At 45.8% G+C, this 230686-nt stretch carries 215 protein-coding genes, 3 pseudogenes and 2 riboswitches (1 of these 220 cut by a window edge); of the genes and pseudogenes, 41 read left to right on the forward strand and 177 right to left on the reverse strand.

Going from position 1 to position 230686, the window contains the following annotated elements:
• From AC5ELV_RS04945 to pdhA, 10 genes are all read right to left on the reverse strand, one after another.
• On the reverse strand, window positions 1-1512 hold a 1512-nt coding region (locus AC5ELV_RS04945), incomplete at its 3' end, for a condensation domain-containing protein (protein WP_493429353.1).
• 131 nt (window positions 1513-1643) lie between these two features.
• Window positions 1644-1733: riboswitch (cyclic di-GMP riboswitch) on the reverse strand.
• Window positions 1734-2131: 398 nt separating this feature from the next.
• Window positions 2132-3142, reverse strand: a complete 1011-nt coding sequence (locus tag AC5ELV_RS04950) for an aldo/keto reductase (protein WP_493429354.1) — start codon at window positions 3140-3142, stop codon at window positions 2132-2134.
• A 373-nt stretch (window positions 3143-3515) separates the two neighbouring features.
• Window positions 3516-5840, reverse strand: a complete 2325-nt coding sequence (locus AC5ELV_RS04955) for a type IA DNA topoisomerase (protein WP_493429355.1) — start codon at window positions 5838-5840, stop codon at window positions 3516-3518.
• A 527-nt stretch (window positions 5841-6367) separates the two neighbouring features.
• On the reverse strand, window positions 6368-7855 hold the full coding sequence (locus AC5ELV_RS04960; protein WP_493429356.1) for a glutamate synthase subunit beta: 1488 nt from the start codon (window positions 7853-7855) through the stop codon (window positions 6368-6370).
• Window positions 7856-8093: 238 nt separating this feature from the next.
• The gene (locus tag AC5ELV_RS04965; protein WP_493429357.1) at window positions 8094-8582 is read right to left on the reverse strand and encodes a dihydrofolate reductase; all 489 of its coding nucleotides are present in this window, start codon (window positions 8580-8582) and stop codon (window positions 8094-8096) included.
• Window positions 8583-8599: 17 nt separating this feature from the next.
• Window positions 8600-9394, reverse strand: coding sequence for a thymidylate synthase (thyA, locus tag AC5ELV_RS04970; protein WP_493429358.1), 795 nt, complete (start codon window positions 9392-9394; stop codon window positions 8600-8602).
• Between the two features lie 252 nt (window positions 9395-9646).
• Window positions 9647-11068: a dihydrolipoyl dehydrogenase gene (lpdA, locus tag AC5ELV_RS04975; RefSeq protein ID WP_493429359.1), complete on the reverse strand. Its 1422-nt coding sequence runs from the start codon at window positions 11066-11068 to the stop codon at window positions 9647-9649.
• Between the two features lie 3 nt (window positions 11069-11071).
• The gene (locus AC5ELV_RS04980) at window positions 11072-12685 is read right to left on the reverse strand and encodes a 2-oxo acid dehydrogenase subunit E2 (protein WP_493429360.1); all 1614 of its coding nucleotides are present in this window, start codon (window positions 12683-12685) and stop codon (window positions 11072-11074) included.
• 34 nt (window positions 12686-12719) lie between these two features.
• Window positions 12720-13700, reverse strand: a complete 981-nt coding sequence (locus AC5ELV_RS04985) for an alpha-ketoacid dehydrogenase subunit beta (protein WP_025716112.1) — start codon at window positions 13698-13700, stop codon at window positions 12720-12722.
• 100 nt (window positions 13701-13800) lie between these two features.
• On the reverse strand, window positions 13801-14868 hold the full coding sequence (pdhA, locus tag AC5ELV_RS04990) for a pyruvate dehydrogenase (acetyl-transferring) E1 component subunit alpha (RefSeq protein ID WP_013310511.1): 1068 nt from the start codon (window positions 14866-14868) through the stop codon (window positions 13801-13803).
• Window positions 14869-15123: 255 nt separating this feature from the next.
• Here pdhA and AC5ELV_RS04995 point away from each other — a divergent pair, with 255 nt between their 5' ends.
• Complete coding sequence (locus AC5ELV_RS04995) at window positions 15124-15858, forward strand: alpha/beta hydrolase (RefSeq protein ID WP_493429361.1); 735 nt, start codon at window positions 15124-15126, stop codon at window positions 15856-15858.
• A gap of 144 nt (window positions 15859-16002) precedes the next feature.
• Here AC5ELV_RS04995 and AC5ELV_RS05000 read toward each other — a convergent pair whose 3' ends face one another.
• Window positions 16003-16467, reverse strand: a complete 465-nt coding sequence (locus AC5ELV_RS05000) for a low molecular weight protein-tyrosine-phosphatase (protein ID WP_493429362.1) — start codon at window positions 16465-16467, stop codon at window positions 16003-16005.
• A 149-nt stretch (window positions 16468-16616) separates the two neighbouring features.
• Between AC5ELV_RS05000 and AC5ELV_RS05005 the strand changes: the two genes are divergently transcribed.
• Both AC5ELV_RS05005 and AC5ELV_RS05010 read left to right on the forward strand, forming a co-directional pair.
• The gene (locus tag AC5ELV_RS05005; RefSeq protein ID WP_493429363.1) at window positions 16617-17258 is read left to right on the forward strand and encodes a thiamine diphosphokinase; all 642 of its coding nucleotides are present in this window, start codon (window positions 16617-16619) and stop codon (window positions 17256-17258) included.
• Window positions 17259-17537: 279 nt separating this feature from the next.
• Complete coding sequence (locus AC5ELV_RS05010; protein WP_069011717.1) at window positions 17538-18035, forward strand: C40 family peptidase; 498 nt, start codon at window positions 17538-17540, stop codon at window positions 18033-18035.
• A gap of 66 nt (window positions 18036-18101) precedes the next feature.
• On the opposite strand, the gene AC5ELV_RS05015 is transcribed toward AC5ELV_RS05010, so the two are convergent.
• The 26 genes from AC5ELV_RS05015 to metH form a co-directional block, all read right to left on the reverse strand.
• Window positions 18102-18794, reverse strand: a complete 693-nt coding sequence (locus AC5ELV_RS05015) for a response regulator transcription factor (RefSeq protein ID WP_493429364.1) — start codon at window positions 18792-18794, stop codon at window positions 18102-18104.
• 143 nt (window positions 18795-18937) lie between these two features.
• Window positions 18938-19999, reverse strand: coding sequence for a ThiF family adenylyltransferase (locus AC5ELV_RS05020; protein ID WP_493429365.1), 1062 nt, complete (start codon window positions 19997-19999; stop codon window positions 18938-18940).
• Window positions 19996-20763 carry a thiazole synthase gene (locus AC5ELV_RS05025; protein ID WP_493429366.1) on the reverse strand — a complete coding sequence of 256 codons (768 nt, stop codon included), beginning with the start codon at window positions 20761-20763 and terminating at the stop codon, window positions 19996-19998. Before AC5ELV_RS05025 ends, AC5ELV_RS05020 begins: the two co-directional genes overlap by 4 nt.
• Window positions 20764-20765: 2 nt before the next feature.
• On the reverse strand, window positions 20766-20969 hold the full coding sequence (thiS, locus tag AC5ELV_RS05030) for a sulfur carrier protein ThiS (RefSeq protein WP_307345607.1): 204 nt from the start codon (window positions 20967-20969) through the stop codon (window positions 20766-20768).
• A complete protein-coding gene (gene thiO / locus AC5ELV_RS05035) occupies window positions 20966-22114 on the reverse strand; it encodes a glycine oxidase ThiO (protein ID WP_493429367.1) in 1149 nt (382 codons plus the stop codon). The genes thiS and thiO overlap by 4 nt, the downstream gene beginning before the upstream one ends.
• A 64-nt stretch (window positions 22115-22178) precedes the next feature.
• Window positions 22179-22772 (reverse strand): thiamine phosphate synthase, encoded by a 594-nt coding sequence (locus AC5ELV_RS05040; RefSeq protein ID WP_493429368.1) that lies wholly within the window; start codon window positions 22770-22772, stop codon window positions 22179-22181.
• A gap of 264 nt (window positions 22773-23036) precedes the next feature.
• Window positions 23037-23145, reverse strand: a riboswitch (TPP riboswitch).
• A 94-nt stretch (window positions 23146-23239) separates the two neighbouring features.
• On the reverse strand, window positions 23240-24793 hold the full coding sequence (locus tag AC5ELV_RS05045; RefSeq protein WP_023988981.1) for an ABC-F family ATP-binding cassette domain-containing protein: 1554 nt from the start codon (window positions 24791-24793) through the stop codon (window positions 23240-23242).
• Between the two features lie 184 nt (window positions 24794-24977).
• A complete protein-coding gene (locus AC5ELV_RS05050) occupies window positions 24978-25967 on the reverse strand; it encodes a hypothetical protein (RefSeq protein WP_493429369.1) in 990 nt (329 codons plus the stop codon).
• Window positions 25954-26508 carry a hypothetical protein gene (locus AC5ELV_RS05055; RefSeq protein WP_493429370.1) on the reverse strand — a complete coding sequence of 185 codons (555 nt, stop codon included), beginning with the start codon at window positions 26506-26508 and terminating at the stop codon, window positions 25954-25956. The genes AC5ELV_RS05050 and AC5ELV_RS05055 overlap by 14 nt, the downstream gene beginning before the upstream one ends.
• Before the next feature lies 1 nt (window position 26509).
• Window positions 26510-26905 carry a hypothetical protein gene (locus AC5ELV_RS05060; RefSeq protein WP_493429371.1) on the reverse strand — a complete coding sequence of 132 codons (396 nt, stop codon included), beginning with the start codon at window positions 26903-26905 and terminating at the stop codon, window positions 26510-26512.
• A gap of 40 nt (window positions 26906-26945) precedes the next feature.
• The gene (locus AC5ELV_RS05065) at window positions 26946-27425 is read right to left on the reverse strand and encodes a hypothetical protein (protein ID WP_023988985.1); all 480 of its coding nucleotides are present in this window, start codon (window positions 27423-27425) and stop codon (window positions 26946-26948) included.
• A gap of 50 nt (window positions 27426-27475) precedes the next feature.
• A complete protein-coding gene (locus AC5ELV_RS05070; RefSeq protein WP_493429372.1) occupies window positions 27476-29560 on the reverse strand; it encodes a hypothetical protein in 2085 nt (694 codons plus the stop codon).
• Window positions 29550-31385 carry a pilus assembly protein CpaF gene (locus AC5ELV_RS05075; RefSeq protein ID WP_493429373.1) on the reverse strand — a complete coding sequence of 612 codons (1836 nt, stop codon included), beginning with the start codon at window positions 31383-31385 and terminating at the stop codon, window positions 29550-29552. Before AC5ELV_RS05075 ends, AC5ELV_RS05070 begins: the two co-directional genes overlap by 11 nt.
• Window positions 31386-32243 (reverse strand): hypothetical protein, encoded by an 858-nt coding sequence (locus tag AC5ELV_RS05080; protein WP_493429374.1) that lies wholly within the window; start codon window positions 32241-32243, stop codon window positions 31386-31388.
• Window positions 32240-32953 (reverse strand): hypothetical protein, encoded by a 714-nt coding sequence (locus tag AC5ELV_RS05085; RefSeq protein WP_493429375.1) that lies wholly within the window; start codon window positions 32951-32953, stop codon window positions 32240-32242. The genes AC5ELV_RS05080 and AC5ELV_RS05085 overlap by 4 nt, the downstream gene beginning before the upstream one ends.
• Before the next feature lie 22 nt (window positions 32954-32975).
• Complete coding sequence (locus AC5ELV_RS05090) at window positions 32976-33962, reverse strand: SAF domain-containing protein (RefSeq protein WP_493429376.1); 987 nt, start codon at window positions 33960-33962, stop codon at window positions 32976-32978.
• Between the two features lie 40 nt (window positions 33963-34002).
• On the reverse strand, window positions 34003-35493 hold the full coding sequence (locus AC5ELV_RS05095; protein WP_493429377.1) for a serine/threonine-protein kinase: 1491 nt from the start codon (window positions 35491-35493) through the stop codon (window positions 34003-34005).
• A 182-nt stretch (window positions 35494-35675) separates the two neighbouring features.
• Window positions 35676-36734: a 23S rRNA (cytidine(2498)-2'-O)-methyltransferase RlmM gene (locus AC5ELV_RS05100; RefSeq protein WP_493429378.1), complete on the reverse strand. Its 1059-nt coding sequence runs from the start codon at window positions 36732-36734 to the stop codon at window positions 35676-35678.
• Between the two features lie 22 nt (window positions 36735-36756).
• Window positions 36757-37530, reverse strand: a complete 774-nt coding sequence (locus tag AC5ELV_RS05105) for an ABC transporter ATP-binding protein (protein ID WP_493429379.1) — start codon at window positions 37528-37530, stop codon at window positions 36757-36759.
• The gene (locus AC5ELV_RS05110) at window positions 37527-37841 is read right to left on the reverse strand and encodes a thioredoxin family protein (RefSeq protein WP_322152469.1); all 315 of its coding nucleotides are present in this window, start codon (window positions 37839-37841) and stop codon (window positions 37527-37529) included. The genes AC5ELV_RS05105 and AC5ELV_RS05110 overlap by 4 nt, the downstream gene beginning before the upstream one ends.
• Window positions 37838-38176, reverse strand: coding sequence for a cyclic-phosphate processing receiver domain-containing protein (locus AC5ELV_RS05115; RefSeq protein ID WP_493429380.1), 339 nt, complete (start codon window positions 38174-38176; stop codon window positions 37838-37840). The genes AC5ELV_RS05110 and AC5ELV_RS05115 overlap by 4 nt, the downstream gene beginning before the upstream one ends.
• Before the next feature lie 72 nt (window positions 38177-38248).
• Entirely contained in the window at window positions 38249-39097 is an 849-nt protein-coding gene (locus tag AC5ELV_RS05120) for a deoxyribonuclease IV (protein WP_493429859.1), read from the reverse strand.
• Window positions 39087-39905: an Fpg/Nei family DNA glycosylase gene (locus tag AC5ELV_RS05125; protein ID WP_493429381.1), complete on the reverse strand. Its 819-nt coding sequence runs from the start codon at window positions 39903-39905 to the stop codon at window positions 39087-39089. Before AC5ELV_RS05125 ends, AC5ELV_RS05120 begins: the two co-directional genes overlap by 11 nt.
• A gap of 71 nt (window positions 39906-39976) precedes the next feature.
• Window positions 39977-40798: a TIGR01457 family HAD-type hydrolase gene (locus AC5ELV_RS05130; protein ID WP_493429382.1), complete on the reverse strand. Its 822-nt coding sequence runs from the start codon at window positions 40796-40798 to the stop codon at window positions 39977-39979.
• A 491-nt stretch (window positions 40799-41289) separates the two neighbouring features.
• Entirely contained in the window at window positions 41290-42219 is a 930-nt protein-coding gene (gene rnz, locus AC5ELV_RS05135; protein WP_493429383.1) for a ribonuclease Z, read from the reverse strand.
• Between the two features lie 79 nt (window positions 42220-42298).
• Window positions 42299-45739, reverse strand: coding sequence for a methionine synthase (metH, locus tag AC5ELV_RS05140; protein ID WP_493429384.1), 3441 nt, complete (start codon window positions 45737-45739; stop codon window positions 42299-42301).
• A 281-nt stretch (window positions 45740-46020) separates the two neighbouring features.
• On the opposite strand from metH, the gene AC5ELV_RS05145 reads away from it, so the two are divergent.
• Window positions 46021-46563 carry a 1,2-dihydroxy-3-keto-5-methylthiopentene dioxygenase gene (locus tag AC5ELV_RS05145; RefSeq protein WP_493429385.1) on the forward strand — a complete coding sequence of 181 codons (543 nt, stop codon included), beginning with the start codon at window positions 46021-46023 and terminating at the stop codon, window positions 46561-46563.
• A gap of 101 nt (window positions 46564-46664) precedes the next feature.
• Here the strand turns inward: AC5ELV_RS05145 and AC5ELV_RS05150 are convergent, their stop codons facing one another.
• The 4 genes from AC5ELV_RS05150 to AC5ELV_RS05165 form a co-directional block, all read right to left on the reverse strand.
• On the reverse strand, window positions 46665-47459 hold the full coding sequence (locus AC5ELV_RS05150; RefSeq protein ID WP_493429860.1) for an HAD family hydrolase: 795 nt from the start codon (window positions 47457-47459) through the stop codon (window positions 46665-46667).
• 157 nt (window positions 47460-47616) lie between these two features.
• Window positions 47617-48126, reverse strand: a complete 510-nt coding sequence (locus AC5ELV_RS05155) for a hypothetical protein (protein ID WP_493429386.1) — start codon at window positions 48124-48126, stop codon at window positions 47617-47619.
• Between the two features lie 119 nt (window positions 48127-48245).
• On the reverse strand, window positions 48246-48452 hold the full coding sequence (locus AC5ELV_RS05160) for a DUF896 domain-containing protein (RefSeq protein WP_493429387.1): 207 nt from the start codon (window positions 48450-48452) through the stop codon (window positions 48246-48248).
• Between the two features lie 108 nt (window positions 48453-48560).
• Entirely contained in the window at window positions 48561-48929 is a 369-nt protein-coding gene (locus AC5ELV_RS05165) for a LysM peptidoglycan-binding domain-containing protein (RefSeq protein WP_493429861.1), read from the reverse strand.
• Between the two features lie 189 nt (window positions 48930-49118).
• Here AC5ELV_RS05165 and lexA point away from each other — a divergent pair, with 189 nt between their 5' ends.
• From lexA to AC5ELV_RS05185, 4 genes are all read left to right on the forward strand, one after another.
• Complete coding sequence (lexA, locus tag AC5ELV_RS05170) at window positions 49119-49745, forward strand: transcriptional repressor LexA (RefSeq protein ID WP_013310545.1); 627 nt, start codon at window positions 49119-49121, stop codon at window positions 49743-49745.
• Window positions 49746-50028: 283 nt separating this feature from the next.
• Window positions 50029-50325, forward strand: coding sequence for a hypothetical protein (locus AC5ELV_RS05175; protein WP_493429388.1), 297 nt, complete (start codon window positions 50029-50031; stop codon window positions 50323-50325).
• 237 nt (window positions 50326-50562) lie between these two features.
• A complete protein-coding gene (locus tag AC5ELV_RS05180; RefSeq protein ID WP_013310546.1) occupies window positions 50563-50727 on the forward strand; it encodes a hypothetical protein in 165 nt (54 codons plus the stop codon).
• Window positions 50728-50768: 41 nt separating this feature from the next.
• Window positions 50769-50909, forward strand: a complete 141-nt coding sequence (locus AC5ELV_RS05185) for a hypothetical protein (protein ID WP_165177052.1) — start codon at window positions 50769-50771, stop codon at window positions 50907-50909.
• Between the two features lie 678 nt (window positions 50910-51587).
• On the opposite strand, the pseudogene AC5ELV_RS05190 reads toward AC5ELV_RS05185, so the two are convergent.
• From AC5ELV_RS05190 to AC5ELV_RS05205, 4 genes and pseudogenes are all read right to left on the reverse strand, one after another.
• Window positions 51588-51722, reverse strand: a pseudogene (locus tag AC5ELV_RS05190) (fibronectin type III domain-containing protein); the annotation flags it as partial.
• Window positions 51723-52116: 394 nt separating this feature from the next.
• Window positions 52117-52371: pseudogene (locus AC5ELV_RS05195) on the reverse strand (NucA/NucB deoxyribonuclease domain-containing protein); the annotation flags it as partial.
• A gap of 459 nt (window positions 52372-52830) precedes the next feature.
• Window positions 52831-52938 (reverse strand): YjcZ family sporulation protein, encoded by a 108-nt coding sequence (locus AC5ELV_RS05200; protein ID WP_209942547.1) that lies wholly within the window; start codon window positions 52936-52938, stop codon window positions 52831-52833.
• Between the two features lie 370 nt (window positions 52939-53308).
• Window positions 53309-54199 carry a LysR family transcriptional regulator gene (locus tag AC5ELV_RS05205; protein ID WP_493429389.1) on the reverse strand — a complete coding sequence of 297 codons (891 nt, stop codon included), beginning with the start codon at window positions 54197-54199 and terminating at the stop codon, window positions 53309-53311.
• 130 nt (window positions 54200-54329) lie between these two features.
• Here AC5ELV_RS05205 and AC5ELV_RS05210 point away from each other — a divergent pair, with 130 nt between their 5' ends.
• Together AC5ELV_RS05210 and abc-f are read left to right on the forward strand one after the other, a co-directional pair.
• Window positions 54330-55343, forward strand: a complete 1014-nt coding sequence (locus tag AC5ELV_RS05210; RefSeq protein WP_493429390.1) for an alpha/beta fold hydrolase — start codon at window positions 54330-54332, stop codon at window positions 55341-55343.
• Window positions 55344-55753: 410 nt separating this feature from the next.
• Window positions 55754-57241: a ribosomal protection-like ABC-F family protein gene (gene abc-f, locus AC5ELV_RS05215; protein WP_493429391.1), complete on the forward strand. Its 1488-nt coding sequence runs from the start codon at window positions 55754-55756 to the stop codon at window positions 57239-57241.
• A 478-nt stretch (window positions 57242-57719) separates the two neighbouring features.
• Here abc-f and AC5ELV_RS05220 read toward each other — a convergent pair.
• The 3 genes and pseudogenes from AC5ELV_RS05220 to AC5ELV_RS05230 form a co-directional block, all read right to left on the reverse strand.
• Window positions 57720-57862 (reverse strand): annotated as a pseudogene (locus AC5ELV_RS05220) (IS3 family transposase); the annotation flags it as partial.
• Between the two features lie 262 nt (window positions 57863-58124).
• The gene (locus AC5ELV_RS05225; RefSeq protein ID WP_493429392.1) at window positions 58125-58394 is read right to left on the reverse strand and encodes a transposase; all 270 of its coding nucleotides are present in this window, start codon (window positions 58392-58394) and stop codon (window positions 58125-58127) included.
• A gap of 434 nt (window positions 58395-58828) precedes the next feature.
• Entirely contained in the window at window positions 58829-59590 is a 762-nt protein-coding gene (locus AC5ELV_RS05230) for a collagen-like protein (protein ID WP_493429393.1), read from the reverse strand.
• Window positions 59591-59829: 239 nt separating this feature from the next.
• On the opposite strand from AC5ELV_RS05230, the gene AC5ELV_RS05235 reads away from it, so the two are divergent.
• Window positions 59830-60264, forward strand: a complete 435-nt coding sequence (locus AC5ELV_RS05235) for a hypothetical protein (RefSeq protein WP_493429394.1) — start codon at window positions 59830-59832, stop codon at window positions 60262-60264.
• Window positions 60265-61094: 830 nt separating this feature from the next.
• Here AC5ELV_RS05235 and AC5ELV_RS05240 read toward each other — a convergent pair.
• Window positions 61095-61643, reverse strand: coding sequence for a TetR/AcrR family transcriptional regulator (locus AC5ELV_RS05240; protein WP_493429395.1), 549 nt, complete (start codon window positions 61641-61643; stop codon window positions 61095-61097).
• Between the two features lie 149 nt (window positions 61644-61792).
• Between AC5ELV_RS05240 and AC5ELV_RS05245 the strand changes: the two genes are divergently transcribed.
• From AC5ELV_RS05245 to AC5ELV_RS05260, 4 genes are all read left to right on the forward strand, one after another.
• Window positions 61793-61948, forward strand: a complete 156-nt coding sequence (locus AC5ELV_RS05245) for an SDR family NAD(P)-dependent oxidoreductase (RefSeq protein ID WP_493429396.1) — start codon at window positions 61793-61795, stop codon at window positions 61946-61948.
• On the forward strand, window positions 61905-62303 hold the full coding sequence (locus AC5ELV_RS05250) for a hypothetical protein (protein ID WP_493429397.1): 399 nt from the start codon (window positions 61905-61907) through the stop codon (window positions 62301-62303). Before AC5ELV_RS05245 ends, AC5ELV_RS05250 begins: the two co-directional genes overlap by 44 nt.
• A gap of 590 nt (window positions 62304-62893) precedes the next feature.
• Window positions 62894-63451, forward strand: coding sequence for a hypothetical protein (locus tag AC5ELV_RS05255; protein WP_493429398.1), 558 nt, complete (start codon window positions 62894-62896; stop codon window positions 63449-63451).
• A gap of 96 nt (window positions 63452-63547) precedes the next feature.
• Complete coding sequence (locus AC5ELV_RS05260; RefSeq protein WP_493429399.1) at window positions 63548-63844, forward strand: helix-turn-helix transcriptional regulator; 297 nt, start codon at window positions 63548-63550, stop codon at window positions 63842-63844.
• Window positions 63845-64024: 180 nt separating this feature from the next.
• Here AC5ELV_RS05260 and AC5ELV_RS05265 read toward each other — a convergent pair whose 3' ends face one another.
• From AC5ELV_RS05265 to AC5ELV_RS05345, 17 genes are all read right to left on the reverse strand, one after another.
• The gene (locus tag AC5ELV_RS05265) at window positions 64025-64795 is read right to left on the reverse strand and encodes an SDR family NAD(P)-dependent oxidoreductase (RefSeq protein ID WP_493429400.1); all 771 of its coding nucleotides are present in this window, start codon (window positions 64793-64795) and stop codon (window positions 64025-64027) included.
• Between the two features lie 966 nt (window positions 64796-65761).
• Entirely contained in the window at window positions 65762-67090 is a 1329-nt protein-coding gene (gene glnA, locus AC5ELV_RS05270) for a type I glutamate--ammonia ligase (protein WP_013310575.1), read from the reverse strand.
• 116 nt (window positions 67091-67206) lie between these two features.
• Entirely contained in the window at window positions 67207-67620 is a 414-nt protein-coding gene (locus AC5ELV_RS05275; protein WP_007430683.1) for a MerR family transcriptional regulator, read from the reverse strand.
• Window positions 67621-67703: 83 nt separating this feature from the next.
• A complete protein-coding gene (locus AC5ELV_RS05280) occupies window positions 67704-68957 on the reverse strand; it encodes a methionine gamma-lyase family protein (RefSeq protein ID WP_493429401.1) in 1254 nt (417 codons plus the stop codon).
• A gap of 111 nt (window positions 68958-69068) precedes the next feature.
• Window positions 69069-70355 (reverse strand): GTPase HflX, encoded by a 1287-nt coding sequence (gene hflX / locus AC5ELV_RS05285; protein ID WP_493429402.1) that lies wholly within the window; start codon window positions 70353-70355, stop codon window positions 69069-69071.
• A 113-nt stretch (window positions 70356-70468) separates the two neighbouring features.
• Complete coding sequence (locus tag AC5ELV_RS05290) at window positions 70469-71452, reverse strand: AAA family ATPase (RefSeq protein WP_025718768.1); 984 nt, start codon at window positions 71450-71452, stop codon at window positions 70469-70471.
• 115 nt (window positions 71453-71567) lie between these two features.
• Complete coding sequence (locus AC5ELV_RS05295; RefSeq protein ID WP_493429403.1) at window positions 71568-72263, reverse strand: YdcF family protein; 696 nt, start codon at window positions 72261-72263, stop codon at window positions 71568-71570.
• Window positions 72260-72817 carry a ribonuclease FAU-1 family protein gene (locus AC5ELV_RS05300; RefSeq protein WP_493429404.1) on the reverse strand — a complete coding sequence of 186 codons (558 nt, stop codon included), beginning with the start codon at window positions 72815-72817 and terminating at the stop codon, window positions 72260-72262. Before AC5ELV_RS05300 ends, AC5ELV_RS05295 begins: the two co-directional genes overlap by 4 nt.
• 165 nt (window positions 72818-72982) lie before the next feature.
• Entirely contained in the window at window positions 72983-75640 is a 2658-nt protein-coding gene (locus AC5ELV_RS05305) for a PBP1A family penicillin-binding protein (protein ID WP_493429405.1), read from the reverse strand.
• A gap of 190 nt (window positions 75641-75830) precedes the next feature.
• A complete protein-coding gene (hfq, locus tag AC5ELV_RS05310; RefSeq protein ID WP_023989043.1) occupies window positions 75831-76076 on the reverse strand; it encodes an RNA chaperone Hfq in 246 nt (81 codons plus the stop codon).
• Window positions 76077-76096: 20 nt separating this feature from the next.
• The gene (gene miaA / locus AC5ELV_RS05315; RefSeq protein WP_493429406.1) at window positions 76097-77077 is read right to left on the reverse strand and encodes a tRNA (adenosine(37)-N6)-dimethylallyltransferase MiaA; all 981 of its coding nucleotides are present in this window, start codon (window positions 77075-77077) and stop codon (window positions 76097-76099) included.
• A complete protein-coding gene (locus AC5ELV_RS05320; protein ID WP_493429407.1) occupies window positions 77061-77909 on the reverse strand; it encodes a class I SAM-dependent methyltransferase in 849 nt (282 codons plus the stop codon). Before AC5ELV_RS05320 ends, miaA begins: the two co-directional genes overlap by 17 nt.
• A 12-nt stretch (window positions 77910-77921) precedes the next feature.
• Window positions 77922-80096 (reverse strand): DNA mismatch repair endonuclease MutL, encoded by a 2175-nt coding sequence (gene mutL / locus AC5ELV_RS05325; protein WP_493429408.1) that lies wholly within the window; start codon window positions 80094-80096, stop codon window positions 77922-77924.
• A gap of 63 nt (window positions 80097-80159) precedes the next feature.
• Window positions 80160-82979: a DNA mismatch repair protein MutS gene (gene mutS / locus AC5ELV_RS05330; protein ID WP_493429409.1), complete on the reverse strand. Its 2820-nt coding sequence runs from the start codon at window positions 82977-82979 to the stop codon at window positions 80160-80162.
• Between the two features lie 110 nt (window positions 82980-83089).
• Entirely contained in the window at window positions 83090-84322 is a 1233-nt protein-coding gene (locus AC5ELV_RS05335) for a putative amidoligase domain-containing protein (protein ID WP_493429410.1), read from the reverse strand.
• 133 nt (window positions 84323-84455) lie between these two features.
• Window positions 84456-85013, reverse strand: a complete 558-nt coding sequence (locus AC5ELV_RS05340) for an outer spore coat protein CotE (RefSeq protein WP_013310588.1) — start codon at window positions 85011-85013, stop codon at window positions 84456-84458.
• Between the two features lie 126 nt (window positions 85014-85139).
• Window positions 85140-86036, reverse strand: a complete 897-nt coding sequence (locus tag AC5ELV_RS05345) for a LysR family transcriptional regulator (RefSeq protein ID WP_493429411.1) — start codon at window positions 86034-86036, stop codon at window positions 85140-85142.
• A 115-nt stretch (window positions 86037-86151) separates the two neighbouring features.
• Between AC5ELV_RS05345 and AC5ELV_RS05350 the strand changes: the two genes are divergently transcribed.
• Window positions 86152-87468, forward strand: a complete 1317-nt coding sequence (locus tag AC5ELV_RS05350) for an amino acid permease (protein ID WP_493429412.1) — start codon at window positions 86152-86154, stop codon at window positions 87466-87468.
• Window positions 87469-87489: 21 nt separating this feature from the next.
• Here the strand turns inward: AC5ELV_RS05350 and AC5ELV_RS05355 are convergent, their stop codons facing one another.
• The 5 genes from AC5ELV_RS05355 to AC5ELV_RS05375 all read right to left on the reverse strand — a co-directional run bounded on the left by AC5ELV_RS05355 (window position 87490) and on the right by AC5ELV_RS05375 (window position 92953).
• The gene (locus tag AC5ELV_RS05355) at window positions 87490-88446 is read right to left on the reverse strand and encodes an aromatic acid exporter family protein (protein ID WP_493429413.1); all 957 of its coding nucleotides are present in this window, start codon (window positions 88444-88446) and stop codon (window positions 87490-87492) included.
• 119 nt (window positions 88447-88565) lie between these two features.
• A complete protein-coding gene (locus AC5ELV_RS05360) occupies window positions 88566-89399 on the reverse strand; it encodes an ABC transporter permease (RefSeq protein WP_274481628.1) in 834 nt (277 codons plus the stop codon).
• An 8-nt stretch (window positions 89400-89407) separates the two neighbouring features.
• On the reverse strand, window positions 89408-90220 hold the full coding sequence (locus AC5ELV_RS05365) for an ABC transporter ATP-binding protein (protein ID WP_493429414.1): 813 nt from the start codon (window positions 90218-90220) through the stop codon (window positions 89408-89410).
• Window positions 90217-91308 carry an ABC transporter substrate-binding protein gene (locus AC5ELV_RS05370; RefSeq protein ID WP_493429415.1) on the reverse strand — a complete coding sequence of 364 codons (1092 nt, stop codon included), beginning with the start codon at window positions 91306-91308 and terminating at the stop codon, window positions 90217-90219. The genes AC5ELV_RS05365 and AC5ELV_RS05370 overlap by 4 nt, the downstream gene beginning before the upstream one ends.
• Before the next feature lie 127 nt (window positions 91309-91435).
• On the reverse strand, window positions 91436-92953 hold the full coding sequence (locus tag AC5ELV_RS05375) for a carboxypeptidase M32 (protein WP_493429416.1): 1518 nt from the start codon (window positions 92951-92953) through the stop codon (window positions 91436-91438).
• Between the two features lie 173 nt (window positions 92954-93126).
• On the opposite strand from AC5ELV_RS05375, the gene AC5ELV_RS05380 reads away from it, so the two are divergent.
• The 4 genes from AC5ELV_RS05380 to AC5ELV_RS05395 all read left to right on the forward strand — a co-directional run bounded on the left by AC5ELV_RS05380 (window position 93127) and on the right by AC5ELV_RS05395 (window position 95405).
• Complete coding sequence (locus tag AC5ELV_RS05380) at window positions 93127-93690, forward strand: beta-class carbonic anhydrase (protein WP_029518130.1); 564 nt, start codon at window positions 93127-93129, stop codon at window positions 93688-93690.
• 251 nt (window positions 93691-93941) lie between these two features.
• Complete coding sequence (locus tag AC5ELV_RS05385; RefSeq protein WP_013310597.1) at window positions 93942-94514, forward strand: PadR family transcriptional regulator; 573 nt, start codon at window positions 93942-93944, stop codon at window positions 94512-94514.
• A 153-nt stretch (window positions 94515-94667) separates the two neighbouring features.
• A complete protein-coding gene (locus tag AC5ELV_RS05390) occupies window positions 94668-95123 on the forward strand; it encodes a hypothetical protein (RefSeq protein ID WP_039271220.1) in 456 nt (151 codons plus the stop codon).
• A gap of 3 nt (window positions 95124-95126) precedes the next feature.
• Window positions 95127-95405 carry a YxcD family protein gene (locus AC5ELV_RS05395; protein ID WP_013310599.1) on the forward strand — a complete coding sequence of 93 codons (279 nt, stop codon included), beginning with the start codon at window positions 95127-95129 and terminating at the stop codon, window positions 95403-95405.
• Window positions 95406-95548: 143 nt separating this feature from the next.
• Here AC5ELV_RS05395 and AC5ELV_RS05400 read toward each other — a convergent pair whose 3' ends face one another.
• From AC5ELV_RS05400 to AC5ELV_RS05445, 10 genes are all read right to left on the reverse strand, one after another.
• Window positions 95549-96463 carry an STM4011 family radical SAM protein gene (locus AC5ELV_RS05400; protein ID WP_493429417.1) on the reverse strand — a complete coding sequence of 305 codons (915 nt, stop codon included), beginning with the start codon at window positions 96461-96463 and terminating at the stop codon, window positions 95549-95551.
• The gene (locus tag AC5ELV_RS05405) at window positions 96460-97884 is read right to left on the reverse strand and encodes an STM4012 family radical SAM protein (RefSeq protein WP_493429418.1); all 1425 of its coding nucleotides are present in this window, start codon (window positions 97882-97884) and stop codon (window positions 96460-96462) included. Before AC5ELV_RS05405 ends, AC5ELV_RS05400 begins: the two co-directional genes overlap by 4 nt.
• Window positions 97885-97952: 68 nt before the next feature.
• Entirely contained in the window at window positions 97953-98735 is a 783-nt protein-coding gene (locus tag AC5ELV_RS05410) for an STM4013/SEN3800 family hydrolase (protein ID WP_493429419.1), read from the reverse strand.
• Window positions 98728-100074, reverse strand: a complete 1347-nt coding sequence (locus AC5ELV_RS05415) for an STM4014 family protein (RefSeq protein ID WP_493429420.1) — start codon at window positions 100072-100074, stop codon at window positions 98728-98730. The genes AC5ELV_RS05410 and AC5ELV_RS05415 overlap by 8 nt, the downstream gene beginning before the upstream one ends.
• 65 nt (window positions 100075-100139) lie before the next feature.
• Complete coding sequence (locus AC5ELV_RS05420) at window positions 100140-100982, reverse strand: STM4015 family protein (protein WP_493429421.1); 843 nt, start codon at window positions 100980-100982, stop codon at window positions 100140-100142.
• A 220-nt stretch (window positions 100983-101202) separates the two neighbouring features.
• The gene (locus AC5ELV_RS05425) at window positions 101203-102669 is read right to left on the reverse strand and encodes an efflux RND transporter periplasmic adaptor subunit (protein ID WP_493429422.1); all 1467 of its coding nucleotides are present in this window, start codon (window positions 102667-102669) and stop codon (window positions 101203-101205) included.
• 68 nt (window positions 102670-102737) lie between these two features.
• On the reverse strand, window positions 102738-104255 hold the full coding sequence (locus AC5ELV_RS05430; RefSeq protein WP_307345885.1) for a DHA2 family efflux MFS transporter permease subunit: 1518 nt from the start codon (window positions 104253-104255) through the stop codon (window positions 102738-102740).
• A gap of 15 nt (window positions 104256-104270) precedes the next feature.
• Complete coding sequence (locus AC5ELV_RS05435) at window positions 104271-104924, reverse strand: HlyD family secretion protein (protein ID WP_023989065.1); 654 nt, start codon at window positions 104922-104924, stop codon at window positions 104271-104273.
• A 358-nt stretch (window positions 104925-105282) separates the two neighbouring features.
• Window positions 105283-106095: a hypothetical protein gene (locus tag AC5ELV_RS05440; protein ID WP_493429423.1), complete on the reverse strand. Its 813-nt coding sequence runs from the start codon at window positions 106093-106095 to the stop codon at window positions 105283-105285.
• A 20-nt stretch (window positions 106096-106115) separates the two neighbouring features.
• Window positions 106116-106574, reverse strand: coding sequence for a flavodoxin (locus tag AC5ELV_RS05445; protein ID WP_049817022.1), 459 nt, complete (start codon window positions 106572-106574; stop codon window positions 106116-106118).
• Window positions 106575-107070: 496 nt separating this feature from the next.
• Here AC5ELV_RS05445 and AC5ELV_RS05450 point away from each other — a divergent pair, with 496 nt between their 5' ends.
• Together AC5ELV_RS05450 and AC5ELV_RS05455 are read left to right on the forward strand one after the other, a co-directional pair.
• Window positions 107071-107934: a class I SAM-dependent methyltransferase gene (locus AC5ELV_RS05450; protein ID WP_028540694.1), complete on the forward strand. Its 864-nt coding sequence runs from the start codon at window positions 107071-107073 to the stop codon at window positions 107932-107934.
• Window positions 107935-107943: 9 nt separating this feature from the next.
• Window positions 107944-108690, forward strand: a complete 747-nt coding sequence (locus tag AC5ELV_RS05455) for an RluA family pseudouridine synthase (protein ID WP_029518145.1) — start codon at window positions 107944-107946, stop codon at window positions 108688-108690.
• A gap of 98 nt (window positions 108691-108788) precedes the next feature.
• Here the strand turns inward: AC5ELV_RS05455 and AC5ELV_RS05460 are convergent, their stop codons facing one another.
• The 25 genes from AC5ELV_RS05460 to AC5ELV_RS05580 all read right to left on the reverse strand — a co-directional run bounded on the left by AC5ELV_RS05460 (window position 108789) and on the right by AC5ELV_RS05580 (window position 140925).
• Window positions 108789-110291, reverse strand: a complete 1503-nt coding sequence (locus AC5ELV_RS05460; protein ID WP_493429862.1) for a DHA2 family efflux MFS transporter permease subunit — start codon at window positions 110289-110291, stop codon at window positions 108789-108791.
• Entirely contained in the window at window positions 110275-110760 is a 486-nt protein-coding gene (locus AC5ELV_RS05465; RefSeq protein ID WP_025722031.1) for a MarR family winged helix-turn-helix transcriptional regulator, read from the reverse strand. The genes AC5ELV_RS05460 and AC5ELV_RS05465 overlap by 17 nt, the downstream gene beginning before the upstream one ends.
• A 390-nt stretch (window positions 110761-111150) precedes the next feature.
• Window positions 111151-111621, reverse strand: a complete 471-nt coding sequence (locus AC5ELV_RS05470; protein ID WP_493429424.1) for a MarR family winged helix-turn-helix transcriptional regulator — start codon at window positions 111619-111621, stop codon at window positions 111151-111153.
• A gap of 275 nt (window positions 111622-111896) precedes the next feature.
• Window positions 111897-114359 (reverse strand): DNA gyrase subunit A, encoded by a 2463-nt coding sequence (gene gyrA, locus AC5ELV_RS05475; protein WP_493429425.1) that lies wholly within the window; start codon window positions 114357-114359, stop codon window positions 111897-111899.
• Between the two features lie 22 nt (window positions 114360-114381).
• Complete coding sequence (gene parE / locus AC5ELV_RS05480; protein WP_028540692.1) at window positions 114382-116361, reverse strand: DNA topoisomerase IV subunit B; 1980 nt, start codon at window positions 116359-116361, stop codon at window positions 114382-114384.
• 98 nt (window positions 116362-116459) lie between these two features.
• Window positions 116460-117449, reverse strand: coding sequence for an ABC transporter permease (locus AC5ELV_RS05485; RefSeq protein ID WP_023989072.1), 990 nt, complete (start codon window positions 117447-117449; stop codon window positions 116460-116462).
• Window positions 117442-118518, reverse strand: coding sequence for an ABC transporter ATP-binding protein (locus AC5ELV_RS05490; protein WP_493429426.1), 1077 nt, complete (start codon window positions 118516-118518; stop codon window positions 117442-117444). Before AC5ELV_RS05490 ends, AC5ELV_RS05485 begins: the two co-directional genes overlap by 8 nt.
• On the reverse strand, window positions 118518-119465 hold the full coding sequence (locus tag AC5ELV_RS05495; RefSeq protein ID WP_493429427.1) for a GDSL-type esterase/lipase family protein: 948 nt from the start codon (window positions 119463-119465) through the stop codon (window positions 118518-118520). The genes AC5ELV_RS05490 and AC5ELV_RS05495 overlap by 1 nt, the downstream gene beginning before the upstream one ends.
• 174 nt (window positions 119466-119639) lie before the next feature.
• Window positions 119640-120320, reverse strand: coding sequence for a TIGR00266 family protein (locus AC5ELV_RS05500; protein ID WP_493429428.1), 681 nt, complete (start codon window positions 120318-120320; stop codon window positions 119640-119642).
• 227 nt (window positions 120321-120547) lie between these two features.
• Entirely contained in the window at window positions 120548-121288 is a 741-nt protein-coding gene (locus AC5ELV_RS05505) for a CAP domain-containing protein (protein WP_493429429.1), read from the reverse strand.
• Between the two features lie 208 nt (window positions 121289-121496).
• Window positions 121497-121958, reverse strand: coding sequence for a GNAT family N-acetyltransferase (locus AC5ELV_RS05510; RefSeq protein WP_493429430.1), 462 nt, complete (start codon window positions 121956-121958; stop codon window positions 121497-121499).
• Window positions 121951-123135, reverse strand: a complete 1185-nt coding sequence (gene purT / locus AC5ELV_RS05515) for a formate-dependent phosphoribosylglycinamide formyltransferase (RefSeq protein WP_493429431.1) — start codon at window positions 123133-123135, stop codon at window positions 121951-121953. Before purT ends, AC5ELV_RS05510 begins: the two co-directional genes overlap by 8 nt.
• 129 nt (window positions 123136-123264) lie before the next feature.
• Window positions 123265-125103: an ABC transporter ATP-binding protein gene (locus AC5ELV_RS05520; RefSeq protein WP_493429432.1), complete on the reverse strand. Its 1839-nt coding sequence runs from the start codon at window positions 125101-125103 to the stop codon at window positions 123265-123267.
• The gene (locus tag AC5ELV_RS05525; protein ID WP_493429433.1) at window positions 125100-126875 is read right to left on the reverse strand and encodes an ABC transporter ATP-binding protein; all 1776 of its coding nucleotides are present in this window, start codon (window positions 126873-126875) and stop codon (window positions 125100-125102) included. The genes AC5ELV_RS05520 and AC5ELV_RS05525 overlap by 4 nt, the downstream gene beginning before the upstream one ends.
• A gap of 263 nt (window positions 126876-127138) precedes the next feature.
• Window positions 127139-130801 carry a dynamin family protein gene (locus tag AC5ELV_RS05530; RefSeq protein ID WP_493429434.1) on the reverse strand — a complete coding sequence of 1221 codons (3663 nt, stop codon included), beginning with the start codon at window positions 130799-130801 and terminating at the stop codon, window positions 127139-127141.
• A 492-nt stretch (window positions 130802-131293) separates the two neighbouring features.
• Window positions 131294-131566, reverse strand: a complete 273-nt coding sequence (locus tag AC5ELV_RS05535) for a hypothetical protein (protein WP_013310628.1) — start codon at window positions 131564-131566, stop codon at window positions 131294-131296.
• A 58-nt stretch (window positions 131567-131624) separates the two neighbouring features.
• Entirely contained in the window at window positions 131625-132299 is a 675-nt protein-coding gene (nth, locus tag AC5ELV_RS05540) for an endonuclease III (RefSeq protein ID WP_029514969.1), read from the reverse strand.
• Window positions 132300-132512: 213 nt separating this feature from the next.
• Window positions 132513-133163: a GerMN domain-containing protein gene (locus tag AC5ELV_RS05545; protein WP_493429435.1), complete on the reverse strand. Its 651-nt coding sequence runs from the start codon at window positions 133161-133163 to the stop codon at window positions 132513-132515.
• 45 nt (window positions 133164-133208) lie between these two features.
• Window positions 133209-134708: an N-acetylmuramoyl-L-alanine amidase family protein gene (locus AC5ELV_RS05550; protein ID WP_493429436.1), complete on the reverse strand. Its 1500-nt coding sequence runs from the start codon at window positions 134706-134708 to the stop codon at window positions 133209-133211.
• A gap of 293 nt (window positions 134709-135001) precedes the next feature.
• Entirely contained in the window at window positions 135002-136576 is a 1575-nt protein-coding gene (locus AC5ELV_RS05555; protein WP_493429437.1) for an N-acetylmuramoyl-L-alanine amidase, read from the reverse strand.
• Between the two features lie 232 nt (window positions 136577-136808).
• Complete coding sequence (gene leuD, locus AC5ELV_RS05560; protein WP_341161228.1) at window positions 136809-137411, reverse strand: 3-isopropylmalate dehydratase small subunit; 603 nt, start codon at window positions 137409-137411, stop codon at window positions 136809-136811.
• Window positions 137412-137431: 20 nt separating this feature from the next.
• Window positions 137432-138856 (reverse strand): 3-isopropylmalate dehydratase large subunit, encoded by a 1425-nt coding sequence (leuC, locus tag AC5ELV_RS05565; protein ID WP_493429863.1) that lies wholly within the window; start codon window positions 138854-138856, stop codon window positions 137432-137434.
• A 708-nt stretch (window positions 138857-139564) separates the two neighbouring features.
• Window positions 139565-139681 (reverse strand): YjcZ family sporulation protein, encoded by a 117-nt coding sequence (locus AC5ELV_RS05570; RefSeq protein ID WP_342446717.1) that lies wholly within the window; start codon window positions 139679-139681, stop codon window positions 139565-139567.
• Window positions 139682-139912: 231 nt separating this feature from the next.
• Entirely contained in the window at window positions 139913-140290 is a 378-nt protein-coding gene (locus AC5ELV_RS05575; RefSeq protein WP_493429438.1) for a transposase, read from the reverse strand.
• A gap of 65 nt (window positions 140291-140355) precedes the next feature.
• Complete coding sequence (locus tag AC5ELV_RS05580; protein ID WP_493429439.1) at window positions 140356-140925, reverse strand: TetR/AcrR family transcriptional regulator; 570 nt, start codon at window positions 140923-140925, stop codon at window positions 140356-140358.
• A gap of 159 nt (window positions 140926-141084) precedes the next feature.
• Here AC5ELV_RS05580 and AC5ELV_RS05585 point away from each other — a divergent pair, with 159 nt between their 5' ends.
• Window positions 141085-142566 carry a carboxylesterase/lipase family protein gene (locus AC5ELV_RS05585; protein WP_493429440.1) on the forward strand — a complete coding sequence of 494 codons (1482 nt, stop codon included), beginning with the start codon at window positions 141085-141087 and terminating at the stop codon, window positions 142564-142566.
• 417 nt (window positions 142567-142983) lie between these two features.
• Here the strand turns inward: AC5ELV_RS05585 and AC5ELV_RS05590 are convergent, their stop codons facing one another.
• Window positions 142984-144402: a transcriptional regulator gene (locus AC5ELV_RS05590; protein WP_493429441.1), complete on the reverse strand. Its 1419-nt coding sequence runs from the start codon at window positions 144400-144402 to the stop codon at window positions 142984-142986.
• 317 nt (window positions 144403-144719) lie between these two features.
• Here AC5ELV_RS05590 and AC5ELV_RS05595 point away from each other — a divergent pair, with 317 nt between their 5' ends.
• The 8 genes from AC5ELV_RS05595 to hydF all read left to right on the forward strand — a co-directional run bounded on the left by AC5ELV_RS05595 (window position 144720) and on the right by hydF (window position 153788).
• Entirely contained in the window at window positions 144720-145145 is a 426-nt protein-coding gene (locus AC5ELV_RS05595; protein ID WP_493429442.1) for a MaoC family dehydratase, read from the forward strand.
• Window positions 145146-145606: 461 nt separating this feature from the next.
• The gene (locus tag AC5ELV_RS05600) at window positions 145607-145972 is read left to right on the forward strand and encodes a hypothetical protein (RefSeq protein ID WP_013310644.1); all 366 of its coding nucleotides are present in this window, start codon (window positions 145607-145609) and stop codon (window positions 145970-145972) included.
• Between the two features lie 127 nt (window positions 145973-146099).
• On the forward strand, window positions 146100-148262 hold the full coding sequence (fdhF, locus tag AC5ELV_RS05605; RefSeq protein WP_493429443.1) for a formate dehydrogenase subunit alpha: 2163 nt from the start codon (window positions 146100-146102) through the stop codon (window positions 148260-148262).
• Window positions 148259-148909 carry a 4Fe-4S dicluster domain-containing protein gene (locus AC5ELV_RS05610; RefSeq protein WP_493429444.1) on the forward strand — a complete coding sequence of 217 codons (651 nt, stop codon included), beginning with the start codon at window positions 148259-148261 and terminating at the stop codon, window positions 148907-148909. Before fdhF ends, AC5ELV_RS05610 begins: the two co-directional genes overlap by 4 nt.
• Window positions 148910-148941: 32 nt before the next feature.
• The gene (locus AC5ELV_RS05615; RefSeq protein ID WP_493429445.1) at window positions 148942-150447 is read left to right on the forward strand and encodes a [FeFe] hydrogenase, group A; all 1506 of its coding nucleotides are present in this window, start codon (window positions 148942-148944) and stop codon (window positions 150445-150447) included.
• A 65-nt stretch (window positions 150448-150512) separates the two neighbouring features.
• Window positions 150513-151103: a 4Fe-4S dicluster domain-containing protein gene (locus AC5ELV_RS05620; RefSeq protein ID WP_013310648.1), complete on the forward strand. Its 591-nt coding sequence runs from the start codon at window positions 150513-150515 to the stop codon at window positions 151101-151103.
• On the forward strand, window positions 151100-152548 hold the full coding sequence (locus AC5ELV_RS05625; RefSeq protein ID WP_493429446.1) for an aspartate ammonia-lyase: 1449 nt from the start codon (window positions 151100-151102) through the stop codon (window positions 152546-152548). Before AC5ELV_RS05620 ends, AC5ELV_RS05625 begins: the two co-directional genes overlap by 4 nt.
• Window positions 152535-153788, forward strand: a complete 1254-nt coding sequence (gene hydF, locus AC5ELV_RS05630; RefSeq protein WP_493429447.1) for a [FeFe] hydrogenase H-cluster maturation GTPase HydF — start codon at window positions 152535-152537, stop codon at window positions 153786-153788. Before AC5ELV_RS05625 ends, hydF begins: the two co-directional genes overlap by 14 nt.
• A gap of 144 nt (window positions 153789-153932) precedes the next feature.
• On the opposite strand, the gene hydG is transcribed toward hydF, so the two are convergent.
• The 3 genes from hydG to AC5ELV_RS05645 all read right to left on the reverse strand — a co-directional run bounded on the left by hydG (window position 153933) and on the right by AC5ELV_RS05645 (window position 158320).
• Window positions 153933-155345, reverse strand: coding sequence for a [FeFe] hydrogenase H-cluster radical SAM maturase HydG (gene hydG, locus AC5ELV_RS05635; protein WP_013310651.1), 1413 nt, complete (start codon window positions 155343-155345; stop codon window positions 153933-153935).
• 49 nt (window positions 155346-155394) lie between these two features.
• The gene (gene hydE / locus AC5ELV_RS05640) at window positions 155395-156453 is read right to left on the reverse strand and encodes a [FeFe] hydrogenase H-cluster radical SAM maturase HydE (protein ID WP_493429864.1); all 1059 of its coding nucleotides are present in this window, start codon (window positions 156451-156453) and stop codon (window positions 155395-155397) included.
• Window positions 156454-156703: 250 nt separating this feature from the next.
• Entirely contained in the window at window positions 156704-158320 is a 1617-nt protein-coding gene (locus AC5ELV_RS05645; protein WP_493429448.1) for an alkaline phosphatase, read from the reverse strand.
• A gap of 238 nt (window positions 158321-158558) precedes the next feature.
• Between AC5ELV_RS05645 and AC5ELV_RS05650 the strand changes: the two genes are divergently transcribed.
• Window positions 158559-159476 (forward strand): LysR family transcriptional regulator, encoded by a 918-nt coding sequence (locus AC5ELV_RS05650; RefSeq protein WP_025723122.1) that lies wholly within the window; start codon window positions 158559-158561, stop codon window positions 159474-159476.
• A gap of 338 nt (window positions 159477-159814) precedes the next feature.
• Here AC5ELV_RS05650 and AC5ELV_RS05655 read toward each other — a convergent pair whose 3' ends face one another.
• The 5 genes from AC5ELV_RS05655 to AC5ELV_RS05675 form a co-directional block, all read right to left on the reverse strand.
• Window positions 159815-159955 carry a hypothetical protein gene (locus AC5ELV_RS05655; protein ID WP_023989112.1) on the reverse strand — a complete coding sequence of 47 codons (141 nt, stop codon included), beginning with the start codon at window positions 159953-159955 and terminating at the stop codon, window positions 159815-159817.
• A gap of 82 nt (window positions 159956-160037) precedes the next feature.
• Entirely contained in the window at window positions 160038-160841 is an 804-nt protein-coding gene (locus tag AC5ELV_RS05660; RefSeq protein ID WP_493429449.1) for a hypothetical protein, read from the reverse strand.
• Window positions 160842-160913: 72 nt separating this feature from the next.
• Complete coding sequence (locus tag AC5ELV_RS05665; protein ID WP_493429450.1) at window positions 160914-161333, reverse strand: hypothetical protein; 420 nt, start codon at window positions 161331-161333, stop codon at window positions 160914-160916.
• 237 nt (window positions 161334-161570) lie between these two features.
• A complete protein-coding gene (locus AC5ELV_RS05670; protein WP_493429451.1) occupies window positions 161571-162851 on the reverse strand; it encodes a helix-turn-helix domain-containing protein in 1281 nt (426 codons plus the stop codon).
• 21 nt (window positions 162852-162872) lie between these two features.
• Window positions 162873-163691: a carbon-nitrogen family hydrolase gene (locus tag AC5ELV_RS05675; RefSeq protein WP_493429452.1), complete on the reverse strand. Its 819-nt coding sequence runs from the start codon at window positions 163689-163691 to the stop codon at window positions 162873-162875.
• A 176-nt stretch (window positions 163692-163867) separates the two neighbouring features.
• Between AC5ELV_RS05675 and AC5ELV_RS05680 the strand changes: the two genes are divergently transcribed.
• The 7 genes from AC5ELV_RS05680 (at window position 163868) to AC5ELV_RS05710 (ending at window position 171246) form a co-directional block, all read left to right on the forward strand.
• Window positions 163868-165049 carry a pyridoxal phosphate-dependent aminotransferase gene (locus AC5ELV_RS05680; protein WP_493429453.1) on the forward strand — a complete coding sequence of 394 codons (1182 nt, stop codon included), beginning with the start codon at window positions 163868-163870 and terminating at the stop codon, window positions 165047-165049.
• 241 nt (window positions 165050-165290) lie between these two features.
• Window positions 165291-166496 (forward strand): glutamate 5-kinase, encoded by a 1206-nt coding sequence (gene proB / locus AC5ELV_RS05685; protein WP_493429454.1) that lies wholly within the window; start codon window positions 165291-165293, stop codon window positions 166494-166496.
• A gap of 12 nt (window positions 166497-166508) precedes the next feature.
• The gene (locus tag AC5ELV_RS05690; protein WP_493429455.1) at window positions 166509-167801 is read left to right on the forward strand and encodes a glutamate-5-semialdehyde dehydrogenase; all 1293 of its coding nucleotides are present in this window, start codon (window positions 166509-166511) and stop codon (window positions 167799-167801) included.
• Between the two features lie 39 nt (window positions 167802-167840).
• A complete protein-coding gene (gene proC / locus AC5ELV_RS05695; protein WP_493429456.1) occupies window positions 167841-168707 on the forward strand; it encodes a pyrroline-5-carboxylate reductase in 867 nt (288 codons plus the stop codon).
• Complete coding sequence (locus AC5ELV_RS05700) at window positions 168704-169915, forward strand: 2,3-diketo-5-methylthiopentyl-1-phosphate enolase (RefSeq protein WP_493429457.1); 1212 nt, start codon at window positions 168704-168706, stop codon at window positions 169913-169915. Before proC ends, AC5ELV_RS05700 begins: the two co-directional genes overlap by 4 nt.
• Window positions 169912-170589, forward strand: coding sequence for a 2-hydroxy-3-keto-5-methylthiopentenyl-1-phosphate phosphatase (locus AC5ELV_RS05705; protein WP_493429458.1), 678 nt, complete (start codon window positions 169912-169914; stop codon window positions 170587-170589). Before AC5ELV_RS05700 ends, AC5ELV_RS05705 begins: the two co-directional genes overlap by 4 nt.
• A complete protein-coding gene (locus AC5ELV_RS05710) occupies window positions 170590-171246 on the forward strand; it encodes a methylthioribulose 1-phosphate dehydratase (protein ID WP_493429459.1) in 657 nt (218 codons plus the stop codon). It abuts the gene before it with no gap.
• A gap of 168 nt (window positions 171247-171414) precedes the next feature.
• Here AC5ELV_RS05710 and AC5ELV_RS05715 read toward each other — a convergent pair whose 3' ends face one another.
• The 27 genes from AC5ELV_RS05715 to AC5ELV_RS05845 form a co-directional block, all read right to left on the reverse strand.
• Window positions 171415-172026 (reverse strand): flavin reductase family protein, encoded by a 612-nt coding sequence (locus AC5ELV_RS05715; RefSeq protein ID WP_493429460.1) that lies wholly within the window; start codon window positions 172024-172026, stop codon window positions 171415-171417.
• Between the two features lie 165 nt (window positions 172027-172191).
• A complete protein-coding gene (locus AC5ELV_RS05720; RefSeq protein WP_493429461.1) occupies window positions 172192-172974 on the reverse strand; it encodes a hypothetical protein in 783 nt (260 codons plus the stop codon).
• Between the two features lies 1 nt (window position 172975).
• Window positions 172976-174241 carry a multi-tm2 domain protein gene (locus AC5ELV_RS05725; protein WP_493429462.1) on the reverse strand — a complete coding sequence of 422 codons (1266 nt, stop codon included), beginning with the start codon at window positions 174239-174241 and terminating at the stop codon, window positions 172976-172978.
• 92 nt (window positions 174242-174333) lie between these two features.
• On the reverse strand, window positions 174334-174804 hold the full coding sequence (locus AC5ELV_RS05730) for a hypothetical protein (protein WP_493429463.1): 471 nt from the start codon (window positions 174802-174804) through the stop codon (window positions 174334-174336).
• The gene (locus tag AC5ELV_RS05735) at window positions 174801-175433 is read right to left on the reverse strand and encodes an RNA polymerase sigma factor (RefSeq protein ID WP_493429464.1); all 633 of its coding nucleotides are present in this window, start codon (window positions 175431-175433) and stop codon (window positions 174801-174803) included. The genes AC5ELV_RS05730 and AC5ELV_RS05735 overlap by 4 nt, the downstream gene beginning before the upstream one ends.
• Before the next feature lie 56 nt (window positions 175434-175489).
• Window positions 175490-176218, reverse strand: coding sequence for a DnaD domain protein (locus AC5ELV_RS05740; protein ID WP_493429465.1), 729 nt, complete (start codon window positions 176216-176218; stop codon window positions 175490-175492).
• Between the two features lie 3 nt (window positions 176219-176221).
• Window positions 176222-177517 carry an asparagine--tRNA ligase gene (gene asnS, locus AC5ELV_RS05745; protein WP_013310674.1) on the reverse strand — a complete coding sequence of 432 codons (1296 nt, stop codon included), beginning with the start codon at window positions 177515-177517 and terminating at the stop codon, window positions 176222-176224.
• A 132-nt stretch (window positions 177518-177649) separates the two neighbouring features.
• Window positions 177650-178846: an acetate/propionate family kinase gene (locus AC5ELV_RS05750; protein ID WP_013310675.1), complete on the reverse strand. Its 1197-nt coding sequence runs from the start codon at window positions 178844-178846 to the stop codon at window positions 177650-177652.
• Window positions 178843-179715, reverse strand: coding sequence for a 3-hydroxyacyl-CoA dehydrogenase family protein (locus tag AC5ELV_RS05755; protein ID WP_493429466.1), 873 nt, complete (start codon window positions 179713-179715; stop codon window positions 178843-178845). The genes AC5ELV_RS05750 and AC5ELV_RS05755 overlap by 4 nt, the downstream gene beginning before the upstream one ends.
• A 136-nt stretch (window positions 179716-179851) precedes the next feature.
• Window positions 179852-181354 carry an AAA family ATPase gene (locus AC5ELV_RS05760; RefSeq protein WP_493429467.1) on the reverse strand — a complete coding sequence of 501 codons (1503 nt, stop codon included), beginning with the start codon at window positions 181352-181354 and terminating at the stop codon, window positions 179852-179854.
• Window positions 181347-181880, reverse strand: coding sequence for a hypothetical protein (locus AC5ELV_RS05765; protein WP_493429468.1), 534 nt, complete (start codon window positions 181878-181880; stop codon window positions 181347-181349). The genes AC5ELV_RS05760 and AC5ELV_RS05765 overlap by 8 nt, the downstream gene beginning before the upstream one ends.
• A gap of 449 nt (window positions 181881-182329) precedes the next feature.
• Window positions 182330-182854: a cell wall elongation regulator TseB-like domain-containing protein gene (locus AC5ELV_RS05770; protein WP_493429469.1), complete on the reverse strand. Its 525-nt coding sequence runs from the start codon at window positions 182852-182854 to the stop codon at window positions 182330-182332.
• A gap of 37 nt (window positions 182855-182891) precedes the next feature.
• Window positions 182892-184193, reverse strand: coding sequence for an amidohydrolase (locus AC5ELV_RS05775; protein ID WP_342444126.1), 1302 nt, complete (start codon window positions 184191-184193; stop codon window positions 182892-182894).
• Window positions 184180-184833, reverse strand: a complete 654-nt coding sequence (locus AC5ELV_RS05780) for a redox-sensing transcriptional repressor Rex (RefSeq protein WP_013310684.1) — start codon at window positions 184831-184833, stop codon at window positions 184180-184182. The genes AC5ELV_RS05775 and AC5ELV_RS05780 overlap by 14 nt, the downstream gene beginning before the upstream one ends.
• 44 nt (window positions 184834-184877) lie before the next feature.
• Complete coding sequence (gene dinG / locus AC5ELV_RS05785) at window positions 184878-187745, reverse strand: ATP-dependent DNA helicase DinG (protein WP_493429470.1); 2868 nt, start codon at window positions 187743-187745, stop codon at window positions 184878-184880.
• A gap of 154 nt (window positions 187746-187899) precedes the next feature.
• Window positions 187900-188532 (reverse strand): tetratricopeptide repeat protein, encoded by a 633-nt coding sequence (locus tag AC5ELV_RS05790; protein ID WP_493429471.1) that lies wholly within the window; start codon window positions 188530-188532, stop codon window positions 187900-187902.
• Between the two features lie 82 nt (window positions 188533-188614).
• Entirely contained in the window at window positions 188615-188998 is a 384-nt protein-coding gene (panD, locus tag AC5ELV_RS05795; RefSeq protein WP_013371641.1) for an aspartate 1-decarboxylase, read from the reverse strand.
• Entirely contained in the window at window positions 188991-189929 is a 939-nt protein-coding gene (panC, locus tag AC5ELV_RS05800) for a pantoate--beta-alanine ligase (protein WP_493429472.1), read from the reverse strand. The genes panD and panC overlap by 8 nt, the downstream gene beginning before the upstream one ends.
• A complete protein-coding gene (gene panB / locus AC5ELV_RS05805; RefSeq protein ID WP_493429473.1) occupies window positions 189926-190825 on the reverse strand; it encodes a 3-methyl-2-oxobutanoate hydroxymethyltransferase in 900 nt (299 codons plus the stop codon). Before panB ends, panC begins: the two co-directional genes overlap by 4 nt.
• Before the next feature lie 344 nt (window positions 190826-191169).
• Window positions 191170-192144: a biotin--[acetyl-CoA-carboxylase] ligase gene (locus AC5ELV_RS05810; protein WP_493429474.1), complete on the reverse strand. Its 975-nt coding sequence runs from the start codon at window positions 192142-192144 to the stop codon at window positions 191170-191172.
• On the reverse strand, window positions 192137-193459 hold the full coding sequence (locus tag AC5ELV_RS05815; protein WP_493429475.1) for a CCA tRNA nucleotidyltransferase: 1323 nt from the start codon (window positions 193457-193459) through the stop codon (window positions 192137-192139). The genes AC5ELV_RS05810 and AC5ELV_RS05815 overlap by 8 nt, the downstream gene beginning before the upstream one ends.
• 55 nt (window positions 193460-193514) lie before the next feature.
• Entirely contained in the window at window positions 193515-194678 is a 1164-nt protein-coding gene (bshA, locus tag AC5ELV_RS05820; protein ID WP_493429476.1) for an N-acetyl-alpha-D-glucosaminyl L-malate synthase BshA, read from the reverse strand.
• Between the two features lie 109 nt (window positions 194679-194787).
• A complete protein-coding gene (gene bshB1 / locus AC5ELV_RS05825; RefSeq protein ID WP_493429477.1) occupies window positions 194788-195480 on the reverse strand; it encodes a bacillithiol biosynthesis deacetylase BshB1 in 693 nt (230 codons plus the stop codon).
• Entirely contained in the window at window positions 195477-195914 is a 438-nt protein-coding gene (mgsA, locus tag AC5ELV_RS05830) for a methylglyoxal synthase (RefSeq protein ID WP_023989145.1), read from the reverse strand. The genes bshB1 and mgsA overlap by 4 nt, the downstream gene beginning before the upstream one ends.
• A 56-nt stretch (window positions 195915-195970) precedes the next feature.
• Complete coding sequence (gene dapB / locus AC5ELV_RS05835) at window positions 195971-196774, reverse strand: 4-hydroxy-tetrahydrodipicolinate reductase (protein WP_039271105.1); 804 nt, start codon at window positions 196772-196774, stop codon at window positions 195971-195973.
• 31 nt (window positions 196775-196805) lie between these two features.
• Window positions 196806-197324, reverse strand: coding sequence for a tetratricopeptide repeat protein (locus AC5ELV_RS05840; protein ID WP_493429478.1), 519 nt, complete (start codon window positions 197322-197324; stop codon window positions 196806-196808).
• A gap of 50 nt (window positions 197325-197374) precedes the next feature.
• Window positions 197375-197704: a nucleotide pyrophosphohydrolase gene (locus AC5ELV_RS05845; RefSeq protein ID WP_023989148.1), complete on the reverse strand. Its 330-nt coding sequence runs from the start codon at window positions 197702-197704 to the stop codon at window positions 197375-197377.
• A 237-nt stretch (window positions 197705-197941) separates the two neighbouring features.
• Between AC5ELV_RS05845 and AC5ELV_RS05850 the strand changes: the two genes are divergently transcribed.
• The gene (locus AC5ELV_RS05850) at window positions 197942-198811 is read left to right on the forward strand and encodes a YitT family protein (RefSeq protein ID WP_493429479.1); all 870 of its coding nucleotides are present in this window, start codon (window positions 197942-197944) and stop codon (window positions 198809-198811) included.
• A gap of 77 nt (window positions 198812-198888) precedes the next feature.
• On the opposite strand, the gene AC5ELV_RS05855 is transcribed toward AC5ELV_RS05850, so the two are convergent.
• From AC5ELV_RS05855 to mtrB, 30 genes are all read right to left on the reverse strand, one after another.
• Window positions 198889-199734, reverse strand: a complete 846-nt coding sequence (locus AC5ELV_RS05855) for a sporulation protein YpjB (RefSeq protein WP_493429480.1) — start codon at window positions 199732-199734, stop codon at window positions 198889-198891.
• Between the two features lie 80 nt (window positions 199735-199814).
• Window positions 199815-200447, reverse strand: coding sequence for a GNAT family N-acetyltransferase (locus AC5ELV_RS05860; protein WP_493429481.1), 633 nt, complete (start codon window positions 200445-200447; stop codon window positions 199815-199817).
• A 102-nt stretch (window positions 200448-200549) separates the two neighbouring features.
• Window positions 200550-201194 carry a DUF1405 domain-containing protein gene (locus tag AC5ELV_RS05865; protein ID WP_493429482.1) on the reverse strand — a complete coding sequence of 215 codons (645 nt, stop codon included), beginning with the start codon at window positions 201192-201194 and terminating at the stop codon, window positions 200550-200552.
• Window positions 201195-201365: 171 nt separating this feature from the next.
• A complete protein-coding gene (locus AC5ELV_RS05870; RefSeq protein WP_013371655.1) occupies window positions 201366-201545 on the reverse strand; it encodes an IDEAL domain-containing protein in 180 nt (59 codons plus the stop codon).
• A 22-nt stretch (window positions 201546-201567) separates the two neighbouring features.
• Window positions 201568-202074, reverse strand: a complete 507-nt coding sequence (locus tag AC5ELV_RS05875; protein ID WP_493429483.1) for a gamma carbonic anhydrase family protein — start codon at window positions 202072-202074, stop codon at window positions 201568-201570.
• Between the two features lie 52 nt (window positions 202075-202126).
• Complete coding sequence (locus AC5ELV_RS05880) at window positions 202127-203236, reverse strand: hypothetical protein (RefSeq protein ID WP_493429484.1); 1110 nt, start codon at window positions 203234-203236, stop codon at window positions 202127-202129.
• A 166-nt stretch (window positions 203237-203402) separates the two neighbouring features.
• Window positions 203403-204005, reverse strand: coding sequence for a histidine phosphatase family protein (locus AC5ELV_RS05885; RefSeq protein WP_493429485.1), 603 nt, complete (start codon window positions 204003-204005; stop codon window positions 203403-203405).
• A gap of 69 nt (window positions 204006-204074) precedes the next feature.
• On the reverse strand, window positions 204075-204701 hold the full coding sequence (locus tag AC5ELV_RS05890) for an anti-sigma factor (protein WP_220025335.1): 627 nt from the start codon (window positions 204699-204701) through the stop codon (window positions 204075-204077).
• On the reverse strand, window positions 204698-205294 hold the full coding sequence (locus tag AC5ELV_RS05895; protein WP_013310707.1) for an RNA polymerase sigma factor: 597 nt from the start codon (window positions 205292-205294) through the stop codon (window positions 204698-204700). Before AC5ELV_RS05895 ends, AC5ELV_RS05890 begins: the two co-directional genes overlap by 4 nt.
• A gap of 841 nt (window positions 205295-206135) precedes the next feature.
• On the reverse strand, window positions 206136-207224 hold the full coding sequence (locus tag AC5ELV_RS05900) for a prephenate dehydrogenase (RefSeq protein ID WP_493429486.1): 1089 nt from the start codon (window positions 207222-207224) through the stop codon (window positions 206136-206138).
• 26 nt (window positions 207225-207250) lie between these two features.
• Window positions 207251-208354 (reverse strand): histidinol-phosphate transaminase, encoded by a 1104-nt coding sequence (hisC, locus tag AC5ELV_RS05905; RefSeq protein WP_493429487.1) that lies wholly within the window; start codon window positions 208352-208354, stop codon window positions 207251-207253.
• A gap of 70 nt (window positions 208355-208424) precedes the next feature.
• On the reverse strand, window positions 208425-209231 hold the full coding sequence (gene trpA, locus AC5ELV_RS05910) for a tryptophan synthase subunit alpha (RefSeq protein ID WP_493429488.1): 807 nt from the start codon (window positions 209229-209231) through the stop codon (window positions 208425-208427).
• Window positions 209228-210424 carry a tryptophan synthase subunit beta gene (gene trpB, locus AC5ELV_RS05915; protein ID WP_493429489.1) on the reverse strand — a complete coding sequence of 399 codons (1197 nt, stop codon included), beginning with the start codon at window positions 210422-210424 and terminating at the stop codon, window positions 209228-209230. The genes trpA and trpB overlap by 4 nt, the downstream gene beginning before the upstream one ends.
• Window positions 210421-211092 carry a phosphoribosylanthranilate isomerase gene (locus AC5ELV_RS05920; RefSeq protein WP_493429490.1) on the reverse strand — a complete coding sequence of 224 codons (672 nt, stop codon included), beginning with the start codon at window positions 211090-211092 and terminating at the stop codon, window positions 210421-210423. The genes trpB and AC5ELV_RS05920 overlap by 4 nt, the downstream gene beginning before the upstream one ends.
• Window positions 211089-211883 (reverse strand): indole-3-glycerol phosphate synthase TrpC, encoded by a 795-nt coding sequence (trpC, locus tag AC5ELV_RS05925; protein ID WP_493429491.1) that lies wholly within the window; start codon window positions 211881-211883, stop codon window positions 211089-211091. The genes AC5ELV_RS05920 and trpC overlap by 4 nt, the downstream gene beginning before the upstream one ends.
• On the reverse strand, window positions 211873-212919 hold the full coding sequence (gene trpD, locus AC5ELV_RS05930) for an anthranilate phosphoribosyltransferase (protein WP_493429492.1): 1047 nt from the start codon (window positions 212917-212919) through the stop codon (window positions 211873-211875). Before trpD ends, trpC begins: the two co-directional genes overlap by 11 nt.
• Before the next feature lie 35 nt (window positions 212920-212954).
• Window positions 212955-214505: an anthranilate synthase component I gene (gene trpE, locus AC5ELV_RS05935; RefSeq protein WP_493429493.1), complete on the reverse strand. Its 1551-nt coding sequence runs from the start codon at window positions 214503-214505 to the stop codon at window positions 212955-212957.
• Window positions 214506-214891: 386 nt separating this feature from the next.
• Complete coding sequence (gene aroH, locus AC5ELV_RS05940) at window positions 214892-215266, reverse strand: chorismate mutase (RefSeq protein WP_029517339.1); 375 nt, start codon at window positions 215264-215266, stop codon at window positions 214892-214894.
• 2 nt (window positions 215267-215268) lie between these two features.
• Window positions 215269-216363 carry a 3-dehydroquinate synthase gene (gene aroB, locus AC5ELV_RS05945; RefSeq protein WP_493429494.1) on the reverse strand — a complete coding sequence of 365 codons (1095 nt, stop codon included), beginning with the start codon at window positions 216361-216363 and terminating at the stop codon, window positions 215269-215271.
• 1 nt (window position 216364) lies between these two features.
• On the reverse strand, window positions 216365-217534 hold the full coding sequence (gene aroC, locus AC5ELV_RS05950) for a chorismate synthase (protein ID WP_493429495.1): 1170 nt from the start codon (window positions 217532-217534) through the stop codon (window positions 216365-216367).
• 229 nt (window positions 217535-217763) lie between these two features.
• Window positions 217764-218564, reverse strand: coding sequence for a CheR family methyltransferase (locus tag AC5ELV_RS05955; protein WP_493429496.1), 801 nt, complete (start codon window positions 218562-218564; stop codon window positions 217764-217766).
• Window positions 218565-218594: 30 nt separating this feature from the next.
• On the reverse strand, window positions 218595-219038 hold the full coding sequence (ndk, locus tag AC5ELV_RS05960; RefSeq protein WP_013310722.1) for a nucleoside-diphosphate kinase: 444 nt from the start codon (window positions 219036-219038) through the stop codon (window positions 218595-218597).
• Between the two features lie 110 nt (window positions 219039-219148).
• Window positions 219149-220123 (reverse strand): polyprenyl synthetase family protein, encoded by a 975-nt coding sequence (locus tag AC5ELV_RS05965; RefSeq protein WP_493429497.1) that lies wholly within the window; start codon window positions 220121-220123, stop codon window positions 219149-219151.
• Window positions 220120-220986 carry a menaquinone biosynthetic enzyme MqnA/MqnD family protein gene (locus AC5ELV_RS05970; protein ID WP_493429498.1) on the reverse strand — a complete coding sequence of 289 codons (867 nt, stop codon included), beginning with the start codon at window positions 220984-220986 and terminating at the stop codon, window positions 220120-220122. Before AC5ELV_RS05970 ends, AC5ELV_RS05965 begins: the two co-directional genes overlap by 4 nt.
• Entirely contained in the window at window positions 220943-221602 is a 660-nt protein-coding gene (locus tag AC5ELV_RS05975) for a UbiX family flavin prenyltransferase (RefSeq protein WP_493429499.1), read from the reverse strand. The genes AC5ELV_RS05970 and AC5ELV_RS05975 overlap by 44 nt, the downstream gene beginning before the upstream one ends.
• A gap of 5 nt (window positions 221603-221607) precedes the next feature.
• Entirely contained in the window at window positions 221608-222474 is an 867-nt protein-coding gene (locus tag AC5ELV_RS05980) for a UbiA-like polyprenyltransferase (protein ID WP_493429500.1), read from the reverse strand.
• The gene (locus AC5ELV_RS05985) at window positions 222467-223195 is read right to left on the reverse strand and encodes a demethylmenaquinone methyltransferase (protein WP_493429865.1); all 729 of its coding nucleotides are present in this window, start codon (window positions 223193-223195) and stop codon (window positions 222467-222469) included. Before AC5ELV_RS05985 ends, AC5ELV_RS05980 begins: the two co-directional genes overlap by 8 nt.
• Before the next feature lie 9 nt (window positions 223196-223204).
• A complete protein-coding gene (locus AC5ELV_RS05990; protein ID WP_493429501.1) occupies window positions 223205-224074 on the reverse strand; it encodes a heptaprenyl diphosphate synthase component 1 in 870 nt (289 codons plus the stop codon).
• Between the two features lie 115 nt (window positions 224075-224189).
• Window positions 224190-224741: a hypothetical protein gene (locus tag AC5ELV_RS05995; RefSeq protein WP_023989175.1), complete on the reverse strand. Its 552-nt coding sequence runs from the start codon at window positions 224739-224741 to the stop codon at window positions 224190-224192.
• A gap of 98 nt (window positions 224742-224839) precedes the next feature.
• On the reverse strand, window positions 224840-225070 hold the full coding sequence (gene mtrB / locus AC5ELV_RS06000; protein WP_013310730.1) for a trp RNA-binding attenuation protein MtrB: 231 nt from the start codon (window positions 225068-225070) through the stop codon (window positions 224840-224842).
• A 37-nt stretch (window positions 225071-225107) separates the two neighbouring features.
• Here mtrB and AC5ELV_RS06005 point away from each other — a divergent pair, with 37 nt between their 5' ends.
• Complete coding sequence (locus tag AC5ELV_RS06005; protein WP_493429502.1) at window positions 225108-225401, forward strand: hypothetical protein; 294 nt, start codon at window positions 225108-225110, stop codon at window positions 225399-225401.
• Between the two features lie 71 nt (window positions 225402-225472).
• Here the strand turns inward: AC5ELV_RS06005 and AC5ELV_RS06010 are convergent, their stop codons facing one another.
• The 5 genes from AC5ELV_RS06010 to spoIVA all read right to left on the reverse strand — a co-directional run.
• Complete coding sequence (locus AC5ELV_RS06010) at window positions 225473-225745, reverse strand: HU family DNA-binding protein (protein ID WP_013310732.1); 273 nt, start codon at window positions 225743-225745, stop codon at window positions 225473-225475.
• Between the two features lie 247 nt (window positions 225746-225992).
• Window positions 225993-226979, reverse strand: a complete 987-nt coding sequence (locus tag AC5ELV_RS06015; protein WP_013310733.1) for an ABC transporter permease — start codon at window positions 226977-226979, stop codon at window positions 225993-225995.
• Entirely contained in the window at window positions 226976-228493 is a 1518-nt protein-coding gene (locus tag AC5ELV_RS06020) for a sugar ABC transporter ATP-binding protein (RefSeq protein ID WP_254347450.1), read from the reverse strand. Before AC5ELV_RS06020 ends, AC5ELV_RS06015 begins: the two co-directional genes overlap by 4 nt.
• 66 nt (window positions 228494-228559) lie before the next feature.
• Complete coding sequence (locus AC5ELV_RS06025; RefSeq protein ID WP_493429503.1) at window positions 228560-229675, reverse strand: sugar ABC transporter substrate-binding protein; 1116 nt, start codon at window positions 229673-229675, stop codon at window positions 228560-228562.
• A gap of 563 nt (window positions 229676-230238) precedes the next feature.
• Window positions 230239-230686: the final stretch of a stage IV sporulation protein A gene (gene spoIVA / locus AC5ELV_RS06030; protein WP_023989182.1), read on the reverse strand. Its footprint extends 1031 nt past the window's final position; only the last 448 of its 1479 coding nucleotides appear in the window; its start codon lies off the right edge, out of view — the gene reads right to left on this strand; the stop codon is at window positions 230239-230241.

Below are 230686 nucleotides of genomic sequence, written 5' to 3' on the forward strand. Positions count from 1 at the left end.
TCGGTTCGCCTGTTCGTTCAGTTCCCGGTAGGTCAGTGTTTGCCCACCCCAGACCAAAGCCGGATGATCTGCTCTTTGCTCCGCTCGTTCCTCCAACAGCCCATGGATCGTTTGTTCCTTCCGATATTCAGCCGCTGTGCGGTTAAAATCATGGAGCTGCACACTGCTCTCTTCCTCAGGTACGATCCCAATTTGCGAAATAAGAGTTTCACTTTGCTCCATGGCTTGTGCGAATAAATATTCAAAATGGCGGATCACGTTCTCGATGGGGATGAATCTTTCAAAAGCCTGTATCTGATAGTCAAAATTTACGGCTACATCCGTTTCTCCTTCTTGTCCCCATATCAGGAGATTGAGTGCATTCCTTTCATGATGATGCGGCATGCTTACAATCCGGGTTGCTGTGCCGATAAAGCTCTCTCTGTTTTCCTGTTCTTCGAAAGAAAGCGATATATCAAATAGTTTCCCTTTCTCATGGACATTCTCGTAAACCGTCCGGTAGATTTCACCGAAAGACATTTTCTGATGCCGATAGCACTGCATAAGCTCACGTTTGATGTTCTTTATCAGCCCTTTAAAGCTTATATCTTCTTCGGGGCTGATCCGCAGCGGCAGCACGTTGGCAAAATGTCCCATAGTCTGCTTATATTTCGCTTTACCCCGGTTAAAAACCGGGACGCCGATTACCATTTCATTCCTGTTGCTAACCCTACTGAAATAAAGAAACATTATGCCTAAAAAGTAATGGAATGATGAGCATCCTTCCTCTTTGCAAAATTCAATCATTCGATTGTATAAGGTCTTGTTTATAGTTAAGGTTCGCCGATCGCTCCAAACAGAATTGCCATCACCATCATCAATGTCCGCTCCTCTGCTCAACAGAGGCTCGGGAATGGTCTGATATTTGTTCTTCCAGAACTCCCTGTCTTTTAAAAAGGCCGGAGAATTCAGATAATCCTGATTATCTGATATAAAATCAGCATAGGAATAGACAGTTCTGTTCATTTCACTAATTCCTTGCGTCAATTTGTTGTAATTGTCAAACATTTGACTGACTAAGAGAGCAAATCCCCATCCATCGATCACCAAATGATGAACTTTAAGAAAAATGAAGTATATATTCGGGGCCTCTTGCAATATATCAAATTGAAAATAATAGTTCTCCGATTGAAAAGGTTTTAAAAATTCCTCCTTCATCCAGTTAATGCAAAAAGAATTTGGATTTTCATTCATCGAAAAATCATATAACGGAACTTCATATTCAACTTCTGGCAGGAATGTTAAATAAGGTTCTCCCTTTTTATTAATAAAACGGGTACTGAGGGAATCATTCTGCCTGATTAATAATTGCATGGAATCCTTAAGGATAGCCAAATCCAGGTTTCCTTTAACCTCAACATATCCACCAATGTTGTAAATAGGTTTTCCAGGGTGCATGCATTGTTCGAACCATATGTCTTTCTGATAGGAGCTTAACGGGTACTCCTTAATAGTGATTATGCTCGTTTCCATAAAAATTCCTCCTGTTCTTAATCATCCATGCCTTTTACTCCATATGCCCAAATGCTTTCCCGCTGCAACTAAAAGAAGTCTGTTCCCATAAAAAAAACACAGAAACAGATAGCAGATTTCGTCCGGTTTCCTTCGGCAACCTGGCAATCATAGCTGTTTAATGCAGCTTTAGACCCATGGCTTTGTGTCCACCACTTTCGAGGTGTTTACGATTAACGGGAATAAATAAGTATATTTTTGCACTTCTTCTCCCTACCATTCGGTAGGTGATAACCTTGTGAACTGAAGGTTTTATTTTTATTTATCTTTTCAATACGTTGTTAGATGCTGATTGGGATACTTCAGTGATCCATCAAATTCCTGTAGTTCGACAACTCAAGTTTATTTTGTTATTCCCCTCATCCACCCCCCGAGATTCCGAGATATCCATCTGCACAACTGATCAGTAACAAGCAAGCTTACTGCGGAGAATATTTCCAGGGCATAGCCGCCACGGAGAAAAGAACGTCCTTACAAGAAACGTCCCGCTTATCTCTAGCAAGGAAGGAGCATGCCCTTGCCGTCCAGCATCGTCAGAAGAAGAGGCGATATCCCTTTTTTTTCACTGTTTTAGCCATGATTACTTCGATCTCAGCACTTGATTGGAAACGTTGCTGATTATCTCAATCTCTCCGGCTGTCAAGGTAAACTGCATCGCCTTCACATTTTCCTCGGCATGATGTACCTTTGAAGCCCCAGGTATCGCAAATACATTCTCTCCGTGGGCGTTAATCAGCCAATTCAGAGCAATCTGCGTTGGCGTCACATTATACTGTTGAGCCATCTGTTCCAGCAACTCAATCAGCGGCTTCGATCTCTGCAGGCCCGAATCCCGGAATGCCGCTGTCCACTTGCGCGGTCCCTTGATAGACTTGACCAGAGAGGGATTTTTATGGAATTTTCCACTTAATATTCCCTGCATTAACGGGGAGTAGGCGATGATCGCCACACCGAGCTCTTTGGCCGTGTCCAGAATTCCGTTCTGCTCGATTCTCCGGTCAAGCAGGCTGTATTTCACCTGATTCGAAACCAGGCGAAGGCCGTGCTCTCGCAGCACACGATCAGCTTCACGTATTTGTTGCGCGGAAAAGTTGCTTACACCCACATATTTAATCTTTTCTTGCTCGACCAGTTTAGCCATCGCATTCATCACGGCACCGACCGAAGCAAAGGAGTAAGGCGAATGCACTTGATAAAGGTGAATCGTCCGTTGATCCAAGTGGCGAATACGTTCATCAATCGTTGCTGTGATACTGCCTGCAGTGCGAAAGGCAGGCCACCATTTCGTAGCGATATTCGCCTGCTCCGCGAGCGATCCTCCGATCTCTTTCAGCGTGCCAGCCAGTAGCTGCTCAGACTGTCCGCCACCGTATGCTTCAGCGGTATCAAACCAATTAATCCCACCTTCCAAACTAGTCCGAACGATTTGCCGTATATCCTCCCGCCGCAGCACCGGCCAGAATTTCCCGACTATCCCTTTTCCGTTGCTAAACTGCCAGCAGCCGAGCCCAAGCGGGGACAGCTTTAAATCTGAATTGCCCAGCTTGCGTAATTGCTGTAAACCTGCTGCAGCTACCGTTTTCTCCTCCATGGTCTTCCACCATCTTCCGTAAAAAAGTTTTCTGGTCAAACGATTGAGTTCTCGTTTTAAAACGCATAACTTTACTTCCTGATTGTTCAATTCGTTAAGTGAAGTTATTTTTGAACGCTACGCATAGAGTTTTCATTATTAACTACCTGGAAAATTTACTTTTGCATAACCCCTATTTCTTTATCGGTTGAAAGCTTACAAATGTTTAATAAAATGTTATATAGACATCTCTAATGGGGATTTTTGGTGTGCTGAATATAAAAAAGGATGACTCCTGATGAATTCAGAAGTCACCTGATGACGGCTAAAAAAATCCTTATTTTATCTATCTTTGAAAACATTGTTTTCTACCTGTATCAGTTTTCCTCCTGTATCAATCTTCCTCACGAACGCTAAGTTGCCCTGTACCTGGTTCATTCAGAACAATTCGCGCCTTGACGGTCGATCCATCTTTACGCTTAAAAGATAGCAACTGCGTCTGTCCCTTTGTCAACAAAGACTTGAGCATCGTTCCCGTAATCTGCTTGCCAGCATATTCCTTCCAGACGACAAAGCCGCAGCCCTGCTTGTAGTGGCTGCACCCATACCCCTTGCGGCCTTCAATAATGCTTCCGCCGCAATTAGAGCGTGGGCAACTACCTAAAGCTTGCCTTTGGCTCACTGAAATGCCTGAGGATCCGTCGGAAGAGCTGCGTGCTGGTGGTGCTGCTTGCTCCAGAGTTGCGCTTCCAGCGCTGCCACCGCGTCCTGATGTAGCACGCCCTACCCCTTTGGCGGCGGTGCGTCCGCTCGCACGCGCACTACGTGCGCCTTCTTTTCCAGCCGCACGCTTCCCCCTTGCTTCCTCACCAAAGGCATTTGCCGGAGCCGGTGGCTGCTGCCTCACCTTGTCAATGATGGACAACGTAAATCTTTTAACGTTCTCCATAAACTTCTCCTGAGCCGCCTCACCCTTGGAAATTTGATGCAGGCGACGTTCCCATTGACCTGTCATCTCCGGGGAGGCTAATAGATCAACCCCGGCATGACGGATCAGGTCAATAGCCATCTTTCCCTTTTCCGTAATAATAATCTTTTTACCCTTCATTTCAATATAGCCAACCTTTTTCAATCGTTCAATTGTGGCGGCCCGCGTCGCAGGTGTGCCTAAACCGGCATCCTTCATGACCTCACGCAATTCCTCATTCTCCATCTGTTTACCCGCGCTTTCCATCGCCTTAAGCAATGTACCCTCCGTGTAGCTTTTAGGGGGCTGAGTCGCCTTTTCTTTCATCTCGGCGCGAACACAATCCACGGGACGTCCCGCATCAATCTCAAACTTCTTGTCCGTCCACTCGTCCGTCTCCTCTTCATCCTCTTTTTTCGGTGATTTGCTCTTTTTACCTTTATCCTGATCAATCTTACTTAAAACTACTTTCCAACCCAAGGAAAGAAGCTCCTTAATATTTGTTTTAAACAGATGCTTGTCCACCTGTGTCATCACGGTATGCATTTTGTATTCAGCAGGCGGAAAAAAATGCGACAAAAACCTGCGAATAACCAGGTCATATACATTTTGCTCTTCCTTGCTTAGTGTTCCTGGCCTTTTTAACGTCGGCAAAATAGCATGGTGATCCTCGACACGAGATGGATTGCAGACCGATTTATTCTGTTTATGAACCAAATTGGGGTTGGCTTGTTGGACCAGATCAGCATAAGGACCTGTCCCCAGCATCCGTAATGCCTTGTGCATGCCGTCTATATTTTGCTCTGTCACATAGTTAGAATTGGTACGCGGATAGGAAATGACCTTGTGACGCTCATAAAGCGCTTGTGCCACATCCAGTGTTTTTTTGGCCGAATAACCGTACTTGGCATTCGCCTCGCGTTGAAGCAGTGTTAAATCGTACAATTTAAAAGGATACTCTTTTGTCTGCTTCGTGTCATATTTGGTGATTTTACCTGTTTTTCCACGAACCGCCGCAGCGATTTCCTCAGCTTCCTCTGACTTCGTCAGCCGATCCCCCTGCCACGCACCTTTGTACTTGATCTGATCTTGCTTAAACTCAGCCCACACGTCATAGAAGGTTTGAGACTGAAATGCCTCAATTTCCTTTTCCCGGTCATGAATCAGTGCCAGCACGGGAGTCTGCACCCGTCCTACCGACAGCAGTGTGTTATGTCGTGTTGTGAACGCTCTGGAAGCATTCATTCCGATCAGCCAGTCCGCTTCACTTCGTGCTCTCGCAGCTTGAGTCAGAAATTCAAACTCCGAAGCATCTCGCAATCGTTCAAAGCCTGTCGCAATACTTTCCGCTGTCAAGTCTGAAATCCACAGTCGCTTAACTGGCTGATGCAACTTTAATTGCTGCTGAATCAACGCAAAAATATATTGCCCTTCCCGTCCAGCATCACAAGCATTTACGATGGCATTGCAGCGTTTTGCCAGTTCACCAATCATTTTCAGCTGATCTTTTGTTTTCGGATTTGGTACAATTTTGAACTGCTCAGGGATAATAGGAAGATCCTTAATATTCCATCGTTTGTACTTAGCATCGTATGCATCCGGCTCAGCCAAACCCAGCAAATGTCCGATCGCCCAGGTTACAATGTATTTCTCCCCTTCCAAATAGGTACGGTTATTTTTAGCCCGCGGCTCCATAACAGCGGCAATCGTCCGTCCCATATCTGGTTTCTCAGCAATAATCAACGTCTTCATTCATACTCCATTCCTTCCTGACGGCCTTCTGTTTCTCCTCCATGAATCATACATATACATGGAATGTTAATGAAAACACAGGTATCCCGGCCTCATGCAAAAGGAGCCTTCTCCCGACGAAAGCTCCTTTGTAAATTCATTTAGTCAAACGCTTCAACAATATACGTGTATTATACCATAGATACCATGGTTCTCTCAGGTACTGATTTTAAACAGTCAATGAAAGTTATGTATATGTTAATTTATATTACATATATATCAGATTTCATCAAATTTTCTTGTGAAATAATTCTTTTTTCTATAAAAAAGCTACACCAAACGCTCTTTTTTATGTTATGATCAATGCAGATAAGAAATATATGGTGAGATGATTAATTTTAAGTTATATTACCTAACATGAATTTCGCAATATTTCACAGTTCAATAATCATTGATTCATTTTTCGCTTTTGGAAGACTCAGCTTGAAATACAATAAAGCCCCATCCGAAGATGGAGCTTTGACTAATCCGTAACATAAAATTTATAATTACACCAAAACGGTAGCGCCCATGAGGTATTTATCAACCTCTCGTGCAGCTTCTCGACCTTCATTAATAGCCCACACGACAAGACTTTGTCCGCGACGCATATCACCTGCAGCAAAAACCTTATCCACATTGGTAACATATTTTCCATAACGTGCTTTAACGTTGGAGCGACGATCCGTCTCCAAACCAATTTGCTCTACAATCGTTTGCTCAGGACCATCAAATCCAATGGCAATAAGAGCAATTTGTGCAGGGAATACGCGCTCCGTACCTGGAATCGGTTGATAGATTTTGCGACCCGTTTCATCAACAATCCGTTGAATTTGAATGGTGTGCAGCTCTTTCAGATTACCGTCCTCATCACCTACAAATTTGGTCGTCATGATGGAGAACTCACGCGGATCTTCTCCAAACAACGCCTTCGCTTCTTCCTGTGCATAATCGAGAGAATACACGTTTGGAAATTGCGGCCAAGGATTGGCAATCGGGTCACGCTCCATAGGCGCTTTGGTGTGAGTGCCAAATTGAGTGACACTCCGACAACCATGACGCAAAGAAGTAGCTACACAGTCCGACCCCGTATCACCACCACCGATTACAATAACGTCCTTACCTTGGGAGGACAAATAGTTGCCATCTTCCAGGTTGGAATCCAAGTAACTTTTGATGGTACCATTCAGATAATCCATTGCATAATGAACACCCTTCAAATCGCTACCTTCAATGTTGAATTCTCTTGGCTTCGTAGAACCACCACATAGGACAACCGCATCATATTCAGCAATCAGCTGATCGGTAGGGATATCTTTGCCAATCTCCGTATTGGTGATGAATTGAATACCTTCAGCCTCCAGCAAATCCACACGCCGCTGGACAACCTTCTTATCCAATTTCATAGATGGTATTCCATACATCAACAATCCACCCACACGATCAGCACGCTCATACACAGTCACGCTGTGCCCTGCTTTGTTAAGCTGAGCCGCTGCTGCCAAACCTGCCGGACCCGAACCAACAATAGCCACTCGTTTGCCTGTACGCTTTTCTGGCGGATTAGGAACGACCCAACCTTCCTCAAAGCCTTTTTCAATAATAGCTTCCTCAATGGTTTTAATTGTAACAGACTGTCCGATCAGGCCGACTGTACACGAACCTTCACATGGCGCAGGACAGACACGACCTGTGAATTCCGGGAAGTTATTCGTTTTGTGCAGCCGCTCTAGCGCTTCCTTCCACAAACCACGATATACGAGATTGTTCCATTCCGGAATGAGATTATGAACCGGGCAGCCTAAAGTTGCTCCCATGATATCCATCCCCGAATGACAATAAGGAGTTCCGCAGTCCATACAACGCGCCCCTTGGGTACGCAGCTCTTCTTCAGACATATGCTTATGGAACTCTTCCCAATCCTTTATACGCTCTGCCGGGTCCCGGTCTGTAGGAAGCTGTCGTGTGTATTCCATAAATCCAGTTGGTGTAGACATGTTACGTTCCCCCATCTCTTCGCTTATGAACCCCGATCATCCATTCAGAATTTAAGTCAAATTCGAATTTGTCTGTTTGTATTATGAAAGGGTCTGTTCTCGTTGAATTTGATTTATTGTATCACAATACAGCGTAAAAGTGATGAAAACTTATGCAAGTTTCTGCATCAACAGCCAAAAGGATTTTTTATATGGTTTATTAATTTTTCAAATGAGGGGAGTCGGATACAGTCTATTCTTATTCCGTTCTCTCGTAAACAACAAAACGATACTCATAGGGATTTTTGTCATCCTTGATACCCGGGGTCTCACTGACTATATTCCAGCCGTTCCAATCCAGTTCAGGGAACGTTGTATCGCCTTCAAAAAACTCCTCAATCCGAGTCACAATCAGCCGATCAGCATGTGGCCAAAACAGTGAATAAATCTCCGCTCCCCCAATGACCATTAGCTCATCCCGCTTGGCTAATTGGAGTCCTTCTTCCAATGAATGAATCACTTCTGCACCTTCCGCCTGATAGCGTTGATCTCGAGTCAAGACGACGTTACGTCGGTTTGGCAGACTTTTTCCTCCAAAGGATTCCCACGTCTTGCGTCCCATGAGTACCGTTTTATTAATCGTCTGCTCTTTGAAAAAGGCCATGTCTCTAGGGAGGCGCCAGGGAAGCTTGTTATCCCGGCCAATCACACCATTTTGTGCCATAGCCCATATCATTGAAATGCCCATTTTTCCACCTCCTCTAATCAGATGGCGACAGGCGCCTTGATCCCTGGATGATACTCGTAATTTTCAAAAGCAAAATCGTCGTAGATATAATCAAAAATCGAATCCGGCTTGCGCAGAATTTTCAACTGAGGCAACGGATAAGGATCACGTTCCAACTGCGTATGCACTTGTTGCATATGATTTGAATAAATATGCACATCGCCGCCTGACCAAATAAATTCGCCGGGCTCCAAACCGCACTGCTGTGCAACCATATGCGTTAGCAATGCATAACTTGCGATGTTGAACGGCAGCCCTAGAAAGGTGTCCACAGAACGCATCGTTAACATACAGGAAAGCTTCCCTCCAGCTACATAGAACTGAAATACAAAATGACATGGCGGCAACTTCATCGATTCGATTTCAGCCACATTCCAAGCACTGACGATATGTCGACGTGAATCCGGATTATTTTTAATAGCCTCAATGACATTCGCAATTTGGTCAATATGTTGCCCATCTGTTGTTTCCCACGAGCGCCATTGTGATCCATATACAGGCCCCAGATTCCCCTGCTCGTCCGCCCATTCATCCCAAATGGTAACTCCGTTCTCCTTGAGATAAGAAATGTTGGTATCTCCTCGCAAAAACCATAACAGCTCATGAATAACGGATTTCAAATGTACTCTTTTGGTGGTCACCAAGGGAAAGCCCTTGGCCAGATCAAAACGGAGTTGTCTTCCGAAAACAGATAGTGTTCCCGTCCCTGTACGATCCTCTTTTTTCACTCCATTCTCTAAAATATCCTCCAGCAATTCCAAATAGTTACGCACGTTATTCCTCTCCTTTGAGCATGATTAAAACCTGGCATCGCCAAATTCTAATCTTTAAAATTCTCTTTCTGCACCAATATCTATAGTTAGTTTATCATGTACGGTGCTTCGTTGGCCATGTACTGTGTGAATTTTCATGGTAGTCCTGAAAATCCTAAAGTTTGAAAAAAAAGAGACAAAGAGCGCAAATATAGCGCTCCTTGCCTCTCTTTGTCATGTATGAAAACCAAAAACGAGATAATGAAAATGGTATTAGCGACGTGGTGCCAGTGCATGGATTGGATGACCCAGCACGACTTCCGCTGCTTCCATAACGATTTCGCCCAATGTAGGGTGAGCATGAATAGTCAAGGAGATATCTTCGAGTGTAGCACCCATTTCAATCGCCAGACCCAGCTCAGCAATAAGGTTGGAAGCTTCCAGACCTACGATTTGCGTACCCAGTACCAGACCTGTATCAGCGTCAGCTACGATTTTTACAAAGCCATCAGCAGCGTTCAGGGAAACGGCACGACCGTTTGCTCCATAAGAGAACTTGCCAACTTTGACATTGTAGCCTTTTTCTTTGGCTTGTGTTTCTGTGTAGCCTACGCTAGAGCATTCTGGATCTGTGAAAACAACAGCTGGCATACATTTGTAATCTACTACAGACGGCTCGCCTGCAATTGCTTCAGCAGCCACTTTACCTTCGTAAGAAGCTTTGTGTGCCAGAGCAAGACCAGCTACGATATCGCCGATTGCAAAGATATGAGGAATGCTAGTACGTCCTTGGTGGTCAACTTTCACCATTCCGCGCTCATCCAGTTCTACACCGATCAGATCCAGACCCAGCTCACCGTCTGTGTTTGGACGACGTCCAACAGTAACAAGCAGATATTCAGCAGTTACTTCTTTGCTTTCGCCGTTAACGGAGAATTTCACCGTTACGTCTTTATCTGTTTGCTCTGCACTTTCCGCTTTAGCGCCAGTGAAGATTTCGATGCCAGTTTTCTTCATGCTTTTCGCAACGATCGAAGTCATATCCTTGTCGAAACCAGGAAGCACTGTATCCATACCTTCAATGATCGTTACTTTGGAACCGAATTTGGAGTACATTTGTCCAAGCTCTGCACCAATGTATCCACCACCGATTACGATCAGGCTTTTCGGAATTTCAGGCAGGTTCAATGCTTCTGTAGAAGACAGAATGCGTCCGCCAAACGGGAATGGTTTCAGTTCGATTGGACGGGAACCTGTTGCGATAATTGCATTTTTAAAACGGTAACGTGGTGATTCATGTTCGTTGAATACACGCGCTTCGTTTTCGTTGATGAACATGCACTCACCATTGAAAACTTCAACTTTGTTGCCTTTGAGCAAGCCGCTTACGCCGCCTGTCATTTTCTTAACAACGCCGTTTTTGAATTCTTGTGTTTTAGCGAAGTCCACTTTTACATTTTCAGCCGTAATACCGAAAGACTCGCCATGTTTAGCTGCTTCGTATTGATGAGCTGCAGAGATCAAAGCTTTGGATGGAATACATCCACGGTTCAGACAGACACCGCCCAGCTCAGATTTGTCAACGATCAATACGCTTTGTCCCAATTGTGCGGCACGGATGGCAGCTACATAGCCGCCAGGACCCGCACCGATAACCAATGTGTCAATATCCAGAGAAGCGTCTCCTACTACCATTGATTACACCTCCATAACAAGCAACTCAGGGTTAGCGAGCAGCTGTTTGATATAGTTCATGAAGTTTTGAGCAGTTGCACCGTCAATAATACGGTGGTCAAAGCTCAAGGAAAGAGCCATTACTGGAGCGGCTACAATTTCACCGTTTTTCACGACTGCTTTTTCACTGATGCGGCCAGTACCCAAAATCGCAACTTCAGGGAAGTTAATGATTGGAGTAAAGAACATACCGCCTGCAGAACCGATATTAGTGATGGAAATTGTGCTTCCTCTCATTTCGTTCGCAGCCAATTTTCCATCACGACCGCGCACAGCCAGATCACGAATGGAATCAGCAATCATCCAGATACTCTTACGATCAGCATCTTTGATAACAGGAACGATCAAGCCGTTGTCTGTATCTGTAGCGATACCGATGTTGTAGTATTTTTTGTAGACAATTTCGTTCGCTTCTTCGTCGATGCTGGCATTCAGAGCCGGGAATTGACGGGAAGCAGCAACCAAAGCTTTTACGATGAATGGCAGGTATGTTACTTTTGTGCCCTTCTTCTCAGCAATTGGTTTGATACGAGTACGGAAAGCAACCAGCTCAGTCACATCTACTTCATCCATAATCGTAACGTGCGGAGCCGTATAAGCCGATTTAACCATAGCATTGGAAATAGCCTTGCGGATACCTTTAAATGGTACGCGCTCTTCCTCAGCACGCGCATCTACTGCTGGTGCGGATGATGCTGCAGCTTTCGCTTCTTTCTTAGCAGGCTCTTGTGCTTTTGCAGCCTCTTTCGCTACTGGTGCAGCCGCTTGACCTCCACCATTTTTGAAAGCTTCTACATCTTCTTTGGTAATTTTACCGTTTTTGCCGGAGCCACTCACTTGAGCGATGTTTACACCTTGCTCACGAGCAAATTTGCGGACGCTAGGTGTAGCCAGTACGTCTTTGTTAGAAGCAGCAGGAGTTGCAGCTGGTTTCGTGTTTGCTCCGCCTTTTGCAGCATCCTCTTCTTGTTTAGCAGCAGCTGGTGCTTCTTCTTGTTCAGGAAGCTCACCCTCTGCAGCGATTACAGCCACAACTTGACCTACATTAAAGATGTCGCCGTCTTTGGCAAATACTTCTTGTACTGTACCATTAACCGGACAAGGAACTTCAACTACAGCCTTATCGTTTTGTACTTCCATGATGATATCTTCATCTGTTACTTTGTCGCCGGGCTTGATGTGCATCTTGATGATTTCGCCTTCGTGAAGACCTTCACCCAGCTCTGGGAATTTATATTCAAATCTAGCTACACCTGCAGCTCCGCCTTGTGCAGCAGCACTTGGCTCAGGGCTAGCAGCTGGTGCTTCCGGTGCATCTTCTTGTTCAGGAAGTTCACCTTCTGCATCAATTACAGCTACGACTTGACCTACGTTAAAGATGTCGCCGTCTTTGGCAAATACTTCTTGTACTGTACCACTAACCGGACAAGGAACTTCAACTACAGCCTTATCGTTCTGCACTTCCATGATGATATCTTCGTCAGTTACTTTGTCGCCGGGCTTGATGTGCATCTTGATGATTTCGCCTTCGTGAAGACCTTCACCTAGCTCCGGGAATTTATATTCAAATTTAGCCACGTTTAAAACCTCCCAAATTTACGGTGTGCTTTAATTAAAATTCCAATACTTTATTAACCGCATCAATGATACGTGTTGGCGTTGGCAACCAAGTATCTTCAATTTGAGCAAAAGGATAAACGGTATCCGGACCTGCTACCCGCAGAACGGGTGCTTCCAGATGCAGGATTGCTTTTTCGTTAATTTGTGCAATAACTTCAGCAGCTACACCGGAGCTCTTTTGCGCTTCTTGAACAACGATCGCACGATTGGTTTTTTGAATAGAAGCAACAATGGTATCAATGTCAATCGGGCTAATGGTGCGCAAATCAATGATTTCTACTTTGATACCTTTTGTTTTTTCCAGCTCATCAGCAGCTTTAATCGAAGTGTGTACCATCATACCGTAAGTAATGATCGTCACATCGGAACCTTCACGAACTACATTAGCTTTGCCAAGTTCAACTGTGTAATCATTCTCAGGAACTTCAGCGCGGAATGCATGATATAGGTTCAAATGCTCCATGAAAAATACTGGATCGTTGTCGCGAATAGACGCAATCATAAGACCTTTTGCATCGTAAGGGTTGGAAGGAACAACAACCTTGATACCAGGTGTTTGAGCCAGAAGACCTTCCAAGGAATCTGTATGCAGCTCGGCTGCCTTAACACCGCCACCAAAAGGTGTACGGAATACGATTGGAGAATTGTAACGTCCACCGGAACGGTAACGCATACGGGATGCTTGAATTGCCATTTGATCGAGTGCTTCAAAGATAAAGCCTACGAACTGGATTTCAGCTACAGGGCGGAAGCCTTGAATACCCAGACCCACAGCAAGACCCCCGATTGCGGATTCCGCCAGCGGAGTATCGAATACACGTTCTTCGCCAAATTCTTTTTGCAGACCTTCTGTAGCGCGGAATACGCCACCTACATGACCTACGTCTTCACCGAAAAGCAGGACGTTAGGGTCGCGTTTCAACTCTACGCGCAGTGCGTCACGAATCGCTTCTTTCATGTTCATTTGTGCCATTTGCTTCATTTCCTCCTTAAACATTGACAGATCAATTTCAGTTCAGGTCAATCGAAAAGCAGACCGGATCGGGTTACCGCCCGGTCTCTTTCAAGTCCAATTATTTAAAATCAGCTTTTTGTTCTTCCAAGTGCTTAGGCGTTGTTTCGAACATGCTATCAATCAGGCCAGGAATTGTCATTTTTTCTGTTTTCTCGGCTTTTTTGATCTCTTCGTTCACTTTTGCCTTAGCTTCTTCTTTTACGCGAGCTGTATCTTCTTCAGTCCAAAGACCTTTTTTCTCAAGGTATTTCGCAAAGCGGGCAATTGGATCTTTCGCATTCCATTCGCCTTCTTCTTCTTTAGAACGATATTTTGTTGCATCATCAGAAAGGGAATGTGGGCGGAAACGGTATGTTACGGCTTCAATCAATGTAGCACCTTCACCATTACGTCCACGCTCTGCAGCTTCTTGAACGGCTTTAATAACTGCAAGCACGTCCATGCCGTCAATTTTCACGCCTTTAATACCAGCAGCTACTGCTTTATGAGCGATCGAAAGAGCAGCCGTTTGTTTTGAGAATGGAGTCGTGATCGCGTAACCATTGTTTTGCACAAAGAAAATAACTGGCAACTTGTATACACCAGCATAGTTCAGGCCTTCGTAGAAATCACCTTCGGAAGAACCGCCGTCACCTGTATATGTAATGGCGACTTGTTTTTGTTTTTTCAGCTTGTAACCCATAGCAATACCCATAGCATGCAAAATTTGCGCGCCAATGATGATTTGCGGCATCAGTACATTAACACCGTCCGGCACTTGGCCGCCGTGTTGATGACCACGGGAATACAAGAAAGCTTGGTATAATGGCAGGCCATGCCAAACGATTTGCGGAATATCGCGGTAGCCTGGTGCAATAAAGTCTTCTTTTTGGAGCGCATATTCGCTACCAATCATGGTTGCTTCTTGTCCGGATACCGGAGCGTAGAAACCGAGACGTCCTTGACGGCCTAAGTTAACGGCACGGTCATCCCAAGTACGTGTAAATACCATTCGATACATAATTTCTTTCAATTGATCATCTGTAAGTTTAGGCAACATATCTTTATTGATAATTTCACCATCCGGAGAAAGTACGGACAGCGCCTCAACTTCCTCTGTGTAAACTTCATAAGGAACCTTGCTCATTTTCTTCACCTCAACAAAAAAATTTGAATATCAAGTTCCGCTGTTATAGGATTATTATACACCTGTTATATCGCTCGCGTCAAAGATTTAGTTATTTTTTTTGAGTTTGTCACATTTTTGTGTGTGTAACAGGGCATGTTTTTTACTATAACAGCTTAGTACATGATTGAAATTTTAAACATCTATTGCAATCAGGGTAATCTTAACTTATTGTGATCCCGAATGCAAAATAATACCCAAGAAAGGTGACGAAAAATGACGGATTCTCGGTATTTAAAACGAACCATCCTTAAAGACGAAGTAGACAGCCGCTTTCTTGGCGAGACCAGAACTCTCCGGATTTATTTGCCGCCCGGCTATAATGAAATATTGAGCTACCCGGTCGTATACTGTCAGGACGGAGAAGAATTTTTCAATTTTGGCCGCATTGCAACTCACGCCAACCGCCTCATTTTAGATGAGGGCGTCGAACCCTTCATTATTGTAGGGGTGGAAGTGAATACCAAAATCAGAACGCAGGAGTATGCTCCCTTTGGCAATCGTTTTGAGGCGTATACCGCCTGTTTTGCAGAAGAGATTATTCCCTATGTAGAGCAAAAGTATCCTATAAGAAAAGATGCAGCGTCCCGCATTTTGGCGGGAGATTCACTGGGAGGCAGTGTGTCTCTGCATTTGGCTTTGATGTATCCTCAGCTGTTCAACCGCATTATCAGCCTCTCAGGTGCTTACTATGAAGCTTCGCAGGAAATCATTGCCCGTGAGAAAGATCTGTCTCATTTGCGGGTGTGGATGACGGTTGGCCTTCAGGAAGATGCATTTGAGAGTGATACTGGCATTTACAACTTTGTAGAGCTTAACCGTCAATGCGCAGATTTGCTGCGCGAACGGAACGCTGAAATTTCTTACCGTGAAAAGGATGGCAAACATTTGTGGGGCTTTTGGCAAAACGAGTTGCCTGACGCGCTAATGTATTTTTTGGATCGCGCCTGAGTAAATATTCTTCCAGGTAACTAAGGGGAATGAGAGCATTGACCTAATAGGTCATAAAGCTCCTTCCTCTTTTTCATAACTTGGTTACGCTTTCAAAAGTGTATAACGAAAAACGGCAATGATTGCCGTCATCTGTCGTTCACATTATAGCTTTTCTTCTATGATCTTGTCCAGCAAGGCGTCGCACCCTGCATCCATTAATCGATAGGTCTCTTCAAAATTCCCTGTAAAATATGGGTCGGGTACTTCTCTTAATTTTTCTTGAGGGAGCAAATCCATAAATTTTAGAATATCAGCCTCCACTCCACCTGCAATCTTACGCATGTTTCGTTCATTGGAGTCATCCATGCACACAATATAATCAAACGCGTCAAAATCGCGGCCCGTTATTTGCCTCGCCTGTATGCCTTGTTCGCTGATTCCATGCAGTTTAAGTTGCTTTAGTGTTCCCTCATGCGGGGGATTTCCGATGTGCCAGTCGCCTGTCCCGGCCGAGTCCACCCTGATTTCTGCACCCAATCCCCGTTCCTGCGCTTTATGTCTCAGTATCGCCTCCCCCATCGGAGAGCGGCAAATATTGCCCAAACATACAAACAAAACGTTAATCATTTCGTTCTCCTTCCTATTACACGTTACACTTCCTTTTTTTCTGTTTCATTGTAGCCGTGTCCTCCAAAATTGTGCAAGCCATATTTAACGCGGTATACTTAAAAACGATGGTATATATAGGATCGTATCAGAAAGAAGGGATGTTGATTATGACAAAAAAACGAGCGATTGTATTTTCAGGCGGTCGTCTTAATGAAGAAGATTTACATCAAATACAACCCGATGATTTTATTATAGGTGCAGATAAAGGTGCTCTTTTCCTGATCGAGCACGGTATTACACCACATATCTCTGTAGGAGATTTTGATTCGATCACACCAGAGGAAAAAGAAAAGGTAGAATCAGCAAGCCAACGTATGATTGCGTGCGATCCAGTACTTAAAGACTTAACAGATACTGAGCTTGCTTTAGAAATCGCTATGGACGAACAGGCAGATCATGTACTGATGCTTGGTGTGACTGGCACCCGGATGGACCACACATTGGCTAATGTTCAAATATTGATACGCGCAATGCAGCATCATATTAGCTGCGCTATTATGGACGCACATAATTATATTGAGCTCACCGGATCAACGCTTGAGATCCAGCCTATGGGCTATACATATACATCGCTGCTTCCTATGACCGCCGAAGTAACAGGCATACAACTGGAAGGATTTATGTATCCGCTCCATAATGCCACCCTCAAAATGGGACAATCGCGTGCTGTCAGTAATAAGCTAACGGCTTCAAAAGGTACGATTTCTATTAAAAGCGGTCTACTACTCGTTATTCAAAGCAAGGATTAATTATGACATTGTTGTAACTATTGTATAGATTGTTTTTCACTCAAAACCCTTGATTAACAAGGGTTTTTCCGTTTGTAGAGATCTATGAACCGATATATTTTTAACAAATTGTAATTTTTAATCGTTTTTTAATAATCACTGTGTAAGTCTTGTCCCTCAAGCATTTGAGCGTTCTTTTCCAACTATTAGGTGGCTTCAAAACTGTTATACTCAACGCTGTCAGTTAGTTAGCAACTCAGCAAAATATTGCACAAATCAATTTCTGGAGGTACTTACAACATGAATATGCAGAAAATCATAAAAAAGGTAATTATAGCAGGGGTCGCAGCCACGATCGGCTTTGGTACTTTTGCAATTGAGGGAACAAACACGGCACAAGCTGCCACTACTACTTCAGTAGGCCAAAAAGTAATTAACTACGGCGAAAAATATATGGGTACTCCTTATAAGTTTGGAGCTTCCACAAGCACGACGCGCAATTTTGACTGTTCTTCTTTCATGAAGCATATATTCAAGAAATACGGAGTGAATTTGCCACGCACTTCTGTTCAACAGTCCAAAGTAGGACATGCCGTATCCAAGTCTAATTTGAAAAAAGGTGACTTAGTGTTCTTTTCAAGCGGTAGTCGTGCTACAGGACGCAACATTACCCACGTAGCAGTCTATATGGGCGGGGGTAAAATTTTACACACTTACGGCGGACCTGGCGTGACCATCTCCGATTTGAACTCTGGCAACTGGAAAAGAACATACATTAAAGCACGCCGCGTGCTGTAGTTTGAAACTCATTTTGAAATATGTGAGCCGGGACGAAAAGTCCCGGCTTTTTTTATATGCCTTATGCTATTCTGATACGGTTGGTGTTCTGAGTGAATAGCCAATACCTCGTTCCGTACGGATCATTTTAAACTTATACCCCTTATCTACTTTAACCCTCAAATGTCTGATATAGACGTCTACAACGTTCGTATCAACGATATAATCATGTTTCCAAACATCCTTCAGAATTTGCTGTCTGCTACAAACTTGGTTAAGATGTATCGCCAGATGAAGCAAAAGATCGAATTCTTTCGGAGTTAATTCCAGCTTTTGTCCCGCTCTGCTCACCATTCTGCTTGCATTGTCTATATGTATATCACCTGCCTCGATCGCCCTTTTCACATCACGTTCAATACCAAAAATCCGCAATAAATTAGCCACTCTAGCCTGAAAAACTCTAGGATAAAAGGGCAGAACGATTACATCATGTGCTCCTTGTTCAAAACAGGAAACAATATGGTCTTCCTCATCTGATGAAGTCATTGCTAATAGCGGGACATGAGGATGGTATTGTTGCAATGTGCGAAGCAAGCCTTGCGAAACCGTCTGTTCATCTTCTATATTGAGCAGTAGCAAATCTACAGGATTATGGGCTACATAAGAGCTTGCATCCGTCGTATTGCTAACATGTACCACCTGATAACCTGTCTGCTCCAATGGCCGAACAATTACGGGAGACGCTTCATTTACATCTACAAGTAAAATTAACGGGCTCATCTTTTCACCCACCTGGTTTGGACATAGCATTACATATTGGATACGAACAAGTTTGTGTTATAAGCCATTAAAGCATATTAATATTATTGTAACAAAAAAAGCAGAAAATCATTCTCCGAAGAATGGCTTTCTGCTTTTTTGGTTTAACCCAAATAGCGATGATACAGACTTCTTGCTTTTGCCACGTCCTTGGTCCCATGGATTAACGCTCTGCCATCTCCAAAAACAACCAAGCGATGCTCGCTTGTACTAAAGGAAACCAAAAACGTATTCCGTTCTACTTCCCCCTCTCCCAAAGAAGCAAATCTATCTGCCGTTTCTGCAAGATTCAGATGGATCGGGTTTGCTGGTCTAATTTGAACGGTATCTCTGCCGCACAAAACATCTGTTTTCTGCCGATGAGAGGCGGACAAATAGGGATACGTCGGTTGACTGCCGCAAGAAGGACAGTTCTCCTTTTTAACGCTATCTACTGCTATCGCTACGTACTCATTTTTCCACAAATCAAACGAAAGCAGCTTTCCTCTCAAATCTTCCAGATATCCGCCAAGAAGTTTGAAAGCTTCCGTAGTTTGGTTAGCCGTTACCATCTGTACAGCCTGCGGAATAATCCCGGCGGTATCACAGGTTTCCCCACCAAACGGTACAGTTCCCAGCAGACAGTGAAGACAAGGCGTTTGACCCGGTATAATGGTGTAGGTTACACCGTAGCTGCCCACACATCCCCCATAAATCCAAGGAATCCGATGCTTGAGTGCCATGTCGTTCATAAGAAGTCGGGTATCGAAATTGTCGGTTGCATCCATCATGAGATCTACCCCCTGGATCAACTCTTCCAGCTCCTCCACCCCAACATCCAGTACATGTGCATGGATAACCGTTTCCGAATTAATATCCTTTAATCTTCGCTGAGCAGCTACTGCTTTGGGATATCTTTGCGCAGCATCACTTTCCTGAAAAAGCTGCTGTCGCTGCAAATTGCTCCATTCCACATAATCCCGGTCTACGAGGCTCACTGTACCTACGCCCCCGCGGACGAGCGTTTCCGCAATACCTGTGCCTAGCGCTCCGACCCCTACGATCAGTACGTGAGAGGAAGCAAGCCGGCGTTGTCCTGTCGGTCCAAAGGGCGCGAATCTTTCCTGTCTGGAATAACGATCACTTGGATGTGTTTCTCCTGCACCGGATTTGTCAGTTACCTTCATGCCTGAACCATGCCTTCTGTCGGACTGCTTGCTGAAGCATAACGTTTTACAGGAATCATCCCCGCCTCAAAACCATATCTTCCAGCACGAACAGCCAGTTTCATTGCCTCAGCCATTTTTACCGGGTCCTTCGCTCCTGATACGGCTGTGTTCAACAAAACAGCATCTGCCCCCAACTGCATCGCCATTGCCGCGTCACCGGGTGAGCGAATACCCGCATCGACAATAACCGGAACTTCCGCTTGTTCAATAATTAGCTCTAATGAAAATGGATTGAGCAAACCATGTCCTGTACCAATCGGTGATGCTCCAGGCATAACGGCGTGTACTCCAAGCTCTTGAAGCCTCTTTGCTAGAATCACATCGTCCGATATGTAGGGCAGCACGATAAAACCTTCTTCTAACAGCTTATCACTAGCTTTCAACGTTTCAAAAGGATCAGGCAGCAGTGTCTTGCTATCCCCAATGACTTCCACCTTAATCATATCGCACAGGCCGGAGGCTTTTGCCAATTGGGCAATACGAATCGCCTCCTCTGCTGTTGTAGCCCCTGCTGTGTTGGGAAGAAGTGTATACCGGCTCAAATCCAGCATATCGAGAAAATGCTGCTTATCCCGTTCCTCCAAGTTCAATCTCCGTACAGCAAACGTCAATATTTCCGTCTCAGCAGCCTCTACGGCTTGGGATTGGATATCCAGATCAGAGAATTTTCCTGTTCCCAACAACAGCCTTGAGGTAAAAGATGCTTTTCCAATGGTTAACATGATCAACCGCCTCCCACAAAATGTACAATCTCTAGGCAATCTCCATCCTTCAGTACCGCTTCATCATGATCTTCACGGGTCAATATATGCCGATTCAGCTCCACCACTACGGTTTTCACCTTTACATCAAGCTCATGTAGCAATTGATCCACATGAGTGATTCGATTAGAAAAGGTCAGGCTCTGGCCGTTAATCGTCAGCTTCATAAGCTTTCCTCCTTGAGGAGCTCAGAAGAAAATCTACTTATCCCAAATTCAGCCGCACCAGCCCCATTAAGCATAGCTGCCATCGCACGCCCGGTAGCATCACTCAGCAGGACACCGTTGCGATAATGCCCGACTGCAGCATATACGCCCTCGACCCCAGGTACACTGCCAATAAAAGGATGACCTGATGCGGCCTGCGGACGTAAGCCCGCCCAAGCGCGCATAAAAGAAGCTTCACGAACGCGCGGCAGCCAGGCAGAGGCACGTGCCAGCAACCCCTCCAAGCCTCCTACGGTCACCTCTTCGTCATATTGATACGGAAGACTCGTTGCCCCAATCCAAAGCTCGTTATTCTGTTTAGGCACGAGGTAAATATCATCAGCACAAATGGTGTATTCTAACGGGTGATCCTTCAAGGAGACCGCTACCGCTTCGCCCTTGACCGGATAAAGTGGATATTCAAACCCAACCTGCGCTAGCAATTTCATGCTATCCAAGCCTCCAGCAATAATGACCTGATCGCAGGAAAAAAAGCCACTATCTGTTCGGACACCGCAAACACGACCATCCTGTATGACCAGTTGCTCTGCCTGTGTACCAGACCATACCGTTGCTCCCAGCACCGCAGCAGCACCTGCATAAGCACGGCAAAGCTGTACAGGAGCCACTTGTGTCTCCTTTGAACGATATATTGCCCCGATCGCTTGTTCATCCAAACCAGGAATTCTGCGGGCCAATTCCCTCGCATCCCACCAGATAGAACAATCATCCTCTCGCGTTTTAGCAGCTTTCCAGCGCTTTTGGCCTTCAGTTTCCGTACGGAAAGGGGTCACAAATCCTTCTGTACGGAATTCCACCGAAATACCCGACAAACGCTCCAGATCACAGACAAGCTCAGGGAATGCATCTCGACTTCTGCGAGCAAATCGTGCCAGCTCAGAGTCGGTGAACTCTTCACTTTCCGCTGCCAGCATTCCAACCGCTGCTCCTGAGGCTCCCTCACCCGGGATCAATCGTTCCAGCATGATCGTACTTCTTCCCTCCTTGGCCACATGATAAGCTATGGAACTGCCGATGACACCTCCACCTATGACCAAGCATTCAGCATGTCCTATCGCTCTTGCCTCTGTGTGTATCTTTAGCATTTGTTCCGTGTCTCCTCTCCATAAACCCTTCTGCTTTCAGCTTGCCTCTACTCTCGTTTTCTCGCTACAGGCTGTGAACTACAAGATCTGCCATTCGCCTATATTCCATCGCAGCTGCAACGGGCGACTCAGCCTCCCATATACCAGACATCACCGCAATTCCGCTTGCTCCGGCCCTATAAAGCTCCGGGATATGATGCGGTTGTATGCCGCCCAGCGCGATCACCGGAATGTTCGACAGCCTGCAAATATGTTCAAGCTGAGCTAACCCCCGCGGTACAATACCGGGCTTACAATGGGTCTCATATACGTGACCATAAAGTACATAGTCCGCACCTGCCTGCTCGGTAGTCTGCGCCTCCTCCAAGGAATGCACAGACACTCCACAGCGTGTACTCTTAGGAAGTAGGCTTTTCACATCCACAACAGGTAATCCATTAGCTGGTAGTTGGACGGCTCCAACCAAAGTAAGTAAAGCTACATCCACACGATCATTTACTACAATTTGTTGCAGAGGAACTTCCTGCTCCACCATGCTGCGAGTCAAAGAAAGCAATGCAGAGGCACCATTCTGTTTTAAACGTGCGTGTACATAATGAACATACGGACAAATCACAGCAGCCACTTGGGCGGCTTGTGCAAAAGTGCCCTTTTCCATCGAAATTGCGTGTAATTCGATTTTGTCTTCACCTCACATTGGATTAAAGGATCTAAGCTTAGCCAGCCACGTCTACCAGCAGGAATGAAAGGGGATTGTATGTGAATCGTCTACGGAAGCTCGAACAACTTAAAATGAACGAAACGCAAAAAACCACTTCCCCAAGGAAGTGGTTTAACGAACGTCCAATAATCGAACGGACCATGATATCCGTATACGTGTATCGTCCCACGCACAAACAAAAATAAAGATGGCGTTGCCTTGTTTGTACGGCGCTCACTTCCCTACGCTGGCATAACCCAGATCAGGTGCAAAGGGTCCGAAATCCATTTATTCCGTCTCAGCCGCATGGGCGGCTCCCCTAGTGTGACTATTTTATTGTATAAGCTAAAGATAGCTTAGCATATTTTTCTAATTCTGCAAACCCCACTTCGTGTGAAATTTGCCAGAACTGGATTTAGTTGATTTTAGTTAACTTTACTTGACCACTCTTCCACATTCCACGTTTTGGTTACCCAATCCTCGTAAAAGTCCGGTTCGTGAGATACAAGCAATACGGTCCCTTTGTATTCCTTCAAGGCACGTTTCAGCTCATCCTTTGCTTTAACATCCAAGTGGTTGGTAGGCTCATCGAACAGTACCCAGTTGCTTTCACGCATTAACAGTTTGCAAAGACGGACTTTAGCCTGTTCTCCACCACTGAGCGCAGATAGCGGACGCGTGATATGCTCATTCTTCAAACCGCAACGCGCCAAATGCGCTCGTACTTCATGCTGGTTCAAATGCGGGAATTCATTCCACACATCGTCAATCGGTGTAATTTTCTCCGCCTTTACTTCCTGCTCAAAATAAGCGGGCTGCAAAAAATCACCTTGATAGGTTTTTCCACTGATTGGTGGAATTTTTCCCAATATGGTTTTGAGCAATGTCGATTTACCGACACCATTGTAGCCAACAATTGCAATCTTTTCGCCACGTTCAATCGTCATGGACATTTTAGGCAAAAGGGCATGCGTATAACCAATCTCAAAATCAATACCCTCAAATACCGTCTTTCCGCTTGCACGTGCTTCTTTAAATTGAAAGGTTGGTTTTGCGGCTTCTTCAGGCTTATCAATACGTTCGATCCGATCAAGCTGTTTTTCACGGCTCTTTGCTCGGCCTGATGTAGAGGCACGCGCTTTATTACGCTGAATAAAATCTTCCTGTTTCTTAATAAAATCCTGTTGCTTCTCATAAGCATCAATATGCTGAGCTTTGTTCAGATCCGCCATTTCAAGAAACTTTTCATAGTTAGCTGAATAACGGGTCATCTTGGCAAATTCAAGATGGTAAATAACATTAACGACCTGATTCATAAATTCAGTATCATGTGAAATAAGAATAAAAGCATAGGGATAGTCCTTCAAATAGCGCGTAAGCCATTCAATATGCTCTACATCCAAATAGTTGGTAGGCTCATCCAGCAGCAGGACATTCGGCTTTTCCAACAGCAACTTAGCAAGAAGCACCTTTGTCCGTTGCCCACCGCTAAGTGCAGATACATCCCGGTCCAGTCCTATGGCCGAGAGTCCCAGTCCATTCGCCATTTCTTCAACCTTCACATCAATGAGGTAAAAATCCCCCATATCCAATTGCTCCTGAATTTCACCCATCTGTTCCAGCAGCACTTCCAACTCTTCAGGAGAAGCATCCCCCATTTTGTCAGTAATCTGCATCATTTCCTTTTCCAATTCCAACAAAGGAAGAAAAGCGTCTTTCAAAACATCACGTACCGTTTTGCCCGGTGTCAGCTTGGTATGCTGATCCAGATAGCCGTAACGTACACGTGGAGTCCATTCCACTTTACCCTCATCCTTAAGCAATTTTCCAGTGAGAATGTTCATGAGTGTCGATTTACCGACACCGTTAGCTCCTACCAAACCTACACGTTCCCCCGCAAGCAATCGAAAGGAAACATTTTTAAATAATGCGCGGTCCCCAAAGTTGTGGGATACATTTTCTACAGTCAATAAACTCATAAGCTGTTTTTGGCTCCTTATTGTCATCGGCACTGCCGACTGTTCTTATTTCATATGCATTTCGTTTCTTTCAAAGCTTTATTGTAGCACATTCTGCATCCATATCGGAATATTGAAAACAGTGAATTTTAAGGTTTTTTGGTATGGATCTGCCTAAAAAAAGAAAAACCACCCATGAGGGTGATTATTTTAAGCCATTATAACATTTGTACTCAAAGTAACCCGCAGCTGCGGCAGATTTTTCATCCGTGAAACGTTCACTCGCTTTAAAGGGAGCTGGGCATGAATCTCTATAAAAATATTTCATTCCAGTATCTGGTTCTATGCCACCGATAATGTCTTGCTTTCTAACGACTCTCCCACCACCAAATCCATAGTTATTGTAATACCTGTCTCCGACCGGAATGCCTTGGATAAACGCGATCAGACCCACATCATCTACCGTGTTGTACCACTCCTCTTGCGGAATGATCGGTAGCGTGAACGAGTAAGTTATGCCGTTACGTGCTGCTTTTTCGTTATGAACATTAATAATTTGTGCTAGGTCCTCTTGAACACTGCGAACAATGGTGGAACGACGTATTTGCTCAAAAGTTTCTGAATTATTCAGCAAAGATATAGCGGTCTGATCCTGAAGTTCCTTTTGAAAGCCCTCCACCCACCTGTGATTCCGAGCATCGTATGCGTGCACATAATTATCCAAGGTGAACCCGACACTGTTGCCTACTGAATCAACATAGGCATATGGCTTTTTTTCGCTCCATTTGTGGCCAATAGCAGCTTGTCCATGCTCGTCTGTATAGGCTTCTGAGGTGAACGCATAATAACCATCATAATCCAGAATTACAATAGCTGGTATGTAATCCAATAATGCACGTTGTGCTACTATATCCCCATCAATGCCTACATTAAGAAAAAGGGTGTGCAGGAACGTCTTCAGCGCTGCTTCTTTATCTACCCGAAAAAACTTATCCGATCCGTATCCGGCCTCGCGTTCCTGACGTTCATTCTGTGAGAGCACAACCCCTGCATCCTGAACTGCGGTACGGAGAGCCGACGTATATTTCATTTCTAGCTGCTGCACTTCACGCTGATTCTGCACCCGTAAGTCACTAACTACACCAAAGGGCAAAAACAAAAGTATAAATATGACTGCAAAATCAGTAATCTTCATTCAGAACCATGCCCCCGTAAGAAGCTGTAACTGCCGGTTTGCCACTATCTGCCCCGCCAAGAAGCCATGATTTGTACAAGTCCGCAGGAGTCCGATTCGTATTATGTAACCGGACCGTAAAATAATCCCCGGCCATCAAGGTATACCGACGTGTCTGATCTGATTTTGACTGCTGATTGTCAGGAAACAGTACAGGCAAGATTTGCGGATTATAGTACCCATCATATACAGTTTCATAATTGCCCAGAAAACTGTCTGGCTTCGTGGCATCTGCATAGTCCGGTACATACTTTTTGTGCATATGTTCCAAGTCAACTTCGTACGTATTGCCTGTCAATTCCAGATCACGCATAAAATCGTTATACATCGTCGGTGTAATGTAACCTTTGGTTCTTGCCATATCAACAAAACGTACTGTTGAATGATATGTATTTAACCCGGATATATCATCCTGCCGTTCAGCAGCTTGTGCTGCGGGTACGATGTACAAAAGCAATACAGCGAGCAGCGCCCCCAACAGCTTCGATATTGTTTGAACCACTTCAGTCTTCCCCCAATTTCTCAAAACGTACAGATGTTATGTCCCCATTCCCATTCCGCTGTGGGTACATGGAATATATAGAGGAAGCATCCATGGTCGATACATCAAGCTCAAATGGTTCAGAAAATACATCATACTCTGTCCCGTCGACTTGAATCGAAATCCCCTCCTGTAAGTTCATGCGAATTGCCTGTATTACCTGAGTTCCTTTAATCCGTTCCGGCAACCCCACCCCAGTAGTACGGGCTATTCGCCCTTCAGAATGCTCCTCTTGCTGTGATCTTAATTCCAGTGCACCATCCAGCTGGCTGGACAAGTCTGCTGCCGTTACACATGCGGTTATGAACAGAATAACTGACACACCAAGCCGCAGCATACTTGAAGCGTGATCAGACATACTCTCATCCCCTTTATGATTATTATCTCTGCTGTAGTGCTTAGGACTGGGTAAACAACAACCCACGTACCACGTTCGATTTGTCTTTGACGATTTCAGCTTTAAATTTACCACTCGGATTTACGTATTCATTCTCTTTCTCATTAAGTGTATTCGTGATTTTCCCTGTCTTATCACTGCCACCATTCACGGCGCCATACTGTTCACTGTCTGGGCTAATGTTCAGAGCGTTACCGTACCACTGGCCTGCCATATTTTTGCCGGTTTTAATCTGAATGCCGAATTGGTCCTTCCCCTGAAACTTCCGCAGCGCATTGGTCACCTGGGAACCGCTAATCGTTGTGCCGTCATATACCGTAAAAGAGGCTTGAGACAATTCGGTCTGGATATCAGCAAAATTGTTTTGTGCCGTTTTAGTCGCCTCCTGGGCTGAAATAAATAGTATAACTACAATCGTAATTAGAGCGATGGTCAAAAATATCCCAGCGGCTACCTTTAAAGCTGTTGATGCGTTATTCATTATTTTTCTCTCCTAGCTTGTTATTTTGTATTAGTCATAGTAGAACTTTCTTACTGAATTTTTTGTATTTGTTCATAATAGTTATCCATTTGAACAAAGCTCATGCCGATTAACGGAATCACCAAATATAAAAAGATAAGACCATACATCGGGGCAAAACCAATCATCCTTCCCCAGATAGCCTTGCTGTCTATTATTTTTTCATACTCCTGTTTTCTTTGTTCGAAATAGTAGGACATATGGGATTCCAAATCATCAAAGGCCTCTCGAATCGTAATTTTACCTAAAGACAAATGAAGCTTATCCACGAGACGTTGAAATTCCGGCAAAGGTGCTTCTTCTTTTAGCAAGTCAAGAGCTGCCTCTGGCCCATGTTCATAATGAAGCAGACATTTTTGCAGAGGTCTTTTGAATATAACTGAAAATCTGTTCAGCCACTCCAATATTTCCTCGACAGACATTCGTTCCATAACCCGTAAAATGGAAATAACCGTTTGAAATTGATACACCTCATGCCTCATATCCAACCGACGCATTTTTCGTTGCAAATATAATAAAAGCATAGGCATTTGATAGGCTGCATATCCAACAATCAAACTAATCAGTATTTCCCACCACTTGATGTATTCATCATTCCAATCTTTCAGCTTTTGGAGGATACGCCAAGTATTTGTGGATAACTGTTCAGAAGTAACAGTTCCATTAGCATTATGCTCTAAAGCAGCGTACGTCTGTTCGTATGTGCTGTTCGACCTCATATTCAGCGAATGCATGATTTTGCGATCAATCTCACTCTGCTTCAAAGCTTCTATTTGCTCCACCGGACTTAAACGTCCAAACATTTGACCCGATTGCACCGGTGCGTGAAGGATATGCGTTTTCTCAGCTTCATGTAAAAAAAATATCGTACTGATACTGAGCACCAATCCTATGATAAAAAGAGCCATTCTGCGTATGTAGAGCCACTCCAGCTTAATCTCCGCACCACTTTCCTTTAATAGGAGGGTTATTTGAAAATAAGAAGACATATGCTGACGCGGAATTAAAGAATCCACCACATTACGAATGATGGGAAAACGGTATAGCTTCTGCTCCCAAACCCTTCGTCCTCTACCCGCACGATATCCTGTCTCGTCGGTCTGTTGCAGCTTCTGTAACAGGAAATAAGATACGATTATCACAATATAAACGGACAATTTCGTGATATAACCCAATTTCCCCTGATAAAACTCATCCATGGATGGAAAGCTGGATCTCGCCCATGTCTCGATTGGGGTGGTAAAGAAAACAGGTGCCAGTGCGATCACATTTAGACTTTTTAACAGATAGTCCAGTTTATTTCTTCGCAGCAACTCCAACTGAATTTCGCGTGCGAGACTGCCGAGTCCCTTCAAATAAATGGAGCCACCCTCCTCAACCCGATCACCAAACTCCATTACCATATACGAGATACCGGCAAAGGCTTTTAAAAATCGATTAGGAGCCGACTCATAGTATCTTTCCAATGCTTCGTGCGGATCAACATCTGTTAGCGCCTCATGGATGAGTCGTGCGTGTCTCCCGGCCTCTGCCTCCGCCAAATCGGCTGCTCCGGATATGGCTTCCTCCACCATGCCGTGCTGATGGTAATAATGACGTACATTGGCGAATAATTCAATCATCTGTGCAAGTAGCTTTTTTTCCATCCGGCTAATGGCCATATCCAAAATAAGACTGTTGATTACCACTCCACATAAAACGGCCAATATAGCAAACTCTATTCCTGGCTTCATCATGACCAGCACAACGCCACTGCAAGCAAAAGCCCCCCAGATGAACAGTGTCATCTTCATAGTCTGTAGGCGAAGCTTGTACTCATCGTAGGCATGCTGACCAGCTAGTCGCTTACGTACACTCGTGATGTACCCGGATAAGAAAGGGACCTTCATACACAACGTGTACAACTTATGCAGTAAGGCTTGCAGCTCACGTTGAAGCACCGCTTTTCCTTTGCGCCCTTCCTGAACAGAATGAATTCGTCCTCTGCGAACTGCATGACTACTGCGCTTATGCAACCCCCACAAAACTATATATATAAGCGCAAAGCCCCCACCTGATATTAGTAAAATCCATAATAAAATTTCTTTAAGACTCATAGTCTTCCTCCCAATAGCGGGTCAAAAAACTGCGGAAATCTCTGGCATCCTTTACATTCATCTGCTCACACATTTCTTTTGCACTTTTGGCAGTTAAGGGCTCCATCGGTATATAGCTTCCGTTCCGATATTCCATAACGTGGCGATAACTATAGCTCGTTGAAGCATTGGAGCCTGCATCCGCATGATCCGGGTCACGCGGCACACATTCTGTGATCCGTTCGATGTAGCGTCGCCCTTCCGCATCACGTTTGAGATGCACATCAAAGTTAATGACATGAACTACCTGTTCCTCAGCGATGCCTTCATGCTGAAACACTCCTGTTTTGAGCAATGAATTACGAAGTGAAAACACGAGATCACGAAATGTTTTGGCATGATGAGTAAAAATGGTGAACAGACTGGCAACCTGCGACATTTGAATCATCCAGGCAGCTACTTCATCACTTGCTACTTCGCCTAGGATATTGACGGTTCCATCTGTTTTTTTCTGCAAGTCAAGCCCTTGTTGTCCTGAAATATGATCCGTTTCTCGAAAGGTAAGAATGTTACGGCGACTGTAGATGCTGCGTAGATGCAGTTCAAAGGCCATTTCCTGAACACGAAGCGTATACGAAGCATAAATATGCTTGACCATCGCCATTAACAACGTCGTCTTACCTGAACCCTGCGCGCCTGTAATAGCAGTAATCCGGCTGCCTTTCATTAAATAAGAAAGTAGCTGGATTGGAAAATCAGCATTTTGTCCCTTAATTAACTGTTCCAGCGATGCGCTTTGAATATCAAATTTACGGACAAAGAAAGCCCATGATTCTGAGAAAGGAGGTCGCACCACCACTACCCGTGACCCATCCTTCATTTCATTGACCTTATAACCATTCGCTTCGGAAAGCTGTCCCGGGTAATTGTATTTGTAAATATTTTGGCACACCCTTTTAAGTTCACGCTCAGATCCGAAGGAAAGGAACGAAAGATGGATCGTTTTACCTTTATAAAAAATCCACACGCTCTCATAACCATTCGCAGCAGGCAGAGACGTCTTTTCAAATACATACCCGTCCGAAGGCCAGTCTGATGATGCAGGAATCCCACCTTCGGGCATACCACTGACGCCCCCACTTACACCGTCGATCCGCTGGTCACGAATATCATCAATGACGGAAAAGCCTTTGTAATGCTGATAAATCCGCTGGACAATAATATCCACCTTCTCCAAAAAGGAAAGGGGCCGGTACTCACAGTCATAGATATAACGAATGTCCTCTGCGGTAACGAGATAACTTCCATCTTCTTCACCTTGCTGTGAATACCTCATTTCGGCCAAGTCATAAGTATCCAGTAAACGTGATAGTGCATCAGCGCCAAACTTCTGCTGGTATTGGTAAAATATAATTTCGAATTGATCCTGTATGCTAAACAACTCAGGTCTAGAGAATGGCATAACAGTATCGACGATTTTCTCGTTCAAGCCGTAACCGTGAATCAGAAGCTCAGCCATCAGATTTTTAACAAAACGTTTATCTCCACTGCTACCATTGGCACAGTCCTTTAACGCCCTGCGTAGTTCCGCCCTTTGGTGGATACGCCGTCTATATTCCTCTTCATGCAATCCGGCATCCGCCATCTGGCTATGACTTAGTTCATGAAGTGCATTTTTGATAAACTCTATTAATATTTCGAAGGTAGCATCTTCGTTCTTTTTTTCTATCCGAAGGGTTGAATGTCGCGAGTGAAGATTCCCTCGATATTTAACAATAATCAGTACGATGCACATCAGCGCTATACAGGTAAGAATCAATCCGTTGATCATTTGAGCGGACAGCATTTAAGCGCCCCTCTCCAAAGCCTTGAGCCGAAGATCGGACTCTGCCGCCTCCAGAATAGCTTTGCTGATATGCCGTATACTCTGCGCCCATCCTACGGGCATAAAAAGCTTGCGGTGCTGCTCTTTTCCACTTCGTACCTCACGCTGCACATGGCCGATCACATCCCTGCGGTTCCATGCGTCCATAAATCCGGTACTATAAGGGACTGTATACAAAGCACCTTTGTAACCATATCTCCTGCGAATATTCGTTTCATTCACTTGAGAATGCACATCATATTTCCCAAGTACTATCAATAAGGGTAACGATGAGTAGGTAGATAATGGAGACACGGATTCAAAATAAGCGTCTAACTCTCGCATATTCTGAGTGAGTGAAAGAACGGCCAGTTTGGCTCGTGCACATGCTTCGTGCTGTACAGCCCCCCACCCTGCTCCACTTCCTGCATCAATTAGCGTTAAATCATAATATTGATTCGCTGTATCTATTACTGCCCGTACAAGCCCTGGAGACAGTAACGGCGGTGCAGCTCCAAAGCTGGAGGTTCCCTCAAGTACATCCAAAGTATGTTCGAGTACAGGTGTCGTATAATTACGAATATTTTCTTTAGTCAGTGTCCCTCGCAGAACTAAACGTGCGGCGGTATCCCAGCCCCCTTCCTGAAGCTGTAGGGTTGGATCGTCCATACCATACTCTTGTATAGGTAATCCTGATTCAATACCGGTATATCTACGACCCAAATGAGTCAATAATAGTCTTCCTCTATATAGATTGCCTATAGTAATTGCTATTGCTGCCGCCAAAGAGCTACTTCCACTAGCCCCCTTAATGGGGCTCCAAAACAAAATGGTACTCATGCTCTACTCCTTTCCGCACGCTTTAGCGCACGACGACTCACTTTTAATTCCCAACTCATCCATTCCCCAATACAACGGCATAATTCTTTCTTATACATTCTGGATAGCGGTTTTAGTAGCAGCTGTTTTTTATGCTCATTTTCCAGTTTCAGCGCAAGCAGCCCCTCATCCCATGGCAGTACATATGGCTCTTGCTGCCAAGAAGCCGGAAAATGGTTCATATATTCCCACAGGTACGGCTCCTCCACACTACAATCCACGGCCTGTAAAAATAGCTTGTGAAATACAAGACCTTGGGGAAATTCAGGTTGACTGAATAAATGCTCAAGCCAATTCTGTCCATCATGCATTAGCATGCGGCTATAATCACTGACCCAAACTCGCAGTTCTGCCCTTTTCCAAACAGAAATTGGACAAAAATCAGGTAACTCTACATCCAAAATAACAATGTCATAAGCCTGTTCTGCCCTCGGATCAGCCGTCACACCAATATGCAGGTCTTCCCATGCCGCAAATCCAATTGCTACATCAAAACCACTAAACTGCGTAATGGGAAGTGGTTTGTCAAGCATCCCTATGCTATACCGATACCGTCCCCGCAGCGTAGCATCCACAAGCAATACCTGCTGGCCGGATGCTGCTAATATGCTGCTGATGTATAACAAGGTATCGCTTTTGTCACAAAGCCCGGCAAATATCCATGTTTTCATACTTCCGTTCCTTTTCTCTCATTTATTTGGCATACGGATCAGAGCTTCCGTCCTGCGTCAGAATCTTTGTTTGTTCTTGATGATCCTGCTCGTTCTCATATTCATTTCTTGTATTATTAATCCCGCTTGCTGGGTTTTCTATAGTGGCATCCGCATGCTGAGCTGCAATTTCCTCACTCAGACTTCTTTCCACAGGTGTTGAAATCACATTGTTTGATGAACTAATTGCATTTTCAAGGGAATCCCGCAGCTGCTTAGACAGCTTTTGTTCAGCAATGTGTATCAAATTCGGATCACTATTCATTAACGCTAACACCTGCGCGTTAGGTGGATAGGTCGGGATTGCCTTGGGCTGAAATTGGGGATCGACATATGTCAGAGCATAAATGGATGCTTTATGCAGATAGGCATCAACAATCGCGCTCGAAAGCGATAATATTTCCTGTTCATTCAAAGTGACCCAGACAATTGGACCTTCCAGTCGGGAAATCTTCTTTTTGGATAATAGAATGTAATCCTGACCTGTTGGAAATTGAATGCGGATATCCACTTCGTCCCCCGACTTCAGGCTGTTGGGTAGTACCACCACCTTTAGCTCACGGTTGCGTAAATCTTTAGGTGTGGGTTCATCAGCAGTAATCATGGCCGATGTAAGCACAGATCCTTTTTTAAGCTCAATCTTGGCTGTGGTTCCGGAAACTTCACTTTTATTTGCCAGCAAATTTGATGGAGCCTGAGAACCGGGAACTTTAATTCCCTTCAAATCATTAGATGCAATCTGTTCACCTGGAGAAATGTCACGAACAACCACCCAGCCTTTTTTCGCGGTTCGTTGCTCCTGTTCATACACTTTCCATTTCAGTTCTGCCTCTACCTCAGCCTGTTTCCTGACCTCATTCATTTGATGGATATTAACCATAAGGTAGCCGGCAAAGATAATGCCAACAATCCCAGCGCCAATGCATCCGGCGTATAGTTTTTGTTTACTGCTTTTTCTTAGCTTGGACACACAACTTCTCCCCTGCCTCTTTTTGATATATACCTTCTATTTAGCGCCGTCGCTTAAGGAATGCGAAGCGTCTTCTCCGGGTATCTGGAATGACTCCGCGAAACAGCTCGTCCAGCACCTGATCCATCTCATCATCCCGTTCGAAGGGGTCTGAGTGGAACGGTAGAGCAAATACTTTATCGTGGTCCAGCTCCTTACGAAGCCTGCGGACCGCCTCCGAGGTTGCCAATGGCAAGCAGTAATTCCATTTGTGCTGTGGGTGACGCTGAAGAGATCGGGCTAGCCCTGATATATCCTGAACTCTCCATTCGGCCCCTGAGCCAACGACAAGTGGATAATCGGCTCTCAAGAATTCTTCCAGACGTTCATTATCCTGCCCACTCCCCAGGTCCAGTACGATAAATCTGTAAGAACCACCCAACAAAGAAATGACATCCGCACGAGATGTTTGCCGCCAATAATGTACTCCATCAACTTCAAAACGCCGACTTGAACTCGATCGTCCAACGGATGTGCCTTCTACGACTTCTTGAAGTCGGGCAAATGCTTTAGCTGTGCTGTGCAGCTCAACCAAAGCTACCGAGCGGGACCTTCGAGCCAGATAGTGGCTCACCGCAATTGCTGTATGCGTAGCACCGGAGCCGGCAGATACACCCAGTACAGCCACTACCCTTGTACCTGCATAATCCATTGAGGCATCATTAACGGATATTCCTTGTTGTGCAGGCTGAAAATCAGCACTTCGTCGCAGTTCTTCAATGACCTCTTCGGCCGACTGAAATCGTTCCTGAGGATGCTGACGGAGCAGCTTTCGAATCACCGGAATCAAATGACGAGGCAATTCTCCGCGAATATACCTTTCCACTCCCGAAGTCCACTCACTATATTTACCACCCGTACAGAGATACAACAGTAGTGCTCCCAAACTGTAAAGGTCCGATCGAGCATCCGTTTGTCCTGATCCATATTGCTCCGGTGCAGCGAAGCCCACTGTGCCCAGCTTTACCGTATCTTGATCCAGCTCAGCCTTATAGCTTCTCGCTATTCCAAAATCAATCAGTTTAAATTCCATTTCTGGTGTCAGCATAATATTCGTTGGTTTCAGATCCCGGTAAATGACTGGCGGTTGACGGGTATGTAAATAATCCAACACATCCAGTACCTGTAGGGCGAATGGGACGATTTGCTCCTGTGGAATATAGCCTTGATAGCCCTGCATGTATGCTTCCAGCGTAATTCCTTCGATGTAATCCATGACCAGGTATACCGCACCAGATGGGGGATGCTCGAAAAAATCAACAATTCTCGGTAAACGTGGATGGCTTAGCGAAATCAGCATCTCTGCTTCTGTACGTACAAGCTTCATCACTTGTGGCTCGGCAACCGACTCCTTCACCGCCCATTGCTTGCCTGGCAGTTTTAAATCCTCTGCCATGAACACGCGGCTCATTCCTCCCGAACCCAATGTGCGAACAATGCGGTAACGCTCACCGACAATTGATCCAAATTCCAACTGTGTTGGTTGCTTCATTCTCTCCTACCTCCTTTCTTAAGCAGACAACGCAAAAAAGAGAAAGCTGCCGCAAAATCAAATTTCCATGTCGCCATGAAAATCGTTTTCGTGGGATGCTTTCCCTTGATTTAAATATGATTATTATTTTTAAGGAACAATTTGGATTTATTATATAGCACACCTGTATCTATTGTAAAGTATTATTTTCCATACTTGATCATGTACAGGGTAATCTCATCTCGGTTATGGAATAGCTGCTTAGCTCGCTGAATCTGCATGCCGGACTCCTCAAATGAAGTAATTACATCATGAATGAGCGCCAAGGGCTTTTTATGCATTAGCTTGACCGTAACGATAGCAGTACCACCACTTCGCAAACTATATAGTAAATCAGTAACGAGCCTTGCCATTTGCTTAGGACTCCAGCTCATATCACAAACCAGCAGATCGAACGAATTCTCTTTAAATTTGACTTCACTTGCATTTTTACGCAAAAAAGTCAGATTGGCGTACTTCATCAGTGATGGCTCCATCTTTGCTGGATCAACCGCTGTAACTTTCAGTCCCCGTTCCAGTAAGAAGGAAGTCCATCCACCCGGTGCCGCCCCAATATCCAGTCCCTGATGGAAAGCGCCAAAATCTATGCCGAACGTTGCTTCTGCTTCCAATAGCTTGAATTTGGCACGAGAAATTTGTCCATCTTCTTTTTGAAAACGAACCGCGCCTCCGCTCCAATCCGATAGATTGTCCTCAGGACGCGATACACCTGCATACCACGTATCTGTATCTGCAAAAACGGACACAATAACATCGGCGCCTTGTACTGTCTGCTCCATAGGTAGATCACTTAATTGTTCACTCAAAGCCTGCTTGAGCGCACCTGCGCTTTCAGTCCAACTGCTATTAGATCCTTTGCGCACTTGTAAAGAAACACGTTGATCCATCAGTTCCTTGCGGTTACGGATGAACGCAACCAGCCGCTCTTGCACCTGAACCAGGTCCGTTCCTTCTTCCTGAAAATGAACAGGAAATAAGTGACGTAAAAACATCGGCGGCTGACCTGTAATTGTCCTCACTGCCTCAATTTCTTCCGCAGGTAATGTAGCCAGAAAAATTTCACCAGGTAAAAGTATCGTGCTTTTAACAGAGCCAAATATTCTTCTAAGCTCCTCTTGAGCATAGGGTGCAAAACCGTGATTGGCCGTACAAACAAATCTTGATGATGACAAAGTAGATTCACTCTGTTCATCTGTACTCATGTATAGTTCCTCCAAAATAACATTACCCTCCAGTGCACACCCGAATCCATGGGCGTTCTCCATCCCAATCCAGCTCAACCGGAACTTCATATGTGTGCATAATCAATTCTTTCGTTAAAACTTCTTTTTTCGGTCCAGCTGCTGCAACCTTACCATCACGAATCAATGCAACATGCGTAAAGAGGGGGACAATCTCCTCAATGTGATGAGTCACATAGACCACTGATAAGTCCCGCTTGCGGAGCCGATCAATCTCGACCAGCATTTTCTCCCGCTCAAATAGATCCAACCCAGCACAAGGCTCGTCCATAATCAGTAGACGAGGTTCTGCCATCAGTGAGCGGGCCAGCATCACCTTTTTACGTTCTCCTTGAGATAACGTCCCCAGCGGGTGATGAATCAAGCCGCCTAAATTCATACCCTCCAGCAAAGATATGGCCTTTTCTTTTGCCTCTGTCGGAATTTCCTGATAAAAGCGCAAAAAGGCATACGCACCTGTAGCGACCACTTCCCAAACTGGATCTTTTAACGCCAGCTTTTCCAACAAAGTCTGGCTGATATATCCGATCTGCTTGCGGACCTCCCGCACATCACATTGGCCATACATTTGCCCAAGCACTTCAACCGTACCACGACTTGGAAACATATACCCTGTCATCATTTCCAGCAATGTTGTTTTACCGGAACCATTACGACCCAGAATAGCCCAATGTTCACCTTCTCGTATGTCCAGGTTTACATCGTCCAAAATCCGCCTTTCTTCCCGCTGCAACGTTATGCTCTTCATGGATATCATTCCATCACGCTCCTTATTTTGCTCAGCAAGTGTTCTACAGATTCCATTTTGTAGATGATTTCAGGATTTTTGTTTTCACCATTATATATAAGAAGCGCGGGAACGCTGGATATCCGGTACTCCTGTACCAGTTCAGGAATATAGTTAATGTTGCTCTGCACCACTGCTCCTTCGGGGAGCAAATGCTCTGCTACCTCCAGCATTTTACGGGCAGCCGCGCATGTTCCGCACATGGGAGTGTACACAAACAAAGCCAGCTTGCATCCCTCCCATATGGCACGGCGCGCCTCTTTTTGTCCGATCTCTTTCATCGTTCAGAGCCTTTTCTGATCTCTCGCATACGCTCCTCGGGTATGGGCCCGTTATGCACAGTGACTCCTTCTGGCTTATTCGCATAGAGTATCTCATACATGGCTCGCCGCCCCTCTGGACTGGAGGAATGCAAGTAAATTTCACGTGGATATAACCGTTTCCCTGCGATAACAGCAGCCACATCCTTTCCCGTAGGCTGACCTGGACCCAAATCATAATCTAGCGATAGTATTGAAATAGGGTATTCATGAAGTAGCAGCAGACACTCATCCGCATCTCTTGCCAGCTTAAAGCCCGGAGGACAAGGCCGATAATCGTCCATAAACAAATACATCAACTTCTCCTCCTTTTTCCCATAAATGCAAGCTCACAAGCCTCAAAGATAGTTATTATCAATCAGACCGATTTACTCCCAACTTAGAATCATTTGAATATCCTCCTGATGTGTCCCATCAGGTCCCGTCTCACTCTCCAAAACGATAGGAATACCTCTTACAGCCTCCTGATCTGTCATCCAACGCATGCCCTCAGTACCAATGTAGCCTTGACCCACACGGGCGTGTCTGTCTTTTTTAGAGCCATACGGGTACTTAGAATCGTTCAAATGAACTCCGCATAGAGCTGACCAATAGCCGAGACGATTCCCCTTTTCGATCAAAGCCTCGTCCATTCCACCGTTCCACAATCCGGCTGCATACGCATGACAAGTGTCCAAGCAAAAGCCGATACTGTCAGGATTCTGGCACAACTGACGGATTTGCACCATTTCCTCAAGCGTGGTTCCCATGGGCCCGTGATCCCCCGCCTGATTTTCAATCAATATTTTAGCTTTTCCTTGCCAGCCTTCCAGCACATCATTAAAACAGTTAATAATGTTACGATAGCCCTCTAGTGGGTCTGACGAATGCAGATGCCCAAAATGAACGACGATCCCTTTTGACCCACAAGCTTCAGCAATATCCAGATCATTGCGTAATGAAGCAATCGTCAGCTCATAAAGTTCCTGACCACGCTCAGACCCATGAGCCGGATTAACGGGATATGGTGAATGAGCAATGGATTGAAGCTGGTGCTCTACACAGTAAGCGTTGCAAGCAGCAGCATCCGTAGCACTCCATTCCTTCTGCCTCAGACTACGAGGATTTTTCGGAAAATATTGAAATGAACGTCCCCCCTGCTCTCGCGCACGCATAGCGGCTTTGGAAAAGCCACCACGCGTACTCACATGGGAGCCGATGAGCAATTTAGGCATCATGCTGCTGTACCGGGCAATAAAATGCTTTTTTCCCCGCCAGTTCAACCCTTACAATTTTTCCGCCACTTGGAGATTCTTCTCCTTCGCGGTCATATACTCGACACTGATGGTCAAATCCACCTGTTAGCGTGTCTCCCTCCATTAGAGGCATTTCCATGTACCCGCCTTCCGCAGTAGCTTCACGTAGTACGGATTGAGTGGCATGATATAGCTTTTCCACTTTTTCTGGCGACTGTACAATGTTTTGTACTTTGGAACCCGGTGTAAATCCGGCGATATAAGCAATTTCATCCGAATAACAATTGCCAATACCCGAAAAAACCTGCTGATTTACCAGCGTAGTTTTCAAAATTCCCCGGCGTCCCTTCAGCCGTGCTGTAAACTTTTCCAACGTCATACGGCGGTCTAACGGATCAGGTCCCAGTTCTGACAAAGCTTCTTCTGTTTCTTTAGCCGTTAGCAAGTGCAGATAACCTAAGCGCAGTCCGATAAAATAAAGCTTTACTCCACTAAAATCTAATTCGATCTGAACTGTACGATCTGGACGCTGCTCCTCCGTTCCCAGAAATAACAGACCTCCCAACATCAGATGAAGTACGAGCCGCCCGCCCGTGTTTAAATGAAAAATCAAATGCTTGCCTCGACGCTCTAAATACACAACGGTCGTTCCCAGCAATTGCTTCTCAAACGTTCCCACTTCAGTATTAATGGACTTTTCACGGCTAACCGTCACTCCAGTAATCGGAATGTCCAAAATTTGTTTGGATAATAAGATTCTGTAGTTTTCCATTTCAGGAAGTTCCGGCATATCAACATCTTTCCTTTCGTAGCTACATAGCTTTTAATTCTCGCAAGTTTTGTAAGAATATTTACTTTCTATTATTTCAGCTCTTCTTTCATCCAGTCCTGCAGTTCAGCGAGATTTTCAAACATCAGGTCAGGTTTCACTCCAACGGTACGCACATGTTCGTCCATATTAGCGCGGGTCGTCACGCCCGACAGGATCAAAGCTGTTTTACAACCTGCTGCTGCACCTGCCGCAATATCTGTAAGCATATTATCGCCTACAACCAGAGCTTCATCCGCCCTAATGTTTAAGCGGTTCAGTGCATAGTTCATCAATACGCTTGAAGGCTTGCCGATGACAATAGGCTTTACCTGTGAAGCCGCTTCAATTGCAGCTCCAATCGTACCTGCACCTGGCGTTAGCCCATCATGTGAAGGCAATTGGAGATCCGGGTTTGTCAAAATAAAAGTTGCTCCTTCCCGAATCCAACGCATGGCAGCGGCCAGCGCATCATATGTAAATTGACGATCTATCCCCTGCACCACATAATCAGGATGGTTCTCAACAAGCTGCAAACCGGCTCCTGTCAGTGCATCGCGTAATCCTGTTTCACCAATACAATATACACGAGCTCCAGGACTTTGCTGTGCAACATATTGTGCAGCTGCTAACGCCGAAGTATATACTTCATGGCTGGCCGCTTCAATTCCCATACCAACCAAATGCTCAGCCACCGATTCGGGTGTGCGTGAAGCATTGTTTGTAACATAAGCATAAGGTATCTGGTCTGTACGCAATCGAGATATGAACAGATCCGCACCCTCGATCATCCGATTTCCATGATAAAGGGTTCCATCCAGATCAATTAGTAACGATTTTATCGCAATCCCCTCCCCCGCTTCAAATCCACTCACATCATAGCATTGAAAATATAATTCATCCCATGAATGATGTTCTCCTTCTTATTTAACCACCTTAATTATTCAGGTCATAAAAAAATCGGCCATCTCGATTCATCTCATCTATCTTAAGTCAAAAATGCTTATGAAGTCCACGAATTGCTGGTAAACCGTCCAAAATAGCGTCATTCCTCGCTAAAAGCCGTCGCTTTCACATGACATAAGCTCACTTCTTCGTCGAAATCCATCGAAGGCGCTACTTCCTCAAAGGAAATCACCTGTATTTCCTGGTCATACTCAAGACATAAAATTCTTTAAATTCGATATATAGAAACTCGAATATGACACGCCTCCATATGTGGTAGAACAAATTCATCCCTTACCACCGTGTGCGGGTTCTCATCTCTTGTCGCATTCTGCGCTTTCCCGGAAAATAATTTCGGGTGAAAAACAAAGGCACCGGAGCAAGCCCCGGCACCCATGCACATATCTTCTTCAATCGTATATTAACCGATATCGGGTACTGGCAACAACACATGCTGCTCTGCAAGCAATGAATTGGGAAATATGCTTCGCGCTTCCTCCAGCAATGGCTGAAGCTGCTCCTGATCTTTATACCTAGAACTAAAATGCGTCATGATTAACTGACCCGCACCTGCAGCTTTTGCTGCTTCCGCTGCCTGAAGAGCCGTACTATGATGATACTCGTACGCTGTATCTGCCAGTTCATGCAGAAAAGTGGCTTCATGAACGACGACAGTTGCATCTTGAGCCAGCACTACCGTATTCGGACAAGGTCTCGTATCCCCTAAAATTGTGATGATACGCCCTTTTTTCGGCGAACCCAGTACATCCTGAGGATGCAAAATAACTCCACCATCTACCTCCACGCTTTCCCCACGCTTTAACTTACCGTACACCGGGCCGGGCTTGATTCCATATCGCTCCAACAGCTCTTGGTTGAGCTTGCCGGGCTTATCCATCTCTACAACTCGGTAGCCATAGCTGTCGATCCGATGATCCAGCAAAGCTGACTCCACCCGGAATTGACCGTCATCAAACAGAACCCCGCCCGTATGCTCCACAATATGTAGTTGGTAATTGATACGCGATTGGCTGATTCCTAACGATAGCTCGATATATTGCTGGATTCCAGGCGGTCCATATACCGTCAGTGGTGTCGTTCCCCCCTGATACGCCCTGCTCGACAGCAGTCCCGGCAGACCAAAAAGATGATCCCCATGCAAATGGGTGATAAATATTTTTTCAAGTCTGCTTAGTTTGAGCGGCGAACGCAATACCTCTTGTTGAGTGCCTTCGCCGCAGTCGAACAGCCACATGCTTCTTCGTTCTTCCAGCAAACGAAGAGCGATGGACGTTACATTTCGCTGAATCGTAGGCACCCCTGCATTTGTACCGAGAAAATAAAATTCCATAACATTAACCTTCTTCCTGCTGACCAGCAAAAAACCTCCGAAGCTCGGAGGGTATTTGCTATCCCATCTGATAAAGGTGTTAAACCTTTTCGACGTTAAAATACTGCGCCTGAGGGTGGCTGAACACCATGGCTGATACAGAAGCCTCCGGTTCCATCATAAACCCTTCCGTCAGCTCAACGCCAATATCCTCAGGTTTTAACAATTGGAACAACGGCCCCTGATCCTCTAGATCTGGACATGCCGGATAGCCAAAGGATACCCGTATGCCTTGATATCTGGCACCGTGTCGCTGTTTCATTGTCATATCGGCAGGGTCCGGGAAACCCCAGCTATCCCTGATAATATGGTGAAGCCGCTCCGCTAACCCTTCTGCTACTTCGAGTGCTACCGCTTGAAGTGCATGCGAGCGTAGATAATCTCCTTTATCTTTCCACTGGGTAGATATCTGCTGAATCCCATGACCAGCTGTAACGACCATGAAACCTACATAGTCCATAACCCCAGATTCCACTGATTTCAAGAAATCAGCCAGACATAGATAAGGCTCTACCTGCTGGCGCGGGAATGTAAATGTGTGCAGTACCTTGCTCACATCCGACGGATCGTAGATCAGAATTTGATCTCCTTGGGACTGTGCTGGAAAGAAACGATACATAGCATGTGCCTGGATGATTCCGTCTGTCACAGCTTCAAACATGATGCTGTCCACGGTTTCCTTCAACTGAATCGCTTTCGAATCTTCCGAAGCCAGCAGCTGCTCAACATTACCCTTTAAACCAAGATGATGCCCCATTAGCATCTGCATATTCACGTAAGGCAAAATATAATTCAGTGGATAGTTGCGCAGTACATGACGATCCGTATCTGGTGGAATATAGACGGGCAAATCCTGAGCAATGTTAGAGCGCACAGCTCGAGTGAGCTTAGGGAGCGGCTTGGCTTCCACGACGATTGCCGCTTCAGCCTCCCGCTCAGCCTCCATGTCCTCAGCCATTTTTTTGCGGGACTCAGGATTCATAAGCTTATTGGCAATATCCAGACCATCCATAGCATCCTTTGCATAGGCAACCAGACCATCATACTCAGGACGGATACGATTTTTAGTGAACTTACGTGTTAAAGCAGCTCCACCAACCATTATTGGAATATCAATATTCGCATTTTTCAAATCCTGTGCGGTCAGCACCATTTGTTGTGCCGACTTAACAAGCAGTCCAGATAAGCCAATCATGTCGGCCTTTTCTTCACGGTAAGCCTCAATGATGCGTTCTGGTGGTACTTTTATACCCAGATTCACAATATGGTAACCATTGTTGGATAGAATAATCTCCACCAGATTCTTACCAATGTCATGCACATCACCTTTGACCGTAGCCAACAAAATCTTACCTTTTACTGAGGATTCATTCTTCTCCATAAACGGCTCTAAATAAGCTACGGACGCCTTCATCACTTCAGCGCTTTGCAGTACCTCCGCAACAATCAGTTCGTTATTGTTAAACAGTCGTCCTACTTCCTCCATCCCCTTCATCAGCGGGCCGTTAATAATCTCCAGTGAAGAATATTTCACAAGCGCTTGCTCCAGATCCGGAATGAGTCCCTCCTTACTTCCCTCCACTACGTAGGAAGCCAGTCTTTCTTCGAGCGAAAGGTTTGATATCTTTTCTTTTTTCTCCACTTTCTTATTACGGAAAGCTGCTACAAAAGCAGATAAAGTATCGTCATTTGTTTTATAGATCAAGTCTTCCGCAAGTTTCCGCTCATGCTCTGGAATGGATGCATAACGTTCAAGCTTCTCAGTGTTTACAATCGCATAATCCAGACCTGCTTTGGTACATTCATATAAGTAGACGGAATTGAGCACTTCACGACCCGCTTCCGGCAAACCAAAAGATACGTTACTGATGCCTAGAATAGTGTGCACCCCGGGAAGCGCTTCTTTAATAATACGGATGCCCTCAATCGTTTCCTTAGCTGAACCGATATATTGCTCATCACCTGTTCCTACTGGAAATACGAGCGTATCAAAAATTAGATCCTCCGCTGCCAAGCCGTAACGGTTTACCAACAGATCATAAGAACGTTTAGCTACCTCAAGCTTATCCTCACGTGAAATAGCCTGTCCGCGTTCGTCAATCGTACCAACAACAACAGCGGCACCGTACTTATGAATAAGAGGAGCCATGTTCTCAAATTTCTCTTCACCATCCTCCAAATTAATGGAGTTAATAATCGCCTTACCTTGTGAATATTGAAGTGCTTTATCAATGACTTTAATATCCGTGGTATCAATCACCAAAGGTACTTTTACCTTGTTTACAACCAGTTTCAAAAACGCTTCCATATCCGTCATTTCATCGCGGTCCGGGTCCTGCACACAAATATCAATGACATGCGCTCCACTTTTTACCTGAGCACGGGCAATTTCAGATGCCTCTTCATATTTGCCTTCCACAATCAAACGCTTGAATTTGCGGGAGCCCAGAACATTCGTCCGCTCACCAACCATATACGGACGATTGTCCTGTTCAATATATACAAGCTCAATGCCTGATACGGCAGGGGGATGCTGACCTACCAGCGGACGCGGCTCAAACTGCGCCATACTTTCACTCATAACTCGAATATGCTCAGGGGTGGTACCACAACATCCCCCAGCAATATTCAGCCAGCCTTTTTCAGCGAAAGCAGCCATTTTACGTGCTAATGAATCAGGCGATTCATGGTATTGGCCATTTTCATCGGGCAAGCCCGCATTTGGATAACAGCTAATAGCTGCAGAGGACATTTCAGACAGAGAACGAATATGATCACGCATAAACTCTGGACCTGTAGCACAATTCAACCCAATCGAAATTGGATGTAAGTGTTCCAATGAAATGCAAAAGGATTCGATATTTTGTCCGGCCAACGTTGTTCCCATAGGCTCAATCGTGCCTGAAATCATTAGCGGAAGCTCGATGCCTGTCTGCTCAAAAGCTTGCCGAATTCCAATGCTTCCAGCTTTGACGTTAAGCGTATCCTGTGAGGTCTCCAATAGCAGTACATCCACCCCGCCTTCAATAAGCGCCAAGGCCTGCTCTTGATAGCTGTCAATCAGCTCTGCAAATGTAACACCACCTGTGACAGACAAGGTTTTCGTGGTTGGGCCCATTGCTCCTACTACAAAACGAGGCTTTTCCGCAGTGCTGTATTTATCCACCGCGTTACGCGCCAGTTTGGCCGCCACCAGATTAATTTCACGGGCACGTTCTGGTATATCGTAATCCGCCAAAACGACGGAAGTTGCTCCAAATGTATTCGTTTCAATTAGGTCTGCTCCGGCCTTCAAGTATGCTTCATGAATCCCTTGAATGACATCCGGTCTCGTTAAGACCAGCATTTCATTACAGCCCTCCAGCTCTTCCCCACCAAAATCATCGGGGGAAAGGTCTTCCTGTTGAATCATGGTGCCCATGGCCCCATCAAGAAGGAGTATTCTTCGTTGTAATGCATCCTGCAAGCTAACTTTGTCCAAATTTCTTCACCCCCGCAAAACGTTAAATCCTAGTTTAGCAGAAACCGTATCATTTAGATAGATTGAAGTAAAAACATACGTTTTATACAGATTGTTCTTTGTAAAAATGACTTCTCTAATCCATTTTTATAGTTTGTAGCATTATAGAACGTACTTAACCCTGCATTCTTTAGCTATAGTCATTTGCATTATAAAATGTTGAAATCCTGTATTGTACAACGTTTCAAGACATGGTATTCTTTATACAACATTAATCCAAGTGGAAAAGAGGGAATACATATATGGCCGAAATCTTAATACGTAATACGAATGAACGAATTAGCGGTGAAGAACAAGTACGTGAATTTCTGGAGAGTCACGAGGTATTGTATGAACATTGGGATGCTTCCAAATTGTCCGGGGAGTTGCAAGAGAACTTTACCTTAACAGATGACCAAAAGTCCGCTGTTCTCAAAACATTTGAACCCGAAATCAAGGATTTAGCCGCACGTCGCGGATATAAAATATGGGACGTTATCACTTTATCTGAAGCAACGCCAAATTTGGACGAGCTGCTGGCCAAGTTTGAGCAAATTCACACCCACACCGAGGATGAAATCCGTGCCATTGTCGCTGGTAAAGGCATCTTCATCATTAAAGGCCCTGAAGAGATCGGCTATTTTAACGTAGAGCTTTCACCGGGGGACGTTATCTCCGTACCTGAAAATATACCTCACTTCTTCACTTTAATGGAGAATCAAAAGATCGTCGCAGTCCGCTTATTCATCGAAGAAAATGGCTGGATTGCCGAACCGTATGAAGACCCAACCTTCATTAAAGCATAATTACGAATTTATCATCCTTGTGTGAATAAAAAACTCCCTCTGCTCTGTAACAATCGAGCGAAGGGAGTTTTCTTAATACTCGTTTCTAATGACTGGATTTCTTACTTTAACGATTGAATAATTCCATCCAATTCAGACAGATGCTTGATTTGGAACTTCGGCTTGATCTCTGTGGTATTGGTTTTAGCGTTTCGGTTCACCCACACCGAGTGTACACCTGCTGCCAATGCTCCTTGAATATCAGTCGTCAGCTTATCTCCTACCATTAAAGCATGTTCAGGCTCAATACCAAGAAGCCCCAAAGCATGCTGAAATATAGACGGATCAGGCTTGCCTCGACCAAATGAACCTGAAATGACAACATGATCAAAAAAAGGAGCTAATTGAGGAACTCCATCCAGTTTCTCCTGTTGCAGATCAGGGGAGCCATTTGTCAGCAATAACAGTTTGTAATGTCCCTTCAATTGTTCTAGAATCTCAAACGTTTCTTCATATACATGTGGACGCGCGCGTCTTTCCGAAGCAAATTGGGTAGCCAGTTTTTCTGCCAACTTCTCATTATCTATCCCTAGTTGCTGGAGTCCTCTGCGCCATGATTCCTTTCGATAAATAGGAGCCAACTGTTCCAGTTGACGGAATTCAGGTTGCTCACCTGCTGTAAAATTCGCCCACAATCCTTCAAACGGATTAATGCCGATCATTTGAGTAAAACTAAAGGTTTCATAGGATTCATACAAAGCGCGTGCTTCCTTACGTACGGCTTCCTCCAGAGTTTTTGGATCAACGCCTGCTTCACGGGAGCCTGTTTGGCACGCTGCATCAAATGCCTCTTCTACACTACGTTCATCCCACAAAAGGGTATCATCAAGATCAAACATTACCGCCTGAATCGTCATCTGAATTATCCACTCTCTTTCCACAGTGTATGTACGCCTATTTGCTTGGTTAAGCATTTGAATCGTTATGTGTGTGCCCATATTAAGCAAGCGGCCGCAGCATGTTATATGAAATAACATCATACGGCCTTTGTTACAGAGCTACAGGCTAAATCCGTTATTTCTTGTCCACCTGTATCTGATTGGATAGCGCAAACTTCTCAAGTCGCTCTGCAATGGCATCCGTGTCATAGCGACCCAATGATTTTGTAAAAATAAAGTTACCGCCCTTACCTTTTCTTTCAACGGTTACGTAACCCTTTTCAATCTTGATGGCTTTCATGTCCCCTGCCGTCATTGGACGTTCTCTACCACCTTTCAGCATATAGAGAGTATCCTTTCCCACTTTCAGATAAGGACGACGGATGAAAAAGATAACAGCCAGCATCAAGTACAGGCCGAATACAAGCCAATCCATTCCTCGCATGCCAGTCTTAGTCAAAAAGTAACTCATAAGCATGTACAATACAGAAAGACCAGCCAGCATAATTGGCACAGTAATGTTACGGCCACGGAAAATGTCCATTGCAGAACCTGTGCCGTTAATGGTTTGAATGCCTTGCTTTTTGCGCGATTTATTTAAATGCGCTGTGTTTTTTCGTACTTTTCTTTCAAATGATCTGGCCATCTCTCAATTCCTTCCCAGATATATTACATTAAAACAATTGCCTCAAAGCTGATCTATATAGGTACCATGAAAAGTACCTAAAACAAAAGGCAAATTGCAGGCTTGGGCGCTTAACAGCATTAATGCTTCAGCCCGTCATTTCCTTTCGATGTATCATCGTCCACAAATTCAATCGTTTCAAGCTGCTGCCGAAAATTACGGCGAATGTTACCTAAATAAATTTCCCGAAGATTGGCGCGCTCTGTGGATTCCTCTTCCGTCAATCCTTCGGATTTTGCTTTGCGCGCTAATTCATTAATGCGCTGTACCAAGCTGTCTATATCCAAATTGTGTCCCCTCCATAAAAGCAAAGATATAATACACTTTGACATGTAGAAAAGAGCTTGTCAAGGCTCCTGTACTACGCTCCCTGACAAGCTCTAATAGTCTATAGATCAGAAGTTAGGAAGCTTGAGTACCTGACCTGCCTGCACTCCCCTATCCTCCAAACCGTTAATCCGCACAATTCCTTCTATATATACCCGTGTATCCATTCGTTCCGGTTTATGATTTGCGGCAATCTCCCACAACGTATCCCCAGGTTGTAAGGTCAGTTTAGTCACTTCTTCCTTAGAAGCTGAAGGAGCCGCGAAAACCGTAAGTACACCTGCCCCTGCAATCCAAGCAACAATCACTATAATAAGAAGCTTAAGTAAAAGAGTATTGGTAATAATCTGCATAAAACGCGCCCTACCCTCTTTTCGGGTCTCCTGTAAATTTTCTAAATTCATTGGAAAAATACTTTGATAGGTGCTATATTTCATCATTGGCTGTGTCCTCCAAACGTTTGTTCTTATGTTTTTCACAATATAACACGAACATTTGTTTTGTTCAATAGAAAACAGAACAAAAGTTCGCAATTATTATTAGGGATTATTTAGAACTTATGTTTGTACGAACGGAGGTTCTATGCTATAATTTTCCCAAACGTTACTAAATGGGGTTGATACGGTATGTCTAAGATTTCGAGCCGCCAGCAGGCCATTCTTGAATTTATCCGCAATGAAGTGCGTCTAAAGGGATACCCCCCTTCTGTACGCGAAATAGGCGAGGCTGTCGGATTGGCCTCCAGTTCTACGGTTCACGGTCATTTGGATCGTTTAGAGAAAAAAGGACTCATTCGACGCGATCCTACAAAACCACGGGCTATTGAGTTACTCGGTCAAGACGAATCGGATAATAGCAACTTGATTAATTACTCCATTAGTCGTGTCCCCGTCGTCGGCAAAGTAACTGCTGGCCTTCCTATTACGGCGACAGAAAATATTGAAGATTACTTTCCTCTTCCCCAACACTTTGTTGGTGAGGATAAAATATTCATGTTATCTGTTGTAGGCGAAAGCATGATTGAAGCTGGGATTGCTAACGGAGACTATGTAATCGTACGTCAGCAGCAGACCGCTGATAATGGCGATATTGTTGTAGCTATGACAGATGAAGACGAAGCTACAGTTAAAACCTTCTACAAAGAAAAAGATCATATCCGGCTTCAACCTGAAAATCCAGCCTTTGAACCGCTTCGCCTGACACATGTCAGCATTTTGGGCAAGGTTGTAGGACTCTTCCGGGACTTCCACTGATTTATCGTTCTTTCTTCCCCGTTATTCTAACCACTAATACAAAACCGGCTGCCTAGGGTAAGCCGGTTTTGTATTGTTATTGTGTTTACTATGTATCTCACAACTATTTTTTCATTTCAGCAACCTATTCCTATTGTTTCTACTATAAAATCAGCCTCCTCATCTCAAATAATCACCCACTGATCTTGAGCAGCTATACTGTTATGGGCAAAACTAATAGATCTTTCTTTGTTTTAGATAAATATGGTATATTAATTACTCATAGCTCTGTAGGAGGAATTAAATGAAAAAAATTTCAGCGTTTGTTGTGATATTTATCGCCATAAGCTGTGTAGTACCAACAATGGATCATTTGTATGCAAAAGAGAACTCCCACATAACAATCTACGACCGTATTCAGTACATACAAATACTTATCCATTTCAGGTATTTAGAAAAGCAACTCGAAGCTGTAATTTCCGAAAGAAACAATTACCCAGAAGACAGCCAAGAATATAAACAGCTCTCTGAACAACTGAATCATATTCTTGCTCAAGAGGCGTACTACGAGAAAAAACTTAACACTCTTAATAGTAAATAATTTTCATACTAAACTGCATATTATCTCTATTTACACTGTTAGACTCATGCCGACCTGCCTGTAACATTCTTCTACAACGTAAAGTTGAAAAGGCAAAGACAGGTTCGCATGAGTTTTTTTGTTAACCATTAGGAATATAGGTACTAGCTTCTTTTTGCTTCTAATAGATTTATGCTGATACATTACTATCACAATTGACATATGTATATAGCAGACCTAAGCAAAGGAGATATGCAGATGATCAGAAATAGAGTTAAAACGTATAAGCATCGCATCGGGAAAAACAGATATCTGGTCGTTAAAGTCTTTCAAGCCGCAGCTGCTAAAACAGGAAGCGGAAATGCACTAGCAACCAATGCCTTGAATATCAAAATTTCCAAGCGTAAGCATAAACGCCACTAAGATTCATCCATACCTTCATTTCCTTGAAGGGAGGTGATCATATGAGCAGAAGACACTGCAGACGTGATTTGAGAAGAAGAAGATCAAACATCCGTTCGAATCAAAGAGCCGTTGCGCGTGCAAGAGGTAACGCACTGGCTGTTAATCTGTTTAGCGTAAATGATAGACAACGCAGACGTTAATAATCGTTTTCAAGCAAAAGCGGGAAGGATTCTTCCTGCTTTTTTTGTGTTAAACGGTACACCCAACTCCTAAATCCCATAGAACTGCTAAATTCAGTTGCCTTCCTTCTTTTTAAAAAACTTCATCGATGATACAACCTACACTCGTACTTATGTTATCGTTGTGATAAAAATTCGATCATTCAATAAAATGCTCACGTTTGAGTTAAGCGAGTATTCAACTAAATAAACAACAAAAAGGACTCTATCCGGCTTAATGCCAGTGAAGTCTTTGTACAACACCCTGAACCGATATTGACTCCGATCAAAACATTTACCGTTAATATAAATCGAATCCGATGTGATCTACTCCACATCCCCACCGAAATTCTTAAACGTGACTCTCAATTCCTCATTAACTGAAACAACATACACCCTAACCTGAGCTAAAGCAAACATAAGAAAAGCAGCAATCATTACTAGCAACATAGGTTAAGACTTTTTCATACAGTAATACCTCCCCAAATATTGTTATGATTACATAATAAATTTACTATCTCGAACGTGTCGAGGTAAGGGGAAACTTGTTTTAACTAAAAAACTTGCAAGTTTCCCAGCAGTGCTTTCACCTTATTCGAAATTCAAACTGATTAACGAAAAAGCTCTGCCGACCAATTAAGGTTAGCAGAGCTTTTTGATTTATTTAGAGTATTCACTTACTTCAAACGTCAGAATACGATCAAACAGCATGTAATCCTTACGGCTGCTGAATGGGCCTTTATTATTCTCGTGTTTATTAATGGCGTATGAAGCCGGACCAGAACCAGCCTGCTTACATGCATGAGAAAATTCATTACTTGCGCTTGCTACTCAGATGGCAAAATGTTAGTTGTCATATGTGGAACTAGATTTTCTGAATACTCTGCTTCGGCTGCAAAAACATTGGATAAGGGAAGAGATAAAAGAACTAAAAATAAAATTGTTATACATGCTTTCTTCATTAAGGTAATCCTCCAATAGGTTTAATAGAGCTAAGAAGAATTTAATTAAGGAATGGTGACTAAACATAAACTTGCTAATCTATGAATATAATCTATATATATGCATATTTATTTTTTATTAGGCATTAAAAGACCTCTACCAGCCTCGCACTAGTAGAGTCTTTACCTTATTTCACAATAAATCTTACCTTTATACCATCAGCATACTTACCTAACTGACAACTTACCTATGACCCTGCTCCCTAGTTATCACTAGGGGCTTATGTATCGGAAATCTACATCTGCGCCATCTTCAGCACACATTGCCATTGGCATTCGTCGCGGTCATTTCCTTTTTTAGTTGGAACTCCTTTTAAGGACTCCTTGCGGTTTTCCTCAGTCTCATCCCGGTCAATTGTGCATATCACGGAATGGCCGGCTGCAATCGTATCTTTGATGTGTGTTCCTGTTTCTGGATAACGTGAACTCGGAAACTCCAACGTGTACTCAGCTGCTGCTTGTACACTTCTTGAAACAGGTTCTGCATAAGACACCTTGCACTAAAAAATAGCCGCCAGTAAAAACAATTAACCCTCAAGCCAATCCTCTTGTCATAGAACACCTCCAAAGTATATTAAATCTTCTAAATACTACACTGTATGTCAAAGTATCGTGCGTATTGTCGCAAATTAAAAAGACTCATACCAGTTATTGTTGCAAACTAATTAGGCTCTATCTGAGATTAAATTTAGGTATTAGGAAGGATTGTACCCATTCAATGAAACATTCCTCTTCTCACAAAATCCAATAAGCGCAAATCTATTATGGCAGGAAATCCACCAAGTATTCACCAAAAGAGAAGCGAATACTGTGGCTATTGCCAAATAGCATATGCGCTCATTGAGTTCAACTATTTGCCATCCATGAGTGAAGTGGTATTATTCAACAGTTCTTTTCACGAATTAAACCCAAAGTGATTTAGTGATGATAACTAAGAGAATAAAGAGCACTAAAATTGCCGCTGTAGAAGTCCATACACCGCCGCCACCTGTACCTTCATATGCACCCATGCCTTAAACCTCCTTTATTTGTCGTTCACCTTAATATATGTATAAATACGTTTAGTGATAGGGCATGCAGGTAAACAAAACAAAGGCTCACACGTAATGCCTCCTTTGTTTACTCCACAGGCTATGCGCGGTCTTGTTTATGGGATGGACTTCTAGGAAAATAAAAAACACCTTACCAGCGTAGCCAGTAAGGTGAAGTGACCCCTGTCAAGTGGACAGCTCTCAAAAAGCAATATTTAAGTGCTCCGCCTCCCTCACGGTAGACAACGAAAAATGACATCTAGCAAAAATGTCTTTAAACGTTGATTTCCAGAGGAACTTTTTTGTGCTTTAAATAACTTCGCTAGCGCTCCTCTTATGAGTCAGAGCTTCAATTTGATTTTAATTCACTCTTTGCAACATGTATTAGGGCAGCAATCGATGGGGAAATCCACTTTTCCCGATGCCAGAGCATTTGCGCAGAAAATGATATATCCGATAAATCCCACGGTAAAGCAACCAAGTTTCCCTCTCTCAACTCTTCCTTCAAAGCCATCTCAGGCAACAGAGCAATCCCAAGGCCAGCAACTGCACATTGTTTAATTGCTTCTACGCTAACAAACTCTAGTTCTGTCAAGGCATCGACTCCTTTTTTCAATATGGACTGATGAAAAAGAGTGCGATAAGAACAGCTCTTTTCGGTCAACAAAAAATGTTCTCTGTGAAAGTCATCAATGATCAATGAGGAACGGGATGCCAGCAGATGATCTGAAGATACCACCATTCGAAATGACTCATCTTTCAAAAACTCTGAGTGAAGGTCTTTGGCTACAACGAATTCATCCAATACAAAAACGACATCCGCAAGCCCTTCTCTTAGGCTATGTCTAAGCTCTTGGCCGGACAAGGGACGGAACAAAAGACGAACGTCTGGATAGTGTTCACGAAAACGTCTAAACAAGGAGGGAAGAAGGTATGCGCAAAGAACTTCGTCTGCTCCTATAGTGACAGTTCCCATCGTTTCTCCGTGCTGACTAGATACGCACTTTGCTTCTTCTACATCGTTCAAAATTTTAGTGGCATACGGCAAAAATTGTTGGCCGGCATCCGTTAACACAACATTCTTGCCTAATCGATCCAGCAATTTCACGCCTAGTTCTTCTTCCAGCGCTTTGATTTGCATGGTTATGGTAGACGGTACATAGCTCAATAGTTCAGCAGTTCGACTAAAGCTGCATGTAGAAGCAAGAGTCCAAAACGTTTTTAGTTGGCGTATTTCCATTAACTGAGCACCTTCTTCGTTCAAAAAAATTGAATGTAATATTCAAAACCGTTTCGTTGATTTGATGATATGCGTATTGTAGAGTAAAAATCAAGTTACTACTAATTTTATTTTGAAGGAGCATCCATCAATGAACGATTATGAAACATATCCCCTTGGAGATATATTGCTTCAATCGGGTCAGCAACTCCCTCAAGCATTTATTGCTTATAAGACCTATGGAACCTTAAATACCGCAAAGAACAATGTTATTGTATATCCAACTTGGTTTGCTGGTCGTCACACAGATAACGAATGGCTAATTGGAGAGAACAAGGCACTCGATCCCAATCGGTATTTCATCATTGTGCCCAACATGTTGGGAAACGGATTATCGTCTTCTCCCAGCAATACTCCCGCTCCATTTGATAAGGCCAATTTCCCTCTCATCTCTATGTATGACAATGTACGTTTTCAACATCAACTAATCACTCAAAAATTCGGTATCACAAAAATCAAACTAGTTGTGGGTTGGTCTCTGGGGGCCATGCAAGTTTTTCAATGGGGAACGAGTTATCCTGAAATGGTCGACCGTATTGCACCATTTGGCGGAACGGCAAAGACCAGACCACATGCACAGCTGGTATTTGAAGGAATGATCGCGGCGTTACAAGCGGATACGAATTTTAAAAAAGGAAGGTATGAGCGTCCACCGGTTGTCGGTCTCGCAGCGATGGGAAGAACCTATGCACCCTGGGGTTTTTCGCAGGCGTACTACTTGGAGAATTTGTATCAATCCGAGGGATACTATTCCTTGAAGTCTTATGTAGAAGATTACTGGGATCAGGTATTTTTATCCTTTGATGCTAATGACTTGATCGCCATGTTGCGTACAGGAATACATGGAGACATTAGCGATAATCCCGTGGACCGCTGCAACTTCGAACAGGCGTTAAGCAAAATCACCTCTCCTGCATTCGTTATGCCTGGGTCAAGTGATTTGTTTTTCACTCCAGAGGACAGTGCGTATGATGTGCGACATATGCCGAATGCTGTTTTACAACCCATAGACTCCAAGTGGGGACATTGCTTTGGAATCGGAGCAAACGAATCGGATTCGTTCGTTATAGATAGTCATCTAAGGCAATTTTTGCAGTTAGGATAATTGATTTACCAACCGTTCTAAGCTTTCAGGTTCAACAATAATTCTTCTACCACCTAAAAGAATGGGCTAAGCGGATTACCGTGTTGGAAACAATATATACCAATAAATAGGACTACGCAGGTTGTAGTTAAATTACTATTGTGATAAACTGAGTGTAATTTGATGATGGGAGTTGAACGGATACATGTAGAACTTTCTTGCTTCGAGATCACGAAAAGAACGGACTCAGCGATTGGCTGTGGTCGTTTTATTTCATCTCTGCAAGAAAGGTCTGCGTTTCGTTTGCGCTCCCTCTCCGGACAGTCATACGGCCCCTTGAAATGGGGCCGTATTTCCTCGTATGGATTAGAGCCGCAAGATAGCACCTTTCTTGCGGCTCTTTTTTATTTCCAAACGAAAGGATGACTGTCATGCCCACGATTCAGGTAACCAATCTTACTTTTGCCTATCCAGGCAGCTATGACCCCATATTCGAAAATGTTCATTTTCATATTGATACAGACTGGAAGTTGGGCTTTACGGGGCGAAACGGTCGGGGAAAAACGACGTTCCTAAACCTGCTGCTGGGGAAGTACGAATACAGCGGTACGATCTCCACACCAGTAGACTTTGATTATTTTCCGTTTCCCGTCGAACACCCGGAGTATTTGACCTTAGACGTCGTCGAAGAGATCGTACCAAGCTATGAGAACTGGAAGTTGATGCGAGAACTGAACCTGCTTAAGGTTTCAGAAGACGTGTTGTACCGACCATTCGAATCGCTGTCCCAAGGAGAACAGACGAAGGTATTACTGGCCGTGCTATTCATCCAAGACAATCGATTTCTGCTCATCGACGAGCCGACCAATCATCTCGACTTGCACGCACGCAAGCTTGTCGCCGATTATCTGAAAACGAAGAGCGGTTTTATTCTTGTTTCACACGACCGGGCTTTTCTCGACCGCTGCGTGGATCATATTCTATCGATCAACAAAACGAATATCGAAATCCAAAAAGGCAACTTCTCCAGCTGGTGGACGAACAAAACTCGCCAGGATACGTTCGAAATGGCACAAAATGAAAAGTTGTACAAAGACATAGAGCGTTTATCATCTTCTGCTAAACGTACTAGCGGCTGGTCTTTCGAGACCGAAAAATCGAAAAACGGCACACGAAATTCCGGCTCCAAGCTTGACAAGGGCTACGTCGGACATAAAGCAGCAAAAATGATGAAACGCTCGAAATCCATCGAACAGCGGCAACACGCCGCTTTAGAGGAAAAATCGAAACTACTCCGAAATATCGAACAGTCAGAAAGCCTTGCGATCTCTCAGCTCGTGTATTCCAAACCGGAACTGGCAATGCTGGATCACGTCACGATTTACTACGGGGAAAAAGCGATTTGCAAGAACGTTTGTTTGACGATTGAACCAGGAGATCGGATTGCAATTTCAGGTCCAAATGGTTCAGGTAAGTCTAGCTTGCTCCGCCTGCTCAACGATGAGGCTCTACACTATACAGGTACGTTTCAGCGGGAGCCCCAGCTTCGCGTTTCCTATGTATCCCAGAATACTTCTCATCTGCGAGGAACGCTTTCCGATTATGCAGCAGAGCACAGAATTGACGAAAGCTTATTTAAGGCCGTGTTGCGTAAGCTAGATTTCGCCCGCATCCAGTTTGAGAAGGATATATCGGCGTTTAGCGGCGGGCAGAAGAAGAAGGTTCTGATAGCGAGAAGCCTATGTGAGGAGGCTCATCTGCATATTTGGGACGAACCGCTCAACTTTGTCGACGTGATTTCCCGGATGCAAATTGAGGAGCTGTTGCTTGAGTACACGCCGACCATTGTATTCGTGGAACATGATCGGGAATTTCATGACCGTGTCGCCACGAAAACGATTGAACTCGGTGGGGATTAGAATTTTACAAAGTGACTTGGAGTAAGACATGATTCAACGGCAGAAAGCTTTGCACAACAAAATTTATGAAAAGGGAAGAGATTGAACTAAAGGGACACGATAGTTCAATAGAACATCGGCAGTCTTGGATTTATTTTCTCGTCCATAGCTGCCGTTTATTCTAATTGAGTGTAGTCTATATACTAATCTCAAATTATAAAAACAAAAGCCCTCCATATTTGAAGCGCCCCCTGTCAAGTAGACAGCTATCAAAAATCAATATTTAAGCAGCCTGAGTCTTGGATTCATAAAGAGTCAGGTTGTTTAGTTTCTCTTGAAAGCGTTCGTGGTTGTAGAAGTGGGTATACTTTGGAACGCATGCTCCACCTGTTGAGCTGAATGGAAGGAATGGAGATAAAAACACTCGGTTTTGAAATAACTGAAAAAGTTCTCTGTACATACATTGCCTCAGCAGTTCCCTTTTCGGGACATGCTGGCCTGTTAAATTCTCGGTTCAGATGATTGCCCTGAAATGACGTAGGCTTCTTTCTTGCCGTAGTAAGGTCTCTTCCTACAAATGATCGCCTTGATTCCCAGTTCATCCATAAGTCTCCGTACACGCTTATGATTTATATGTATGCCATAGATTCGATTCAACCAAACCTTAACCTGCGGTAGCCGTATATTCCTTTCAACTTCTCGTAACATGCCATGATCTTTAGCTTCATGCTTTCATCTTCCCGCTGTTTTTGTGAAATGAACATCCTCCGCTTTATCTATTTATAAAAGCCGCTTTCGGATACTCCGGCCAGTTCACATGTTAGTACAATACTCCGTCTCTTACTAAGCAATTCTTGGATCACCGCAAACTTTATACTCTTGGGTATAGCCTCCATTCCTCCTTTCACATCTGCAAGAGCTTTTTTAGCGTTTCAGTTTCGGCTTCGAGACGTTTCAGCTTGACCTCCGGATCTTCGGGGTGTGTTCGAGATCTGCCGATGCCAGGCCCTTTTGCTTTGCCTCGTTTTTCCTCTAGATCTTTCACTCGCTCGGCTTTGAAGTGTCTCACCCATCGGCGAACCAGCGATGCGTTAATCTCCATTTTTCGTTCCACGTTTTTATATCCTATTCCCTTTTTGAGGTACAGATCCACTGTCTTTTTCTTAAAGCTCACATCGTAAGTTTTTCTTATTTCTCCCCTAGAAAAATCCCCTCCATAATAGACAGATTAGTCGTCTTGCTCTTTTCTGTCTACTACGAGGGGATCATATCATGATTTGCGGATGTTTCTTAATTTATTTTGCGAAGAGACCAAGATCAGATAGCGACTTAACCTTCTTAGCATTCATATTTCTATGTCTGAATAATATCATTGTTTTTTTACAATGTTACTACGGATTTTCCATTTTAACTTTAAAGATAGGCTTTGGAGTAGTGGTAGTTGTTTAATAAATCTTATTAATGCCACTACGTTCTCTTGCCATGCTACACGATCCCCCCTTAATACGTCTGCTTACTATGAGTGTAATTAGACAAACTGACGATAGAAATCGTACAGTCTTTTCTAAAGCGGCTACATATAATGTTCTATATATCAATAAGAATGGCTTAAACAGTCAACTTTAATATAGTAAGAGTGGTATTGGTAAAGTTATGAAGTTGGGCTGGGGTTGCATTTGCATTTACCAATTGAATAGTTGTAGGAACGACCCCTACAGTAATAATGACTTCTGCCGAAATTGGTCCGCCACCGTTACCCGTGAAGGGAACAGGGGTAACAGGGATTCCATTTACGGTAAGGTTAAAGGCAGCATCACCTTGGTTATGAATTGTAAAATCTATTAGATAGCTTCCCGTTTCGTTGATTGTTATCGTTGTAGATGGAGGAGTGAAAGTAAAAGCACCACCAACATTAGCCAAAACTCCAGTAAAGGTAATTGGTGAGTTACCCGGAACTGTGTCAGTTCCCGTACCAGGATCTGCTCGGAAAACACTTAAGAAGTCTGATATCCCACCGCCTGCTGGCCCTGCTGCCCCCGTTGCTCCTGCTGGTCCTACCGCTCCTGCCGGTCCCACTGGTCCTGCTGGTCCTGCTGGCCCTACTGCTCCTGCGGGTCCCACTGGTCCTGCTGGCCCTATTGCTCCTGCTGGTCCAGTTGGTCCGGGAAATCCTTGAAAACCTTGTAGCCCTTGCTGGCCTTGAGCGCCTGGAACTCCCTGTGGACCCGGCAGTCCCTGGGGTCCCTGAGGTCCTTGAGGTCCTCGGATCCCTTTAACAATGACTTTCGGTAAAACTTTGACTTTTTTAACTACACATCTTCTAAATTTTCTCCGATGCATTTTCTTTTGCCAATAATAATGTCGAAACATAATTAATGATCACCTCCAAAGTCTAGTCAAAGTAGCTTATTGTGCAATTAACCAAAAAGATTGGGCTGTTGACTTGATCTTGGGAAAATAGGCATAGGTCTGACCCTATCGTGTTAGATTATTACAACTTATTCTTCTAAAGCTTAATAGCTCTTCTATCAACCGATCCAGCCCCTGCACTGTACGTATCTTTATATTTCCAGCTTGCAAATTCTTTACCCAAAAAAGGAGATGAGATAATGACTAGATTGTTAGATGCTCGAACATCTCAAAACGCAAGTTACGGTAATACGATCTCAATCCCCATGCCAGCCAATACTCCTGTTGCCATCGCAGAGCTTGGCTTAGACGTGACGGGCGCTGGGGAAAATATGCGTGTACAATTATCAGGGATTGCTGAGCTTTCATTTCCCACTACTCCACCTTTTGACTCCGTTATTGCTATTTCTATTGTTAGAGGCACTCTCGACTCTCCTGTTGCTTACGCCCTTTACTCTGTTAGTGTCTCCGAAGCAAACCCAAACGCTGTACAGGTCGTTACCATTAATGCATCCGATTACAATGTCCCTCTACCACCATCAAATGAATTGGTGTATACCTTATATTTATTTTGCACAGCGGATGCCACCCGAATAGGAATGGAAAGTTTTAATGCGGTTGCCTATTCAGATTAACATTACACCATCATATGGAGGGCAAAGCCCTCTTTTTTCCATCTGTCCTTGAGAGACGACACTTTCCATCTGTCGTCCTTTTTTGGTATAGTTTACTTAAGGGGTTGATCAAATGGGATTCATGCTTATTTTTATTGCGATTATTTTTTTCTCACTTGGGATTTTAAGTAAACGAAATCCCTTAATCTTCAAAGACCGGCCTGCCGCTGTAGTACAGTATACCCGAGTGTAATGACTACGTTTCTCCATAGTCTTTTAATAATAAATCAATTAAAAATAAAACATTACATACTATACGCGAAAGTGTATAAAAATTAATTATAAGTAAGGGGATTATAGGGTTTTGGCGGAGGACGTAGCCCAAAGCGGGAGGCGTTCCGCAGGGGTCCTGGACCACGAGGGCCATAGAAAATGGCTGTTTTAGTATAGATTGTTGCTCACTTAAAAATACTGATCATTTAAGAATATAATTCAGTAGTTAGAAATACTTAGAACGTCATAAGCAGGTTAGTTGTGGAGTGTTGTTTAACTTGTGTTCAACAATCGGGCCATATAATTGAAGAACATTTTATGCGGTAGCGTCAGAAGATGTGACAAAGATAAATAATATAGACAATTTTATGCAAGATGGAGAACATGCCTAGCCAATACAAACGCTGTTGCATCAACCGTTTCAACCACCTGTATAAAATGATTTTCAAAAATATTCCTCAGAAAAAAGCACGGACATTGATTTAACAATATTCGTGCCTTTATAGGATAGCTGGATTGAGACCAAGTAACATTTCTATGTCGGTTTAATAGTTTACTAATTGTAATTAATCCATTAATTATAGTTCATTAGAGAAAAATGTCATTGTTTGAGTACTCATTTGTAAGGGGGTTTTAGCATAGCCAGTCTTACGCCAATGATTAATTACCCCAATTGTCGCACTGGCACAAAATGTATGGTAAAGCTCATAGTCGATTTCACTTCGGACAGTTTTAGAAATGATTTCTTTAGGCAATTTCATATAGTGTTGGATGAATAGTGAAGTGAATTTTGTTGGAATCTTCTCAGAAAAAAGAATGTCATAGAAATATCGGTTATCTAATATATGTTGAAAGACATTCGTTAAGCCATCATGTTCAAGTAAATAAATTCGATTGTAAGCCATTTTGTATTCTTCATTAAGTTTATTCATAATTTCGATCATATGTGTTTCAAATAAATCATCGATATTCGAATAGTGTGTATAAAATGTTGAACGATTTATTTCACTATATTCACATAGTTTTGTGACGGTGATATCGTTGAAATCATCTGTTTGAAGAAGTTGTAGTAATTTATTAAATAAATTTTTTTTAGTTTTGATTACTCGTAAGTCCTGTTTTTGCATGTGAAACCTCCTTTTAATCCAACAATATCACAAAAAACGTTGGATAACATACATTAAACATTATGATGTTGTTCTTTATTTTACTATTATCACTATAATTCTAGTTAGATAAACATTCTAGTAATGTATAAGTTGAAGGAGGAACAAAAATGAGTAATGTAGTAGTAATTACAGGTGCAGCAACAGGTTTAGGTCGTGCCACAGCTTTAAAATTAGCGAAAGAGCAATATAAATTAGTCATTGTAGACTTTAACGAAATAGATGGGCAAAAAAACAGCCGATTTGTGCGTAGAATTAGGTGCTGAAGCAATAAAAGCAGATGTATCAAATGAAGAAGACGTAAAAGCATATGTTGAAAGAGCTGTTGAAAAATTCGGCACAATTCATTCAAGCCAACTGCCTAATAACGGTTTATACGCCGCTATAAATCATGCTGTAGATGTTGCACCAAACAATATGCAAACAAATATTGCTGCGAGTGCTGTCACATTAACTGAAGAAATTGGAATGGCTATTCATTTATCAACACCTCTAAATATTTCAGCAACAGCAGAAGAAGTCGCAGATGCAATGATTTTTGCTATGAACAACGGTAAGTTATTAACCGGTTCAACGATTAATTGCGCGGCGGTCAAATCTTATTCTAAAATAAATACCTAAGCTTTAAATAAAGAAAGTTCTTTACAAACTATTTTAATTATAAAATTTTAGAGGTTAGAAGAGCTTAAAGAAATTCGCTCTACTAACCTCTTTTTTCACTACAAATGTCACTATTTTCAAGTGAAATTGAACGATTAGCTACTAAAGTAAGTATTTTAACTATCATGACAACTCTCAATTAAAACTTAATTGAAAGAGCCATACTATCATCGTATGTAATTATATATTTTATAGAAAAAATATATAAAATTACTTTATTTTCTATAAAATAAGGCGGTGCTAATATTGAAACCAAACTTAGAACTCATCTCTAAAATAATATGTGATGCGTATAATGTTCCAATTTTTATTTTAAACAATAAAACGAATCATATTTATAGAAATGGAGACCATCTTAAACATCCTCTTTTTCACTTAATAGAAGAATTTATAAACCGGCTCATTCAGCCTGAAGATCAGCAAAATTTACCCTTAATCAGAACAACAAACTATCTGGAAACGTTCGTTGTATTTCATTCGTCTTCAATCGAAACAATAATAATTGGACCTTTTTCTTCCTACGAGGTTACTGAGGAAATAGTAATGGTATTATGCATGACTATCAAATATCTTCTACTTATCAGCAAGAGTTGCTTCTTTATTACAGTCAATTAGAATGGTTAAACCAAAAACAAATTTTGTCTCTTTGCTTCCTGACACATTATTTAATATGCCAAGAACCGCTTGAAGAAGAGTTAGTCAGATCTCAATTAATGCATTCTGAAGAAATTGAACCAACCCATATTGAACAATTAGTACGCCACCGCCGTCTTGAGGCTTCTTTTCATATGGATTATCGGGTCGAACAGAAAATCTGGCAATATGTAAAAGAAGGAGATAAGGAAAAACTACTGCAACATTTTGATACAATCAAAATTGAAGGTGTGGGTCTGCTTTCGAAAAAAAGTCACCTTCGTAACATTAAAAATCAAACAATTATCTCTATTGCACTTGCAACAAGAGCAGCAATTGACGGTGGGCTTTATCCTGAAATTGCTTATACGATGAGTAATGTTAGCATTCAAAAAGTAGAAGAAACTTCCGAACTACAAAAAGTCTACTCGATTGGAGATAACTTCTTATATTCAATAGTTGATCGTATGAATTAAAACAGAGGAAATAATCATTCTAAAGTAGTTAGATTTTGTAAAAACTATATATTCAATCATACTTTTGAACAGATTTCTATAAAGGATTTGGCAGACATGGTTCATTTAAATCCCGTTTATTTGTCACAGCTTTTTAAAAAAGAAACCAACAAACCGCTTGGAAAATATATTCAAGATGAAAAAATAAAAGAAGCTCAGAAATTACTTATCCAGTCTGAACATTCTGTGACGGACATTTGTATGCTCCTTCACTTCAGTGATCAAAGTTACTTTTCAAGCATATTTAAAAAATATACTGGATTAACACCAAATCAATACCGGAAAATCCATTCATTCATTAGTTCTCGCTCTTACTCAATCGTACATTTAATTAGAAAGCCGCTAGTTCATTAGGAATTAGCGGTTCTTTTTATTGAATCATTTCATGTTATTCAGCCAGACATCCATTAGGAAAGCTTGTTCACTTTTTTAGTAATTTAATCGTTTCAAATGGATTAACCTCTTCATAAAACGGGTTGAAATATTGGATTATCCACCTAAATAAATAGGAAGCCTTTCACTCTATTTCATTATCTATGCATGAATATTGACGCCACCATCTACATTTATTGTTTGACCAGTTATATGTCTAGAATCTTCACTTGCTAAGAACAATACTGCTGGTGCGATATCCTCATACGGAGTTCCAAATCCTCTCATAGCAGTTTGCTCGAAGCCTAAATTTATTGGATCACGTTGCTCTTCCGGTAATTGATCGAGGTACGCTTGGATAACATCTGTGATTGCTCCTGGATTCACCACATTTACATTGATATTATCAGGACCCCATTCACGGGCAGCTACCCTAGAGAGACCACGGATTGCTTCCTTAATAGCTGCATAAGCTACATATCCCTCCTGACCTTGATCACCAGATCCCGATCCAAAATTAATTACTTTACCGCCATTTTCTTTAAGATATGGATAACACAACTTCATAAAGTTCCATGTTGAAACGAGTCCAGTCTGGTAGCTTATATCAAGTGTTTCTCTCGTATGTTCTAAGAATGAATGAGGCGTCTTAATAGCAATAGCCAAATTCACTAAAATATCTACTGTTTGATAATGTTCTACCGTAGTAGAAATAAACTTTTCTGACTGCTCAAAATCGGAAGCATCAAAAGCGTTTGCAAATACGTCAGCGCCTTTACTTTTGCATAATTCGTCTACTTCTTGAAGCCCTTCTGGATTAATATCACATAAGGAAAGTTTGGCACCTTCTTCTGCGAAGCGAAGTGCAATATACTTACCTAATCCACCGCCTGCTCCTGTAATAATGGCAACTTTTCCAACTAGTTTTCCCATTTTCTCTTCTCCTTTTCTTCCTAACAAGTGCTTTATTAAACGTGGTAAAGCAGCTTGTAAGTCCGCTAAATAAAATTTATATTACAAATTACGGCTTAATTCTAATCAACTTCGTTATCGAAAAATATGTATTTTTAAAGATTTTTATAAGAATTTATAGGATATTTATTTTTTATCATTTTAAAATCTTTAATTTATTTTACTTGGTTACGTAAGAAATAACCTATTAAAAATAAGTAAGTAGTTACCATCCACTTTAAAAGCTTAGCTTGTAAAGGAGTGTACTTAAACGAAAGGGTGCATTAGTTAAAGAGGAACGTAAATTATTTTAAGGTAGAAGCCATATTTTAGTTATTCCACTGAAGGGCGTGATTATTGAATAAGCCTCACTTTTCTCCATAGCAAAAATCTTTGAGAAAAAAGCCTAGAAAATAAACATAATCAACTGAACAAAGGATTATAAATTTAATAGCAATAATCAACTATATAGACAATTAGGGGAAGGCAGGGATAAAATAAAAATACCAGTGTATCCTTTTTGGAAAATGGGGATACGCTTATATAGCTGTACTCTTTAGATAATTTCTAAGGCTTTCAAGGCATCCAACACATATTTCGCATTAATGTTAGTTTTAAAATTTTCTCTCGTGAAACTGATTGGCGTTATGCTCTCTGTTCGGACAAACGCATATATAACATCATGCGGTACTGCTACTTGAAGCTAGGGCTACAATGTAATTTGTACAGGAGAGGCTTTGGACGTGGTAACATCCAAATAACAGCCGACGTTTATGCACACATCTCCAAAAAAATAGAGATGAATAGCATGGAGAACTATGAGTCTTTTACCGAGGGCCTACTTCAATAATATTTTTTGTGGGGAGAACGAATTAGTCTCAAATGACGGATGGATTACCCACAAACAAAAAATCCCTCAACGCTCAGAGCGCCAAGGGATTTCTCATTTTAGTAAAGCGTCAGATATTGATCGCGTTCCCATTGATGCACTTGGGTGCGATACATATCCCATTCAATTTCCTTAAGCTCATAGAAGTAGGCCAGCGCATGGTCGCCCAGTGCGTCAGAGATAACTTCGCTCCGAATAAGTTCAGACAAAGCTTCTTTCAAGTCTGCAGGCAGACTTGGAATGCCTTCTTCAATCCGCTCTTCTTCAGACATCACGTAAATGTTACGATCAATCGGAGCTGGCAGAGCCAACTGACGTTTGATCCCATCCAAACCAGCTCTCAGCATCACTGCCAAGGCTAAATAAGGATTCGCCGCCGGGTCAGGGTTACGAACTTCGACGCGAGTGCTCAGACCACGAGACGCGGGAATCCGAATCATTGGACTGCGATTGCTTGCAGACCAAGCCACATAACAAGGCGCTTCATAACCAGGTACGAGACGTTTGTAGGAATTTACTGTTGGATTCGTGATCGCTGCCATTGCACGTGCATGTTTCAGAATACCAGCCATATAGTGGCGGGCCGTCTGGCTTAATCCGAGTTCGTCCGTTTCATCATAAAATACGTTTTCATTGTCCTTAAACAACGATTGATTGCAGTGCATGCCGGAGCCATTTACACCAAATAAAGGTTTTGGCATAAAGGTAGCATGTAAACCATGCTGACGAGCAATCGTCTTAACAACGAGTTTAAACGTTTGAATCTGGTCGGCAGCTTTAATCGCATCTGCATATTTAAAGTCAATCTCATGCTGACCAGGTGCAACCTCATGATGAGATGCTTCAATTTCGAAGCCCATCTCTTCAAGCTTAAGTACAATTTCACGACGGCAGTTTTCACCCAGATCCATCGGAGCCAGGTCAAAATACCCGCCTTGGTCATTCAGTTCTGTAGTTGGCTCGCCTTTTTCATCCGTTTTGAACAGAAAGAATTCAGGCTCTGGTCCGACATTCATCGAAGTGTATCCCAACTCTTCTGCTTCCTTAAGTACACGTTTCAAAATGCCCCGCGGGTCACCTGCAAACGGGACTCCATCCGGCTTGTAAATATCGCAAATCAAACGAGCAACACGATCCGAGGTTACCCAAGGAAAGACAACCCAAGTGTCCAAATCTGGATATAAATACATATCAGATTCTTCAATACGCACATAACCTTCTATGGAAGAACCGTCAAACATCATTTTATTATCCAATGCCTTTTCCAGTTGACTAACCGGAATTTCAACGTTCTTAATAGTGCCCAGCAAATCTGTAAATTGCAAACGAATAAAACGAACATTTTCCTCTTTCGCAATCCGAAGGATATCTTCTCTGCTATAACTCACTCTAACCTCTCCCTTTCTGTAACGACTATATACGAATCAGTTGTTCTATAAATTACTTAAATGATGAGACCAGGTTTTAAGTAAGGCAACCTTATACCAAGAGGTAAGTCAAAGCATTATCTCTTATTGAAGAACCGTGATAATTCGCCTTGGATCAGGGATACCTGTCCTGGTCTTTTGCCTGCAACAAGTTGTTGTTTCAGCAAGCGGTGAAGCTGAGTATCAGACATTTCACGGCGTTTAACTTCCGTATCTGCAGTAATAACCGTAGCTTCCTCCGATTCCTTGGTAACCGGATTCATGACTTGTTTAATTCCCGCAATGTTAACACCCTTCTCGATCAACGCCTTAATTTCAAGCAGACGCTCTACGTCATTAAAAGAAAAAAGACGTTGGTTTCCAGATGTACGGGCAGGAACTATCAAGTTATGCTGTTCATAATAACGAATCTGACGTGCTGACAAGTCCGTTAGCTTCATGACAATACCTATTGGAAATAAGGCCATATTTCTGCGAATTTCGTCGCCCATTTGTCATCAACCTTCCAGTGATCTATTATTCACCTTATTGTACATTTAGCTGATGCAAAGTGTCAATGACATGTTAGAAAAACTCACAATAATTTACGTTCTTTCATCGTTTGCAGAGCCATAAGCACTCCAAATTTGACATGAGAGTAGGTTAAGCCCCCTTGCATGTAACCAATATAAGGCTCACGAATCGGAGCATCTGCGGATAGTTCCAAACTTCCCCCTTGTATGAACGTACCTGCAGCCATAATAACTGGATGCTCATATCCCGGCATATCCCATGGCTCTGGCACCACATGGCTATCCACGGCAGCCGCACGCTGAATGCCCTGTACAAAAGCAATTAGATGCTCTGGTCCACTAAAAGAAATAGCCTGAATCAAATCCGTACGCTCTTCATGCCAAGCAGGTTTGGTCTCAAATCCCATCTCTTCAAAGACCGCAGCTGCGAATACGCTCCCTTTAACCGCTTGCCCAACCAGTGTTGGAGCAAGGAATAGTCCCTGAAATATGCCTCGTGTAGTACCTAGCATGGCTCCTACTTCTCCACCAATTCCAGGTGCAGTTAATCGGTAGGCAGCCAGCTCTACATACTTTTGTTTGCCGCAGATATATCCACCCGTTTCTGCAATGCCACCACCGGGATTTTTAATCAACGAACCTGCCATCAAATCGACACCGACCTGAGTAGGTTCCAGCTTCTCGGTGAATTCACCGTAGCAATTGTCAACAAAGACAATGACGTCAGGTTTTATTTCCTTCACACGTGCTGTCATTTCTTCAATATCTGCTACACTAAAGGAAGCTCTCCAATCATAACCGCGTGAGCGCTGAATACCGATTACTTTGGTATTGGCATGGATCGCAGCCTTCACTGCTCCCCAGTCCACTTTACCTTCCGCTGTCAGTGAGGTTTCTCCATAAGTAACGCCAAAATCCTGCAATGATCCTGTTCCATCGCCGGGCTTACCAATCACTTTGTGGAGGGTATCATAAGGTCTCCCTGTAATGTACAACAGTTCATCCCCTGGGCGTAGCACACCAAATAAAGCAGTGGCAATTGTATGAGTACCCGAGGCAAAATGCGGACGCACCAGCGCTGCCTCCGCACCAAACACATCCGCATAGACTTCCTCCAGCACCTCACGTCCCCGGTCATTGTAAGCATATCCCGTAGAACCCGCAAAGTGAAAATCGCTCACTTGCTTCCGCTGGAATGCCTGAATTACCTTCCACTGATTTGAATCTACAATATGATCTATGTGCTGTATACGTTCTTGTATTTTATGTTCTGCCGTTTCCTGAATTTGCTGTATTTCTGGACTAAAAACTACCATTTACTTTCTTGACCCTCTCTCTTACGCAGCCTTAGGCTATTCATGTTATATTATTGTTCACTTTAAACGATGAGCGTTATCATTTTATTGACCCAAAAACATCATTAGATGTTAACCTTCTGTGAACTCGCTGAGCGCATGACCATATTTTTCGTACTCGCCTCTTTGAATTTCCACCTCATAAATGACATCATTGCCATCATACTCTGTCAGCAGTACATCTCCAATTCGATAAAGCACCGATGTTAAATCTCCACGTTCCGCAGGAATGCGAAATCTCAGCGTATCACCACTCAGATGCTCTTGAATCAGTTCACGAATGCGCAGCAAATCCCCTTCATCAAAAGCGCTGATTTTCAAATAGCCCTCCCCAGAAGGAAGCATTTCTAGTTGCTCAGGGGTACAGGCATCTTTTTTGTTAAATAAAACGATCTGAGGCTTGTCCGCAGCCCCTAGCTGCTGCAAGATCGTCTCCACAACTTTCATCTGTTCGTCTCGCATATCCGAAGACGCGTCCACGACATGCAAAATGAGATGAGCCTCATTCGCCTCCTCCAAAGTAGCACGAAAGGAAGCCACCAAATCATGGGGAAGATTTTGGATAAAACCAACCGTATCTGTAAGAATAACTTCTTTTCCACTCGGTAGCTCCATTGTTCTGGAGGTAGGATCCAGCGTCGCAAACAGTTGATTCTCAATATATACATCGGCTGCTGTCAGTTGCTTCAACAGCGTCGATTTGCCCGCATTGGTATAGCCAACAAGTGCAACCTGAACAATACCGCTCTTTTGTCTGCGCTCCCTATGCAAATACCGGTGACGGGTCACTTCCTCCAGTTGACGTTTCAGATCACTGATTCGGTCACGAATATGACGACGGTCTGTCTCCAGCTTGCTTTCACCAGGACCACGTGTTCCGATTCCACCGCCAAGACGCGAGAGATTTTTTCCATGTCCAGACAAACGGGGGAGTAAATACGACAACTGCGCCAGTTCAACCTGAATAATACCTTCCCGTGTTTTTGCGCGTTGAGCAAAAATGTCCAGAATCAACTGTGTCCGGTCAATAATTTTGAGATCCAGACTTTCTTCCAGATTCCGTACTTGGGCCCCCGAGAGCTCCTGATCAAAAATAGCTGTATTCGCTCCCAATTCTTCAGCAACTGCGCGCAATTCCTCTACTTTTCCTTTGCCAATAAACCATTTTGAATCTTTGGCTTCCTTATTCTGTGTCAGAACGCTCAGTACTTCAACTCCCGCTGTCTCAGCCAGTTTCACCAGCTCATCCAACGAGTATTCCGTATTGATGCTAGATCGTTTGACTTCATCCGTAATCAGACTGACCAGCACCGCCTTGTCCTGCATTTCGGTTTGTGTATCATGAGTGGAGTTCGCCATATTGTTTGCTCCTTTATTTTCATGTCAACTCTCGAACAGAGACCGACCTGATGTTCAGGCCGGCCCCCGTTCGATGTCATACAATTCGATGTGATTCAGATTCCTATTATCGCCTATCTTTTGTCCATTTTCAAATCCTCTGGACGTAGCGTCATCAATTCCTGCTTGCCGGGTTGCCCGCTCCTGTACTGATTGAGCAACCTGACAGCTTGGTGCCGAATCGCTTTTTCAATCACGTTACGAACATAGCGTGCATTACTAAATGCATGAAGACTGTCATTACGCTCGTTTAGCAAATGCTCCTTCATTTTAATTATGGACTGAGGCATGAGAATATAATCCCGCTCCTTGGCCATCATCTCTGAAATTTGGATAAGCTGATCCACAGTATAATCAGGAAAATCCAACTGGATTGGAAAGCGTGAAGGAAGACCAGGGTTCGTTCGTAAAAAAAAGTCCATTTCCCCCGAGTATCCAGCGAGAATCAAAATAAATTGATTTTTTTGGTCTTCCATGGACTTTACCAAGGTGTCAATCGCTTCTTTGCCAAAATCCTTTTCTCCTCCGCGTGCCAAACTGTAAGCCTCATCAATGAACAACACGCCGCCAAGGGATTTTTTTACCAGATCCCGCGTTTTTTGTGCCGTGTGACCAATATACTCACCGACCAGATCAGCCCTCTCCACCTCAATCAGATGACCTTTGCTCAGTACCCCCATTTTTTGCAGCATTTTCGCGATAATGCGGGCTACTGTCGTTTTCCCCGTACCTGGATTTCCTTTGAAAATCATGTGATATACGTGTGCATTGCTCAACAATCCCGCATCCGTGCGCATATGGGCGATTTGCAAAAAGGCATATACCTCAAATACCAGGTCTTTGATGTTATCCAAGCCGACGAGATGATCGAGTTCTTTCTGAATTTCCTGATAAAGACTGAGATACTGCGGTAGCGCCTGCGACTTGGTTGAAGCCACTGCTTCCGTCTCGTCCACAGTCACCGAAGCTATCGGCTCCGGGCTACGCAGCACGACATTGATTTGTCTGGAAGGTCTCTCCTCCGACCGCTTGCCCGCGGCGATTCCCCGTCCGTTCATGCATCCATCACCTCAACATTTCTTCAGGCACAGCTTACCCTATTAATGTATTCGGTCTGGCATGTCCTTATTAGCATAAAAGCAACGGGAACGTGCACAAAGCCTTTTCTTTAATTCAGGAAACCCAAGTTTGAGCGCTGATCCACCATCGTTGCAGTGTCCATTTAGCGTATGCCAATACTTCTCTAGATTGATGAATTGGCATATTCAGCACTTTAGATTCCGTTAGAGCCATCTGAGGATGATCAAATTTCAAGAATTGAGCAATCTCCATCGCCCGAGGGCCATGATAGCTATGTGTGATGATCACGGTAGAGGTCCATCCATATTCCTTCATAATGCGTTGGCTATAGAGCAGATTCTCGTAAGTACTGGTCGCATGGTTTTCTAACACAATATGCTGCACAGGGACTCCTCTATCTACCAAATAGCGCTGCATGCCCTCAGCCTCCGTATACGGAAAATCTGGTTTATCCAGTCCCCCACTTACAATTAGACGCTGTACCGTCCCGTTGCGGTATAAGCGCAAGGCTTCTTCCAGCCTTTCCTTCAATCCGGGACTGGGCTCAGCTCCCCACATAGAAGCACCTAGTACGATACCAATTTGCGCTTGCTTGAGCGGAGTGGTAGAGGCGGTCGTATTCATGCTCCACACTCGGATACCTGCCCAGACCAATCCGACCAAAATGAAAATCATCAAACAAAGTACAAGACGCTTGGATACCATAGATATTTTCTTAAGGCGACTCTGTTTGCTTTTTAACTCAGGACGCTTGGGCCCAGTGTCTTTAATCCACTGCAAAACTTTCACCGTTCTCTCTTGAAATCACCGTTTTGAAACCATTCTGCCCGGTGTTTCAGCGACATTTTAAAATAGGGGAACACGTGGGCATCTATCTGATGTAACACATCAGCCGCTGTACGGTTAGCCAATTCTGCCTCTTGCGTTGAGATATGCCCCCGTTGTAACGCCTCCTCCAATTCATCCTCATCCACCAGGAAGATTTCACCGTTTTTAAGCACCACAACATCCAAATACAAATCGTCAAACCAAGGGACTCCTTGATCGGTCACACCCTGATTGCGGCAGGTATCAATATACCATTCAACGATTTGCTCCCGATTGTCAAACATAGCAGTCACTACATAGTGCTCACCTTTTGGATAATATTGCAGCCAGGAATATCCTTTATCGGCTATGCAAAACGTATGACCACCGTAACTTTTCCATAACGGCTCCTTGAGACTCAAAATTGTATACAGGGTCACATATCCTGTAAACGCGTCACTTTCTACATACCGGCAAGCAAACTTGCGATTGGTGATTCTGCGCCAGTTGGCCCGGTCTCCGAATTTGCGCTTCATAAATGATGTTCCTCTCCAACATTGGTAAAACCAGCTTACCATATTTAAACTGTACACTCAAAAAGAACCCCTTTACCAAAGCAAAAAAAGGTATTCTCAGACCGTGAGACGGTCCGAAAATACCTTTGATTTGAAGCCAATTCAACTTACATAAAGCAATACTTGCTAATCCCGATTGTGACGTCCACGATTGGAGTTCGAATGACCATTGGAATTGCCTTCTTGAGTTCCATCCGTTGTGACTTCAGTCGTAGATGCATCCGTATTTTCTGGATTTACCATAGTATCTTCATCAGAAATACCTGCATCCGGTGTAGTAGTCTGACCATTTCCCTGATTTGTATCGTTTCCGTTACCGGAATTGCCATTATTGTTACCTGTCCCTCCAGTACCAGTACCATTACTATCTCCAGGAGATGCCGGAACCTGACCTGAGCCATTATTATTAGCACCGTCAGGAGCTGTATTTCCCTGATCTGTACCGTTTTGTCCGTCTGTAGCCCCGCCATTATCCGGTAAGGTTCCATTCTCGTTTGGAACAGTCCCTGGCTGTGGATCAACCGGAGTAGTCTCTGCCGGAATTTCCACACGGATCGTATTAGAAGCCTCGGATTCTTTACCATCCGCTCCATAAGCTACTACATAATATTCATACGTGTTTCCAGCTATAGGAGACGTGTCTTCACCACTCGTACCCTTCATGGCTTCCATGATTACCGCAAAGCCTGCATCGGAAGTCCCTTTGCGATACACGCGGTATTGTACATTATCCCCCGTCGCCGCAGTCCAGGATAACGATACAATTTGGGTGTCCTGACTATAAGACCCGCTCAGTCCGCTTGGAGCAGTAGCTTGAACCGGCTCTTCTGGCTTCTGCTCAACTGGTGGTTCATATCCCTTCGGCTCGCTGAATTGCGTAACCGGGTGTCCCTTGAGAGCTTCACCCATGACTCTTCCGAAAAAGGCTGCCGACTGCCCACTGTAGTTTCTGAGCATATGTTTGCTGTCCGGCTTATCATAACCCATCCATACTGCTCCGGTATATTCTGGCGTATAACCGACAAACCAGATGTCCCGGTTACCACTGTTACCGCTAATTCCACTTTGGGTCGTACCCGTTTTACCAGCTACAGGCCAGTCAATACGTGCTTTGCGACCTGTACCGCTATTGACTACATTTTGCATCATTTGTGTCATTTCATAAGCCGTTTTTTCACTCATTACAGATTTAGTTTCCTCTTCATGAGTATAAACAACTTGATCATCACTATTGTTAATTTGCTTAATAGAATAAGCCTTTTGGAATTGTCCTTTATTAGCAAAAGCGCTGTACGCCTGCGCCATTTCAAGGGTATTCGTTCCTTTGCTTAATCCACCCAATGCGATAGCAAGTGAGTGATCATTTTTGTCCATCGGAATGCCTACGCTCTCGGCAAATTGGACCCCTTTTTCCACACCGATTTGGTTCAGTAACCATACAGGTGGAATATTTTCAGACTTCGTAATGGCGTCGAGCATGCTGATGGTCGACGAGTAACCATGTAAGTTTTTCGGACTGTATCCGTTAAAGCTCTGGCGTTCGTTACTCAAAGGGGTATCCATCGTAAATTTACCGGATTCGAGAGCTGGCGCATAGGCTACAATCGGCTTGAAGGCCGATCCTGGCTGTCTGCGGCTCTGGGTCGCACGATTGAAGGTTCCCTTTTTGTAATCCCGTCCGGGTGCCATCGCGGCAATTCCACCTGTCTGGTTGTTAATAATGACCATCGAGGCTTGAACAGGCTGATCGTCCGGACTTTTTTCGAACATGTCATCATCTGCCATCGCCTGATCCAGTGCATTTTGAGCCTGGGCATCCATTGTGGTATGAATTTTATAACCACCAATAATCAGATCATTGCCGCTAACTCCTGGCAGGGCATCCTCTGCCTCATCCATGACATATTCCATAAAATTTTGATACTTTTGAACTTTTTCCGGTTGTTTGTAATTGTAATTTATAGCTTTGGCCTCTTCCATCTCTTGCTTTCCAATCATTCCCTGCTCAAACATCAGCTGGAGAACCACTGCACGTCGTGCCTTCGAGTTCTCCGGGTTACTTATTGGATTATACTTGGATGGCCCTTTCGGAATAGCTGCCAGTGTAGCGACCTGCCACAATTTTAATTCGTTTAAGTCTGACACGCCAAAATAGCCTTCCGAGGCTGCCTTAATTCCAGAGTACGAGCGTCCAAACCAAATCCGATTCAAGTAGAGAGTAATAATTTCATCTTTAGTCAAATTCCGTTCCAGCGCCATTGCGATGGATACCTCTGTCGCTTTACGGAAAAAGGTTTTGTCACGTGTCAAAAACAGGTTTTTGGCCAGCTGCTGAGTCAGCGTACTGCCGCCCTCCACTGCCGAACGGGCCACGATATCCTTAACGGCTGCCCGGCCGATAGACCAAATATCAACCCCTTGATGCTCCATAAAACGCTTATCCTCGGTTGCGATAAATGCTTTTTTGAGCAGCGGTGGAATTTCTTCACTTTTGACAGGATCACTTTTTTGCACAGACAACTCACCCATGAGCACACCGTTGCGGTCATAAACCTTCGATGTCTCGTTCACTGTAATTTTGTCCTTGTTGGCTTTGTAAATTTTTTCGCCATTAACCATGACAAATAAATATCCACCAAGTGCGCAAAATATGGCTAACGCCGCTGTAATAAATAGCGTCCACCCCACTCGTTTACCTGTTATTTTCTTTTTCTTGCCCTTCGGCTTCTCTTTAGATGTGTTTCTATTGCGATTGCCGGATCTGGACAATGAATCGTTTGGCATTCCCCTGACTCCCTTTCGCGAATAATCATATGGTACCTAACATAAGCTTAAAGCTTGCTGTCGGCAGCATGAAAGTAAACGGAATGAAAAGAACAACCCTGATCAGGTTGCTCCCGGTCACATTCCTATACAGTTAGACGAGACGGACGCCTGAAAAGTTTCATGAACCCGGACGACCGTCAAGCCGTAATCAGTTATCGCTAGCGTTATCCTGTTGCTGTACAAGCGATACATTGCGTTGCGGTGTAAAGGTGGAGATAGCATGCTTGTAGATCAGCTGTTGCTTTCCATCCGAGTCGATAACAATCGTAAAATTGTCAAATGCTTTAATCGTCCCTCGCACCTGAAATCCATTGATGAGGTATACCGTTACAGGTATAGAATCCTTGCGCAATTGATTCAGAAACGTATCTTGGATATTAATGGACTTGTTCATTTTAGCCGTACCCCCAATAATCATTTGGATTGTTTTGAAGTATATTCAAGGTCTGTCCGGAACTTTCCTGCTATAATTTCGTGTATTCGGGCTGCATGAGCAGAAAAATTTCCGAAATCAGTGACATCTACCCACTGGATATCCTTCATATGGCGAAACCACGAGAGCTGTCGCTTCGCAAAATGACGCGTATCCCGTTTTAGCCAAGTCACCGCCTCTTCCAAAGACACCTCTCCCCGCAGGTAGGAGGATATCTCTTTATAGCCTAGACCTTGCATGGAGATGGCATCGCTTCGCACTCCCCGTTCCATTAAGGAGGTTACCTCAGCAACAAGCCCTTGATCGAGCATCCCGTCAATTCGGTCTTCAATACGTTTATATAGCATTTGCCTATCCATTGTCAAACCTACGATGCAGAGTTGGTAGGGAGATTCCTTTTTTTGACTGGCAAGTTGAGAGCTAAGTGTCGTTCCGCTAACATGGTAAATTTCCAGTGCCCGAACGACACGACGACGATCATTAGGATGCAAACGAAGTGCACTTTCGGGATCAACCGCCTGTAGTCGCGCATGAAGCGCGTCAGCTCCAAACTGTTCGGCATAGTCAAGCTGTTCCTGACGAAAAGCTTCGTCAGCCCCCACCTCGGAAAACTGGTATTCATAGCAGACTGATTCTACATATAAACCTGTTCCGCCTACGATAAACGGTAGCTTTCCTCTAGATTGAATATCAGGTATGAGACGACGACAGTCTTCCTGAAATTGAGCTACTGAATATGGGTATTCAGGCTCATGAATATCAATTAAATGGTGCTTGATTCCTTCCATTTCCTGTTCGGAAATTTTGGCAGTTCCAACGTCCATATGACGGTATACCTGCATGGAATCCCCGGAAATAATTTCCGCGTCAAATTGTCGAGCCATCTCGATGCTTAGTTTCGTCTTGCCAACCGCAGTCGGGCCAACAAGAACAAGTAGTTTAGGCTTAAGTGCCACTGTCAATATCAATCACTCCGTACACTGTTTTCGTTGTGCCCCGCTGCTCTACACGGAAGCCGAGGCGGGCAAATTCCCCGCTACCCCGTTTTTCTTTTAATACAATTGTTTTTCGTGCAATCCGTTTCGCATGAACAATACTTTCCTCATTCAACGCGTCTGGGTTAGCCAACCCTCTCAATGGGCCGATTGCGCTGGAATCGAGCAATGGATCACGGAACATAGGGTCAAAATAAATAATATCTATACTGCGATCCGGCAAACTACGCAAATAGTCCAAATGATGACCAAAACGAACGTCTATGCTGGAAAAGGCCTGATCTACTTCAGCGTTGCCGGAACGGTAATGCCTCATTCCATCCTTGATTAAAGCATAGACGGGGAAAGAACTCTCCACAGCCGTGACTTGTCCAGAGCTTCCCGTTCCAATTGAAAATAGAAGAGAATCCGTGCCAAGTCCTGCGGTGCAATCCAGCACAGTATCACCCGGGACGAGCCGGGCAGCCGTCAACATCGGGTCAGGTTCACCCTTTAATACCCGTTTGGCGCGAATGAAGCCCATACTGGGGTGAAAAACCATCGGTGATTGCTCTGGGCTAATCAGTCTCACTCCGCCCTGTACCAGAACCAACGCTTGATGGACTCTGTGAGCCGCGATTAGCTTAGCTACCGATATGCCACGACGAGGGGCGTACAGCACCCCTAACTCGGCTGCAAGCAGCTTCGCTCGCTCCACAACCTCAGCCGAGGGGGAATCCCCTGTCGTGACCAGTAATTCGACTTGCTTCTCCCGCAGCCTCAACTGCTCTTCTTCACGGTTTTCCCGATCCTGCAACATATATATACTCCCTTACATTACTCTTTTAAACAGCTTCTCTAAATCATATGTGGAAAAGGAAACCACAATAGGTCGCCCATGAGGGCAGGTATATGGTTGTTTGCACGCTGCCAAACGCTCTAGCAGCACGATAGCCTGTCGGTCGGTCAGCTTCTGGTTAGCTTTAATCGAAGCCCGGCAGGAGCACATGATTGAGGCTGCTTCCCGCAGCTTTGCAAGATCAATGGCTCTTTCCTCCAGCACCCATCCGGCCATTTCCTCAATGACATCCGCTTCTTCCCCTTGAGGAAGCCAGTACGGGTAAGAGCTGACGCGGAAAGTTTGACCGCCAAAATGCTCCAAATACACCCCCGCCTGTTCAAACCAGTGCAGCCTTGTTTTCAACTTTTCCGTCTCGGAAGGCGTAAAATCCAGTGTAATTGGCAGTAGCAACTCCTGCGATACTGACTCGGGATTGCCGAATTTTTCATAATAAAATTCATAATTGACTCGTTCATGTGCGGCATGTTGATCAATTAAATACAAGCCCTGATCGTTCTGCGCAATCAGATATGTCCCATGGTGCTGACCGATTAAATTCAGTTCAGGAAAATTGGGCAACTCTGGAACTTCTCCCGACACCGCTGTCAATTGCTCAGCATTCAGACGTTGCTGGCGCGGCTTCTGATCCGCGAAATGACGGGAATCCGTAGCGTGTTCTGCAATCGGTGGCACAAAAGATGGGTAAGCAGCAGAAGCAGCCGTTTCCTGTATCCCCTCGCTGTATAAAGAAGATGTGCCTATTGCGGCATTACCTCCTTCGGACGACTGTACAGGCGTCCCATCAGGGAGCGGCACGTCTCCTCTAACTTCACTCCCGTTGTTTTCTTCCACAAAATCTGCATCCAGTTCATCATCACTAATACTTTTACCTGAAAGCTTGTTTGTCCGTCCAATGGCTGAGAGACTATCCCTGCTTGGACGTTGCTCAAGCTCCTGGCTACCTCTGTTATTCTCTTCGTTCCTGTTCAAGTAATTGGATTGGCGTGGTACCTGGCTCTCCGACGAAGTCACGGAAAGTGGCAGTGCTCCCCCCTGGTCTTTGCCGGAAGGAGCATCCCCTTCTGCACCATTTCCCTTCGAGAAGTGAAACTGCTCCTGCACAAATGAGCCACTGTCCTTGCCACCGATCTCGCGCTTGACTGCCTTCGGAATCAGCACTTGCTGCCCTAAGACAGCTTTTATCGAATCTTCAACCAGCTGAAACAGTTCAGCTTCCTTGCTGAATCTTACCTCCAGCTTGGCAGGATGAACGTTAACATCCACCAAAGAAGGATGCATTTCCAATTGGATTACAGCCAGCGGAAAACGATTGATCGGCAACAAGGTATGATACGCCTTGAGCAACGCCTGATTAAGCCCGTAGCTTCGCACAAAACGTCCATTCACTACCGTCGAGATCGCATTGCGATTTGACCTCGTCCACTCTGGACGGCTGACATAGCCGCTAATTCGGTAATCGAGGCTCTCTCCTTCCAGCAGCAGCATGGATTTCGCCGCAGAAGTTCCGTAAATAGCAGCAATCACCTGCAGCAAATCACCATTACCCAGCGTTTGCAGCAATGTATTGCCATTATGCCTCAATGTGAAGGCCACTTCCGGGTGCGAAAGCGCCATTCGGTACAATACATCCGAAATGTGTCCCAGCTCGGTCTGGATTGTTTTCATATATTTCAGCCTTGCAGGTGTATTATAAAACAGCTCCCGTACGGTAAAATCCGTCCCTTGCCTACTAGCAGCATCCTCGTGAAGCAACAGCTTACCGCCCTCAATCACTAATTTACGGGCACGCCCGTCATCTCCGGCTGCTGTAAGCAACTCTACTTTCGATACAGCCGCAATACTTGGCAACGCCTCTCCCCGGAAGCCGAGACTTGTGATCTGAAACAGGTCGCGACCATGTCCAATTTTGCTTGTCGCGTGCCGATAGAATGCCGTTTCCACGTCTTCAGGCTCAATGCCACTTCCATTATCCGTCACCCGGATACTTTGTAAGCCGCCCTCTTCTACCCATACGTCCACCCGCGTACCGCCTGCATCAATCGCATTTTCCACCAGCTCCTTCACGACGGAGGCTGGACGCTCCACGACCTCACCGGCAGCAATCTGGTTCGCAATATGTTCATCCAGTACCCGAATTTTAGACATCCTTTTAACCTCCTCCTGCCTTCAAAGTGTGATGAAAAATAAGAATAATGTCACTTATTTTAACTACAGGCCATTGGCCTTATTTTTTAGATCATTTAATAGCTGCATTGCCTGTAAAGGAGTCATATTCATGACATCAGCATTTTTCACCTTGCGCAAAATTTGGCGCACAATTGGATTCGTCTCTACTGTCTCTGCGTGGGGCTTGGAGGTGGCAAGCTCCTGCTCTCCAAAAATGGACAGCTGTACCACTTCGGTTGCTCCTTGCTCCAACCTGCTGGAATCCTCCACAGTCTGTAGAGTATCTTCTTTTACCAGAGTCGCTTGCTGTGATAAAGACTGAGCTGATGATGCAGTTTCTCCGCTTTCTCGCAATGTCTGGCCTGAATTATATCCGGTCAAAGAAGAAATATCCTCTGTCCCTGAAACTGTACGAAGATCAGTCCCTTCCTTCCCTCCTACTACTGTCTCAGTACCTGCCGTCACTTGAGCCGCTGCCTGTTCAAAACCATTCAGCAGTCCATTCGCTCGCTCAATAATATTATTGGGCAAGCCTGCAAGCCGAGCACAATAAATACCATAGCTACTGCTAGCCGCTCCCGGTATGAGCTTGCGCAGGAAATTCACCTTGTCGCCGCTTTCCTGCACGGCCATAGAGTAATTTCGCAGCGAAGACAGGCCTTGCTCCAAATGCGCCAGCTCATGGAAATGCGTGGATACCAGTGCCTTACAGCCGATCGTGTCATGGACAAATTCGATAACTGCCTGTGCAATTGCCATTCCTTCACTGGTAGACGTACCTCGTCCCAGTTCATCAATAATGATCAAGCTTCGCGGAGTTGCTTTGTCTGTCATTACTTGGATATCTGCCATTTCGACCATAAACGTACTCTGCCCACCGATGAGATCATCCGCTGCACCGATCCGTGTGAAAATGCGATCCAGCATCGGCACCTTGGCACGTGCAGCAGGGACAAAGCAGCCAATTTGAGCCATAATTGCAATAAGTGCAACTTGACGCATATACGTACTTTTCCCAGCCATGTTCGGCCCGGTGATAAGTAGAATATGCGCATCCGCTTCCTCCAACACCGTGCTGTTGGCGATAAAACCGCCATCTTTCATTACGGCCTCCACCACGGGATGGCGACCCTGCTCCACTACGAAATCATATCCTGTAGTCAGCTCAGGTTTCACGAATCCCCGTTCCGCGCTAACCGATGCCAGCGACTGATACACATCAATTTCAGCCACTTGCTCTGCCAGCTTTTGCAAACGGGGAATTTCAGCGTTTAGTTTACTGCGAAGCTCGGAGAAAAGCGTGTACTCCAGATCAACCATTTTATCCTCGGCTTCCAGAATTAGAGATTCCTTTTCCTTCAACTCCGGTGTAATATACCGTTCCGCATTCGCCAACGTCTGTTTGCGTTCATATCGACCTTCTGGTAATGAAGCCAAATTGGATTTGGTCACCTCGATATAATAACCAAATACTTTGTTGTATCCAATTTTAAGTGACCGAATGCCGGTTGCTGCACGTTCCTTGGCCTCTAGCTCAGCGATCCAACGCTTACCGTTCACACTCGCCTCGCGCAGTTCGTCCAGACGCTGATGGTAGCCTTCCTTAATAAGGCCTCCATCCCTTACGGAAATCGGCGGTTCATCCGCCACCGCTTCCTCAATCAATGTACACAGGTCTGTACAGCTATCCAGCGTTTGTGCAATCCGTCTCAGCGTCTTCGAAGGAGATTCAGCACACAATTCGCGTAAAGAAGGAATTTGGGCCAACGACAGCTTGAGAGCGATCAGATCACGTGCATTAGCACTACCAAAGGCGATACGCCCAACCAGACGCTCCAGATCGTAAATTTCTTTAAGCTGAGCACGTACATCCTCTCGGAAAATAAACTGGTGGTATAGCTTGTCCACCGCCTCCAAGCGTTCCTCAATAAGACTGCTGCTCAACAGCGGCTTGTCGATCCAACGACGCAACAGACGCGCTCCCATGGAAGTCTCTGTGCGATCCAACAGCCACAGTAGCGAGCCTTTCTTCGAGCGTTCACGTACTGTCTCCACCAGTTCCAGATTCCTGCGGGTAAATGGATCCAGAATCATAAAATGGTTTGGCTCATATACCGAGATTTGGGTCAATTGGCCTAACGATCTTTTTTGCGTTTCATTCAAATAGGAAATCAAGCGAGATACGCACCGTCTGCGTTCCTCCGTAAGCCTTGCCCACGTAGCTTCGCCAAATTGATCCCGAACCAAATCATCCTTGGATTTGTCCCAGGCCGTATACACAACACGCCGTCCAACGGGGGACATACGGGATGTCACAAAATCGAGCAGATGACCATCCCCCAACATTTCGGAAGGCTCATAAATGTTAATTTCATCTAGTAGCCATTCTTTCGAATCAGGCACAGAGGTCACATACAATTCACCTGTTGACAAGTCGCACGCCGCAAGCGCCAGCATCCCGTCCGTCTCTGTGACACATACCATGTAGTTGTTGGATTTGTCACCCAGCACCTTGCCTTCCATTACCGTACCCGGGGTCACAACGCGGACAATATCCCGCCGCACCATCCCCTTCGTAGCTGAGGCTTCCTCCATTTGCTCACAGATGGCCACTTTATAACCCTTCTCAATGAGGCGCTGTATGTAATTTTCCGCTGAATGATAAGGCACGCCGCACATCGGAATTTTTTCCGTGGCGCCACCCTCACGACCCGTAAGAGTAATTTCCAGCTCCTTGGATGCAAGAATTGCATCATCGAAAAACATCTCGTAAAAATCTCCCAGACGGAAAAACAAAAATGCATCTTTAGCCTGCTCTTTTATGGATAAATACTGCTCAATCATCGGTGTATATTTGGACATACTGTTTACTAACCCCCACACTTTGTTCCGTTTAAACTTATAATTATCTCTCATTATATCAAAAATGACAGTCGATAACATGAAACCGTTGCTGGTGTCGACACTTGATTTTACGTAAGCTTCCAATACGGGCGCAAATCCCGTGATTCATCCCACTGTTTGCCATTGCGGAGGCTATCCAGCAATGGCGCTACATAAGCTTCATATTGCGAGTATATTTCCAGTGAAACCATATCCAAAATAAGAGGTTCCATATACTCCTTGAGCACAGATTGATTTCCTTCATAAAAGGCTCTGTGAGCCTCCTCCTCACCCAGTGGTCTACGCTGCAAACGCGGATATTGAGTAGCAATGAGAAACGCCATCCCAATCACACCTTTCGCTAGCTGTGGCGAGATAAGAAAACTGGGCAGTGTACGATATTCAAAGCCTCCATACGACTGACGGCGAAAATCACCCAAATTGCCATAATGCGGTCTGCGCCGGGCTGCACGCTTGTCTTCCAGTAGCGCCAAAGGCAGTGCCAAATAGTTATCCAGTGCCCGGAGCAAGGCACCGTTTAGCGCAACCCCGCTGAAATGCAGATGTCCGCCCAGTGGAAAACCCGGTTGCGGCATCCCCCCCGCCTGCCAGATGAGTGTGCGGTCGGTAATGCGCCGGGCTGCGGTTGCAAAAGCTTGACGCAGGTGCTTCAGCAGACGGTCCGGATCTCCACTCGGAGCAGGACGAAGCTCAGCGACTGGATACAGTGTTCGTCCTCGACGCGTAACCGCATCGCAGCCGGCTATGCCGAGACGACCCAAATATCTTGAGGCCGGCACGACCCGTCCCTCTGGCATACGGACTAACACAAATTCAGGGTCCATTCCGATGAGTAGTCGATCTCTCCCTCGTTGCGCTGAAAGATTCTCACCCTCAACATCCCCTTCGCGCGCAGCAATTTCATATAGCGTGGCCAAACGTCTATCGTTCAACCATGGCTGTGCCGAGACTTCGCGCACCTGACAGCTGCGCTCCCCCAGCGGAGTAAGCATCACCTCACCACTGTCCAAACCCAGTGTATACAACGCACGTACAGCTAGCCGCTCCATCCGGACATAGAGCGGTGAATGTTGATCTAGTTCAGACAGATCGTATGCGCGGACTTTGGAAGGGCCTTCGATGGCACGCCTACGAATCTCCAACACTCGCAGTTGATGGATTTGCACTGCGTAGCCTATCGCAAAATCTGCTATACTGCTATCCATCCACTGCACCGCTATGCCTGAACGCTCCAGTCTACGCTTTTTTTCATCATTTGGCATCTGCCTGAAGCGTATAAGCGCCTGTCCTGGCTGCTGCATTATATCCCCCCTACGGACTACGTACGGATTTCAATCTAATTTTAACCCGCAACAACAAAAAAGGAGGGCCTTTGCCCCCTACGCAGAATCAGCCGGCGCAAGAGTAAAGCGGCCCTCTTTTTGGTTACTTCTGTCAGAGCTCGTCGTCAATGAGGTCGGGGTCGAGCTCCTCATAGTCCCCCTCTTCCGCTCCAAAATCAAAGTCTTTGTCAAAATCATCGCTGCTACCATTCGGGAATACTTCTACAACAATCTTCGTTTCCGCCACCAGCTCCACCGCAAATTCCCGCTCGACCCGGATCATTACGCTGCCACCTCCAGAAGACACACTGGCCTCGACGCAACTCGGCTCCTGTGTAGCTTCGGCGGATACTTCCACTGTAGACGCCCGGTGCTTCGGATCAAGATACGAGAGCGGCACATTTTCTACGTACGACACCGTTTCCTTAGCCACATCGGTCTGCGAGTTTTTATCGTATGAGTACCAAATATTGATATCATACGTCCCGACGACCTCAATGCCGTCCCCCGCCGCCACAGCTTCATACTGGTGGTTAATAATCCATGCCCCTAAAATACTCGTTGGATTATTCGGCGGAGTTACGGTATGGGTTACGGTAGAGAATCTGCGACCTTTACCACAGATCGCTTTGGTAATAATCTCTCTACGATTTTTATGACTTAATGCCATTCTTGAACCTCCTCCATACAATCAATCATTCCATACATATGTATGCAGGTTGTGGGCGAATGTTGAGTGAATAGGCGAAAAGGAAAAAATATTATTTGTATAAGCATATGCCGCGATGGCTTGAACTCATGCACGCCAATGTGTTACATGCTGCTCAACGATCTGTAAAAATTCGCTAAGAGCCGGGGATTTCCACTTTTTCGTGTGATAAGCGACCTGAGTAGCCACCTGTTGTTCACTGTCATCCCAGGCTAAACGCGCCATTTTACCTTCTCGCAGCTCATTTTGTACCGTTACCAGCGGAAGCAGCGCAATTCCCAATCCAGCCATGACACACTGCTTGATGGCTTCAATACTCCAAAATTCCAGGCTAGGGTCTGAAAAAATACCGTGTTTATTCAAATACTGCTCAAAAAGGATGCGGTACGTACATCCTGCCTCCGTATGCAAAATGGTTTCGTCCTTCAAGTCGGCAGGCTCTACCCGGGTATTGGTAACCAGCGAATGCTTAAGTGGAGCAACCAAGGCCATCGGCTCATGAATAAGCGTGGTGACATTCAGTTCTCTATCCTCTGTCTCAGGCTGAAGCAAAAAAGCCAAATCCAGCTCACCGGAACGGATCAAATCGCGTAATTCCCAGCATTCGCCGGGTTTAAGAACAATTTTAACCTTCGGATACCGTTCCCTGTATTCACGGATCAGACTCGGTAGACGAAAAGCGGCCAGAGACTCTGGTGCTCCTATTTTCAGCGTGCCCGCCAATTCTGTTTCTGAACGAAGTGCATCCTTAGCCATAGCATGCATCTTGGAGATCTCCTGCGCATAGGGCAGCAGACGTCGTCCGGCATCCGTCAGCATGATTTTCTTGCCAATGCGATCAAAAAGCGGCGTACCCAACTCTGTCTCCAGCGTTTGAATTTGAGCAGTGATACTCGACTGTGCATAATCCAGTATACGCGCTGCTCGCGTAAAACTGCCTGCCTCAACTACATTTAAAAAGGTAAACAAATGCCGCGATTCCATAATCCGCCCCTTCAATCGGTTTTTCCGATGCAAGCCATCGTTATATTCCGTTTTTCCGATAGATTGATTATCTGATAAGCTGGAGAAAATAACAAGAGAAAGAAGGCTTTTCTGCATGACAAATGAAAGTAAACTTCAATCCACCATTGGTCTTCCACAGGCCATTGCACTCTATATCGGAGCTGTACTGGGTTCGGGGATATTGATTGTGCCTGGACTTGCAGCCCAAATGGCTGGGCCGGCATCGCTGCTGGCATGGGGCTTTATGACCCTGCTCATCCTGCCAATGGCACTTTCCATGGGTCTTCTATCCGCCAAATTTCCGAATGCGGGAGGGGTATCGCATTTTGTTACGTTGGCCTTTTCACCACGTGCTGGTGCTTATATTGGGTGGTTTTTTCTCATGTCGGTTCCGATTGGAGCACCTGTTGCCGCACTTACCGGAGCCGGCTATATGACCGCAGCCATGGGCTGGGGAGAGGAAAGCCGCATGTTGTTAGCCGCTGCTATGTTGGTAGTGGGCCTGATCATCAATTGGATCGGCATGAAGGTTGCGGGACGTATTCAGATCGCAGTCGTCATAGCTATCGTTGCCGTCCTTATATTCGCCATTGCCGCAGCACTTCCTCAGATGGAAACAATCCACTTCACCCCGTTTGTTCCACATGGCTGGCTCTCAGTCGGTCAAGCGGCCGCGATTTTGTTTTGGTGCTTTATCGGTTGGGAGGCCGTGTCCCATATGTCAGAGGAATTCACCAATCCCCGACGAGCGGCCGTTAGAGGTGTGACCATTGCAGCCGTCATTGTCGGTTTGCTTTATTTCTTAACTGCGCTGGCTACTGTGGGCACACAAAGTTACCTTGCAGGGGATTCGGATGCTTCGCTCGTATGGGTGATTAGTCGGGCTATCGGGCCATGGGGCGCGATAATTGCAGGCTTGACGGGTATCTTTATTTGTACCGCTACTATTATTGCTTATGTTGGTGCCGCTTCACGTGTCGCTTATGCTTTATCCCGGCAAGGACAGGCCTTTCGCTGGATGGGCAGGTTATCCCAACGATTCCATACCCCCATCGGAGGCATCGCTTTTCTTAGCGTCTGCTTCGTGATCATTATGGTGTTGTACGGTAGCGGTACTGTTTCACTCACTAACCTGATCCAGTTCCCGAACGCCACCTTTATTCTGACCTATCTCGGCGGTTGTGCAGCAGGAATTAAGCTTCTACGTGGTAGTCGCTGGGGCGTTGCCATTAGTTGGATATCGTTTATCTCTACAGCGATCGTTTTCCCCTTTGTCGGATGGGCTATGCTGTACCCTTGCCTGATCACCGCTGTCTTATGGATCACAGACCGAATTCGGCACAAACGGACCTTGAATCAACCGTCTTCCACCGTCACTGAACAAGAAACGGCTACTGTCCGTCATGGATAGTAGCCGTTCAAGGCCTTTACTCTAATTTTTCACTGGAGTAGGGGCCTTGTCCTTTTTCGCAATTTTCAAATATTGATGAAGCTCATGTGTAAGCTGCAATAATGCCGAACGAATCTCAAATTCCTCCCGAGTTGCGGGAAGCTCCATTGCTTTAAATTCTTCACGAACCTGCTCTAACAGCTTCTCGGTCTGTCCCGTATAATGTCCAGCCAAAACGTCATTGCTAAGCTGGTCGAACAGCTCGGCCAGAAGCTTGGCCTGCGGCATATGCTGATACATTTGTGCGATCAACTGCATCATGTTTTGGATCGAATCCAGCTGTTCTTTTCGCATATAAAAATACACATTCCAGCCCTCTTGGGGACGAAGCATCTGATTTTCCAAGGAACGCCCCGCCTCAGTAACCCCTTTGGCTATCACGCTGTTCGCTTCAATAACTTCCTTGCCATCCCATATGTATGCTGGACTACGTAGCGTATTGGCCATATTTCTGAATATAACAGAAAATGTCCGATCCACCTCCTGCCGAATTTGTTGCATTGTATTATCAGAACCCGGCATATATGCTAAATTGACAATCATCGCGGAACCCAGTCCAATCACTAGCAGAGCTAGCTGGGTCAGCAGTACCTCCATATCAATCACGCCGCCGCTGAATACGCGAAAAACCACGACCGAGCCGGTGACGATCCCTTCTTTAAAGCCCACCCGTACAATGACTGGAAACGCCGTTAAAATATATAATGCCAGTACCCAATCATGGAATCCGAATACCACAAACAAAACACAAGCAAAAAGAAGTCCCACGACGGATGCAAAAAATCTCGCCGAAATGGTACGGAGACTTCTCTTGCGTGTGACATCCACCCCCAAAATTGCTAAAAGCCCTGCTGAGGTGGCTCCATGAATACCCAACCCCTCCGCAATAAGTACGGCCATTAATGCGGCAATAGCCGTTTTAATCGTACGAAAGCCCATGAAAAAATTCTGTCCTCTCTAGATGAAATCTGTTTTAGCATTTTCATAAATTTTAAGTATTTTCATTTTTCATGGTACTTTATTTTCACGTTTTACACAAATGTTCAGAAATTTTATTATTACCGATGAGGACGACCGGAAAGCAGACGATGCTCCAGGTACACGACCGCCTGGTACATCAGTGTAGCTACGACTGCAATGATCAACAGACTGGACATAACCAGCGTGAAATTGAATACCTGAAAACCATAGATAATCAAATAGCCTAAGCCGTTTTTAGCCACCAGAAATTCACCAACAATCACGCCAACCCATGCCATACCGACATTCACTTTCAGTGTAGAGACGATTGCAGGAAAGGATGCAGGTAAAATCACCTTTTGAAACGTATCCCGGCGTGATCCGCCAAACGTGCGAACCACTTTGATCAAATTCGAATCGACTTCCTGAAAGCTGTTGTATACGACTAATGTCGTAATGATGACTGTAATGGAGAGGGTTGTCATTAGGATAGCAGTAAATCCCGCCCCAAACATAACGATAAAAATTGGACCTAGCGCCACCTTAGGCATACTGTTAAACACGACCATATAGGGATCAAGCACCCTCGACAAAAACGGTGACCACCAAATAAGTACAGCCAGCAACGTACCTAACAGAGTACCGAGTAAAAACCCCGCCATCGTCTCTCCCACGGTGACACCTACATGTCCCCATAATTCACCACTGACCGCATCCTTACCGATCTGGGTGAAAATTTTGCTCGGGTAGCTGAACAGCAGTACATCAATCCACTTCAAACGGCCTGCAATTTCCCATAACACAAACAAAAGCAGTAAAATGGCTGTCTGCACACCTGTGACTAACCATCGTTGCGAACGCCTGCTGCGTAAATACGCCTGATGTAGTCCTTGAATCCAACGTTGCTCAAGCTGATCCGCTTCGTCCTTCATGCGTTAACTCACTCCTTTGCTCCCGAAGCCTCCAGTTCACCCCATATTTCATGAAAAAGCTCATTAAAACCCGGCTGCTCGCGTGCATAAAAAGGCTGAGCTTCTCGGATGCAATCTGGGATCTCGAAGGTACGTCGGACATGACCAGGGTTTCGACCCATCACTATAATCCGGTCACTGACCGCAATGGCCTCAGCCAAATCATGTGTGACTAAAATAGCCGTCTTTCTCCGCTCGCGCAAGGTTTCCGCAATCAGATCTTCCAGCTGTAGCTTGGTTTGATAATCTAGTGCGGAGAACGGCTCATCCAGCAGCAGCAGTCCAGGATTGGTCGCCAGCGTCCGTACCAGTGCCACGCGCTGGCGCATTCCCCCAGACAACTGGGATGGATGCAGATGCTCTTTCCCTCCTAGGCCCATGCCTTCCAGCAACAGCCGTGTCCGCTCACGCGCAGCTTCATCTACTCTGTTGCCTAGCTCCAGACCCAACAATGCGTTATCCATTATCGTCCGCCACGGGAATAGATAATCCTGCTGCAGCATGTAACCGACCTCTGGACTCGGACCACTTACTGGCTGACCTTGCAACATGACTTGGCCTGCCGCTGGGTGCAGTAGCCCCGCGATCATAGACAGGATCGTCGTTTTGCCGCAGCCGCTTGGACCAACCAAACTGACAAACTCCCCTGTCTCTACGGAAAAATCAATATTCTCAACCGCCAGCGAAGCTTCACGATCCGTTACATAAACATGCGTCACTTGCTCCAGTCTCACCACCGGGATGGTCGCGTCCGAAGGTAGGCCACTCCGTTCCTCCATCATGACGAACCTCCAGCACCGACACCTGCATCCGTAGATTCAGTTTTGCTCTTTTTCACAGGCGGTTCAGTATTTCCGGTAGAGTTTGACGAAATCGCTTGTTGTGCAAAGCTTGGGTTCACTAGCTTATCCAGTGCAACCTGACTTTTAAGCTCCCCTGCCGAGATCATGACATCCTGTAAGTTCTTCCATTCCTTTTCCTCAATCATCGGGTTCAAAGCATAGGTACTCTGTTCCTTATATCGCTTGATACTATTCGTCAAAATAGCTAAATCTGTATCTTTAAAATAGGGTGTGATTGCTTCGGCAATCTGTTCGGGTGGATGCGTAGCAATCCACTGTTGTGCCTGATATACAGCATTTGTAAATTTCTGTGCAGCCTCGCTATTTGTGTTCAAGTAGCTTTGCTTAGCCATATATACCGTATACGGCAACTCGCCGCTCTCCACACCGATAGAGGCAACAACCCGCCCACGACCTTCCTTTTCAAAAATAGATGCCTGCGGCTCAAACAGCTGCACATAATCCCCTGTACCGGAGCCGAAAGCAGAGGCAACATTAGCAAAATCAATATTTTGAATCAGCTTCAGATCCTTATGAGGATCAATGCCGTGTTTGCGAAGCGTAAATTCAAGTGACATTTGCGGCATTCCGCCCTTGCGTTGCCCCAAAAAATTTTGTCCTTTCAGCTTTTCCCATTCAAAGCTATCCTGCGTTTGACGGGCAAACAAAAAGGTACCATCCTTCTGTGTCAGTTGGGCAAAATTAATGATAGGGTCCTCTGCTCCTTGCTGATACACATAAATAGATGTCTCCGCGCCGATGAGCGCGATATCCGCCTGATTGGACAATAACGCCGTCATCGCCTTGTCGCCCCCGGGAATTGTTGCCAATTGGACATCCAGTCCCTCCTGAGCAAACATTCCCTGGCTCAAGGCTACATACTGCGGCGCATAAAAGACCGTACGGGCTACCTCGCCTAATCTGATCTCAATCGTCTGCTCCCCTCCTTTGGGGGTGCACCCACTGAGCAACAGTATTCCGAGTAGTGCCGCAGCCACCACCGCTTTGAAACGAGCGCCGTTTTTCATCCTTGTTCCCTCCCCACCTTTTTACATTGGTTGACTTCATATATTGTTATGCGGCTGTCGATATATTGGTTAATCGGACAAAAAAAACCCACGTTCGCCCAGGAACGCGGGGTAGATGCTATATTATTTACAGCTTGTATATGGAGGTATATTTCTCTTCCAGATAGTCGGCGAGATAATCCGGGTTCAGATCCTCACCTGTAATGGCTACAATCAACTCGGACGGCGTCCGACTCTTGCCATAACGATAAATACGTTCGGTCAGCCATTGCTTGATCGGCTCAAGTTGTCCAGCAGTAATTAATTCATCCAGATTTGGCAACTCTTTGCGTAATGTCGCCAAAATTTGCGCTGCATACATATTGCCAAGCGAGTAGGAAGCAAAATAACCAAAATCACCACCGGACCAGTGAACGTCTTGAAGTACGCCCAGTCCGTCATTCGGTGGAACAAGTCCCAAGTATTCCTTATATTTCGCATTCCACACCTCGGGGAGACGCTTCACATCCAGCTTTTCATTAAACAGCATTTTTTCAATTTCATAACGGATAATGATATGTAAATTATATGTCAGCTCATCCGCTTCAATACGAATCAGTGAATTTTCCACACGGTTGACTGCCCGGTAGAATTGTTCTGCCGTAACCTTTGCCAAACGATCAGGAAAATGCTTTTGAAAATCATCGTAATACCGATCCCAGAAAGCACGACTGCGTCCGATTTTATTTTCCCACAAGCGGGACTGAGATTCATGAATCCCCATAGAGGTTCCTCCGGACAGTAGTGATCCTGCCAGCTCTGGAGCAATATTTTGTTCGTACAGCGCATGGCCTCCTTCATGCAACGAACTGAAAATAGCACTGGTTACATCATCTTGCAGATAATGTGTTGTTATACGCACATCACCTGGATTTAATCCTGTTGCGAAAGGATGTACACTCTCATCCAAACGACCTGCGTCAAAGTCATACCCCATCTGTCCTAAAATGAACAGGCTGAACTTCTCCTGCTGCTTCACATCAAATACACCATCTAAAAAGCTCTTATCCGGCTGGTTCGGTGAAGCCTGAATTTTAGACAATAGGGGCACAAGGCGCTTTTTGAGACGATCAAACACAGCATCCAGCTTTTCAACCGTCATCCCCGGCTCATATTGATCCAAAAGCGTATCATACTCTGTATCCTTAACACCCCAGTAGCCGATAAATTCACGCTTCATGTCTACGATTTTAGACAAGTACGGTTCAAATCCGACAAAATCGCTATGTTCCTTTGCGTCCTCCCACTTGCTCTCTGCCTGCGCTGCGAGAATGCTATAATCCCGGTATCGGTCTGCCGGAACCGAACGATTCAGGTCATAATTTTTACGGCATTCCTCCACCAATCTGCGATCATTGTCTTCCAGTTGCTCCAGCTTATCTTCTGTGGCAAAAAATTGCAGCAATTGTCCCATTTCATCCGAGATCATCAGCTTGAACATTTCAGTGGACAGCATACCCAACGTCTCCGACCGAATGTCAACACCCTTACGCGGAGCACCCGTCCGTAAATCCCAGTGCAGCAGACCTACTGCTTCGCCAAAACTACTGATTTTGTGTGAAAGCTCCTTTAAAGCCGTCAATTGATCCAATGTCTGTTGCGCCATACTTGAGGTCACCTCTTTAACTTAAAATGGATAAAACTTTACAATACCTATACTTGATGATACTTATATTAAAAAGTATAATCAACACACAACATGTACGACCAGCTCCTAAGACCTAAAATAAACGTTGGGCCGTACATATCAAACTTTAATAGAATCTGGAGGGAACAATCGTGAATCACATCAAAGAAATTTTAGAGTACAATCGTGTTTTCGTAGAAAACAAAGAATACGAGGCCTATAGAACGGGCAAGTTCCCCAATAAAAAAATGGTCATTATCACTTGTATGGATACACGGCTAACGGAGTTACTCCCGAAAGCCATGAACTTGCGCAACGGTGATGTGAAAATTATCAAAAATGCAGGTGCGATTATTTCACAGCCCTTTGGAAGTGTAATGCGCAGTGTGCTAGTCGCCCTGTATGAGCTGGGAGCAGACGAAGTAGTCGTTGTAGGTCATTATGAGTGCGGCATGGCTGCATTAAATGCAGACCACATGGTCAATGAAATGCTCGATCGCGGAATTTCTCAGGAAGTTCTGAATACATTAGAAAATTCAGGAATTAAGTTAAATAAATGGTTAAAAGGTTTTGACAACATTGAAGAAGGGGTAAGAACTACCGTGAAGCTTATTAAAAATCACCCGCTTCTCCCTCCTAATGCCCCCGTTCACGGCATGGTTATTCATCCAGATACAGGAGCGTTAACACTTCTCGTTGATGGGAATGAACAGTAAATAGGATACGCTTCGGCAGAAGATTACCAGGGTAGTTTAAGCTCGTACATACGAGCTTAAACTACCCTTTTTTATGAAAAAAAGCACATATACGTGGAGAATGACAAGAATCAATTTTGGCTAACCTGTGAACGACCTGACTGAAAGTTGTCAAACCATACAGTTTCAGTGTACACTTTTCATGAAGCTGCAGAATAGCTGCCGCAGTGCTGTTACAACCGTTACTATGATGGATGAAGGAGATAAGATCTATGAATTTACTATCGTATGGTCTGTTGGGGCTTCTCGCTAGAGAGGAATCCTCCGGCTATGATCTGATGTTGCGTATCCAGCCTTTTTGGCAGGCCAAGCACAGTCAGATCTATCCGCTACTGGCCCGTATGGAGAGCAAGGAACTGCTAGCCTCCCGTTGGATTCAGCAGTCCGACAAGCCTGATAAGAAAATGTATACCATTACCGACAAGGGAATCCATATGCTTCAACAATGGTCCCAGGAAGCGTTAGCTGCTCCGGTTACACGGGATGAATTAAGTCTTCGACTGTTCTGTCTTTGGTTAACGGACAAAAGTAGTGCCAATCGTATGCTGGAGGAACGCAAACGTCATTTTATTCAGAAAATCCAGCATCTTGAGGATATCCTGAACGATATTCCCGCAGAGAATTTACATTTTGGCAGTAAGAACTTTGGAGACTATATTTTAGTACAAAAAGGACTTTTGAATGCTAAAGCAGGTCTGGAATGGTGCCAAATGGTTCTACGCATGCTGCTTGCCGGTGATGTCAGTGCTGACACTAATCCGTTTTCACTTAAGCCGCAAAGCTGAATGTTTTAACCAATCCATGCATAGAATTTATGGGACGTTATTATTTAATTTTTAAAAGTTAAAATTCTTTGAAACCCTTTTCCATGCCATTCGTATTACTGGTAAGCGGTTGTTTGACCTATAAAACAATTTACTAAGGGGGATTATATTTACATGAAAAAAACATTCACTTTGAAAAATATGATGATGCTGATGATGGCTTTTACCCTACTCATTGCTATGATCGCACCATCTACAGCTGATGCAAGGCGAGGCGGCGGGTTTAAATCCGGGCCTAAATCATACCAATCCACACCAAGCAAGGCGAATGACAGCAATGGCATCAATAAGTCAGATAGCGGAACCAAGTCAGGGGCAACTGCTGGTAATACAAGCAGAACTGGTGGATTCCTTGGCGGTGGCGGCGGATTCCTGAAAGGTATGATGCTGGGCGGTTTGGCAGGTATGCTCTTCGGCGGATTGTTCGGCAACATGGGCGCATTGGGCAGCTTGCTTGGCCTTGCCGTTAACGTTCTTGCCATTTACGTCCTGATCATGGTCGGAGTAGGTATCTACCGTGCTATTAAAAATCGTCGCAGACCAGATGATTCCCGCGGAGGACGTTACTAAGCTATGATTTTGAGTATGGATGAGATTGTCAACGCTATTTGCTTGCATATGGCTGAACGTAAAGGTGTCCAGCCCACGGATGTGACAGTAGAACTAAGCTGGGAAGAGGATACAGGTTATTCCGCAGAAGTCCATGTGCAGGGCCGCAGTCAATATCTGGTGGAAGCCAATATGATTGAAGCCATTCTGAGATACCTATATTCCGAATACAATATTCGTGCCTATCGCGAACAAATCAGATTGGATCTGGATGAAGAAATTACTGCTATTGTCCAAACTTGATTATTTCGCATAGAACAGTCGTATAGAGTTATTATCAACAAAAGAACCGACCTTTGCTTGATGGCAAGGGTCGGTTTTTTGTTGATCGTTTCTCTAATAGATCAAGGTGCTATAGTATTACATTTAGATGTGGACAACCCTTGTTATATGGATTCATTATCTCTATAAACAGCCTGTCTGCTAAATGATGGAACCGGAGATACCTGTACTTGCGGCACTCTTTCGAGTAAGCCACTACCGTACATTTCCCGAAATGGCTGCTCCTCCATATGAATGTAGCCGATATAGCAGCCGCATTCTTTCATCCGGCACGGACGTTTGCCACTCAGGCCCTCAAGACCATCCCTATATAAGTGTCCAAGCACCCGTCGATCCTGATAGCAGTGTTTTACTCTTCCGTCACCCTGGACATAAAATACATCTTCACCGGCGCGACATGCCCGCCCCTGACTGCTATAATCCTTTAAATTCCATTGAAAATAGGGGTCTATCGCAGTTAATTCAGTAACCTCAGCATCTGTATAATAATGTGGTCGATCCTTGTAGGCGTTGATCCACAAATAAACATCCCTTGGAAGTTGCGATCGCAAGGAACGAATAGCTGAAAATGCTTGTCTTAACCCGACGGTACCGACACTATAGGAAATACCAAGTTCATATAACTTCATAGCCTGCGATATAAAAACTTGCTCTTTCGTCTCTCCAGGGTGATATGTAGCCCACAGCGCAGCATTCTCCGGGTTCAGTTCTTTCGTCCAATCCAGCTTAGTCGATAGATTCGTCTGTACCACCACTTTTTCCACATGCGCCATATGGGAAAACTCAATCATGGTCTTGCGATACCAGGAATGAATCAAGGCTTCTCCATACGGATTAAAAAAAATAGAGAGACGATGCCCCAAAGCGCCCTGTTCCCGTACCCAATCAGCAAAACGTTTCAACTGGGCCCGATCCCTGTTCAACGTTTCCCGACTATCAACGTTTTTACTGAACGGGCAGTAAGGGCAAGCATAGTTGCACGAGGTCAACGAACCACGATAATATAAGGTCGCTCTCATGCGCCTACATATCCTTCCATGCGCTCACGAACTGACGTGGAGATCATCCAGTCCCCAATCGCATCGGAATAGGCCATTCCTTCCTCTGTAAGTCGCAGCGTACCCTCCTCGACGACAGCCATACCGGATTCCAGCAGCAACGACATTCCTGTAAAATCGTCCGACAGGGATATACCGAAGCGCTCTGCATAGGCCGATAGCTCCAAACCTTCCCGATGAAGAAGCGCTTTTAAGATAAAGCGTCGCTTACTCTCATCCGCATTTAAAATAAAGCCGTAGTCAGCCAGATCATGACGTTCCGCAGCAACATAATCTGCGATAATGCTACGGGTAGCTGCTGCACTAACACCATAACGGCTGGCATAGTGGACATTGCGTGTATAGGAGCGTGCACCACACCCCAGACCAGCCATACCTTCCTCCTGACAACTGTAGGGCAAAAGCTCTTTGCTGGATATAGCATCATTTTTAGCAAAACGGCGCATGGAATATTGTACATATCCTGCTTGTTTGAGCCGTTCGCGCGCCACTTCATACAAGCTAAGGCGAATATCATGATCCAGCCCGGTATAGCCTGGCTTTAAAATCGTATTTTCTCGAATATATAATGGGTAAAGAAAAATCTCTCCTGGCGAGTAAGACAGGGCTTCCTCTAAAGAATACAGCCAGGTTTCCACCGTTTGACCAGGCAGGCCATAGATCAGATCCACGTTCAGCAAAGGAAAGTTGTATTCCACCAGCCGCTCAAGTGCTTCTCTAACAAGTTTGGGCTTCTGAGGTCGGTATATGGCGGCACTTTCTGATTCCACAAAGCTCTGAATTCCCATGCTGACACGATCTGTCCCGCGGCGCTTGAGCACCTCCAACCTGTCCTCAGTCACAGTATCGGGAGAGGTTTCCACCGAAATAGAAGCTCGCTTAGGATCCAGTCCCATAATATTTTCCGCAATGTCAAACAAGCGCTCCACCAAAGGAGCCTCCAGTAAGGTCGGTGTACCGCCGCCGATCGCAAAACGTGAAAAAGGCCGACGGCTCATAATGGGTGCCCACTGCTTGGCTTGTCTTTCTAGTGCATCTACATACTCCTTATGTACATCCAGTCGCTTGTCCGGCAAAGTGAACAGGTTACAAAATCCACAGCGAGCCGCGCAAAATGGAATATGCATATACAAAAAATAGCTTTCTAACTCCTCCTTCTCCCACAACTCCTGCAATGAGAGCGGTGTATCAAACGAACGATAGGCCGTTTTATGCGGGTAAGAGTACAGATAGGAGCGGTAGGGAGCTTCACGGATCGTGCGTGCCCATTCAACAGGAGTTTCAGGCCACTGAAACTTAGACGGTACTGAGTTTGTGTCCATCTCCGGAGCATGGGCTGCTGCACCCGTTGGATGCGAGTGATTCAGATTCATGGCTTTCATTTCTGCTCCTTCCTCGCGCTGGATTGATTTTTTGATATTTACCAGTGCAATCTATGTTTCTATATGCTCTACAATATAAATTCGCGGTAAGGCACATTCCAAACTACCTCATGCGCCAGACGATGTCCTTCATAGCCGTCTTCTCCATAAGCTGTACCATGATCGGAAAAAGCCATGCAAAACGTCTTCCCCCGATTTCGCAAAGCATCAAACAAACGTCCAAGTTCACCATCCACATACCGTAAGGCTGCTCGTTGAGACTCCACTGAATCTTTGGCTGCGCCTTTCAAAAAATAATGATTAGGCCCATGGATCGCTGATACATTCAGAAACAAAAATAAGCGCTGTGACGGGTCTGTATTCTCCAACAGTTTCAGAGCATGATTCACCTGATGCTCCGTCGAACGGGGATTGGTAACGCCAAAGTTCATACGCCAGTAGCTTTCTTGAAAATATCCAGGCAGCACCTTGGCAAGCTTATTTTTCTTCGTAAAAAAAATAACCCCGCCAATACAGATGGTACGATAACCTTCACCCTCTAGCCCGGATACAATATCCGGGGCATCGAACAGCCACGTATGTGGATGCGTACGCAGTCCCGTATCCTTGGTGTGAAACAGACGGATATGTGAAGTCTTATCCGTATTCGCTGGAGTCGGCAAAAATCCGCCAAAAAAAGCATGATGTGCAGCATAGGTAAAGCTACCCGGTGTATGGCGCTTTTCCCACGACCCGGAGCCGCACAAATTCGGACAGTTCTCTTCCTCCAGCTTTGCTACATCATAACGCAGAGTATCAAGCGTAATCATGACAATATCATGAGAGCCGACAATTTGGTTCATATCAGTCATATCTGTCTTTCCTTTCCGTACCCACGCTCCTATTAGCGAGGTGCAGCATTTCCCATTCATACGGATTCCAGCCTTGATGTTCAACTCGGTACAGCAAATCACCGAACGGATTAACATCCAACACATAGGGACGACCCCCATGAGCTGGAACCAGCACATCCAGCCCAGCAACCATGGACGCCGGAAAAACACTCATAGCAGCTTTCGCAGTAAGCTGGACCGATTCCACCGTATTCTGTGGTAATCCGGCTTCCTTCAGCGAGAGCCGCTCATTACGCAAATGCAAATTGGTAATAGGGCTGTGGCTCAAACGTAAAACCGCATGGCAAGCTTCTGATCCGCACACGAGTTGGCGCACATCATAAACACGCCCGTTCAGGGTCGCTTTGGGAATCCATCGCTCCACATGTACCCCTTCCAGGCATAGCCAGTTAAGGATAGCATGAATGTTCTGCTTATCCGTATAACGACGCAATCGTCCGGCATTATAATACACGCGCTGTCCGTGTATGATTTCCGTTCCAATCGTGGTCACCGCCAGTTCCGCGTGTGTATGGGGGTGTACCTGATAGGCCATGACACCGGAAGCACCGGACCCACAAAATATTTTCACAAATACGCGGTGAAACCCGCTCTCCTTCATTGCCGTGTGCAGATCATCAACATCACGAAATGCACCACCTGAAGATGCAAGCACTGGCGGGACCCTTATATCTGCCTTGCCTAAATCGGCGCTACAACGCCGTTTGTCGAACATCACGGCCACTTCCGCCGGATCGTTCATCCAGTGTGACGAGGGCCAGAGCAGAGCCACTTCATCCCGCAGCCAGGCCAGCAGACGGCAATAGCCCCGGAACCATTGTGCCGGGTGCCAAATACGACCGTGCTGCTCCTGCAGGCGTCGCGCTTCTGCCGCCGATATACCTGTACCTGTGCCTTGTGTCCATTCGGGCAATGGCAACAGAGAATCGTCCCTCTCACCATCCGAGGCGCCCAGAGCAATCAACTCACGCTCTACCTCAAAGCTTTCGCCCGGTGCATCCAAACGAAGCAGCGGACCACTGTCCATCTGCCCCGCCAGTAACTGATCAATACTCTCTTGCACAAAGGAACTGCCATTCACGCTATCATGCGTAGCTCGTGCAGCTATTCGCGCCATCAGCTCGCTCAGACCTTGTTTCTGCCGAATGGCTTCCAGCACATCTATATAGGAAACCTCTAGAGCGGGCGGAAGCATTAATCTGCTTCGCGCCTCCTGCAGTCCCGTAGTTCGACGATTCCCCGGATTACCAAACAAGATAAACGGCTCGCTGACCTTACAGTCTGACATCCTAACCATAGAGCCGCCTCACTTTAGATCATTTATTTTGAAAACAGTCCGTTCTAGAATTCCAGTCGAACAAATTACTCAGTCAGTGATGGATAGCGCCAATCATCTTCCTCATCCGCTTCTTGTTGATCTTTCACGTTCACAGATAGACCCGAGTTTTTCCAACGCTGCATCATTTCACTAGACATATAATGATAGCTCAAATCCAAATGCTTCAGTCCTTTTATACTTTCACTAGCCAGTAACGCTTCTGCACCTTTATCAGACAACGTACCTTGTGAGAGATCCAGCACTTCCAGTTGTCCAATCACAGGGGCATTAGCTGCTGCAATTGCAATTTCATCCTGTATTTCACTATCTTTGAGTCCCAAGTATGTAAGTTTGGGAAAAGGATTGCTGTCCAAGAACGGCAAAACATCTTTTAGGTTACCGTCAAAACCATAGTTATCGACACCCAAATACAGTTCCAGCTTGCGCAGTTCAGGCAGTTCTGCATTGTGTATTTGCTGAAGAACGCTCACAGGCAGGCCGCCACAAATAATAACCAATTCCTGAAGGTGGTTATGACGAAGTGGTTCCAGACTCAGGTCCTGGCTTCCCTTGATATGAAAGGACTCCAATGCTGGAAAAGCTTCTAACAACGGGGACAGATTCGTCTGGTTAATCCATGAAACCTCACACTCATCATATTCCATATCACCAATAAACAGTTTGCGTATCTTGGGGAATTGATCTTTGAGCTTCACTAACACTGGAATAAAATCCTCTGGTGAACTTTCATAGGCGCCGCCCCAATCTCCAATGATGAGATCTGTAACTTGCGCGCTCTCCGGCTTGGCTGCCAGTTCCTCAATAGATTTAGCCATCGTTTGGCCATTCTCATAAGCTTCATAATCCACTACCAATTTCACTTCCATCTTACAATTCCTCCGATCGCTTGTCTGAGATCTCGTAAACTATCTATTTCCAATTTAGTCTATCCTATTCTACCAATGTTCGTCAAAAATAGTCCCATATCGACATTAATCTATGTAAAATCTGCTGAATGAAATAAAAACAAGACAGCCCGCTAAGCAGGCTGTCTTTGCATATTCATAATAAACTTCTACTATTATATAGTACGTAAGTTTAGAGTAATTATTGGCTAATTGTAATCGGTGAGTTATCGGACAGCAATGCCAGATTATTCACGATCACATTCTCCTCATTGCTCAAGCCACTGGTAACGAGTGTTTGTGAACCTGCCGTCTGAACAGTCTTCACTTCCTTACGTTTCGCATGGTCTCCGTTTACAACATAAACATATTCTTTACCTTGGTCTTTTTGAACTGCCGCAGTAGGAACCACAATACCTTCTTGCGCATTGGCAGCGACAAAGCTGATATCAGCCAACATGCCGGATTTCAGTTTCGTGTCTGGATTCGCTACTGAGATTTTTACAGGATAGCCTTTTCCACTTGCATCCAATGGGCTTACATTTTTAACTGTACCTGTTGTTACAATGTTGGAAGCTGCAACACGAACCTGCACCTTGTCACCTGCTTTTACATTGTTGATCTGTTCCGCTGGAACATAGATCAAAGTATTGACTGTACTCAGATTAGCGATGACCAGTGCAGGAGACTGAGCAGATACCATTTCGCCCACTTCTGCATTTTTCGTACCCACAATACCATTGATCGGTGATGTAACAACGGTGTCATCCAATGCATCCTGAGCAATGTTCACATTCAGCTGAGCCTGCTTAAGAGATTGTTGGCTGGACTCGATAACCGCAGTATTTTGAGATACTTTGAGCTGATTTTGCGCATTACTGTAACCGCTATTGGCATTACTGTAGCTATTTTTTGCTGAATCATAGCTGTTACGAGCTGTAGTTAGAGCCTTCTGCGCAGCTACCAACTGATCTTGCGCATTAGCCTGTGCATTTTGTGCATTATGGTAAGCCGCTTCCGCATTCACGACTGCTGTTTTGGCTTGTTCTAATTGTGCTTGGGTGCTCGCACCTGCATCAAATAGACTTTGTGTACGTGTTACATTTTTCTGTGCATCTGCCAAAGCTTGCTGCGTTTGTTTCACCGTATTGGCTGCTGAGGAGACACCATGTGTTGCTTGTTCTACGGCTGTAGTGGCTTGATTAATAGCACCCTGTGCCTGATTGATTGCGCTTTGGGATTGAATCACGCCACTCTTGGACTGCACTAAGCCTGAGTTTGCCTGAACCATCGTAGATTCGTGGGATGCTTGAGCGGTGCTTACTCCGGCTGCTGCCGCAGCTGCTGCGGCGCGGGCTTTCGCCACATTATTCCGCATGTCCTTATCATCAAGCTTGAACAGTACTTGACCCTTTTTAACCTCGGAGCCAATATCCACTGGCAGCTCAACCACTTTACCGCCCACTTTAGGAACGATATTCACCGTCTCCGAAGGTGTTACCGTTCCTGTATAAATATTTCCCTGTCCGATGATGCCTTGCTGAGCTTGGCTGATTTTAACCGGAACGACCATGTCCTGAGCCGCCCCGCTATTACTGGAGCAGCCTGCCAGCACTGCGCCGCCGAGCACTAAAGCCGCTAATGTACTTTCTACTCTCAATATTTTCATGATAATTCCCTTTCTTTCTGTCCGTGGAAATAATGTAAGCCATCCAGTCGTATTTTATAGTTCTTTGGTTATGCTTCCGGCTGTGTCTTTGCTTTCTTCCTCTGAATAAACAAAAAGATTAGTGGAATTGTGCAAAACAGCGGTATGGATGAAATGAGGAACGTATCCCCAATTCCTCTTGATGTAGCATCCAGTGTGATTAAACTACTTATGGATGACATCCATGAGCTGCCCAATGTCGCTTGTAGCGTATGAGCCGAGTCTGGTGTAATGGACTCCGAAATTTGCTGGGCATGAGCAGCCGAACGGCTTTGCATAATGGCAGTTAGCACCGCAATCGCCATAGATGCGGCCACAGTACGTACCAGATTGGATGCTGTAGATGCATTGGCTACCTTGCTCGGATGAACGGCATTCATACCGACCGTGGACAATGGCATCATGCAAATACCAATTCCCAGACCCCGTAATGCCATTACGGTTTCCAACCAGGCATGCGAAGTATCTGGCGTAAGCTGGTGAAGATGATAGGTCATAAAGCTGGTTAGCGTCAGGCCCACAAGTCCCAAAGGCACAATGCCGAACTTATCGAACAGCTTCCCGGCAATAGGCATCATAGCCGCCATCGCAATGGCCTGTGGAATGAGGATAATACCAGTATCAATCGGTGACACACGCTGGATATTTTGCAAAAACAACGGTGTTAGGAACGTTCCTCCGTACATCCCCATCATGACCAGACTTGAAGCAATAACACTAATCGTATATTTTGAATTCTTGAATAATGAGATTTCAATTACCGCATTATCCTTGCCGCTTTCTACATAGATCAGAAAAACAAGTGCCCAGAAAGCAACAAACAGCAAGGATACAATTCCAAAAGAAGTCCAGCCATCACGCTGTCCGTTTGTCAGTGCGTACAAAAGTGTTCCGGCACAAGTTGCGGCCAGCAAAAAGCCCGGTAGATCAAACGGCTTCGGCTCTACTTTAGGCGGTTCTTTGATTAGAAGAATAACCATTAAAATGGCAAATAAAGCAACCGGCACACTGACAATAAACAAGAACCGCCAGTTAAACCACTCAATCAAATATCCGCTAAGCGTAGGCCCTACAGCCGGCGCTGCCATTGCGGCGATCCCCCATATACCAAGGGACATCCCAATTTGCTCACGCGGCATAATTTTGTAAATAATCGTCATACTCAGCGGCATAATAACACCGCCGCCCAGACCAGCCAGCACCCGTGCTGCGATCAGGGAAGAATCACTCCATGCAAAAATACATATTCCCGTTCCCAGCGAAAATACGCTGAGCGCTAGAATCAAAAACTTTTTGTATCCGAGACGCTGCTCCATATATCCGGTAATCGGTACGATTACACCAGATGCAAGCGTGTAACCTGTAATAACCCACTGAATACGTGTCGTCGTAGATCCTAAATCCGTCGTCAATCTAGGAATGGCGACATTGATCAGACTGTTGTTCAGAATGGCGACAAAGGCGCCTAAAACGATAGCGAAAAAGGCAAGCCAGCGTTCTTTGGAAGAATCTGTCGAAGGAGCAGCAGCAATTTCATTGGCAGCCACATGGACCCCTCCTTTTTAAGGTGTATGAATTTTTACTTCCACGTTCGTTCCAGGGATAAGCTTCATATCCTTCGGCTTGTTCACAGCAATTTCTACAGGCACACGCTGAGTCACCTTGTTAAAGTTACCACTTGTGTTCACTGCAGGAACGAGTGAGAACACGGCGTTGGAGGCTTCGCCCACTTTACGAACTTTACCCTGAATCACCTGGTCACCTGCTGCATCAAGCGTAATATCCACAAGCTGTCCTGGTTTAATACGGTTAATATCGGTTTCTTCAATATTCGTGGATACGTACAAGCTGTTCATATCCACCATAGTTGCAACAGCACTACCCGGCGATCCGATTTCATGCTCTTTCGAATAAATCTTAATGACGGTTCCGTTGATTGGTGCGCGCAGTACGGACTTGCTGATCATACTCGCATCCAGCCCCGATACATCCTGCTCGGCAATCGGTTCGTTACGCTGAACAACATCTCCTTCTTCCACATCAATGTGGCTAATTTCTCCAGAGATTTGCGGCATTACCTTATATTGATCGGCTTGAATGCGCGCATCGTCACTTTTAACAAAGTGTGTTGCCTGATACCAATAATAGTAGCCAATAGCTCCACCGCTCAGAATGAGCAGTACAATGAGGATTGGCAATACAGTTTTCTTACTCACTTCTTCCACCCCTGTTGTCCAAAAAATTTTTATTATTCAACGCTAATATTTTAAAATTGAAATATTAGGCCATTAAACCAAATGAAGAACGTAAATAAACACATGGCAACGTGCCATGCAAAAGACAGGACTTATTTTATGTACAGAGGACAAGCTAATCCATGGTCCACAAACCGTCTTTTTATATTTAAATATTTTCATATAACTATTGTACATTGAAATATTATAGATATATTTATCTATTCAGGCAACATAAATTTTCAGTTTTTTCATAATTTTTTTTCATAAAAAAGAACCTTGTTTCCAAGGCTCTTTCACGAAAAGGGATAGTTTACAATTAAAGGGTTATACAATAATGTTAAGAGAAAGGCGTGGGTACAGCTGACCGTTGTTTGCAGTTTTTCGCCTCCTGCCCTTCCTTCGTGTTCTTATTTGTTCTGTTCCCTTGAGAAGCTTGCTTCTCCATGCAGCCCCCGCAACGGCAGCGGTCTATCGTTCCATGTACATCTTCTTTGGAATCCCGCAATAGCCTCACGTAATCCAGAGATTGCTGTAAAGAAGCAGGCCCCGGAATGAAGCGGACCTTCTTGCCTTCCAGCAGACAGTATACCTCAATAAGCTGAGGAAGAGCCCCAAATGCATAATAACAAAATACATTTGTCATATGTTGGAATGTACTAATAACGTTAGGATTATAGTCAACGATGTACTTTTGAATGAGCAGGGAATCTGCTTCTGCTGATAGTTGCCAAGCAGCCTGAACAATAAGCGAAATATTGACCTCTAACTCAGGCACAGACGTACAAAATTGTTCATACAGCATCACAGGCACCATCAAGTCATTATTTAAGCCACAAATTTTTGACAACTCACCTGACACTTTATTTTTGACATCCCAATAATGGAACAAAGATTCAAAGCTGTCTGACTGCTTGGGCCACCATTTCTCCAGCACATACTGGACAGGGACTTCCCGCCGTACCTTTACTTCCATTCCAAAGTATTCGTTGAGCGCATGCCCTACTGCATATTGAACCCGTTGCCGCCAATTCCAGCCCTCACGCCCTCTTTTCCTCTGTGATTGACGGATTGGCTGTGGAGTTCTCCACATCTCCTCCAGCTGATAGTCGTGCAGAAGAGGAAAGCCGCTTAAGCTATCGCTATTGCGCATACCTATCCCTCACTCTCTTCTCAGGACACCCCAATACCAGCCTGTGCAAATTGTCTTCCGTAAGCTCGGCAATTCTCCTTGTCATCATCCAATGGATTGAATTCAATCTTTAGACTCTCCTGAATGACCGATGCGCCGCGTTCTTTGACCTTTTCCTCTACCAAGTCCACTGCACCACAGAATTGCGTATAGGATGTATCTCCACTGCCAAATACTGCAGTCTTTTTACCAGACAGATCAAGTTCGTCTAGTTCCTCGTAAAAATCCAAAAATTCATCAGGAAGCTCACCATCTCCCCATGTATATACACCCAGCAGGAACCCGTCATATGCGAGCAGTTCTTGCGCGCTGCAATCATACGAAGCCTTCAACTCAGCCTCATGCCCTGCCTGACGGACGCCCTCGGCGATCAATTCCGCAATTTCCTCTGTATTACCGGTCAAACTGGCATAAGTAATCATGATTTTACCCAAGTTCATCCCTCACCTTTATTTGAAATATGGGATGCTTTCACTCCCTGTTACTCAAATAATATTTGATAATGATTCTCATTGTCAAATATTAATTTCAAAAACTAGGTTTAATCTTGTGGAAATATACGCAAAACAGCCGCATTACATGCGGCTGTTGGCTGAAAATCTATGGATAAGCAAATTAATTAGAGGCCTGTTTAATGAAGTAGAATTTCAGCTGTGTTGATAAAAAAATATTATGTACGTACAATCCATTCCATTTTTCATTATTATAATAAAAACGGATGGTTGTACGTACAAGTGGGATTGGTACCATTTTAATATGGAAGCGCTACAATTACAAGTACATCCGAGAAAAAATATTTTAGACCCATTGACTACTTACTTATTTATGTAATCATTCGATTGTTGCTGTGGTTTGTTGTACAATAGACTCCATATGGGGATTTCTGTGCAGCTTGCTGCCTGAATCCTGAATTGACTGCTGAAGGATGGATTGTACATGTATGTAGCACAAGAATGGAAAGACTATGAAGTAATGGATACAGGCGGTGGTGAAAAACTGGAACGTTGGGGTGATATTGTCCTGCGTCGTCCCGATCCGCAAATCATATGGCCTTTGGCCCAAGAAACAGCCGAATGGCGTAATGTTCATGGGCATTATCACCGCAGTTCCTCCGGTGGCGGCAACTGGGATATGAAAAAACCGATCCCCGAGCGCTGGACAATTAGCTATGGACCACTTAAATTCCACATTAAACCGACCAGCTTCAAGCATACTGGTCTTTTTCCGGAGCAAGCAGCGAACTGGAGCTGGATGATGGATAAAATCAAAGGCGCAGGCAGACCGATTTCCGTACTGAACCTGTTTGCATACACGGGAGGAGCCACTACTGCTGCTGCGTATGCAGGAGCCAGTGTAGTTCATGTGGATGCCGCCAAAGGCATGGTACAGTGGGCAAAGGAAAACGTTCAATTGTCCGGTCTGGCTGACCGTCCGGTACGCTTCATTACTGACGACGTATTCAAGTTCGTGCAACGGGAACAACGTCGGGGTAACCGTTATGATGCCATTATTATGGACCCTCCTTCTTACGGGCGCGGACCGAACGGAGAAACTTGGAAGCTTGAAGAAAGCTTATACCCGTTTCTCGAATCCTGCATGAGCATCATTTCGGATCAACCGCTGTTCATGCTGATTAACTCCTATACTACAGGTATTTCGCCTACTGTATTGCGCAACATGCTGAGCATGACAATGCAACAAAAGTACGGCGGCCAAATTAGCGCTGGTGAAATCGGATTGCCGATCACACGCTCGGGATTGAATTTGCCTTGTGGTATTCTCGGACGCTGGGAGGCTTAAATTCCTCTTATGACTCAAAATGAACTTACTCGGCATGAACATGCACAGTCGAACATCCCTGTCCTATATGAGGACAATCATGTTTTGGCGGTTGTAAAGCCTGTCAATGTTCCAACGCAAGAGGATGCCAGTGGTGATCCTGATCTGTTGTCTTTACTCAAGGAAGATTTAAAAATTAGACACAATAAGCCTGGTAACGTTTTTTTGGGTTTAGTTCACAGACTGGATCGGCCTGTAGGTGGAGCCATGATTTTTGCTAAGACGTCCAAAGCTGCTTCTCGCCTGTCAGAGTCGGTTCGAAGTCGTCATTTCCACAAACTGTATACAGCCGTTCTGAATGGCGTTCCTACGGCCCCACAAGGCCGTCTGACCCATTACCTGCTAAAGGATAGTCGAACCAACACAGTTCAAACGGTTCGGCCTGGCATGGCTGGTGCGAAGGAAGCCATTTTGGAGTATCGCGTAATCGGACAAGCGGATGGACTCAGTCTCGTGCAGATTAAGCTGCACACCGGACGCTCACACCAAATTCGTGTGCAAATGCAAGCGATCGGCTGTCCCCTCTACGGTGACCAAAAATATGGGGGTAATCTGAGTCGGCCCGGTCAACAGCTGGCGCTTTGGTCCTTACTCGCTGGAGCACCGCATCCGGTTAGCAAGGACGATATGAGATTTCATTCGCTACCTCCTGTTCAATTTCCATGGAATGAATGGCCCAGGTCGCTTTATGAGAACATGATTACGTCTGAAATTTGAACCGGATAGCATGCACAAAGAACCTGCAACGCATGTGAACAAACATGCATTGCAGGTTCTTTTTTGCAGAAATTAAATTAATGCGTCATCTCATACTTTTATGACGAGGAAGCCACGGACTGCCCCTTTTTGCTGTTGACCAGCTGTTGACGGGGATGGGCGTTTTGCGCATTCGTATTTTTGATGAAAAACGCTAAAATCAGAGCGGCCACACTCAACACTGTTGCAATGATAAAAGCCGAGTTAATCCCATAAATTGTAGCTTGGTTGCCTGCAGCCAGCATCCCCGCTTTATCCGTCACGGTTAGTCCTTCAGATGTAATAATCGATGTCAAACGGTTGCTGCTTTGTGTGGACATCACTGTCACCAGAATTGCCGTCCCAATCGAGCCGGAAATCATACGCAGCGTGTTACTCATCGCCGTACCATGCGCATTCAATCGTTGTGGAAGCTGATTCAACCCGGCCGTTTGGATCGGCATCATTAGCAACGACATCCCGAACATCCGCACCGTATAATTAATTAACAGTGTCATATAGGTGGTTGTTTCGGTCAACCGCGTAAATTCCCAAGTCGTTATAGCCATGATCAGCAAGCCAATTACAGACAACCAGCGTGCTCCGATTCGGTCAAAAATAGCTCCTGTCACAGGAGACATGAGCCCCATCAGAATCGCTCCTGGTAACATTAGCATACCGGACTGGAGCGGTGTAAACCCCCGAATATTTTGCAAATAAATCGGAAGCAATATCATACCGGCGTACAAAGCCATCGTCACAATCACGTTAATGATTGTCGTCAAGCTGTACACATCGTATTTAAAGATACGGAACTCCAGCATAGGCTCATCTACCTTCAATTGGCGGACAATAAACAAAATAAGCGCAATTGTCCCAATGATAAGCGTAGACAGGACCGGAATACTTCCCCAACCCGATGTTCCTGCATCACTAAAGCCGTATAATAGTCCACCGAAACCGAGCGTAGACAAAATGATGCCGGGAATGTCCAGCTTTGGCTTGGACTGCTCTGTTACATTTTTCAGAAAAATAAATCCGATCACAATCGAAATCACTGAAATCGGCAGGATGATCCAGAACAATACCCGCCAGTCATAATGCTGTACTATATAGCCGGATAAGGTTGGCCCAATGGCTGGAGCAAAACCCATGGCAATCCCCAAGGTTCCCATCGCCCGGCCACGACGCTCTATTGGGTAGATGTTCAAGATAACGACCATCATTAAGGGCATCATGATACCTGCCCCCGCGGCCTGAATAAGCCGACCGATCAGCAATATGCTGAAGCCTGGCGCTATAGCACATAACAGCGTGCCTATTGAAAAAATAGTCATCGCGCTAATAAACAATTTACGAGTGGAGAAACGGGCAATCAAGAACGCAGTCACCGGGATCAATACCCCATTCACGAGCATAAAGCCCGTACTAAGCCACTGAGCTATATTGGCATCTATATTCAGATCACTCATCATTTTCGGTAAAGCCACACTGATCAACGTCTGATTTAATATCGCTACAATCGCGCCAATCAACAGAGCGGCCACAATGGGTGCTCTGCGTACATTACCTGGTAGTGTCATTTGAGGACTGCTCAAGTTGATTCATTCCCTTCGGTGTTAATTTCATGATCATTTGTTTATGGATATCCAGGACCATCTCTAGCTGCTCCTTCGGGATGTCCAGAATGGGCAAGACGCGCTCCATCCACATGGCGTCTACTTTTTGCATGATATCTTTTCCTTCCGGCGTAAGCGTCAGCACTAAGGATCTACGGTCATGCTCATGCCGCCCGCGAGCAATATATCCCGCCTTGGTCAAGCGGTCAACCACCCCACTCATAGAGCTGCTTCCCACATGTGCTATGTCTGCCAGCTCGGATAACCCGATGTTGGGGCGTTTATTCAGAATGGCCAAAGCCATATGCTGTATGGCCGTCAGATCCAAATGCTGCTCTTCATTCCAGAAGGCATAAAATATCGTTTTATTAACCTCTCTTACCGATTGAATAATCCGGTACACCTCAAGTCTGTCTTCCTCTCTGTCACTCACTGGAACCATCCTTCTTTCTATTACCCAATTCACAATCCATATGCATATACATAAACTAGAAACTATTTGCATACGAAATGTTATTTATTTATAACTATTATTTTATCATCTCTTATGTAAATGTCAACATTCACCCAAATATCACCTATCCTTCAACACAAAAAAGCGCGGTATGAATACCACGATAGGTATTTCATCCGCGCACTCCTACTTCAGGATTTTGCAAAATTCGATTCCAGTCGCTCCGAAGTGCAATATATAGACGAACTAAACCATTTCGATCTATATATTATTCATTGGAAGTCGCTTATTGGATTTTTGCAAAATCCTTATTTACCTTAAAATGATAATCTGCTGCGTACAGCTACTTTCATGTATCCACCATTCTAGTTATTCTGCTCGTTCTATTTGTTCCTTTACTCCCTCAGCCTCACTTGTCATTACTGAAGTTTTCGCCTTCGTTGTAATTTTCCCTAACAAATAAACCAGCAAATTTTGATTGTGCTGAGAAATTCGGTTCAGTGCAGAACCCAGAAAATCATCCCGGATTCGCAATCCACGCTCTACTTCTTCTCTTCCTTGATCCGAAATGACAATCCATACAATTCTACGGTCCTTTACGTCTCTGAAACGGGTGACCAGTCGATTCCGCTCCATCCGATCCAGCAGCATCGTAACCGCGGCTGGTGTGGTGGCGAGATATGGGATCAGTTGAGACGGTTTCATGCGGCCGTATTCGTTCAAAACCTCCAGCACCGTAAGTTGAGCTTCCGTTAGTGATGGAGCCAGCTGCTGCTCCATATGAACCTTATAATCCTTAGCCATTCTGGACCAGATTTTCGCAAATTCGGTCGTTTGCATTTTGCCTCACTCCTTTAAATAACAGGGTCAGTAAAAGCATCAAAGTTACCGTATGGGCCACCGTCCGGATTGTATTTCATCACATTAAATTTTCGCCATTCAGCCCCGGTTTCCTGCCGTTTTTGGAGCATGAAATGAAAAGGGGAAGGAAGTCTCACCTCGGTTTTGAAGGCTGGTCAGGGTTCGACACCATGACGGCAAAAAGGTCCTCATTCGTGCCGGAATGGCACGAGAGGACCTCTCTTTTTCGAGCTAAAAAGCGCTTGACTTTCCTATTATTCTATGGACTGAGAAACTTGCGGTTCACTACGCAGCAGCACATTCACAATTTCGTCCTTTTTCTCCACTGGAGCCAGCAGCTTGCCTGTATCCTTTCGGTCGGTCAAAGGGGCCTTTTCCGAAAGGAAGGACATCGTTTGTCCTTCTGCTGTGATTGCAAATAATTGAACAGCTTCACGGCAATAGAAGGCAGCCACGATTCGAGTTCCATTTGAACGTACTCGTTTGCCTTCCTTGAACTCAAAGGTGGTGATACCTTTGCCGCCTCTTCCCTGTGTAGGATAGTCCAACAGAAGCGTACGCTTACCATAACCAGACTCGGTCAGCACCAACACTTCTCCTTCATCCTCTTCTACCCACAACGCCGCGATAATTTCATCGCCTTCCGCCAGCTGTATACCTTTGACACCAGCCGAGACGCGGCCCATCGCATTAACCTCTTGCTCCTTGAAGCGTATACTCATTCCCGCTCGAGTAATCAGCATAATATCCCGGGTACCCTCGCTTAACGTTACCGATAACACCTCATCGTCCCCGGCTACTTTGCAGGCGGCTACGGCACTGGAACGTTTTGTAGCATATTCTTTCAATTCTGTACGCTTTACTTGGCCCTTCTTTGTTACAAATACCAGGCTTTTGCCGATTTCCTCGATGTTCTTGAGCGGAATAACACTTACAATACGATCATCCTTCGATAACGGAATGACGTTGACAATTGGAGTGCCCGGCTCTTTCCACTTATACTCTGGCACCTGATGTACAGGCAGCAAAAAGTATTGTCCGCGCTGGGTGAAGACGAGCAATACATCCAGCGTATTTACATCAAGCAATTGGGTAACGTAATCCCCTTCTTTAACACCGGAACTTGAGCGTTCCCCGCCAGAACGAGTGAATGACAACATACTTGTACGTTTCACATAGCCATCTTTCGAGAGTGTCAGCAGCACATCCTCTGCTCCCACCATAACCTCCAGGTTCACCTTAATCTCTTCTACCTCGCCCTGGATATCTGAACGACGGTCAATGCCGTACTTTTCGCGAATTTCCAACAGTTCCTTGCGAATCAGGCTGATCAGCTTCCGATCACTTTCCAGAATAGAACGATATTGCGCAATTTTTTTCTGGATGTCACCCAGTTCTTTTTCAAGCGTGGTGATTTCTAGATTGGTGAGACGGTACAACTGCAAAGTCAAAATAGAATCTGCCTGCCGTTCGCTAAAACCAAACATCCATTGCAAATTATTTTGCGCGTCCTGGCGATTTTTGGAAGCTTTAATGGCTGTGATGACCTCATCCAGAATGTTAAGTGCTTTGACCAAACCTTCCAGTACATGGGCACGATCCTCTGCCTTTTCCAGTTCATACTGGATACGGTGAGTGACAACTTCGCGTTGATGGGCGATATACGCTTCCAAAATGGACTTTAGCCCAAGCTGATGTGGCGCTTTGTTCACAATGGCCACCATGTTGAAGTTATATGCCACCTGTAGGTCGGTTTTTTTCAGCAAATAAGCTAAAATCCCTTCCGCATCGGCTTCCTTCTTCAGCTCCACAACAATGCGCAAACCATTTCGTCCACTTTCGTCACGAACCTCGGCAATCCCTTCCACCTTTTTCTCCAGACGGATATTTTCCATGGCGGTTACGAGCCTTGATTTGACGATCTGGTATGGGATTTCGGTAATGACTAGCTGCTGCTTACCTCCGCGCAAGGACTGAATTTCCGTTTTGGAACGAATATAAATGCGTCCTTTTCCCGTGCGGTAAGCGTCCTTGATGCCTTCGCCACCCATAATGAGTCCGCCCGTCGGGAAATCAGGACCTTTGATAAAGGTCATAATCTCTTCCAGCTCAATCTCCGGCTTTTCCATCACCGCAATGCTGGCATCAATAACTTCGCGTAAACTATGTGTAGGGATCTCTGTCGCAAATCCCGCCGAGATCCCGCTGGAACCGTTCACCAACAAATTTGGATAACGAGACGGCAACACAACAGGCTCTTTGGCCGAGTTATCAAAATTGTCCTTGAACAAAACCGTACGCTTTTCAATATCGCGCAGCATTTCCATTGCGATCGGAGACAAGCGAGCCTCCGTGTAACGCATAGCTGCTGCCGGATCATCATCCTGAGAGCCCCAGTTACCGTGACCGTCCACCAGTACGTGACTCATTTTCCAGGGCTGTGCCATCCGTACCATGCCGTCGTAAATCGACGAATCACCGTGGGGGTGGTAATTACCCATAACGTCCCCAACGGTTTTGGCGGATTTACGATATGCTTTATCCGGCGTATTGCCCGAATCGTACATCGCATAAAGAATACGGCGTTGCACGGGTTTTAATCCGTCCCGTACATCGGGTATCGCCCGATCCTGAATAATATATTTGGAATATCGGCCAAAGCGGTCACCGACCACTTCCTCCAGAAAAGCTGGCAAAAACTGCTCCGATAAGCTCATGTATACACCTCTTTTGATAGCACTACTCTACGTATTCCGTGAAATCTACGTTTTCCACGATCCAGCGCTTGCGCGGATCCACCTTATCACCCATCAAGGTGGACACCCGACGCTCGGCCTTGGCTGCATCCTCTATCTGAACGCGTAACAAGGTGCGTGAATCGGGATTCATCGTTGTTTCCCATAACTGATCAGGGTTCATTTCCCCGAGTCCTTTATAGCGTTGAAGCTCAAAATTTCGTCCAAATTCTTTCAAGTAATTATCGAGCTGCTCGTCAGTCCAAGCATAACGCACCGTTTCGAGCTTACCCGACTTTCGAGTTATTTTATACAATGGCGGTTGAGCAATAAATATGCGTCCTGCATCAATAAGCTCTTTCATATACCGATAAAAGAACGTCAACAACAGCACTTGAATGTGCGCACCATCTGTATCTGCATCGGTCATAATGATGATTTTGGAATAATTGCTGTCTTCCAGCGAAAACTCTGTTCCTACCCCCGCACCAATAGCTGCTGTAATAGCACGGTACTCATCATTCTTCATAATATCCGCCAGTTTGGATTTTTCCGGATTCATCGGCTTGCCCTTTAGCGGCAATATGGCCTGAATTTTGGAATCCCGTCCCTGCTTGGCTGATCCTCCAGCCGAATCGCCTTCCACAATAAACAACTCATTACGTGTAAAATCCTTGGACTGCGCAGGCGACAATTTACCATTCAAATTGGAACTTTCACTGCGCTTTTTGCCGGAACGCATTTCATCCCGAGCTTTACGTGCAGCTTCACGCGCTCTGGATGCTTGAACTGCCTTCTTGATCAAAGTTTGTGCTATCTGCGGATTTTCTTCCAAAAAACGCTGCATCTGCTCAGATACGATGGCATCCACTGTACTCCGTGCCGAAGCGCTACCCAGCTGATCTTTTGTCTGGCCGACAAATTCAACTTCAGCCATCTTGACACTGATTACAGCCATCATGCCCTCACGTAGATCGTTGCCTTCCAAGTTCTTATCCTTTTCTTTCAACATCACCGTTTTTCGGGCATAGTCGTTCATGACACGAGTGTAAGCGGTTTTGAATCCCGTTTCATGCGTACCTCCGCCACGTGTCGGAATGGAGTTAACGAACGAAGCAATCGTCTCTGTATAACCCGCATTGTACTGGATGGCAATCTCTACTTCAATGTCTTCTTTCTCGGCATTAAAGTGAATAACGTCATGCAGCACATCCTTGCCCTCATTCAGAAAAGCAACAAACTGACTTGCGCCACCCTCATAAAAATACTCATCTGACTTTCCGCTGCGTTCGTCTTTAAGTTGAATACGAAGGCCCGAATTTAGAAAAGCAATTTCCTGAAGGCGCTCAGCCAACGTATCGTAGTTAAAATGAATGCCTGCCTGAAAAACACGAATATCCGGTTTAAATGTAATTTTCGAGCCCGTCTTGTTAGTATTGCCCAGCACTTCAAGGCCTGTGGTCGGTTCCCCGACATGCTCCACGCCCTTCTTGTCCTGCCAATATTCAAACCGCTGACGGTGAATCTTGCCGTCCCGGTAAATTTCTACTTCAAGCCATTCCGAAAGAGCGTTCGTTACAGACGCACCTACACCGTGCAGACCCCCGGACTTTTTATATCCCGAACCGCCAAACTTACCTCCGGCGTGCAAAATGGTGAATACAACCTGAGGCGTAGGAATTCCCGTTTTGTGCATTCCCGTAGGAATACCGCGCCCGTTATCTGATACCGTAACGGAACCGTCCTTATGCATTGTAATATCAATGCGAGAGCAAAACTTGGCGAGATGTTCATCCACCGCGTTGTCTACAATTTCCCATACCAAATGATGCAGTCCCGAAGAACTGGTGCTCCCGATGTACATGCCCGGCCGTTTGCGAACTGCCACAAGCCCTTCGAGCACTTGAATGTCGTCCGCGCCATATTCTGAAGCTCCGCTCTGTGTGCCGGACACTCCCGCAGACAAGTCGATTTTGTCGACCATTCATGCTCCCCCTTTGTCTAATCGTAACCGTGTTTTGCCTTATTCTTGATGATTTTCACCAAAAATGCAAACAGATGTTTTCTTTTACCTTGTCCATTTTAATTCAATATATCCCGTTTCGTAAAGACGGCGAATGAAACAATCAATGCCGCAGCCCCCCAAATGCCCAGTACAGCTAAAGAAAAGGGTAAGGTCATTCCCTCAATCGGGGCGGGGCTTCCAGATAAATAATCGGTTAATTCGAGGTTAACCATAAATAAATATTTAGCACTCTGCCAAGATGAAGCCATGTTTGTCAAAATTGTGCCCGAAATAAGCGCAGCCATCATGACCACGATACTCGCCGCCGTACTTCGTACCAGGACAGATACCATAAAGGCTAACGAAGCTACCACAAGACTGACAAACCAGATCAATCCGGCTTGCAGCATCAGATAATGCCATTGTGGAATCGCATGTACAGCAGACAAATCCACCGTCGATCCAACAATTTGAAATCCGGTGAATACCGGAACATTAAAACCGCGAAAACCAAAAAACAAGCCTGATATGAGATAACTAATCACAAATACAGCCAAAATAATGAGCGAAACGAACATATACAATGTCAGCAGCTTACTCAGCAGTATTTTCCACCGCCTGACTGGGCGGGTCAGCAACATTTTTATCGTGCCTGTCGTCCGTTCTCCGGAAACCAGATCGGAGGCAATGGCCATAATCAACAGCGGAACGAACAAATTTATCGAATTATCCATAAACTCTCTGGTAAACGTGACGCCACTAGGCTCATTCGGATTCACATCATTTTCCAAATAATATTGCATCTGCTGCACAAAGACCCGACGGTAGGTTTTCCATTCCTCGGGAACCCGGTCACTTCCCAGCGAGTTTTGATTATCGGTAATCGCCTGACGCAGTTCAAGCCGCCAATCATTGCCGAATTTTTCACGATTGTTTTCTGCTACTTTCATCTGAGCGTACGTAAAAATCGGCACAAGCACAAGTAAAACAAGTAAAATGACATAAAATCGTTTCTTCTTGATAATTTTGAGTGTTTCATTTTGAACGAGCGGTAAAATGTTATTCAAGTATCTCACCTTCCGTCATTTTCAGGAATAGCTGCTCCAGTGTAGGGTTGATTTTGGTTACACCTTTAACGGAAATACCGGAAGCCGTCATTTGTGTGACCAGCTCCGCAATATGCTCTTCATCCATTTCTGTAAAAATAGCATCGGTCCCGCTGCCTGCTACAATGCTGTCATCAATTAATTCATCGGCGTTCGTAATCATTTGCACATACGGAGAATTTTGCAATATGGAAAAACCCTGATCACGAGGCTCCAGTTGCCATACGGCCATGTGCGAGTGCGTCTCAACCAGTTCCCGCACACCACCTACAGCTAGCACCTTTCCCCGACTTATAATTGCCACTCGATCACATAGCAGCTGGATTTCGCTGAGCAAATGGCTGGAAACAAATACAGCCATGCCTTCTGCCGCTAGCAAACGGATAAAAGCTCTCATTTCCTTGATCCCCTTAGGATCTAACCCGTTCGTCGGTTCGTCCAAAATGAGCAATTTCGGTCTACCGAGCAAGGCTTGGGCTATACCAAGGCGCTGGCGCATTCCGAGAGAATACGTACTTACTTTATCATGGATACGGCGATCCAGCCGAACCAGCTCAACGACTTCGCGGATACGCTGCTCGTCTACACCAGGCTGCATACGGGCAAAATGCTCTAAATTCTCCCACCCTGTCAGGTAGCTGTACACTTCTGGATTTTCCACAATAGAACCAATATGCCGTAAAGCCTGCTCAGGGTCACGATTTACATTATGACCACAGACAGTTATCGTCCCTTCCGTCGGCTTAATTAAATCAACCAGCATACGAATAGTCGTCGTTTTTCCAGCCCCATTAGGACCGAGAAATCCGAAAATTTCACCCGCACGAACGTCGAAAGTTACATCATGAATGATCATTTTGCGTTTGATACGTTTCTTAACGTGCTGAACAGAGAGGACTGTTTCGTTATTGCTTCTGTCTCTGTCTGTGCTGCCAACCTGATTGGCGGAATGGAAACTGGACACTGCATCCCTTGAGGTCGAATTTTCGATTATTCCAGTCCCGTTCTTGTCAGCAGATTGGATGCTCATTACTTGTTCCCTCCCTTTTTCACTTCAGCGGGTTGGCTACTTGTAGACTGTTGTCCATTATTCACATTATCGGCATCCTTCGTGGTTGCAACGGCAAACCCTTGCGCGATACGTTCAGCAATTGCCTGATAGCCCTGTCCGTTTGGATGAAAATGATCGGATGATAAATAGACGGGCAAATTTTGCTGGAATAAATCGAAAGTTGGAACCAGAGTCATATTGCTGTTTTGGTTGGTAATTGCCATGGCAGCCAGATTCCATTCTGTTACCACAAGATTACCGGGAATTTTCATTTCCTGCAGATCACTGAATGGATTATATAATCCGACATAGATAATTTTAGCATTCGGATTGATTTTCCCTACCTTTGTCAGCACTTTTTGCAGACGTTTGGTCGCCTCAGGCACAGCTTTACGCAAACCACTGAGTGTAGGTGGCTCTTTGCCGGTTTGGGCAGCCTGAGCCCCCTGAAATAAATCATTTCCGCCAATCGAGACAATAATGACGTTAGCCTTTTTCAAAACATAAGAAACACCAGGCTCATCCAGCTTGGTCAATAGTCCTTGAGTCGTCAGTCCATTAATCCCCATATTATTTATGAGCTGAGCCTTATGGCCCTCCTGATTATCTAACAAGCTCACCAACCGACGCACAAAGCCACTTCCGGAGTCATCCCCCGTGCCTTTGGCTAGCGAATCTCCAATGGCAGCTACCCGAAACTCTCCCGTCTGCGTAGTAGCCGATGGCGCAGTTTGTGTCTGCGATGATCCAGTATGTACAGGTTGGTTGCTAACCATTGGCTCTGGAGCCGTAATACTTTGTACTGCTGTAATAAATCCGTACAATAATAGCAATGTGGCGGCAATGGAAACGGAACCGACAGACCGCCAAATCCATTTTGATGAATTCACTCGTGTTCCCTCCTGATAGCTTAGTGAAATAAACATAAAGCTTCTCATATCATTTTGCAAATAAACCGTTCTGAATAAAAGCGCAATAAATGATTAGAGTCACATATAATTTTCCATGAACATACAAAAAAAGGATAGCAAATGGCCACCCTTTTATTATACTTTTTTGTGCCAACAGCCTATCCTTCCATCCCCAGTCAGACGAAAAAACTATTTGCTATCAGGGATGAAACTTTTGATCCATTGTCCAAAACTGCCCGGATTTCGACTTTGAATCAGTACCGTTCCTTCACCGCGAAAGCGGCATACAAGTGCTTCTCCACTCGTTACGCTGGACAACCAGCCTTTAGATGCTTTTTCAATTTTATAATCCATATAATTTGGCCACGCCACCAGATGAGCATTATCAATAATACGCTCCTCTCCTGAAGCGATATAAATGGGATGAATGGCTCCATAAGAGGACAGGAATACCGTACCTCGACCACTGATTTCTACGATAAAAAAACCTTCACCGGAGAATATACCTTTCATCAGGTTTTGCATTTTGGTGCTAACCTCAATACCTTCCGTACAAGCTAGAAAACCGTCCTTTTGGACCATCAACTTATACGTGCCATCCAGTTCCACCGCTTGTACATCACCTATACTTGCAGGGGCTAACAACACTTCAGCAGGCCCCCGAGCTGCCCTCAGTTCTTGAAAAAAGAATTTTTCTCCGCTCAGCATTCTGCCTAAACCACGTAACAGTCCACCGTCTACCGTCCCCTTTATATCTACACTGGAAGACATGGAAACCATCGCTCCCATTTCCGCTTTAATCATTTCCCCGGGGTTCAACTGGACCTTGAGCATAGCAAAGGCACCTTCATGCACGATTTCGTAGCTCATTTGTTCACCTAGCCTTCTATAAATAGTCTGCTATCTATTCAACTTGCAGCTATCATACTATAAATACGTCCCTTATGTCTTTTCTGATATAAAGCAAAGGTTATGCCCCCGAAGGAATAAGAGACACCAAAAAACCCGCTGAACGTGTCAGCGGGTCTTCAGATTAACGTCATGCCACTATCTTTTCATAACAGCGGCATGACGATTCGAACGTATTTACTATCATCTTAGTTACGTGTGAACTCTTGTACCCAATATCCATTGTAGTAAGCCACACCGATTTGCGTATATTCTGCCTTCAAAATATTCTCACGATGTCCCTGACTGTTCATCCAGGCTTTCATCACTTCTTGTGGTGTTTGTTGTCCCATAGCAATATTCTCACCCGCATACGTATAAGTTACACCGAATTTTTTCATCATATCAAAGGGTGAGCCATAGGTCGGTGATGTATGGGAAAAGTAATTGTTCGTACTCATATCCTTCGCCTTGACTAAGGCTACTTCTGTAAGCTTCGCATTCGATGCGAGGGGCTTGAGACCTTTTTGGCTGCGCTCGTTATTAACAAGATTTACAACCTCAGCTGCAAATTGGGACTTGCTGAGTTGTGCATTCGATCCTGCAGACTGACCCGCGCCTGAGTTTGTGTTTTGTTTTTGGGTCTGTTGCTTGGTACCAGACTGCGAAGCCTTTTGGCTGCCCTGTTTGGTTGTTGTTTGTTTGCCGGATGAAGGATTTGCTGTTTTGTTTTTAGCCTTGTCCTTTTCAGAAACATCCTTAATTACGGTCTTTGTTACCGTTGTTGTCCCGTTGGACATATTGACAGTATATCCGTTATTTTGAAACCACTGTTGTAGTTGGGCAGTCAAATCGTCAGCTGGTGAAGCTGATGCCGGAACGATGAATCCTGCGGATAAAATAGCGCTTAGACTTCCCATCACGAGTGTTTTTTTCAACATATTCTTCATTTCGTCATCTCCTTGTTGTATAAATGCCTTGGTGTGAACGCGTCTGGTTACAACTTTGTAATCTTTACTCTAGCAGTATATCATGTTTTATAGCAGGATCAATGGTATAAAAGTTGGAAAAAAAATAGCCCCGCTCGGAAATGACCCATGCGGAACTTAGTTAAAAGTAGTGAGGCTTTAAGTATTAGATTGTCTTGTTATAGGCTGATTATCTAAGCTTTTTGCTGAAACGGTAGCCTTGCTTTTCAAAGCCGATTCGGTTGTAGAAAGCTCGGGCCTCTACTTGTTTGATGCGGTTATTCGCTCCGGTAATGAATAAATGATAGCATCCTTGCGCACGTCCCCACTCCTCACCACAAGCCACCAGGCGCTTGCCAATGCCCTCGCCGCGATACTCCCCGCTCACGACCAGCATGGTGAGTTGTACGGCAGGATCAGGATAAGCCAAGCTTTGAGCCGTATGCATGCCGATTACTCCGACAACACGACCATCCATTTCTGCAACCATCATATTCGCTTGACTGTCCTCCCGCGCTGTTCCCATAACTTCTTTCATTACACCACAAGTCATCGGGTATCCGACTTCTCTGAGTAGTCCAGTTACGGCTTCGCAATCGCCAAGCTCTACGGAACGAATTGTCAGTACTGGAATCATCACATTGTTAGACATGATTTACCTCCACTTTCAGCATATTAGCAGCTTCTTTGGCCGTCTTCCGTGCTGTTTCCACATCTTCTGCAGCGCTAAGCGCTACAGCCATCCGGCGTCCCGGCTTGGTTTCAGGCTTCCCGAACACTCGCACCTGTGTCCGGGGTAGCAATAATGCATCATGCAGACCGCTTATTACAAAATCCCGTGTAGCCACTTCTGCCTTCAAGGTAGCTGAAGCTCCTGGTGTAAGCAGTGTGACGGATGGCACCGGGAATCCGAGAATGGCCCGCACGTGAAGCGCAAATTCCGATAAATCCTGCGTGATCATGGTCACCATTCCTGTATCATGCGGACGAGGGGATACTTCACTGAATATGACGCCATCAGCCGTTAAAAATAGCTCTACGCCAAACAATCCGTAACCACCCAGTTCATCCGTAATCGTACGGGCAATGTCTTCCGCCTCCGAAAGCTGCTTGTCCGTCATGCCATGAGGCTGCCAGGATTCGACATAATCCCCATCTTTCTGAATGTGGCCAATCGGTGGGCAAAAAGTCGTACCCGAAGCCGATCTGACGGTCAATAATGTGATTTCGCTCTCAAACGGTACAAAAGCTTCAACAATGACACGTGTTGTTTTGGCACGTGCGCCTTCCAGCGCCGTATTCCAACAGGATTCTGCATCTTCGAGTGCCCGGCATACAGATTGCCCTTTACCCGACGAACTCATCAAGGGCTTGACCACACATGGCGTGCCCAGCTCATGAACCGCCAACCGCAACTGCTCAAAATTATCCGCAAAACGATAGGCGGCAGTCGGAATCTGTAATTTCTCGGCAGCCAGCCTGCGGATACCTTCCCGGTCCATCGTAAGACGGGCGGCACGGGCCGTTGGTACTACGTGAAATCCTTCTTGCTCTAATTCTTCCAAAGCACCCGTAGCAATAGCTTCGATTTCAGGTACAATTATGTCGGGCTTTTCCTCACGAATTAGTACCTTCAACGCCTCAGCATCCTGCATATCCAGACAGTGAGAGCGATGGGCCACCTGCATTGCTGGAGCCAGTTCATAGCGATCAACAGCAATACATTCCACGCCAAGCCGCTGAGCTTCAATAATGACTTCTTTTCCCAATTCGCCGCTACCCAGCAGCAGCATCTTCTTAGCCTTGGCAGAAAAAGGAGCACCCCACATCTTGAACTCTTCCCCCTCTGACGAAATTGCTCTGATCTCTTTTCATCTTTATTTTCAGGGTTTAGCTCCAAGAATGCAATAGTGCTCGGCATTAAAATTTACAAAAAACGCGATTTTTTGATCTTTTTTTTACAAAAATCTGAACTGTGCTTCCACCAGCCCCCGATATATTCCATGTTTTTTCATCAATTGTTCATGATTACCACTTTCTTGGATTTCCCCATGATCCAGTACAACGATATGATCAGCATTCCGGATGGTGGACAAACGATGAGCGACCATAAAAGAAGTTCTGCCTTCCAGTAAAACCTGAAGAGCCTCCTGAATTTTCAACTCCGTTTCGGTATCAATGCTGGCTGTGGCCTCATCCAGTATTAGAATTCGCGGATTAGCCAGCAAGGCACGTGCAAAGGATAAGAGCTGTCGCTGGCCCATGGACAACATCCCCCCCCGCTCCTCTACCTCTGTTTCATAGCCAGCTGGCAAGTGAACAATGAATTCATGAGCATTGACCGCCTTCGCAGCCGCTTCAATTTCCTCATCCGTTGCATCCAAACGGCCAAACCGTATATTATCACGGATCGTCCCCGAAAAAATAAATGTATCCTGAAGCACGATGCTAATCTGGCTTCGCAAGCTCTCCACCGTGACATCACGCACATCATGACCGTCAATCGTAAGCCGCCCTGACGTAATGTCATAAAAACGGCTTAACAGATTAATAATTGTACTTTTACCTGATCCAGTATGACCCACAAGTGCTATAGATTGACCCGCTTCGACGGAAAGATTAATACCTTTAAGCGCCTGACGCCCCTTTTCATATTCAAAAATGACCTTTTCAAATTGGATATCTCCCCGAATGGGCGGCAAGGCTTTTGCTCCCGGTTTGTTTGCAATATTCGGCTGTTCATCCATAAACTCAAAAATTCGTTCTGACGAAGCCATCGCAACCAGTAACTGATTATACATTTGGCCCAGTCGATTAATCGGCTCCCAAAAGTTCCCAACATAGTTGGCAAACGCAACTAGCAGCCCCACCGTAAGCTGATCTGTCTGAATTAAATGCGCTCCGAACCAGAACAGCACAAGCGTACCAAATCCTCCGGTAATATCAATAAGTGGGCCAAAGACCTGATTCATGGCAGAAGCCTTATCCCACGATTTTTTGCTAGAGCTGTTCATGTCGTCGAAATAAGCCATGTTTTCCTGCTCCTGCGTATATGCTTGTGTCACACGAATCCCCTGAATAGACTCATTCAAATGAGAGTTGATGCGCGAGTTCTTCATACGCACTTCTTGCCAAGCGCGGCGGATACGTACGCGTAGCTTGGTCGAGATCAAAAACATGATCGGAACGGTTACAATTACCGCCAAACCGAGCTTCCAGTTAATAAGCAGCAAAATGACAATAATTCCGATAAGCTGTACGCAGTCAATCAGGACATTCACTGCACCGTTCGTAAATAGATCCTGTAGCGAGTTAATGTCATTCGTCACGCGCACTAATACAGAACCTGCCGGTCTCTTATCAAAAAAGTTAAAAGATAGCTTTTGAATATGCTTGAACAAATCTTCACGCAAATCGTAAATAACCCGTTGACCGATAATATTGGTGAATTTAATGCGGTACGTGCTGGCTGCCCATTGAATTAAATATAACAAGAGCACGGCACCCGTGATGAGCAGCAGCAACTTTACGCTGGGCAGTGCAGGCCATGCGGGAGCAATTGCTTTATCAATGGCTAGACTGATCAAATAAGGAACCGTCAGTTTGGTAATGGTACCGAGAATCATCATAACCAGAAGGATCGGCAGAATCTGACGGGCATAAGGCTTCATGTATGCCAACAAACGCTTGAATTCTGACCAGTTAAACGGTTTGTCAATGACATCATCATCTTGATAAACAAAGCGCTCATTCGTTAGTTTTTTTAACGGTTTAGCTTTTTCTGCGGGTATATTCATGGTCTCACCTGCCCTTCGGATACACCGTCTGGAGTCTGAGCTATGTAATCGGCGTATTGAATATGATACACATCCTGATATGGACCTGGAGTAGCAATGAGCTGTTCATGTGTTCCACGCTGGACGATTCGTCCTTCCTCAAGCACCACAATTTCATTGGCATGACGAAGCGAAGAGATTCGATGAGCGATTATAAATGTTGTTCGACCACGCATAACCTCTTGAAAACCGGTCTGTATTTCATGCTCTGTCTCCATATCGACTGCACTGGTAGCATCATCCAGTACCAGAATTTTCGGATTTTTGAGTAGTGCGCGCGCGATGGCAATCCGTTGTTTCTGCCCTCCGGACAGTCCCAACCCACGTTCTCCGACGACAGTGTCATATCCCAGCGGTAGTTCAGTTATAAATTCATGCGCCTGAGCCAGTTTGGAAACGCGTATGATGTCATCCATACTGACATGACTTAAACCATATGAAATATTGTTGCGTATAGACGACGAAAACAAAAACGTCTCCTGAAACACGGAAGAAATTTGAGCACGTAAATCGCGAATCCTCAAGTGACGTATATCCTTGCCATCCAACTTGATACTTCCTGCATTCACATTATAAGCGCGCATGAGTAATTGAATAATGGTAGACTTTCCTGACCCCGTTCCTCCTAAAATTCCAATGACTGATCCCGGCGGTGCGTCTAAATTGATGTCAACAACAGCAGGGAGCTTATTTCCGTAAGCAAAGGTAACATGTTCAAACGTAACATGTCCCTCCACCTGATCGGCATCGAGTGTAAGTGCTCCGGCTTCGTCGGTTACATCTATGGACTGATTTAGCAGTTCCAAGACCCTTTCACCGGATGCTTTGGACTGCGTATAGTTATTGATATGAAAACCAATACTCCAGATGGGGCCGATAATATACCAAATTAAGCTAAAGAAGGCGACAAGCTGCCCCAAGGTCATTGACTTCTGAATGACCAGATATCCCCCCATGCCCAACAGAAGGACCACACTGATAGAAGCAATTAGTTCCATAGCGGGGAAAAACCGACTCCATAAGGAAGCAGCCTGAACTTGATTACTTTTGTATTGCTCGTTACGTACTGAAAATTTTTCAACTTCATATGATTCGCGGGCAAAAGATTTGACGGTTCGCACACCTGTTATGTTTTCTTGGACCGCTGTCGTCAAGGCGCTAAGGGCAATCCGCATTTCCTGAAAGGTGGGATGAATCCGGGATTCAAACTTGAATGTGACGAAGAGCAGCAATGGCATGCTGATCATCGTAATGAGGGTGAGCTGCCAGTTAATATACAGCATCATCATAGAGCCGAATACGACCATCAGTAGCACATTGAGGAGTTGGGCAAAACCAAACCCGATAAAGTTACGAATTGCCTCCAAATCGCCAGTCAGTCGGGACATGAGATCCCCCGTTTTGGCAGTGTCATAATATCTGAAGGACAGAAATTGCAGCTTTTCGTAACAAGCATTGCGGAGTCGGTACGCCAGATAGTTACCTAGCCGTCCACCAAAAAAACCATGTAAAAATTGCATGAACCCTTTGATGATGACTACTCCCAGCACAGTCAGAGCCAGCGCCGGAACTTTCCCGAAGTCACCGGGGATGATAGCGTTATCAATTAGCCTTTGGAGCAGGTTCGGATACACCAGTCCCAGAGCCGTCGCTATCGCAAGGCATAAAATAGAAAGAAACAGATAGTGTCTCCTCTCGCGAAAAAAAACTTGCAGTTGCCTGAGCACTTCCATGTCAATGTCCCTCCATTAGTTGCACGACGTTGTTATATGGCTTAGTGAAGTTTACCATTCGCGTTCCAAGGCGGCAAAGAGGATAACGAGCCGTATTCAGGCAGGTTATCAATTGGTGGGTGATTAGACAAATTAAATCGCTTTCTTATTATTGAATATGGCTATTTACTCAGTATTGCTTTCTTTTTGGAGCATGCATAAAACACCGGGTTGTCCCACAACCCGGTGTCCTGAACTTAAATAAATGGTGTACTTATTTATCTTTACTCCAAAGCCGCAATCTTGCCAGCAAGCTCTTCCCAAACCTGTGGCTGCTCACCGCCCATAAGGGCATGCTCCATGCCACGAGTCGTCTCCAGCATTTGCTCTCGAAGCTGAGCTTTCTGCCACAATTGTTCCTCCTGCATCAGCGTAACGTAAAAAGAAGACATTCGTTCTCGTTGCTGATCCACAGCTTCCCCGATTCGCTCGCGTAATATCGGCTCCAGTTTGGTTTGTAGATTCGCTCGACCAGTTCCTTCAAAAAATATCTTTGGATTTTTAAAGCTATTCCAATGATCCTTCCAATGAATGGACTCCTGCAGGGAAATTTCATTCAGCTCGGGAACAGCCCATTTTCTGGATTCCGGAATTGTGCAATCTAGTCCTGGCAACTGGTGGTTCATGTGTTCTACGCACTGTTGTATAGCCTTGTGCACCAAAATTTGTCCCGTTTTTTCCAGCCGGAGTGTGGTTGCCAGTAATTCCTGAGACAGTTCCAGTTCGATTAAACGCATAAGCTCACGACCACAAGATGCAAAAGCCGAACGAAGATCACCTACTCCTTCACGCAGAACAGATGGATGAAAAGCCTCTGCCATAAATTCTCCAGTCCGATAGGACAGCCTTTGACGTACATGATACAACAATTCATCGGTTTCGCCCGATAACACAGATGCACCGTTGCTGTCAGTCAGGCCTAGGAGCGTTTGTTCCAATTCCCCACGGATGCGAGTTAATCGCTCTAATCGGATCTCACGTTCTTCCTCGCTATACCGGGCATCAGTTGCATGTTGCTCTATGCGGTTCCGCAGCCGGCCCAGTTCCTGCATAGCAGAAGCAATGGACAAACCTGCCAGCTCTTCGGCTGCAAATGCCGAGAAATCATCTTCAAATGCATCAAAACGTGAAGCTGAACGCAGCGAGTCCTCTCCCTGTTCGGCAGCTTCCAACGCCAGCATACTGGAAAGCGGATAAATACGTGGCTTTCGGATCCCATTCGCCTGAAGTTGTTCCTGTACATGCCGGGTAACAGAATGCAGTTCTTCTTCAGAAGAAGCCAGATCTGATGCATTCACAATAAAAAACGTCTGATCCAGCGCCAAGGTCTCTTTAACTCGACCGAGTTGGTTCAGGAACTGCCGATCACCTTGCGTAAACGCATGGTTATAATAGGTGACAAATACAAGAGCGTCCGCATGCTTCATGTAGCTGAAGGTCACGCCTGTGTGTCGTGCATTCACAGAATCCGCTCCTGGCGTATCCACTAGCACGATGCCCTGACGGGTCAGAGCGCAATCATAATAAAGGTCGATATGCTCTACAAAGCATGATTTGTGCTCAGACGCAACAAAATCCCGATACTGCTCTAAATCCACCTGAAGCTGTTGTCCCAGCAAGCTTTCAGCTTCTTCCCATCCGGCTGCGGCTGCTTTCAAAAAACTATAATGAGGCCTGCCCGCAGGATGGATGCCTTCCGGAGATAAAGCATGAACGGCTTCTTGCCAGCCCGCTGCCCCTGGTTCCCCCAATCCTAATAACCGAAATGAGTATTTAAGATCTTCCCGCAACGCGTCCACTGATTTCATATGGACGTCAGCCGTGGCATGGCGCTCAGCACTTGCAGGCGCCATTATGCGGTTAATCGCCGCTGTCGTCGGGTGCGGCGATACAGGCAACACAGCTTCACCCAGCAAAGCGTTGGCGAAGCTGGATTTCCCAGCGCTGAACGCTCCGAACAGCGCCAGCGTAAACTGCCCGCCCTCCAGCGCAGCGGCGCGGGCATGTAAATCCCGTACCGCCGCTTGCATGGCAGAGTACGGGCTTACCAGGGCAGCGGCAGCCTTCAATCGGGCCGCTGCTGCATCCAGCCGCGTGCGCCGGCCTCCGGCGGCAGGCTGTGCTGCCGCCGTTCCTGTTAGCGGCTGCGCCGATGCGTTCCGCGAGCCAGCGATGCCAGGACGCGCAACGCCCGTTGGTGCCGCAGATGGCAGGGCAGCAGCGGCGGTATCGGACGCCGGTGCAGGCGCGTCCGCACGGGGCAAGCCGCCTGGCGCGGAAGCCTGCGGCAGCAAGCTGCGCAGCAGGCTGGCGTGCGAAGCCGAGGCCTGCACGCGGGTGCTGTAGCGGCTCGCCGCCTCCGCCTGCGCCAGCAGCGCAGTGCGTGCATCCGCGAGAGTCACGCGGCGGGCTTCAGCTCGCACTGCTAGCTGGGCCAGCAGGCGGTCTAGCAGCGCCAGCGCCTTGCGGCGGCAATCGGCGGTCACAGCAGCGCGTAGGTCCTTGCAATAGTTTAACGTATACTCTGGCGACAACGCATTTTCCTTCACCGTCTGCTCTACCAGTTGCCGGTCCGTTACAGGGCGGATGTCATCCAGCTCCTGCTCCAGCGCAGCGGACCACAAACCCTGACCGTCACCCCAAGACCTCAGTAGCTCCCGTACATGAGGAAGCAATTGTCCCTCCACCTGATCAGTCAGCATTCCTGTCAGCCGTTCCAAGCGGCGTTCCTTTTCTCGTTCTGTCTTCCCTCCAGCAAACCATAGTCCTGTTTTGAAGCCCGGCTTGCGGCTCTCTAAGTATTCGCCTGCCGCTTCACGTAGCTCCGCTGGCGTCAAATGTGCGTGTTCCAGTAGATGATCGAGCTCTTGACGAAGCTGTTTACGCTCCTGCTCCGGTAGGATTTTCCACTGTTCATCTTCTTGCTGCAAGGTTTTCTGCTCTATATCCAGCCGCAAAATGGCTTCTTCTCCACCTGCTTCTTTTAGCAGTGTGTTCAGTTCCTCTTCTTCAGCTGCCTGCAAAGTCTCCACATGTTGCTCTACCAAATGGTGCATAGAGGACACTAAACTGTATGCCAAAAGCTCTGTTTTTCGCTCCAGCAATTTCGGGATCAGGTGCGTCAACTGTTTCCACTGGTTCCATGGATGATTCTGCTCCTTCAAGGAAGTAAAGAGGATATCCGTATAATAAACCTGCCAGGCATGAAAGCTAGTCTCCACCTCATTGCGATAACGTGTAAATGAAAGCTCTCGCTCCCGGTGTTTATCGATTTGATTGATGATCAAATATAACGGCTTGCCCCAATCCGACAAACTTTTGGCAAAGGACAAATTATTTTCAGATTGGACATGGTTGTAATCCATCACATAAAAAACAATATCTGCCCAATGTAAAGCAGAATGTGTCGCCAACGCATGTCCGTGGTCTGTGGAATCTACTCCAGGTGTATCCAGCAGTACTCCTCCGCTAGATAATATCGGAACATCCTCCCACACTTGAACCGATTCATAGGCTCCACCATTTTTACAATACTCAGCAAGCTCGGACAGGGAGGCTTCGACAATTTCCGGCTCTGGATTTTCCGCTGATTTGGCTGGATGAATGAGCGCTCTCGGACGTCCATAACGGATGGACACTACATTAGCGCTCGTAGGCACCGGTCCAGATGGTAGCACGGTTTTACCACACAGGCTGTTAATCAAGCTCGATTTACCCGCTGAAAAATGTCCGCAAAAGGCAATGGTCAGCTCCTGCGCATATGCTTTTTCCAGCAGATCCCCTATCGCCTTCGCTCCCGCTTCATCCCCGGCTTTACGCAGTGTATTCTGTATCTGTTCTATCGTATCCAGCCACTTTTCCGCATCTCCTGTAATCGTTTGCATCATAAGCTACGGTTCCACTCCTTATCAGTTACCTGCACCAAATAGCTATATTGTAGCACTCCTAAGCCACTGTGAGAATCATCACATCAAAAAAACTAAACAGCGCTCCCTACCAGTACCTGGCTTTAGGGAACGCTGTTTTCGTAAATGATGACAATAAGTTCAATTAATACTGTCCAAAACGGATCATTAGGAATAAGTATTTTGGCAACCGAATGCATTTCATCAAAGCCCTTAAAGGACAACGACGAAGCTAGATATGTAAACAACGGGTAAGCCTGCTCATTACGTACATTCACCTTTTAAAGCATTGGGAACGCGACACCATAATTCAGGATACAAAATGTATGCACTCTTCATTGGAATGCAGTTCTATCCATATCCAGCATTTTATGATGGTCTGCAAGGTTCGTGTATATATGCGCCTTCAGGCTGGTTAGACCAGCCGAGCCGCCTACACCGGAACATGCAACGCATGTCGTCCGCTAATTGAACTTAATTGGCTGCAGTCTCAAGCACTGGCAGCAAAATTTCAAATACTTGACCATGCTGTAAAATCGTAATTCCACGGGACTTGTCCTTCATTACGACCACTTCTGGCTTTTGTGACATACGCTCCAGATAATGCTCAGGTACATCACCGGAATGACTAACTGTGATTCCCTCAAGCTCGCGCTCTTCGTTTTCAGCAAATTCTGTTGTTACAATTTGCTCAAAAATATCAGAGAACGCTTCAAAATTGTCTGTATATACCGAAATGCACTTCATACTCTTCATCCTTTTCTACACATAAATGGTTAAACCCTTTGTTACCTATTGTGGGTCTTTAAGCTCTACGTTCCTTATCTTTTCTGATAAGAGACGTTTTCATACGTTTCTTGCCTTCCCTGCACACATCAAGTAACGGACATACCTGACATTGAGGATTTTGAGCTTTACAATGGTAGCGTCCGAAAAAAATAAGCCTGTGGTGGGTCAAAGACCATTCATCCCTAGGTACCCTCTTCATCAGCTTTTTTTCCACCTCAAGCACTGAATCATCCCACCCTGCAAAGCCGAGTCGTTTGGAAACGCGCTCTACATGCGTATCTACCGCAATAGCTGGTACATTAAAAGCAGTAGATACAACGACATTAGCCGTCTTGCGGCCAACACCGGGTAGCTTAACCAGTTGATCGTGCTCCGAAGGTATCTCTCCCCCGTACTGGTCTATTAAAATACGACAGAGGTTATGAATATGCTTGGCCTTGTTTCGGTACAAGCCGATTCTGCGAATATCCTGCTCCAGTTCCTCAAGAGGAACAGCCAAATAATCCTCAGGTGACTTGTATTTTTGAAACAGGTCTGCCGTTACTTTATTGACCATCTGATCGGAGCATTGAGCAGACAATAACACGGCGATCGTTAATTCAAAAGCATTGTCATGGTTCAACTCACAATGGGCATCCGGAAACATCGTACCGATGGTGTCCAATATATGACGTGCGGTTGCTGCATTCACGGAAATCCTACCTCCTACCAAAAAAAACGTCTTGATACGGGATAGCCCGCATCAAGACGGTCACTCTAAATAATCATCCGGAAAGAAACGAATACTATTTGTGCATGACTGCCTGCATAGGCGAGAAATACACTCCTATATTATCATTATCTGTCACAGATTGCACGTGAAAAGTGTGTAAATCTCCAAGAAATTTTCATACCGTCTGATCGGTTAGCGACTCATGGGATGATCCAAATCTACATGTCCCATTAAGGACTCTAGAGATTGACCATCTACGAGCAAATCCAGTGTTTTGACTTCCTTGAATTGGAACATCGTTTTCTTCAAGGCATCAATAGCCAATTCCTCGCCGCCAGCTCCCAATCGAGCCTCGTCCGGCAGGGAAATATCAAAAGTTAATGCACCGTTATCCAATTTGATCTTATGCACGGAAATTTTATCGGACCACAACGGGATTAGAGCAGAATCCCCACTCTTTTGCAGAGCTTCAAACGCTTTCTGCAATTTTTCCAGCTCGCTTGGATAGGTAATTTCCTTTTTCTGTTCTTTCAAGCCGTTCTCTTGTGTATCCGTATAGTACACCATAATCTGCTGTGTTTGCCGATCTCCTGAATTTTCCGTTTCCGTCTTGGTCTTTGTAGGCTCTGTTGACGGAGATGCAGGTGTTTGACTCGCCCCATTATTTTCAGCAGACTGAGCCGATGGGTCAGGGGTCGTCTGTTCGGGTGTATTATTTTGTGCATTAGAAGTTTGTGTTTCCTGAGTTGGAGTCGCAGGAGCCGTTGTTTGCTTAGAGGCACACCCTGCCCCTGCAATGGCAAACAGTGCCAGCAGACCTGCAATTACGATTTTCTTGTTCATATGTCCCCCTCCTTGCTTGACGTTGACAAGCGATTTGTTGAAGATTTATTTTACGTCGAGATACTCTGTGATTCCATCTGCAATCCCTTGAGCTACCCGGTTTTGAAAATCTTCATCAAACAGTGTGGCTTCCTCTTTTGCATTACTCAGATATCCTACTTCAAGCAATACGGCTGGCATAGTCGTTTCCCGAATTACATGGAAATTGCCATAACGAATGCCTCGGTCTGTCAGGCCCGTCGCAGGAGCAAAGTACTTATGCATAACGTTGGCAAACGCTTTGCTTGCACTACGCTGGTAATACGTCTCTGTACCGTTGGAAGCTGAGCTACCGCTGCTGTTAGCATGAATGGACACGAACACGTTAGCATTAAGGTTTTCAGCTACTTTTACGCGCTGTTTAAGCTCCAAGAATGTATCATCACTGCGTGTCAGCACAACCTCAAGATTGGGGTTCTGCTTTAATATGCTTTCTACTTTCAAAGCCATAGCTAGGTTGAAGGTCTTTTCATAATTTTTTCTCGAAACACCAACTGCTCCAGAATCTTTTGCTCCATGACCAGCATCAATAACAACGACCTTTTTACCATTGCTGTTAGTTGGTAATGTCTGCGTGTCATCCGGCTGTGAGCCATCTGGTAATGTTGCGTCTGGCGTGGTATTCACTGAATCTTTGGAAGCCAGATCGACGATAACACGATTCGATCCATCATTATATGCGGTATAGTTCATGGCATGTTTCAAATCAATAACAACGCGCACCGTTGAAGGTTCCTTTTGGAATAAAGCATAACGGATACCGGACACATCCGCTTCATTCTCAATGTCCAGCGAACCATTTAAGCTGCTATCCAACTTTTGCTGGTCTCCGAAATTGTCAGCAAACGCAGTCGCTGGCAAATCCACCACTACCCGATCGGGGCCTGTCATCGTAAACGCTTTCGGCTTGACGGCACTGGCTGTTGTGATAGTTAAACGGTTTTGGCTGAAACTAACTCCCTGCACCTGTGTAACACCTGAGTTTGCATTATTCGTTGGTGCAGTAACACTTCCAGTATCGGTACTGTTATTTCCGGACTTGGGAGGTGTAAATTCCCCGTTTCCAGACCCGCTACTGCGGGTATATAATTTTACGGACTTGGAGCTGCTGTCCCATTTTACGTCCAGTCCCATTTGCTCGCCGATAAAACGAAGCGGTACAAGGGCATAATTGGAACGCAGCAGAGGCGAAGCATCCAGACTAATGTCGCTTCCATTGACAGTCGCCGTCTTATTTCCGATTATCATTCGGATCGAGGTACTGTCTTTCTCAATCGTTATGGTTCGCGCCTGCTGCTTCCATGTCACGTCATATCCCAAATTTTCAGAAATTACGCGTAGCGGGACCATTGTACTGCCGCCAATTACTTGTGCCTTAGCACCACTAGGGACACTTAACTGTTGATCGTCGAGATAGATTTGTGTTCCACTCGAAGCCGCATGTCCATAACCCGGAACCGCCCACATGAAGACAAATAATAACAACAAAAAACCAAATTTCTTCATTCGTCACCCTTCCATTCATAATTTTTTTGCCACATGCTCCGGTGCGGCGACCTGATATACGCGCTTATGTAATATCAGACAACCTTTTAGACGTTATCTCACACCAAAAGTTGCGAATATATTCCATCATAACAGAAATATACGTGCCAAAGAACTATTTTTGTCGAATTTTGACTAAAAATATAGAGCAATCGTTTTCCGTCAAAAGTCACAGCTAAAAAACTAAAAAAGCTACTTTTCACCCCCATGAGTTTTCATTGAAAGGTGGAAAGTAGCTTTTATTGCAAACATCCTTAGTTGAGTGATTCAGTTGCTCCTGTGCCCGTTCCAAGATACTCCTTTAACCCATCGACAATACCTTCGGCAATCTTCTGCTGTGTTTCTTCTGTGAACATTGCCGCTTCATTTGACAGATTACTAAGGTAGCCACATTCCAGTAGTACCGCAGGCATTTGTGATTTTCTTGTCACCACATGGTTTGCCACTTTAATGCCGTTATCCTTGAACTCGGTTGCTGCTACAAGATGCTTGTGCATGATCGTGGCCAAACTCAAACTTTCCTGACGTGCATAATAGGTTTCAGACCCATTAGCTTTTCCGTTATTAGAAGCCGGCATACTGTTACCATGAATGGAAACAAACACGCTAGCCTGTTGATTATTAGCGAGCTGTGGTCGTTCATCCAGTGTGGGATACGTATCTCCATTACGAGTCAATACGATTTGAATGTCAGGATCATTTTGCAGAAGCTGCTCGACCTTTAACGCTACCGCCAATGCAAATTCCTTTTCATGTCGCCCAGTCACACTACCTGCCCCAGGGTCCTTGCCACCATGTCCGGGATCAATGACGACGATTCGCCGTCCTTCGACATTCGTTGGTGTTACCACTACTGGATTCACACTACGCTCACGTAATTGAAGGGTGATATCACCTAGACCATTGGTTGAAAGATCGTAATCACGTACTTGATTTAAAGCAATGACAATGCGTACGCCTCCATTTGGTCCTTCTGCAGGAGCAAATCTGATTTCCTGCACATCCTCACTGTCACTATTCGTCAACGCCCGCGTGCCATCGGTGCGAATCGGGAACGGTTGAAGAAGATCTGTTGACAGTGAGGCCTCCGGTAAATCAACAACTATACGGTCAGGTCCCGTCATTTTGGTTACTTTAGGAGTTAGGTCTTTGTTCAGAGAAATCTTTAACGTTTCACCCTCAAAAGTAATATTTTGTACAAGCAACGCATTGGCTGTGGTCTGTTCTGTATTTTGCTGCTTGGTTGGTGAAGATGCGACTTCCGTATGCTTGTCTGCTTCAACTGGGTTTATTGTCGTCGCTGTTGCTGAAGACGTTTTATTGGTGCTTGTTGTACTCTGTGTTGACGTTTGTGGCGATGTTTGGGATTGAGACTGTTTACTAGCTTGTTGATTTGCTGTCTTTTGACTAAGATTTACGGATTTACTTTTATTATTCCAATCTACTTTTAGCCCCATTTGCTCCCCAACAAAACGCAATGGAACCATGGTTGAGCTGCCCCGAAGCACAGGAGGTGCATCCAGACTAACTATTTTTCCATTCACATCAGCCGATGTACGGCCTACATACATAGACATATCGGTACTATTTTTTTGAATTGAGATTTTATAGGATTGTGGTTCCCACTTGAATTGATACCCAAGCTGCTCCCCAACCACCCTTAGCGGTACCATGATTTTTCCATTGACCATTTCAGGCTTGGCATCTGCAGGCGCTTCCACCCTTTTGCCATCTAAAAACAAATCTGCTCCAGCCGCATTCACATGAGGGGAGGACGGCCACAACCAAATCAAAATAGCCGCTAGTATCACCCAACCATATTTCTTCATCCTCATTCCCCTAACTTATATATGTATTTTTTGGTGTTTTTCACAGACGCAGTCCTTCAACCAATTTACATTTACAATACCATGCTGAGTCGAACCGTCAACCCCTTATTTTCCAATTTATTTTTTGAGCATGATAAAAGCCCGCAGGCAAAAGAATTGCCAGTACGGGCTTTCTGTCTAACAAATGAGCAAGCTATATGGCTTCGTATTGAACCTGAACTGGGAATTATGATTATGCGCCTTGTTTCGCAGCGCGTCTTTGTTCATACGCCAGAATTTCAGATTCATGCTGGAGTGTCAGGCCAATATCGTCCAAGCCTTGTAGCAGGAATTGACGGCGATGTTCATCCAGATCGAATTCAATTTTCAGACCATAGTCGTCAGTGATTGTTTTTTCATTCAGGTCTACGTTCAATTGGTAGTTATCATGCTGCGCCGTACGCTGGAACAATTCCTCTACTTGCTCTTCAGATAGCTTGATCGGCAATATACCGTTTTTAAAACAGTTATTATAGAAGATATCCGCATAAGACGGAGCAATTACGCAACGAAACCCATAGTCCATAATTGCCCACGGCGCATGCTCACGTGAGGAGCCACAGCCAAAGTTAGCGCGAGAGATCAGCACAGACGCCCCTGCATAACGAGGCTTATTCGGTTCAAATTCAGGATTGATATTGCCTGCTTCATCAAACCGCCACTCGTAGAAGAGAAACTGTCCAAAACCCGTACGCTCGATTCGTTTCAAAAACTGCTTAGGAATAATAGCATCTGTGTCTACGTTCACCCGATCCACAGGTGCTACAATTCCTTTTAATGTTGTGAAAGCTTCCATCGTAATTCCTCCTCTGTATCCTAGCGGACTACTTCTTCCTGCTTGAATTTCCAATCCCGTACATCAACAAAATGTCCATGAATCGCCGCAGCGGCTGCCATTGCTGGAGATACCAGATGAGTCCGTCCTCCGCGTCCCTGACGACCTTCAAAGTTACGATTAGAAGTCGAAGCACAACGCTGTCCCGGTTGCAGTACGTCTGGATTCATCGCAAGACACATACTGCATCCCGCTTCACGCCACTCAAATCCTGCTTCTTTAAAAATAACGTCCAGTCCTTCTTCTTCAGCCTGAATTTTCACACGCCCCGAACCTGGTACGACGATGGCCGTTACTTTGTCAGAAACTTTGTAACCTTTGGCAACTTCAGCGGCTGCACGCAAATCTTCAATTCGCCCGTTGGTGCAGGAGCCGATAAACACATAATCAATCGCAATATCCGTGATCGGAGTACCTGGCTTCAAATCCATATATTCAAGCGCTTTTTCAGCCGCTTTACGTTCGTTTTCGGTTGGCAGTTCTGCCGGAATCGGTACGGTTGAGGAAATATCTGTACCCATGCCCGGGCTGGTGCCCCAGGTTACTTGCGGAATCAAAGCATCTACGTCAAACTCCAGCACAACATCAAACTCAGCGCCTTCATCTGTGACAAGCTCTTTCCACTCAGCAACCGCTTGCTCGAAAGTAGCTCCTTGTGCTACATGTTGACGTCCACGCAAGTAGTTGAAGGTAGTTTCGTCCGGTGCAATCATTCCTGCTCTGGCTCCGCCTTCAATGGACATGTTACACACGGTCATGCGCTCTTCCATGCTCAATTCGCGTATAGATTCACCTGTGTACTCAATAACATAGCCTGTAGCGAAATCTGTACCGTATTTGGCGATGACACCCAAAATCATGTCCTTTGCTGTCACACCAGGTTTGCGGCGGCCCACAAAACGAACTTCCATCGTTTTGGCTTTGGCTTGCTGGAGACATTGTGTTGCCATTACATGTTCTACCTCACTGGTTCCGATACCAAAAGCGAGTGCCCCGAACGCCCCGTGTGTGGAGGTATGGCTATCACCACAAACAATCGTTTTGCCTGGATGAGTCAGACCAAGTTCAGGCCCCATAACGTGAACGACGCCTTGGTCCACCGTATCCAGATCATACAGTGTGACACCGAAATCACGACAATTTTGAGTTAATGTATCAATCTGCTGCTTGGAAATCGGGTCCGTAATATTGTAACGGTCCTTTGTCGGCACGTTATGATCCATCGTTGCAAACGTAAGCTCTGGACGACGCACCTGACGTCCGCTAAGACGTAATCCCTCAAACGCCTGCGGCGATGTTACCTCATGTACGAGGTGAAGATCAATGTACAAAATACTCGGCTTTCCCGCTTCCTGATAGATGACATGGTTATCCCAAATTTTCTCGAACATGGTCTTTTTACTCATCATTATTCACCCCTGTGTTTTTCGAACCTAGTGGAGAGAAGCTAACGGCTCTCTCTTGAATGTCAACAATATACCACGGGATGTTTGATTGGTCTAAGATATGATATCTATAGAAGTGATAGGTTAAGGCTATAAGGATGGATGAGGTGAATATAGGCGGTTCTTTGCACTGATTTCTCTATCAGCTCTTAATAGTAAAAACACTCAACTAAAATTCTATGATTAAAAAATGGATTATTCAAACGAATGAATACAATGAACTCTGTCGCCTGTTCCTAAGGTAATGCAGTTATTACATTAAAGATTTGTTTGAATATTCATACTGCGAAAGCTGAGTCAATTATTTATTTTCGGATTACATTTACAAAATAAGAAATAACCTTGTAATCGAAATTATAGAAGATATTGAAGCAAAGTCAGGCTTGTTGAGTAACCAAAAATAGGATAAAAAGAGTCGCCTTTTCGGCTAATGGAAAGTACCAACCAACCATTCCAAAAAGAGACGACTCCATGAATCAGTCTACCTTATTTCAGCCGCTCCGGCATGGATCAGGCGTCGTTAAGGGGTTAATACCCTACCTTCTCCGGAAAAACCGCTGTGATTCCTTTTGTCTGTCTAAAACGTTGTTTCAGTAATTATGACCAAAATGATAAAAAGTACAGGGCTAAACAGTAATTCGAAAAAATGCCGGTGGAGCTTAAGAAGCTTTATAAATGAATTAATTTCAAGATGATTACCAGCAAAATGAACAGTGCCAATACAGCAGCTACCGATGTCCAAACTCTTCCAGTGATTCCCGCGTAGTCTCTTTTCATTTCCCCCACACGTAACGCCTCCTTTATTTTAGGGTACTATACTCCATAGGCTATGCGAGGTCTTGGTTAAAGGAAGGGCTTCTTAACAAAAAAAGCTCCACCGCCCCATTAAGGTCAGCTGAGCTTTTTGATTTATTTAGTGTATTCACTTACTTCAAACGTAAGGATACCGGTTAAACCCCCGAATTCTAGAGTCTAGGTCACTTAACTTAGCAATTGCTTAGCTGATCTTGATTTTTCTTACACTTTCACCGTCGAAGCTTTTACTTGTCCCATAGCCAACGCCTGACGGAACTGCTTCGGTGCCAGATCTCCCAGACTCCCATGCATACGTCTCTCATTGTAAAACCGAATATAGCTGGTTACGGCTTCATATGCTTCTTGGTAGCTGACGAACTCATGACGTTGCAGGCATTCCGCCTCCAACAGGCTGTGAAATGATTCAATATGCGCGTTCTTGTTGGGCATCTTTGGAGGAATTCTCTCGTGTGTGACTTCGAAATAGACACACGCATCCTCAAAGGCATGGGAAATAAACTGCGGTCCGTTATCGGTTCGAATCACAGGACGTTTGTTGGTTTCAAAGAGTTGCCGTTTCCATAAGGTACGCTGAATCAATCCTGCCGCATGCTTGCCCTCACAAGATAATATAGTCCTGATCTTAATTTGATTGAGGGGTCATGTTAGTTGATACTATCTAAACCATGTTCAACAAGTTGAGTGGAAAAATGGATCATTTCATCTTTAGTCATTTCGCATCCGGATAGAAGCCAGTTTTGCCATAAAGTCAAAATACTATGACTTAGATAAGCCATAACCATATTTTTATGTGAAGTATCAATATCTTTACCCGCAAAAAATTTGTCAGAACATTTTTCAGTTACAATATTTTGAACTTGTTCTGTAACAAAACGATAATTCTCACAACACAATAGTCTTTGATGAAGTGGTTGATCATCTGATAATAATTTTGAAAATGCTGTCATAATTTTTTGAATATCAATAGAATTTTCATCTGAAGTTTCTTGATTCAGTACGGCTATAAGATCGTTTATAATCTCATTCTGAAGTTTATACAGTATTTCATCTAAAGAATAATAGTGCAAATAGAATGTTTTTCGATTTATGCCAGCTCTATTAGTTAAATCTTTAATCGTAATTTTGGCAAAATCCATTTCAACAATCATATTTTTAAATGTATCCATTATTAGTTTATGAGTGCGTTTATATCGTGCATCATTTTTATTTCCCATTAATTATTCTCCTTTTATTAACATCTTGAAAGTTACGCCACATAAGAGTGATATTTGGTAATTGATTTGAAGTATCACAAATACTATCATTCAAATCACAGGATAAGCAACACGTGTATAATATATTTCTTGGAATTTATAAAACAGGAGGAATTTAACATGGTAAGTTTAGTTGTTGAAACAAAAAATGGTAAAGTTGAAGGGTTTGAAGCAGATGGAATGTATAAATGGTTTGGAATTCCTTATGCTAAGCCACCAGTTGGAGAATTACGTTTTAAGCGTTCAGTTCCTAGCGATAATTGGGATGGTATAAAACAGACAAAGGCCTTTGGAAATAGACCATATCAGTTTGCAACTACGGGGGACATTGGTAAAGATATGAAGACAGTTCCGGAAAGTGAAGATTGTCTTTATGTAAATGTATGGGCTCCTAAGCAGGCAAAAAAAGCGCCTGTGTTCGTATGGATTTATGGCGGAGCAAATACAGTTGGGGAAGGTTCTGATCCACAATATTTTGGTGAATCTTTCACTAAGGGTGGTATTATTTTTATAAATTTTAATTATCGTGTAGGACCACTGGGATTTTATAATTTTTCTATGTATGATGATAGCTTTGATTCAAATTGTGCAGTATCAGATATGATCAATGCATTGAAATGGGTGAAGGAAAATATCGAAGTTTTTGGTGGTGACCCTGACAACATTACGATTGCAGGAGAATCAGCAGGTGGGACAGCAGTATATTCTATGCTTTCAGCTCCTAGTGCAAAAGGTCTATTTAATAAAGCCATTGCACAGAGTGGTTTACCTGGGAATATATCCACACAAAAGAGTCAGGAACTTCAAATAGGACTGTTCCTTGAACAAATGAATATGAAAAAGGAAGGGATAAATAAGCTGAAAACTATGCCAATAGAAGAAATGTATAGTGCAGCGGAGTATGTTTATCAAAGAAACTGTGTTTCATATCCGGGAATTTTAATTCCAGGTCCAGTTATTGATGATTTAATCCCGATGAATCCATGGGAGGCAATGGAATCTGGAAGTGCTGAGGGTGTAGATGTTATTTTTGGTACATGCCATGATGAAGGAAGTTTATTTTATGAAGCGAAGATGTTTCCAACAAGCTGGAAACAAGTTGAAAAAATGCTAGCGCTTAATGAATGCTCGGAAAAGTTAGAAGTTTTAATGAAGTTATATTCTGGTAAAAGTGAAAAGCAGGCAATGATGGAGCTTGGTAGAGATAGAGCGTTCTGGGCAGATTATATTAAATGTATAAATGCACAGTGTACTCATGGAAAGGCCTATGCATACCGCTTTGATTTTGTAACCGTGTTATTAAAAGCAAGCGGACTCAATGCAATGCATGGTTCTGATATAGGGCCAGCATTGGATACTTATGCAGGAATTTTTAATGAGCAGACACCGAAGGAAAGAATTGATAGAATTCATAAATATATGCATGGTGCCTGGGTGAATTTTGCTAAGAATGGTGACACAAATGGAACAATTCCTATGTTATGGGAACCTTATACAAAGGAAAAAAGAACAACATTTATTTTTAATGATGAGTGTTCTGTTGAATATAACCCGAATTATGAAGCGTTTGAAGTATGGAAAGATATTAAATTATATAATTAAGTAATTGAGATTCAAACTGCTCTATAATAAAGAAAAATCCACAGGCCAATTAAGAGATAATTCCCTCACTCTATAAAGCGTCAATTTACATTTAATAAAAAATGCTAATGAGGAATATTCAATTTATAGCCAGTAGGATGTCACCAATGCTTTTGGATCGCACAACGGTGTTTCTGAGTGTTGTAATGAGGATAAATGAGTTTGGTGATTCCTTTCTTTAATACTCATATGTATAGTTCATGCTGATCACATCAAGATAGTTATTCGGTGAATTGTGTGGTAATTCCTGAACCAAAAAAACTCTGCTAACCTTGTGGTCGGCAGAGCTTTCTTTTGCTTTAGAATCCCCCAATTTGTACAAGGGTCTGAATAAGCTGATCATGATTGTGAGCGAGTACGATTATGAAAACCAAAAAGCTACTCGCAACGATTAACCATTCCATTTTTTTCAACATTACTTAACCACACCTTTTCAATTAGATTGGAGAACTCTGTTTTGATTTCAGGAGTCGCATGGACTTGAAAACGCATAAACAGACCAATACAATTTATAAAGTTTGTTTCATTAGTTATTATATGTGACTTTGCCATTGCATACATCAAGTATTTAAAGCCATCACTATATTTCACCCGATGTAAATAATAATGAGCCATTTCGTAAGCAAACCATGCGAAATAGTCTGGTATTACTTGTTGGGTATATATATCAGATGATGTTGGGAGTTGAGCAAAAGAATTAATATTCGTTTCAAAACGCGAAAGGACATCATCCACATCTATTTCATATCGATTAGCCGCTATCATTACGTTCAACAGCTTTGAGAGTTTCTCATTTTCATTAGCGGTTGATGTTGCCGCTATATATTCAACATAGTCTGGCAGCACGCTAACATCTCCAGACAGGAGCTTATTTACGTACGTGTTACCTTCTGCCCACTGACTAAACAAGTTTACCCAGTGTCGAGTATCTTCGTCAGTCTCTTTGACCCAATCTAAATTCGCATAGGCGTATGTATATTGTAGAGCTTGTTGATAATCGCCTTGGGCTTCACAAACACTAGCACACAACAAATCGGCGTAAGCAATGTATCCAAATAACGGTCCTCTGGTTTCCTTTTCATGCTCGCTGTTCTTTCGATTCTTCTGCTGATGCTTTATGGAATATTGTACTTCCGCTTTCTCTCTCATCTGCCCTGCCATTTCCTCAACCTTATCCCATTTACGCAAAGACCTGTACACATTAGCCAAATCCTTTAAAGCATCAAGTTGTTCTAAATCATCTAGACGCTCGACATAAGGCTCAAATAGTATAGCTGCCTTGAGGTTGCGGCTTTGGTCGTCACCAACCTGAATCGTGAACATTCGATACTGACAGATCGCCAAACGTTCGGAGTGCTGGTACTTCTCCACTTCTGCTACGTTCTCATAGAGTATCAGTGCCGCACCATATCGTCCCTGTGCTAATAATGTTTCTGCAATATCAAATAGTTTAGACGAATAGAGTAGGTTGTCCATAATGGTTCCCACCACTCGACGGATCGCATCCAGCTTGTCCAATTCCGCACAACGATACAAAAATGGCTCTATTCGTCTCATATTCGGGGGAGTGTCGATGATGTAGTTTTCTATAAATAGGTCGTAAAAGTAGCCTTCTGGTAAACCCATAGCCTCGGTAATACGATCTATCTGGTTAACAGACATAGATTTATTGCCAGACACTATGCTACTTATTATCCCCCTATTCATGCCTGCAATATGCCCGAACTCCATCATGCTCAAACCTTCTTGTTTTAGATATTGTTCCAATTCCGCTCTAATCGTGGGTGTAATTTCCATAGATAAACCACCCTCCATACAGAAGTACCAATATTTATATATTATTGCATTCTATTGTTGTCCATAATTTAACAGTTGTCAATATTTTTTATTTATTTGCATCGAATGTCGAAGTATATAAAATAAGTAGTTCCAAAGAGTATCTTAAATTAGTTTTGTTGCTATAACGCTACGAATTTTAAAGGGACATATTGTTCGGTGAATATAAAGTTGTAGACTGACAATACGTCATTAAGCTGACGGGCAGTTTAACTTGATTGGTGATATTATGCTACTCTAATATAAATAAGCAAATAATTTAATCAAGAGGTGTAATAATGCGGTTTCATGAATTTTATATCGGACAAGTATTTAAAACCAAGTCTTTAAAATTAACTAAAGAGGACATTACCAGATTTGCAAGGGAGTTTGACCCGCAATATATGCATTTAGATGAAGAGAAAGCATTACAAGGCAGGTTTAATGGAATTATCGCTTCAGGAATTCAAACATTAGCTGTTTCTTTTAAGCTTTGGGTTGAAACAGGCAGTTACGGTGATGAGGTTATTGCTGGAACTGCAATGAATAATATTAAATTTATTAAACCAGTATATCCAGGCGACGAATTGTACACCATTGTTGAAGTGATTGGAGTAAAAGAGATGAGGAATGGAACAGGACTCGTTACTGTATTTCTGTCGACTTTCAACAACAAAGAGGAGCAAGTTTTTGAAGGTGAATTATCCGTGCTGGTTAAACAGTAAAGTTTCATAAAAAATCAATTGCTAATGGTTTGAAGAGGTCCATGCATTCTCGCACGGACCTCTTCTCTTTATTTTAACTTTACTATAAATATCTGAGATTCGCACTGTGCTATTTCACTATAGAGGGCTTTGGGAATGCCATTTACTAATCTCAGCCCATAGTGTGTCATCCACTGCTTTGGTATTGGAGCTGTACGAACAACGCGGTGGAACGAGAAGCATCATACCAACCATAGAGGTATAGCTGCTTCAAGAGCGGCCAAATCTATGTAAAATTTTGGTTCAGTGTAATGAATTTCACATCTTTCCGGGTCAACCTGTTCTACCATAGAAGGGTGATACGCCGTGCTGGGCAGACCACTTTGGTCGGGACGGTTACGTCTTGTTCTAAACCAGCTACACAGGCTGTCTGGCATGCGCGGCAAGTACGCCTTTATTTTGATTCGAAGCGGAGTGTCCAGATGTTGAATACTGAATTGGAATACCGTGAGCGCATCAGGAAGTTGGCCGTGTGTATTGTCAAGCACTACCGAGGAAAAGGACCGGACAACGTCAAGGTTTCACTGGATTCGCCGCTCCGGATTACGGTAGAAATTCGAGGTACATTGTCTAATTTGTCCGAAATTCTCGTTCATGAAGGGGCTGAGGACAAGGTCAGAGAATATTGGGACGTCCTTCGTCCCTATCTGGAAAAGGAGTTTATGAACGAAGCCGAAAAAACACTCGGCAGTCCCTTCACTTATACTTGGGAGGTCTGCCCCTCCGTCCATGGAGACGGACACATTATCATTACTCTAGAACTACAACACATACACCGGTTGGATTAGCGGGAAGGAGCTTGTCTCCTCGCTCGCGGATAAGCCAGTACAGGATGCAGCGTAAAGCGGCATTTTTGTATTGGCTTTTTTTATGTTACGAGTTTCATCTATTTCATATAAAAGAGGTGCTGCACTTATGGCAGACAAGGTATTGACCGTATGTCCCTACTGCGGGAGCGGTTGTCAGCTTCATTTGCTGGTGGAAAAAGGACAGGTAATTGGCGCAGAGCCGGCTGGTGGTCGTACGAATGAAGGAACGTTGTGTCTGAAAGGACACTACGGATGGGATTTTCTGAATGATCCGCAAATTCTGACTGCACGCTTGCGCAAGCCCATGATTCGCAAAAATGGAGTTATGGAGGAAGTGGAGTGGAAGGAAGCCATTCAATATACTGCCGAACGGCTGTCAGCAATTAAGGAAAAATACGGACCCGACTCCATTATGGGAACGGGCTCTGCCCGCGGTCCGGGAAATGAAGCCAATTATGTCATGCAAAAGTTCATGCGGGCTGTCATTGGCACGAACAATATTGACCATTGCGCTCGTGTATGCCACGGCCCTTCTGTGGCAGGTTTGACTTACTCGCTCGGAGATGGAGCTATGTCCAACTCTATTCCTGAAATTGAACACTCTGATCTCATTTTCGTATTTGGATATAATGCACCCGAAACACATCCGATCGTCGCAAGACGCATTGTAGCTGCCAAGCAAAGAGGCGCCAAAATTATTGTGTGCGATCCGCGCATGACCGAAACAGCTCGTATTTCGAATATGTGGCTACCCTTAAAGGGCGGTTCGAACATGGCTTTGGTGAACGCTTTTGGTCATGTACTTGTGCATGAAGGACTGTACGACAAACGATATGTTGAAGCAAACACCGAAGGCTTTGCCGAATACGTAGACAGCATTAAAAAATATACTCCCGAATATGCGGAAGGCATTACAGGGGTCAAGGCGGCCGATATCCGGGCGGCTATGAGGGAATATGCAAAGGCCCCTACCGCTACCATTTTGTACGGAATGGGCGTATGTCAATTTTCACAGGCCGTTGATGTAGTAAAGGGGCTCGCTTCCCTTGCACTGTTGACCGGAAATCTGGGCAAGCCGAATGTGGGTATCGGACCTGTACGGGGACAAAACAATGTACAGGGCTCCTGCGATATGGGCGCTTTGCCGAATGTGTATCCTGGCTATCAGGATGTAACAGACAACACAGCTCGCAAAAAGTTTGAAAAAGCATGGGGTGTTGAACTGCCACGTAAAAAAGGCTATCCACTTACGGAGGTACCACACCTCATCCTGAAGGAGAACAAGCTGAAAGCTTATTACATTTTCGGTGAGGACCCTGTACAAAGTGATCCGAACGCCGCCGAGTTGCGTGAAGCCCTAGACCAATTGGAATTTGTCGTGGTCCAGGATATTTTCATGAACAAAACAGCGCTGCACGCCGATGTCATCCTCCCTTCTACTGCCTGGGGCGAGCATGACGGTGTATATTCTTCGGCAGATCGGGGCTTTCAGCGCATCCGTAAGGCCGTTGAGCCACAGGGTGATGTTAAGCCAGACTGGGCCATTATTAGCGAGGTTGCTACCGCCATGGGCTATCCTATGTCCTATGCAAACACAGAGGAAATTTGGGATGAAATGCGCAGCCTCAGCCCATTATTCTCAGGTGCCAGCTACCAAAAAATGGAGCAGCAAGGCGGCGTGCAATGGCCCTGCCCTACTGAGGATCATCCAGGTACACCGTATTTGTATAAAGGAAATCAATTTTCGACACCTAGTGGCAAAGGCAGATTATTCGCCTGCGAATGGCGTCCACCACAAGAACAACCGGATGCAAAATACCCGCTTGTCTTGTCCACAGTCCGTGAGGTAGGTCACTATTCCGTTCGTACCATGACTGGCAATTGCCGTGCGCTGCGCCAGTTGTCTGATGAGCCTGGCTTTATTCAGATTAGCCCAGAAGACGGAGCAGATCTGAATATTCTGGATGGCGAAATTGTTGCTATATCCTCTCGCCGAGGACGCATCATGGCACGGGCACAAATCAGTGACCGTGTACAACAAGGTGCAACCTACATGACCTATCACTGGTGGGTTGGAGCCTGTAACGAGCTGACCGCTGATTTTCTCGATCCGGTATCCAAAACCCCGGAATTAAAATACTGTGCCATCCGCCTGGAACGGATCGCCGACCAAGCTCAGGCCGAACGTGATGTACATGAATCGTACCAACAGATTCGCAAACAGATGAACGTCCAGGAAGCTGTTTTGGCTGATAAGGTGACGAGATGAGCGGCACAGGGAATATGATGCACCGTCCGACAGAAACCCGGTCAGCTTCGATGAGTAGAATGGGAGCAGCCAGTAGAACAAGCGCTGTTGCTTCTTCTTTTGTAGTCGCAGACGCCGGGCAGTGCATCGGCTGCAAAGCCTGTGAACTGGCGTGCTTCGCCGTTCACAGTCAGGCTAACGGTATAGGAGCTTCGGTCGGAACCGTCAGCGTTCCTGTCGTACCCAAGGTGTATGTTGTTCGTACAGGGGATACGTATGTGCCGGTGCAATGCCGGCATTGTGAAAATGCCCCCTGCGCACATGCCTGTCCGGTGCAGGCCATTCGTCAGGAGGACGGCGTCGTCATGATAGATGAGGATCGATGTATCGGCTGTACTTCCTGTGTTTTGGCCTGCCCTTTCGGGGCAATTGAGGTGTCTCCGGTCTACCGGGCCGGACACCTTGTGACGCAGTCCGGCCTGACTCACCGTGCAAATCGAGTCGCCCTTCCCCGCACCGCGGCAAGCAAATGCGATCTGTGCGCGGAAACAGAGAACGGACAGCCTGCATGTGTAGATGCCTGCCCGAATCATGTCCTACGGCTGGCCAAAGGTATATCCGACTCGCCTCCAGAGCCTCGGCGGGAAGTCTTTTTCCCACGCCTGTAAGGTCAAAATCAGCCGCAGAAAGGTAGAAAACCATGTCAACCACAATAGACAAGATCTCTTCACCTCCTTGTATGAAGACGACTGATTGCACAGACCCTGTCATTCATATTGACCCAACGCTCTGCACGGGATGCAGACGCTGTGCTGGGGTTTGTCCAGTAGATGCCATAGAGGGACTGCCTGGAGAACCGCAAACCGTTAATGCAGACCGATGTGTTATTTGCGGTCAATGTGTACAAATATGCAGCGTATACGCATCTGACTGGGCAGGTTCATCTCCACAGGAAAGCGCCGCTAGACGGCTGGAACGTATCCAAGAACGCGATATGCCTGCCGACATCAGAGAGCCGCTATTCGCTGCCTATTATAGCTACAACTTGAATAAGGTTAGCGATATGATGACCAAACCTGGACAGTTTCGGATCGTCCAATGTGCTCCGGCCATTCGTGTTTCACTCGCGGAGGAATTCGGTATGCCGTTCGGCACCTTGACACCTGGAAAAATGGCTGCTGCTTTGCGCCGCCTTGGCTTCGACCGGGTATATGACACCAACTTTGGAGCTGACGTGACCATCATGGAGGAAGGCACTGAATTAATTCGTCGCGTGACCGAAGGCGGTCCCTTACCCATGTTCACATCCTGCTGTCCAGCATGGGTCCGATTTGCAGAGATTGAATATCCCGATCTGCTAGACCATCTATCCAGCTGCAAATCTCCGATGCAAATGTTAGGAGCGCTAATCAAATCTTATGGCGCACAACTGGACGAGGTGGAACCTGCGAATATATACAGCGTTGCCATCATGCCCTGTACCTGTAAACAATTTGAGTGCGATCGTCCCGAAATGGAATCTGACGGTTACCGTGATGTGGATGAGGTACTGACCACGCGTGAACTTGCATACTGGATCAAGCAGCGCGGAATTGATTTTGCGAACCTGCCTGATGAAGAATTCGATTCACCGTTAGGGCAATATTCAGGTGCAGGCTCCATTTTTGGAGTCACCGGAGGAGTCATGGAAGCTGCCATCCGTACAGGTTACGAGCTGCTGACGAATGAAAAACTGCCGAAGCTCCAGCTCGATTTTGTACGTGGTGAGGAAGGCATTCGAGTAGCTGAGGTTCAGGTAGGCCAGCTGCAACTCAAGGTAGCGGTCGTCGCCGGGCTACAACATGCCTATCAGCTACTGGATCGTGTTCAGGCGGGCGAATGTGATTATCATTTTATTGAGGTGATGGGCTGCCCTGCTGGATGTATCAGCGGAGGGGGACAACCCAAGCTCATGTTAGAAAAGCAACGAATTGAAGCTTATCGGGCACGTAAATCCTCCATTTATGGACATGATGCTGCACATCAGGTACGAAAATCGCATGAGAACCCTCACATCATCAAACTTTATGATGAATTTCTAGGTGAGCCGCTGGGTCATGTGTCGCATCATCTGCTGCACACCACCTTCCAACAACGGGGGTCCGGCAAGCAAAGCCGCAGCAACACTATTTCTACCAAAGGGGATGCGGATTACTCCATTCATTGATACATTAAGTTATTTTTATGCTGTATACATTATATTTGTCGGTAGTTAGAGAGGAGTCGAATTGTATGAACCGTTTTGTTTTAGCTGATCCCGATCAATGTATCGGCTGTCGTACTTGTGAAATCGCATGTGTCATCGCACATTCAGCGGAGAACCCTTTTATCTCGCCAGATGATGAGTTTCATTTTCACCCTCGTCTGAAGGTTATCAAATCATTTGGAGTCACTGCACCCGTTCAGTGTCGTCACTGCGAGGATGCCCCATGCGCCAATGCTTGTCCGAACGGCTCTATTACGAACGCAGATGGCTGCATTCTCATTAACAGCGAAAGCTGCATTGGCTGTAAAACCTGCATGATCGCCTGCCCTTACGGCGCGATTACCATGGTACCCGAGTATCGAAACGGGCAGCCTGTCGTGCAGGACGGATTGTATACCAATATGTCAGGACGTTTGCAGCCCAAAGAACGCATGATTGCCAGCAAATGTGATTTGTGCGAAGGCGTGGACGGCGGCCCGGCCTGCATTGGTAAATGTCCAACACAAGCCCTCAAGCTGGTCGAGCCAGATCTGGTTCATGCCCGGGTTGAGGAAAAACGCGCTGCAAGTGCACGTCAGCTACTGCATATGACACGCATTCCGGCAACGGGTCTATGACTGAAGGTTTCCCTCTGCCTACAAATACGCGAACCGAGCGGGATGCGCTAGGAGAGATGGAAATTCCCGCAGACGCCTTTTACGGTATTCACACCGCTCGCGCGATGAACAATTTTGCGGTCAGTGGCAGACCCGTGAACCAAAACCTGATCCACGCTCTTGTGTTGGTAAAAAAAGTAGCCGCTCAAGTGAATGGTGAGCAGAAACGGCTTCCTGCCCAACGGGTCTCTGCCATTGTATATGCCTGCGACGAAATACTCGCCGGGCGGCACCAACATATGTTTACCGTGGATGCCATGCAAGGCGGCGCAGGTACCAGTACCCATATGAATGTAAACGAGGTCATTGCTAATTTGGCCATCGTACAACTAGGAGGCAGACCAGGGCAGTATGAAATTGTACATCCGCTGGATGATGTGAACTGCTGCCAGTCTACGAATGATGTCTATCCGACAGCGCTACGAATTGCAGCGATACGACTGCTTCGGCCTTTAAGTGACACGATGTCCTCATTACAGGATGCTTTACAGCACAAAGAAACAGAATATGCTGACCTGCTCAAGCTGGGCCGCACTCAGCTAATGGATGCCCTGCCCATGATGGCCGGGCAGGGCTTTGGTGCCTACGCAAAGGCTATAGCACGCGACCGCTGGCGTCTCTATAAAGCCGAAGAACGGCTGCGGGAAATCCCTATTGGAGGCACGGCGATTGGCACAGGTATGAACGCACCCCGCGCTTACAGCTATCGGATGGTCGAAAAGCTGGCGGATGAGACTGGCTTTGGACTGAGTCGCAGCGACCACCCGATGGACCCGATTCAAAATATGGATGTCTTTGTGGAGGTGTCCGGTCTACTCAAATCAGCCGCCGTGAATCTGTACAAAATATCTGGCGATTTTCGCCTACTGGCCTCTGGTCCTTTCGGTGGTATTGGCGAATACACGCTGCCTCCAGTTCAGGCCGGATCCTCTATTATGCCTGGCAAGGTCAATCCGGTAATAGCTGAAATGGCAGGACTCACAGCCATGCGTGTGATAGCCGAAGATGCGGCTATCACTATGGCCGCTGCCTCCGGTCAGTTGGAACTAAACGCATTCCTGCCGCTGATTGCCGAATCGCTGCTGGAATCACTACATATTCTGAACAGCGCGGTTCGACTATTCGAGGAACGATGTGTGCGCGGCCTGATCGTGCGTGAGGAACGCTGTATTACAAATCTACGTAACTCAGCCGTGATGGCTTCTGCGCTGGTCGCGGAGCTTGGCTATGATGAAGCTGCCTCCATTGCATCTGCAGCCATTGTGCAAGGCCGCACACCAGAGGATATTGCAGAAGATCGCGGCCTACTGAGCCGTTCGCGGATTGACCAATTATGCCATCCCTATACAGTAACCAAGCCCGGAATTCCGGGACAGGAAGAAGGAACTCATCATGGGAATGAATGATACCCCTCGTAGCAACCGACCACATATCGTCCTGCTCGGTCGCCGCAACGCAGGCAAATCCAGCATTCTGAACACCCTGGCTGGTCAGCCCGTCGCTGTGGTGTCTCCTGTAGGAGGAACGACCACGGACCCCGTTTTCAAACCGATGGAGCTGCTCCCTGCGGGTCCCATTGTTCTGGTAGATACCGCCGGACTGGACGATGAGGGTGAGGTCGGGGAGCTGCGCCGCAACAAAACGCTAGAAATACTTAATAGTACAGACTTGGCCCTGCTCGTTATCGACGCCACCGTTGGAGTCGGACCATTCGAGCATGAGCTACTCGAAAAGCTCCGCACCAAAAAGATTTCTGTTATTGGGGTATTGAATAAGATAGATACCCTTACTCAATCAGATATAAAGGCTACAAAACTGGCAACTGAACTGGATCTCACCCTGATTCCTTTCAGTGCATCTTTGCTCCAGGGAGACACGGAACTGAAAAAGGCTATCACGAATACACTCCCCCAAAACGAGGATCGTTTCCGTATCGTCGGTGACTTGTTGTCACCCGGCGATGTTGTTGTGCTGGTCGTTCCCATCGACAAAGCTGCACCAAAAGGCCGATTGATCCTGCCACAGCAGCAAACCATCCGCGATACACTAGAGAGCGATGCCATCGCCGTAGTGACCAAAGAGCATGAACTACGATTGACACTGGAGCGACTGGGGCACAACCCCCGCTTGGTCATTACCGATTCACAGGTTTTTATGAAAGTAGCGGCCGACACGCCCAAGGATGTGCCTCTCACCTCTTTTTCCATCCTGTTTGCCCGTCATAAAGGCGATCTGGACGAACTGGTACGAGGTGCAAGAGCCATTGATCGCCTCAAGGATGGAGACCGCGTACTCATTGCCGAAGCCTGCACTCACCAATGCCAATCTGACGATATTGGTCGAGTGAAAATTCCCCGCTGGCTCCGCCAAACGATAGGCAAACGTCTCATCATCGAGCATGCATCCGGTTCCAGCTTCCCTGATGATCTGAGCGAATACGCATTGGTTATTCATTGCGGTGCATGCATGCTCAATCGGCGTACGATGCTTCATCGAATGTCGGAAACGAAAGCTGCCGGCGTGCCGATTGTGAACTATGGTATTTTCATTGCTTATGTACAGGGGGTCTTTCCCCGTGCTATTGAATGCTTTCCATCTGCTATGCTGGCATGGGAGCAAGCTGTAGAAGCCGGCAGTTATTCCTAAAGACCTCATCTCGTCATTCATATGTTTTTCAGACACACAAAAGCAGTCGCGCTGATTCCAACGCGACTGCTTTTTATTTTCAAGTTCTATTATAAATCATGTGCATTTCATAGCATGAAATAATACTACGAATAATATAAATTGCTAAAAATACAAATCGCGCTCGCCTGCTTCAAGTCGTTCCAGTCTGTCAAGCGTCAAACGGCGCGTCGATTCACGTGGTATACGCTCCAGATTTTCTCGCAGAGCGGCAGCTCCCAGTTCACGTGCCTCCTCATCCCCATAATCTAGCAGATATTCTTGGAAGGTCAGCAGCGAATTCGGCTGGCATACATTATGAATTTGCCCTGATTTGGCAAGCTCCATGAAGCGATCTCCAGTTCGCCCCTCACGGTAGCAAGCTGTGCAGTAGCTCGGCATATATCCGCCACGGCACAGACTTTTAATAATTTCCGATGGTGAGCGATGATCCCCCACCTCAAATTGAGGCTTATCATCAGTTTCCTGTTTTGCATATGCCCCTACGCCTGTAGCTGAACCTGCACTAATCTGCGACACGCCTAGACCAATAACGCGGTCCCTATATTCCGGCTCCTCGCGTGTGGACAGGATCATACCAGCATAAGGGACAGCCAGTCGAAGAACGGATACAATTTTCATAAAATCCTCATCGTTGACCAGGTACGGATATCGCTCCAGATCTACATTTTCAGCCGGACGCAATCGTGGAACTGAAACCGTATGAGGGCCACAGCCAAAGGCTTCTTCCAAGTGTTCGGCATGTTTCAGCATCGCTACGGTCTCATAGCGGAAATCATACAGGCCGTACAACACACCGATCCCCACATCATCTATACCCGCACGCATGGCTCTGTCCATTGCGGTGGTGTGCCAATCAAAGTCCCGCTTTGGTCCCTGCAGGTGGAATTTACGATAGCTTTCCCGATGATACGTTTCCTGAAATAAAATATACGTACCAATGCCCACCTCTGCCAGCTTCCGATAGTCCTCCTCGGTTGTGGATGCAATATTCACATTGATCCGCCGAATGCTGCCGTTATCTACCTTGACCTCATAGATCTGGCGCAGACAATCGACGATATAGTCAATGGGACAATGGACTGGGTCTTCCCCCGCTTCCAGCACGAGCCGCTTGTGTCCCAGTTCTTGAAGCACTCTAACCTCCTCCACCAATTCCTCCGGTGTCAGGCGGCTACGAGTAAAGCTGTCATTGGTATGTTTATAACCACAATATTCGCAGTTATTCACGCAGTGGTTGCTTACATATAAAGGGGCGAACAGCACAATCCGGTTGCCATAAATTTGTTCTTTGACTGCCCTCGAAGATTTGAACATCTCTTCCAATAATTCAGGATCATCCACATGCAAAAGAGCCGCCGCTTCACTCGCACTCAGTCCCCGGCAGGCTCTCCCTTTTTCTAAAATTTCTAAAATACGGTGTCGATCTGTTGCCTCTTGTTTCCCCTGCTCCACTGCTGCCATAATCTCTGCTTCATTAATAAAATCCGCTGACACTTTCTCCCGTACTCCACTCACGTATACCCATCTCCTTATTTATGGTTACTGCAATGTTTCCGTTATGGCCTCACAAAGTTTCCTGTCTCATTAGCTGTCGTTGCACCCTCAAACTATCGCCGCGCCCCATATCGACTTCAAATCCCGCTCCACGAATCCGCAGCTCCAGGCAATGTCGACATTGGGCAGACTCATCGCCCAAACATATTTTATTCTCATAAATCGCATACTTAGGTCTCACCGCCAGTGGCGACAAATTGGGCATCACCACATTTGCCCCTGCCTGAAGCGCCTTCTCCCTGCCATGGGGATGAATCGTTCCCATTGCCGTGGACGCCGGAATAAGTGCATCTGGAACAACCAATCGGGATAACGAAATAATATCGAGCGCCTTTTCCATGCTCCCCTGACTGGCATCCCGAAGCGGCGTGTTGCTATGCGGTAAAAAAGGACCAATCCCGATCATATCTGGTGACAGGCTGTGTAGATAGACCAAATCGTCTGCTAATTCACTATTCGTTTGTCCTGGTAACCCCACCATACATCCGGCCCCGATCTGAAAACCGATTCGTTGCAAAGCCAGCAGACGGCTGCGCCTGCTTTCCATCGTCATCGTCGGATGCAGCTTGGCGTACAAACGGGGGGAAGCTGTCTCATGCCGCAGCAAAAAACGGTCCGCGCCCGCCTCGTATAATTGCTCATAAGTTTCATCATCCCGTTCACCGATGGACAATGTAACCGCCACATCCGCAAAACGGCTTTTAATTTCTCGAATCAATTTCGTCAGTCGGGCTGCTGTAAACCAGTAATCTTCCCCACTTTGCAGCACAAAGGTCCGATAACCGAGTTCATACCCCTCCGCACAACAGGCCAGAATTTCTTCCGGCTGCAAACGGTAACGATCTGCCTGTTTATTCGAAGCACGCAGTCCACAGTACATGCAGTCCTGACGACATATACTGGAGAATTCAATTAATCCCCGTAAAAAAACACCTTTGCCATAGCGCTCCAATTTGGTGCGAGCTGCCAGGTGCCTCAGTTGAGTCCGCAGCGCCGGCTCATCATCCAGACATGTCAGCAGCTCCATCATTTCCGTATGCGTCCATTCCTTGCCGTCAGCTAGACGCAGTAATAATTCGTCCGTGACTCATCCCTTCTTCCCTCGTCCATCCGGACTTCACATCATCAGCGGCTTGTACCGTACATATATTATTCTAGCAATATCGGAGAGGATGTAACGTGATTAGTTTCACAAAAAATCCCATTTTATAAAAACCTCCTCCAACTTCTGCCCCAAAAAATACACATTTATATCAACACACAAAAAAGCTGTCTCTTCCTCTAATGGAAGAAACAGCCCTTGTCGATGGTTCTGCTTATTACTGAATCAAATCAATCGCCTGCTGGGGTACAAAATAATCAACGCCGTTAAATACAACTACACCGTTGAGCATGGTATTTTTACCATTCAGCGTAGCGATATTTTTGTATACCGGAAGCTCCAGCTTGTTACTGCCTTTGGTCACTGTAATGACTTTCGTGTCCGCAGTAAACTTAGCTCCTTTAGCTTCAAAAGCGGCTTTTGCAGGAATAAACAGCTGCTTGCTGACCGTATCCAAATCCAGTCCAAGTACACGTGTCATATATTTATTGACATCTGTATTGTCGATTACACCGGTTGGACGATCTCCGTTCGGCGCATACGTGTACAACACGACATCGCCTCCTGTATGTCCGCCTGTAGTCCAGCCAATATTCGCACGTTTGCTAATGATCGGTCCGACAGCATAGTTCATACTGCCTTCTTTGGCATCTTTAATGGTTTTTACTTCTTCGTCTGTCAAATCGGTGATCCCAAAATACGTGGAAAGCACCTCTTTAATATTGCTGCGATCTGCATTCAGTTTGGCTTCCAAGCCTTCACCCGTCAGCTTCGCTTTTTTCAGCGGGTCTATAAAAGAAGCTAAAGGCGTTTTGTCATAATTGCTAGTTGTGTCGCTGCTCCCAATTGTCAATCCACCGTTTCCGTGGTCTGTCACTGCTACGACGACAGTATTTTGGTTTTGTTTGGCGTAATCCACAGCAACTTTCACCGCATCGTCAAACGAAAGCACGTCACTAATAATTCCGGTTGGATCATTTGCATGGGCGGCCCAATCCACTTTACTGCCTTCTACCATTAAGAAGAAGCCTTTATCGTTTTTGGACAACACATCAATTGCTTTCGATGTCATTTCTGCCAGACTAGGTTCCTTGGATGCATCGCGATCCAGGTTATACGCAAGGGCTTCGGGAGAAAAGCTGCCCCAGAGCTTGCTGGAGGTCGAATTTTTCAACCCTTCAGGTGTCGTGACAAAGTCATAACCCTGGTCTTTAATTTGGGCTACCAAATCTTGGCCATCTTTACGCCCTGCTGCCTCCAAAAACTTGCCGCCTCCACCTAACACTACATCAACCCCGTTGTAGGCTTGCTGCATGCTGAGTGCATCATAATTTTTACGATCAGGATAGTGTGCGGTAAAATCAGCTGGTGTCGCATGCATAATCTCCGAAGTCGCAATAATTCCGGTCGATTTACCTGCCAGCTTGGAAGCCTCGAGAATGGAAGCTACAGGCTTTTTGGCGTCACCCGCTGCAATGGGTTGTTGTCCAGGCATTGTCGCTTCATCAGGAAGGACACCTACATACCCAGTATGAGATTTATGTCCTGTGGCAAAAGCAGTACCTGCTGGAGCAGAATCGGCAATCGGAGCATCCGCAGAATGCGTACGCACCATGCCGCTTGCCATGCTGTCTAACGTTAAAGAAGATCCTTTGTACCATCTAGCCAGTGCAGTGGCGTCATTAGCCATACCGTCTGGAATCAAAATAATTACATTTTTAATCGATGTGTCCTTTTCGACTGCCATCGCCGTCCCGCCGCTTGCTGCTAGCATCATAGTCGCTACAAGTGCAGCCACCGATTTTTTCGTATGTATCCCCCAACATTTTAGCATTCATTTTCCTCCCAGACCTTTTTTGTACAACCAGAACTAAGATTAATCACGTTTTATCAGGAGAATGTTAAGAGAATTGGTTATCTGCATTAAAAGACTCTATTTACGAAAAAAAGCTTCATCTATATAAAACTTGTGACACATGAGATTCGTTAGGATTGGGCATTTCATTTTATTATTGTATAATCAGTCTATGATGTAATAGGTAAAGCTTATAAGACAAGGAGCGCAAAATTCGATGGAATTCAGACAGCTTCAGTACACCCTGCAAATAGCAGCGGAAAAAAATTTCTCACGCGCAGCAGAAAAACTGCATATTGCTCAGCCCTCTTTGAGCCAACAATTGTCCAAACTGGAAAAAGAACTTGGGGTACTTTTATTTCAACGCAACACCAGCACGGTGGAATTAACACATGCAGGAGCAAGCTTTGTGGAAAAGGCAAAAAAAATAGTTGATGCAGTCGAGCAACTTCGGCAGGAAATGGACGATATTTCTCAGTTGCGAAAAGGGAAGGTTGTGGTTGGCAGTATGCCCATCACAGGTTCTCATTTGCTGCCGCATGTGCTGCCTGTATTCAAGAAAGCTCATCCGGACATTGAAATCGTGTTAGTCGAGGATTCTTCCATGAATCTGGAGAAAAAAACGGCCAGTGGGGACACAGATCTCAGCCTGCTATCTCTTCCATTAGTTGAACCTACACTTTCCTATGTGCCCATCGGTGAAGAGTGGATTGATCTTGCTGTTCCTCCGGGTCACCCCCTAGCCCTGCGTAAAAACGGAGACCATCCGCAGCCTGTGCATATGGAAGAACTGAAAGATGAGCCTTTTGTCGTTCTGAAAAAAGGGCAAGGCTTTCGCAAGCTGACAATGGATCTGTGTCATCAGGCGGGCTTTGAACCCAATGTGGTATTTGAAAGCACTAATATGGAGACGCTCCAATCGCTCGTAGCGACAGGTATGGGAGTGACACTCGTCCCCCGTTTTATCGCCCGCGCCGCCAGCAGCGAGTTTGTTCCAGCATTATTGCCACTCGCCGAACCTACCCCCAGCCGTACCCTGGCCATTGCTTACCGAAACGGACGTTATTTGTCCAAAGCTGCCGAAGCCTTTATTGATACCTTCCGAGAAACGGTCGAGCAACTTTCTCAAAAGTAGCTTCGAATGTGAAAAGGACCGTCTTCCTCCCTAGCAAAAGCCAGAGAAGAGGCGGTCCCGGGGCTTCACCCCTATACTTTCAATACTTCATTTACTTTACGGGTTCGATTACACTGTTGCGATGTTGCTTCCATCTGTCTTCAACGAACCACATTTCATGTTCATTTGAATTTCATGTCAGCCTCGCCTGATTACTTTACGTTTACTCGGAAACTCCACTTTATCCATCCCGCATCACTTCTTTCCTTAAGGTCTCTAGCCTTGGTCTCCCAAGAAACTCCTACCTCAGTTCCAATGTGCTGTGTGATCCCAAAGTGCCTGTCCTCGCCTTTTTTTGATCAGGGTCTCCCTAAATCTGGTGGACTTTTATCCTGATCATAGCCCATTTCATAATTGTTTCCGACAACCTGTCTATTTAAGCCTCTCGGCCGTGACAGGCCATCCCTATTCGCCAGTTCGGATCTACTTTGGTTATCCATCGTTATCAACCTCCTGGTGTCGGGATACTATTATAATACACCTATAGGCTGTATCTGAAACAGGTATCATAAAAAAACTTTTTTATGATCGAGAAGAACCAAATGCTTGCTGTACCTCGGCTTCACTCACTTGTGTTTTAAAGACCAATTTCGAAGGATCTTGAGGTGAATAAATGACCTCTATAATGCTTCCTTGCTGCAGCTTGGATAGTTGGGAAGAAAAAACATCCTTTTGCGTGGTTACATTAAAGGTATCGCCGTTGCTTTTCGTAACACTCAGCGTAAATTGAAGCTTAATTTTATGGGGTCCCGCTTCACCCATGGGTGTAACATCCAGCACCTTCGCATATGCCTGCTCACCAGTTTTAGCAATTTCCATCAGCTCGGGCGATACGCCCTGCTTAACCATTTGCTCATTCATTAACGCTTGCAAATCCGTCTGCGACACCTGCCCTTCCAGGTCAAGTCCTACTTTCTTTTTGTCTTTCTCCGATATTACGAGGGGAATGATCGAGCCTGGCTGAAATTGAGCCATGGAAGTTAAAGGAATAATCGTCGTCAAAGCAGTATCATATTTGTCTTCTCCATGTTTGGTTACGGTCAACCCAAGTTTCACCTGCGGCTGATTGTTTACATAAGTCCCTGTTTGCTGAACACTTGTAATGATCCCTACCCCAGGAACACCCTTCTTGACTTTACCCCCTCCAAAAAACGCACCTAAAATACCAGGTAGAAAAATAAGCGCAAAACCTGTGTAAATTAACGGTCTAAACCACGGAGCATCCATAATCAAAAATGGATCATCCCATAAGTAGTTAGCCAAGAATGGTGAGAAGCCTACACCAAACACCAAAAGTACCCCGATCATACTCAAAAATCCTTTCATCCTCCAAAACCCCTTTTCAATCATCTGTTTAAAATATATGTCAGCAAGATAGGGTGAACCACCTCATTCATTTTACGCTGTCACCAGACCCATATAGATCAGCTCTGATGGATTTATCGGGTTGCTTCCCAGACCCACCGTATCTCCAGGCCGCGGAATTTGCAGCTTCGACACGAGCGTTTCCAGTGTTTTTTGATATCGGTTGCCGTTTGATTCTGTCACATCCAGCACAAGCACCACATTCGGATCAAAATTCACGAGCTTTCCGGTATCTGTTACCGAAATAACACCCGCAGTCGCTGCCATCGCCAAACCACCGTTAGCCGCCGTTTGAGCTTGTTTTGCTAAGTTTAAGCTTTGATTGATCTGCTCTCGATGCTCTTTGGGTACTAGACCTTTCATAAATAACCCGGACAAACCCTTATTCATCAGTTGATCTGCTTGTTCTATCGCATCCTGCTGTTTTTTCTTTTTACCGAAGAAAATCATCATGTGGTTGCACCTCGTATTTTGTATTGTCGTTCCCTATAAATTCAGTATAAAAGAGGATATATGGCATCACAATACGTTTTGGCGCATACAAAAAAAACCGAAAAAACAGGAGCTTTAACCTGTATTTTGTCGGTTTATTTTTGAACTTTGGCACGATTTGCACAAAATTTTGCACACTTCCGAGCATTCTTTCGAACGATCCATCCGATAGTTTTGTGAAAAACGAGTGAATTCAGGCTATTTTTTTCGTAAAAGATAGACCAGTTTGCGATAATACGCCGATGATTCTTTATAACGACGACTGTCCTCAGACACAACAGCCAGCGTTTCATATAACTGTTCAAGCCGCGCTGGATGTTGGAGAGCTTCAAAATAAGGCAAGCATTGCAAGGCATGCACCCAAAAGGCGTCCTGATTCCCTTGCGCAAGCGCCAGCTGGCTCTCATAAAAATCAAGTCCCATTTGCTGATCTGTTGTCAGATTTGTTTTACGCAGTTGATCCAAATGCTGTGAGAGAAGCCCCCAATTTTTCCGCACAAACGCAATCTCACAACGATATATCAGTGTAACGGGCATCATCATCTGCTGCATTTCCTCCCGCTCCCGACTCACCAGCGCTTCAAAACGTCCTACTTCCTCCAATGCCTTGTCCAGCTCTCCAATCGATGTCAGCATAATAATCCGGTTGTTCAGGATGGTCGTGAGCATATCTGCCGCGTTTTCCAAATAGACCAGATTGGCCTCAGCCATAGACAGCGTTAACAGTGCTTCCTGCACAGAACCCATGGCAAAACAATATCCGCTATAAGCCACATACAGGCCCGTCAAACGGTGAAAAAGCCGATCATCATACACCTTTCTCATCGTCTGCTCGAATACCTGCTTCGCCTGATCAAATTGCTTAACCTGAATGCAGGCCTCCATCATAATGTTTTGCGCATTGAGCCAGTTTTCCGTCCCCTCTTCCACCAGGCGGGTTAGCTGCGTAACATTATTCAGCACATCATAATAATGATTTTTAGAGCGGAAATACTGGATTTTATAAAATAAAATTGCTTTTTTTAGCGGTGCGGGCAGCTCCACCTCATCCGAACGACCAAACTTCTCCAAATAAAAATTCAAATAGGTTTCATGTAAATACTCATAGGCCGTTGGGTCATTTAACTGCTGGTAATAAACGGCCTTCATCAAATAAGTCGTCATTTCCACCACAAGCGAATCGTTACGATCCTCCAGCTGATCCACATAGCTTTCCGTGGCAGGATTAGCCAGCTTGGACAGCTCTGTGAAAATCTTATCCGCTGTAGCCAGCGTCTCCTCATCCTCTGCCGCTGCACGCAAGAGGTAGGAAGGGTTTACACCTAAACGCCCAGCAATTTGCTCGGCCAAATCCTCTGCCAACGGGTAACGGTCAGCCAATATATTCGCAAAATGTGCAGGTGTCACCAGCCCGTCTACCAGCTCTTTACGGGACAAGTTTTTCTTTTTACACAAAAATTCAATGCGTTCCTTAAGCATGAGTATTCCTTTCTACACTGATTATCGGTCATATAGTGAGGGACGCCGATCTTCAAACACCGGAATACGACCACGCACGTCCTGCACCAAGGCAGACTCAATTGTTCCTCTGAGAATCTCCTCCTGCTCTCCGCCCTCAGCAATGATTTCTCCCCATGGATCAATTATGAGCGAATGCCCGAAGAAATCAGTTTCTCCGCTACGACCTACCCGGTTACAAGCAATGACATACATTTGATTTTCTATAGCACGTGCGGTTAGCAAGGTACGCCAGTGATGAAGCCGGGGATGAGGCCATTCTGCGGGTACGATCAGCAAATTTGCGCCCGACAGGGCCAAACTGCGGGCTAGTTCAGGAAACCGGATATCATAGCAGATCGACGCACCTGCCTGAATCCCGCCATCCAGTGCGAATAAAACCTTTTCTTCGCCAGGCTGCAAATATTTTTCTTCATCCATAAGTCGGAATAGATGAATTTTGGAATACGAAGCAACCTCTCTGCCTGTTCGGTCAAAAACGAGCATCGTATTATACACATGACCGTCGCTTTTTTTCTCTGCGATCGACCCAGCTACTACGTTCACTTCATGGGTGGCAGCGAATGCTGCTATCCATGCCCGAGTCTCCATCCCTTCCTTGTCCGCCAGCTCATAAATACGATCCAAGGCATAGCCTGTGTTCCACATTTCCGGCAGGACAATCAGATCCGGCTTTAGCTCGGCTATCACCGCTTGCTCCATTAAAGCTCGGATATGACTGCGATTTTCCAGGGGATTTCCTATCTCTATATGAGCTTGTATGAGTGCAACACTGAACGGCTGAGCTTCCTGATACGTCAAAATCCTTCATCCTCCTTGTGAGCCAGAGCTTCCCGTGACCCATTGTCCGGTATTTTCTCCCATCATAGCCCGATCAGTCTGGATTACGCAACCATGCAAGCTTAATTCCCCCTATACAACTCGGTAAAATCGTGATAGATTATTTCTTAAACTATTCCAAAAGGTCGTGTGAATTGATGGCTCATTTTTCTATTCCCTCCGCTGACGTCATGAAACAGTTACCCACTCAATTTTTTGCCACACTTGTACAAAATGTAAACCGTGAAATTGCGGCGGGACATGATGTCATTAATCTCGGGCAAGGGAACCCGGACACCCCCACTCCTTCTCATATTGTAAAAGCTTTGCAGGAATCAGCGGATAACCCGCTGTATCATAAATATTCGCCATTTCGCGGTTACAGCTTTCTCAAGGAAGCCGTTGCCCAGCGCTATCAGCAGGATTACGGTGTGACGCTCAACCCTGAAACCGAGGTCGCCATCCTGTTTGGCGGAAAAACGGGTTTGGTTCAGCTGCCGCAAGTCTTACTCAATCCCGGCGATGTGTGTCTCGTCCCTGATCCCGGCTACCCGGACTACTGGTCTGGCGTAGCCTTGGCTAAAGCGAAAATGTCCTTTCTCCCATTAAAGGAAGAGAACCGTTTTCTACCCGATTATGAAACCATTTCCGAGGAAGACCGCCGACGCGCCAAGTTAATGTTCCTTAACTATCCGAATAATCCAACCTCAGCAACGGCTCCACTTTCCTTTTACGAGGATACAGTTGAATTCGCGCAACGTAACGGTATTGTGGTTGCCAGTGATTTCGCCTATGGCGCTATTGGATTTGATGGCGAACGTCCGGTGAGCTTCCTCCAAGCTGAGGGTGCTAAAGACGTGGGGATTGAGTTCTATACCTTGTCCAAAACGTACAATATGGCGGGCTGGCGTGTTGGTTTCGCGCTCGGTAATGCCGAAATCATCTCGATGGTTAATCTGCTGCAGGATCATATTTATGTAAGCTTGTTTGGCGGCATTCAGGCAGCGGCGGCGACAGCCTTGACGGCCTCGCAGAACTGCGTAGGCGAGCTGGTAGCCCGCTATGAATCACGCCGTAACGCTTTTTATGATGCACTTGGGCAAATAGGCTGGAAGGCGACGCGCCCAAGCGGCTCCTTTTTCAGTTGGCTGCCTGTGCCGCAGGGCTATACTTCCACTTCTTTTGCCGATCTGTTGTTGCGGGAAGCCAAGGTGGCTGTCGCTCCAGGGATTGGCTTCGGGAGTGGCGGCGAAGGATATGTGCGAGCGGGACTGCTGAGCTCAGAAGCTCGACTGACCGAGGCGGCTGATCGAATTGGCAAGCTAAACCTGTTTGGTTAAGCCGTATTTTCCAGCTACAACTTCTTTGCCAAACCTGGTCTTTTCGTGGTATTCTGTATCCAATATCATTTAGCGCGTTGAAGGGACTATTAAGAGAGACTCGGTCCTGTTCAGAGAGTAAATTCCGATAGGCTGCAAGAATTTACCTGGACTCTCTCCCAACTCCTATCCCCGAGTGCCCTGCGCAAGCAGGCGGTCCCTGCCGTTAACAGGTTTCAAGTGGGATGATCATGAATCATCAATGAAGGTGGTACCGCGGAAGCACAAACTTTCGTCCTTTGCATACAAAGGATGGAAGTTTTTTTGCATTAAAAAGTGTAAAATTAAGGAAGTGGACGTCTTGTCAACACGAATCGTCATTAAAATTGGAAGCAGCTCTCTAACTGGAGTGGAAGGTGGTTTGAATCGGGAAGCCATCGCTTATTTTGCCCGGGAAATCAGCTTGCTTCGTGCAAAAGGTCATGAAGTGCTGCTGGTTACATCAGGAGCAGTAGCCGCGGGATTCAGAGAGATTGGTTACCCGTTTCGTCCTAAGCTACTGCATGAAAAGCAGGCGGCAGCGGCTGTTGGCCAAGCTCTTCTCATGCAGGCCTATGAGCAGGCTTTTAAAGATTTTGACCTAGTGATCGCGCAGGTTCTGCTAACCCGTAGTGACTTTTTGAGCCGCAAACGGATGAATAATGCCGGAATGACCGTAGAAGAATTGCTGCGCCAGCAGGTTATCCCGATCTTTAACGAAAATGACACGGTATCGATTGACGAATTGAAATTCGGCGATAACGATATGCTGTCCGCGCTGGTTGCCAATCTGGTCAAAGCGCAGCATCTGATTATCATTACGGACACCGATGGCGTATATACAGCAGATCCGCGCAAGCATCCGAATGCTGTACGTTTTGAACGTATCGAAGAAATTACAGAGGAGATTTATGCATTAGCTGGAGGTTCTGGATCGTCTGTAGGTACTGGCGGCATGCGATCCAAGATCGAAGCTGCCAAAGTCGCTACACGCGGCGGTGTGCCTGTATATGTGGGACGTGTAAGCGCGAATGGCGATCTAGACGCAGCCGTCGAAGGACACGGACCAGGAACATATTTTGACACTCACCTCTCTTCACTTCCGATGAAAAAACAATGGCTTGGATTTATGTCCACCCCTCTGGGTGCGGTGCATGTAGACGAAGGGGCCGAGGAAGCATTGGTTCACGGAGGACACAGTCTACTTCCGGTTGGCGTACGACGTGTCGAGGGCAGCTTTCATACCGGAGATGTCGTTGAGGTGCTCGGACCGGAAAATAAAGTGTTAGGACGCGGCATCGTCAATTATGACGATGAACAGCTTCGAATGGTACAAGGATTACCGAGCGGTGAGGTTGTGGGCAAAATTGGTCCCATTCATCGGCTTGAGGTGATTCACAGGGATGAATGGATTACATTATGTATGTAGGGAGGCCGTAACATGAATGATTTAACGACTAACACAGCTGCAACTGAGGAGAATCAGTTTAGCGAAGTACGAACCAAAGCGAATCTTGCCAAAAAAAGTGCCGGGGTCATGAACCGCCTGACTACAGCACAGAAAAACGAAGCATTGCTTGCTATGGCTGAAGCTCTAGTAAACCATACTGAAGAGCTGATTGCAGCAAACCATAATGACCTGAAACATGGACGGGAGCAGGGAACATCGGAATCGCTGCTCGACCGCCTCACGCTGACCGAGGACCGAATCGGGGCTATTGCCGAAGGTTTACGCCAAATTGTGGCACTACCTGACCCGGTCGGCGACACCCTTGAGCAAATTGAACGTCCAAACGGTCTGCGAATTGAGAAGATACGTGTGCCGCTGGGTGTCATCGGCATCATATATGAAGCGCGCCCAAATGTAACCGTGGATGCCGCGGGCCTGTGCTTGAAAACAGGCAATCCGGTTGTGCTACGCGGTGGTTCGGCCGCCCTCTTCTCCAACCGCAAGATTATCGAAGTACTCCAGCAGGCACTAGACGCAACAGCTGTGCCACGCGAGGCGCTTCAACTTATTGAAGATTCAGACCGTGCCTCGGTCAACGAAATGCTCACCTTGAACGGCTTGCTGGATGTAATTATTCCACGCGGCGGGCGTTCGCTCATTCAAAATGTTGTCCAGAACGCTACCGTACCTGTCATTGAAACCGGAGCTGGCGTATGCCATACCTTTTTGGACGCTACAGCGGATGCAGCAATGGCCGAAGCGATTACACTGAATGCCAAGGTGCAAAGACCGTCCGTGTGTAACTCGATGGAAACATTGCTCGTACACTCGGATTATGCAAAAGCACACTTAACAGGATTGGCAGAACGCTTTCGTGATGCGGGGGTTGAGCTACGCGGCTGTGCACGCACACGAGAATTGGCTCCTTGGGCTGTTCCTGCTACAGAAGAGGATTATGGCACCGAGTATAATGATTACATTATGAACGTCAAGGTCGTGGACAATCTGGACGAAGTACTGGAACATATTGCCCGTTACGGTACGATGCATTCAGAGTGTATTGTCACCGAGGACAAAGCCCATGCCGAACGTTTTCTGCAAGAAGTGGACGCGGCAGCCGTGTACCACAATGCATCCACCCGCTTCACGGATGGCTTCGAGTTTGGGTTTGGTGCCGAGATCGGAATCAGCACACAAAAATTACATGCCCGCGGCCCAATGGGATTGCCTGCCTTGACTTCAACCAAATATCGCGTGTACGGTACTGGACAAATCAGGGAATAATAACATAAATCAATCTGTATCCTTGGAGGTTATGAATCTATGTGTGAATCACAAACAAAGGTTTTAATTAATGAGCAAATTACATTTTTCGGGGCAGGATCAATGGCAGAGGCTATTATTCGCGGAATGACGGCTCGTTCTGTCGTCAAACCTAGTGGTATTACCGTCATCAACCGCAGTAATCGGGCTCGCCTTGAGGAACTTCAAAAGCAATATGGAGTCTTGTTCCAAACTGAGGATGCCGCCAAAACTGAGCTTCTGCGTCGTTCTCCGGTCATTGTGCTTGCCATGAAACCCAAGGATGCTGCACAAGCACTTGGACAGCTCGGCCCACTTCTGTCTGATGAGCAGCTGATCATTTCGGTAATCGCCGGATTGTCCATTCGTACGATGCAAACGTTGCTGGGTCGCAAGCAGCCGATCGCACGGACGATGCCCAATACATCCAGCTCAATTGGGCTGGGAGCCACAGGTATTAGCTTTTCCAAGGAGATCAGCGAAAACCAGCGCAAAAACGTGCTTACGATGTTCGAATCTGTAGGTACGGTAACGGTTATAGAAGAAGAGAAAATGGATGTTTTGACCGGGATATCTGGAAGCGGCCCTGCCTATGTCTACTACCTGATGGAAGCCATGATTGCCGGAGGAATCCGTGGTGGCTTGACCCCTGAGCAAGCGCACGAACTAACGGTGCAAACCGCGCTTGGAGCGGCACGCATGGTACAGCAAACCGGAGAGGAGCCTTCTGCCCTTCGCCACAAAATCATGTCTCCTAATGGCTCTACAGTAGCTGCATTGGAAACGCTGGACAAAGGTGACTTCTACGAAACGGTGATTGCGGCGGTGCAGCGGTGCGCTGAGCGATCTCGCGAGATGGGAGCTGTACTCAAGGAGGGAATTGAATGAGCTATTGCTTGGCGACCTACCGGGTATACGATGACAACGCCGATTTTAACCAAAAGGCCCAATCTATTGCCATCGGCATGACGGTGGGCAGCTGGACCGAGCTCCCGCAAGCCAAACGGGACGCGATGAAAAAGCATCTTGGCTCGGTTCATTCTGTTTATATTCACGATGGAGGTCCCGGTGAACGGTACGCTGACCTGACCATCGCTTACCCAGATGTCAACTTCAGCCGAGACATTCCCGCACTGCTGGTCACAGTCTTCGGCAAAATTTCGATGGACGGCCGAATTAAGCTAACGAAGCTCGGTTTCTCGGAAGCATTCCGCTCTGCTTTTCCGGGACCGAAATTCGGTATCAGCGGCTTGCGCGAGCAGCTTGGATTGTATGATCGCCCTCTGCTCATGAGCATTTTCAAATCTGTGATTGGACTCAATTTGGACGAACTTCGTGAACAGTTTACCCGGCAGGCTCTCGGTGGCGTTGATCTGATCAAGGACGACGAGATCTTGTTTGAAAACGCGCTGACGCCGATTGAAAAACGTGTCCAAGCCTGCATCAAAGCCGCCGAAGCGGCTGAGCGTGAAACCGGTAAAAAGCTGCTGTATGCCGCTAATTTAACGGGGCCGACCTCGGAGCTTAAGGCGCAAGCTCTCAAGGCCATTGATGCGGGTGCCAACGCGTTACTGTTTAACGTGTTGGCCTACGGTTACGATGTGCTGCATGAACTTAGCAGCGATCCCGCCGTCTCGGTGCCAATTGCTGCCCATCCTTCGTTGGCGGGAACTGCTTATCCATCGCCGCATTATGGTATATCGGCGTCCGTCCTGCTTGGTCAGCTTATGCGACTGGCTGGCGCTGACCTCGTCCTCTTCCCTTCTCCCTACGGCTCAGTGACGATGCCGCGTGAGGAAAACATGGCGATCCGCGATGAGCTGATCACCCCTGAACTAACGCTGAAGGCCAGCATGCCTGTCCCTTCCGCAGGAATTCATCCGGGCCTCGTGCCGCTCATTGTACGTGACTTTGGTACCGACGTCGTGGTCAACGCCGGGGGTGGAATTCACGGTCATCCGCTGGGTACAGAAGCTGGTGGGCGCGCCTTTGTGCAGGCGATTGAAGCGGTTCAGCAGAATGTCCCGCTGGCAGAATACGCCCGTACTCACCCCGAGCTGCAATCTGCGCTCGACACATGGGGAGGCGAACGATGAGCACAGCAAAGAAGCCCGTCATTTTTTGCGATTTTGACGGGACAATTACGAATAGCGACAATATTGTCGCCATTATGAAGTATTTTCAGCCTGCAAGCTGTGAGCCCATCATGCATCAGATCGTAAATGGGCATACATCCATTCGTGAAGGCGTAGGTGCCATGTTTGCCCTGATTCCTTCGGAGCAAAAGGACGAAATTATCTCATATGTACTTGGACAAGCTGGTATACGCGAGGGCTTTGCACGCTTTTTGGACTATGTACGAGAGCAGAAGATTGAATTTTTCGTCACCAGCGGCGGTATTGATTTTTTTATTGATCCATTGCTAAAACCCTTTGATATTCCACACGATCACATCTATTGCAACGGAGCGGATTTTTCCGGGGATCGCATCCAGATTACGTGGCCACATCCATGTCAGGAGCCGTGTACAAATGATTGTGGCATGTGTAAAACGACTGTGATTCGTCAATACCCTCCCGAACAATACGAACGGATTTTGATCGGCGACAGCCTGACCGATTTTGAAGGAGCTAAAATTGCCGATCTTGTGTACTCCCGTTCGCACCTGACTTTAAAGTGTCAAGAGCTTGGCGTACCACATGTACCCTTTGAAACATTTGATGACATTATCGAGGATTTAAAGCAAAAACAGGAGCAAGGGGTGCTGTAAATGAGTTTTAACTTGGCAGACATTTCATTGGAAGAAAAACGTAGCGCACTGGAAGAACTCGCTGATGTCAAAGAACTATTCGCATCTCGCAACTGGTTCCCAGGCACGAGCGGCAATTTGTCGATCCGAATCGGTGACTTTCATCCCGAACAATTTTATTTTGCAGTTACCGCCAGCGGTAAGGATAAAACCAAGCGTACTCCGGAAGATTTTCTGTTCGTAGACCGGTACGGAAAAGCGGCAGAAGCCACAAACCTCAAGCCAAGCGCAGAAACGCTTATACATTGCGAAATTTACCGCCTGACAGGCTGTGGAGCCGTTTTTCATGTGCATACCGTGTTTAACAATCTGATTTCCGAATATTACGGTGAGCAAGGCGCTGTACCTATCCAAGGTATTGAGCTGATCAAGGCTTTTAACATTTGGGAAGAAAATGCTGCGATTAATATTCCTGTGCTGCCTAATTACGCGGATATCGCCTCGATTGCCAAGCTGGTGCCCGGTGTGCTGAATGATCAGGTGCCTGGAATTTTATTGCGTAACCACGGCATTTATGCATGGGGTCGTGACGTATTTGAGGCTAAAAAGCATTTGGAGGCGTTTGAATTTTTGTTTGAAACGACGTATCGCTCCCTGCTGCTGAAAACTTCGAGATGAATAACTCCATCCATATTAAACGACTGTATCATTGAATTGTAAAAGCGGTCATTCAATTTCGAGAACGTAGCCTAAGCGATAGCACAGGAACGTTCTCTTTTTTATAATAAGGGTATTCTATTCTACTAGCGATCTAAAATCTTATGCATGCTGTAAAAAAAACGCCCCCTATTGGGGACGCTCCAGCGTGAATTGCTCTCCTAGCTTCGCATAGTTGTTTCCAGCCAACCGACTTACTGGACGCAACTCCTTGGCAATCACATATGTGTTTTGGTACGCTTCCTCCGACAAATGATACTGCACTACGCGTCCAATTAACAGATCACAGGCAGGTGAGTCCTCCTTGCCTCCCAACGGTATGACTTGTTCCAGAATACATTCCATGCGTATTTTCGCTTCTGTCACACCGGGAACTGCGATTTTTGTACTTTTGACCGGGGTAAGGCCTGCCAGTGCAACCTCACTCTCCTGTGGCAACAGACGGGAAGCCGTCACATTCACCGCTCCCACATTATCTTCGTCTGTGATATGTACAACAAATGCCTTGTGCTCCATCGCATTACGTGCTGTATCTTTGGATACTCCATCGACACGTTGTACGGATACAGACAGCAGTGGCGGTTCAGAGGCTACAATGGAAAAATAACTGAACGGCGCACCATTCAGCACCCCTTCGCTGCTCAAAGTCGTTACAAAGGCTACCGGCCTTGGGATGATACTTCCGGTCAACAGCTTATAATTTTCACGCCCTGTAAGCGTATCAGGATTCAACGAAATCATTTTTCTCCCTCATTTCCGATCTCAATCGCTATTCGATTGCACATCATCAAGTTTCGCCTGATAAGCAAATACACCATTTGCTAGCGACATAGATGACATCTCAGGCTTTCCTTTCAAGTATTGCGTGAATGATACGAAATGTAAAGTTGGAGCCGGAAGATCTCCCTATTTTTCAATTATATTTCCTCTGCTATCGCGCACAGTAACCGTAATTCCCTCAGGTACAGCAATCGTAACATCAAGCTGCTGCTGTGTCTGCATAAAACGTGTCGGAATTTGACCCAGTAATACATACAAGGTATCGCCGATTTGCTTGGTCTGATATAAATCTTGTCCCTTTATTTCGTCTTCTTTGCCTGTATATACATAACTTCCGAACACATGCACCTCCGGTGAGGTGGTAGCGTCAATTTTGACCGCATAAGGATCTTCTCCCTGTACAATCACCTTGGTCACTCCGGCAGGCAGTTTTTCATGCCAGTCTGGGAGAATCCTTGTTTCCTGAACTGAGCTCATCATTTCTCTGATTTGTGGAGTGATCCCCAATGAACTGACCAAGGCAAATCCGATACAGCAAAAAACTAATACCGCCGTAATAAACATACTGAATAAATCATAACGGATGCGCTCACGCGTCCCTTTCCAAGCAGTATACATTAAAATTTCCAATCCCAGTAAAACAAAAACGATAGGCCACCAGGTGAACGCCTGATCCAGTATGCCTGCTCCCCAAAACTTGGAGGCAAACGTTATGCCCCCCAGCAGGACAAGGAAAAGTCCCATTGACAGTCTTCCAACTTTCCACACCCCTGCCGGAGCGTTTGACGCTTTAGAGGAGCTACTTTTGTTAGATGATGTACCAAAGATACCCGTGGAGCCTCCTCCATCGCTATGAGGATGATGGACTCCCTTAAAGGGAGCCTCACTCTTTGAAAATTCAGTGTCCATTCTATTGCTTCTCCTTTGCCCGTTTAGATTTGGAATTACCGATCATCATCCAAATACCACCGCCGATCAACAATAAGGATACGATAATCGTCCGTAGATACATGTCAACCAAATTATAAATTTCTCCGTTCGGGAACAGACGATCCAGTGTGGGAACAAGTACGTTAATTAGGATGTAATATGCGCCCAGCAGCAGCAGCCCCAAGCCTACCCAGCGGTGATATTGAGCAAACATCCCGATCACAGGCTTGTCGATCAGCGGCTCCCGTCCATAACGGCTTAATTGCTGCAACGCATCAAAAAAACTGTAAAACCAGACCACCGGGATCAGGAACAAAAAGAGTGAAAGATGCAGCACGTCCAGTACATAGATGCCTCCTAAAAACAGAAGCATGAGCTGGAGTCCACGTTTTTGCAAACCGATATACATATGTCCAGCACCGGGAAATACCGATAAAATGGTAGCCAGCATTTTACTCCGCCGCCCCTCGACTCTTCCGTGCTCCAGTTCCTCAAACAAAGTCCGGTCTTGAAGAATTTCTCCCGTTTGTTTGCGATGTACATGCTGCACCGCGTCAAATATGCAATACAGCCAAATAATCGGCAATACGCCCGCAAACGCCATAAATCCGGATTCTTGAGTGATGCTACTAATAAAAACAAGGATCGCTCCAAAGCCAAAGAAAGATAGCAGAAAAGACAAACCACGCTGCATCAGCCCCAAATGAAGGTGTCCCAATCCAGGAATGAACGACAGCAAAATCGTAAAAAAGCGTTCATTGTCCGATCCTTTTTGAAAAGCAGGCGATCCTGCCATACCATAGTGTCCTTGTTGATAATAGTTATAGCCTGGGCCATAGCCCATTCCTGCTTCCGGTGCATCCGTATCTGCGTGTGTTGCCCCCTCCGGTACCTCTCCTGTTAAACCAGCCTGTCCATACGGTCCACTTTGCGAGTAAAAACCATATGGATTGGGTCCTGCATGAGGGGGATATGGAGCAGCGGCTGCACGAGGATCATAACGCAACAAGCTAATAATGATATGCAGCATACTTAGCCCCCAAAAAAGCGCGGCAACAAACATACTGGCCAATAAAGGTAGTTCGTCTCTTGATACTACCGAAAAAAATAATCCTCCCGCCAGACATCCAAAAAACAAAATGGTGTATACAAACGCATTGGCTTTTCTGGTCCAGTAATAGTGTCCCACACCGGGAATGATATTCAATAGAAATGCCAAAAGCTTGCTTCTTTCCGTATAAGGCATCGCTACACTTCCTTTCTATATTATGGGATTTTGATAAAGTCCCCATCTAAAGGTTGTTGTTTTTGAGTTTTTTCGTCTCACCCTTATCCGATTTAGGGCTTTAATTTGTCGAGCCAGGTTGTTGTAGCTCGCATGACCTCTTCACTGTAAGAAACGCGTTCTTTTGGAGGAATCGGCTTTCCGTCTGTTTGCGGCATCATTTTGTCAAAGGCTCCACTGGACAACAAGATCAACGTTAGGCTTGCGGCAACAACATAATGAAAAGCAGGTTTTTCAAACCAGCGGCGTTTTTTGAACATAACTTGACTCGGTTCAGCTTCTATCTCGGGAAGAACGGCCATTACCTGATCTGTGAAGCGCTCCGTATCCATCCAGGCAGAATAATCTTTCAAAGTTGAATCCAGTTGCTCCATTGCAGCAAGATACAACATCAGCGCCTGTTCGTCTTCCAGCAGAAGCTTTTCCAGCCGGGCAGATTCCTCTATCGTACAAGTTCCTGTAATGTAAGCGTGCCAGTCATTCGATTCCCCTTCAATCCACGGTTTATCCTGTTGGTCAGTCATTGCCATTCCTCCTCCTTCCAGTGGTTTCGAATCCATAGTCTCGCCCGATAGAGTCTCGACTCTACCGTTTTTAAAGCTACCTGTGTCTCTTCAGCAATTTGGTCGTAGGTTTTGCCCTGCATATAATAGGCTTGAATAATATCCCGATGTTGCTGGGGCAACTGTGCGATTTTTTGCGATAGTTCTATAATTTGCTCCTCGCGGATGAGACGGGCCAGCACATCCTCATCCCGGGAAGGGAGCTGTACAAGGGATTGTGCGACGTCTATAAGCTCTACGGGCCGTCTGTCCTGTTTGCGCTTGATATCCAGCGCTTTGTGAAGCGCAATTCGGCTCAGCCACGTTTTAAAACCTTCGTTCCGGTACTGGGGGAGAGACTTGTACACCTGAACGAATGCCTCCTGCGCGGCATCTTCTGCTTCCTTGCTGTCATGCAGTACCGAATAGGCGATATGAAATACATGCTTGCTGTACAGCTCTACGATCTCACGGAACGCCTGCCGGTCACCGGACCGTATTCGTTCAATGATTCTCTCTATATCAATGACGCTCTCCCCCTTCCCAATACTATAGACGCCAGGAAATTTCCTTCCCCTGCATATTTTCGAAAAAATATTTAAAAAGGACACACCCTCCTGACGGAATGGTGTGTCCTCTATCATTAAAGCCTATTTAGACCGATGTATTAATTGCGTCCGCCACCACGGAAACGCTGGGCGTATTCTTTGGCATCCTGTGCATTACGGACACGGTTTCGGCTCCACTCCAGCAAAATACGGTCTATATACCGGAAATGTACCTTCCCTGCAAATACCGCTTCCTTCAAAGCCAGCAAAATCAGCTCCTCGGGATACCGATCCTGATCCACCCAGCTGGTAATCGTCTCGTATTCCATCGGTGATAATGGTCGCCCGAATTCCTTCTCAAAAATCGTGAACAAATTCCGTTCTTCTGTAAGCGGCGATTCCGATATTCCATTCAGTAAATCCGGCTTTCCAGCAAACAAAATGTCATCTTCATCGTGCTGCTCCGTACGCTCGGCGATCATACATTCTGCTAACTTACGATACAGCCCCGCCAAGTTGTAACGTTCGAATTGTACAGATGAGCTGCGGTCTTCTACGGAATCGATTCTCAAAAACCCTTCTTTCATGAGCTTACTGAAATAAAGCGCGATTTCGTTCGCAGTGCATCCGATACGGGTCTGCAATTGTTCCCAAGTCGGAAATTCATTACGTTCCGCTTGTTTAAAGGCAAGCAACTGCATCAATAGCAGCATTTCGCCATCTGTCAGCCGAAGTGTCCGATAATGCTTGAGCAGGGCGTAGGGAATCTGGACCATTCCGGCTTCCATAGCAAAGGCTACTCCCTCCGCCCATTCTGCCGCTGATGTCTTGTCGAATGATCCTGTCATCGATTACGGATACAAACGATACAGCATACGTGGGAACGGAATCGTTTCACGTACATGATCGAGTCCACAAATCCATGCTACAGTACGCTCCAGGCCCAGTCCAAAGCCGGAATGCGGAACGGTACCATAGGTGCGCAGATCCATATACCATTGGTAGGCTTCACGAGCCAAGTTATGCTCGTTAAAACGTTCTTCCATCAATGCTGGATCATCAATCCGTTGGGAACCCCCGATAATTTCGCCATAGCCTTCAGGAGCGATCATATCGGCACACAGAACAACCTCTGGTCGGGTCGGGTCTGGTTTCATATAGAATGCCTTAATGTGAGTCGGCCAATGTGTAATGAACACAGGCTTGTTATATCTTTCGGCAATCGCCGTTTCATGAGGAGCACCAAAGTCTTCCCCCCATGGGATATCGAAACCTTCGCCTTGCAGGAAGGCAATCGCCTCATCATACGTAATACGTGGGAATTCGCCTTGAATTTGCTCCAGCTTCGAAACATCGCGTCCGATTGTTTCAAGCTCCTTCGCACAATTTTTCAGAACAGACTGTACGATATGGCTTACAAACTGTTCCTGAACGCGCAAGGACTCTTCATGATCCACAAAAGCCATCTCAGGCTCGATCATCCAGAACTCAATTAAGTGACGACGTGTTTTGGACTTTTCCGCACGGAATGTTGGACCAAAGGAATATACTTTGCCCAGTGCCATTGCCGCAGCTTCCATGTACAACTGTCCGCTTTGTGTCAAATACGCATCTTCGTCAAAATATTTAATGTGGAACAATTCTGTTGTACCTTCTGCAGAGGAAGGAGTCAAAATAGGTGGGTCCACCTTCGTAAAGCCGTTGCCGTTAAAAAATTCCTGTACAGCACGGATAATTTCCGCCCGTACGATCAGAACAGCACGTTGCTTGGCAGAACGCAGCCACAAGTGACGATGATCCATTAGGAAATCTACACCATGCTCTTTGGGTGTAATCGGGTAGTTTTCGGTCAAATGAATAATTTCAATGCCTGTAACCGTTAATTCAAAGCCCGATTGGCTACGCGGTTCTTCACGCACCACTCCAGTAACGTAAAGGGAGCTCTCTTGAGTCAAGGATTTGGCGTCATTCCAAATATCCTCGGACACTTCGCTTTTTACGATAACCCCTTGAATATAGCCGCTACCATCGCGCAGTTGCAGGAACTGAATTTTACCACTAGATCGTTTATTGTTTACCCAAGCGCCGATTGTAACCGTTTCCCCTACATGGCGGCCCACTTGGGCAATCGTACTTTTATTCGTCATGACCGTCTCTCTCCTCTTAACCGAAAATCAAACAGCCCTTCCCCCTGGGTCAGGCTGTTTGCTCTCGCTGTTTGGTGCATGCGAAACTTAAACAATAGTCCGCATGCATAAAGTTTATACTTTCGAACCGAACTACTGAACCAGACGGAACGTGTCGCGGGCAATAACTAGTTCTTCGTTCGTCGGAATGATCAGTACTTCTACCTTTGAATTTGCAGTTGTAATCCGGCGAGGCTCGCCAGAACGAATAGCATTCAACGATTCATCCAGCTCGATACCAAGGAATGTCAGTTGCTCCAACACTCTCTTACGCAGAACGATGGAGTTCTCGCCCACACCTGCTGTAAATGCAATTACGTCTACCCCGTTCATTGCGGCAGCATACGATCCAATGTATTTGCGTAGACGGTATTCATACATTTCGAATGCCAATGTAGAATTAGCTTCGCCTTTTTCCATACCTTCTGTGATTTCACGCATGTCACTGCTGATACCGGAGATAGCTAAAAGTCCACTATGCTTGTTCAGCATGGAATTGACTTCATTGACAGTCAATTCTTCTTTGTTCATGACATAAGGTACGATTGCTGGGTCCAAATCACCACTACGAGTACCCATCATAAGACCTTCCAGTGGAGTCATACCCATGGAAGTATCAACAGACAAACCGCCTTGAACTGCTGTTACACTACCACCATTACCGATATGACAAGTGATAATCTTCAGGTCTTCCAAAGGACGACCAAGGAATTTGGCTGCTTCCTTACTTACAAAATCATGGGAAGTGCCGTGTGCACCGTAACGACGAACCTTGTACTTATTGTACAACACTCTTGGAATGGCGTACATATAAGCTTTTTCAGGCATGGTTTGATGGAACGAGGTATCAAATACCACAACCTGCGGTACATCTGGCATATTCAATTCAGCCGCTTTAATCCCCATCATGGAAGCAGGGTTATGCAGTGGCGCCAGGTCAAACAAGCGGCGGATTTCACTCTTCGCTTCAGGCGTTACAACTGCTGACTGCTTGAAGATTTCGCCTCCATGAACTACACGGTGGCCCACAGCCTGAATTTCGCTAGTACTGGAGATTACGCCATGTTCAGCATCTGTGAGTGCATTCAGCACTTTACGGATGGCTGTAGTATGCTCCAAAATTTCGCTAACTTCAGTGTATTCTTCTTTATTGGTTGGCTTATGCGTCAGAATGGAGGAATCCATACCGATACGCTCTACCAATCCTTTTGCCAGAACGGACTCGTCCGTCATATCATACAATTGATATTTCAGGGAAGAACTCCCTGCATTGATTACGAGAATTTTCATATCCGGTCACCATCCTTGTCGTACTTAAAGAAGCCTTCGCCCGATTTCACGCCCAGATTACCTGCACGCACCATTTTCTTCAGCACGATGGACGGACGATATTTCAATTCGCCGAATTCGCGGAACATACGCTCCAGAGCAGCCAAAACGGAATCCAGACCAAAGCGGTCAGCCATTTCCAAAGGACCACTTTGGAAATTGTAGCCAATTCGCATAGCGTCATCGATATCTTCAGCGGAAGCTACACCCTCTTGAAGTACATGAGCCGCCTCGTTAATCAGCAGACAGATAATCCGGCTTGTTACGAATCCAGGAGATTCATAAATCATGACTCCTTTTTTCTCCACTATCTCTTCCACGAACATTTTAGTGTTTTCAAATGTATCGTCCGAAGTTTTCAAACCACGAATAATTTCTACAAGATCAATGCGGGATACTGGATAAATAAAGTGCATACCAATAACACGCTCGGGATACTTGGTCGAGCTAGCAAGCTCGGTCAGGCTCAGCGTGGATGTATTACTTGCAAGAATAATATTGCTTGGACACACATGGTCCAGTTCTTGGAATACTGCTTTCTTCTCGTCCAGATTCTCTGTAATAGTCTCAATGACCATATCACAGCTACCAAGCTCCGCCAAATGGGATACTTTTTGAATACGGGATAAGATCAACTTTTTCTCAGCTTGAGTAATTGCCCATTTTTCCAGTTGTTTGTCCAGACTCGTTTCAATCATATTGTAGGCGTAGTCTAGTTTCTCTGGTGTCTGCTCTACCAGCAGCACATCGATTCCTTTGGACGCGAGCATTTCAGAAATCCCCTGTCCCATGGTGCCGCCGCCGATGACGCCGATTTTTTTAAATTGCATGATTCTTTACTCCACCCTTTCCTGGTCACTCTCATATATTGTATCCTTCTTTGTCGAAAAATACATGTTTATGTCCCAATAGATAATAATATCTTAGCACGGACTAAAAGTAAAAAAAAATAACCAGCATAAAAAATTATGCTGGTAATAAAGCATTTTCACTAAATTGACATCTAAATTGGTCTCCAGACAGAGTTTCTTCCTTCATCAGAATGTCAAGCGAGTTGTCGAACACAGGACGATGCTTTTCCAGCAACTCCAAAGTTCGGGTGTGCAGGTCATCCATAATCTCGCCATTTTCCCGCATAAGTTCTTCTTTGGTTACCATTTCCATGTTAATAATGCCAAGTGAAGTCAAACCGGAAGTCATCATCGTATGGACGATGTTCAGCGCCTGCTCAAAATCATTACTAGAGCCGGTACTTCGACCACCATAGTACATTTCTTCTGCCGTAGCCCCTGCAAGCGAGATCATAATCTGCTCCTCCAGGTACTGCTTGGTGTATAAATAATGCTCTTGCTGTGGATTGTGGCGCACATACCCAAGCGCTTTCCCACGTGGGCTAAGTGCTACCTGGCTTACGCTACCAGGACGAACAATTTCGGCCATAATAGCATGTCCTAGTTCATGAATCGCTACACGTTTTTTCTCTTCCAACGTCGATTCTCGATCTGTCTTTTCACCCATCATCACTTTGTCAATTGCCATCGACAGATGTTTCTGCGCAATCATTTTCTGATCCTGTCTCATCGCATAGATTGCCGCTTCATTCATTACGCTCTCCAGCTGTGCGCCAGAAAAACCGTAAGATTCCTCAGCAATTTTGTCCAGATTCGCATCTTCCTGAATCGGTTTGTTTTTGGCATGAATTTTAAGAATATGAAGACGCCCCTTCTTATCAGGCAAATCCACTTGAATATGACGGTCAAAACGCCCTGGACGCGTTAAGGCGCTGTCCAGCATTTCTTTACGGTTTGTTGCCGCAATGATCAAAATCCGCGGTGTATCTACCGAATAAATACCATCCATTTCTGTCAGCAACTGATTCAAAGTCTGATCATATTCTCGTTGCTGGCCACCCTCACGTTTACCACCAATTACGTCGATTTCGTCAATAAAAATAATTGCATTTTCCTTCTTTTCCTTGGCTGCACGAGTACGCGCCTCCCGGAACAACTCACGCACACGACCTGCTCCAACACCAACGTACATTTCAACAAATTCACTACCTGAGGCTGCAACAAAAACAGAATTAGTATAGTGTGCCGCTGCCTTCGCCATCAGTGTTTTTCCTGTTCCCGGAGGGCCTGTGAGCAAAACGCCTTTTAATGGACGGATACCAAACTTGGAGATTTCATCATGTCGATTCAAAAAATCCAAGGCCTCACGCAGCTCCTGCTTAGCGCTTTCTTGCCCACCGATTTCCTCAAAAGTCAGCTTGTCCGGACCATTTTTTTTACGTTTACGTTCTTGCCCAGCACCTACGGCCAAGCCTCCACGAGCATGCATGAGCATTAACAAGCCGCTGAACATCACACCAGCAACTAGAAGAGGGATAATATTTACCCCAATAAAAACGAGAAATATAATGGTTACCGGCACAATGCCGATTAATATTTCCTTGATCCATCTAGGCATTAGGCCATACCCCCATTTGCTGAGATTGACGTGGCAAAACGATAAACTTGGTCGCTTTACCTTCGCTGAGTCGGATATAGACATTATTCGAATCCATGTCGGTATCAGCTTTGATACCCGTCTTTTTCTTTTTCATCTGCTCAACTGTAGATGAAATTTGAGTATACTTTCTATTTTCCATCGCTTCCGCTACAGGAAACATAGCCTCAGACCACCATTGATTCAGTGCTGAATTAGAACGATCTGCAATATCCAGCTTAATGGTGCGGCTGCCAATGATGGATTGTCCTTTTTGCTTAACCACATCGACCAATCCGGCCACATCCGCCTGCGGTTTGAGATCTAGTTTCAATACGAGCTGATCCTGTTTAATATCTATTTGAGCGCTTGTCACGCCTGGATATTGAGAAACTATTTTTTCCAGAGGACTTTGCATTGTAACCTGACGGTAAATGAACCATCCTCCAAACAGCAGCAAAGCTGCCAAAACTGCCGCCACAACGATAGGAACTGCACGCAATTTCAAACAACATCCTCCTCTCAAAATGTAAAACCCAGAAGAAACGGGACGAATGTCAACAAACAACCAAATTGCATGATCTTACAGTGATCAGCAATTCTTTTTTCTATCATTTTTGTCTATCACTTATAAAATATAGTATATCATAACGTATATCTAATATCGAAGGCAATGTGTGGAGGAGTTGGGGTTGGGCAAAATCATTGGTTATGGGTGAAAGGGTGAGACGCTGCGTGTAGGATTTGATCTTACGTTCGCTGCTGCCCGCCATAAAGATGAATTTGCCTTAGGAGAGAAGTTGGGTAGGTAAAGATGCTTCGCTGGCTTTCAGCCCCAGCTTTGCGGCATAGCAAGACTAAAAGACGTAAATACGAATTTCATCGCATTTACGTCTTTTTCTTGAGCTTTTAATCATTTACTCGTCATTCATTCCACATCGCTAATCCTCAACCAGCTCAGTTATTGGGCAAAGTATACTTTACACCCGTCGCTACCCCATCTGAGAAACGATAAAATGTATAGTAATGATGGCTTCCATCATCGTAAAAAAGCTGCCACACATATTCGCCATTGAACACACTCGGCTGGAGGCTTATAATTTTTACACCTGGAAGCTGCTGCTGAATTAGCGCCGTCATTTTTTGCTCGTCGACTCCGTTCTTCAGCAACTCGGTATGAACACCGCTATTATCTGCGGCAGGTACATTAGGTTGTCCTTCCACTTTTTGAAAAGGAACCCACACCATTATATTTTCATTCTGTGCATTTTTCCCTTGAACCACCCAATATACCTGATCCCACACAGACTTCCATGTTTGAGTCGTACTAACCAGACCACCTGATTGCTTGGCCTTAATGATAGCGGCATTTTTCTCAGCCACCTGGTCTTGAGTAACATAGGAATAATACCAGAAAATGCTGACCAGGATCAGTATCACGGCCAATATGGCGACCGCTATCCATTTTTTCTTATTTTTCAAACCCGTGCTTCCTCTCTAAGGGGATGTGACACCTGAATTAGCGCGACAGCAGCCCTTCAAAGGCGGCTTGTGCCTCATGTTTGATACGTTCCTCGTCCATAGTCAGGCATTCGCCGTTTTTTACAACCTGACGACCGTCTACCCACACATGAGCCACGTCCTTGGCGCTTGCAGAGTATACCGCATGGGAAATAAGATCTGTGCGCGGCAAGAAATGTGCCTGATTCAGATCCAGCGCGATAAAGTCAGCCTTGTTGCCTGCTGCCAACGCTCCTACTTCTTTTAAACCAATCGACTTTGCACCGTATTCTGTTGCCAGACGCAGCGCTTCACTTGCAGGAACTGCCGTAGGGTCACCGGATACACCCTTGTGAATAAGTGCCGCCAGACGCATTTCCTCGAACATATCCAGGTTGTTATTGCTGGCAGGACCATCCGTTCCGAGAGAAACAGTAACCCCTGCACGCAGCAATTCAGGCACTCTTGCCACACCACTTGCCAGCTTCAAGTTGCTACCTGGATTGTGCGAAACTGCTACACCACGTTCCGCCAGTAGAGCTATTTCTTCGTCGTTCAAATGAACGCCATGAGCAACAAGCGAAGGACGGGAGAAAAAGCCAAGCTTATCCAAGTGTGCAACTGGACGCAAACCGTAGTCTCGTACGTTTTGCTCAACTTCGGCGATCGTCTCAGACATATGCGTATGCAGCGGCAAATCGAGATCATGCGCAGCTTGTACGAATTTTTCAATAAATGCAGGGGGACATGTATATGGCGCATGCGGTGACATCATCGTTGTAATACGGCCGTCTGCTTTACCGTGCCAGTTACGCGCAAAAGTCACGGCCTCAGCCAGCTTGATCCGCTGTTCTTCCTCCGAACATAGTCCAATTGCTCCACGCATCAGACTTGCACGAATACCTGACTCTTCAGCTACACGAGCCACCTCATCCATATGATCGTACATGTCCAGGAAGGTCGTTGTCCCACCTTTCAGCATTTCCAGCACAGACAAGGATGTGCCCCAGTACACGTCTGTAGATGTAAACTTGGCTTCCATAGGCCACATTTTTTCCTGAAGCCATACTTGAAGTGCCAAATCATCTCCATGCCCACGCAGCAGAGACATCGCCGCATGACCATGAGTATTGATCAGACCAGGTAAAAACAATAAGCCCTTACCATCAATCGCTTCCGTCTCTTCCTCACCCGCAGGCAAGGTTTCGCCAATATAAGTAATACGACTATCCTCCACAATCATAAAACCATGGATTACCCCAGCTTCTGATCCATTTACGGCAAAAGAGCCGTTTTTAATCATCCATTTATTCACTGTCATATTGTGTTTCTTCCTTTCCGTCCTCCAGATAATAAGCGAGGCTAAGCAAATCAGTTGTAAAGTCTGTGGCATGAATCCGAATGTTGGCCGGTGCCTTGAGAGTAGTCGGTGCAAAATTCAGGATTGCTCCAATTCCGCTCTCAATAAGCCTATCAGCCACGTGCTGTGCTTCAAAATCAGGTACGGTAATAATCCCAATTCGAATGTTTTTTTCTTTCACAGTCGCTTCCAGTTCATCCATCGGTTGAACGACCAAAGTATTGATCTTGGTTCCTACCTTATCCGGAAACGCATCAAATACCGCTACAATCTTCATATTGTCTTTTAAATAAGCGTTATAATTCGAAAGGGCTTGCCCCAGATTACCCGCTCCGACCAATACTACATTAATTTGCTGGTCAATTTTCAGGATATGGCGTATTTTTTCAATTAGATAAGAAACATCATAACCGATACCCTTCCGACCAAAATCTCCAAAATAGGCGAGATCTTTACGGATTTGGGCCGGGTTCAAATCTAGCCTCTGTCCCAACTCTTGAGAAGAGACCGTAGCCACCTCCCGTTTGTGCAGTGCATTCAGATAACGTAAATATACGGGTAACCTCCGTACGACAGCCTCTGAAATTTTATCTGATTTCATACTTGCTCCCCCTAATTGTAACGAACATACTCAGTGTCCGTCCGTTATGCCTCGGTCTCCGGGGCGGATTGGAGCCATTCGGCGATGCGGGGCACCATTTGCTCCGATGGCATATGCTCCATTTTTGGTCCCGGTAACGAGTACAAAAAGTGCTTTCCATAATAGGATTCGATCACACGCGTATCATAAACGATAACGACCCCGTGGTCGCTCGCTGTACGTACCAACCGCCCAAATCCCTGTTTGAAGCGAATGACCGCTTGTGGTACAGACAGCTTCATAAATGGATTCTTCTTCTGCTGCTGAAGCAGCTCGCTTTTTGCCTCCAGCAACGGGTGATTTGGCGGTTGAAACGGCAAACGAACAATGGCCAGACAAGTCAGTGCCTTCCCCGGAATATCGACGCCTTCCCAGAAGCTACTGGTTCCCAGCAATACAGAAGCTTTGGCTTCCTGAAAACGGCGGGTTAACTTGCTGCGACTCCCACTGTCCACGCCTTGTCCCAGCACAGTAATTTCGCTGGATGCTAACGCCTCTTTGAGCGGCTCATAAACTTGCCGGAGCATCCGATAGGAAGTAAACAGAACAAGCATTCTCCCCCGCGTCGCCTGAGCAGTCGCTCCTAGAGAGCTAACGAGCATATCTACAAAATGTGCATCTCCTACACTGCCCTTCACACTTGGAAAATCCCGTGGAATGACCAGCAACACCTGATCCCTGTAATTAAAGGGTGACGGGAGCTGCGAAGTCATCAGCCGCTCTTGATCTGCGGCCTCCTGCAAGCCGAGCTGATCGATCATGTACTGAAACGACTTATCTACCGATAAGGTAGCAGACGTCAGAATAATGCTTCTTTTTTTGTCAAAAAACATTTCTTTCAACTGGCGGCTCACATCGACGGGCACCGCATAAAATTGTAATGATTTACTACGGAATTGCCCACTCGCTTCAAGCCAGTATACGGTTGTTTCATCATCAAGTCGCATAAAAAAGCGCAAATTTTCTCGGATCCCCGCCAAATCCTTGAGCAGACCCGTAATATCTGTAATGAGGCTATCAGCTGCATAATCGTCATGTTCTTCCTTGACGTCCAGCATCAGCTTGTCGCCCTTGCGCAAAATTTCACTCATCGTTACATATAGCTGATTTTCCAAAGCTCCCGCCTGATCCCACTTTGCAGGCTTGGCCGAAGGTTTGAGACGGGAAGAAAACTGGCCTGTTTCACCCGGTGTTGCATCGCTTCGCTCTGGCAACATGCCAAACAGCTTGTCGCTTAGCAGGTCCCATGTTTCCTTCACCTCTAACACGAGCGGATACATCTGGTCGATGGTTGAGGCCCAATCCGCCGACTTCTCGTGCCCCGATTTCGCCAACTGTTGACGAAGTGAAGGCAGTTGTCCATTCTTGCTGTCTTTGAACAGTCGCGTCAGTGTATGCACGAGTGTGAAATATTTCATATGCATACCTAGGTGATTACCAGCTACTTCCTCCAGATGATGGGCTTCATCAATCACCAGATGTTCATAGCTCGGCAACAGCTGATGACTTGCTTTGACGTCTGTGAACAACTTAGAGTGATTCGTAATAACGACATCCGCTATTCCTGCTTCATGGCGTGCACGATGATAATAACATTTGCGGAACCATGGGCAAGAACGACCAAGACAGGACTCTGAATCACTCGCCACCGTTTCCCAGAAATCCCCTCCACGGTTGCTCAGGTTTAGTTCTTCATCATCACCGGTTTCTGTTAGCGTCAACCAGACGATCATCTGAGCCGCTGTAATTAAATCTTCCTTCGGTGTCGCGAAGTCTCTTCTGTTTATTTTATGTTCAAACTTACGCAGACACAAATAATGTCCCCGACCCTTGAAAATAGCAGCCCGGAACGGAAACGGAATCACCTTGGTCAGCATCGGAATGTCGCGCTCGCGTAATTGCTCCTGTAGGTTGATCGTATGTGTACTTACCATAACGCGCTGTCCTTTTTTTACACTGTGATACAGTGATGGGAGCAAATAACCGAGGGATTTTCCTGTTCCTGTACCTGCTTCGATCAGTAGATGCTTGTCTTCACTCAGTGCCTGATTTACACCCTCAATCATCTGTATCTGTGCCTCGCGCTCCTCATATTGGCTCAAGGATGAACGCAAATTGTCCCGCACATCATCCATGTACTCCTCAAAGGAAACACCTGACAGTGGATTCGGGTCATCTTCTTTACGCGGAGCAGCTAGCTCCGTCCAATCTTCCACTTTTAGCGCAAGCTGACGAAAAAACTGATGTCCCTCCAAATCCTGAATAGGATCAAGCTCTTTCTCTTCACGCACCCCATCAAGAAACCATCCAAGGTCACTGTCTTCCTCTGCAAACAAATCGCTTAGCCGCTGTATCGTTATCAGAGGTAATGCTTGAAGCTCACCCAGACACTTTAAAAACACCTCAGCCGTAGCCAACGCGTCGCTGTCTGCTTGGTGAGGGCGATCATGCGCCAGCCCGAACTCAGAAGACACAAAACCCAACTGATAAGAAGATAGCGATGGAAACATAATTTTCAGAAAATCCATTGTATCCAAGATTCTTCCGCTAAACGGCAAATATCCGCACCGATCCAGAGCGTTTTGCAAAAAATTAAAATCAAACGCCACATTATGACCGACCAGTACAACATCGTCCAGCATAGGCACGAGCTCCATCATCATTTCTTCAAGTGCAGGAGCATCCTTAACGTCATCGTCTGTAATTCCGGTCAATCCGGAGATAAAAGGTGGAATAGATCTGCCAGGGTTTACATAAGAGCCATAAACACGGGAAATGCTGTTATCATGATCTATAATTGCAAGTCCGACTTGAATGATGTCATCCGCGGACTGGGTGCCTGTCGTTTCAAAATCCAATACCGCAAATTTCATTCGGGCTAATCCTTTCTTATGACACTTACAAAAATAATAACTCTGTATATTAGCATAGCAGAAGATCGCCTGTTTGGAAATTAAGACAGCCAAAAAAGACGATGCACACGCCGCCTGAGAGGTGGGCATGCATCGTCTTACTCGGTGTCTGACACTACATCCAGGTCATCATGGAGTTGTCGTATCGAAGCTTTTCGGTACCGGACAGACAGGCTTCCATATTGTGCAGCGGCTCGGGTAACGCAGGATCGAACTGATGTGCGAGAGCAAAACATTTTTGCGCCTCCTCTACGTCAGCCTGCTTTGCCAACAGACAGCCTAGCGCATTATAGATGACCGCCTTTAGTCCTGCCTGGTCAGTCAGGTCCAGCACCTTCTGAAAATGGCATACAGCCTCTGCTGAATCATCTAGTTGAAAATAAGCCATTCCCATATACATGCGACTCTGCCAGCTGTTCGGAAAATGCTGTAGTACCTGCTCAAATTGTTGGATCGCCTCAGGGTACATGAGTAATCGATAATACCCTTGCCCCCGATTAAAAGCTGGCAGCTCTTTTTCAGGCAGCTCCATGCCAGACATATCAGTCTCCGCGGAAAACCCGGCTGCACGCAGGCAAACCATTTTTTCCTCAAAGGCCAGCCACTCATCCATAATTCCGTCACTCATTCTCCGCAGCAGACTCCAGTGCTGTAGCAGCTCCTGCCTGCGGGAGCCCTGGGCTGATGGGTAATGCTTCACGATATCATCTAACATGCTGTTCATTTCTGCGAATACATGCTGGAACATGCGCATCCCGCCCTTATGAAAGATGGATTAATACACTCACATTTTTCGCTTAAAAGACGGGTTTCATCCGTACTCCCATTCATTACATGATCGTCGCGTGTACTTCTTTGTTCATCGTTTGGGCTGGTTTATTATGTTCATCAACAAATACCACTGTTGGTTTGTATGTTTTGGCCTCTTCATTTGACATGGAAGCATAGGAAATAATAATGACTGTATCACCAGGCTGCACCAAACGGGCTGCCGCACCGTTGAGACAGATCACTCCGCTCCCACGAGGTCCGGGGATAACATAGGTTTCCAGTCGAGCTCCATTGTTATTGTTTACAATTTGAACCTTTTCATTCTCCAACAGATCCGATGTCTCCATGAGATCTTCATCTATAGTGATACTCCCCACATAGTTCAGGTTAGCTTCCGTAACCGTAGCGCGGTGAATTTTGGATTTCATCATGGTTCTAAACATGGGAAAGCACCTCCGCCTTCTGTATTCTTATATTGTCAATCAGTCGGGTATTGCCAAATTTCACAGCCAGCGCTACGATGACGTCTTCCTCAACATCACATAGCCGCTGCTCGGGAAGAAGGGGCTCCAGACCGGGAAAAGTTAATATTTCAATGTAATCAATATCTGCTAAAGGAGAGGAAGTAATGATGGACTCCACCATTTGATGTAACTGACGAATCGTAATTGTGTTTGTTACTATATCTTCGCTCACTTCCTGCACCTTACGCAGTGACTGGGACAGCACCAATGCCTGCTCGCGCTGTTCTGCACTTAAATACACGTTACGGGAGCTGAGGGCCAAACCATCCGCCTCTCTGACGATGGGACAAGGTACGATAGTCACGTTCATATTGAGATCAGTCACCATCTGCTGGAGCACAGCAACCTGCTGCGCGTCCTTCATCCCAAAAAAGGCCAAATCAGGACCTATCATGTTAAAAAGCTTGGCTACCACCGTAGTCACACCATCAAAATGGCCGGGACGGGAAGCACCGCACAAGCGATCTGTCAAAGCGGATACACGAACTTTGGTTTGGGTTGGTTGTGGATACATTTCTGCTACAGTTGGCAAAAAAACAATATCCACGCCTTCGCGCCGCGCTACCTCCAAATCACGAGCTTCATCGCGAGGATAGCTGTCTAGATCTTCATTTGGTCCAAATTGAATCGGATTTACGAAAATGCTAAGCACCACCGTATCTGCCATTTCACGCGCCTTGTGCATCAAGCTCGCATGTCCTTCATGCAGGTATCCCATCGTTGGTACAAAGCCGACTTTATGTTGCTGTAAAGAGGCAGAACCGTGTACTGTTTTTGCTCCGTTTGTCCCAAGCTGCCGACGTTCAGCAATAATCTTGCGCAACTGAGCCACTTCTCTTACGATGATCATGGCCGAGATTCCACCTTTTCCTTAGCTTGTTCTTGTGTCTGTCCTTTTGCCTTACCGTACAGGGATTCCACAACGCGGTCATCCGCGCTGAACACATGCTCCGCTGCTGGAAATGCCCGCCCTTTCACATCACTCACATATTGCTCAATGCTGCTACGGATCAAGCCGGCTACATCGGCATAGGTTTTAACAAAGCGTTTGCTGAAATAAGGCGATGCGTACTGAATCAGATCGTGATAAACGAGTACTTGACCGTCACATCCACGTCCAGCACCAATCCCAATGGTTGGTATGGAAAGTTCTTTAGAAATCGCTGTTGCCACTTCCTCAGTTACCAGTTCCAGTACAATGCCAAAAGCACCCGCCTGCTCCAGCGCCTTGGCGTCCGCCATCAACCGGCGTGCGTCTGCTTCGTCTTTGCCTTGAATGCGATAGCCGCCAATTTGATTAACCGACTGCGGAGTAAGCCCGATATGTCCCAGTACAGGCACACCTGCCTGTACAGTTGCTTTTACGATATCGGCAATTTCAGCTCCGCCCTCCAATTTAACAGCATGCACATGTCCTTCCTGCATCAGACGACGGATGCCCTGAAGACTTTCTGATACACTGCCGTGATATGTCATAAAAGGCATGTCCGCTACGATAAATGTATGTTCTGCGCCTCTGGCGACTGCCCGGGAATGGTACACGATATCGTCCAAGGTTACGGGGATGGTTGAATCGTAACCAAGAACTACGTTACCTAGCGAGTCACCCACGAGAATCATGTCAATTCCCGCCTCCTCGGCTATTTTAGCCGATGGATAATCATAGGCGGTCAGCATACTGAGCGGAATGCCCTCTTGCTTCATTTTTTTCATTTTCACAATATTCAGTGCTTGTTTTCCTGCCATTGCGAATGGCTCCCTTCCATCTTTTTTTGGCACAAAAAATAACCTTTTATGAACGCCTGTACATCTGCGTCATCAAAAGGTCCGAACAGCCAAAAAAGACACTCATTTTGAGATCGTCCCTTCTGTCTCGGTCCTGTTCGGCTCAGAGCAGAATCCAACGTAACCTTCAAATGAAGTTATGATGGTCTTACAACTTGCTAAAGTAGAGCATGTGCCCCTGGAGTGCAGCTCGGACCGTCCGATGCCGCCTCCTGCACAGTATAACAAAAAACATCAGCTTTTTCACGTGAAGTTTTGCACAGGGAACAGAACGATTTCGGTCGTTTTCATAGCTAGGGTCGCTTCTACAATTGTATATCCCCTGAAATGACCTGAATTCGCTCTCCCTGATCCGTTTCTACCACGAGTGCCCCGGAAGGGTCCAAGCCAACAGCTGTACCTTCTACAGTTATCCCTTGTCCTGTATGTGCCCGTACGCTACGGTTCATAGTCACGGATAAAGCCTCCCACAGCATGGCTATAGGCTGGAACCCCTGCTCGGCATATAACTTACTTAGCTGTTCCATTTCTTCCAGCACTGAGGCGATCAGCACAGTACGGTCAATTTCACGCCCTGCTTCTATTTTCAATGACGTTCCCACCTGCGATAACTCTTCCGGGTAATCTTCTTTATTCAAATTTACGTCAATGCCGATCCCTGCAATACAGTAGCGAACCCGTTGATCCTCTGTTGCAGATTCCAGCAGAATACCGGATACTTTGCGACCATGAATCAGCAGATCGTTTGGCCATTTGATACCTGCCTCCACACCCGTCAGCCGACGAATGGCTCTACACACTGCTACACCTGTAAGTAGCGTTAACTGGGGGGTAAAAGCCAAGGGTTGGGTAGGACGCAACACAATGCTCATCCAGACTCCTTTGCCACGAGGTGAATACCACTTTCGTCCCAATCGTCCCCGACCTGCCGTTTGTTCTTCTGCGAGCACTACTGTCCCCTCTGGCGCGCCCTCTTCTGCCAAACGCATGGCATCCTGCTGAGTGGATACCGTCGAATCCAGTACAACGATACGCTGGCCAAACGATTGGGTATTTAACATATCGGCCAATTTGGAGACTTCCAGCCGATCCGGCCGGGATATCAACCGATAGCCCCGACGCGAGGAGGCATCAATATTGTAGCCCAACTCACGCAGTTTGTTGATCTGCTTCCATACTGCTGTTCGGCTAACCGAGAGGCGTCGGCTGATTTCCTCCCCTGATACGTAATCGGATGTACCATCCTCCAGTATGCCTAACAATCTTTCATGATTATTCACTACTCATCACCCGTTTCGCTTCCTGAAGCAATGTTTCTGTTTCATTCGGAATATCTCCGCAGGCGACAGCTTGTAAAAGCTGTGCCATCATCTGACCCAGCCAAGGGCCGCCTGATCGATTCATCGCCTGAACCAGTTCATTTCCTGTAATATTTAAATCTTTAATACGAACGACTACAGCCTGCTTTGTCCACGAGCTTGCCAGTTTGGCTGTTTTCGCCACATGCTTTTCTATCCTTGGCGGTAATCCGCGGAATGAAGCAGGCAGTGTCTTGTAAAGTTCAAGCCAGTCCGAAGCTGTATCCTTTCCCAGCCTAATTAGCAGTCGAATCCAGCTACGACGCAGCGCCTCATCGTTGATAATGTCAGACTCCTCCGGAATTGAATCACCAGCTATGACACCAGCAATGTAGATTAATTCGGTCTCCCATTCCAGCAAATGAACCAGCCGAAGTCGTACCGCGTTGGAAAAGGTCCAAGCTCTTAGTAGCTCGTCCGCTGCCTCTGAGGTAAGTCTACAAGACATTAAGAGCAGGCCCCACCGCAGTTCTTCTTGCAGTTGAACGATCCCCTTGAGCGCCTGTGCTTCACATTGCTCCCAGGGAACCGGAACCTTCGTACAGCCGAGCAATCCGCTACGGCTCAGCATCTCCAACCCACGTAAAGGGTCAGGGCCCGCCAGCATCTTTTCCAGCTCGACCCGCACGCGTTCCATGGCTATGTAACGAAGTCCCTCTCTGCGTCGAATCATGCCTTTCCAGGTGTTGTAAGCAATACGGAACCGAAACACAGAGGAAAAACGGATGCAACGCAGCATCCGCAACCCGTCCTCCTCAAAACGTTCCTCGGCTCGGCCTACACAACGAACGAGAGCAGCTCGCAAATCGGCTTCTCCCCCAAACGGGTCCACCCGCTCTCCGTGTTCTGCCATCGCAATCGCATTCATAGTAAAATCCCGTCGCATCAGATCCTCACGGATATCCTTCACGAAGGCAACTTCCGTTGGACGGCGGTGATCGGCATAACCGCTTTCTGTACGAAAAGTGGTCACCTCGAACGCATGGCCACCCTGCATGACCGTAACCGTCCCATGCTGAATTCCTGTCGGAATGACGTGAGGGAATAGTGCTATGACCTGTTCAGGCTCAGCTGAAGTAGTCAAATCCATATCATGAATGGCTCTTCCTAATAGCTCATCCCGCACACAGCCGCCAACCCAGTAAGCTTCGTGACCTGCTGCTGTTAGTGTATGTATGACCTCTTTGCCATGAAGTGCCATCTCTTGGTCAGCATATTGCCAAGTATTTGTATTCATAGGGTTTCCCCCTTTGCAAGTATTCAATATAAAAAACGGACGCGAGTCCGCCCCCTTAAACGCTGATCGGTTTAAGATCCGGCACCTCGCGTCCCAACACACGGTAATATATCTCTTCATATTGACGGGTAATCAGCTCATCACAAAAAACGGTACGAGCGCGGGTCAGACACGCTTCACGGAAACGTTCCGCCATCGCTTCATCGGACAACAGCTCTACTGCATAATCAGCCATTGCCTCTGTATTACCGATTTCAGCGAGATACCCTGTACTTCCATGCACAACGAGTTCAGGTACTCCCCCTGCCTGAGAACCGATTGTCGGCACTCCACAGGCCATTGCTTCCAGCGCAACCAGACCAAAACTTTCTTTTTCCGAGGGAAGCAGCAGCACATCCGCCATAGAAATCACTTCTGCGATCTGATCCTGCTTACCTAAAAAGAAGACCTTATCTTGCAGACCTAAATTCTCGATTTTGCAACGGATTTTGGGAAGATCGGGTCCTTCTCCCACCAGCAGCAGCTTCGCAGGTACTTTTCGTTGCACTCTTTCAAATATATCCAGTACATCTCCCACCCTTTTGACAGGACGGAAATTAGAAATATGCATCATTATTTTTTCATGCGGTTGGGCAAAATCTCTTCTAAGCGCCGCGGCATCTCTTGGATAATATACCCGTTTATCTACAAAATTGTAGGTTAAATCAATAGGCCGTGTAATTTCCAACGCATCTATCGTCTCTCGAATCAAATCCTTGGAAACTGCTGTCACAGCGTCACTTTTGTTAATAGCCAGCCGAATCAGGTCCTTCAACGACTCATCCTGTGCCAACACTGTAATGTCTGTACCGTGCAAGGTGGTTACCACCTTCAGATGATCACCCACCATTTCCTTTGCCAAGTAAGCGCATACTGCATGTGGTACGGCATAATGAACATGGAGTACATCCAAATTCTTCATTTGTGCGACCTGGGCCATTTTGGTTGCCAGTGACAAATCATATGGAGGATATCTAAACACATAATAATCGTTAACTTCGACCTCATGATAAAAAATATTTTTCTGAAACGTCCCGCCTAATCTGAACGGAATGCTATTGGCAATAAAATGGACCTCATGCCCTTTTTCTGCCAGCAACTTACCCAACTCAGTAGCCACTACGCCGGAACCACCCAACGACGGATAACAGGTAATCCCAATTTTTAATTTGTCATTCAAGCTAAGCTGCCTCCTTCCGCTCATCAGTGATAACTTTTCTGCCAATTTATTTTAACATTCTGCAAAATGCTCTAGTATAGAATTCTTATGTCAGGATTTTGCAAAATTCTTATGTGAATAGCTTAACCAGATATGGCGTTTTGGACGCAAAACCTTCTGCATACGAAATCAGTTTACGCTGACCCAACAATGAGTCGCGAGCTTTTACGCGTTCCACATATCCCTGATTTAATGGTGTGGATACTGTATCCTTTCCAGGTGCTGCCTGAAATTGCGAAGCATAACTCAACAACGACTGTTCCTTGGCTTCATAATGCTCGGTGATGTCCACAATCAAATCCGTTCTGCCAATATCATTAATAAAATAAAAATATAATTGCTCTACCTGTACCGCTGGATTTTCTGGCATAAAACGTCGCAACTTGGCGTTAAATACCGCTTCCTCCACCAACTTGCTGCACATCACATGGTCTGGATGCCGATCCTCCCAATAAGGAGCGAATACGACTTTTGGTGCATGGCGCCTGATTTCTGCTGTAACTGCAGCTACATGTTCAGGAGTCATATTTAATCCTCGATCAGGCAGACCCAGATTCGTCCGTACAGCAAGCCCGAGCACTTTCGAAGCATGATCAGCTTCTGACATACGAGTATCCACATCACCATTGGATGACATTTCAGCCCGCGTCAAATCGCACACGCCTACCTTTAAGCCAGCAGCTGTATGCTTGGCAATCGTGCCTCCCATTCCTATTTCTGCATCGTCGGCATGGGCTCCGAAAATCAGGATATCCAGCGTCATTTTACATCACCCTGCTGATCAATGCCTGGTTTATATTTATGTACCAACTCACGCCAAGCAAAATCGCCTCGGTCTAGCGCTTTGACCAGTATTTCAGCAGTTGCAACGTTAGTTGCCAAAGGGATCCCCTGCACGTCACATAAACGTAACAAGGCGCTAATGTCCGGCTCATGCGGTTGTGCCATGAGTGGATCACGCAAGAATATAATCAAGTCCATGTCATTTTGCGCAACCATAGCCCCGATTTGCTGATCTCCTCCAAGCGGCCCGGACATGAAACGGTGAATTTGAAGCTTGGTTTGCTCCATAATGCGCAGACCTGTTGTACCTGTTGAAAATAATTGGTGATCTGTAAAGACATGCTCATACGCCGTTATGAAATTTACCATTTCATCCTTTTTTCGGTCATGCGCTATAAATGCAATCTTTAACATTCGAAGTTCCTCCTGCCTCATTCTATAATTTCATTCGCCAAATCATTCGCGTATTCTTAATCGATGTAATGCTCAAATCCATATACAAGCCCTGGCTGCTCCATGACCTTCTGAATACCGATTTTAACACCAGGCATATAGCCCGCCCGCTCATAAGAATCCTGACGAATCTTCAGAGATTGTCCAAACCCTCCGAATATAACTTCTTGCTGCGCGAATACACCGGGAAGACGGACACTGTGGACACGGAACCCTTGATAGTACCCCCCCCGTGATCCTTCTAACGTTTCTTCCTCTTCCGGGTTACCCTGTCTTAGCTCTTCACGCTGTTCTGCGATCAGCTCTGCGGTCTTAATGGCTGTGCCCGATGGCGCGTCCAATTTTTGGTCACCATGATATTCGATGATTTCCAGATGTGGGAAGTATTTCGCTGCCTGAGCCGCAAACCGCATCATCAAAATGACTCCAATCGAAAAGTTTGGCGCGATCAGACCACCAATTTGCTGCTCACGACACTGCTTGTCCAGTTCATCAATCTGTTCTGGGGTAAACCCTGTCGTTCCGATAACCGGACGAACTCCATGCTTGATAGCAAGGGCTGTATGTGCGTACGCAAAACGCGGCCCCGTAAAATCGACCATGACATCCGCTCGACTATCCAGTAATGCCTGCTCCACATCCTCCACAATAGCGATACCCGCTTCCGGTAGTCCGACGAGAAGGCCGGCATCACTGCCGGCATGTGTTCTGTTCACTGCGGCCACAAGCTGTAGTTCCTCATCCTGAAGAACCAATTTGACAACTTCACGGCCCATACGCCCTGCTGCTCCTACAACAGCCACTTTTATTGGTTCTGACATATCCCTACAACTCCTTATGCATCCATTTGTGTTAGATCTGTTCATTCATCTGCTGGCATAACTTCTTCATGAGATTGGCAAGCTGCACATTGTGAGGAAACAGTGCAGCCGCCTCACGAGCAGCCTGCACAGCCAGCTTATACTCATTCAATTCGTCATAAATCAATGCGAGCAGCAAAAAAGCATCCCCACATAACGGATCGAGAGCTATTGCTCGTTCCAGTAGTAAAATCGCATCCTGACGCATTTGTGGCGTAGCTCTGTCAACATCCAGCATTTTTCTGGCCTTCTCCGTATACTGCCTGGCTTCCTGCGCATGCAGATGGAGAACATATTCATCCTGCTGTGGAGCGAGACGAACCGCATGCTCTGCATATGCGAGAGCCTGCTCCAAACGACCACTGCGAGCATAGGTAACCGAGCACCGGAAATAATGCTCCGCATGATCAGGCTGAGCCGAAATTGCTTTTTCAAACCATTCCACGGCCTGCTCAAAATCGTTCTGCAAAATGCACTGATAAGCTTTCTGAACGTATTCCTCCGCCTTCATGACACTGCACCTCCGGGTAACCGGTTTGGTACAGCATATGTACAAAACGCCTAATCGGTGTCCTTTTTAGTCCAGCGATTCGCGTCACGCGTGTTAAATTTTTGCATGACCTTATCATGAGCCTCGGTCAAATTTATACCTAGTGAGTTCGCAAAGCAAACAGTGATGAACAAAATGTCCCCCAGCTCCAGCTCAATGGAATTGTCCGCCTCATCCGTTTTTTTCGGTTTCTCGCCAAAGGAGTGATTGACTTCCCTCGCCAGTTCCCCGACTTCCTCAGACATGCGGGCCAACATCGCCAAAGGGCTAAAATAACCTTCCTTAAATTGAGATATATACTGGTCTACCTCACGTTGAATTTCATCTAATGATTTTTCCATGAAACACGCAATCCCCCCATGTGCAGGTTTATTCATATGTTATCGTAAAGCACATTTTAAAACAAATTTTTTTTAATTCAGGATTTTGCAAAATCCTCAATTATGACTTATGACCCCAACTTGCAGTCATCAGTCTTTTAAAGCTACCGTAAAAAGGTATACTAAACATAAGGATCTGCGATTTCGCAAAATCAGCATGAAGTCGTTCTTCCTTAAACTGCTACTGCGAGGGATTATATGAAGATATCCAAGTCCATGGAACAGCTTAAAATGATTTTAGCTATTGTGCTCGGGACCGCCATCTATGCATTCGGTCTGCTTTATTTTATTATACCCAGTAAACTGATGGAAGGTGGTATTACAGGGATCACCCTGCTGCTCAATTATGCATTTTCGATTTCACCCTCTCTCTCCACATTGCTTCTGAACATTCCTTTATTTTTAATTGGATGGAAAATGCTTGGGGGCAAGCAAATTCTATATACAGGGGTAGGTATCGGGTCGCTCACTTTTTTTCTGTGGTTGTATGAAAAAATGATTCATCTCGGATGGATGGGGACATTTCAAACTGAACACGATTTTATACTTTCTTCATTATATGCGGGAGTTACGCTTGGGGCCGGATTAGGTATTGTGTTCCGCTTTGGTGGCACTACGGGCGGCTCGGATATTATCGCTCGTATTCTAAACCGAAAGTTTGGCTGGAGTATGGGAAGGATTATGCTGGTCATTGATATCGTCATTATCGGTGCTTCACTACTTTACATACCAAAAGAAAAAATTCTATATACACTAGTTGCCGTGTTCATCGCGTCCAAGATTATTGATTTTATACAAGAAGGGGCCTATTCTGCCAGAGCCTTTATGATTATCAGCGACCACACGATGGACATTGCGGATATTATTATTAAGGACATGGATCGCGGAGTTACTATTATTCCGGCTGTAGGTGCATTTTCCAAGCAGGCCAAGCATGTTGCCTATTGTGTCGTACCTCGTCAGGAAATACGACGTTTGCACCAAATTGTTAAATCGGTTGATCCAAGGGCATTTATTATCATACAGGATGTGCATGATGTACATGGAGAGGGGTTCAAAGAGGAATAGCCCGGAAATCCGGGCGATGGGCTAACCTATATGGATGGCTCAGCAGCCAACGACGCGAATGTTCGAATTTTGCATCGTTATCCAGAGAAACCAGCTCGATATTTACGATAACCTGCATAGACCAGCGCCAGCAGAACAATCATGCCGATTGCCAATTCTGCCCGGCGCTCGCTTTCACGCGGGATAAATGGCGCCAGGGCAGTGGCGTCTTTTTCACGTCCAAACAAGGCATTAAACGTCGGATTTCCCTGATCCAACGCCCCTCTAATCGCTGAGGCATCTGCATGTTGCTGATCCCCCAATCCTTTGACATAGGAAATCCATGAATCAGCCCGGACAACCTCACTTGTTCTGCCATGAATCAATGCTGCTGTACGGATCGTCTCGTAGTGGTCCTCCAGCACTGCCGCTCCAGCTTTGAAACCCTTCATGTTGCCTTTAGCAAACTGGCTGTTCAAGCCACTAACATCTTCTTTTAAAATCTTATAATACTGCTGCCATAAGGGCTGACGCGGATGTGCAAGCGCATCTGTCGCAAGTCGTAAATTGGCCGCAGCCTTCACCCACTCATCTGGTGATGCTTGGACGGACTGTGTAGCTTGCTGCACCTCAAGAATGCTGCCGGACAAAGCATGAATGGCCTCTACAGATAACGCTGCCTGCACCTGTCCGGTGCCAAACCATCGACTCACCTCGGCTACATCCGCGCGCGCTTTTTCAATGTTCCCCTCCATCACATCCCGGTACAGTATCGCAGCTGCATGATCCAGTTCCTCAATTTCTTTTGTATTTCCTATGGGTTTTGACTGATCACGCGCTTCTGCCACACCTGGAGGGACGCAGACGGACAGCAGCAGGACCATAGATAAAACAACACTCGAAACAATACGTATCATAATTTGAAACGCCTGACCCCTAATCATGGGACATCCCTCCTCACCTTACTGTATGGTAAGGTTGCCGGGACTAGAACTTGCTTTAGGACGAATCGTTTGAAGCCAGGTTATGTTCGGGACAAAATAGGAAACATTCGTTGATTTTCTTTACATGTATTTTGATCTTTAGTTTTATAGAATAGCGTCGTATCTTCCTGTTTCAACAGAGAAATATTGCAGCCTTCCTGTTCTCTTGGTGTAAAGCCAAAAACTACCTTCTTGGTTTCTTGTTTCGTTACCGCTGACAGTATGATATCCATAGGGATTTCGCCTGGCCCATAAATATCGTAGCAGTTCATCGTATCCCCTGCAAAATCTGCAACCACAATCGTGTCATATTGAGGTATATACCAAAATTTATCTTTAAAAAAAGAGATGGCATAGAATAAGACCAGCCATTCAATGCTTTCCGCAGCAAAAAGTGAATATGGGTTTAATCCAGCGCTTTTATTTTTCAGTAACTTTAAATCCGACTGCTCTTCCATGTTCAATTTCTCAACTTTAATGTCCAGGTTGTTTGTGGCTACTTTCCGGTTCCATTGATATTCTTGTGCCGAAACAAACCCGAATTTAGGGTAAAAATTCTTCACACTATCATTTGCGAACAAATACATAGCATCACAGTTGCCCTGCCAATCTTCTAATACACGTTCTATTAAAAACCGGCTCAACCCTTGATTTCTATAGTTGGTATCCGTCATTACAGTTCCGATTTGGATGATTAAAGCTCTTTCTTATTTTATGATCATCACGGATTCCTTTTTTAAATATATATTCTTTTTGGTTTATAACAATGTTCATCTCTATTTCTCCACTTCTACTCCCATTCGATTGCGCGCAAACATGGCAAGCCATGCCGCTATGATACTGACAAGGGTCAGCATAAAGGTAAAAGCACGCACTTGCGGTACATCATCCGTTAGCGTCTTCGGTAGATAGGGATATATACCAAATGTATAATCCATCGTATCATTTAACAATGTCCAGAGTGCGGCTAGGCATAAAGCAGTCCATTTGCAGGTGAAAAAACGAACGAACAGTAATGCTTCGACCGCCATTGCCGTGTGAGATGCCACCAGCATCCAATCCTGCCAAATCATATGTCCCCCCTGCGCGACTCCCCAAAAAATAATAGCTGAAGCCCAGATGCCATACTTTACACTCGTGACAACAGCCAACGCCTCCATGATCTGACGAACGACCTTCAAGCTCTTGAGACGCGGGGAATAGAGCAAAAATGCTATAGAGATCGTAAAAAACAGACTCGCCGTCGGACTATCAGGCACAAATACAATCTGCCACATTGGGTGATAATTTAGTGTATATTCCAACTGCCCCCCATACCATATGTACCCATACACTGTTCCCACCAAATTACACCAGAACAGCAGCCACAAAAAAGGCCGGCTCGTCAAGAACGACCGGCTCCACAAATAAGATAACGACACGTCCTTCATCCTCCGTTCATACGACAGTTGCCTTGTACAGGCCCCATCCTACAAAGACTATATCATATCCAAGCGTATCAAAAAAACCTGACTGCCGCTACAGTCAGGTTTGATGATTATAATCTCGCACTAACGATTGTCTGAAATCCAACTTAGGTTCCTAAAATCGTTCTAACTCATTGCTTTCAGCTCATCCGTAAGATGACGAAAAGCTACTTCATCTCCGGAGGCTAGCGCCTCATCAATATCCTTGTAGAGTTTTTCACTCCGGTGTTTACGTAATGCCTCGTCCAAAACCATTTCAGCAGACAGGCCCAACATTACTTCATAAGTAACCTTCATTTTATCCATAGGATGCACCTCCAACATGAGTTTAAGAGATCCTATATTCTTTTCCTTTCGCCACATAGCTGAGTGCCGTTCGTGACATCCGCTGCAAGTCTGCATCTGTCAATTCGCGCACCACTTTGGCAGGTGTACCGAGAGAAAGAGTATAGGGTGGTATTTTGGTATTTTCCGTAACGACCGACCCTGCTCCTATTAAAGCATATTCACCAAGCTCCGCTCCGTTGAGTACAATGGCCCCCATACCGATTAAAGTGCCTTTGCCTACCGTACAACCGTGGATTATTGCAGCATGACCTACCGAAATATCATCCGCCAGCAACAGGGGCTGATCTGTGTTCACATGTCCCACGACACCGTCCTGAATATTGCAGCATTCACCGATGATGATAGGCGCCATATCTCCGCGCAGTACGGCATTAAACCATACAGAGGAATCTTGACCGATCGTTACTTTTCCGACAATTTTTGCTCCTTCTGCCACATAGACAGATGAATGGAGCTGTGGCATGTTTCCGTTATAGTGAATCAGCATCAACTTCACCCTCTCATTTTGGGTGAAATTCTATCAACATGTGTGCTGCTTGTCAATGGAGCCGTATACCCGAGTCGTTCCGCCCAATGCGGCACTCTCCCGCCAACTTCAACCCCCAGGCCGTCATCTGTACAGATGGTCCCGTCGAATGTTCACCCTGACGAAGCATACCCAAGTGAAGCATCATTCGTATAATCCTCTGATCAAAGACCGAACGGGGCGTATCATAGTAAAACGGTCGAATCAGTGGGCCGATATGTACAAAAAGCGACTCTGAGGACGTCCATGGCCTGGCACATTCTCCAATCCAGTAGACTAGAGAAAGCAAATTAGGAACGGCTCCTTTATACAATCTTAACCAAAACCTGAATAGCTGTATCATTTCGTCCTCAATTGTATGCTCCCGATGCGCTTCTCCCTTTGCCGTCAGCACAACTTGGTCCCCTTTCTCCTCAATGTACTTGGAGTGACGGGCATAATCATACAGTAGTGCCATTCGGTCTGGATAAAACTTAAAAGAGGAGCCATACCCGAAACGCCATCCTCCCTTACCCAAAAGCGGCTCCGCAATGTGCAAATGCTCCATCAGCTGCTGCTGATTGCGACGGTACCAAGCTCCCTCGGGATTTAGCGGAACCTCATGTTGCCCCATGTATTGAAGGAAAAGCCGTAAATCCTCTGCCAGTAGATGCCCTTCATCCCGGTACGACGACGGTTCGCTTACCCGAGTCATTCCGTTTTGGAAGTCATGTACCATAACACGTCGAAAGCGCTCCTTCATATCCAACGGAATTTGGAACAAATACCTTGTATTGTGCGTCGAACCATTGAACAACCAGCCACTAGAACGCAGACGGGTCACAATATCCCTTGGCCGCTCATCAGGATTCTCGTCCTCCTCAACAGACTGTTTGGCTATTGCAACCAATTCCTCCATGCTGAAATACGGTCGGTCATCGAACAGCAGCGCGTTCAAAAACCTTACCTCTGACAACCTCAGCTCCTTGACCTGCGTCTCAAAAAAACTACTGCTGCCGAGCTTCGTCAAAATCCCCTGGATCAACTCATGCTTGGAATTAGGTTTACAGTCACAATCGTAATACACCGCGATTCTGTTCAAATGCACAATATCCGCAAATGTCAGCATATCCGCCAGATTCATTGTTCCATCGCCTCGTCACTGGACTGTCATCCGGAATTGATTCTTACTTGTTGTACCCACAGCTTTGACGGATTGTTCAGACTCTAAACCTATTTTTTACAAGGTATAATTAAAAAACAAAAAAAGACCACGACTCCTACGATGAGTAGAAGCCCTTGGTCTTTCACTAACTTTTTGAGTTACAGTCACTTTTCTCTTGCAAATGCTTCGTGCAATTATACAAAAGTGGTGCCCAATCCATATCCTCACGCTGGAGTACACTAAGTGACAAATTGCCAATTCGTTCCGTGAATTTTTCCTGATATAGAGCTTTATACAAATTAGCCAAAAAACCGCCGTGGGAAACGACCAGCAGATTCTTGTCCCGATTTTCCGCCCAAATGCCTTCCATAAAAGCTAGCCCGCGAAGCTGAAGATCCGCATCGCTTTCCTGTCCTAGATCCAGCAGATGCCAGTCGACTCCCCACTTCTCTTCACGCTCGGCCTGTGTCATGCCCTCGACCTGACCATAAGCACGTTCTCTTAGTCGATCATCAGGCTCTAGCAACGGAAGATGCAGAGCAGAAGCAATAATCTCCCCGGTCTCTTTCGCTCTGGAGAGACTACTTGTAATAAGCCCGTCCCAATGATAAGGCTCTTCCTTTAATCGTTCTGCAAGCAAGCGTGCCTGCCGGCGCCCTTCCTCATTTAGCGGAATATCACTGTGCCCCTGGATTTTCCCTACCGCATTCCAATCTGTCAATCCATGTCTGATCAAGCCAATAAGCATCGTGTCGTTCCTCCGCTGTTTTGTTATTCAGGCATTGTTATGAATTCATATTGGAGCCCAGCCGTCCTGCTAACTTCTGACCCTTCTCGCCCGATGAATCCAGCCCAGAGAAAATAAAGCAAGCGCAAGTGCCAATACAGACAACAACATCCAGTATTGCGGATAAGTAGGAACAATGCTAGCAACCAGCGGGTCCATAATGCCACTATTCACATCTTTAATGTGGTATTGATATTGTGGAGATGTACTTGTAGTTTCCAGCAGGCCTGTGGGTAAAATACCCGTGTCCATGACAGGAGCTGCTTGAGGGGGATTTTCCTGAGAGGAGCTTCCATTCCAATTCAAAAACAAAAAGCTACATAAGAATACGGCCAAAAAGCCGGCGATCCATACAGACATATACTTACGGGCTGCTGGGTTCACACGCGCACGTCGATGCTCGCCCGGAACAAGCCACGGTGATTCTTCATAAATTCGATCCATGACCCTTCGATTCATTGCCTCTAGCTTATCATCTGTTATTTCAAAGGAAATATCACGAATGGCGGATCGATTTTCTTTTGACAAATCCCACTCTTTTTCTTCCGAACCATGCTCCCACCCAGCAGACGAGCTTTTGGCCCGTCTGCGCTCCGAGTCTTGTTTCGATACATTTTTACCTGTAGCGAACAAATCCTCAGTGTCCCTGGATTTCATTGGCTGCTCATCCCTTCGTTTTCCTCATAGAGAGGCTCAAAAAAATAAGGCTCCAACTGCGTCTTCACACTGGTTCTTGCCCGGAAAAGCAATGACTTCACCGCACTGACCGTCTGTCCTAAAATAGTCGCAATCTCCTGATAATCTAATTGCTCATATTCACGCAAAATCAGCGCAGATCGCTGCTTCTCAGGCAATCTATTGATCGCTTCACGAACCATCTCTACCTTCTCACCGCGAAGGACAGCCTGCTCCGGAATTACATCCGATGGAGCTACCGGTACATAACCGCTCTCCTCCAATGGAACCTGACCGCTACGGTGCTTGCGAAGCTCACTTAGCACCGTATTGCGTGCAATTGTATATAACCAAGTGGAGAACGATGCGTCTACCTCGCGAAAAGAGTGCAGGCTCCGATACGCTTTATAAAACGTCTCTGAGCATAAGTCCTCAGCAATCATTTCCAGGTTCGAACTTTTCAGCATATGATAAACAAAAGCTAAAATTTTACGTTGGTGCCGCCTCATTAATTCTGAATAAACCTCAACATTACCTTGTTTAATTTCCTGAATCATCTGGGAATCTGTCATCATCCGAGTGAGACCCTCCTCGCCCATACATGTGCTGTTTTCCCGTTCGATTCTGTCTATATATACCGAACAGGTCAAAAAAAGTTGCGCCCTCTGCGCAAATGGATGAAACAGCATCATGGAACATTTGTTATTTTCTTACCCTATGTAGTGCCAACATTAACGGTGCTATCCCCAACAATATTCAACATCCAAAATGGACTTACCCATTGTACCACAAAATGATCGCCAGTAAAAAAGTCCAAAATCCCCACGATTTCCATCAATGCCTCCCTAACGCTGGCAACTAATTCATTTATACAGCTTTTCAATGGATTTTAAGTTTTTTCAAGATTAAATGACAGACCCACTGAAAGCGTGCCATTCAAATACACCAATAAGGATAATCACACAAAAAGAAAACGCTTTAAAAAAATTATTGACAAAATGAAAACGTATACATATAATAAAAGTACAGTATGGTTTCTCTCCACTCCTATCCTACTCAGCTACTTTACTGAAAGTAGCTACCACCCGGGGCTTTACCCGGGTGGTCTTTTTTTGTTTTCTTTTAATAATAGTAAGAAGGACTATTCCATTTGCCTACAAATAACAAAAAAGCGAGCGAAGAGAACCTTCGACCGCTTCAGATCTTTTCTTACTACTTCACTCCCAAAAAGTGTGCGTTGCTTTATAGGCGGTCAGTAGCGCAGCGATCCATTTGAATCTGGAGAAGCGTAGCGTTCGCCTTTGCCGCCGGATTTCCCCATTAAAAAATCTGATCGAAAAAATCCGGCGGCAACAGCGATCGTAAGATCAAATGGATCGCGAAGCGACCTCCTTAACGAACATCTCACTTTCCTTCCTATACCACCACTTTATAGCCCATCGAATCCAGCAGAGCCTTGGCACGCTCCCAATCCTGCTCTTGACGGAAGGAAAGCCGCATGATGCCTGGGACATCCTCCCGGCTTTCAATGATTTGCATATTGCTCAGATTAATGCTGTGATTCCCCAGTTCCATAGCAATTCGCCCGATAATCCCTGGGGTATCCGGTACATCAATATACAGATCAAACGTGGAGACAATGACTCCTTTGCGACGCTCTGGCAGTTCACTGCGGAAGTGCCCAGCTGTCAAAAATTCGTCAGCGATTCCCTCACCGTCTTGTATTCTCAGTAAATGGGTAAAACGCTCAATCTGCCCGTTCCATTCTTCCAACAGGCCCAGTAAAACTTCACGATTGCTCAGTAAGATGTCCCGCCACACAACCGGATCACTAGAGGCAATCCGTGTAATATCACGGAACCCACCGGCAGCCAATGTACGATACAACGGATTTTCATCATTATGCTTTCGTACCTGATTCACCAGCGCCGCTGCAATAATGTGCGGAAGATGACTAATCGCCCCGACAATGTCATCGTGCATATCAGGTTGGACACGCACAACATGAGCACTAGTATATTTTAATAAACGTTCCAGTGAACTGTATGCTTCCTCAGGCACACCCTCTGCCGGAGAAAGCACATAATATGCGTTTTCAAACAGCAACGCGGAAGCAGCCTTTACACCGGAACGCTCTGAACCGGCCATCGGATGACCACCGATAAAGTAAGCGTTGCGCAAAGAAATTTCTGATGCTTTTTTGGCAATTGCCGATTTCGTGCTGCCTACATCAGTGATAATACAACCCGCTTTAAGCGGTAACCTGCTTAACAGTTCGAGATAGTGCTCCAGTAAGCCCACAGGTACGCATAAAAAAATAAAATCGGCATCCTCTGCCGCTTCTTCAACTGAGAGAGTCGCCGTGTCCACGACACCACGGCTTAACATCGGTTCCATCAGTTCAGGGAGATGGGCATGGCCGACAACCGTAATATCCGGCTTCCCTTTAAAACAAAGTGCGAGGGACCCACCAATCAGCCCCACGCCGAAAATGGAAATCTTCATCAATTATCAAATCCCATCTGCGGAAATTATAGGCGTACTTTCGCCGCTTCCGCCCCCAGGACCTGTTCCAGCGCACGAATAAACAACTCATTTTGCGGCTGTGATCCAACCGACACCCTAATAAATGTCGGATATTTGTGATGACCTGCGCGAATAATCACACCTTGACGAAGCAACTCCTGAAATACCTCACCGGATGGACGACGTACATCCAGCATAATAAAATTACCATGTGCCGGGAAAGACTCCAATCCCAGACGCTTCAGCTCATTTTGCAAATAAGCTCTGCCCTCTGCATTACGATCCCGGCATTCTTGAACAAATTCTTGATCTTCCAAGGCAGCAATGGCCGCAGCCTGCGCTACCCGTGATGTATTAAACGGTTCACGAACCTGATTTATCAAGCGAATGATTGACTCGGCTCCCATACCATAACCAATGCGCAGCGAAGCAAGCCCATAGATTTTGGAGAAGGTGCGTAGTACAACCAGGTTTTCATACGCTGGCAACAAACGAATGCCGTCGGGATACGAACGATCCGTCACAAACTCGGCGTAAGCTTCATCCAGTACAACCATGATATGCTTTGGTACTTGGTCCAAAAACGCAATCAGCTCTGCCTCGGGTACTATCGTGCCCGTCGGGTTATTTGGATTACAGATCCAAATAATTTTCGTACGGTCATTGATGTGGCACAGCATGGCATCCAAATCATGTACACCTTCACGCAAAGGCACCTCAACTGCAACCGCTCCCTCAATTTCCACATTACTTTTGTATACGGAAAATGTCTGATCGGCCATAATGCTTTCTTCCCCGGGAAGGAGGAAAGCACGCGTAATCAACGCAATAATTTCGTCAGAGCCACAGCCATAGATAAACTGTTCCTCTTTTAAACCCGTCCGTTTAGCCAGTGCCTGTGTCAAAGCTACCGCACTTCCGTCAGGATACACGCTAATGTTAGCAAACTCCTGCTGAATGGCCTGCAATACTTTGGGAGAGCTGCCATACGGATTCTCGTTCGAGGCGAGCTTGATGACTTCATCGAGTCCCAGCTCACGTTTTACGTCTTCAATCGGTTTACCGGGCTGATATACTGGCAAATGTACAATATGCGGTTTAGGTTGCATGCCCCTACCTCCTCTATCCACTCAAAACATATTTATTACTTATATTTATTACTTTTTATTTTGACACCCATTACTGCTTTAATTGTGCCACAAAATTATGAATTTGCAAAAGACCTTCTTGCCTGCGCTCAGAATCATTCAGCAATGGAATGGCTTCTTCCACCTGACGTACAATAGCACTGCCGACCACAACCCCATCGCAAATGTTTGAAAACCGGGCTACCTGCTCTTGAGTAGAGATCCCAAAGCCGACCGCTACCGGAATATCCGTATGCCGTTTGACCTGCGCGATAAAGCCCTCAATACCTTCAAAAAAGGAAGCTCTTTCCCCGGTTACACCCAGCGAGGATACACAGTATACAAATCCTCGGGCCTGACGGACAATTCGCTCGATCCGCTGTTCAGAAGTTGGAGCCACCAGAGGAATCAGATGCACACCCACCTCTGCTGCCCGTCCTCCCAGCTCCTCCGCTTCCTCAAGCGGAAGGTCCGGAATAATCAGACCGCTGATACCATGTTCCTGCAAGCCTGCGAAGAAAGCATCCATACCCATCTGTAATACAGGGTTATAATACGTGAACAGAATAAAAGGCAGGCTTGAACCTGCCGCCCTAGCCAGAGAAGCTGTCTCCATGCACGTGCGGATGGAAATTTGCCGTTTCAGTGCACGCTCAGACGCGCGCTGAATTACAGGACCGTCAGCCAGCGGGTCGGAATAGGGTACACCCAGTTCCAATATGTCAGCTCCGGCCGACTCTAACTGCCGAATGATCTCTATTGTAGTATCCACATCTGGGTCGCCTACCGTCAGAAAAGGAATTAATGCCGTTTTGCCTTCATTTTTAAGGCGACCAAACGCCTGATCAATTAAATTCATGACGGATTTCCTCCCAAATACTTGATAATGGAGTCCACATCTTTATCCCCTCGTCCAGACAAACAAATAACGATAATATCATCTGCCGTCAACGTAGGTGCCAGCTTGACGACCTGTGCAACTGCATGTGCCGACTCTAATGCAGGAAGTATTCCTTCGGTACGGCAGAGAAGCTGAAGCGCATCCAGCGCTTCCTGATCGGTAATCGGAACATATTTGGCCCGCTCAATATCTTTCAGGTATGAATGCTCCGGTCCAACACCTGGATAATCCAGTCCAGCCGAAATGGAATGCGCAGGCTGCACTTGTCCGTACTCATCCTGAAGCAGATAACTCATAGAGCCTTGGAAGACCCCTTGTGTTCCCTTGGTCATCGTGGCTGCATGGAATTCCGTTTCGATACCTTTTCCAGCGGCCTCCACGCCAATCAAAGCGACCCCCTGATCCTCAATAAAAGGATAAAACATGCCGATGGCATTGCTTCCGCCACCGATCGCTGCCACGATGACATCCGGAAGTCTGCCTTCCTTTTCTAGGATCTGGCGACGTGTTTCATCGCCAATCACGCGTTGGAAGTCCCGCACCATCATCGGATATGGATGTGGGCCGACAGCTGAACCCAAAATATAGAACGTATCATGGACATGGCTGACCCAGTAACGCAAAGCTTCATTCCCGGCATCCTTAAGTGTACGTGTACCCGATGTCACCGGAATGACCTCTGCACCCAAAAGCTGCATCCGAAAGACGTTCAGCTGCTGGCGCACAGTATCCTCTTCGCCCATAAACACTTTGCATTCCAATCCGAGCAACGCAGCCACAGTCGCTGTCGCGACACCATGCTGTCCTGCGCCTGTTTCAGCAATGACCTTCTGTTTACCCATACGCTTCGCCAGCAATCCCTGAGCTAATGCATTATTGATTTTGTGGGCACCGGTATGATTTAAATCTTCGCGCTTCAAGTAAATTTTAGCCCCGCCCAAATGCTGGCTCAGACGCTCCGCATGATAAAGCGGCGTTTCCCGACCAGAATAGTCCTTTAGGAGCCCGTTCAACTCTGCTTTAAACTCGGGATCATCCGCGTACTTACGGTAGGATTCCTCCAATTCAATCAGTGCGTTCATCAACGTTTCCGGTACAAAACGTCCTCCAAAAGTTCCAAAACGTCCGTTGTTATCAGGTAATTGTGTCATGCCTGCTTCACCCTTTCTACGAATGCTGTGATTTTTGCAATGTCCTTGACTCCGTTCGTCTCTACACCGCTGGACACATCCAGCCCATCGGGATGATACTCATGGACCAGCTTTTCCGCATTATCGGCAGTCAGCCCGCCGGCTACAAACAAAGGAATTCCATGTTGATGGGTCCAAGCCTGATAGGCAGGAATTCGATCCCACGCAAACGTTTTTCCAGAACCGCCACCATACAGGGGATCGTATGTATCGAGCAGTAAAGCATCAATTGTTCCGACGTAGGCATCCAATTCGTCCGCCGAGCGCTCTGTCTGTCCTTGACTGTCCACAGACCATGCTTTGAATACCCGTATACCAAAATGCTCCCTGATCTCCCGACAGCGCTCTGGACTTTCCTGTCCATGCAGCTGTATGACATCCAAGGGTGCTTTGTCCATTACATCATTTAACAGTGCGTCACTAGGGTTCACAAATACGCCCACGCTGCGCGGTCTGCTGCCTGAGGTCCATTCATCCAATACGCGAAGCATCTCTCCAGCCTGTACGCCGTCAATCCGACGCTTGCTGTCGGCAAACACAAAACCTATATAATCGACCGGTAAGTTTACCATAGATTTTAGCACTTCAACGCTTTGAAGTCCACAAATTTTTACGCCCGTTTTGTTCATACTTTAATCCCGTCCATCAATTCGGCTACAGCCTGTCCTACATCTTCCTTGCGCATCAGATGCTCCCCTACCAGGATGCCGTGTGCACCTACAGAATGCAGATACTTAACATCTTCCGGTCCCGCAATTCCGCTCTCACTGATGAACGTAACCCCTTTAGGAATTAGTGAGATCAGCTCCTCTGTCGTCTGGAGACGAGTCTCGAATGTCCGCAGATTTCGGTTATTTACGCCAATCAAGGTTGCTGTCCCCAGCTCCAGCACCGCTTTAAGCTCCTCACTGTCATGCACCTCTACCAATGCGTCCAGTCCGAGGTCGTTGGCGATCTGTAAAAAGGACCCTAATACACGCGGTTCCAGTATAGCGGCAATCAACAGCACCGCATCCGCTCCAAGCAGACGAGCTTCATATATTTGCCGTTCATCAATGATAAAATCCTTTCGCAGCAGCGGAATCTTCACCTGATCACGAATTTGCTGTAAATATTCAGGGCTTCCCTGAAAATACGTCACATCTGTCAGTACAGAAATGCAATCCGCTCCTGCGCTCTCATATGCACGTGCAATGTCCACCGGATGGAAATCCGGTCGAATCAGCCCTTTGGATGGTGAAGCCTTCTTCACCTCAGCAATCAGTCCGAGCGGACGGTTGCGTCCGTTCGCGATCGCATTTTCGAATCCTCTCGTCGCAGGTAAATCAGCAATTAATCGTTCAGCTTTACTTATTTGAAAATGCTCCTTAAGCTGCTCTACTTCTTGTCGCTTCGTCACCACAATTTTATCAAGATACATATTGATATTCCCCCGTTGCCTGTATTAATTGATCCAGCTTGGAAAGTGCCCGTCCCGAGTCAATGGCTTCGGCCGCTCGTGCTACTCCGTCCGTCAAGGTAGCTGCTGCTCCTGATACATAAATGCACGCTCCTGCATTTGCTAACACAACATCCCGATAAGCTCCATGCTCTCCGTTTAAAATTCGTCGTATGATATCTGCGTTAACCTGTGCGTCGCCACCCAGCACCTGATCGAGAGAATGCGTCTGCAAGCCCAGATCCGACGGATGAAGCTCGTACGTGTGGACCTTGCCGTCCTTCAGCTCGGATACTCGTGTCGTAGCTGAAATGCTAATTTCATCCAGACCATCTAGACTACTTACAACCATCGCTCGTTTGGAGCCGAGCCGGTTCAATACCTCGGCAATGACTTCCGTTTTGCTGGAATCATAAATGCCCAACAGCTGCCGATCCGCACCAGCCGGATTCGTCAAAGGACCCAGCATATTGAATACCGTCCGCACACCCAGCTCGCGGCGCGGCGCGGCGGCATGCTTCATAGACGGATGGTACAACTGTGCGAATAAAAAGCAGATGCCGATTCGGTCCAGACATGACCTAGCTTGATCACTCGTCAAATGAATGTTGACTCCCAATGCCTCCAGGACATCAGCACTCCCGGCACGGCCACTTGCAGAGCGATTGCCATGCTTTGCTACCCGTACAGACACCGAAGCTGCGATGATCGCGGATATCGTGGAAATATTAAACTTGTGAATACCGGAACCTCCAGTGCCACATGTGTCCAGCAGACGACCGCCGCCTTCTTCAGCTTTCACTGGACTAGCGTAGCTACGCATAGCCTCGGCAAAACCAGTGATTTCATCTACCGTTTCCCCTTTGAGGCGAAGAGCCGTCAGCAGCCCGCCAATTTGCGCCTGTGTAGCACTCCCACTCATAATCTGTTCCATTACGCTACGGGCCTCCGTACGCGAAAGGTGCTGTCCCTCAATGACCCGGCTTAACCCCACTTGCATCATGTCATGTCGTTCCATCGTCCGTCTCCTCCTCAAAATCAGATTTTTGTGTGTTACGGAGTGTACAAATAATCCTGGTTGATGACGCTGTTATAGGGCTGTGTCGTTGCCGGGAACATCACTTCTGCCGTGCGGATTGCCTTCAGCAATGCCTTTGCTTTGTTCACCGTCTCCTGATACTCGCTTTCCGGAACCGAGTCCCACACAATTCCAGCGCCTGCCTGGACATAGGCCCGGTTCTTTTTAAACACAATCGTGCGAATCGTAATGCAAGCGTCCATATTGCCCGAGAAGCCCAAATATCCAATCGCCCCTGCATAGGGTCCACGTGCTTCCCGCTCCAACTCAGCAATAATCTCCATGGCCCGTAGCTTCGGAGCCCCCGATACGGTGCCGGCTGGCAGACAAGACAGGAAAGCATCGAAGAAATCTTTGTCCTCACGTAGCTCACCCGACACATTGGATACAATGTGCATGACGTGAGAATAGCGTTCAATCTCCATAAAAGTATCGCATTTGACTGTGCCAAACTGTGATACACGGCCCAAATCATTTCTTCCCAAATCGACCAGCATCAGATGTTCTGCGCGCTCTTTTTCATCGTTTAACAGTTCTTCAGCAAGTGCCGTATCTTCTGTCTCCGTTACCCCACGTGGTCTCGTTCCTGCAATAGGACGGGTTTCTACCCGACCGTTTTCCACCTTGACGAGTGCCTCAGGCGAAGTGCCTACGATGATCTCGTCATCCATTTTCAAGTAATACATATACGGCGACGGGTTCATCGTGCGCAGCACGCGGTATACCTGTAAAGGTGAGGCCTCTGTATCAATGTGAAAACGCTGGGATAGTACAACCTGAAAAATATCACCGGAGCGGATATACTCCTTTGCCTGCTCTACGTTTGATATAAACTGTTCCTTCGTCACATTGGATTGGATCTCACCCAGTTCCACATCATCAGGAATGGAGGCTGATCCTAATCGCTCAGGCTGAGACTGCTTGCGCAGATACTGTGCCGTTTCCTCCAACTTGCGTTCCACGTCAGCATAAGCAGCACGAATATCCTCATCGCGGAACCCTTCGCCTACATGAACATTGCCGACCAGCAAAATTTGCTGTTTCACATGATCAAAGACAATGACTTGATCGCAGAACATAAAACGAATATCATCCATATTCAAATCATCTACCGAATGCTTTGGTAGCTTTTCATAGTATTGAAGCAGGTCATATCCAAAAAATCCGATAGCCCCGCCTGTAAATGGAGGCATTTCTTTCAGTTTCGGACTACGGTATTTACGAAGTAATGCTTTGAGCGCTTCGATCGGCTTGTCGTTTAATATTTGCCGTTTACCGTGTTGTTCCAATATCAAACGTCCTTTTTTACCCGAGACCATTAGAAACGGGTCTGTACCGATGAATGAATGTCGCGCCCACTGTTCGCCTCCCTCTACACTCTCTAGTAGAAAGGCACGGTCCCGCTCGGCATACCGACGGAAAATCCGAATCGGCGTCTCCATATCAGCCAGCACTTTTTTGTACACAGGAATCAGGTTAAATTCACTCGCCATCGTTATCACTTGCTCCACATGCGGCGTTAACATGAGATCACTTCCTTTCCAAATTGGCGCAGAACCATAGGAGAGAATATAAAAAAGCCTCTACCGGTAAGGTAGAGGCTGTCAGTTATTGAAATTATAAGAATGCTCCATATGTAAAATGACTACAGCAAATAGACAAGTATACACTCATCCCTTTTGTATAACCGCGCAGGTTGCCTCAAATAAGCTTCTCTGTAGAAGAATATCTCTTCATGGACAAAAGCTTACCCGCTACCGCCGGTCTCTGTAATCTCATATGGAATTGGCTAAGGCTGCACTCTTCTCATCTCAACTCTGTCTCTGGCTAACTCTACTCTACTTAACTCTGCTACACACACTATATCTCATGGGATGTTACTTTGGCAACCATCAACTTAAAAAACGGACGCTTATTTCCCTTGGGAAGCCAGATCCGGTCTTAACGCCTGCGCTCCGTTCAAATATACATGTTTAATTTCCCGCTGGGATTTATCGGTGTTCACCTGTACCATCAAACGGATGCACTTGGGTAAACTGCCTGCCACAGGAACTTCTAATGCACACATGAGCGGAACCATATCCCAGCCATCAAGCTGACGAATGGCCTTGGCTGGAAAGGCAGTATCCAGATCATGAGTCACCGTAATCCATACGTTACTAATATCCTCCGGCTGAATTTCATTGTAGGATACAATTTCCTCCAGTAGTTGGCTTGTTGCTTCCAAAATTTCATTTTCTTCATTATTCGCTACGGTCGTCGCGCCACGAATTCCACGATTGTACATCGTTACGCCCCCTCTTTTAACTGTTCAATAACTTGTCGGATGTAAGAGACGGAAATATCCTTCACAACCTCCACGTGCCCGATGCTACGTGGGACGACAAAAGTAATGCTGCCTTCTTTGAACTTTTTGTCATGCATCATCGCGTCCAGCAGCCGATCTGTATCGAGATGTGACGGAAGGGAGGTCGGTAGCCGTAGCGAAGACAACATATCCTTCGTTTCATCTACCAAAGAAGGATCTGCCCCCAGCTTCACGCCCAAAAGTGCGGAGCCGACCATACCAATAGAAATGGCTTCCCCGTGTAAAAACTCACCATATCCCGCAATGGCTTCAATCGCATGACCAATCGTATGGCCTAAGTTCAGAATAGCGCGTAAATCATTTTCTCGTTCATCGCGCGACACCACTTCGGCTTTTACGGAACATCCCTTTTCCAGACCGTACTCCAGAGCTGTCGCATCCAGCGCAAGCAAATCAGTCGCATGGTCACGGCACCACTGGGCAAAATCAGCATCCCAGATCAAACCATGCTTGATCATTTCAGCAAGCCCCGCAGATACCTCACGAGGAGGTAATGTTGACAACGTATCTACGTCATACAACACAAGTTCCGGTTGGTGGAAGGCTCCTATCATATTTTTCGCCAATGGATGATTGATACCAACCTTACCGCCCACGCTACTGTCATGGGCAAGGATCGTAGTGGGGATCTGTACAAACTTGACACCTCTCATATAAGAAGCCGCCACAAATCCAGCCAAATCGCCCACCACACCACCACCAAGTGCAATAACGGCTGAATTGCGATCCAAGCCGCCCTCAATGGCTGCTGTTATGACCTGCTCAAATACAGCAAGCGACTTGGAGGTTTCACCTGGCTTAACGACAAAGGACACCGTCTTGTAGCCAGATGCCAGAAGATTACTCTCCAATGTTGCCAAGTAGAATCCCGCTACGTTTTCGTCAGAAACAATCAACAACGGGCTTTTTTGCGCAATTCCTCGCTCCTTCAACAACTCTCCGGCTCGATGTAACAGCCCTCGTCCGATATGAATAGGATATGAACGTTCGCCAAGCTGTACCGTCAGCGTACTCATCTTAGTACCGCCCCAGTTGTTCTTCGTAGGATGCAATATTCGCGCGAATCTCTTCAATCGAATCCCCGCCGAATTTTTCTAGCAAAGCTTTCGCAATCTCCCAAGCTACCACATGCTCCATAACTACGCTAGCCGCGGGTACTGCACATGCATCCGAACGCTCAACCTGTGCGGTGAACGCTTCCTTTGTATCAATGTCGACGCTTTGCAGCGGCTTATAGAGTGTGGGAATCGGCTTCATTACGCCACGAACCACAACTGGCATTCCATTCGTCATGCCACCCTCAAAACCGCCCAAACGATTGGTACGACGATGATATCCACGTTCCTCATCATATAGAATCTCGTCATGCACCTGTGAACCGCGCAATTCTCCTGCTTCAAAGCCGATGCCGATTTCCACACCTTTAAATGCATTAATCGACATGACGCCTTGTGCGATACGTGCATCCAGTTTCCGATCATACTGTACATGACTACCCAGACCAATCGGAACACCTTCTACAATACATTCCACTACCCCACCGACTGAATCACCTTCTTGCTTGATCAGATCAATGTATGCTTCCATTTTCTTTTCGGTTTCTGGATCGGTTACTCTCACCGAGGAAGCTTCTGTCACGGAAATCAGCTCATCAATCGGCAAATCGCGGTAAGGAGCTTCGATTTCCCCAATGCGGATGACCTGACCTGCCACCTTGATTCCAAACTCAGCCAGCAATTGACGGGCCAAGCCGCCGCATGCTACACGAATTGCTGTTTCACGTGCACTGGAGCGCTCCAGCACGTTACGAAGATCCTTCAGGTTATATTTCATTCCGCCATTCAAATCCGCATGACCCGGACGTGGCCGGTGAACCCGTCGCTTTTCTTCATCACTGCCTTCAATAGGCTCAATATTCATAATGTTCTGCCAGTGCTTCCAATCGTTATTTTCCACAACCAGCGCAATCGGTGCACCCGTGGTATAGCCGTGACGTACGCCCCCGGCAATCTTCGCCGTATCCTTTTCAATCTGCATACGCCGACCCCGTCCATATCCTTTCTGACGACGGTGTAGCTGAAAATTCAATTCCTCAAAATCCAATTTTAAATTGCTCGGCATACCCTCTACAATGGCAGTAAGCTGGGGACCATGCGTTTCCCCCGCGGTTAAATAACGTAAACTCATGACGCGTTCCCCCTTTAAACTGTTAAACTGTGCATCGCTAAAATCTTTAACTGTGCTTCATTATAGTATACGCACCTTTCTTTGACAAGAAAAGCCACGTGTATGCAGATAAACAAAAACACGCCTCTTAGCCAAAGGGACTAAAGGACGTGTTTTGCTGATAAGCCAACCATCAATTACTCAAGGATATAAATAAGTTCCTATAAAACTTTGGATGATATATGCAGGCTTATGCTTTTTTGCGATAAAAAAAGGTTTCCGTCGATTCCAGACCATATTGGTTAGGAGAAAAGATTTGCTCTGTACTACCGACAAATAACACACCGCCGGGACGAAGACTGGCTGCAAACTTTTGATACAACGTATGTTTGGCCTCTTCTGTAAAATAAATCATAACATTTCGACAGATAATGAGATCATAGCCATCCTCAAACCGATCCAACAGCAAGTTTTGCTTTTGAAATTTCACGGCTTGTTTCAAACGGTCATCAATTCGATACATCGCACCATCCGGCTTAAAATATTTGCTAGCCACCTGCTCAGGTACATCCTTGAGCGAACGCTCCAAATATTTGCCTTCCTTGGCTTTTGCCAATGCACCATCATCAATGTCGGAAGCTGTAATGGAACAACTTCCTAAAATCCCTTTACCGTCGAGAACCATAGCCAGGCTATAAGGCTCTTCACCAGTCGAGCAGGCCGCACTCCACAGCTTAAGCTTCTGCTTCCCGATAAGGAGCTGTGGCAAGATTGTATCCCGCAGCACTTCCCAGCGATTGGGATTTCGCCAAAATTCCGAAACATTGATCGTCATCCGATCCAGAAATTCATAGAATAGAGGTTTTTCCTTCATCATGGCATCATAAAAAGAAACAAAACTGGGAAACCCGTTTTTGTTGCGAAGCGTAGTTAACCGCCTTTTCATCTGTGCTTCTTTGTATTGTGCAAGATCAATACCTGTGCTGTCCTTGATTTTGCGGATAAACGCTGTGTAATCGGGGTCCGTCTGACCCAGTTCCATATCCGTCATGCTACCATCCTTCTTCATACGTAATTAAACTTACATCCAGGTCGCCACACTTTTTTCATACCGAACGGATTCTTCCGGCATGAAAAAATTTGCAATCTCGCGCTCTGCGCTCTCCGGTGAATCTGAACCATGAATGAGGTTAAACGGTGTATGTGCAGCAAAGTCTCCACGAATTGTGCCCGGAAGAGCTTCAGTTACTTGTGTTTTACCGATCAACAAGCGGGAAAGCGTAACGATGTTATCCCCTTCCCATACCATGGCAAACACAGGACCTGATGTGATAAAGCCCACAAGCTCTTCAAAAAAAGGCTTGCCCACATGCTCTGCATAATGCCGTTCTGCCTGTTCTCTAGATACTTGCACAAGCTTACCAGCCGTCATTTTGAAACCTTTGTCTTCCAGACGACTGATGATACGTCCAATCAGTCCACGTTGTACACCATCCGGTTTAACCATCAAAAAAGTACGATCCATCGGCTCACTCCCAATCCAATCTAATGTATTTATACAGTACTAAACTGTATTGTAACAGAAAGCTTGGAAACGGTTAAAGTATTTTGTCACAGCAAACCCAAAACACAACTTTAGTAGGAGCGGCGTGTTACAAAATGAGCAATATCGCGTAGCGTCTTTTTTGTTTTGACATCTGGTAGTAAGTCCAGCGCGTTTAGCGCTTTATTAATATATCGGTCGGCAAGAATTTCAGCTTTAGCGATTCCTTCACTTTTTTTGATCATATCCACCGCTTTGCGTGCGTCTCCTTGCCCATCTCCATCCTGAATGCGGCGGATTTCAGCCAGTAGATCGGCACGCAACTCAGGCTGTTCAAGCGCATAAATCACCGGAAGCGTAATATTCCCCTGTCTCATATCGCTACCCGGCGGCTTGCCAATCTTTTTTTCCGTACCACACAGATCAAGCAGATCATCCTGAATTTGAAAAGCCATACCTACGTTATAGCCGTAGCTGTACAGCAGGGAATTAACACTTTCTCGTGCCCCTGCAGCCATAGCTCCCAGCTGGCAACTAACCGTAATCAACAATGCCGTTTTGCGCCGAATGCGAAGCAAATAATTACGCACACTCTGATTTACATTAAAAAAATCACGTATTTGTTCCATTTCACCAATGGACATCTGCACCAGCGCTTTAGACAGTACCCGGTGAATGTCGGGATTCGGCAGTTCAGCAGCAATAGACAGCGCACGTGCATATATGTAGTCTCCGGTGTACATAGCCACCCGATTGTCCCATTTGGACTTCACGGTGGGTTGACCGCGTCTCATTTCCGCATCGTCAATCACATCGTCGTGAACGAGAGAGGCAGAATGAATCAGTTCCAGAGGTACCGCTATACGCTTGAGCTTGTCCAGATCATATTCTCCAAACTTGCCTCCCAGCAATACAAATACGGGACGCAAACGCTTGCCCCCTGCTTTAAGCAGATGAAGCGACGTATCGTTAATCAACGGCTCCGTACTGTCGATACTGCGGTACAACTCTTCTTCTATAAAGTTCATATCCTTCTTTAATAAACCGAACAAATCCAATCGTTTCATTCTTTCACCCGTGTCAGCGTATTGTCACTCCAGAGAAGCGGCTTCACTCGTCGGTCAAGCAGCCCCAGTTCATGCGCATACTGAAAATAAAGCTCTAAACCTTGTTGTTGCTTCTCTCCAAAATCATAACACAGATTCGTAAAGTAGCGCTCCCAATAATCTCGCAGACCTCCAATTTCCTTGCATGCTTCAGAAATAACAGGCGTCAGGTCCAACAGACTACGCTGCTTGCTTGCGCGGAACGCACTTGCAATTTCAGCCACTGCCGCGGGATTTTGAGCAGCAACAGCACGTCGTACTGCCCATACAGCAAAAGTCATACTGTAGCCCGTCCAGCGCTTCCACTCTTCTCCGAGGTCCGTAACATACAGACCTTCGCTTCGCCAAGATGCCTTAATCGCGTGATCTCCAATCAGTAGCCCTGCATCTGCCTGTTCCAGCATCAAGTCAAGATCCGGTTCACAGTCAAAATAGGAAGGCTGGCCTTCCCATGCCTTTTGCATCAAAATTTTCAACAAATTCACGGATGTAGCAGACGTATTCGTTAGTGCAATGGTTCCGTTTTTGATTTCGTCCAGCGGCTTGCGTGAAAATAGTAAAATGGATTGTACAGGACCATCTGCACTGACAGATAAATCTGGCAACAATAACATTTCCCCAGCACCTGATGCATACGCAAAGGAGGACATCGCGCTGATATCCAAACTCCCATTCAGCATACCTCGATTCAATTTAGCCGGAACTTTAGAAACCATCTCCGCCGAATGGAGAAGTTCAGAAGGATTAAAATAATGAAAAATAGGCCAAGCGTTTGTATATTTAATTTTTCCGATTGTGATTGTCTTGGTGTCCGGTGTCGGCATCGGAATCCCCCCATCTCGTAAACAGTTGATGTTCTATACGCAGGCTGTCCAATACTTTGCCTACGAGGAACAGCACAATATCATCCAGCGTCTTCGGATGAAAGTAAAAAGCCGGCATAGCCGGAATCATTTTGACGCCGAGTCTCGCAAGCTTAAGCATGTTTTCCAAATGAATGGCATGTAAAGGCGTCTCACGAGGCACAAGGATCAGCGGACGGCCTTCCTTCATCATCACGTCCGCTGCCCTCGCCATGAGATTATCAGATGAACCATGTGCTACTGCTGACAACGTCCCCATCGAGCATGGCATGATAATCATTGCATCCACCAAATAAGAGCCGCTCGCAATCGAAGCTCCAATATCTGTGAACGGATGGTATACAAGAGAACCGGGACGGTCTCCGAATTGTTCATTCAAAGCCCCCTCCCGGTCAGTCACATTCCAGCCCAACTCCTCTTTCAACACCCGCCAGCCAGCATTGGAAACGATCAGGTGAACTGTGTATTGCAAGTCCAGCAGAGTCTCTACCAGTCGCACACCATAAATGCTTCCGCTCGCGCCTGTAATGCCAATAACAATTCGTTTGCCTTGATGGCCGCTGACCTGATTATTCATTAGTATTAACGCACCACCAAATCAATCAGTGTAAAAGCAAATACGACAGTACTAAGTACACCGTTCATAGTAAAGAATGCCGTCTGCAAACGACTCAAATCTTTTGGAGATACGATATAGTGTTCATAAAATAAAATAATGTACGAAATAATCATGCCCGCCAGATACCACCAGCTTAAATCTGCAATAAAGAACAGTACAATAAATCCGATCGCCGTAATGACGTGGAATGCCCGAGCGATGTTCAACGCACCCGCTACCCCAAAACGGGCAGGAATAGAATAAACTCCTTCGTTTTGGTCAAAATCTATATCCTGACAAGCATAAATCACATCAAATCCAGCCGTCCAAAATGCAATCGTGAGATATAGTACGATAGCGGTCAAATCTATTTGTCCCGTTACTGCAACCCACGCGCCTAGTGGAGCCAAACCAATGGTCAGACCGAGTACAATATGGCAAAGCCAAGTGAAACGCTTGGTGTAAGAGTAAAAAACGAGCATAAAAAAGGCCAGCGGGAACAGCTTGAACGCCAGCGGACTTAACTTGAATGATGCCCAGAATAACAACACCAAACTGACGATAATGAAAATTACCACTTCGCTCGATTTGAGTAACCCCGCCGGGATAGCGCGTCCTGCTGTGCGCGGATTTTTCCCGTCAATTACCCGGTCAATCATACGATTGAAACCAAAAGCCGCGCTACGTGCGCCAACCATAGCTAGCAGGATCCAACCGATCTGCGGCCAGGAGGGAAGGGTGCCTGTCACGACAACAGACCCCAATACAGCCCCCATGAATGCAAATGGGAGCGCAAATAACGTATGTTCAATTTTAATCATTTCCAAAAAAATAGCAATTTTCTTAAACATGCTGACTCTCCTTGATTCCAATGTGCAATGCCGCAATGCCTCCAGTGAGAGAATGAGCCTGAACATCCTTCAATCCGACTTCGCGGAAGATGCCAGCCAACTCATCCCTTCCTGGAAAAAGCGCCAACGAATCAGGGAGCCATTTATACTGCTCATAACGTTTGGCGAACAATTTGCCGAGCATGGGCAAGATGTGTTGAAAATATGTGTAGTAAATTCCCTTGAACGGCTGCCAAGTAGGTTTGGACAATTCCAGACATACGACCTGCCCGCCAGGTTTGACGACTCGTTGCATCTCCTGTAACACGTAGCGCAGATCAGGCACGTTGCGCAGACCGAAACCAATCGTCGCATAATCAAATGAATTATCTTCAAAGGGTAGTTCCATCGCGTTGCCCTGAACAAGCTTAATTTGCTTTTCACGGGATTCTGATGTAATCTTACGCTCGCCAACATTGAGCATGTTCTGACTAAAATCGAGTCCTACGATGTGACCACTTTCACTTGCTCGCGCCATCGCAAGCGTCCAGTCACATGTACCACAGCAAAGATCAATTGCCGTATCGCCGCGATGCATGTTCATTTTTTTCATCGTAAATTTCCGCCAAGCCTTATGTCTGCGAAAGCTCAGTATATCGTTCATCAAATCGTATTTACCTGCTATGCTTTCAAACACGCCATGAACGAATTGTTCTTTCGGCTTGGTGTCGCTTGATCCCATCACGTTCACCTAACCTTCCCTCACAACTGGGTGCGGACTATTTAGCAGCTTCAGGAAAGGCTCAAGCATGCGTTCAAATTCCTCGATCCCCGTATTTTGATCATCTGACAGGATCTGCCGGATGTGTGTAACAGCCGTGCGAAGCTTGTCCAATATCGCATCCTCGGCTTTGTATTTCAGAACAAGCTTACGCCATGCTTCAGTGTCAGCACCACTCTCTGAAAGCAATGCCTGCTCGTTCCGGTCCCCGTTACCATAAATATGCCAGAACATATATCCGAAACGGGACTTGTCCGGTTCTGTCCGCTTGCCCCATTCCTCCACCAAGGTATCACAGAGGGCAAATTTGTTGAGGAGTTGCTTCCAAATTTCCTGATCCTGTTCTGCTACAAGTGAAGTGAATGATAAAAAAAGCTCCTTTTTGAAACGAACCATCTGAGTTAAATACTGAGTTGCATCCAATCGGTATTGCTTCATTCCCCAGTACAGACTCATTTTCCCTGCGTTCACTTCACATACAGCATCACTCAGCTTCGAAATGGCCGTGATGCGGCCTGCCAGTGCAAGCAACTGATAAAAACGACTGCTAAAATAGTCCCCAGCTAACACTTTCAGCTGTCTGGAACGCATCTCCTCCGGGCTCCGTATACCGGATAAAGTATCAATCATATCATGCGTATCCAGCCCCATCTGCACAAGTGAGGTCACCAATGCGTACAGTTCGTCCTCACTGGCATGTAGCTCCTGGGCATTCCGGTTCAAAAACACAAACATCAAACGGGTACGGCTGTCAGGAAAAGCCGGCATTTCCGTATGTTGTTGAATCATGTCGTATTCCACATATTTCCTTGCTAATTGGGGTACGCGATACGGTTTCATCCTAAGCCTCCGAGACATGACTTTCTGCTATACTCAAATAATTGCAATGCCTTATATTATATCACAATTTAAAATGATTCGCGACTAAAGTACTGTAGGTCCACCGGCAGAACATCTAATCTGTATATACACCGTTAAACCTGTTTTGCCACATGGGCGTTACTGTAATACGGAAACGGGATTTCAAATCCTCTGGCAATTCCGCGCCTTCCCGGCTTCTCAGCTGTTCCAATGCCTCGTTCGTCCACTCGTTCCGGCGTATATCGGATGCAAGCAGCAAATGACGTTCTCCTGACCATTCGTCCTGTGTCACCACCCGAAGCAGCAATTGCCTTACATTCGTCGTTCCGTAAAAGCTAAAGGCGGCAAGCTCCGCCATGTTTTGATAAATCTCTAGTGGAGCAGTTTCTTCCTTGGACAGCTTGACATCCAGGGTCAGGACTGAATGTTCCCAGCTTGCGCTTGCAATCGGTGTGGTCAACGGTAGCTCGTTCAGTGTATCCACCAGATTGTCATCCGACAGCAGCACCCGTTGCTGAGGCGAAATCGTCGCTTGTGTCTCACGAACTGCTGCGGTTCCGGAGTCCAGCACCTGTAAGGATGGCAGCAACACAGCAGCTGCGATGGTTATGAGAATGGAGCCACCGAATACAATCCAAGGTTTCATCAGAGCCTCCCCTGACCTCTACCTCATAATGTGGGTTTGCTACGGTAAAGGTCCTCACTCTCATTCTACAACAAAAAAAAGCAGGCTATGCCTGCATTTTAATCCTCCGTATCTACAACCCCGTGCTTAGTCATCACAACAGCTTTGCCGCGAATTTTAATAGCAGAAGTATGATCCGTAAATTGGACGATCAGTACCTCGCCCTTGTCCAATTTTTCTGAATGATGCAAACGTGTATCCTGACCTCTGGTCAGACCAAAAACCTGACATCCGTTGCTTTTTGCTTTAATTACGACGTACTCACTGCTACCCGTCACGTTATCTTCCATGTCCTTTTCCTCCCTGAGAGCCGAAGCTATACTTTTTATGATGGAGATTCAAGCTTGTTTTGTCAACTACATGCTTCCCGCGCTACCTGCAACAATTAGCGTATCCCGAGCCATACTATCCGTGCAGTCTCATTCATTAAAGAAAGGAACGGATCTGATGAAAAACTATCTTCCCGCAAATCTCAGTCCTGCCCAAATCGAACGGCTTCAACAACTGGAGCATGAATTTGCTGAGCTAACGGGTGAACCCCTAGTGCTGATCGCTTATGCCTCGCGAAACGGCAGGACAGCTTCCTCTTCTCCAGTCCATAGCACCTTTACCACAAAGTAAACAGCACAAAAAGAAAAGGCCGTGAATCAAATTCACGGTCTTTTCAGCGCATTGGGAATATGTAAGAAATCTTATTTAATTCCGTCTTTGAGCGCTTTACCCGGTTTAAATGCCGGAATTTTGCTCGCAGGGATTTCGATTTCTTCTCCTGTTTGCGGGTTACGTCCTTTACGTGCGGAACGTTCACGAACCTCAAAGTTCCCGAAACCTACCAGTTGCACCTTATCTCCGCTTTGCAGCGCTCCAGAGATCGCCTCAAATACTGCATCGATTGCTTTGGTTACGTCCTTTTTGGACAATTCAGTGCTTTCAGAAACCTGATTGATCAAATCCGTTTTATTCATAATATTCACCTCCCAATTCGAGTGTAGTCCAGCATTAAGGTTATCGGTGTTAATGACCGATATGAGGTCGCCTGTATAAAATAACCCGGGCGGCGTACTGCCTTCCATAATGTTATCATCTGTTTCCGTTTCGTCGTTAAATATACATAGAATATACCTAACCTCCGCAATATAGGCCGAAACTGGCGTTTTATGGCACCCTTCTTGCGTGGAACAAGGTTTATAGTAATACAGTCCACAGACAATTTCAAGTACGACGACGGTTTAACACGTAAAAAGTAACGGCCAGCGCAAGTACCAGCACTACTCCTTTGACAATATCATGGGCAAAATATTGCACATTCATCATCGTTAGTCCATTAACCAACACACCGATCAACACCGCACCAATAAATGTACCAATAACATTGGGTTTACCAGCACCAAAGACCGAAAAACCGACGAATACTGCAGCTACCGCCTCCATGAGCAAAGGGGAACCTGCGTCAATTTGGCCTGAGCCTACTCGCGAGGCATACAAAATACCGGCAATCGCCGCAAATACGCCTGAAGCAACATAGGCCAGAGTACGGACTTTTTTTACCCGTATGCCCGACAGACGAGCAGCTTCCTCATTTCCACCCGTTACATACATTTGACGCCCATGCTTTGTATAGGTCAAGAAAACATGCACCGCCGCCACAGCCAGCAATAGTAAAATAACCGAAATCGGGATACCCAGCCATTTACCTTGCCCCAGCAAAAGAAATGCAGGAGATATCTCCCCCGGCGCCTTGCTGCCATCGGGAAACTGCATATGATTGTAAATAGTATAGCCCTGAGCGTACGTTTTGTGAATCCCGCTTACAATATACATGATTGCAAGGGTTGCGAGCAAATCAGGAATACGCAGTTTAATAATCAGTAATGAATTCAACAGTCCTACCAAAGCACCGACAACCAGAGACACAATGATGACCACCGCAACAGGCTGCTCATACCAGACCATCAAAGAAGCTGAAACGACCGTTGTCAAAGATACTGTAGCTCCCACCGATAGGTCAAAACCGTCTACGATAAGGGACAACGTCACACCAATGGCAACGAAAGTCACAATGGCAATTGAGCCAAGAATGTCCATTAAATTATCATACGTCCAGAAATAAGGTAATGTAGATGAAAAAAACGCTAACACACCTATAATGACAACTACGGCACCGTAACGAAATGAGACGTTTAACCATTTTTCCTTCATGAATGCACCTCTTCACCGCCGCTGGCATACAACAGAAGCTGTTCCTGTTCCACTTCGCCCCGCGCAAATTCCTTTATAATTTTTCCATCATACATCACTGCAATCCGATCACCAATGCCAATCCCTTCAGCAAATTCACAGGTTAGATAAATGATCGCTTTTCCTTGCTCCGCCAACTCGCCAATGATACGGAAAATATCACTTTTTGCCCCTATATCTACACCCTTGGTTGGCTCGTCAAAAACAAATACATCCGCTCCAGAATGCAACCATTTCCCAATCGCAACTTTTTGCTGATTCCCACCACTTAAGTATTTAACATTCTGGCGGAGCGATGGCGTCTTAATACCGAGAGAGGCGACAATTCCATTACCGTTATTTCGTTCTTTACGCCGACTGATGAAACCAAGGACACTCAGTTTGCCCAAAAGCGGAAGGCTGAGGTTTCTTTCTACACTCTCCTCAATCAGCACCCCCTGCTTACGCCGCTCCTCGGGTATGGACACAATTCCTTGAGCTACCGCGTCCGCTGGCTCTCTCAATCGAATGGAGCGACCTTTAAAGGTCAACTCTCCCTTATCCGGCTTGTCTGCTCCTGTAAGAAGTCGTGACAGCTCTGTCTTGCCTGCACCAACCAAACCCACAATAGAGAGAATTTCACCACATCGGACTTGTAAATCAATGCCGTGCACTCGTAATCCTTTGTGAAGCCCTTTCGCTTCCAATACCGTTTCACCAATCGGTACCTCTGTTTTTGGGAATTCCTCTTCAAATGTTTTCCCAAGCATATGCGTAACGATGTCGCCTACACTTAAATCAGAGGCAGGCCCCGTGAACACGCGCTCACCATCACGCATCACCGTAACATGGTCACTGTGTTCGATAACCTCCGGCAATCGGTGTGTGATGAGGATACATGCAACTCCCTCATCCTTGAGTGTATGGATTGTGCGGAACAAACGTCGCGTTTCTTCCTCGCTGAGCGGCGCCGTAGGCTCATCAAAAATGATGGTATTTGCTTGCTGTGTCAGAATGCGTGCAATAAGCACAAGCTGTTTTTCTGCCAACGTCAATTCAGACACATATCGTCTTACGTCAATATCTACCTCCAGACGTGCTAATGCCTCACGCGCTCGTCTGCGCATAGAACCCGGTGCAGCCCACCATCGACCATCAGGTGCAGATAAATCGTCCATTACAATATTTTCAGCGACAGTTAACTGAGGTACAAGCGCTGAATCGACCTCCTGATACACACAGTGAATTCCCGCTCTTTTGGCCTCCCACGGTGAACTAATGTTCAGTTCCTTCCCACCAACTACGATAGCTCCCTGATCGGAACGATACGCACCGGACAAAATCTTCATCAATGTGCTTTTCCCTGCCCCGTTGGCGCCCAGCAGCGCGTGAATCTCGCCACCCTGCACCGTAAAATCCACGGCTCGCAGCGCATCTACACCAGCAAACTGTTTGCTGATTTTTTTCATTTCCAATGTATATACTTGTGAACTCATGGTGCCCCCTCACGCCTGCTTATGATAAAAGCGCGCCGAAGCGCGCCTTTGCGTTATGCAAACATTTTATTTGGACGTTTTATATTCCTTCATCCAATCCTTATAGCCCTGCTCGCTTTGGCCCCATCCCTTCACATATTGGGACAGCTCGGATGTGGAAATTTGCTTATCTGGCAGCGCTTCGCGTTGCACATATACAGCCTTCAGTACGACTTTCTCCTCCGGATTATCCCCATGCAGCTTCTGATATGCATAGCGCACTTGTACGCGCCCGATATCTGTTGGATCTACGGCAGCCGAGGCCACCCAAGGATTTTTCGGGTCTTGGATCATTTGTAAGTCCTCGTCGCTCATGTCAATGCCGTAGACTTTAATTTCCGTACGTCCCGCTTGTTGGATGGCACGTGCTGCGCCTTTGGCAAATTCATCCCAAGCCGCCCAGACGGCTGTAATTTCGCCCTTAGGATATTGCTTTAATACAGCTTCCATTTTGGCTTGCGTATCTAACGCAGGATTCTGAGCCGAACCAAAAGTCGCAATTTCTTTAATATCCGGATTGGATTTCAAAAATGCACTATAAGCAACCTGACGACGTTCCATCGGCGCAAATCCGGCAACCCATACTTTCACAATGTTGCCTTTGCCACCGATATCCTTTTTCATTTGCTCCAGCGTCAGCTCAGCCATGCTTTGGTCATCCTGTGAGAGCACTACCGCACCCGGAACAGTGACGGCAGCATCGAACACGATAACCGGAATATTGCGGGAAATTGCTTTTTTTAGCCCTGTCTCCAGCAATGCATCACCGTGATCAGTCAATATGACATCATACTGCTGGTTAATCGCACTATCAAGCAGAGAAGCCATTTTAGCCTTATCGTTATCTGCCACAAACTTGGTCAGCGTGCCGCCAAATTTCTTAACTTCATCTTCCACACCTTGAACATACTGTTGTGAAAATGTGCCTGTGTTAAACTCCATAATCAACGCAACCCGTTTACCCTTTAGGTTTAAATTGTCCGGTTTTCCATCTGGTGTATTCGATCCTGCCGTGCTTGTCCCTTGCGTGCCGCTCTCTGTTTTCGGTACGCCACATGCAGTGACCAGCAAAACCAGCACCAGTAGCATGATAGTTCCCAGCCCTAGCTTTTTGTTTCTTTGGAGCTCTTTTTGGATATTCATGATTTCATTTCCCCCTCGTTCAATCCACAAAATAATTCAAATTTGATACTTAATATATCGCTTTAAACCAAGTATGTAAATAGGTTTTATTAAATACAGAAAAATTTCCGGCTTTATAGGACAAAACACAACAAACAACCGTCCCCCGATTGAATAGCAGGAAACGGTTGCTGTATAAATGTGAAATCAAGGCAAAACCTAGTCCAAAGATACAATTCTGTTTGTTTTATTTAAAATGAGGACGCCCACATCTAACTTATTTGGAGCACTGCTTTACCGGAGAACTTCCGCTCTATCAGTTGTTGGGCAATAGTTCCAATTTCCTTTCACGATGCCTCCACTTGTGAAACTCATTAATCGGATTGTTATATTTGAACCTACATCCTGATACGAGAAACGAAAAGCTCAATAAAAACAGAGGTAGTCTAGGACTTTATTTTCTCGTCCATTGCTACCCCTGTCTGGTTTTAGAAGTCAGTCTAATATTTAGTTTTTGCGGACCGTAGAGAGCAAATTGCTCTCCACGGTATTTCTCTTATACATTTTGTAGGTGTGGCTTAGCCTTAAAGAATAATAGCAATGAGACCGCCGGAGCCTTCATTAATGATACGACCCAGCGTTTCCTGCAGCTTATAGCGTGCATTGTCCGGCATCATAGCGATTTTACCCTGAATGCCTTCCCGTACAATGGAATGCAGCGAACGTCCAAAAATGTCTGACTCCCAAATTTTGATTGGGTCATTCTCAAAATCCTGCATCAGATAGCGCATAAGCTCCTCACTTTGCTTCTCTGTTCCGATAATCGGAGCAAATTCCGATTCCACATCGACACGGATCATGTGTATGGAAGGTGCTGTTGCCTTGAGCCGCACACCAAACCTTGTACCCTGACGAATCAACTGCGGATCGTCTAGTGCCATCTCGGACAACGACGGCGCGGCAATGCCATATCCCGTTGTCTTAACCATTTCCAGCGCCTCGGCGAAGCGGTCGTATTCCCGTTTGGCATGG

The organism is Paenibacillus sp. NMA1017, from assembly GCF_058895805.1.

Bases quoted from the DNA above. Each gene is read 5' to 3' on its own strand.
- AC5ELV_RS05510 (WP_493429430.1), bottom strand. From the start codon at position 121,958: ATGTCTAACAATGTGATGATTCCAGTACTGACAATTCGTTCCGTAGAG.
- thiO (WP_493429367.1), bottom strand. From the start codon at position 22,114: ATGCTAAAGATACACACAGAGGCAAGAGCGATAGGACATGCTGAATGC.
- AC5ELV_RS05025 (WP_493429366.1), bottom strand. From the start codon at position 20,763: ATGTTAACCATTGGAAAAGCATCTTTTACCTCAAGGCTGTTGTTGGGA.
- AC5ELV_RS05065 (WP_023988985.1), bottom strand. From the start codon at position 27,425: ATGAATAACGCATCAACAGCTTTAAAGGTAGCCGCTGGGATATTTTTG.
- AC5ELV_RS05280 (WP_493429401.1), bottom strand. From the start codon at position 68,957: ATGGTAGTTTTTAGTCCAGAAATACAGCAAATTCAGGAAACGGCAGAA.
- AC5ELV_RS05470 (WP_493429424.1), bottom strand. From the start codon at position 111,621: ATGCAAACGACCGAATTTGCGAAAATCTGGTCCAGAATGGCTAAGGAT.
- AC5ELV_RS05715 (WP_493429460.1), bottom strand. From the start codon at position 172,026: ATGATTTCGTTGAATCCTGATACGCTTACAGGGCGTGAAAATTATAAG.
- AC5ELV_RS06005 (WP_493429502.1), top strand. From the start codon at position 225,108: ATGATGGAGATTCAAGCTTGTTTTGTCAACTACATGCTTCCCGCGCTA.
- AC5ELV_RS06020 (WP_254347450.1), bottom strand. From the start codon at position 228,493: ATGAGTTCACAAGTATATACATTGGAAATGAAAAAAATCAGCAAACAG.
- aroH (WP_029517339.1), bottom strand. From the start codon at position 215,266: ATGTACAATCGTGGAATTCGTGGCGCGACGACCGTAGCGAATAATGAA.
- AC5ELV_RS05425 (WP_493429422.1), bottom strand. From the start codon at position 102,669: ATGAAAATATTGAGAGTAGAAAGTACATTAGCGGCTTTAGTGCTCGGC.
- aroB (WP_493429494.1), bottom strand. From the start codon at position 216,363: ATGAGTACGCTGACGGTACAGCTTGGCGAACGTTCATATCCTATTCAT.
- AC5ELV_RS05650 (WP_025723122.1), top strand. From the start codon at position 158,559: ATGGAATTCAGACAGCTTCAGTACACCCTGCAAATAGCAGCGGAAAAA.
- trpD (WP_493429492.1), bottom strand. From the start codon at position 212,919: ATGGAACGACATGACATGATGCAAGTGGGGTTAAGCCGGGTCATTGAG.
- aroC (WP_493429495.1), bottom strand. From the start codon at position 217,534: ATGAGTTTACGTTATTTAACCGCGGGGGAAACGCATGGTCCCCAGCTT.
- AC5ELV_RS05260 (WP_493429399.1), top strand. From the start codon at position 63,548: ATGGTTCATTTAAATCCCGTTTATTTGTCACAGCTTTTTAAAAAAGAA.
- dapB (WP_039271105.1), bottom strand. From the start codon at position 196,774: ATGTCAGAACCAATAAAAGTGGCTGTTGTAGGAGCAGCAGGGCGTATG.
- AC5ELV_RS05060 (WP_493429371.1), bottom strand. From the start codon at position 26,905: ATGTCTGATCACGCTTCAAGTATGCTGCGGCTTGGTGTGTCAGTTATT.
- hfq (WP_023989043.1), bottom strand. From the start codon at position 76,076: ATGAACAAGTCCATTAATATCCAAGATACGTTTCTGAATCAATTGCGC.
- AC5ELV_RS05045 (WP_023988981.1), bottom strand. From the start codon at position 24,793: ATGAGTTTATTGACTGTAGAAAATGTATCCCACAACTTTGGGGACCGC.
- AC5ELV_RS05300 (WP_493429404.1), bottom strand. From the start codon at position 72,817: ATGAAGCGCAAATTCGGAGACCGGGCCAACTGGCGCAGAATCACCAAT.
- AC5ELV_RS05275 (WP_007430683.1), bottom strand. From the start codon at position 67,620: ATGGGCGACGAAATTCGCAGAAATATGGCCTTATTTCCAATAGGTATT.
- hflX (WP_493429402.1), bottom strand. From the start codon at position 70,355: ATGGCGAACTCCACTCATGATACACAAACCGAAATGCAGGACAAGGCG.
- AC5ELV_RS05460 (WP_493429862.1), bottom strand. From the start codon at position 110,291: ATGACACTACCAGGTAATGTACGCAGAGCACCCATTGTGGCCGCTCTG.
- AC5ELV_RS05000 (WP_493429362.1), bottom strand. From the start codon at position 16,467: ATGATTAACGTTTTGTTTGTATGTTTGGGCAATATTTGCCGCTCTCCG.
- AC5ELV_RS05145 (WP_493429385.1), top strand. From the start codon at position 46,021: ATGGCCGAAATCTTAATACGTAATACGAATGAACGAATTAGCGGTGAA.
- AC5ELV_RS05550 (WP_493429436.1), bottom strand. From the start codon at position 134,708: ATGAAGAAATTTGGTTTTTTGTTGTTATTATTTGTCTTCATGTGGGCG.
- AC5ELV_RS05230 (WP_493429393.1), bottom strand. From the start codon at position 59,590: ATGTTTCGACATTATTATTGGCAAAAGAAAATGCATCGGAGAAAATTT.
- AC5ELV_RS05580 (WP_493429439.1), bottom strand. From the start codon at position 140,925: ATGGGAAATAAAAATGATGCACGATATAAACGCACTCATAAACTAATA.
- AC5ELV_RS05705 (WP_493429458.1), top strand. From the start codon at position 169,912: ATGAGCACAGCAAAGAAGCCCGTCATTTTTTGCGATTTTGACGGGACA.
- AC5ELV_RS05855 (WP_493429480.1), bottom strand. From the start codon at position 199,734: ATGATTAGGGGTCAGGCGTTTCAAATTATGATACGTATTGTTTCGAGT.
- AC5ELV_RS05185 (WP_165177052.1), top strand. From the start codon at position 50,769: ATGAGCAGAAGACACTGCAGACGTGATTTGAGAAGAAGAAGATCAAAC.
- trpC (WP_493429491.1), bottom strand. From the start codon at position 211,883: ATGTATCTTGATAAAATTGTGGTGACGAAGCGACAAGAAGTAGAGCAG.
- AC5ELV_RS04955 (WP_493429355.1), bottom strand. From the start codon at position 5,840: ATGAAGACGTTGATTATTGCTGAGAAACCAGATATGGGACGGACGATT.
- AC5ELV_RS05845 (WP_023989148.1), bottom strand. From the start codon at position 197,704: ATGGAAAAATCATTAGATGAAATTCAACGTGAGGTAGACCAGTATATA.
- AC5ELV_RS05210 (WP_493429390.1), top strand. From the start codon at position 54,330: ATGAACGATTATGAAACATATCCCCTTGGAGATATATTGCTTCAATCG.
- AC5ELV_RS05375 (WP_493429416.1), bottom strand. From the start codon at position 92,953: ATGGCGCAACAGACATTGGATCAATTGACGGCTTTAAAGGAGCTTTCA.
- AC5ELV_RS05615 (WP_493429445.1), top strand. From the start codon at position 148,942: ATGTCAACCACAATAGACAAGATCTCTTCACCTCCTTGTATGAAGACG.
- proB (WP_493429454.1), top strand. From the start codon at position 165,291: ATGAAGGTGGTACCGCGGAAGCACAAACTTTCGTCCTTTGCATACAAA.
- AC5ELV_RS04950 (WP_493429354.1), bottom strand. From the start codon at position 3,142: ATGGAGGAGAAAACGGTAGCTGCAGCAGGTTTACAGCAATTACGCAAG.
- AC5ELV_RS05775 (WP_342444126.1), bottom strand. From the start codon at position 184,193: ATGACAGTGAATAAATGGATGATTAAAAACGGCTCTTTTGCCGTAAAT.
- AC5ELV_RS05370 (WP_493429415.1), bottom strand. From the start codon at position 91,308: ATGAAAAACGGCGCTCGTTTCAAAGCGGTGGTGGCTGCGGCACTACTC.
- AC5ELV_RS05525 (WP_493429433.1), bottom strand. From the start codon at position 126,875: ATGGAAGTGCTCAGGCAACTGCAAGTTTTTTTTCGCGAGAGGAGACAC.
- AC5ELV_RS05520 (WP_493429432.1), bottom strand. From the start codon at position 125,103: ATGAATATACCCGCAGAAAAAGCTAAACCGTTAAAAAAACTAACGAAT.
- abc-f (WP_493429391.1), top strand. From the start codon at position 55,754: ATGCCCACGATTCAGGTAACCAATCTTACTTTTGCCTATCCAGGCAGC.
- AC5ELV_RS05620 (WP_013310648.1), top strand. From the start codon at position 150,513: ATGAACCGTTTTGTTTTAGCTGATCCCGATCAATGTATCGGCTGTCGT.
- AC5ELV_RS05390 (WP_039271220.1), top strand. From the start codon at position 94,668: ATGAAAAAAACATTCACTTTGAAAAATATGATGATGCTGATGATGGCT.
- mgsA (WP_023989145.1), bottom strand. From the start codon at position 195,914: ATGTTAAAGATTGCATTTATAGCGCATGACCGAAAAAAGGATGAAATG.
- gyrA (WP_493429425.1), bottom strand. From the start codon at position 114,359: ATGAGCTTATCGGAGCAGTTTTTGCCAGCTTTTCTGGAGGAAGTGGTC.
- AC5ELV_RS05455 (WP_029518145.1), top strand. From the start codon at position 107,944: ATGACTCAAAATGAACTTACTCGGCATGAACATGCACAGTCGAACATC.
- AC5ELV_RS05625 (WP_493429446.1), top strand. From the start codon at position 151,100: ATGACTGAAGGTTTCCCTCTGCCTACAAATACGCGAACCGAGCGGGAT.
- thiS (WP_307345607.1), bottom strand. From the start codon at position 20,969: ATGAAGCTGACGATTAACGGCCAGAGCCTGACCTTTTCTAATCGAATC.
- AC5ELV_RS05970 (WP_493429498.1), bottom strand. From the start codon at position 220,986: ATGCCGACACCGGACACCAAGACAATCACAATCGGAAAAATTAAATAT.
- AC5ELV_RS05395 (WP_013310599.1), top strand. From the start codon at position 95,127: ATGATTTTGAGTATGGATGAGATTGTCAACGCTATTTGCTTGCATATG.
- rnz (WP_493429383.1), bottom strand. From the start codon at position 42,219: ATGGAATTTTATTTTCTCGGTACAAATGCAGGGGTGCCTACGATTCAG.
- AC5ELV_RS05100 (WP_493429378.1), bottom strand. From the start codon at position 36,734: ATGAGTACAGATGAACAGAGTGAATCTACTTTGTCATCATCAAGATTT.
- AC5ELV_RS05075 (WP_493429373.1), bottom strand. From the start codon at position 31,385: ATGCTGTCCGCTCAAATGATCAACGGATTGATTCTTACCTGTATAGCG.
- AC5ELV_RS05095 (WP_493429377.1), bottom strand. From the start codon at position 35,493: ATGAAGCAACCAACACAGTTGGAATTTGGATCAATTGTCGGTGAGCGT.
- AC5ELV_RS05600 (WP_013310644.1), top strand. From the start codon at position 145,607: ATGTTGAATACTGAATTGGAATACCGTGAGCGCATCAGGAAGTTGGCC.
- AC5ELV_RS04995 (WP_493429361.1), top strand. From the start codon at position 15,124: ATGACGGATTCTCGGTATTTAAAACGAACCATCCTTAAAGACGAAGTA.
- AC5ELV_RS05010 (WP_069011717.1), top strand. From the start codon at position 17,538: ATGAATATGCAGAAAATCATAAAAAAGGTAATTATAGCAGGGGTCGCA.
- AC5ELV_RS05720 (WP_493429461.1), bottom strand. From the start codon at position 172,974: ATGGACACTGAATTTTCAAAGAGTGAGGCTCCCTTTAAGGGAGTCCAT.
- AC5ELV_RS05585 (WP_493429440.1), top strand. From the start codon at position 141,085: ATGGTAAGTTTAGTTGTTGAAACAAAAAATGGTAAAGTTGAAGGGTTT.
- AC5ELV_RS05740 (WP_493429465.1), bottom strand. From the start codon at position 176,218: ATGACAGGATCATTCGACAAGACATCAGCGGCAGAATGGGCGGAGGGA.
- trpA (WP_493429488.1), bottom strand. From the start codon at position 209,231: ATGAATTTAATTGATCAGGCGTTTGGTCGCCTTAAAAATGAAGGCAAA.
- leuC (WP_493429863.1), bottom strand. From the start codon at position 138,856: ATGAGTAAAAAGACCATGTTCGAGAAAATTTGGGATAACCATGTCATC.
- AC5ELV_RS05965 (WP_493429497.1), bottom strand. From the start codon at position 220,123: ATGAAACGATTGGATTTGTTCGGTTTATTAAAGAAGGATATGAACTTT.
- AC5ELV_RS05250 (WP_493429397.1), top strand. From the start codon at position 61,905: ATGGGCAAAAAAACAGCCGATTTGTGCGTAGAATTAGGTGCTGAAGCA.
- purT (WP_493429431.1), bottom strand. From the start codon at position 123,135: ATGTGGGGTGCTCCTTTTTCTGCCAAGGCTAAGAAGATGCTGCTGCTG.
- ndk (WP_013310722.1), bottom strand. From the start codon at position 219,038: ATGGATCGTACTTTTTTGATGGTTAAACCGGATGGTGTACAACGTGGA.
- AC5ELV_RS04960 (WP_493429356.1), bottom strand. From the start codon at position 7,855: ATGTCTACACCAACTGGATTTATGGAATACACACGACAGCTTCCTACA.
- AC5ELV_RS05670 (WP_493429451.1), bottom strand. From the start codon at position 162,851: ATGCTTAAGGAACGCATTGAATTTTTGTGTAAAAAGAAAAACTTGTCC.
- AC5ELV_RS05790 (WP_493429471.1), bottom strand. From the start codon at position 188,532: ATGTTCCAGCATGTATTCGCAGAAATGAACAGCATGTTAGATGATATC.
- AC5ELV_RS05240 (WP_493429395.1), bottom strand. From the start codon at position 61,643: ATGCAAAAACAGGACTTACGAGTAATCAAAACTAAAAAAAATTTATTT.
- AC5ELV_RS05355 (WP_493429413.1), bottom strand. From the start codon at position 88,446: ATGGGCTTTCGTACGATTAAAACGGCTATTGCCGCATTAATGGCCGTA.
- AC5ELV_RS05755 (WP_493429466.1), bottom strand. From the start codon at position 179,715: ATGCAATTTAAAAAAATCGGCGTCATCGGCGGCGGCACCATGGGACAG.
- AC5ELV_RS05265 (WP_493429400.1), bottom strand. From the start codon at position 64,795: ATGGGAAAACTAGTTGGAAAAGTTGCCATTATTACAGGAGCAGGCGGT.
- AC5ELV_RS05490 (WP_493429426.1), bottom strand. From the start codon at position 118,518: ATGAGCATCCAATCTGCTGACAAGAACGGGACTGGAATAATCGAAAAT.
- lpdA (WP_493429359.1), bottom strand. From the start codon at position 11,068: ATGGTAGTAGGAGACGCTTCTCTGGATATTGACACATTGGTTATCGGT.
- AC5ELV_RS05760 (WP_493429467.1), bottom strand. From the start codon at position 181,354: ATGCCTAGATGGATCAAGGAAATATTAATCGGCATTGTGCCGGTAACC.
- AC5ELV_RS04965 (WP_493429357.1), bottom strand. From the start codon at position 8,582: ATGGGCATTTCAATGATATGGGCTATGGCACAAAATGGTGTGATTGGC.
- AC5ELV_RS05255 (WP_493429398.1), top strand. From the start codon at position 62,894: ATGCATGACTATCAAATATCTTCTACTTATCAGCAAGAGTTGCTTCTT.
- AC5ELV_RS05595 (WP_493429442.1), top strand. From the start codon at position 144,720: ATGCGGTTTCATGAATTTTATATCGGACAAGTATTTAAAACCAAGTCT.
- AC5ELV_RS05900 (WP_493429486.1), bottom strand. From the start codon at position 207,224: ATGAAGATTTCCATTTTCGGCGTGGGGCTGATTGGTGGGTCCCTCGCA.
- lexA (WP_013310545.1), top strand. From the start codon at position 49,119: ATGTCTAAGATTTCGAGCCGCCAGCAGGCCATTCTTGAATTTATCCGC.
- AC5ELV_RS05505 (WP_493429429.1), bottom strand. From the start codon at position 121,288: ATGAAGAATATGTTGAAAAAAACACTCGTGATGGGAAGTCTAAGCGCT.
- fdhF (WP_493429443.1), top strand. From the start codon at position 146,100: ATGGCAGACAAGGTATTGACCGTATGTCCCTACTGCGGGAGCGGTTGT.
- AC5ELV_RS05700 (WP_493429457.1), top strand. From the start codon at position 168,704: ATGAGCTATTGCTTGGCGACCTACCGGGTATACGATGACAACGCCGAT.
- AC5ELV_RS05340 (WP_013310588.1), bottom strand. From the start codon at position 85,013: ATGGCATTAAGTCATAAAAATCGTAGAGAGATTATTACCAAAGCGATC.
- trpB (WP_493429489.1), bottom strand. From the start codon at position 210,424: ATGACACAATTACCTGATAACAACGGACGTTTTGGAACTTTTGGAGGA.
- AC5ELV_RS05545 (WP_493429435.1), bottom strand. From the start codon at position 133,163: ATGAACAAGAAAATCGTAATTGCAGGTCTGCTGGCACTGTTTGCCATT.
- AC5ELV_RS05120 (WP_493429859.1), bottom strand. From the start codon at position 39,097: ATGATGCCTAAATTGCTCATCGGCTCCCATGTGAGTACGCGTGGTGGC.
- AC5ELV_RS05015 (WP_493429364.1), bottom strand. From the start codon at position 18,794: ATGAGCCCGTTAATTTTACTTGTAGATGTAAATGAAGCGTCTCCCGTA.
- AC5ELV_RS05150 (WP_493429860.1), bottom strand. From the start codon at position 47,459: ATGACGATTCAGGCGGTAATGTTTGATCTTGATGATACCCTTTTGTGG.
- AC5ELV_RS05205 (WP_493429389.1), bottom strand. From the start codon at position 54,199: ATGGAAATACGCCAACTAAAAACGTTTTGGACTCTTGCTTCTACATGC.
- AC5ELV_RS05850 (WP_493429479.1), top strand. From the start codon at position 197,942: ATGAAGATATCCAAGTCCATGGAACAGCTTAAAATGATTTTAGCTATT.
- AC5ELV_RS05815 (WP_493429475.1), bottom strand. From the start codon at position 193,459: ATGAATACAAATACTTGGCAATATGCTGACCAAGAGATGGCACTTCAT.
- leuD (WP_341161228.1), bottom strand. From the start codon at position 137,411: ATGGAAGCTTTCACAACATTAAAAGGAATTGTAGCACCTGTGGATCGG.
- AC5ELV_RS05995 (WP_023989175.1), bottom strand. From the start codon at position 224,741: ATGAAACCTTGGATTGTATTCGGTGGCTCCATTCTCATAACCATCGCA.
- AC5ELV_RS05530 (WP_493429434.1), bottom strand. From the start codon at position 130,801: ATGATGCAAACGATTACAGGAGATGCGGAAAAGTGGCTGGATACGATA.
- AC5ELV_RS05450 (WP_028540694.1), top strand. From the start codon at position 107,071: ATGTATGTAGCACAAGAATGGAAAGACTATGAAGTAATGGATACAGGC.
- AC5ELV_RS05895 (WP_013310707.1), bottom strand. From the start codon at position 205,294: ATGATGACAGATTCCCAGATGATTCAGGAAATTAAACAAGGTAATGTT.
- AC5ELV_RS05975 (WP_493429499.1), bottom strand. From the start codon at position 221,602: ATGAATAATCAGGTCAGCGGCCATCAAGGCAAACGAATTGTTATTGGC.
- AC5ELV_RS05990 (WP_493429501.1), bottom strand. From the start codon at position 224,074: ATGAAACCGTATCGCGTACCCCAATTAGCAAGGAAATATGTGGAATAC.
- AC5ELV_RS05020 (WP_493429365.1), bottom strand. From the start codon at position 19,999: ATGAAGGTAACTGACAAATCCGGTGCAGGAGAAACACATCCAAGTGAT.
- AC5ELV_RS05410 (WP_493429419.1), bottom strand. From the start codon at position 98,735: ATGACTGATATGAACCAAATTGTCGGCTCTCATGATATTGTCATGATT.
- AC5ELV_RS05920 (WP_493429490.1), bottom strand. From the start codon at position 211,092: ATGAACAAAACGGGCGTAAAAATTTGTGGACTTCAAAGCGTTGAAGTG.
- panD (WP_013371641.1), bottom strand. From the start codon at position 188,998: ATGTTTAGAACCATGATGAAATCCAAAATTCACCGCGCTACGGTTACG.
- AC5ELV_RS05590 (WP_493429441.1), bottom strand. From the start codon at position 144,402: ATGGAAATTACACCCACGATTAGAGCGGAATTGGAACAATATCTAAAA.
- AC5ELV_RS05955 (WP_493429496.1), bottom strand. From the start codon at position 218,564: ATGACGGATATGGAACTGGGTCAGACGGACCCCGATTACACAGCGTTT.
- AC5ELV_RS05420 (WP_493429421.1), bottom strand. From the start codon at position 100,982: ATGGAAGTGAAATTGGTAGTGGATTATGAAGCTTATGAGAATGGCCAA.
- AC5ELV_RS05875 (WP_493429483.1), bottom strand. From the start codon at position 202,074: ATGCTGATTCACTATAACGGAAACATGCCACAGCTCCATTCATCTGTC.
- AC5ELV_RS05005 (WP_493429363.1), top strand. From the start codon at position 16,617: ATGACAAAAAAACGAGCGATTGTATTTTCAGGCGGTCGTCTTAATGAA.
- AC5ELV_RS05690 (WP_493429455.1), top strand. From the start codon at position 166,509: ATGAATGATTTAACGACTAACACAGCTGCAACTGAGGAGAATCAGTTT.
- AC5ELV_RS05335 (WP_493429410.1), bottom strand. From the start codon at position 84,322: ATGCAGCAGCCAGGACAGGCGCTTATACGCTTCAGGCAGATGCCAAAT.
- AC5ELV_RS05840 (WP_493429478.1), bottom strand. From the start codon at position 197,324: ATGAAGGCGGAGGAATACGTTCAGAAAGCTTATCAGTGCATTTTGCAG.
- AC5ELV_RS05880 (WP_493429484.1), bottom strand. From the start codon at position 203,236: ATGAATCTGGCGGATATGCTGACATTTGCGGATATTGTGCATTTGAAC.
- asnS (WP_013310674.1), bottom strand. From the start codon at position 177,517: ATGACGAATAAAAGTACGATTGCCCAAGTGGGCCGCCATGTAGGGGAA.
- hisC (WP_493429487.1), bottom strand. From the start codon at position 208,354: ATGCAACCTAAACCGCATATTGTACATTTGCCAGTATATCAGCCCGGT.
- AC5ELV_RS05360 (WP_274481628.1), bottom strand. From the start codon at position 89,399: ATGAAGGACGAAGCGGATCAGCTTGAGCAACGTTGGATTCAAGGACTA.
- AC5ELV_RS06025 (WP_493429503.1), bottom strand. From the start codon at position 229,675: ATGAATATCCAAAAAGAGCTCCAAAGAAACAAAAAGCTAGGGCTGGGA.
- AC5ELV_RS05890 (WP_220025335.1), bottom strand. From the start codon at position 204,701: ATGAAATCCAGGGACACTGAGGATTTGTTCGCTACAGGTAAAAATGTA.
- dinG (WP_493429470.1), bottom strand. From the start codon at position 187,745: ATGAAATTTGCGGTATTGGATTTTGAAACGACAGGCACCCAGTCCGCG.
- AC5ELV_RS05665 (WP_493429450.1), bottom strand. From the start codon at position 161,333: ATGATGATTTTCTTCGGTAAAAAGAAAAAACAGCAGGATGCGATAGAA.
- pdhA (WP_013310511.1), bottom strand. From the start codon at position 14,868: ATGAGCAAGGTTCCTTATGAAGTTTACACAGAGGAAGTTGAGGCGCTG.
- AC5ELV_RS06010 (WP_013310732.1), bottom strand. From the start codon at position 225,745: ATGAATAAAACGGATTTGATCAATCAGGTTTCTGAAAGCACTGAATTG.
- AC5ELV_RS05175 (WP_493429388.1), top strand. From the start codon at position 50,029: ATGAAAAAAATTTCAGCGTTTGTTGTGATATTTATCGCCATAAGCTGT.
- AC5ELV_RS05725 (WP_493429462.1), bottom strand. From the start codon at position 174,241: ATGCCTTATACGGAAAGAAGCAAGCTTTTGGCATTTCTATTGAATATC.
- AC5ELV_RS05655 (WP_023989112.1), bottom strand. From the start codon at position 159,955: ATGGATAACCAAAGTAGATCCGAACTGGCGAATAGGGATGGCCTGTCA.
- AC5ELV_RS05400 (WP_493429417.1), bottom strand. From the start codon at position 96,463: ATGAGAGCGACCTTATATTATCGTGGTTCGTTGACCTCGTGCAACTAT.
- hydF (WP_493429447.1), top strand. From the start codon at position 152,535: ATGGGAATGAATGATACCCCTCGTAGCAACCGACCACATATCGTCCTG.
- AC5ELV_RS06015 (WP_013310733.1), bottom strand. From the start codon at position 226,979: ATGAAGGAAAAATGGTTAAACGTCTCATTTCGTTACGGTGCCGTAGTT.
- bshB1 (WP_493429477.1), bottom strand. From the start codon at position 195,480: ATGACGCTGGATATCCTGATTTTCGGAGCCCATGCCGACGATGCAGAA.
- AC5ELV_RS05500 (WP_493429428.1), bottom strand. From the start codon at position 120,320: ATGAGCTACGAAATCGTGCATGAAGGTGCCTTTGCTATGCTCAAGGTC.
- AC5ELV_RS05235 (WP_493429394.1), top strand. From the start codon at position 59,830: ATGACTAGATTGTTAGATGCTCGAACATCTCAAAACGCAAGTTACGGT.
- AC5ELV_RS05535 (WP_013310628.1), bottom strand. From the start codon at position 131,566: ATGAAGTGCATTTCGGTATATACAGACAATTTTGAAGCGTTCTCTGAT.
- AC5ELV_RS05200 (WP_209942547.1), bottom strand. From the start codon at position 52,938: ATGGGTGCATATGAAGGTACAGGTGGCGGCGGTGTATGGACTTCTACA.
- AC5ELV_RS05050 (WP_493429369.1), bottom strand. From the start codon at position 25,967: ATGAAGATTACTGATTTTGCAGTCATATTTATACTTTTGTTTTTGCCC.
- mutL (WP_493429408.1), bottom strand. From the start codon at position 80,096: ATGTCTAAAATTCGGGTACTGGATGAACATATTGCGAACCAGATTGCT.
- AC5ELV_RS05040 (WP_493429368.1), bottom strand. From the start codon at position 22,772: ATGGAAAAGGGCACTTTTGCACAAGCCGCCCAAGTGGCTGCTGTGATT.
- AC5ELV_RS05730 (WP_493429463.1), bottom strand. From the start codon at position 174,804: ATGACTGACCAACAGGATAAACCGTGGATTGAAGGGGAATCGAATGAC.
- panC (WP_493429472.1), bottom strand. From the start codon at position 189,929: ATGATCATCGTAAGAGAAGTGGCTCAGTTGCGCAAGATTATTGCTGAA.
- AC5ELV_RS05180 (WP_013310546.1), top strand. From the start codon at position 50,563: ATGATCAGAAATAGAGTTAAAACGTATAAGCATCGCATCGGGAAAAAC.
- AC5ELV_RS05245 (WP_493429396.1), top strand. From the start codon at position 61,793: ATGAGTAATGTAGTAGTAATTACAGGTGCAGCAACAGGTTTAGGTCGT.
- AC5ELV_RS05085 (WP_493429375.1), bottom strand. From the start codon at position 32,953: ATGAAAACATGGATATTTGCCGGGCTTTGTGACAAAAGCGATACCTTG.
- AC5ELV_RS05305 (WP_493429405.1), bottom strand. From the start codon at position 75,640: ATGCCAAACGATTCATTGTCCAGATCCGGCAATCGCAATAGAAACACA.
- panB (WP_493429473.1), bottom strand. From the start codon at position 190,825: ATGGCAGGAAAACAAGCACTGAATATTGTGAAAATGAAAAAAATGAAG.
- AC5ELV_RS05495 (WP_493429427.1), bottom strand. From the start codon at position 119,465: ATGTTTATTTCACTAAGCTATCAGGAGGGAACACGAGTGAATTCATCA.
- AC5ELV_RS05350 (WP_493429412.1), top strand. From the start codon at position 86,152: ATGACAAATGAAAGTAAACTTCAATCCACCATTGGTCTTCCACAGGCC.
- AC5ELV_RS05125 (WP_493429381.1), bottom strand. From the start codon at position 39,905: ATGCCGGAACTTCCTGAAATGGAAAACTACAGAATCTTATTATCCAAA.
- trpE (WP_493429493.1), bottom strand. From the start codon at position 214,505: ATGTTAACGCCGCATGTGGAGCAAGTGATAACGATGGCGAGTGAATTT.
- AC5ELV_RS04985 (WP_025716112.1), bottom strand. From the start codon at position 13,700: ATGGCACAAATGAACATGAAAGAAGCGATTCGTGACGCACTGCGCGTA.
- AC5ELV_RS05680 (WP_493429453.1), top strand. From the start codon at position 163,868: ATGGCTCATTTTTCTATTCCCTCCGCTGACGTCATGAAACAGTTACCC.
- AC5ELV_RS05660 (WP_493429449.1), bottom strand. From the start codon at position 160,841: ATGAAAGGATTTTTGAGTATGATCGGGGTACTTTTGGTGTTTGGTGTA.
- AC5ELV_RS05385 (WP_013310597.1), top strand. From the start codon at position 93,942: ATGAATTTACTATCGTATGGTCTGTTGGGGCTTCTCGCTAGAGAGGAA.
- AC5ELV_RS05610 (WP_493429444.1), top strand. From the start codon at position 148,259: ATGAGCGGCACAGGGAATATGATGCACCGTCCGACAGAAACCCGGTCA.
- AC5ELV_RS05080 (WP_493429374.1), bottom strand. From the start codon at position 32,243: ATGAGTACCATTTTGTTTTGGAGCCCCATTAAGGGGGCTAGTGGAAGT.
- AC5ELV_RS05555 (WP_493429437.1), bottom strand. From the start codon at position 136,576: ATGAAGAAATATGGTTGGGTGATACTAGCGGCTATTTTGATTTGGTTG.
- AC5ELV_RS05405 (WP_493429418.1), bottom strand. From the start codon at position 97,884: ATGAAAGCCATGAATCTGAATCACTCGCATCCAACGGGTGCAGCAGCC.
- AC5ELV_RS05320 (WP_493429407.1), bottom strand. From the start codon at position 77,909: ATGTTGCAGGATCGGGAAAACCGTGAAGAAGAGCAGTTGAGGCTGCGG.
- AC5ELV_RS05165 (WP_493429861.1), bottom strand. From the start codon at position 48,929: ATGAAATATAGCACCTATCAAAGTATTTTTCCAATGAATTTAGAAAAT.
- AC5ELV_RS05365 (WP_493429414.1), bottom strand. From the start codon at position 90,220: ATGATGGAGGAACGGAGTGGCCTACCTTCGGACGCGACCATCCCGGTG.
- proC (WP_493429456.1), top strand. From the start codon at position 167,841: ATGTGTGAATCACAAACAAAGGTTTTAATTAATGAGCAAATTACATTT.
- AC5ELV_RS05985 (WP_493429865.1), bottom strand. From the start codon at position 223,195: ATGGGATCAAGCGACACCAAGCCGAAAGAACAATTCGTTCATGGCGTG.
- AC5ELV_RS05870 (WP_013371655.1), bottom strand. From the start codon at position 201,545: ATGGATAAAATGAAGGTTACTTATGAAGTAATGTTGGGCCTGTCTGCT.
- AC5ELV_RS05115 (WP_493429380.1), bottom strand. From the start codon at position 38,176: ATGTATTTGTTTATGGACGATTATCGGCCTTGTCCTCCGGGCTTTAAG.
- mutS (WP_493429409.1), bottom strand. From the start codon at position 82,979: ATGTCCAAATATACACCGATGATTGAGCAGTATTTATCCATAAAAGAG.
- AC5ELV_RS05860 (WP_493429481.1), bottom strand. From the start codon at position 200,447: ATGACGGATACCAACTATAGAAATCAAGGGTTGAGCCGGTTTTTAATA.
- mtrB (WP_013310730.1), bottom strand. From the start codon at position 225,070: ATGGAAGATAACGTGACGGGTAGCAGTGAGTACGTCGTAATTAAAGCA.
- AC5ELV_RS05750 (WP_013310675.1), bottom strand. From the start codon at position 178,846: ATGAAAATTCTCGTAATCAATGCAGGGAGTTCTTCCCTGAAATATCAA.
- AC5ELV_RS05645 (WP_493429448.1), bottom strand. From the start codon at position 158,320: ATGCTAAAATGTTGGGGGATACATACGAAAAAATCGGTGGCTGCACTT.
- AC5ELV_RS05980 (WP_493429500.1), bottom strand. From the start codon at position 222,474: ATGTTTAAGAAAATTGCTATTTTTTTGGAAATGATTAAAATTGAACAT.
- AC5ELV_RS05445 (WP_049817022.1), bottom strand. From the start codon at position 106,574: ATGAACTTGGGTAAAATCATGATTACTTATGCCAGTTTGACCGGTAAT.
- AC5ELV_RS05290 (WP_025718768.1), bottom strand. From the start codon at position 71,452: ATGAACGGACGGGGAATCGCCGCGGGCAAGCGGTCGGAGGAGAGACCT.
- AC5ELV_RS05415 (WP_493429420.1), bottom strand. From the start codon at position 100,074: ATGGTTAGGATGTCAGACTGTAAGGTCAGCGAGCCGTTTATCTTGTTT.
- AC5ELV_RS05345 (WP_493429411.1), bottom strand. From the start codon at position 86,036: ATGGAATCGCGGCATTTGTTTACCTTTTTAAATGTAGTTGAGGCAGGC.
- parE (WP_028540692.1), bottom strand. From the start codon at position 116,361: ATGGTCGACAAAATCGACTTGTCTGCGGGAGTGTCCGGCACACAGAGC.
- AC5ELV_RS05780 (WP_013310684.1), bottom strand. From the start codon at position 184,833: ATGAAATCAGATAAAATTTCAGAGGCTGTCGTACGGAGGTTACCCGTA.
- AC5ELV_RS05110 (WP_322152469.1), bottom strand. From the start codon at position 37,841: ATGAAAGAGATCGGACAAAAAGAGGCGCGCCGTGCCATATGGGAGGGA.
- AC5ELV_RS05070 (WP_493429372.1), bottom strand. From the start codon at position 29,560: ATGAGTCTTAAAGAAATTTTATTATGGATTTTACTAATATCAGGTGGG.
- AC5ELV_RS05440 (WP_493429423.1), bottom strand. From the start codon at position 106,095: ATGCGCAATAGCGATAGCTTAAGCGGCTTTCCTCTTCTGCACGACTAT.
- AC5ELV_RS05710 (WP_493429459.1), top strand. From the start codon at position 170,590: ATGAGTTTTAACTTGGCAGACATTTCATTGGAAGAAAAACGTAGCGCA.
- AC5ELV_RS05155 (WP_493429386.1), bottom strand. From the start codon at position 48,126: ATGGCCAGATCATTTGAAAGAAAAGTACGAAAAAACACAGCGCATTTA.
- AC5ELV_RS05105 (WP_493429379.1), bottom strand. From the start codon at position 37,530: ATGATATCCATGAAGAGCATAACGTTGCAGCGGGAAGAAAGGCGGATT.
- AC5ELV_RS05885 (WP_493429485.1), bottom strand. From the start codon at position 204,005: ATGCTTATTGGCTTGATCAGACATGGATTGACAGATTGGAATGCGGTA.